Source organism: Mesorhizobium sp. WSM3873 (genome assembly GCF_001672445.1).
Lineage (GTDB): Bacteria > Pseudomonadota > Alphaproteobacteria > Rhizobiales > Rhizobiaceae > Mesorhizobium.
In genome coordinates this window covers 56,910-277,310 of record NZ_LYTM01000055.1, presented here as the reverse complement: position 1 = coordinate 277,310, position 220,401 = coordinate 56,910, and the positions used below count along the sequence as shown (strand labels likewise).

Sequence of the window (220,401 nt, the reverse complement as noted above, 5' to 3'; positions counted from 1 at the left end):
CAGTGGTGCGCAGGGCCTCGACACGGCCAATGGCCTTGAGGCCGGGGAAGGCGGGCGCGTCCTTGAGCCTGGCAAGCGGCAGCACGCTGGCGCGGCGCACTTCGGTGCGGCCATGGCCGCTGTCGCGTGTTTCGAAGCCGGCGATCTCGCCCGCCGCGGCGAAGCTTTTCTCGGCCGCGGCAAACAGACGACCCCGGTTGGCCTTCAGCCCAAGGGCATAATGCGCCTTCTGCGCCAGCAGCGCCTTGGCCGTCTCGGGGCGACAATGCAAGGCGTCGGCCGTCACCGTGCAGCCCTTGAGATCCAGGCTCTTCAGCAGCGCCAGCGTCGCCGCAACCTCGTCGGAGGCCGGCGCCCGCGTTGCCGCAATCGCCAGCCGCGTCTCGGCATCCCAGGCACTGACCATCAGCGGCGGCATGAAGGCGCGGCCCTTCTCATAACCGCGCCTCAGCGCCTTGCCGTCGACGGCCACCACGCCACGCGGTGGGCCGAGCCCAAGCTCACGCCGCAATGCCGCCATGAAGGCGCTCAGCGCATCCGACAACTCCTGCGGATCAAGAAGCCGAAACACCCGGCTGAAGGTGTCGTGGCTCGGACACCCATGCTTCAGCTCGATGAACTCTTTCAGCTCCTCCTCGCGCCCCTCTGCGAACTCCGCAATATCCACACAGCTTTTGGCCCCGCACAGCGTCGCCGCCAGCGCCAGAAACAGAAGTTCAGCAAGATCATGCCGCGCGTTGATGTCGCGCGGATCGCGAACTGCTTGCAGGATCGACAAAACAAGCCGCACTCGGGCCTCCTCTGCTACGAGAAAGCCTCTCAAGAATCCTTCTTTTGCGGCTTGGCAATAGCCAATCAACTTATCTGCGATTCCCCTGCCCTCGTGGGGGAGATGGCCGGCAGGCCAGAGAGGGGCGCTGTCCCGCCGACATCTCGGTGCCTGTGCCATTGCAGACCGCAATCCACCGACTAAACTGCCTAACAACATGCGATCTCCGGAGGCGTGATGCGCGTGATCGTGTTGGGTGGCGGCGTTGTCGGCGTCACCACTGCCTATCAGCTGCAGAAGGACGGGCACGAGGTGGTCGTCCTCGAGCGCCAGAGCCAAGTCGCCGCCGAGACCAGCTGGGGCAATGCCGGCATGATCGCGCCGGGACATTCCTTCGTCTGGTCGTCGCCCAGGGCGCCATTAATCCTGTTGAAATCGCTGGTGCTCAAGGATCAGGCGCTGCGCTTCAAGCTCTCGGCCGATCCGACGCTCTACAGCTGGTCGTGGCTGTTCCTGATGGAATGCACGGCCGAGAAGGCCAGGCGCAACACGCTGCTCAAGCATCGGCTTGCCGTCTATTCGCAGAGCGTGCTGCACGAGGTGATTGCCGACGAGCAGATCGACTACGACCGCAACGGTCGCGGCATCCTCTATTTCTATCGCAGCCAGCAGGCGCTCGATAAAGGCGTCGAGCACATGCGGCTGCTGGAATCGGACGGCCAGCTGATCAAGGTGCTCGACCGCGACGCCATCGTCGCGCTCGACCCGTCGCTGGCTTCCGCGCGGGAAAAGATCGCCGGCGGCATCCATTGCCCGACCGATGAGACCGGTGACCCGGCGAAGTTCACCCGGGCGCTTGCCGCGAAGGTCGCCGAGCGCGGCGGCGAGATCCGTACCGGCACGACCATCACCGGCATCGAGACCTCGGGCGATGGCGTCACCCAGGTGCTGACCGACAAGGGCAGCGTCAAGGGCGACGCTTATGTGCTGGCGCTCGGCTCCTACAGCCCGCTGATCGCGAAGACCGTCGGTATCAGCCTGCCGATTTACCCGATCAAGGGTTATTCGCTGACCATTCCGATCGGCAACCGGCCTCGGCCGCCGACCATCGCGGCAATAGACGAGCACAATCTGGTCGCCGTGTCGCGCTTCGGCGACCGGCTGCGCGTCACCGCGACGGCGGAATTCGCCGGCTACGACACCAGCCACAAGCCGGCCGATTTCGCCTTCATGAAGGGCGTGACGCAGGAGCTTTATCCCGAGGGCGCCGACTACGACCGCGCCGAGATGTGGGCGGGCTTGAGGCCGATGACGCCGAACAATCTGCCCGAGTTCGGGCGCCGCCGCCTCAGCAACCTCTATCTCAACACCGGGCACGGCCATATCGGCTGGACCATGTCGCACGGTTCGGCCCGCATCACCGCCGACCTGATCGCCGGCCGCAAACCGGCCATCTCGATGGACGGTCTTTTGAATTGAGAGCATGATCCCGGAGGGATCGGCCAAGAAAGGGAAATGCCATGTCTGTCAGCGCGGCTGCTACCCGCCCTCAATCTTCGGGACCGGTCGATCCCAAGCCGGTCGATGCCAAGCCGGTCGATCTGGGCGTGCTTCCGTCCGAACTCGACGGCGGCCTTGCCTCGCGCGCGGCGATCGGGCTTGCGATCCTCGCCACCGACCAGACGCTGGAGCATGAGTTCCGCGCGTTGGTGCGCATTCCGGGCGTCGCCTTCTACGAGGCCCGCCTCTTCAACGACAACGACATCACCCCCGACACGCTGCGCGCCATCGGCCCGCGCATCGCGCCGACCGTCGACCTCATCCTGCCCAGCATTCCGCTCGACGTCGTCGGCTTCGGCTGCACCTCGGCCACCATGACGCTCGGCGAGGAAGCCGTCTTCGCCGAGATCAGGAAGGCGCGGCCGGGCGTCGCCTGCACCACGCCGGTGACGGGCGCGCTTGCCGCCTTCAAGGCGCTCGGCGCCAAGGGCATCGGCCTGCTGACGCCTTATGCCCCCGAGATCAACCAGGGTCTCGTCACCTATTTCACCGGACGCAGCCTCGATATCGCCGCCGTCGCTACTTTCGACCGGCGCGACGACCGCGAGGCGGCCCGCATCTCGCTCGCCTCGATCGAGGCCGCGGCCGAGCGCATGGCGGCGGCGCCCGGCGTGGAAGCGATCTTCATCTCCTGCACCAGCCTGCGCGTCGCCGAGGCGGTGGCGGAACTGGAGCAACGCATCGGCATTCCCGTCACCTCGTCCAACCACGCCATGGCCTGGCACTGCCTGCGGCTCGCCGGCATCGATGACGTCGTGCCGGCCGGCGGCCGGCTGTTCGCGTTGCCCGCTGTTCCTCCCACCCGCCGACCAGAGCCGACCGCCTTTTGACCGCCTGCCAGGAAGGCTAGCCCGTTCTTTAAGCGTTTGTGCTCGGTGCTATCCCTTATCTCCCATCAATCAGGGCCACGGCATCGGCCCGAGCCTTGGAAGACAGGTCCAAGATCGTAGCCTGCGAACTGGTGACCATCTCGATTGGCCATTCGATCAGGACCTGGCGCATCTGGCCGGCGAGCAGAGCTTCATTGGCTTCCTCGATCGAGTAAGCGAGCGGCCAGCCGATGCGGTTGAGAATCGGTTTCACCTTACCCGTTCCCTTGATCTGGTCGATGGCAATCACCGGCTTGCCTTTTGAAAGCCCATAGAGCGAGCCGTGCAGCCGCGTTGTCAGTACCAGGTCGACGGTCTCGAACTGTTGCTCGATCTTTGTTGCCTCATTCCCGGGCCTCAACACTGTGTCGATCGGCTCGGTATCGAGACCGAAGGTTTCGGCAAGTTGCAACAAAAGACGCTCAGCCTTCGCCCATTCGGTCATGCCATCGCCATAATCCCGCTGGTCGCCACGCAAGCACAGTCCAGCCTTCAGCCGCTTGCCGGGCTCGGGTACTGCGCAGGGCAGAGAACGCGAAATGGCGAGATCGAAGGATTGTCTTGATAGGCCGTCGCGCGCCAGCACGGCTTCGAAGCGGGCAGCCATCTGCCGGTGCCGGGAAATGACGCTGACGCCAACCGCGAGCTTCCTCGCTTTCCGGTGCACCGCTAGCAGGTCTACCAATTCGTCGGTCTGAACGATGGGGCCGCAGACGAACACCAGCGTTTCGATTTCGCGGCGCACGTCGAACAGGTCCCTCACCTGGCAGTGGTCCACAATGCCCAAGGCCGGATGGCTCAGAACTTGATGGTCATGGCCGGCCCGGCGTAGCGCCGCCGATAGGTTTTCTACCGCATGCAGATCGCCGACAGTCGCCCCGCCGCCGCCTTCGAAACTTCCCCACCAAACAAGCGAAATAGGCGAGGCGGCGGTGCGCCTCAGCAATCTGTGACGACGCTTAAAGGACCGGCATTTGCGGCTGAGCAACGACATACGATTGAGTTTCTCTCGAGATCAATTAAGACAGCCGCCTCCTGCAAGTCGGGAGGCGCCCCCTCTGCGTCGCATAGAGAAACACGAGAAGGCGGGCAACATGGCTGCTCCTGCAGTGAACATGCTTTGGATTGGCGACAGACTCGGTCGTGTTGAATTGCTGTCGATAGCCTCCTGGCTGGCCTGCGGACACGCCGTGCGCCTGCATGTTTACAACCCTGTTGCAAACGTGCCGGCCGAAGTCGATCTGATCGACGCCGAGCTCACTGTTCCCTTTACCAGCATGAAGCGTCTACGGCATGGGGAGACCGGCTCTTATGCGCTCGCCTCCGACTATTTCCGCTATCGGCTTCAGCTGATCGCTGGCGGACTGTGGTCCGACCTCGACGTGGTTTGCCTCAAGAAGGTGAACATTGACGGAGATTGCTTGTTCGGTCTTGAGAGCGCGACTCTCATCAACGGCGCCGTCCTTTACCTCGATGCCGGTCTGCCGATGACGGCCGAACTGGAGGGCCTCTTCTGCAACAACTACTTTCCGCCTTGGACGCGCAAGCGGGGAGCGCGCATGGCCCGGTTCAAGAACTTCATCGGCCTGCCGGTGCGACCAGCCGACCTCCCCTGGGGAACTTACGGTCCCGGTGCGATAACGGCGCTGGCCCGCAAGCATGGGCGGTTTGAGTCTGCACTGCCACGAGAAGTCTTTTATCCGCTCGATTACCGCCAAGCGCAGGCTGTCTATGATCCGGCGTTTTCGCTAGACGCGGTTCTGAGTGAGCAGACGCTGACCTTGCATCTGTGGAACGAGAAGCTGCGCGATGTAAAGCACACACCGCCACCGGCTGGTTCGCCGCTGGCACAGCTTTATACCAAGTTTGGCGTTTAAAAATGGGTCGCTTGTTGAAAACGGCCTTTAACGCGCTCCAAGCGATTGTTTTATCGTGCCCGATATCCAAGCCCTTTGGAGTCCGATCCTAGGGCAGCATTCGTCACGCCGCTTTGTTGCGAAGGCGGGCAGCCTCTATTCTATCGAGCACTACCTTCTGGTTCGTGGCAGCGCGGCTCGGATCTGCAGGCTTGTGCCAGATATGCAGCACCTCGGTCGCCCAGGTGCCGGCGCGCCGGATGATGCCCTTATCCTGCAACCGGAAAACGAAGTCGGCATCTTCATAACCCCAGCCTGTGAAGGTCTCGTCGAAGCCGCCGACCGACAGCGCATCGCTTTTCCAACAGGCGAGGTTGCAGCCCTTAATGCGCCGGAAGACGAAGGAACGATAATCCGACATCGTCCGCCAGGGCAGCCGCACGAAAAACGCAACGATCTTGGAAATGTCGCCTTTCAACCGGTGCCGCAGGATATTCCGGCGGAATGCTCGGTAGTTCCACGTCCCTGCCGCCAGCAATTGCTTGCTGAATTCCTGGCTGAGCAGAATGCGGCTGCCGGTGATGACGTAGTTCGGCTTGGCAAGCGCCCGATGCTGGGCAACGAAGTCGGGCTGCAGAATGCAGTCTCCGTCGACGAAGATCAAATAGGGGCCGCACGCCTCGCCTATCGCCTTGTTCAGGATTGCGGAACGGCGAAAGCCGATGTCTTCGTGCCAGACGTGCCTGATCGGGATCGAGGCGGAGTCGGTAAAGAGCTTGATCACATCGGCCGTGTCTTGGCGCGATCCGTCGTCAGCGATGATCACCTCGAAGCAGCGGTCGGTTTGGCAGGCGAGCGACTGGAGACTGAGCTTCAGCGCCCCTGGCCAATTGTAAGTATTGACGATCACCGAAACCGATACAGATCCGGCGGGGGTCATGAAAATACCCCAGCCGCTTCTTCGCGTTGATCAAAACTGTTTCGGATACGACTGCAACAACGCAGTCTTCCGCGCGCAAATATTGCGCGCACCGTCTCCCCAAGCATTCCCCGCACCCCACCAAGAACCCACCTCCTTTCTATTGACGTTAAACCGCCATCGTCAATGTAATTAGAATTCGCTTATTTTCGGAATATCTGATCGGCAAAGTGCCAAGGCGACTGGCCGACCAGTCGACCACCGATTGGCAGATTGGCCTGCTCGAAATCGCCGGTTAACGTTTGCGGAAAAGGTTGCTTAACGCTTCGCTACTATGTCCCGCTTCGGGAGGCAGGACAGAGTGAGCGCGATGAACGACAGCCCCGAAAAGCGCAATGAATGGCGCGCCATCTTCTACGTGCAGGCGCGTGTGGCGATCCTGTTCGTCCCGATCATCGTCAGCCTGCTGATCATCGGCGCGCTTGCCGGCAACGACCGCGATCACGACGCCATCGACAGGACCATCACCAGCTCGGTGAAGTAGGCGACCCGGCAAGAGGCTCACGGTATTCCGTGCACGCTAGACAAAGCGCGGGATCGGGCCGTTCTGCGCCGTCGTGCGGTCGCCGAGGTCGATGAACACCTCGTCGACATAGCACCAGCCCCAGCCTTCGGGCGGATCGTAGCCTTCGATGACCGGATGCTGAGTGGCGTGGAAATGCTTGGTGGCGTGGCGGTTGGGCGAGTCGTCGCAGCAACCGACATGGCCGCAGGTGCGGCAGAGCCTGAGATGCACCCACCAGGAGCCGCTCTTCAGGCATTCCTCGCAGCCGAGGGCGCTCGGCACCACATCCTTGATGTCGTCCGTATGCCTGCATTCGTCCATCACGGTCTCCTTTCGGGCTGAGCAGCACGCCCGCCGTTGCGCGCAAGATAGGCATGCAGCGCCGCCACCACCTGAGCGCCTTCGCCGACGGCGGCCGCGACACGCTTGGTCGAGCCGCAGCGCACATCGCCGATGGCGAACACGCCGCTGCGGCTCGTCTCCATCGGGCCGTGTCCCGGCGCCACATCCGGTCCGGTGCGCACGAAGCCCCTGGCGTCGAGCGCCACGTCGCAACGCGCCAGCCAGTCGGTGTTCGGGTCGGCGCCGATGAACAGGAAGAGGTGGTGGATGGTCCGCGTCGTCGCCACGCCGGTGACCCGGTTGCGCCAGCACAGCTGGTCGAGGTTGCCGTCATGGCCGTCGAGCGCCTCGACCTCGGTTTCCGTCAGCACCTCGATGTTCGGCTGCGCCACGATCCGCTCGACCAGATAGCGCGACATGGTGGCGTCAAGGCTGTCGCGCCGCGCCAACAGCGTCACCTTGCGCACCTGGCTGGCGAGAAAGACGGCCGCCTGGCCGGCCGAGTTGCCGGCGCCGACCAGCGCCACTTCCTGGTCCCGGCAGAGCCGTGCTTCGATCGGCGAGGCCCAGTAATGCACCGACGTGCCCTCGAACTGCGCGATATTGGCGATGTCGAGGCGACGGTAGCGCGCGCCGCTGGCGATCACCACCGTGCGCGCGCGCAAGGTCTCGCCGTCGCCAACGTCCAGCCGGTAGCCGGCCATGTTGTCGGCGGCGCCGAGCAATTTGGCTTCATCGGGGATCACCATCTCGACCCCGAACTTCTGCGCCTGGTTGTAGGCGCGCGCCATCAGCGCCATGCCTGTAATGCCGGTCGGAAAGCCGAGATAGTTCTCGATGCGCGAGGATGCCCCCGCCTGCCCGCCGAAGGCGCGGCAGTCGAGCACGATCGTCGACAGCCCCTCGGAGGCCGCATAGACCGCGGCCGCCAATCCTGCCGGCCCGGCGCCGACGATGGCCACGTCGTAGATCTTGCCGGCGTCGAGCGGCCGCAGCAGCCCGACGCAGCGGGCGAGATCGCTTTCGCCGGGATTGTGCAGCAGCTTGCCGTTGGGACAGAGCACGATCGGCAGATGGTGCGGATCGACATGAAAACGCTCGATCAGCGTCTTGGCGCAGGGATCGGTGTCGGAATCGAGCGCGCGGTGCGGCAGGCCGCTGCGGGTGAGGAAACCCTGCAGCCGCAGCACATCGCCATTGCCGGGACGGCCGATGACGATCGGCCCGCTGGTGCCGCTCTCGAGCAGGCCGACACGGCGCAGGATCAGCGCGCGCATGACGCGCTCGCCGAGATTCGCCTCTTGCACCATCAGATCGCGCAGCCGCTGCGAGGGGATGACGATGGCTTCGACCGGCTCGGTCGCCTCGGCATTGACGAGCGACGGCCGGCTCGAAAGCTGCGCCAGTTCGCCGATGAAATTGCCCGGACCATAGGTGATGATCGCCTCGCGCGGGCCAAGACCGCTGGCCTGCGTGATGTCGACCTTGCCCGACAGGATGACGACCAATCCGGGCGAGACCGTGCCGGCCGTCACGATATGCTCGCCGGCGCCGTAGGCTCTTGGCACGCCGAAGCGGCGCATGCGCTCGATGTCCGCATCGGCGAGCACGGGGAACATCTGGTCGCGGCGGGCGGCGATCGTAGGGCTGACGGAGGGGGCCATGACCGGACCGTAGCGTCCGCGGCAGCGGGTTTGAAGCGGTTTGTTCAGGGACTGGCCGGAAGGGCAGGTGGCCGCTACGCTGTCAGCTATCCGAGCGACCTCGCCAGCTTGCGCAGCGCCCCCTGCGGATCATCGGTGATGACGGAGCCATGCGAGACGAGGATGCGCTTGAGCGCCGGCAGGTCAGCCCATCGTCTCAATTGCGCTGCGAGTGCCGCCTTGTCGCCGACCATCGTCAGCTTGACCGGCCAGGGTATACGCGGCTCATCACCGGCAAATCCCATCATGCGCAATGCCCAGCCGGCAAAACCGGATGCGCCGCGGATGTTGCCGACGATATCATTGAGAACGAGCGTCATGCCGTTCGGTCCGTCGATTTGCAGCGCCGCTTCGCGATCACGGGTTCCGGGGACGGTGACGAGCTTGACGTCGGGATCGCCAAAGTCGCCGCGTGCCGCATCGACATGCACCGCCTTCTCGACGCTGTTGCGCGCGCCCGCCGGTGCAATCACCTGCAGGGTGGGATAGCGATCTTTCCATGGCTTTGCATCGAGCCGGTGATGGTCGTTAGGGACGATCAGGAAGGCCGGTTGGCCGAAGGCCTCGATCGCGCGCATCTGTTCGTCGTCGAGCGCGATGGCGCTGAAGATGACGAGCCGTCGGTCGCGCAATCGCACCACGGTCATGCGCCGTTTCAGGTTGCCGACCGGCATCGGTATGTCGCCGGTCACCGTCAGAATATCGTCGTCGACAGGAGAGAGCCTGCCATGCGGCAGAACCTTCCACTCCTTGAACGGCGCGGGCATCACGGAACCTCGGCTTAACAGACAAGATAGGAACGGTTTAACCCGAGACGAGTTGCAGGCACAAAAAAGCCCGGAAAATCCGGGCTTTTTGCTCATCGCGTCAGATCGTCTGAAACGGGAATTTGGTGCCCAGAAGAGGACTCGAACCTCCACTCCTTGCGGAACACGGACCTGAACCGTGCGCGTCTACCAATTCCGCCATCTGGGCTGGTGGGCGCTCATGTAAGCGGGCAAACGAAGCGTGTCAACGCGGTTTTTTCGAGGAGCTCAAGACTGACCAGAGGGCAGCTGGGGTTCATTTCAGGCACGGACGGCAATTGTCGGCGTCGCCCCCGCCCCTCATCGCCCTGCCGGGCACTTCTCCCCGTATAGGACGGGGAGAAGGGGCTGGCCGCGGCGTTGGCGTCCTCTTGAGACGCTGGCGATTGGCGAAATCGGCGGCCGGAGCTTCCCTCTCCCCGTCACTATACGGGGGAGAGGATGCCGGCAGGCAGGTGAGGGGCGCGCCGACGCTGGTCAGTTAACGACGAGACGGAATTCCGAGCTGAAGCGGTTGTCCCGAGACGGCCACCCGTTCCGAGCGGGGCCGGAACAATGGAATCCCTCACCCCTCCAGCACTTCCTTCTTTGCCACGGTGGAATCGGCGTTGAGCTTGTAGATCACCGGCACGCCGGTGCCGAGCTCCAGCTTGACGATCTCTTCGCCCGACTTGCCGTCCAGCGCCATGATCAGCGCCCGCAGCGAATTGCCGTGCGCGGCGACCAGCACCGTCTCGCCGCGCAGCACATGCGGCTGCACGTCGTGCAGGTAATAGGGCCAGACACGCGCGCCGGTGTCCTTCAGGCTTTCGCCGCCGGGAGGCGATACGTCGTAGGAGCGGCGCCAGATATGCACCTGCTCCTCGCCCCACTTCTTGCGCGCGTCGTCCTTGTTGAGGCCGGAGAGATCGCCATAGTCGCGTTCGTTGAGCGCCTGGTCGCGGACGGTCTCGAGCTTGCTTTGGCCGACCACGTCGAGAATGTGCTGGCAGGTCTTCTGCGCCCGCTTCAGCGCCGAGGTGTAAGCGATGTCGAATTTCAGCCCGCGCGCCTTGAGCTTCTCGCCGGCGGCAAGCGCCTCCGCATTTCCCTGGTCGGTGAGGTCGACATCGCGCCAGCCGGTGAACAGGTTCTTCAGGTTCCATTCGCTCTGGCCGTGGCGCACGAGCACGAGAGTTCCCGACATGTTTGCTCCTGATACGTGGTTGGATTTGAGCAATTCCAGGAAAAGTGTGTAGCGGTTTTCAGCCCGGAATTGCGGAAGAAAAGCAGAAAAAACCGCCTCAGCCCAGGCCGAGCACGTCCCGCATGGAATAGAGGCCCGGCTTCTTGCCTCGGCCCCAGAGCGCCGCCTTGACCGCGCCGCGGGCAAAGATCGCCCGGTCCTCGGCCTGGTGGGCGAGCGTGATGCGCTCGCCGGTGCCGGCCAGGATCACGCTGTGCTCGCCGACCACCGACCCGCCGCGCAAGCTGGCGAAGCCGATCGTGCCGGGTTTGCGGACGCCGGTATGGCCGTCGCGCACACGCACGCTGTTGACATTGAGCGCGATCTCTCGGCCTTTGGCCGCCGCTTCGCCGAGCAGCAGCGCCGTACCGGACGGCGCGTCGACCTTGTGCCTGTGGTGCATCTCCAGGATCTCGATGTCGAAATCCTGCGCATCGAGCGCGCGCGCCGCCTGCTCCACCAGCACCGCCAAAAGATTGACGCCGAGGCTCATATTGCCGGATTTGATGATGGTCGCGTGGCGCGCCGCCGCGGCGATCTTCGCATCGTCATCGGCCGAACAGCCGGTCGTGCCGATGACATGGACGATGCGCGCCTGCGCGGCATAGCCGGCGAATTCGACGGTTGCGCCGGGGGCCGTGAAATCGAGCACGCCGTCGGCCTTGGCGAAGGCCGGCAGCGGGTCGTCGGCGATCGGTACATTGATGGTGCCGATGCCGGCGAGCTCGCCGGCATCCTTGCCGAGATGCGGCGAGTCCGGCCGCTCGACGGCACCGGCAACCCGCGCGCCGGGAATGGAGTGGATGGCACGGATCAGCGTCTGACCCATCCGGCCGGCGGCGCCCACCACCACCAGGCCCATATCGCCCGTTTCGCTCATGCGCTTCTCCCGACGGTCTTCTTCGCGCGCGTGCGCGGCAGAGGAGTTTGGGTCGGCTTGGCGTCATCGACAAGCCCCAGCCCCTTCTTGCCCTGCACCCGGTGGAAGCGGGCATAGACGCTGTGGGGGTCGGCCATCAACGAGGCGTGTGTGCCTTCCTCGACCAGCCGCCCCTCTTCCAGCACGATGATGCGGTCGGCATTGACCACGGTCGACAGCCGATGCGCGATGACGATGGTGGTGCGGCCTTCCATGACATGGGTGAGCGCTTCCTGGACGCGCGCTTCGGCCTCGTTGTCGAGCGCCGAGGTCGCCTCGTCGAGCAGCAGGATCGGCGCTTGGCGCACGATTGCGCGGGCGATCGAGACGCGCTGGCGCTGGCCGCCGGACAGCGTCGAGCCGCCTTCGCCGACCGGCGTGTCGTAGCCTTGCGGCTGCTGGCGGATGAACTCGTCGGCGGCGGCCTGTTTCGCCGCCTGCTCGATCTCCGCGTCGGTGGCCGAGAGCCGGCCGTAGCGAATGTTGTCGCGGATCGTGCCTTCGAAGAGATACGGCGCCTGCGAGACATAGGCGATCGATTGGCGCAGCGACCGCTTCGTCACCTTCGAGATGTCCTGGCCGTCCACCTCGATGCTGCCCTCGTCGACGTCATAGAAGCGCTGCAAGAGCGCCACCAGCGTCGACTTGCCGGCGCCCGAAGCGCCGACGATCGCCGTCACCTTGCCGGCGGCGGCGGTAAAGCTCAGATCCCTCAGCACCGGCATGTCGGCGCTATAGCCGAACGTCACATTGTTGAAGGTCACTTCGCCGGAAATGATCTTCGCTTCGGCGGCGTCGGGCGCGTCGCTTTGTTTCGGCTCGAGGTCGAGCAATTCATAGATCATGCGCGCGTTGACCAGCGCGCGTTCCATCGCCACCTGCATGCGCGCCAGCCGCCGCGCCGGATCATAGGCCAAGATCAGCGCGGTGATGAAGGAAAACACCGCGCCCGGCGGCTGACCGAGATACAATGCCCGATAGCCGGAATAAGCGATGACGGCGGTCACGGCGAGGCCGGCCAGCATGTCCGAAATCGGCGACAGCCGTTCCGAGACGCGGGCAATCTTGTTGCTGCGCTGTTCGGCCGTGTCGGCCATGATGCCGATGCGGCGCGCCAGCTCGTCCTCCAGGGTGAAGGCCTTGACGATGGCGATGCCTTGGGTGGCCTCCTGCACCGACCCGCTCAGCCGAGAATTGATCAGCACGGATTCCCGATTGATCTTGCGCACCCGGCGCGTGATGTAGACGACGGCCCAGATCAGCGGCGGCCCGATCAGCAGCGAGCTCAGCGACAACACCGGATCCTGGTAGACCATGAGGCCGACGAGGCCGACCAGGGTCACCGCGTCGCGGGTGATCGAAATCAAAGTCAGCGACAGCAGATCGCGGATGCCGCCGATATTCTCGTCCAGCTGCGCCGCCAAGCGGCCGGAGCGCGTGTCGTTAAAGAAATTGACGCCGAGCCGCATCAGATGGTCGAAGGTGCGCTTCTGGTAGCGGGCGACGAGATTGTTGCCGATCGTGGCCAACGCCACCGCCTGGCCGTAGCCGGCAAAACCGCGCACGAGGAAGGCGCCCATGAAACCGGCGCAGATCCATACCACGGCGTCGCCGCGCCGTTCGTAGAAGATTTCGTTGACCATCGGCGCCATGACCCAGGCCGAGAAGGCAGTCGCGCCCGAAACCAGCAGCGAGCAAACGATGGCGACGACATAGGACCAGCGATGGTCGTGGCCGTTCTCAGCGATGATACGGCGCAGCACCGCCGTGACCTCGCCGGGCCGGGCCTTTAGCTTGTTTGGATTTTGAAATGTCAAATCGGCAGCGCTTCGTGGGTTCTCGTCAAAGGTCAGGGAGCATTTCGGCACCCTCTTATCGCTCCGGCTACGGCTTGCCTATGGCGAAACTTCGTCGCGGTGGCCGATTGCCATCCCGCACCCGGGCGCGCTCATGCCCGCCAGTGCCGTCCGGCGGTCTGAACGCCGAACAGCGACGGAGTTCTGGCATAGGCGGCCAGCCCGAGAAGCGCCGCCAGCGGGTGGGTGATGACATAGACCGGCATCGTGCGCATCAGCGCGCTGTGCGGCGCCTTGTCCTCGAACGCGGCGCGGAAATTGCCGGCTTTCAATGCCGGCACGATTTTTTGCGCGATGCCGCCGGTCAGGAACACGCCGCCGCGGCTCATGAACACCAGCGCGAGATCGCCCGCGGTGCGGCCCAGGCAGGTGACGAACAGTTCCAGCGCTTCCTGTGCCACCGGATCGGATTTGGCGAGCGCGGCCGCCGTAACCTCCGCCGGCGTCGTGAAAGGCGTCGGCTTTGCGTCGGCCCTGGCCACCGCGCGATAGACATTGACCAGTCCGCGGCCGCACAGGATCTGCTCGCCGGAGATGCGACCCTCGAGCTTTTCGATATGCGGAAACACTTCGAAGTCGCGCGGCGTGCGCGGGCCGATATCCATATGCCCGCCCTCGCCCGGCACCGGTATCCAGCGGCGAAGCGCGTAGATCAGCCCCGCGACGCCGAGCCCCGTCCCCGGGCCGAGCACGACCCGGCCGGCATTCGGCTCCGGCGTCCCGCCGCCGATCTTTTCCATATGCTCTTCGCCCAGCGCCACCACCGCCAGCGCCTGCGCCTCGAAATCGTTGAGCACGACGATCTCGCTCAAGCCCAGATTGGCAAACATCTGGTGCGGCTTGACCACCCAGGGGCAGTTGGTCAGCCGGATCTCGTCGCCGTCGACCGGCCCGGCCACCGCCAGCACCGCCGAATGCGGCTGGATCGACGAGCGGTCGAGCACCGCCGCCTGGATCGCCTCGTCGATGGTCTTGAAATTGGCCGTCTGGACGATTTGCGGCTCGGTCGCTTCCGAATTGGCGTCGAGCACGATCGAGAAACGCGCATTGGTGCCGCCGATATCGCCGATCAGGACCGGAAACCGCAGCGCTGTATCGTCTTCGCCAACCATGCTCTTTGTCCCGTTCGTTCCCGCTCCGTCGCTGACTAGCGCATGGTCCTGCAAAGGGAAAGCGGCTTCGGTGCCTATCTCGAGCGTCGGCGCCGCCCCTCACCTGCCTGTCGGCATCCTCTCCCCGTCAGTGACGGGGAGAGGGGCACTGTCGCCAACGGTTTCGCCAATCGCCAGCTTCGCAAGAAGAAAGCCCGCATTGCGGCAGCCAGGCGGATGTGGGGCGCCGCCGGCCTCGACCATCTGGACGCCGTGGCGCGGCCCTCAGTTCCCCGGCCTTGGCCGGGGCACTGGAATGCCGATTTTGGGCGTCGGCGCAAAAGAGCTCGCCGCCGCCGGCAGCGTCGCCGCATCGCTGGAGATCGTCTCCGCCGGCTCGGTCGCTTTCGATTTGGCCGCCGCCACCGCTGCCGCGCCGCCGCCCTGATAGGTAACGGCTTCCAGAGAAGGCGCGTCCGGCGCTGCAAGCACCGCCTGGCACTCCTTCGGCAAATTGGCCATCGTCATCAGATCGCGCGCTTTCGGCGCATCCGGGTTCTTGTTGGGCCGCCACGGCTCCTCGGTGAACCACCAGGCAAGCGGTTTGCCGCAGCCGTCATCGGCCGGCGTCGCCTCCTGCCCCTTGCAGCCGGGCGAGCCCGCCTGGCAGCCGATGCGCATGTGGAAATGATAGTCATGGCCCCAGAACGGGCGGATCTTGCGCAGCCAGGAGCGGTCGCCGGTGACCGTGTCGCAAAGTTTCTTCTTGATGCCCGGATTGACCAGGATGCGCTCGACCTCCGGGTAGCTCGCCGCGCGCTTCAAAAGCCGCGTATGCGCCGGCGTCCACAGCGCGTCCTTCACCAGATGCGTCTTCTCGTCGACCATCAGCGTCGCGCTCATGCTCTCGCGCTGCGCCATGGTCAGCGGGCGCCGCGGCATCGGCGTCAGCCAGATGTCGGCATCGAGGCCGATCTGGTGCGAGGCGTGGCCGGTCGTCATCGGGCCGCCACGCGGCTGCGAGACATCGCCGACCAGCAGCCCCGGCCAGCCATCCGCCTGGGCGTCTCGCGCGAGCTTCTCGATCAGCGCAATCATCGCCGGATGGCCCCAGCGGCGGTTTCGCGAGGGGCGCATCACCTCCCAGCTCGGCCCGTCCACCGGCAAGGCGACGCCGCCGGCGAAGCAGCCTCTTGAGTAAAAGCCGAAGGATTGCGCTTGCGCCACCGCCGGCAGCTTCTTGGCGCCGAACAGGTCTTTTGCGCGCGGTTCGGCCGAGATCGCGGCCGCCGCCAGCCCGGCTAAGGTCACCAGGGCAAGCGCGGCGGTCAGGAACGGCTTCCTGTCGGGCAGCGGTCGCAACGTCATCAGGTCGGGTCCCCTCTCCAGTGGCACGACGCAATCTCAGGCGGCATGCTAAAACATGTCTCCCGAAAGTGGGACCCGGTTTCGGGACAAAGACATGCATAAATCAAACCTTGGCGACGCAGTTCAGGCGCGAATCATATCACGCCAATGCACGTCGCTTCGCTCACGAGCGTTTCATCGGGCTGCGCGGCTCTCCGTCCCGCCAGTTGCCGTCGGCCCACATCCGCTCCAGCGCCACCCGATAATTCGGCAAACGAAAGCTGTAGCCGGCCGCTTTGATCGCGGCGTTGGCGACGCGCTTGTTCTCGCCGTAGAAGGACCGCGCCATGGGCGAAAGTTGCGCGGTTTCGAAGGGGATTTCCGGCGGCGCCTCCACGCCCATCAGCCCGGCGGCGTAGGCGACGACATCCTCCGGCGGCGCCGGCTCGTCGTCGGTGACATTGAAGATGCCGCCGCGATTCCTATCGGCCAGGTGCCACAGGGCGCTGGCGATGTCCTCGCAATGGATGCGGTTGAAGACCTGGCCGGGCTTGACCAGGCGCCTCGCGGTGCCGTCCTCGAGATTGACCAGCGCGTTGCGGCCCGGGCCGTAAATGCCGGAAAGCCGCAGGATCGCTACCGGCTTTCCGATTTCCCGCCCAAGAGCCAGCCATTCCTGTTCGGCCGCCACCCGCATTACCGAGCGCTTCGAAACCGGCCTGCACTCGGCGCTCTCGTCCACCCAGGCGCCGCCATGGTCGCCGTAGACGCCGACAGTGGAAAGATAGCCGATCCATTTGAGCGCCGGCATCTTGGCCCGGATCGCCTCGCCTGCCGCGTTGAGCACCGGATCGCCCGCTTCGTCCGGGGCGACCGAGATGATAAGATGTGTTGTGTGCCGAAGCGCGTCGCTGATTTCCGCCGTCAACGAACCGTCGAAGCTTGACGGCTCGATGCCCGCCTCTCGCAAGGCCTCGAACTTTCCCGGCGATCGCGTCGTCCCAAGGATCGGCGCGCCATCTTCATTGGCTCTCGCAAAAGCCTTGCCGGAATAGCCGGCGCCGAAAATGAAGAAGCGTCTCTCGCCCATCAATTAAATCCTCTTCTTCAATGGTCCTTTGCGGGAACCGGCAGCGCTGACAGCCATTCCTCGCGCACCGTTGCATCGCCTTCGGCCTGCAAGGCCGATGCGGCGAGCTCCGCAAAATCGCGCCGCGGCATCAGTCGCGATAGCGCCCATACTGCCGCACCCCGCACCAGGGGCGAGCCGTCGTCGATCAGGCCGCGCGCGACCGGCGTCAGCGAAGCATCGTCCGAATTGCCGGCGGCGATCAGCGCGTTGCGGATGAAACGGTCGCGGCCGATGCGCTTGATCGGCGAGCCGGAGAAAAACGAGCGGAACGTCGCATCGTCGAGCAACAGCAGCTCCGACAGCCGTGGCTCGCGCAGATCTTCGCGAGCGGCAAGCTTGGCCTCGGCGGCGACGCTGGCGAATTTGTTCCACGGACACACGGCGAGGCAGTCGTCGCAGCCATAGATGCGGTTGCCGATCGCCTCGCGAAATTCGCGCGGGATCGGCCCCTTGTTCTCGATGGTGAGGTAGGAGATGCAACGCCGCGCATCGAGCCGGTAGGGCGCCGGGAAGGCATCGGTCGGGCAGATGTCGAGGCAGGCGCGGCAGGAGCCGCAATGGTCGATCTCGGCTTTGTCCGGCTCAAGCTCGGCCGTGGTGAAGATGGTGCCGAGGAACAGCCATGAGCCATGCTCGCGGCTCACCAGGTTGGTGTGCTTGCCCTGCCAGCCCAACCCCGCGGCTTCGGCAAGCGGCTTTTCCATCACCGGCGCCGTGTCGACGAAGACCTTCACGTCGCCGCCGGCCCGCGCGACGATCTTGCCCGCGATTTCCTTCAGCCGACCTTTCATCACATCGTGATAGTCGCGATTTTGCGCGTAGACCGAGATCGCACCGCGATCGTGTTTGTCGAGGACATCGCGCGGATCCCGGTCCGGACCATAGTTCATGGCGAGCACTATGATCGAACGCACTTCCGGCCACAGCGTCGAAGGCTCGGCGCGCCGCCCGATCGTCTCGGCGATCCAGTCCATCGAGCCGTGAAATCCCTCGGCGACAAACTCGGCCAGGCGCGCGGGAGCCAGCGGGATCGCGTCCGGCCGGGTGACGGCAACGGCGTCGAAGCCGGCGCGGCGCGCCTCCGCGTCGATCAGCGCGCGCAGCTTCGTCGTGTCAGAAATCGAGGTCCGCATAATGCGATACCGGCGACAGGCCGCGCACGCGATCGGTGAGCAGCGGCCGGAACGACGGCCGTGATTTCACGCGAGTATACCATTCGCGCGCCGCCGCGTGCTCGCGCCAGTCGATCTCGCCGAGATAGTCGAGCACGGAAAGCGTCGCGGCCGCGGCGAGGTCGGCATAGGTCACCTTGTTGCCGGCCAGCCAATGACGCGTGCCCGCCAGCCAGTTGGTGTATTTCATGTGCTGGCGGATGTTGGCGCGCGCGGCGCGGATCGCGCCCGAATCGGGTGAGCCGCCGCCCGCCGTCTCCGGCATCACCGGCTTCAGCACCCGCTCGCGCACCAGATGGCGGGTGACCTCGCTTTCGGCCTTGCTGAGATACCAGTCGGTCAGTCGCCGGATTTCGGCGCGCTGCATCGGGTCCTCGGCAAACAGCCGCCTGTCGCGCTTCAGCACCCCGCGTGTCTCGTCGAGATATTCGGCAATCACCATGGCGCCGACGATTGGCACGTCGCCTTCGGCCAGCAGGATCGGCAGCGTGCCGGCCGGATTGAGCGCCAGAAACTCCTTGCGCCGGGTCCAGGGCTTCTCCTCGATCAAGGCCAGCTCCTCGCCATACTCGCCGAAGGCGAGGCGGACGAACCGGCAGGTGGCGAACATCGGGTGGTGAAAAAGCGTCAGCATGGTTCCGCGATGATAGGGCGCACTAGTGTGGTGGATTTGAAGTTCCTGCACCCTCAATGGCATCAGCGTCCAGGAACTTCAAATCCAAAACCACACTAGAACTCAAAGTTGACAGTGTGGCTCAGAATCCGGCATTCGCACAGTGCGCTGCTCCGACGTGCGGCGAATTCCGGATTGCCACACTGGCGAATCGGTGTGAGCGCCGGTAAGTCTTGGCGGCCCGATTCCAGGGACTGTCATGTGTTGCGACCTATAGGGGGACTTCCGCGCCATGACAAGCAAGCCCTTCCCCTTAGCCGTCACTCGAAGCAGAGGTTGCCATGGAAAGCCAGACCATCGTCGAAGCGCTGCTGCTTGGTCTGATCGAGGGCCTGACCGAATTCATCCCGGTCTCGTCGACCGGCCACATCCTGCTCGCCGGCCATTTCCTCGGCTTCCATTCGACCGGCAAGGCCTTCGAGATCCTGATCCAGCTCGGCGCGATTCTTGCGATCTTGAGCGTCTATTTCCGCCGCCTCTGGAAGATGCTGCTCGAACTGCCGCATGACCGTCTGACAAGGCATTTCGCCATCGGCATCCTCATCGCCTTCCTGCCGGCGGCGGTCATCGGCGCGTTGGCGCATGACTTCATCAAGACCTTCCTGTTCGAATCGCCGCGCCTGATCTGCATCATGCTGGTCATCGGCGGCGTGGTGCTGCTCGCCGTCGACCGCATGACCCTGAAGCCCGTCTACCGCGACGTCGAGCGCTTTCCGACCAGGCTTTATCTGCAGATCGGCCTGTTCCAGTGCCTGTCGCTGATACCCGGCACCTCGCGCTCCGGCTCGACCATCGTCGGCGCGCTGCTCTTGGGCGTCGACAAGCGCGCGGCGGCGGAGTTTTCCTTCTTCCTCGCCATGCCGACCATGGTCGGGGCCTTCGCCTTCGATCTGTTCAAGAACCGCAACGTGCTGACCTCGGCCGACCTGCCGATCATTGCCGTCGGCTTCATCGCCGCCTTCGTCACCGCGCTCTTCGTGGTGCGCTTCCTGCTCGATTACGTCTCGCGCAGGGGCTATTCACTGTTCGGCTGGTGGCGGCTGGTGGTTGGCGGGCTAGGACTGGTGGCGCTGATGATCTGGGGGTGAGCTTACTCTCCCCACAAGTTGGGAGGGTAAGCTACTCAATTCCGCCCGTAAAACGCATTCTCGACATGCACCGGCCAGCGCCAGGGCAGCACCGCCACCATGTCGAAGCGTACCGACAGCCGGCCATAGTCCGGCTGGCGCGACAGCCAGAGGTCGGCGGCACCCTCGATGCGCCGTTCCGAGGCGTGGGCGATCGCTTCCATCGCCTCCATCAGCGTGCGCCGCGCCTTGACCTCGACGAACAGCACAAGGTCGCCGCGCCTGGCGATCAGGTCGATCTCGCCGAGCTTTGTGCGATGGCGGCGCGCAAGGATGCGATAGCCCTTCAGCATCAGCGCCAGCGCCGCCAGCCATTCGCCGCGATGGCCGCGCCGATAGGCTTTTCGCCGATAAACGACGGTGCGCTCAGCCACCGCCGTCCGCCTTCAGCTCGATCAGCCGGCGGTAGAGCGCCTGTTTCTGGCCACCGGTCATTTTCGCCGCTTCCGCCGCCGCCTTGGAGGCCGGCATTTCGGCGGCTAAAGACAACAGCAGCCGGTCGATGTCGGCCGGCTGGTCCTCGGCCGCCTCCGGCGGGCCGACGCAGACCACGATTTCGCCTTTGGGCGTCTCGGCCGCCGCGTAGTGATCGGCAAGCTCTCCGAGCGTCCCCGTTCGCATCTCCTCAAACGCCTTGGTCAGCTCGCGGCCAATCGCCGCTTTGCGCGCTCCGCCAAGCGCTTGCGCCATCGCAGCAAGCGTCTCGGCCAGCCGGCGCGGCGATTCATAGAAGATGAGCGTCGCCGGCACCTGCCTGAAGCTTTCGAGCTTGGTGAGCCTCTGGCCCGCCTTGGCCGGCAAGAAGCCGGCGAACAGAAAGGCGTCGGAAGGCAGGCCGGAAGCGGTCAGTGCGGCAAGCGCCGCCGACGGTCCGGGCACCGGAATAACGCGTATGCCGCGCTCCAGCGCCTCGCCGACCAGCCGGTAGCCGGGATCGGAAACCAGCGGCGTGCCGGCATCCGAGATCAGCGCCACGCTCTGTCCGGCAGCGAGCGATTCGATCAGCTTCGGCCCGGCCTCGGCGGCATTGTGCTCGTGATAGGCCGTGGTGCGCCGGCGAATGCCGTAGCGTTCGAGCAGCACGCGCGAGACGCGGGTGTCCTCGCAGGCAACGATGTCGGCGCCGGCCAGCGTCTCCAGCGCTCGCAGCGTGACATCGGCGAGATTGCCAATCGGCGTCGCCACCAGATAGAGCGCCGGCTCCAGCGGCCGCGCCGCAATTTCGGTCTGCCCGATTACATAGCTGCGTTTGTCGCCGGTCAATTGAGGCCCTCCCCACGCGCCACTGTTTGCCACGGCTGATCTGCGGTTGCAAAACGTGATGGCGATGCAAGGGAATCGCCATGCCTTTGCCACGATGCGGAACCAAACCGCATAAGGCGGATTTTACCGCTGATTCCCGAGGAGGAGGACAGGATGGACAGCCTGATCATTCAAGACGCTTTCACGCCCTATTATTCGGGCTGCAAGCGCTTTGCCGGATCGGAGAAGGTTGCCGGTTCGGAGGATCGGGAACCCTCCGCCAGGACAAAGGACAAGGAAGCGATGAAGCCGCTTCCAAGCCCCGCGGTTCAAGACGCCTCGACCGAAACCGAAAGCACGACGGAGCACTGACCGGACGATGCCCAATCGCTTCGACATTTTCATCACACGACTCGAAAGCAAGACCGCCCGCGAGGGCATTCCTTCCCATCCGATCGCCGCCCAGCACGGGAACCGCCGCGACAAGACCGACCTGAAGCAAGGCCGCTCCGGCGATGCGCATGCGGAAAAGGATCGCGGGAAGCAGCGTCAGAAGCACGACGCCTAGAGCAGCTGCGACGCTTCGCGATCTCTCGCCTCATCCCAGGCGGAGCGAGGAACGAAGCGCCATGCTTGGCGCCTGACGCCATTCAGCCCAGATATTTAGTGACCTTCGCCTCGAGCAGCCGCACCAGTTCCGGATCCATGAACGCATAGTTGTCCGGGATGTCGAGGCAGATCACCCGTGCCCGCATCAAGCTTGACCGGAACTTCTTCTGCAGCTTGACGCGATGCGCCTTCTCCATGACGAAGATGATCTCGGCCCACGCGACCAGCTCATGCGTCAGCGGGTTGTCCGCGTCGTGATTGGTGCCGGCCGATTCGACCTCGAGGTCGCGGCGCCTGGAAAACACCTGCTCGGCGGTGGGGCTGCGCAGGCGGTTCTGGCTGCAGACGAAGAGAACCTTTTTCACCGCGCGAGGTCTGCCACCACCGCATCGAGCACGATCATGCCGGCGGTCGTGGCGCGGAGGCGGGCGTTGCCGACCGGCGCCACCAGCCCCTCTTCCTGCAGCACCGACAATCGGTCGCTCGCCAGACTACGCCCGGCAAGCGTCTCGTAGCGCTGGAGGTCGATGCCCTCGGCCAGCCGCAGCCCCATCAATAGGAACTCGTCGGCTTCTTCGGCGCGCGTCAGCACCTCGCCGCCGGTGACGCCATGGCTCCTGGCTTCGACCAGGTTGGCCCAGGTCTCAGGCATCTTTTCCGCGACCGTCACGGTACGGCGGCCGTTCTCGACGAAGCGGCCATGCGCGCCGGGTCCGACGCCGACATATTCGCCGTAGCGCCAATAAGTCAGGTTGTGCCGGCTTTCCGCGCCCGGCCGCGCGTGGTTGGAGATTTCGTAGGCCGGAAGCCCGTGCGCCGCGGTCACCTCCTGCGTCAGCGCGTAGAGGTCGGCGGCATGGTCGTTGTCGGGCAGGACGAATTTTCGCGCTGAGTGGAGTGCATGGAACGGCGTGCCCTCCTCGATCGTGAGCTGATAGAGCGACAGGTGGTCGGCGGCGTGGCCGATCGCTTCCTCAAGCTCTGAAGCCCAAGCCTCGGGCGTCTGGCCGGGCCGCGCATAGATCAGGTCGAAGGAGAGCCGCGGAAAGATTTCCCGCGCCAGCCCGATGGCGTGCAGCGCCTCCTCGACATTGTGCAGCCGGCCGAGGAAGCGCAGGTCCTTGTCGTTCAGCGCCTGCACGCCGAGCGAGACACGGTTGACGCCGGCCGCCCGATAACCGCGGAAGCGCTCCGCCTCGACCGAGGACGGATTGGCCTCCAGCGTCACCTCGATCCCGGCAGGCACCGTCCAGTTCTTCGCTACGGCTTCCAGAACCGCTGACACCGTTTCCGGCTTCATCAGCGACGGCGTGCCGCCGCCGAGGAAGACGCTGGTCACCTCGCGCGGCCCGGTGCGGGCGCGCATCGTCTTGAGCTCCGTCTCGAAGGCCCGCGCAAAACGCTCCTGGTCGACCGGCTGGTGGCGAACGTGGCTGTTGAAGTCGCAGTAAGGGCATTTGGCCGCGCAGAACGGCCAATGGATATAGACGCCGAAGCCGGGGCTGCGGTCGAGCGGCATGGTCTGGCCTGTCCCAATCATTTTGACCTGAGCCGCGCCAGATCCAGCCGCGCCAAATCCAAGCGGGCTTGGGCAAACTTCTGGAAGGCGCGGGCGCGGTGCGACAGGGCTGTTGCCTGGCCGGGCTTCCAGCCATGCTTTTGCTCGGCGCTCATGTCGCCAAAAGTCTTGGCGAAGCCGTTGGGCAGGAACACCGGATCGTAGCCGAAGCCGAGCGTGCCGCGCGGCGGCCAGACCAGCGTGCCTTCGGCCTCGCCGCGGTAATATTCGGCCTCGCCATCGGGAAAGGCGAGGCAGATGACCGCGACGAAACGGCCGGTGCGCTGCGCCGGCTCGGTCGCGCCGACCTCCTGCAACGCCACTTCGGTGCGCTGCATGGCCATGCCGAAATCGCGTGTGCCGTCCGCCGTCTCGGCCCAGTTGGCGGTGTAGACGCCGGGCGCCCCGTCGAGCGCGTCGACGCAGAGCCCCGAATCGTCCGACAGCGCCGGCAGGCCGGTGGCCTTGGCGGCGGCATAGGCCTTGATATAGGCATTCTCCTCGAAGGTCGTGCCGGTCTCGTCCGGTTCCGGGAGGCCGTAATCCTTGGCCGACTTCGCCTCGAAGCCGAACGGGGCCATTAAGTCGGCGAATTCGCGCAGCTTGCCTTCATTGTGGCTGGCGACGACGATCTTTTGTCCGTTCAAAGAATGCATTCAGAGACCCCAGATCCTTGGTTCGGCGAACTCGATCGAATTGCCCGAAGGGTCGCGGATATAGATCGAATGTCCGCCCTGCGGCCACTCGAAATCGCTTTCGATGGCGATGTTCTTGGCCGCCAGATGCTTGCGCCATTCGGCAATCTCGGCTGCAGTCGCGGTGAAGCAAAGATGTCCCTCGCCGACCGTGCCGTGCGGCGGCACCTTCAGCCTGGCGTCGGGCGCCGGCGGAATTTTCGTCGCCTCGGCATTGAAGATGAGCAGCACGCCGTTGCCGCAGCGGAAGAAGACGTGGCGGCCTTCGACCTTGCCCAGCGGATCCAGGCCGAGGATGTCGCGGTAGAAGGCTTCGGCAGCGGTTAGGTCTGTGACGTAGAGCGCTGATTCCAGAATCGCGGAGGGAGTCACGAAGCACCCCCCTCTGCCCTGTCGGGCAGATGGCCGGCAGGCCAGAGGGGGGTGCCTAGGCTCGGCATTCGAAAACCTACGCCACCGCCATCTGCTGCAGGCTGACCAGCCGAGAAATACCCTTCTTGGCCAGTCCCATCAGTGCCGAAAACTGCTCTTCGGAGAAGGGCTCGCCTTCCGCCGTGCCCTGGATCTCGACGATGCCGCCCTTGCCGGTCATGACGAAATTGGCGTCGGTGCCGGCCGAGGAATCCTCGAGATAATCGAGATCGATGACCGGCTGTCCGTCATGGATGCCGCAGGAGATCGCCGCGACATGGTCCTTGAGCACCTTGGAAACGCTGGCCATCTGGCGCGCTTCCATCCAGCGCAGGCAATCGTATAGCGCCACCCAGCCGCCGGTGATCGAGGCGGTGCGGGTGCCGCCGTCGGCCTGGATAACGTCGCAGTCGACGGTGATCTGCTGTTCGCCCAGGGCCTGCAGGTCGACAACGGCGCGCAACGAACGACCGATCAGCCGCTGGATCTCCAGCGTGCGGCCGCCCTGCTTGCCGGCGGAAGCCTCGCGGCGCATGCGCTCGCCCGTCGAGCGCGGCAGCATGCCGTATTCGGCCGTAACCCAGCCCTTGCCGGAATTGCGCATCCAGGCCGGCACCTTTTCCTCCAGGCTCGCCGTGCACAGCACATGCGTGTCGCCGAACTTCACCAGGCACGAGCCTTCGGCATGCTTGGAGACGCCGCGCTCGAAGGAGATGGCGCGCATTTCGTCGGGCTGGCGTTTGGAGGGGCGCATTCGGCCTTCTTTCCTATGGTTTTGGATTCGTCGGCGGCTTGTAGACGCATGCGATGGATGGCGCAAAGGAAAAGGGCGCCAAGGAAACTCCGCGCAAAGGGAAAATGGCCCGGGTTGCGCCAGGGAGGCTTAAGTCTATATCTTCCAATAGGAGGTTTTTCGCTGGAATGAACAAGGCAGTCGATCCCGCATCGCAGCCGCCCGTGCTTCAGTCGCTCGACATGCGCTCGCGCGACATCTTCCGGCGGATTGTCGATTCCTATCTGCGCGACGGCGAGCCGGTCGGCTCGCGCAGCCTGTCGCGCATCCTGCCGTCGTCGCTGTCACCGGCCACCATCCGCAACGTGATGAGCGACCTCGAGCATCTGGGGCTGATCTACGCGCCGCATATCTCGGCCGGGCGCCTGCCGACCCAGACCGGCCTGCGCTTCTTCGTCGATGCCTTCATGGAGCTCGGCGATCTGTCGGACGACGAGCGCCGCGTCATCGAGGCGCAGGTGCGTGCCTCGGGCTCGGGCGCGACGCTGGAGCATATGCTGACAGAGGCCAGCCAGATGCTCTCCGGCATGTCGCGCGGCGCCGGCCTGGTGCTCGCCGCCAAGAACGAGGTGGCTCTGAAGCACATCGAGTTCATCCAGTTGGAACCCACCAAGGCGCTCGCCGTCCTCGTGTCGCAGAGCGGCGATGTCGAGAACCGCGTTGTCGACCTGCCGGCCGGTATCACCGTCTCGCAGCTGCACGAGGCCTCGAACTTCCTCAACGCCCATATCCGCGGCCGCACGCTGGCCGAGGCCCGGGTCGAGATCGCGCGCATCAAGGACGAGACCAGGGCGGCTCTCGACACGCTGTCGCAGGAACTGGTCGAGAAGGGCCTCGCCGTCTGGGCCGGCGCCGAAAGCGGCCTGCCGGCGCGCCTCATCGTGCGCGGCCGCGCCAATCTTCTGGAAAACGTCACCGCCCAGGCCGATCTCGAATTGCTGCGCCATCTGTTCGAGGATCTGGAAACGCAGGACGGACTGCTGCAGCTCCTCGACCTCGCCGAGGAAGGTCCGGGCGTGCGCATCTTCATCGGCTCGGAGAACAAGTTGTTTTCGCTGTCCGGTTCGTCGCTCGTGGTCGCGCCCTATCGCGACAAAGATGCGCGCGTCGTCGGCGCGCTCGGCGTCATCGGCCCGACGCGATTGAACTATGCCCGCATCGTCCCGATGGTCGACTATACGGCCCAGTTGATTTCGCGCATGCTGAGGTAGGCGAGCGGGAAACGTCGCAAGGAGGGTGGAAATGGCGCTGGAATCGTTCAAGGCCCAGATCAGCCTGCTGCTCGAGGAGATGGTGAACCAGCCGGAAGACGATCACGAGATCCAGGAGCTACTGCGCGAGAAGCTCAGGGAAATGCGCGCCATGGGCCTGCCGCTGCCGGCCGATCTGGTCGCGTTGGAAAAGCAGCTCGACGACGATCTGGATATCGAAGAGAGCTGAACTGCCGGCGTTTCCCGTCAAAATCCGCATGCCCGGCTTCTCTTTTGGAAAGCCTGCCCGATATTCGCTGTCTGGTTGCTGATGCACGTTGGCGAATAACGGAGAACAGCATGATACGCATTGCCGGCCTTGCCGCCCTCGCTTTGTTCCTGGCCTCCGGCGCCGTCGCGCAGCAGGCCGATCAGCCCTTGCTCACCGGCAAAAAGGCCTTCGGTGACTGGAAGGCCGACCGGCCCGGCGTGCGGCGCCTCATCAGGCCCGACGATCTCCCGAAGCCGAATGTCGCCGAATCCGCCTCGAACGGCGGCGGTGTCACCGATCGCCCCGAGGATGCCACGCCAGCCCTCCCACCCGGCTTTTCGGCCGAGCTGGTGGCTTCGGGCATCAGCAGCCCGCGTGTCGTGCGCACGGCGCCGAACGGCGATCTCTTCGTCGCCGACAGCAGGGCGAACCAGGTCCGCGTCTATCGACTGGCCGAAGGCAGCGCCAAGTCCGCCGAGAAGTCGGTCTTTGCCAAAGGCCTGACCCGGCCCTACGGCATCGCCTTCTATCCGCCGGGCGACAAGCCGCAATGGGTCTATGTCGCCAACAGCAACAGCGTCGTCCGCTTTGCCTATCGCGACGGCGACCTCAAAGCTTCCGGCGAGCCCGAAACGATCGTCTCGGACATCCCGTCGAGCCATCACTGGACGCGCGACATCGCCTTTTCGCCCGACGGCAAAACGCTCTATCTCTCGGTCGGCTCGGGCTCGAATACCGCGGAGGGCATGGGAGCGAGGCCGAAGGGCGGCGTCGAAGAATGGGCGAGATCGGCACCGCTCGGCGCTACCTGGGGCGCGGAGGAAGGCCGAGCGGATGTGCTCGCTTTCGATCCTGACGGCAAGAACCGCAGGATGGTCGCCACCGGCCTGCGCAACTGCTCGGGCATGACGGTGCAGCCGGCCACGGGCGCGCTCTGGTGCGTCGTCAACGAACGCGACGAGCTCGGCGACAACGTGCCTTTCGAATATGCGACCGCCGTCAAGGAGGGAGCCTTCTATGGCTGGCCCTGGTACTATATCGGCGACAACGAGGATCCGCGCCACAAAGGCGCGCGGCCCGATCTCGCCGGCAAGGTCACGGTTCCGGACGTGCTGATCCAGGCACATTCGGCGCCGCTCAACATCGCCTTTTACGAGGGCGGCAACTTCCCGGCCGACTATAAAGGCGACGCCTTCGTCACCCTGCACGGCTCGTGGAACCGCAATGTCCGCACCGGCTACAAGGTGGTGCGGCTGAAGTTCAAGGACGGCAAGCCGACCGGCGAGTATGAGGATTTCGCCACCGGCTTCGTCATCGCGGACGATGCGGTCTGGGGCCGGCCGGTCGGTGTCGCGGTGGCGAAGGATGGATCGCTGATCATGACCGAGGACGGCAACGGCACGATATGGCGCGTCACCTACGGCGACGGCCGGTCCTGAAGCGGCGCTGGTGCAACCGAATCCGGCCGCAAGGCAATTAACGCCGCCCCGACGCCGTGGTAGGAGGCCGCCGCTCTGGATCCCGATCTCGGGATAGCGTTGGGTTCAAACCATGACACTGACAGGATTTCTCGCCTACAGCGCCGCCCTCGGCGTCGCCGCCGCCATTCCGGGCCCCGGCGTGACTGCGCTTGTTGCCCGCGCGCTCGGCTCCGGCTTCCGTTCGTCGCTGGCTATGTCGTTCGGTCTCATGCTCGGCGACATTACCTACCTCACCGCCGTCGTGCTTGGCCTCGCCTTCGTCGCCCAGACCTTCGGCATGGTGTTTCTCGCCATCAAATGGGCGGGCGTCGCTTATCTCGCCTTCCTTGCCTGGCGCTTCTGGACGAGCGGCATCTCGCCCGAAACGGTCGAGGCGCGGAAGAGCAAGAGCGGCCTGGCGTCGAGCTTCATCGCCGGGCTGACGGTGACGCTCGGCAACCCGAAGACGATGATCTTCTATCTCGCCATCACGCCGACCATCGTCGACCTGAAGACGATCACGCCGGCCGACTACGGCATCCTCGTCGCGCTGACCGTCGTCGTGCTGTTCGTGGTGCTGGTCCCTTATCTGGCGCTGGCTGCCAAAGCGCGCTGGTTCCTGAAATCGCCGCGCGCGCTGAAGGTGCTGAACCGCACCGCCGCCGGCTTCATGATGGGAGCGGCAGCCGCCATCGCGGCCCGTCAATAAGGCCCATTCTCAACCGGCCCCCATTTCGGGGAAAGCGTCCCCAAAACGGGCCGATCCAAAAAATGCATTTCCGGCGCGGGGAGGTTTTCAGCAATCGCCCCACTCGGAAATTTTGGGCGAGCAGCCTATCTTGCGCGGCTGAAAGCCTTATTCTGTTTGCCTATGCCTTTGCCTTGGGAGCGAAACCAATGAACAAGCCCGTCACCTCCGCGCGCGTCCCCGGCCGCGGCCGCATCTTCAACTCGATCACCGAGACGATTGGAGACACGCCGCTGGTGCGGCTGGATAAGTTCGCCAAGGAGAAGGGCGTCGTCGCCAACCTGCTGGCCAAGCTTGAATTCTTCAACCCGATCGCCTCGGTCAAGGACCGCATCGGCGTCTCGATGATCGAGGCGCTGGAGGAGGCCGGCAAGATTGCGCCGGGCAAGACCACGCTGATCGAGCCGACCTCCGGCAACACCGGCATCGCGCTGGCCTTCGCCGCCGCCGCCAAGGGTTACAAGCTGATCCTCACCATGCCGGAGACAATGTCGGTCGAACGTCGCAAGATGCTGGCGCTGCTCGGTGCCGAATTGGTGCTCACCGAAGGCCCGAAAGGCATGAAGGGCGCCATCGCCAAGGCCGACGAGCTTGCCGCGACGCTGCCCAACGCCATCATCCCGCAGCAGTTCGAGAACCCGGCCAATCCGGAAATCCACCGCCGCACCACGGCGGAGGAGGTCTGGAACGACACCAATGGCGAGGTCGACATCTTCGTGGCCGGCATCGGCACCGGCGGCACCATCACCGGCGTCGGCCAGGTGCTGAAGAAGCGCAAGCCTTCGCTGCATGTGGTGGCAGTCGAGCCGGAAGCCTCGCCGGTGCTCTCCGGCGGCCAGCCCGGCCCGCACAAGATTCAAGGCATCGGCGCCGGCTTCGCGCCCAAGATCCTCGACACCACGATCTATGATGAGATCGTCAGGGTCTCGAACGAGGATTCGGTCGCCAATGCGCGCCTCGTCGCCCGCCTCGAAGGCGTGCCGGTCGGCATATCGTCGGGTGCCGCGCTGCAGGCGGCGATCGTCGTCGGCTCGCGGCCGGAAAACAAGGACAAGAACCTCGTCGTCGTCATTCCGTCCTTCGCCGAGCGCTATCTCTCGACGATCCTGTTCGACGGGCTGGGGGCCTAGGCGCTCATCCCTCGAGGAATGGCTTTCAGCCCCTCACGGTCGTAGTCCCAGGGCGAAGCAGGAGCGAAACTCCGTCGCGTCGATCCTGGCATCCACGCCGTGACCGTGGCCGGAAATGCCACGGTCCAGAATGGATACCACCTGTCTTATCCGAGATTAACCGAGCCGCTGTTCCTCCTCCGCAGAAAGATCCGCAACGCTTGTGACGTGGAGACGCCAAGGCATGGGCCCCGGGTCTGCGCGCGTCGCTTTGCTCCTTGCTCCGCCCGCGAATGACGAAGTCGGGAGCGCCACAGCCAATCTCAAGAGCTTGCGGACAAGCGGCACTCCCGGGATGATGCAAGCTGGATCGCTCAAAAAGCGTCTGTGGCAAGCGGAGCCCGGCTTGAGGAAGGCGCCGCTTCCGGTTCAAATCGCCGCCGGCCTCGAATCGGCCGGCGGGAGGATTTTATGTACAAGCTTTACACGCGTCCCGGCAGCGGCGGCTTCGTCGTCGAGGCGGCCTTGGCCATGGCCGGCGCACCTTTCCGGCAGATCGACGTGCCGAAAAAGGATCCGCCCGATCCGGCTTTCCTCGCCATCAGCCCGCTGAACCAGGTGCCGGCGCTGACATTGCCCGACGGCCGGTCGATGACCGAATCGGCAGCGATCTGCATCCTGCTCGCCGAGCGTCATCCGGAAGCGCATCTGGCGCCGCAAGCGGGCTCGCCGGCGCGCGCCGATTTCCTGCGCTGGATGGCCTTCATGTCGTCGGCGCTCTATCCCGCGATCCTGAGGCTCTATTACCCCCACCGCTACACGGCCGACGCCGATAGCGTGCAGGTGGTCAAGGAGGCGGCTATCGCGGAAATGGATCGCGGCTTTGCCATTGTCGACAGCGTGCTCGCCGGCCGTGAGTGGCTGGCCGGTGAGGAACTTTCGCTTGTCGACATCTATCTCGTGATGCTGGTGGCCTGGCATCCCGACACCAAGAGCGCTCGCGTGGCCTGGCCGAACATCGAACGGCTGTGGGGCAAGTTGCGCCAGCATGCGATCATGCGGAAACTGAACCTTTCTCATGAGATGTGGCCGCAGGACTAGTTGCGAGAACTGGTGTCTCGCCTCAGTTGCGGACTAGCTTCCCCCGCTCGGCCTGCAGGAAATGGCGCAAGGCCGGATCGCGCTCGAGGCCGATCGCCCGGTCGTAAGCCTCGGCGGCCTCGGCCGTCCTGCCGAGCCTGGCTAAGAGCTCGGCCCGCGCCGCCCAATAGGGCTGGTACTCGCCAACCCGCTTATCGCCGCCGATCTCGTCGAGCGCGGCAAGACCCTCGGCTGCGCCCTCGGCTTCGGCGATCGCCACGGCGCGGTTGATCGCCACCACCGGCGAACCGGCAATCGCCATCAGCGCGTCGTAAAGCTGGCGGATCGCGGCCCAGTCGGTGCGGCCGCTCCGCCGCCTTGCCGTGTGCGCCGACTGGACCGCAGCCTCCAATTGGTAGCGGCCGATGGTTCCCCTGATCGCGGCGCGCCTGAGCAGCACTTCCGCCTCGTCGATCAGCTTGTCGTCCCAAAGCGCCACGTCCTGCTCAGCCAGCGGCACGAAGTCGCCGTCGGGACTGCGCCGCGCCGTGCGCCGCGCTTCGGCGAAAAGCATCAGCGCCAGGAGCCCGAGCGTTTCCGGCTCGTCCGGGATCAGCGACGCGACCAGCCGGCCGAGCCAGATGCCTTCCGTGGCCAGGTTGCGTCGGCGCGTCTCGGTGCCGGCCGGATCCGACCAGCCCTCGGCGAAGGTGGCGTAAATCGCTTCCAGCACCGCCTCGAGCCGCTCGCCGAGCTCGGCCCGCTCCGGTACCCGGAAGGGGATGCCGGCCTCGCGGATGCGGCTCTTGGCGCGCACCAGGCGCTGGCCCATCGTCGTCGGCGAGACCAGAAAGGCCGAGGCGATGGTTGCGGCGTCGAAGCCAAGCACGGTCTGCAGGATCAGCGGCGCGCGTACGCTGGCCTCGATCGCCGGATGTGCGCAGGCAAACATCAGCCTCAGCCGCTCGTCGGGCAAATCCTCGTGCGTCATGCGCGCCTCCGCCTCTTCGGCAATCAGCTGCAGGTGGCCGCGGGCCGCCTCGCCGGTCAGCCGCCGCCGCACGGCGTCGACGTCGCGGCGGCGCGCCACCGCCAGCAGCCAGGCCTCCGGCTTTTCGGGCACGCCGCTCTTCGGCCAGCGCTCCAGTGCGGCGGCGAACGCGTCGGCCAGCGCGTCCTCGGCGCCGGCAACGTCGCGCATGCGAGCAGCGAGATAGGCAACCAGCTTGCCGTAGCTCTGCCGGGCGGCCGCCTCGGCCGCCGCCCGCGCCGTCTCCGGGCGCTTGTCCATATTGCTAGGACCGGTAGTCGGTCATTTCCCAGATCGGCCGCACCTCGACCGTGCCGGTGCTGGCTGCCGGGCAGCGCGCGCCCCATTCCATCGCGGTGTCGATGTCGGTCGCTTCGATCATGTAGAAGCCGGCAAGCTGTTCCTTTGTGTCGGCATAGGGACCGTCGAGCACATTGGTCTTGCCGTCGGCGAGCCGTATCGAAGTGGCCGCCTGGGTCGGGCGCAGCCTTTCGCCGGCAAGGTACGCGCCGGATTTCTTCAAGGCTTCGGTATAGGCACCGTAGGCGGCAAGCGTCTGTTCGGTCTTGTCGCGCGGCGCATTCGCCATTGCCGCTTCGTCATTGTAGATCAAAAGCATGTATCGCATGGTCTTCTCCGTTTTCTCGAAGGCCGCGTCGTCGCGGGCCGACCTATGTCGTGCGGCCACGGCCGATTTCGACAGGCGCCGCGAAAATCTTTCGCCTCCAAAGCACTCGAGCGCAAGCCGGCGCTTTCGCCACCCCTCGATCGTTCGTCTAATGGCTGCAATTGCGGGTTGGCATTTGGCGCCTCCTGTCTAAACTCCCAGCTTCGCGCCGGCAGAGGCGGCGCGGCGCGACCATCAGGAGGAGGAAACCAAATGCTCGATTTCAGGACGAAATTTGTTGCCGCCGGCGCTTTGGCATTGTCGCTCGGCCTCGGCGCCATGTCGGCCGGGGCACAGGAATTCATCACCGTGCTGACCGGCGGCACGTCGGGCGTCTACTATCCCCTCGGCGTCGCGCTGTCGGAAATCTACGGCAAGGGCATCGAAGGCGCCCGCACCCAGGTGCAGGCAACCAAGGCATCGGTCGAGAACCTCAACCTGCTGCAGCAGGGCAAGGGCGAGATCGCCTTCGCGCTCGGCGATTCCGTCAAGCTCGCCGCCGAAGGCAACACCGAAGCCGGCTTCCCCGGCAAGCTCGACAAGCTGCGCGGCATCGCCGCCATCTATCCGAACTATATCCAGATCGTCGCCAGCAAGGAGTCCGGCATCAAGACCCTCGCCGACCTCAAGGGCAAGAGCCTGTCGGTCGGCGCGCCCGCCTCCGGCACCGAGCTCAACGCCCGCGCCATCTTCGCCGCCGCCGGGCTGAAATATGAGGATCTTGGACGGGTCGAGTACCTGCCATTCGCCGAGTCGGTCGAGTTGATCAAGAACCGGCAGCTCGACGCCACGCTCCAATCGGCGGGCCTGGGCGTCGCCTCGATCCGCGATCTCGCAACTTCGGTGCCGATCAACGTCGTCGCCGTGCCGGCCGAGGACGTCGCCAAGATCGGCTCGCCCTATCTTTCGGTGATCATTCCCAAGGGCACCTATGAGGGCCAGACCGAGGATGTCGCCACCGCCGCGGTCGGCAATTTCCTTGTCACCCGGGCCGATGTTTCCGACGAGACCGCCTATCAGATGACCAAGCTGATGTTCGAGCATCTCGACCAGCTCGCCGCCGCCCATGCCGCCGCCAAGGCGATCGATCCGGCCAAGGCGCTGGACGGCATGCCGGTGCCGCTGCATCCCGGCGCGGAGAAATATTACAAGGAAAAAGGGCTGATCAAGTAAGCGAGGATGGCGCGGCAGTCTGCTATGGAGCGCCTCGGATGAGCAAAGCAACGTCTGGAACAACGACCGACGGCAATTCGACCACTTTTCATCTCCCTGTCGCCGAAGAACAGGTCGAAGGCCTGCCGCCGGGCTTCGGCGGCGGCATCGCCGGCAAGGCGGCCTTCCTAATTGCCGTCGCCTTCTCCGTTTTCCAGATCTACATCGCCGCCTATGGCAGCCTGCCCAGCCAGGTGGTACGCGCCATGCATGTCGGCTTCCTGCTGCTGCTCGGCTTCGGCCTGATCGCCAACCTGCGCGCCACCGGCGTAGCGGCGAAGGCCGCGTTCTGGTCGCTCGGCGCGCTCGGCTTCGGCACCGGCCTCTACAACTGGGTCTTCTACGCCGACCTCATCCGCCGCTCCGGCTTCCTCACCACGCCGGACCTGATCGTCGGCACGCTGCTGGTGGTGCTCGTCTTCGAAGCGGCAAGGCGGCTGATGGGGCTGCCGCTCGCGGTGATCGCCTTCATCTTCCTCGCCTATTGCTTCGTCGGCAATCACCTGCCGCCGCCCTTCATCCATCGCGGCTACGATTTCGCCCAGCTCGTCGACACCTTCGCCTTCGGCACCGAAGGCATATACGGCACGCCGGTCTATGTCTCGGCGGCCTACATCTTCATCTTCGTCGTCTTCGCCGCCTTCCTCGAACGCGCCGGCATGATCGCGCTGTTCAACGATTTCGCGCTTGGCCTGGTCGGCTCCTGGCGTGGCGGTCCGGCCCAGGTCTGCGTGCTCTCCTCGGCGCTGATGGGCACCATCTCCGGTTCGGGCGTCGCCAATGTCGTGGCGAGCGGCCAGTTCACCATTCCGCTGATGAAACGCTTCGGCTTCCGCTCGGCCTTCGCCGGCGCCGTCGAGGCGACGTCCTCGATGGGCGGCCAGATCATGCCGCCGGTGATGGGCGCGGTCGCCTTCATCATGGCCGAGACGCTGAACGTCCCTTACGCCGAGGTGGTGAAGGCGGCGATCATTCCGGCGTTGCTCTATTTCGGCGCCTGTTTCTGGCAGGTGCATCTGGAGGCGGGCAAGGCCGGCCTGCACGGCATGGCCAAGGCCGAACTGCCCAATCCCTGGGACGCGGTGCGGCAGCACTGGCCGCTGGTGCTGCCGCTTGCCGTGCTGGTTTACCTGCTCTTCGCCGGTTATACGCCGATCTTCGCCGGCACCATGGGCCTGGCGCTGACCATCGTGCTGATCCTCGGCACGCCGCTGGCGGCGCTGATCGGACCGTTCGCCTTCCGCGTCGTCTTCTGGCTGGCGCTCGGCCTTGCCGCCGCCTCCTTCATGCGCTTCGGCGTCAACATCCTCGGCCTCGTCATCGCGGCGCTCATTGTCGCCTGCGTCACTTTCAAGGGCGGTCGCGAGACGCTGCGCATCTGCGTCGAATCGCTTGCCGAAGGGGCGAAGAACGCGCTGCCTGTCGGCATCGCCTGCGCCATCGTCGGCATCGTCATCGGCACGCTGACGCTGACCGGCATCGCTTCGACCTTCATCGGCTGGATCATCTCCATCGGCGAGAACAATCTGTTCCTGTCGCTGCTGCTCACCATGCTCACCTGCCTGGTGCTCGGCATGGGCATCCCCACCATCCCCAACTACATCATCACCTCCTCGCTCGCCGGCCCGGCGCTGCTGTCGCTCGGCGTGCCGCTCATCGTCAGCCACATGTTCGTCTTCTATTTCGGCATCATGGCTGATCTCACCCCACCGGTGGCGCTCGCCGCTTTCGCCGCGGCGCCTATGGCCAAGGAAAGCGGGCTGAAGATCGGCATCCAGGCGACGAAGCTCGCCATCGCCGGTTTCGTCGTGCCGTTCATGGCCGTCTACACGCCGGCGCTGATGCTGCAGGATGCAGGCCCGATCGCGGCTTCGTTCGGCTATCCGGTCGAGGTCGCCTACATCGTCGCCAAAGCCTGCATGGGCATCGTGCTCTGGGGCGCCGCCGCCGTCGGCTTCCTCGCCCGCCGCATGGCCTGGTGGGAGCGCCTGGTCGCCTTCGCCGCCGGCGTGCTGCTGGTGGCGGCGCTGCCGCTCACCGACGAAAGCGGCTGGGCGCTGGCGCTGCTCTGGATCGGCTGGCACCGCTGGCGCGCGCGCCAGGCATCCGCGGCCGGCCCTGCATGAGCCTGTGCATCCTCGCAGCCGGCAAGTCGGTGACGCTTGCCGTTGCCGCCTTTACCTTGTCCTGGACACATTCGGTGGAACGGACGCGCTGGCAAGAGCACTGGAAGGTGACGCCGGCAGGTCTGCGCGTCGTCGAAGCGCGCGTCAAGGGCTCCGGCGCCGGCATGGAGCCGCCGGAAGGCTCGGTGCTGCGGGACGGATGGTGGGTCTATGCGCCACGGATCGGGCCACAGCCGCGGCTGGTGCTCGCGGCCTCCGGCGCAACCGGGGGAGGCTGGACCTTGTGCACGGCCAAGGGCTGTCGCGAGCTTGGCGGGACGGCCGGGGATACGGTCGCGCTCGAAGCCTGCGCCGGTTCGAGCCAGCCGCGATAAAATCCGCGTCGCGATCGAAAATCACCGGCGCGAGCCTGGCCTTGGTACCTTTGCAATAGGCCTCCGCCTCGGCGAGCGAGCGGCCGGCGACGAGCAAGGTCAGACGCGGCTCGCTCTCCAGCAACTGCACGATGCGTCCGCCGAAGGTGCCGTAACCGCGGACAATCAGAAGCTTCATCCGACCCTCCGATCTCAACTGATCAGCCGCTGCCGCAGCTCGGCGGAGGGGATCTCGCAGCTGTGTTTGCGGCCGAACAGCGCATAGCGGTTCTTGGCGATGCGGTCGTACAGCCAGTCGCGCAGCGGCCGCGGCAGGACGAGCAGCAATCTCGCGGCGCGCCACGGCCAGCCGAGCGCCGCCATGACGGCGACGAAACTGTCGAGCTTCGTGAAGGCGGCGCCGTCGATGATGGCGAGGTTGCTGTCGTAATCCTCGGTCGGCAGGCCGTGCTCACGAAACAGCGCCTCGCCGAGCGGCGATTGCGCGGTGGCGAAGCGGAAGCGTTTGTTCCGGTCGATCTTGAGGACGATCTGGACGAAGCCCGAGCAGAACACACAGACGCCGTCGAACACGAGCAGCGGCTGGCGGGCATCGTAAGCTTGGCCTGGGAGAAGGGGACGTTTCTGTTCGGACAGGTCGGTCATGTCGGCCCCGGCTGCTTGTGCCCCTAGGCACTAAGCTAGGGGGACACTAAGCCAGCCGGCGGCGGCGTCAAAGTCGCGGCGTTGTCGCACGCCTGCCGTCGACGACGGCGGGGCGCTCGTCACGATAGGTCGTGGCGCGGGTGTTGTCGGCCGGCTTGCAGATCCGGCTGTTGTGGCGGCTGTCGAGCATCGTGGTCAGTGCGTGCCGATGCCGAGCGAGTTGCCGCGGCGCGCGCAGGCCGGGCCCGGGCCGCGCATGTAATAGCGCTCGGGCCGATAGGTCGGCGCGACGAATTCGCGGATGGCGGCGGCATAGCCGGCGATGTGGTTCCAGAAGTTCATTTTTCCTGTCCCTGTCCCGTTTTCGGATGTCCCTTCCGAATTGCGGGGATCATAGCCTCGAGGCGTGAATAGTCGGTGAACGCGATGTTAATTTCTGGTCCGAAACGCGTTGCATCGTGGCTGGAATGCGGCTGATTCGCGGTCTTTCGAAGCCTTTTGTCGCGTTTCCCGCTCGTGTGACTTTTGCATCACATATGTTTCGTCTCTATGTCGCTTGGGCGCGCTTCTGTTTCACGCATCGAAGGTGGCTTGAAATTTCCGTGCGGCGTCGTCCGCCGGCAGGAACCTGCCCTGCGCGGTGACGTTGATCGATCAAGGCCGGGGCCGAAACCCGGCCGCGTTGGCGGCGGACCGGCCGCGCAACTTCCGGACAACACCAGACATGGAAGGCAACCGCCATGGGTTTCTTTTCGAAAGACATCAAGACGCTGGACGACCTCTTCGTCCACACGCTGCGCGACATCTATTATGCCGAAAAACAGATCGAGAAATCGCTGCCGAAGATGATCGACAAGGCGACGGATTCGCAATTGAAAGCCGGTTTCGAGAAGCATCTCGCGCAGACCAAGGGCCACATCGAACGGGTCGAGCAGGTATTCGAGCTGCATGGCGTCAAGGCCAAGACCGTCAACTGCCCCGCCATCGACGGCATCCTCGAGGAGGCTGACGACGTGAGCGGCGACGTGGAGGACAAGGAGGTCCTCGATGCCGCGCTGATCGCCTCGGCTCAGGCCGTCGAGCATTACGAGATAACGCGCTACGGCACGCTGATCGCCTGGGCCAAGCAGCTCGGCCGCAGCGACTGCGCCAATGTGCTGGCCAAGAACCTCAAGGAAGAAGAGGCGACCGACCGCAAGCTCACCGAGATCGCGGAAAGCAAGGTCAATCTGCAGGCTGCCGAATAACTAATTGTGAGCCCGAAAGGCCGGCGGACAGCCGCCGGCCTTTCGCCTGCCCGGAACCGAAGCGGAGCCTTGGCCGTTGCGATGGCACCCGCCTGCCAGGGAGGTCGCCGTGGCGTCTACGTCCAGGCGCAGATCCGCATAGGAGCACGATGTCATGGCCGGCCTCGAGCAATACCACGCCAAGCGCGATTTCCGGAAAACCTCGGAGCCGGCCGGCCAGCTCGCGCCCAGCAAGAAGACCGACGCCGGCGGCATCTTCGTTGTCCAGAAGCATGCCGCGACGCGGCTCCACTATGACTTTCGGCTCGAGCATGATGGCGTGTTGTGGAGCTGGGCGGTCACGCGCGGACCGAGTCTCGACCCGCACGAGAGGCGGCTGGCGGTGCATGTCGAGGACCACCCGATCGACTATGCGTCTTTCGAGGGCACCATTCCGAAGGGCGAATATGGCGGCGGTTCCGTCCTCGTCTGGGACGAAGGCCGGTGGATCCCCGACGGCGACCCGGCCAAGGGCATGAAGAAGGGCCATATCGACTTCGAGCTCGAAGGCCAGAAGCTCAACGGTCGCTGGCATCTGGTCAGGCTGAAGCCGCGCCCGCGCGAAAAGCGCGACAACTGGCTGCTGATCAAATCCAATGACGCCGCCGCCCGCCCTGGTGAAGACATACTTGTAGAGGCGCCGCAATCGGTAAAGTCGGGCTTGACCATCGAGGAGATCGGCGAAGGCAAGACGGCCAAGGGCGCCAAACCAAGGGTCTGGCATTCCAACAAGCCGGCTGCAGGCAAGGCAAAATCCCCACGCCTCGAATTCGTCGAGCCGCAGCTGGCGACGCTCGAAAAGAATGCGCCTTCCGGCGAGGAATGGGTGCATGAGGTGAAGTTCGACGGCTACCGCATGCAGGCGCAGATCGCCGGCAGCGATGTCCGGCTGCTGACCCGCACCGGCCTTGACTGGACGAAGAAGTTCGAAGGTCCGGTCGTGGCCGAGCTTGCCGGACTGAAATGCCGCGACGCCATCATCGACGGCGAGATCGTCGTGTTGGCCGACAGCGGCGTGTCCTCCTTCGCCATGCTGCAGGCGGATCTCTCGGACGGCCGCACCGACCGCTTCATCTACTACGTCTTCGACCTGATGCGGCTCAATGGCGAGGACCTTCGCCGCGAGCCGCTGGTCGAGCGCAAGCAGGCGCTGGCCGAACTGCTCGGCGAGCGGTCGGAGCAATCCGCCGTCCGCTTCAGCGATCATTTTGCGGAACCAGGCAGCGTCATGCTGCAGCATGTCTGCCGCATGGGTCTCGAAGGCGTGGTGTCGAAACGTGCCGACGCGCCCTATCGCAGCGGCCGCGGCCTCACCTGGATCAAATCGAAATGCACGCTGCGCCAGGAATTCGTCATCGGCGGCTACTTGCCCTCGGACAAGACCGGGCGCGGCCTGCGCTCGCTGCTGGTCGGCTATCATGAAAGCGACAGGCTCAACTATGCCGGCCGCGTCGGCACCGGCTTTTCCGGCAAGGTGGCTGCGGACCTTAAGAAAAAACTCGACAGCCTCAAGACGACGAAGTCGCCTTTTTCTGCCGCCGTGCCGAAGGGCAAGGGCCTCGTCTGGGTCAAGCCCGAGCTTGTCGGCGAAGTGGAGTTCCGCAGTTGGACATCCGACCATATAATCCGCCACGCCTCGTTCCAGGGGCTGCGCGAGGACAAGCCGGCGGAGGACGTGGTGCAGGAAAAGCCGAAGCAAGCCGACGGCAAGATAGAAAGCGGAGCAAAGGCGAGCAGCGGCAGGACCGCGCCAAAAACCTCGGCCGGAACGGGGAAGACCTCGGTGAAGCTGTCGCATCCCGACAAGCTGCTGTGGCCCGACGAAAAAGTCTCCAAGCAGGATCTCCTCGATCACTACGCCCTGGTCTGGCCGCGAATTGAGCCATTCGTCGTCAACCGGCCGCTCAGCCTTGTGCGGGCGCCGGATGGCATCCATGGCCAGCGCTTCTTCCAAAAACATGCCTCACCGGGCATGAGCGACAAGATCGCCAGGATGAACGATCCGACCGACGGCGAGGAGATCTTGTTCATCAGGGATTTCGACGGGCTTGCAGCCCTTGTCCAATACGGCGTCGTCGAGGTGCATATCTGGGGCTCGACCGTCGACGAACTGGAAAAGCCCGACCAGATCATCTTCGACCTCGATCCGGACGAGGGCATCGGGGTCGAGGCGGTGCGTGCCGCCGCACTCGATATCCGAGCCAAGCTGAACGACCTGTCGCTGCCGACCTTGGTCAAGACGTCGGGCGGCAAGGGCTATCACGTACTGGTGCCGCTCAAGCCCTCCGCCGAATGGGACGAGGTGAAGGACTTCGCCCATGATTTCGCCCGCGCCCTGGAGCAGGCCGCGCCCGACCGCTACACGGCGACGCTGTCGAAGAAGGCGCGCACCGGCAAGATCTTCGTCGACTACCTGCGCAACGGCCGCGGCGCGACCACGGTCGCGCCCTATTCCTCGCGCGCCAAGAAGGGCGCGACGGTGTCGATGCCGGTGACCTGGCCGGAGATCGAGAAGGGCCTGCCGCCCAATGCGTTTCCGCTCGGCGACGCCACGACGCTAAGGCAGCTGAAGAAGGCCGATCCGTGGGCGGATTTCTTCAAGCTGGGCAAACCGCTCAAGCGAGCTTAGCCAACAGCCGAGCCGGCCAGTCCGTCACGCGAGAAATACCCTCTCGAACTCCTGCTTGCCCTTCGGCGAGAACACCACAGCGCGGCTGTCCTTGTCGCGCCGCGCCCATTTTTCGACGATGACCTTGTCGAGGATGGCGGCGCCCAGCGCGCCGGCCAGATGCGATCGCCGCACGCTCCAGTCGAGGCAGGCGCGGCAGATCGGCCGCTTCGCTTTGCTGTCGATCTCGATGCCGAGCGCGGCGAAATGCGAAATGGCTGACGGCGACAGCCTGATCTCGTGCTCCTGGCGCAGCAGCAGCTTCCGGTCGACCAGACGGTCGAGCATCGCCACCGCCTGCTCGCCGGCAAGATGGTCGTAGCACACCCGCGCCACGCGCATGGCCGCGTCGCGCGGGCCGGGCCGCACCCGCTTCGGGCCGACCGCCTCGGCGACGCCGATGATCGCCTCGAGCATGCCCGCCACCTGCGGGCCGGCAAGGCCGTAGTAGCGATGCCGGCCCTGGCTCGCCAGCGTCAGCAACCCGCCGTCCATCAGCTTGGACAGATGCGAGGACGCGGTGGGCAGCGACACGCCGGCTTCAAGCGCCAGCTCCGACGCGGTCAGCGCCGTGCCGCCCATCAGCGCGTTGAGCATGTTGGCGCGGGCCGGGTCGCCGACCAGGCTGGCGATGCGGGCGATATCGGGTCCTTCACGCATAGTTCGATCCTCATCGAAGCATTCCCGTGAGGGAAGCACTATTCTCAGGCGAGCTCAAGGAGCTCGGCAAACGCTGCTGACACCAGAACGTCTAGCACAGCCGGTGAAGCGATGTTTCGACCGTGGTCGAACCGTCGCCGCCAGCAAGCCCACCGACCCAGTAAGCCAATCGACGAGGAGACCGAAATGACCGTCACCTGCTTCATCCGCTACGAGATCGACCCTTTCGGCAAGGCCGCGTTCGAGCAATATGCGCGCGCCTGGGGTCAGGCCATTCCGCGCTGCGGCGCCGAGCTGATCGGCTATTTCGCGCCGCATGAGGGTTCGGCCACCACGGCTTACGCGGCCTACAACATCGAGAACCTCGCGGCCTACGAAGCCTATCGCGCGCGGCTTGCCGCCGACCCGGCCGGCAAGGCAAACTATGAGTTCGCGCGGCGCGAGAAATTCATTCTCAAGGAAGACCGGATCTTCCTGAAACTGGTCTCGGCACCGCATGGCCCGAGGCAGGTCTTTCGCACCGACGTAACGGTCAAAGAAGGGATAGAGGCATGATCGCCGTCATCTTCGAAGTCGAGCCGGCGGAGGGAAAACGTGACGCCTATCTTGGCATCGCCGCCGAGCTCAAGCCCCTGCTCGACGGCATCGATGGCTTCATCTCGGTCGAGCGCTTCCAGAGCCTGACCGATCCGAGGCGCGTGCTCTCGCTGTCCTTCTGGCGCGACGAGGAAGCCGTCAAGGCCTGGCGCAACACCGAGGAGCACCGGCAGGCGCAGAAGGCCGGCCGTGGCGGCATCTTTGCCGGCTATCGTCTGCGCATCGCCCATGTGGTGCGCGATTACGGGCTAAATGAAAGGGCTGAAGCGCCCGAAGACAGCCGCATAGTGAATGGGTGAAACGCGGCTCTCCCTTCCCCTGTGGGCCTGATGCGTAATTGGCCCGCAAGGGGAGAAGGAGGGTCGGCCCTCACGCATTGCCGATCAGCACACCCGCTCCGAACACCAGCGCGCCGCCCAGCACCACCTGGAAGGCGGCGCGCCAGAACGGCGTCTGCATATAGCGGTTCTGGATGAAGGCGATCGCCCACAGTTCGAAGAACACGACGATCGCGGCAACGATCGTTGCCGTCCAGAAATAGGGAATGAGATAGGGCAGCGCGTGGCCGAGTCCCCCCAGCGTCGTCATGATGCCGACGGTGAGCCCCCGCTTCACCGGCGAGCCGCGCCCCGAAAGTTTGCCGTCGTCGGAAGCCACCTCGGTGAAGCCCATCGAGATGCCGGCGCCGATCGAGGCGGCGAGGCCGACGAGGAAGGTCTGGAAGGTTGCATGGGTGGCGAAGGCGGCGGCGAAGATCGGGGCCAGGGTCGACACCGACCCGTCCATCAGCCCGGCCAGCCCCGGCTGCACATAGGTGAGGATGAACTGGCGCTGCTCGGTTGTCGCTTCCTCCTCCTTCACCTCGCCCGGGACGTGCTCCTGTTCGAGTTCATGCGCGGAGTTCTCGTGGCCGAGTTCCGCCGCCGCCAATTCGTCGAGCAGCTTCCGGGTCGACGCATCGGTGGTGCGCTTGGCCGCCTCGACATAGAAGCGATAAGCCTGCCGCTCCATGTCCTCGGCCTGACGGCGCACATGCTCGATGCCGAGCGGCCGCACCAGCCAGTCGGGCTTGCGTTCGTAGTAGCCTCGCACATGCTCGCGCCGGATCAACGGGATGCGCTCGCCGAAGCGCTTGCGGTGAAGCTCGATGAGGGAATCGCGGTGGCCGTCTTCCTCCTCCGCCATGGCCTCGAACACCTTGGCCGATTGTGGAAACTCTTGTGCCAGCCCGTCGGCATAGGCCCGGTAGATGCGTCCGTCGTCCTCCTCCGACGAAATCGCCAGCGCCAGGATTTCCTGCTCCGACAGCGAATCGAAGGAGCGGCGGCCAAAGCCGAAAACACGGGAAAGCATGAGAAAATCACCCTAGTTTAGAACGATTCTAAACTAGGGAATCGTTTGCCGAGGGTCAATCGCGAACGCCGCGGGACAGGCAGAATTCGTCGATCCAGCTTTCCGCTCGCACCCTTCATTATTGCCGAATGTTCACCTATATGGAACGCATTAGCCAAAAACGAAGGAAACACGGGATGACGGACAAGAAGCCCCCGCACGCATTCGATCCAAAGCCGGTTCTCGATCTCATCGCCAGCATCGAGGCCGACCTGCAGCGGCTCAAAGGCCTGGTCGAGCAGCAGGCCGAAAAATTCGACCCCGCCAATCCGCACAACAAGACGCTGGACGGCAAGCTGACCGAGGAAGGCGTCGAATGCTGCTACCGCATGTTCGACGACGGCAAGTCGCGCTACACGGTCGCCCAGCAGATGAAGATCTCTTTTGCTGCCGCCACGCATCGTTTCAACAGCTGGCGCAAGCTCGGCGGCAAGAAGCGGACGCGCGCGCTGCTGGGGTGAGCAGCGGCCGCCCTTCGCTTCGTCATCCTCGGGCCTGACCCGAGGATCCATGCCGCGACCCCTTATTACGGAATGCAGAAGCGAGAGCGAGCGCGCTCTGGAAGTACCTGCGAAGAGTGTCCATTCTGCTTCGGCTGCTCGCATCGCGAAGGTGCCGACATGGATTCCCGCGTCGCCTCGCTCCTTGCTCCGCCTGAGACTGACGAAGGTGACGGCCGTCGACGCTATCATCGCCAATATTGTCTCCATTACATTTTTTCGTTGGCGCGCCGCCGCGTTTTCCGTGCAGCATATGGGCATCATTCTCCCACGAGGCCCACCATGACCGCCCTCCCCGGCATCTCCGACATCCACGCTGCTGCCGCCAGGCTTTCCGGGCTGATCGTCGAAACGCCGCTGATCGAATCGCCGGAGCTCAACAAGCGCTATGGCGGCCGCATCCTGTTCAAGCCGGAGACGCTGCAGCGCACCGGTTCCTTCAAGATCCGCGGCGCCTACAACAAATTGTCGTGCTTAAGCGAAGAAGAGCGCAGCCGCGGCGTCGTCGCCTTTTCGTCCGGCAATCACGCGCAGGGTGTCGCCGCTTCGGCCGCCATGTTCGGCGTCAGGGCGGTCATTGCCATGCCCGCGGACGCCCCGGCGCTCAAGGTCGGCAATGTGCGCAAGATGGGCGCCGAGGTGGTGCCGTTCGACCGCTTCAACGACGACCGCTTGACGATCGTTCGTCCCTACATCGAAAAGGGCATGGCGCTGGTGCCGCCTTTCGACGATCCGGCCATCATTGCCGGCCAGGGCACGATCGGGCTGGAATTGGTGCGCCAGGCGAAGGCGCTGGGCGTCAGCCTCGACGCAGTTGTCGTGCCCTGCGGCGGCGGGGGTCTGTCGAGCGGCATTTCCGTCGCTGTGAAGGACGCTTCGGCACGGACGCAAATCTGGGCGGTCGAGCCGGAGCATTTCGACGACACGCGCCGCTCGCTCGCCAAGGGTGAGCGGGTCTCGAATGAGCCCGGCCACGCCTCTATTTGCGATGCGATCCTGACCGCCGAGCCCGGTGCCATCACCTTCGAGATCAACCGCAAAAACCTCGCCGGCGCCGTTGCCGTCTCCGACAAGGCCACGGCGCAAGCCATGCGCGACGCCATGGCATACTTGAAGCTGGTGGTCGAGCCCGGCGGCTGCGTCGCGCTCGCGGCGCTCGCGTCCGGCGAGATCGATCTCGCCGGCAAATGCGTGGCGGTGGTGCTTTCCGGCGGCAATGTCGATTTCGGCACCTACGCGGAGATCATGGCGGCGGCCTGATCGGCCAGTCGCCGCTCAATCCAGCGTCCGCCGGAACCGCACCAGCGCAACGCCGGCGAACAACGCCACGAACACCACCAGCCAGCCGATCTCGGTCGCCACAGCCGGCAGTTCCGCGCTCTTCAGCATGACGGCGCGGGTGATGCGCAAAAAATGCGTCAGCGGAAAGATCTCGCCAAGGATCTGCGCCCAGCCCGGCATGCCGCGATAGGGGAACATGAAGCCCGACAGCATGATCGAGGGCAGGAAGAAGAAGAAGGTGAGCTGCAGCGCCTGCATCTGCGTGCGCGCGATCGTCGAAATCGTGTAGCCAAGCAGCACCAGCGCCAGCACGAACACCAGCACCGCCGAGAGTAGGAGCGACAGCGATCCCATGAAGGGAATGGAAAACAGGAGCTTCGCCGCCGCCAGCACCACCACCACCTGAACCGCGCCGACCACCAGGTAAGGCAGCACCTTGCCCAGCATGATCTCGAGCGGGCTGGACGGCATGGCCAAAAGGTTTTCCATCGTGCCGCGCTCGGTCTCGCGCGTCAGCGCGATCGAGGTCATCATCACCATGGTCATCTGCAGGATGACGCCGAGCAGGCCGGGAACGATATTGTATTGCGAGATGCCTTCCGGATTGTAGCGCCGGTGCACGACGACATCGAGCTGGCCGCGCGCCGCCTCCTTGGCCGCTTCCTGCATGCCTTGCGCTCTCAGCAGCGCCTGGCCGGCGACGGTGCTCAGCGTCGAGATGGCACCGCTCGCCACCGCCGGATCGGTGGCGTCCGCCTCGATCAGGATCTGCGGATTGTCGCCGCGCTCCACCCGTCGCGCGAAATCGGCCGGGATGGTGACGACGAAGGCGACATCGCCGCGCGACATCAGGAACTCGGCTTGCGACGCACTTTGCGCCACATGGTCGAAGCGATAGTAGCCGGTGGTCTGCAGCGCCGAGACCATCGCCCGCGTGTAGGGATCGCTGCTGGTCGCGACGAGTGCTGCCGGCAGGCTCTTCGGGTCGTTGTTGATGGCATAGCCGAACAGCACCAGCTGTATCAGCGGCACGCCCAGCATCATGGCGAAGGTGATGCGGTCGCGCCGCATCTGGATGAATTCCTTGATCAGCAGCGCGCCGAGTCTCGAGAAGGAAAAGATCGCTCTCACGCCATCTCTCATGCCATGTTGTCCTTCGAGCCGGACATGAACTGGATGAAGACATCTTCCAGGCTGGTCTCGCCCGGCGCCACCGTCACCCCTTTGTGCTCCTTCTCGACATCGGCGAGCGCCTTTTCGAGGGCTGCCTTGTCGGAGCCGACGACATGCAGCGTGGCGCCGAACGGCGCCACCTGGTCGACGCCCGGACGCCCCTGCAGCGCCTCGGCCACGCGGTCGAGCCGCGGTCCCTGCAGCACGAAGGTGGTAAGGCCGGCATTCCTCACCACCTCGTCCACGGTGCCGGTGGCCAGCATCTTGCCGTAGGAGATGTAGCTGATGCGGTGGCAGCGCTCGGCCTCGTCCATGTAATGGGTGGAGACCAGCACGGTGAGCCCGCCGCTGGCCAGGCGGTGGATCTCGTCCCAGAACTCGCGCCGCGCCTTCGGGTCGACGCCAGCCGTCGGCTCGTCGAGCAGCAGCAGCTTCGGCTTGTGCATGATGCAGGCAGCGAGTGCCAGCCGCTGCTTCCAGCCGCCGGAAAGCGTGCCGGCGAGCTGGTTGCGGCGCGTCGTCAGGCCGAGTTCCTGCAGGGTGTGCGAGACATACTTCTCGACCGGCTTCAGCTGGTAGAGCCGCGCCACGAATTCGAGATTCTCGCCGATCGTCAGATCCTCGTAGAACGAGAATTTCTGCGTCATGTAACCGACTTCGCGCTTGATCCTGAGTGCGTCGGTAAGGATGTCGAAGCCGAGCACCGTGCCCTCGCCCGCATCCGGCGTCAAAAGCCCGCACATGATGCGGATGGTCGTCGTCTTGCCCGAGCCGTTCGGCCCGAGGAAACCGACGATCTCGCCCTCGGCGACCGCCATCGTGACATGGTCGACGACGGTCTTGTCGCCGAAGCGCTTGACCAACCCACGGACGTCGATGACGTTCATCTGTCAATATCCGCCAGGTCGACATCGACGATCTGGCCGGGCTGCAGCGGATGGGCATCGCCCTCCGGCCGCGCCTCGACGAGATAGACCAGCTTCTGCCGGTTCTCGAGCGAGTAGATCACCGGCGGGGTGAACTCGGGATCGGGCGACACATAGCTGACGCGTGCCTTCAAATCCGGCCCGCAGCCGTCGCAACGGACGCTGAGCAGGGTGCCGACCTTGACCGAGGAGAAGGCCGTCTCCGGCACATAGACGCTGAGTTTTACCGCGCCGTCGGGCAGCATCGAGATCACCGGCGCGGTCGGTCCGGCCGTATCGCCGGGATTGCGGATCACGTCGTCGATGCGGCCGGGCGAAGGCGCCGCCAGCACGCGCTTGGACAGGCGCCACTCGGCTTGCCCCAATTCCGATTGCGCCTGCTTGACCTGGTTCTCGGCAGCTCTGATCGTTTCGGCCCGCGCCGGCAGGCCGCCGACGGCAAGGTTCGCCTCCGCCTGGCCGACCTGCGCGTTGGCGGTCTCCAGCGAAGCCGAGGCCGTGTCATAGTCGGCCTGGGTGCCGGTGCCGCGCTTGTAGAGATCGCTGGCGCGGTCATATTTGCGTTTGGCGTCGGCAGCCTGCGCCTTCGCCATGTCCACCTGCGCCTTGAGCACGGCGATCTCTTCCGGCCGCTTGCCCACCTTGAGGTCGGCAAGCTGCGCCTGCGCTTGGGCGAGCGCGGCCTGGGCTTGCGCCACGGCGATCTTGGCATCGGCGCTTTCCAGCGTCACCACCGGCGCGCCCGGCTCGACACGGTCGCCGCGCTTGACCGTCACGGTCTCGACCTGCGCGACTTCGATCGGCGCCAGCAGCACATATTCGCCTTCGACATAGCCGACGGCAAGCGGGGCGGCCGGCGCGCAGGCGCCGAACAGCTGGGCCGCGAGCGGCAGCGAACAGAGTAAGCTCATGATTTGACCTTCCTGCCGGCGGCTGCGTCGCGCGCCGCCAGCATTGCCCTGAGGTTGTCGGTCGCGACCGCCACGACCTTGGCGGCCTCCTGGTCGCCGATCTCGCGCCAGCCCATCCTGCGCATCACCGCCTCGCGCCCGATGCGGAAATAGATGACCTGCCCGATGATGGTGAACACGGTGAGCCTGGTGGCCTCGCTCTCGGCCGGTTCGCCGGTCGCCTGCTCCCAGATCTGGCACAGCCGGCGATGCGTCGGTTCGAACACGCCGGCATAAATGCGGTCGAGCGCCGCCGTTGGGTGCGAGAGCTCGCGCAGTACGAATTGTACGATCTCGCCGGCCTGGGGGCTTGCCACGACAAAGCCGACCATCCGCGCCAGCGCGGCAAAGAGCTGCGCCCGGGCGGCTTCCGCGCTCGAAGGGGCCGCCGGCTGGGGTGCGCCGAGCGCCTGGCCGGCGATCCCCTGGATGGTCTCGACGATGAAGTCGGCGGCGGCGGCGCGCAGCCCCTCCTTGCCGCCGAAATGATAGGCGATCGAGCCGATATTGGCCTTGGCCTCGGCCGCGATCTCGCGCGTCGAGGTGCCGTCGAAGCCCTGCCGGCCGAACAGCTTCAGCGCGGCCTGCACCAGCGCCGCGCGCGTTTGATCGGCGGGAGAGGCTTCGCGTTGCCGCGTCTTGGCGTTCGTTTGTTTGCTCATTCCATTCATTTAATCAATCGATTGATTAAAGTCAAATTGAATTCCATCGCAGCTTGCCATCTTCCTGCGGGCGGGCTTTAGTGCGCGGCCATGGGCAAGGAAGTCGAGCGCAAGTTCCTGGTCGCTGATCCCGCCTGGCGCAGCCTGGTCGAGGCGCATATCCGCATTCGCCAGTTCTACGTCGCCGCGCAGCCCGGACGCACGGTTCGCGTACGCATCAGCGACGGAGGCTCCGCCGCGCTGACGCTGAAGTTCGGCAACAAGGCGCGCGAGCGCGACGAATTCGAATATCCGATCCCGCTCGCCGAGGCCAAGGAATTGATGGCCTTCGCGATCGGGCGTGTCATCGAGAAGACACGTCACCATGTTAGGCACCGCGGCTATCTCTATGAAGTCGATGTGTTCGGCGGAGTGCTCTCGGGGCTGGTGGTCGCGGAACTGGAGACGCCGGAGGACGTATCTGACGAAATGCTGCCCGACTGGCTCGGCCGTGAGGTCACCGGTGAGTCGAGGTTTTACAACGCGTCGCTGGCCCTCGGCGGGATTCCGGAGATAGCCGCATGAGCTTTCGCATCGATCCGCGCTTGCCGCTGACCGGCGAGGTCAGGCGCATATTGGCTGACGAGATCGGCAAGGCGCTTGGCCAACTCGAGACGGCGCGCGACAAGCCGGAGCAGGGACTGCACAAGTGCCGTAAGCGGCTTAAGTGCGTGCGTGCCTTGCTGCGCCTGGTTCGTTCCGGAGACGAACCGTTCTGCCAGACCGAGAACGAATGCTACAAACAAGTGTCGGCGCTGCTTGCCGGCCCGCGCGAGGCGACCGCTCTCATCGAGACCATAGACCGTCTGGCCTCTGCTTTTCCGGATGAGACCGCGGCCGGCGGGCTCGATCCCGTCCGCGAGCGGCTGGTGCTGCGCCAGCATGAGCTCCATGCCGGCCCCGGTCTCGACGCTGCCATAAACGCCGCGGTCGCTGCCTGCCGGGAAGGGCTGGAGCGTGTCGACCGGCTGTCGCTCCCCGATCAGCCCGAGCAGGCGGCCGACATACTGGCCGAAGGCGCCCGCGCCGCCTTGCGGCGGGCGAAAAAGGCGCTGGATAAGGCGAGCTCGCGCGGCGAGGCCGATGACTTTCACGACCTGCGCAAGGCGTGCAAGACGCATTCGATGCATCTGTCGCTGCTCGGCCGCCTGTGGCCGGCGCCGATCAAGGCGCGCCGCAAAGCGGTTGACAAGCTTGGCGAACGGCTGGGCGAGCTGCATGACGTCTTCGTCATGCGCGCGCTGCTCGCCGCCGCTGGCGAGCCGCTCGGTCCGCCCGAAGACACCAAGCTTCTGCGCAAGCTCTTGAAGCGTGCGGAAAAAAGCCTCAGCAAGACCTGTCTTGCCGATGCCGCCGAATTGTTCGGCGACAGCCCCAAGCGCTCGGCCAGAAAGCTCGCGCGCAAGGTGCGCGACGACCTCGCGCCGCCGCATGGGGAAGCCGGCTCGGCCGCGGCCTGACGCCTACGCCGGCAGCGGCCGCCTTGCTTTCGCCCCGGCATCCGTCCGCGCGCCGGCATCGCGCGGATGCGGCCCGATCGGCATGATCGCCGGAAACGGCGTCGCGCCGAAGGCGAAGGTCCATTTGTAGCCGATGAGCTGCTCTTCCGGCGTGGTGTGCTGGTCGTGATGGGCAAGCAGCCTGGCGCGCTCCGCCAGCTCCTCCGCCTCGCGCCGCACCATCTCCGCCGTTTCCGGCCGCATGCGCCGCGAGAAGCTGACGAAGGTCGCTTCCCGTTCCAGATGGGTTATCGCCCAGCCGACAAAATTCTTGTTGGTGGTCTCGAAATGCGGCCGCAGCGGCCCCTCGAAATCCCACTGGATCGGTGTCTCGACCAGCAATCTTGCCGACAGGCCGCGCCCGAGCGCCACCAGCCCAAGCTCTTCCAGGTCGCGCAGATAAAGAAACATCGAAGCTTCGCTGAGACCCTGTGAGCGCATGATGCCTTCGGGCGTGAATTTTTCGGACAGCATGATGAAGACGAAGAGCAGCGCCGGCCGCGCGGCGAGCTTGCGCTCGATCTCCGGCGCGACGTGGTTGGCCGGTCCCGGTCCCCGGTTCATCGAGCCCAGCACATTCTCCAGTTCCACGTCCGCAGCGGCGCAGATTTGCATCAGCCGATCGAGCTTGCAGTTGCGCTCATGGAAGATGCGCTTCACTGTCGGCTCGGAAACGCCCATGCGCTCGGCCAGCGCCCGGTAGGTCAGGCCCTTGGCCTTCAATGTCCGTTTCAGCGCCTCGAAGATCGGCCCGTTCATGGAATGCACCTCGTTTGCGCGAATTCGTATCGCTCCTCGATACTACGCTCGAACCGCCTTCCGGAAAAGTATCGAAAAACCTAGCTCTTGGCCGTACACAGGAGAGCATCATGAAAAACCTCATCGCTTCGACCTTTCTCGCCATCGCCGGCATCGCAACGGCTGCCACCGCCGAGGCCGGCGAGATCTGGCGCGCCGGCGGCTTCGAGCAGCCGGAATCGGCGCTGGTCGATGCCGCCAACAAGCGCATCGTCGTCTCCAACATCGTCGGCAATCCGGGCGAAGCTGACGGCAACGGCTATTTGTCGCTGCTGTCGCTGGACGGCAAGGTCATCAGCCGCCATTGGGTGGACGGCATGGACGCGCCCAAGGGCATGGCGATCGCCGGCGGCAAGCTTTACGCCGCCGACATCACCAAGGTCCGCGTCGTCGATCTTGCCAGCGGCAAGCTGGTCTCTACCATCGATGTGCCCGGCGCCGTCTTCCTCAACGACATGACCGCCGATGCCTCGGGCAAGGTCTATTTCACGGATATGCTCGCCGACACGATCTACCGTATCGACGGCGACAAACCGGAGCTGTTCATCAAGGATGCGCTGCTCGCCTCGCCCAATGGCGTCTTCGCCGACGGCGCTCGGCTGATCGTCGCGTCCTGGGGCAAGGGCATCAAGCCCGATTTCAGCACGGCGGCGCCGGGCGGCTTGCTGGCCGTCGACCTCGCCAGCAAGAAGGTGACGCCGCTGCCGGGCGCGCAAAACTTTGCCGACCTCGACGGCGTCGTCGCCATCGGCGACACGATCTATGCCACCGCCTACATGACCGGCACGCTCTATCGCTACAAGGGCGGCGCCGCGCCGGAAGCGATCGCCACTTTCAAGCCGGGCAGCGCCGATATCGGCACCGACGGCAACTCGACCATCTATGTTCCGCTGATGAACGAAGGCGCGGTCGCGGCGCTGAAGCTCGACTGAGGACGATTGCGGCGGGAACGAGGTCGATCGGGGCTGGACCGCCATATCGACGGGGCTGCCATCTGGTTCAGCCGCTCGCTCCGGGATATCCGGCAGCAACCGTCACATGGGCCAAGCCGTGAAGACATCCAGCCTGACCGGCGCCGCCGTTTCACCAATGATCCCAGTGCTCGTATGCGCACTGGCGATCTTCCTTTTGTCCGGGATGGACGCGGCAATGAAGTCCCTGGTCATCGCGGTCGGTGTGTACAACACGGTGCTGTGGCGCAGCCTGGTCTCGACCTTGATCGCGGGCGCGGCCTGGTCGGCGGGGCCGCGCTCGAAGCCCGCTCTTCCGGTGCTGGGGCTGCATGCGCTGCGCGCCGTGGTCGTCGGCATCGTCCTGGTTTCGTTCTTTTGGGGTCTCGCCAGATTGCCGCTCGCCGAGGCGATCGGGCTCAGCTTTGTCGCGCCCCTGTTTGCGCTTTTTCTCGCAGCCTTGTTGCTGGGCGAGAGAATCCGGCGCCAGGCGGTGTGGGCGTCGCTGGCCGGCATCGCCGGCGTCGCGATCATTCTGGCCGGCCAGTTCGGGCAGGCCGGCCACTCGCAGGATGCGCTCCTGGGCACGGCCGCGGTGCTCGTATCGACGGTGTTCTACGGCTACAATCTGATCCTCGCGCGGCGGCAAGCGCTGTTGGCCAAGCCGGTCGAGATCATGCTGTTCCAGAACCTCTGCATCGCTGTCATCCTTGGTCTCGCCGCGCCGTGGCTCGCCGTCGCGCTGCCGAGTGACCTGTGGCTTCACCTCGTCGGGGTGGCTATGCTGTCGCTTGCCGGGCAATTCCTGATGAGTTGGGCCTACGCCCGCGCCGAAGCGCAATATCTCATCCCGACGGAATACTCGGCCTTCATCTGGGCGATCGCGCTCGGCTGGTTCTTCTTCGGCGAGGAGGTGGCCTGGACCACGCTGACCGGGGCTTGCCTGATCGTCGCCGGCTGCCTGATCGCGGCGCGCGCTAACCCGAAACTCGCCGAGCCGATCGAAGCGGCAGTTTGAGAGAACATGTCGCTCTACGCGGACTGCGATTGTCCTTTCAGCTGCGCCCGCGCGTCGCGAATCGAGGCGGCATAGGTAACCAGCGGCCGCTTGAGGCCGTGGTTGATCAGCATGCGCCTTGTCTGCGGCGCGGCACCCGCGATGATGAAGCGCACGCCGGCGCTTCCGGCCTTGTGCGCGGCGCCCTCGAGGACGTTTGCCGCCGTCGAGTCGAGGAACGGCACCGCCGAGCAATCGAGGATGAAATTCTTGCGCTGGTCTGCGATGCGGTCGAGCACGGCGCCGACGGTCGAGGCGGCACCGAAGAAGAATGCCCCGGAGATTCGATAGATGACGGTATCGGCGTCGGCCGCCTGGCTTGAATCATAAGTGGCGGCGCGATCGGCGACGTCCTCCGGCACCAGCGGCAGATCGGCCTCGACGGCGATGGACTTGGCCATGCGATCGATGAACAGGATCGACCCGAGCGCGAAGCCGACGACGATGCCTTCCGTGAGATCGCGGAAGATGACGATCAGGAACGTCGCCATCAGCACCAGCGCGTCGCCACGCGAGGCTCTGAGGAGCGTGACGAAAGCCTGCTTCTCGAACATGTTCCAGCACACGACGGCGAGTACGCCGGCCAATGCGGCGAGCGGGATGTAGCTGGCCAGGGGCGCCGCCGCCAGCATCAGGACAAGCAGGATCGCCGAATGCAGCATGCCGGAGACGGGGCCATGCGCGCCGGCCCTCACATTGGTGGCCGTGCGAGCGATCGTGCCGGTGGCACATATGCCGCCGAACAAGGCTGACGCGATGTTGGCGAAGCCTTGCGCCACCAGTTCGCAATTGGAGCGGTGCCGCCTTCCGCTCATGCCGTCGGCGACCACGGCCGAAAGCAGCGACTCGATCGCTCCGAGCAGCGCGAAGGCGATCGCGTCCGGCAGCACGTCGATCATCCTCTCAGGGCTGACCGGCGGCAGGGCTGGCCATTGCAGGTTCCGCGGGATGCCGCCATACCTCGTGCCGATCGTTTCCGCAGGCAGGGCGAACAGCCCCACGACCAGCGAGGCGATGCCGATGGCGATCAGCATCGCTGGCCATCTCGGCCGCCAGCGCCGCAGAAAGACAATGGTGAGGACCGTCAGCATCGCCACGAAGGTCGCGGCCGGACTGATCGTGCCGATCGCCTCGCCGATCGCGGTCAGCTTCGGCACCAGCGGCCCGGGCTCCCTGCTGGCGAGTTTCAGCCCGAGCAACTCGACGATCTGCCCGGAGAAGATGATGACAGCGATCCCGGCGGTGAAGCCGACGGTCACCGGATAGGGAATGAACTTGATGTAGGTGCCAAGCCTGAGATAGCCGATGGCGAGCAGGAAGACGCCGGCCATCATCGTTGCGAGCAGCAGCCCGTCGACGCCGACGCGCGCCACCGTCGCCGCTACCAGCACGATGAAGGCGCCGGCAGGACCGCCGACCTGGAAGCGGCTGCCGCCAAGCGCCGAGATGATGAAGCCGCCAACGATCGAGGTGTATAGGCCTCGCTCCGGCGTCACGCCGGACGCGATGGCGATCGCCATGGACAACGGCAGCGCGACGATGGCCACCGTCAACCCCGCGACGGCGTCAGCCCTGAAATGCGCCAGCGTGTAGCCTTCGCGCAGCACCGTGACCAGCTTGGGCGTGAACAGCTCGGCAAAGGCCGGCCGCGCCTGGGGGTGGATTGACCGCCGGACCTGATCCATGGGCTGCCTTCCGCTCCGTAAGGGCGGCGGGATCGTCGGCAGGGCTGTCGGCGGTCGCCGTCGCGACTTCTTGTGCGGCTCAGCCTTGGGAGTTCTGCGGCGTGGCAGGCTTGAGGCGCACGCCCCTGCCGCCGCGCTCGCTGGCCTGGTTCTCGCCGATCAGCTCCACCCCGGCCTCGTCGAGTGCCTGGATGACCTTCATCAGCGTATCGACCACGCCTCTGACGACACCTTCACTCGCTTCCATGCGTTGGATGGTCGGAAGCGAAACCCCGGCGCGCTCGGCGAGCGTTTTCTGGTCGATACCGGCCAACGCCCTCGCGGCGCGCATCTGCGCGGCAGTGATCATTGGCCAGAACCCCTGTCTGAGTCTGCAGTATCAATGGATAATCCAAATATCATGATGTTTCAAGCATCATAACAAACAGTTGAAACATGAGCACTCATTCGCTGTCCGCCACCACTTTGCGCCGCTGCAGCAGGCGCGCTGCAAGCCAGCACAACATGGCCCAGGCAAAGCCGGCGCACCAGCCGGCAAGCACGTCGGACGGCCAATGCACGCCGAGATAGACGCGGCTGGTTCCGACCAGCACCGTGGTGAGCACGGCGAGGCCGAGCACGAAGATCTTCATCCTGCGGTTCGGTAGGAAGCGCGCGGCGAGCGAGCCCAGCGTGAGGTAGGTCACGGCCGACAGCATCGCATGGCCGCTCGGAAAGGAGAGCGAGGTCTCGTTGACGAGATGCGAGACGAGATCGGGGCGGGGCCGGTCGACCTCGAACTTGAGCAGGCTGGACGCCGCCTGGCCGCCCGCCACCGAAACGAACACGAACAGTGCGGTCGCCGGTCGGCGCATCAGCAGAAAATAGACGATCACCGCAGTCGTGATCAGCACCAGCACGCTGGTGCTGCCGAGCGCGGTGATATCGCGCACCGCGCCTTGCAGCCAAAGCGGACCGATCGGGCTGTCCGGCTGCCCGGCATGGCGGAAGGCGAGCAGGATTTCCGTGTCCAACGCATGCGGAGTCGTGGCGCGCGCCACGCCCATGAGTTCCACCAGGCCCCATAGCCCGCAGGCGATGGCCAGCCCGGCCGCAAGCACCGGGAATTCTATTCTGTTGAGCAGCGCCTTGGCGGTCGATTTCATGCCGGGCCTGCTCCAATTACAGCCGCTGCATATAGGGTCCGAGCGTGATCAGCGCGACGGCCGCGATCGCCAGCACGACGCCTGTCGCTTGGAAAGTGTTGAGGCGCTCTCCAAAGAAGACCAGCGCCACGACATTGACTGAGACCAGCTGGATCACTGCCGACAGGCTGAACGACACCGACATGCCGAATTCGCGGATCAGCCTGAGCATGATCAGATTGCCGGCGGAATAGAGCGCCAGCGTCAGCACGATCTTGCCGAGACTCGGCGCCAATCCCCATTGTTTGGCCGCCATCGCGGCCAGCAGGAAAATCACAGTCGAAACGCCAAGCTGCGCCAGTCCCCAGAGACTCACGTTCATCCCTCCCGAAGCGGCCTTCGCCGCGCCGCTCGCCGCTTTTGTTTCCGAAGCGCGCGAAGCCGTCAAGCTGATGGAGTCGGGCAAGCTACGCTGCGACGGGATCGAAGGCGGAATCTCGCAAGGCAAGCCCCGCAGCCATGGTTGGCGTCCTTGCGCCGAGCGCGCTCGGGAGTCTGCCCGCCGTGTGTTGTGGGCCTCGTGTGGGGCCAATGCGTGGGCGAACAGTCATCAGCCGGCAAATTGGCGTTGCTTAATGGGGCTGATGTCACGAAAATGTGATCGGCCGCCTATAGGGATCGACCGGTTACACGTTCCAGCCACCTCAAGAGCCAGAGGACAGCCCATGACCCAACCTGAGATCCGCTTCCGTACCAGCCAGCTCGAGGAGAATGACGGCCCGCCCGTCAATCCTACCGACAACCGCACGATGGGCGAGATCATCGCCGCGCGTTTCTCGCGCCGCGACTTCCTCAAGGGCTCGCTGGCTGTCTCGGCCATCGCCGCTACCGTGAGCCCGCTGGCGCTCGTCGCGGCAGACGAGGCGCGCGCCGCTGAGGTCTCGGCCTTCAAATTCGACGAGCTCGAGGCCGGCATCGACGACAAGCACCACGTCGCGCCGGGCTACGATGCCGACGTGCTCTTGCGCTGGGGCGACCCGCTCTTTACCGATTCGCCGGAATTCGACCCGGCAAAACAAACGGCCGGAGCCCAGGCAAGACAGTTCGGCTACAACAACGACTATATCGGTTATATCCCGATCGAGGGCTCGGCCGAGCATGGCCTGCTGGTCGTCAACCACGAATACACCAACCCGCATCTGATGTTCCCCGGCATCGTCAAGATTGTCGACAAGGACGGCAAGAAGGCCGCCGAGATGGCGCCGCTCAGCAAGGAGCAGGTCGATGTCGAAATGGCGGCGCATGGCGGCAGCATCGTCGAGATCCGCAAGGAGGGCGGCAAATGGCAGGCGGTGCGTGACGGCAAGCTCAACCGCCGCATCATGTCCACCACCGAAATGGCGCTGTCCGGTCCGGTAGCCGGCCATGATCGCGTCAAGACCAATGCCGACCCGTCCGGCACCAAAGTCTTCGGCACCCTCAACAACTGCGCCGGCGGCGTTACGCCCTGGGGCACCTATGTGATGGCCGAGGAGAACATCCACGGCTATTTCTCGGGCGAGCTGCCGGAAGGCCACAAGGAGGCCGCCAACTACAAGCGCCTCGGCATTCCGGAGGGCGCCTATGAATGGGGCGCGCACTACGATCGCTTCAACCTCGCCAAGGAACCGAACGAGCCCAACCGCTTCGGCTGGGTCGTCGAGGTCGACGTCAACGACCCCAATTCGGTGCCGAGGAAGCGAACCGCCATGGGTCGCTTCAAGCATGAGGGCGCCGAATCGATCGTCACCAAGGATGGCCGCGTCGTCTTCTATCTCGGCGACGACGAGCGCTTCGACTATGTCTACAAATTCGTCACCAAAGGCACGTTCAATCCGAACGACCGCGCCGCCAACATGAACCTACTCGACGAGGGCACGCTGCATGTCGCCAAATTCGCCGAGGACGGCTCGGTCGAATGGATGCCGATCGTGTTCGGCGAAGGTCCGCTGACGGCGGAAAACGGTTTCGCCAGCCAGGCCGACGTTCTGATCGAGACGCGTCGCGCCGCCGACCTGCTCGGCGCCACCAAGATGGACCGGCCGGAAGACATTCAGCCCAATGCCGGCAACGGCAAGGTCTATGTCATGCTGACCAACAATTCGAAGCGCAAGGCCGACCAGGTCGACGCCGCCAATCCGCGCGCGGCGAACGCCTTCGGCCACATCATCGAGATCGTCGAGGATGGGGGCGACTTCGCCGCCATGAAGGGCAAGTGGGAAGTGCTCCTGAAGTGCGGCGATCCCGCGGTGGCCGATGTCGGCGCCACCTTCTCGACCGCCACCACCGCCAATGGCTGGTTCGGCATGCCGGACAATTGTGCCGTCGACTCGGCCGGCCGCCTCTGGGTCGCGACCGACGGCCAGGGCCCGAAGGCCACCGGCCGTACCGACGGCCTGTGGGCGGTCGATACCGAGGGCGCGGCGCGGGCGACCTCAAAGTTGTTCTTCCGCGTGCCGATCGGCGCCGAGATGTGCGGCCCGCTATTCGCGCCGGACGACCAGACCGCCTTCGTCGCCGTCCAGCATCCGGGCGACGGCGGCGAGGACTGGGAAGCTTTCGGCCGCCCCTCCTATTACGAGGATCCATCGACCCGGTGGCCGGACTTCAAGCCGGACATGCCGGTGCGTCCGGCGGTCGTTGCCATCACCAAGCAGGGCGGCGGCAAGATCGCGGTCTGATTGGCGACTCGCTTAAGCAGGGGGAGGGTTGCGATGATCCGCGACCCTCCTCACCTTGCGATTACTCCACGCCTCGGACCACGGCCATGTTCAGGGTGGTTCTCAACCGGAAGCCGATGGCCTCGTAAAGGCCGACGGCCGGAGCATTGCTGGCGTAGGCGTGCAGGTATGGAACCTCGCCCCGCGCCATGATCCGGTTCGCCACGAACAGCGACAGCAGCTTGGCAAGGCCGCCGCCGCGTAAATCCGGATGCGTGCACACGCCGCTGAGCTCGGAGTAGCCGGGCTGCTTCATGCGCTCGCCGGCCATCGCCGCGAGCCTGCCGTCGATCTTCACGCCCCAGAACTCGCCGAGGCTCAAGGCCTCGAGCGTGAACGGGCCGGGCTTGGTGAGCGATGCCAGAGCGAGCATCTCGGCCGCATCGTCCGGCGTCAGTCGCTGCACGCGCTCGTCGGAGGCGGCTTCAACCGGCTGCTCGGCAACCATCTGCACCAAGGACGCGGTCGAAACCGCGGCAAGTTCCGAAGGCAGGGCGATCGGGTCCGTCTGAACCAGGATGGCGCTTTCAAGCGGCGGGAGCAGCTTGCCCAGGGCTTGTAGGCTTTCCGCATCGTCCGCAACGGTGGCGGCGAAGGGAACGATCGAAGGCCGGTACCGCCTGGCAAGGGTATCGCCTTCCGCAAAGGCCTGATGGCGCGTCGCCAATGCGCTCCAGATCGGACGGTCGAGAACATGTTTCATTGTGCGACGGCCTTGGGTGCGACTGTCTTGGCCTTGTCCGCCCGGCGGTCGAGCGGGGTCGCCGCCAGTCGATCCTCGATGGCGGCGAGCTGGCCAAGCAGCGGCCCGGAGAGGTCCGCGCACAATTCCGCGACCGCGCCCTCGATGCGCGGCCAGACGTCGTGCTTCGCGGCGTCGACCAGCCGCTGGCCGTCCGCTGAGAGGGAAACGATCCGGCGCCGCTGGTCGTCATCCGATGGTGTGACTTCGACCAGGCCGAGCTCGGTGAGCAGCGACACGGCCCGCGTCACGCCTGGCTGCGCGATGCCGAGCGACTGCGCCAGTTCGCCGACCGGCAGCGGCCCCAGCCTGTCGAGCGCGGCGAGCAGCGGATACTGACTCGACTGGATCCGCACATCCAGGCGATCGAGCACGCGCTGCGTGTCGGCCTGCAACTGCTCGCCAATGCGCTTCAGCCTGCTGCCGAGGCAGAGAAAGCCGAGGGACCTCAGAACATCTTCCATCGTCGAACTGCCGGAACAAAAAGATAACATGATATATAACATTGCATGGAAATTGGCAATATGGTTTCACGATGCAGCCGGAGCGCCGGCTTTGGCCGGTAGACATTCCCTCTTCATTCGCCGCCGATAGCATCCTATATGGCGCTGGCGCGACATGACCGATCCGTCGCGCCAAGGCGACTGATTCGAGGCCCGTGGGCTTCGGGTCTTTCTTCATCGGCATGCGGACGCTTGATGCCATCCCTGCGCATCCATATCGACAGGTTTCTTGACGGCGCGGCGCCCAAGGTGCCGCGGCGCGAGCTGACGCATCTCGAGCGCCTGGAGCTGGTGCGGCGCCATGGCGACTTCTCGCTCGCCTATTCCACCGCCGTGCAGCAGAAGCTGTCCTACTTCAGCGAAGGCGATGGCTACATCGCATTCGGCACCAAGATGAAGCACCATTTCGCGCTGGGCGATCCGGTCGTCGATCCGCCGGACCGGCCTGGCTACATCAAGCGCTTCGTCGAGGCCGCCGGCGGCCCCTGGTTCGTTCAGATAAGCGCCGCCACGGCAAAGGTGCTGGCCGGGCTCGGTTATCAGATCAATCGGCTGGGCGTCGACACAAGGCTGCAGCTGCCGGCGCATGATTTCTCCGGTAGGCGCAACGAGACCGTGCGCTATTCGGAGCGCTGGCTGGCGAAGAAGGGCTTCACCTTCGCCGAGGACAGGGCCAACATGCTGCTCGACGAGGTTTCCCGGCTGTCCGAGAATTGGCGCGGCGAGCGCATCGTCAAACGCTGGGAGATGGGCTTCCTGAACCGCCCTTTCGCCGACCATCTCGGCGCCGACATGCGCCGCTTCGTCCTCCACGGCCCACGGGGCGAGCTCGTCGCCATCCTCGATTTCGATCCGCTGTTCAGCAATGGCGAGGTCATCGGCTATACCACCGCCTTCAAGCGCAAGCAGGTCGACGCCACGCCGCATGCCGAGATCGGCCTGACCAAATTCGCCGTCGATCGCTTTCGCGAGGAGGGCGTTTCGGTGGTCACGCTTGGCCTGTCGCCGCTGCTTGACGTCGAACCGAGCGGCTTTGCCGAATCGAGCTTCTGGCGCAGCACCTTCCGGCGCGCCTACGAGTCGCCCTGGGTCAACCGCTCGCGCTTCAACCTGCAGGGCCAGGCCGCCTTCAAACGCCGCTTCCACGGGCTGGAGGAGCCGACCTACATTGCCTTCCGCAAGGGAACGCTGATGGAGATGCTTGGACTGCTGCGGCTGATCAAGGCGATTTGAAGCAAGCCCTGTTCGTCAATTCCTCAGCCGATACCCGGTCCTGAAAATCCACGCCACGATTGCGATGCAGGCGGCCAGGAACACCAGCGTCATGCCGAGGCTGACGCCGACCGAGACGTCCGCTTTGCCGTAGAAACTCCAGCGGAACCCGCTGATCAGGTAGACGACCGGGTTGAACAGCGTGATCGTCTTCCAGATGCCGGGCAGCATATGGATCGAATAGAAGCTGCCGCCCAGAAAGGTGAGCGGCGTGACGATCAGCAGCGGCACCAGCTGCAGCTGCTCGAAGGTCTTGGCCCAGATGCCGATGATGAAGCCGAACAGGCTGAAGGTCACCGCCGTCAGCACCAGGAAGGCGATCATCCAGAACGGGTGCTCGATCCTGAGCGGCACGAACAGCGCCGCGGTGGCCAAGATGATCAGCCCGAGCATGATCGATTTGGTCGCCGCGCCCCCGACATAGGCGATGATGATCTCGAGATAGGAGACCGGCGCCGACAAGAGCTCGTAGATCGAGCCGACGAATTTCGGGAAATAGATCGCGAAGGAGGCGTTCGAGATCGACTGCGTCAAAAGCGAAAGCATCATCAGCCCCGGCACGATGAAAGCGCCGTAGCTGATGCCGTCGATCTCGGTGATGCGCGAGCCGATCGCCGAGCCGAAGACGACGAAATAGAGCGATGTCGAGATCACCGGCGAGACGATGCTCTGCAGCACCGTGCGGAACGCACGCGCCATCTCCATCCGGTAGATCGCCCACACTGCACGAAGGTTCATAGCCGCGTGGCGGTTCATGGCTCTTGCCTCAGCAGATTGACGAAGATCTCTTCGAGCGTGCTGTTTTTGGTATCGAGATCGTGAAACTGAATGCCTGCGGCCTCGAGATCGCGGATCAGCGAGGCGACGCCCGGCCGGTCGCTCTGGCTGTCATAGGTGTAGGTGAGTTCGTTGCCGTCCGCCGACAGCTCCAGCGCATAGCGCGACAGGCCGTCGGGCAACGCGGCGAGCGGCGCGCGCAGCTCCAGCGTCATCTGCTTGCGGCCGAGCTTGCGCATCAGCTCGGCCTTGCCTTCGACCAGGATGATCTCGCCGCGGTTGATGACGCCGACCCGGTCGGCCATGGCTTCGGCCTCCTCGATGTAATGCGTCGTCAGAATGATGGTGACGCCGTCCTCGCGCAGGCGCCTGACCATCGCCCACATGTCCTGGCGCAGCTCGACGTCGACGCCCGCCGTCGGCTCGTCGAGGAACAGCACGCGCGGCTCGTGCGACAGCGCCTTGGCAATCATCAGCCGGCGCTTCATGCCGCCCGAAAGCGTGATCGCCTTGGCGTCCTTCTTGTCCCACAGCGAGAGATCGCGCAGCACCTTCTCGACGAAAGCCTTGTCGGGCGCCTTGCCGAACAGGCCGCGGCTGTAGTTCACCGTCGCCCAGACCGTCTCGAAGGCGTCGATGGTGAGCTCCTGCGGCACCAGCCCGATCAGGCTGCGCGCCGCGCGGTAGTCCCTGCCGATGTCGTGACCGTCGACGGTGACGCTGCCCGACGAGCGGTTGACGATGCCGCAGACGATCGAGATCAGCGTCGTCTTGCCGGCGCCGTTCGGCCCGAGCAGGGCGAAGATCTCGCCGCGCTCGATGTCGAGGTTGATTTCCTTCAGCGCCTTGAAACCGGTGGCATAGGTTTTCGTGACGCCGGAGATGGAGATGATGGATGACATGCTGAAATATGGCCGGCTGGAAAACGTGACCTGATATAGGTCGGATGTCGTTTTATGCAAACCGGCAATCGACCGTGCTGCTGACAGTTCTCGACAGTCGCCGCCGCTCGCGATGTCGAACGGCGCCGGCAAGCGATCAGGCGATGCGTGTGTCCAGGACCGCCCGACGCTGCGACAACGCGCCTCGCGTGACGCCGCGCCGCTTTGACCGATGCGTGTTCGAAGCCTATCCTTCAAGCCTGAATTGCAGCCGGAGCCCAGCATGGACCCGCTCATCCTGTCGCGCATCCAGTTCGGCGCGAATATCTCGTTCCATATTCTGTTTCCGACGATCACCATTGCACTTGGCTGGGTGCTTCTCTTCTTCAAGCTCCGCTACAACGCCACCGGCGACTCGGCCTGGATGCGCGCTTATTTCACCTGGGTGAAGGTGTTCGCGCTCTCCTTCGCCATGGGCGTGGTGTCGGGCGTCACCATGAGCTTCCAGTTCGGCACCAACTGGCCGGGCTATATGGAAACGGTCGGCAACATCGCCGGGCCGCTCCTTGCCTATGAGGTGCTGACCGCCTTCTTTCTCGAGGCGGCCTTCCTCGGCATCATGCTGTTCGGCTTCCGCCGCGTCTCCAACCGCATCCACACGCTGGCGACCGTGCTGGTGGCGGGCGGCACCACGGTTTCCGCCTTCTGGATCATCGCGCTGAACTCCTGGATGCAGACACCGGCCGGCTTCGAGATGATCGACGGCAAGGCGCACGCCCTCGACTGGTGGGCGGTCATCTTCAATCCGTCCATGCCCTACCGGCTGGTCCACATGCTGCTCGCCTCCGGGCTCACGGTCTCCTTCCTGATCGCCGGCTGCTCGGCGCTGCGTTACCTTTATGGCGACCGCTCGGAATCGATGTGGAAGGCGCTGCGCACCGGCGTCTTCGCCGCCGCCATCCTGATCCCGATCCAGATCTTTGCCGGCGACCAGCACGGCTTGAACACGCTCGAGCACCAGCCGCAGAAAATCGCCGCCATGGAGGCGAACTGGAACACCGGCGCCAACGTGCCGCTGGTGCTGTTCGCGCTGCCCGACGAGGCAACCAAGGAAAACAGGTTCGAGCTCGCCATTCCCGACGGCGCCAGCCTCATCCTGCGCCACAGCACAAGCGGCGTCGTGCCCGGCCTCACCGACTATCCGGGCAACCACCCGCCGGTCTTCCCGGTGTTCTGGGGTTTCCGCGTCATGGTCGGCACCGGCATCCTGATGCTCATCGTCTCCTGGTCGGCGGCCTTCTTCCTCAAGCGTCGCCGCAGCCTGCCTAAGCCGCTGGCCCTGATCATGGTGCCGATGGCGCTCTCCGGCTGGCTGGCGACGCTGGCCGGCTGGTACACGACCGAGATCGGCCGCCAGCCCTGGCTGGTCACCGGGATATTGAAGACGGCCGATGCCGTCGGCCCGGTCGCCGGCAGCCATGTCGCGCTGACCCTGGCCGTTTATCTCATCCTCTATGTGCTGCTCTTGATCGCCTATCTCGGCGTGCTGGTGCATCTGGCGCTGAAGGCGGCCAAGGAAGGCGACACCTCGCCGTTGCCCGGCGTCTTGAACGCCGCGATGTCGCAGCCGGCCGCCGGAGAGTGAACATGGCGGAGCAAGACAAGCGGCGCGGTCGGTTCGATGCGGGGCTTTCTTCTGAGGTCGGCGCTGCCCCTCGCGTTGCGGCCGGCAGGGCGATGAGGGGCGGCGCCAACCTTCGCGGTCGATCTGAAACGGGTGCTTCGAACAGTATGGCCGCATGTCGGACCAATCTCGGTTGGAGGAAAGAAAGATGACCTTCGACTGGCCAACCGCGCTTCCGCTGATCTTCGCCGGCCTGATGGGCCTCGCCATCCTGATTTACGTCATTCTCGACGGTTTCGACCTCGGCATCGGCATCCTGTTCGCAGGCGCCGAAGATGCCGAGCAGGACACGATGATCGCGACGATCGGCCCGTTCTGGGACGCCAACGAGACCTGGCTGGTGCTGGCGGTCGGGCTCTTGCTGGTCGCCTTTCCGATGGCGCACGGCACAATCCTCACCGCGCTCTATATCCCGGTGTTCCTGCTGCTGGTCGGCTTGATCCTGCGCGGCGTTGCCTTCGATTTCCGCGCCAAGGTGCCGGCCGGCAAGAAGCACCGCTGGAACCGGATCTTCTTTTTGGGCTCCACCATGGCCTCGCTGGCGCAGGGCTATATGCTCGGCGTCTATGTGCTCGGCCTCGATGTCGGCATTGGCGGCATGGCCTTCGGCGCGCTGGTCGCGCTCTGCCTGTCGGCGGCCTACGCCGCCATGGGCTCGGCCTGGCTGATCTACAAGACCGAGGGCGACCTGCAAGGAAAGGCGGTGCGCTGGCTGCGCGTCACGCTGGTGCTGACGGCGCTCGGCATGGTCGCGGTCTCTTTGGCCACGCCCTTCGCCAGCCCGCGCATCTTCGACAGATGGTTCCTCTGGCCGGAGATCCTCTATCTCTCGCCGCTGCCGATCGTATCGGCGCTCTTGTTCCTGTGGCTGTGGCGGCAGACGTTTCATCTGCCCAAGTCCGACGACCGGCATGCGCTGCGGCCGTTCCTGACCCTGGCCGCCATCTTCGCGCTCGGCTTCGCCGGGCTCGCCTGGTCGTTCTATCCCTATGTCGTGCCCGACAAGCTGACGATCTGGCAGGCCGCCTCGGCGCCCGAGAGCCTGGCCTTCATCCTGGTCGGCACCGTCGTCGTGCTGCCGATCATCATTTTCTATTCGTTCTACGCCTATCGCGTGTTCGGCGGCAAGGCGACGGATCTGACCTACGATTGAGGGCATAATCTCCCTCCTCGAGGGGGAGATGGCCGGCAGGCAGAGGGGTTGGTCCGACTGGGCTCAGCCTGCTTTGCTGCAGACAGTCGGCGCTCCACGCGCGGCGACCCTCTCTGTCGCCTTCGGCGACATCTCCCCCTCGAGGGGGGAGATCTGCGCGGCTCAGCTTTTGCTACTTGCCAGCACCAGCACCGGCTTCTCGCTGTAGAGCGCGGGAAACAGCGCTTTCAAATTCTCGATCTTCGGCAGGTCGTTGTAGACGATATAGGGGTAGGTCGGGTTCAGCGTCAGGAAATCCTGATGGTAATCCTCGGCCGGATAGAAGGTCTTGCCGGTCTCCAGCGTCGTCACGATCGGCTTCGAAAATACCTTGGCCTTGTCGAGCTGGGCGATGTAGCTCTCGGCGATCTTCTTCTGCTCGTCATTCTCGGCGAAGATCGTCGAGCGGTACTGGGTGCCCTGGTCCGGCCCCTGGTAATTGAGCTGCGTCGGATTGTGCGCGACCGAGAAATAGACCTGCAGCAGCTGGCCATAGGTGACCTTCGACGGATCGTAAGTGATCTCGACCGATTCCGCGTGTCCGGTGCGGCCGGTGCCGACGACCTCGTAGACGGCGTGCTCGGCGCTGCCGCCGGCGTAGCCGGAGACGGCCTTGCTGACGCCCTTGACGTGCTGGAACACGCCCTGCACGCCCCAGAAGCAGCCGCCGGCGAAGATCGCTTTCTCCGTGCCGCCGGCGGCCTTTTCATCCAAAACCGGCGGCGGGATCACCACCGCGTCCTCGGCCGAACGCGCCGGCGTCTGCCAGAAGGCGGCCGCGGCCGCCGTCAGCACCAGCGCTGCAAGCGGGGCCAGCGAGCGCCGCGCCGCCTTTTTGTCGATGCCGTTCATGTCGGATCTCCTTGTTCGTTGTTCCACTATATACGAAGCAAGCCGCCGCAGGTTTCTCACTTTGCCGTGCGGCGGCTTCTGGCCGACGGCGATTGTTGCCAAGAGACCGGGGCCGCTGACTTATTGCGCCGGCGCCATCGCGTCGGCAGGCTTCATTGCATCCGTCGCGGGCTTCATCGCATCCGCGGGCTTCATGGCATCCGTGGCGGGTTTCATCGCCTGGGTCGCCATCGCATCGGGCTTCATTTTATCTGCGGGCTTCATCGCGCCGGTCGGCATCATAGCATCGGTCGCCGGCTTCATGGCTTCGGTCGCCATCGCATTGGCGGGCTTCATCGCGTCGGTCGTGTCGTCGGCGCGGGCGCCGGCAACGAACGCGGCAGCGGCAAGCGCGAAGGCGAGCGTCGGCAGCGTGAGGAATTTGGTCATGCTAGTTCTCCTTGGGTTTGGCGCGCAGATGCGGGCCTTTGGTTAAGCGTTGCCGCCTGCCGCGGCCCCGCGCGAAAAGAAAAGTCAGTTTGCCGCGGCGGCCAGGATCGGCCCGCCGGCCGGCGTCTGCACCAGCACTGCCGTGCTCAAGCCCCCGGATGCCGCAGGCAGCGGCAGCGTCGTCGCCTCGCCGTTCCAGCGGCCGAGCCTCTGCAGCGAATGCACGACATTGGCATGCGGCAGCGTGCGTCCGGTGTTCTCGCCGCGCGCCACCGGCACCTCGACGACGCCTTTGTCGTAGCGCACCAGCCAGACATCGGCCGCCCCGCCGGGCGCCGTGCCGGCGCCGATGCTCACCTTGCCGTCGCCCAGCGAGAGCGCCGGACCCTTGGCGTGCGGGGTTCTCGAGATCAGCCGCTCGATCTCGCCCGGCGCCGCACCGACGGCGTCGGCGCTGCCGTTCACCACCACCTGCGGCGTGAACGGCCCGTCATGGCCGAGCGGCGGCTCGTAGGCGACCTGGCGCTGGGTGAATTCCTGCCGGCCGAAAATGTCCTTCCAGCCGAGATAGTCCCAGTAGGTAACGTTGAAGGACAGCGCCAGCACGCCCGGCCGGTCCTTGACCTTGATCAGATTGGCATTGGCCGGCGGGCAGGACGAGCAGCCCTGGCTGGTGAACAGCTCGACCACGGTAAGCAGCTCAGCGGAAGCGGCATCGAGCGTGGCGGCAAGCGCAGCAAATGCCGCGCCGGCAAGCAGGCCGATCCTTGTCTTCAATCCGGTCATGGGAAGCAGTCTCCGTAGCGGGGCAATGCTCCCATTTCGCCGCCGCGGAGGACTTCGTTACAGCTTCACCGGTTTGTGATATCGGCGAGTGGCGAAGGCCGTGGCGACGTCCAATCTCCCCCCTTGTGGGGGAGATGTCCGGCAGGACAGAGGGGGGCGACGTAGAGCGCAAGCCCATCGATAGACCGCAGTACCGGGACAGCCGGCCGTTTCCGCCTAGTCCCCGCTAGCCGGCTAAGCCGGCGGACAGCGCCCCCCTCTGGCCTGCCGGCCATCTCCCCCACAAGGGGAGAAGCGAGGGCGCTACTGCGTCAGCACGGTCTCGGACGGCCGCTGGTTGAAGGCGCATTTGCCGGTCACATTGTAGAAGAAGTCGGCATTGGAAACCGGCGCCGGCACCGGGTTGCCGCCGTCTTCCCAGGCCTGGTAGCCGGTCTGGCCGCAGGGCACCGAGGTGAAGATGTCGACCTTCTGGCCGGTCGCGACCTCGGGCATATCGGTGGCGCTGGTGCCGATATAGAGTCGGTTCGAGGTGTTGGGATCATTCGACTTCAGCACCTTCGGGTTGCCCGAGGGAACATCCATTTGCAGATAGAGCTGGTCCATCTGGCTGACATCGATCACCGCGCCGGCGCCATTGGCCGGATAGAAGGTATCGGCGCAGGTCGTGACGTACTTGTTGCTGCCGCTGGTCTGGGTGATCGCCCCGCTCGGCAGATCGTTGAAACTGTCGACCGTCGAGGTCGTGCAGACCTGTTTCTGCACCACGGTCTTCGTCGACCCGTTGATGGTGCTCACCGTGGTTGTGCCGTAGCCCTTCGGGTCGCCATAGCCGTTGTAGTTATAGCTGATCGTCATCAGCGGCTTGGCCTTGGTCTGGCCGAACTGGGTGCCGTAGAGGGTCATCGTCTTGTTCCAATAGCCCGACACCTTCGTCACCTTGAAGGTGGACTGGACCAGCGCCGGCGCCTTGCGCACCGAGGAACCGACGCCGACATCGACCGAATTGATCCTGGCGATCTGCATGAAACTGGTCGGCATCGGATAGGCCGCCGTGGCGCTGAACGTCGCCGTGCCGTCGGCGGCGACGTTGACGGCGGTGAGCGTCGCGTTGCCCAGCCCGCTATTGGCGACATAGGCCTGCTGCAAGGCCGTCTGGCGATCGGCCTTCGAGGTCGTGGTCGGCAGCGTGGTGATCGACAGGATCGCGGCGTCGAGCGCCTGCTGCATGTTGCTCCTGGTCGTCACCGCCGAGGTGTAGTCGACGGAAAAGCCGACCGCGAGCAGCAGCGGGATCGCCAACAGCGCCATCATCGGCAGCATCGAGCCGCCTTGCGATCGAACGAAATCTCTTGCCGACGAGAACATGCCCCAACCCCATACACACCGGCAATGCAACCTGCCTGCCACCAGAGGTGGAGATATGCCCAAAATGAGTGCATGAAAGTTTAAGTGGATTTGAATTTTGCGCGGAGGCGCCCTAACCTTCAAACGCTTGCGCTGCCCCTCACCTGCCTGCCGGCATCCTCTCCCCGTATGGTAACGGGGAGAGGGGCGCCCCCATCGACGATTTCGCCAATTTGGAACGCTGCAAGAAAGGTACCGAGGCGGCGGCCAGCCCCTTCTCCCCGTCACTTACGGGGAGAAGTGCCCGGCAGGGCGATGAGGGGCAGCGCCGGCCTCCGATCATTGGCCGTGTTCAGACATTGGCGAGCGTGTTTGCCTGCTCTGCTCCGATCTCCCCGGACCCACCGCTTGCCCCTTAAACCCGCCCCTGCTAAAGCGCGCCGCATGACGACGCCCCTCGACCACATCCGCAATTTCTCCATCGTCGCCCATATCGACCATGGCAAATCCACGCTTGCCGACCGGCTGATCCAGCTCACCGGCGCGCTGGAGGAGCGCGACATGAAGGAGCAGGTGCTGGACTCCATGGACATCGAGCGCGAGCGCGGCATCACCATCAAGGCCCAGACCGTTCGGCTGAACTACCGCGCCAGGAACGGCGAGGATTATGTGCTGAACCTCATCGACACCCCCGGCCATGTCGACTTCGCCTATGAAGTTTCGCGCTCTTTGGCCGCCTGCGAGGGCTCGCTGCTGGTGGTCGACGCCTCCCAGGGGGTCGAGGCGCAGACCTTGGCCAATGTCTATCAGGCCATCGACAACAACCACGAGATTGTCGTGGTGCTGAACAAGGTCGACCTGCCGGCGGCCGAGCCCGAGCGCATCCGCGAGCAGGTCGAGGAGGTGATCGGCCTCGACGCCTCCAACGCGGTGCTGATCTCGGCCAAGACCGGTCTTGGCGTGCCGGACGTGCTGGAGGCGATCGTCCACCAGCTGCCGCCGCCGCGCGAGGGCGACATCGCGGCACCCTTGAAGGCGATGCTGGTCGACAGCTGGTACGACGCCTATCTCGGCGTCATCGTGCTGGTGCGCGTCATCGACGGCGTGATGAAGAAGGGCCAGACCATCCGCATGATGGGCACCGGCGCAAAATATCTCGTCGAGCGCACCGGCGTCTTCAAGCCGGCCCGCGTCAATGTCGACGAGCTCGGCCCCGGCGAGTTCGGCTTCTTCACCGGCTCGATCAAGGAAGTGGCCGACACCCGCGTCGGCGACACCATCACCGAGGATCGCCGCCCGACGCAAAAGGCCCTGCCCGGCTTCAAGCCGGCGCAGCCGGTGGTGTTCTGCGGCCTGTTCCCGGTCGACGCCGCCGATTTCGAGGATCTGCGCGCCGCCGTCGGCAAGCTGCGCCTCAACGACGCGTCCTTCTCCTATGAAATGGAGACCTCCGCCGCGCTCGGCTTCGGCTTCCGCTGCGGCTTCCTCGGCCTGTTGCATCTGGAGATCATCCAGGAGCGGCTGGAGCGCGAGTTCAACCTCGACCTCATCGCCACGGCGCCGTCGGTCGTCTACCGCATGAACCTCATCGACGGCACGACGAAGGAACTGCACAATCCGGCCGACATGCCCGACGTGGTCAAGATCGCCTCGATCGAGGAGCCGTGGATCCGCGCCACAATCCTCACCCCCGACGACTATCTCGGCGGCATCCTGAAACTCTGCCAGGACAGGCGCGGCATCCAGGCCGACCTCTCCTATGTCGGCAAGCGCGCCATGCTGACCTACGACCTGCCGCTCAACGAGGTGGTGTTCGACTTTTACGACCGGCTGAAGTCGATCTCCAAGGGCTACGCCTCCTTCGACTATCACCTCACCAACTATCGCGAGGGCGACCTGGTCAAGATGTCGATCCTGGTCAATGACGAGCCGGTCGACGCTCTGTCCATGCTGGTGCACCGGTCGGCGGCGGAAAAGCGCGGCCGCGCCATGTGCGAGAAGCTGAAGGAACTGATCCCGCAGCATTTGTTCAAGATCCCGATCCAGGCCGCCATCGGCGGCCGCATCATCGCCCGCGAGACCGTCTCGGCGCTCAGGAAGGACGTCACCGCCAAATGCTACGGCGGCGACGTGACCCGCAAGCGCAAGCTGCTCGACAAGCAGAAAGAGGGCAAGAAGCGGATGAGGCAGTTCGGCAAGGTGGACATCCCGCAGGAGGCGTTTATCCAGGCGCTGAAGATGGGGGACTGAGAAACCGCTATAAGTGGCCCGAAGTACTTGTTTCACAAAGCACCGAGCAGAAGAAGCCGCGAAGTTTTGGGCCTTGTCTGGTTAGCGACGTGATGTTCCCGTCGCCGGCTCGAATTACCTCTCGGCTATGATCGTCCGATCTGAAGCGGATAAATCGGCTAATATTGGCTAAACCAATAAAGAGTGGCCGAAACCCGTTACCGTGGCCGGGGTCGGTATGGCGTGTTACTCCCTCACTGAGGGCTAGCTCTAAAGCTCTTCCGGAATCACTCAGACTTGCAAATTTCGGATTAGTTCGTAGGCTATCTAAAACGCCGATCCCAGAATCAGCGACGACAAACTCAAATGTTCGGTTCTTAGCGCAGAATACGACGTATCCAAACGACAAGTTTTGGCTATGTTCGATGACATTGCTATAGAATTCGGCAATCGCTGCAGCTAGCTTTCCTGCATTATCATTGGGGAAGCCAGCATCCTGTGCAGCTCGCTTCGTCCTTATCATCAAATCCGGCCAAGCAAGGGGGTCATTCTTCAGCTTTCCGATAGAGATAAACCCTTGCCTTCCCAATGTCGGTTCGTACCAACAATCCTGAGGCGTCGCCAAATTCATGAGCAACGTGCCGTATGACGTAGTAGCTAGCCAACTCTGATCAATCAGAAGTTCGGGTCTAACGTGGCGCAGCTCCAATAGCGGTCCGAGCATGTCTACACGACTCGGGGGTAGCTCGGCCGTCGTCAAACCTCTGCTAGCCGCGGCGAGGCAGATATCTCCAGCCAAATCAAAGGTAAGGGTCTCTATGGGATGCCTCACGCTGCCTTCGCCACGTTTGCATCTCCACCATAATAACTGGAGCGCAAAAAGGCCGTCTGTTCGGAAATGTTGTGGCTATGTAAGGTGTCGACGTCTTCCCCGATTGCAGTTGGAGACGCAATCCATTCAAGGCGACTATTATAAGATCTCTCTGCTCGCTGTCGTTTCATTGTCTTTATGAATGCGGTCGTGTCGATATAAATCACACGGCGAAAATGATTTCTCAAGAATGGTATGACATGCGGGTCACCGCGAATGATGATGTCCAGACCCCGCCCCGCGCCCTGAGCCAGTTTCGCTAACTCGGTGAGATGGAAATGCTTCCGAAGAGCCGTTCCTGGGCCTGTGATGAACTCGTAGGACAGCATCGAGATTTCTTCACGCTCCGCGATAAACTTCCTCCACCGCTCAAAATCGTGAGATGTGCGTCCATGGGAGTGAAGAGCGCAAGGAATTCCACCTTGCTGAAATTCTGCAAAGGTAATCGCAATGCGCTTGATCGCATGCAAGTCATCGGTACGAGGGTTATCAAGAACGAGACTAAAGTTGGGTGCTGTGACCGCGGCGATGCCCAACATTCTCAGCCCCTCGATAAGCCGTCTCCGGGCGTCACCGAGAGTCCACCACGGTTCGATGAGATGATCGTGATTAACTCCGCTCAGAATAATTTGCCCGGAGGAATCTACCTGAAACGCGCGGCACAAATCGCCCCGCGTTCTGAACCTCAATTCACCACCCCTGAAGTCAATTAGGTCAGAGAGGCGCAAAGCAAAAATGCCTTGCGTAAGTGGACGACCGCGCCGCCCACCATGATAAACGAGAGGAATGATGTCGTTGACAAGTGTAGCGGACAAGCTCTCCGTCCGGTCAACAGTCCCTAAGTCAAAGCCACCGACCTCGCGTACCTGAGCAACAAACCGTTGCGGATTGCTGCGACAAACACGGGTGCAAGTGTCGGGGCTGGCGCAGCAAAGTTCAATGCAATCAACCATCGGATCGCTGATGGACAGACCGCCACAAATCTCTTTATGCGGGCAAGTGGGGCAACCTAGCGCCATTGAATAGCGTTCCGGGTCATCCGTCAAAGACCGAATGATTCTAGCGTTGCATCTCGGATCTGGGTGACGATGGTTTAGCACAACGACACTTCCACTTTTTTCGATATTCTGTGCACTCGCTTAACAGTGCCGTTAGCTACACCGCCAGACCGGGCTATGGCCGTTACAAGGTCATGGGAGGGGCTATCAAATCTAGCAACGATTGTGTTGCCGAGCCGTGCATCCACCGAACCATTCCTTGACTCGACAATCAGCGTGTCGCCATCCTGAAGCGAGGCTCCGCCTGATATGGTTGCGATGGCACAACGAGGTTGATCTGTTGGCGTCTTGGTGAAGAAGTCGGATGTTGCTAGCGCAGCGCGCTTTGCGTCGATGTGTTTTGTTATCGTCTTTTTCGCCCTGTTGAGAAATTCGGCCCCCATCATTCACCTCTATCTAGCAACGGTCGGTAGAACTTTGCCCGACCTTGAGCGAACTCGCGAATTATACCTTTTGATACGAGGCCGGATAACCGATTGTTCCATGCTGTTGTGCCTTTGGTCTTCTCAGATTCGCCGAAATTCTCCATAAGGCTGTTGGCATCAATTCGCTCCGAGCTGCTTACGAGGTCGAAGGTCATCTTCTGTTTTGGATCCAGAGTACCAATTAGTTCCTGAGATAAGATATTGCGATTCCCATCGATCTGACAGCTCATAATGACGTCGTTTGTCAGGATGGTAATCACCGACAGCTCGTCCATAACTGAGTTATTTACGTTGGCGACAACGGGGTAAAATTTCGAGTTCCGCGCGCGCATATAAGTCTTCAGCGCGAATACCGATTCGCGGAGATAGCTAGCGGTAGCGACCTCCACGTTCCTAAAGTCGAGAAATAGAGCAGTCGGTTCTTTCGGCTCGACATCAACGGCTTTCACAAACGCAGCAAACGCATCTTTGCCGTTGACGGCACCTGAGAGCACCGGCCCGCGAGCTACTTCGGTCATATCAATTCTCACGGTCATCACTCATCTCACGTTTATATCGTGAGATAGATATAGCGCCGCGAACCGTTAACGTCAAGAAGGGGAACTGCGTCGCTCACTCAACGCGTTTGTTGTGACGGGACTGGCCCTTCACCATCCCCCCACCTCGTTGTATCCTCTCTCCCGATCGGGGTGTCACCGCATGCGCTCCACCTCCAACACCATCGCCGCAATCGGCCTCGCCATCGGCGGCGCGTTGGGCATGGCAGGCGCCTTCGTTGCAAGCGACCCGCTGCGCGAGACGCTGTGGACCATCGACGGCGTGGGCGTCGTCGTCGCTGCAGCACTTCTCACCCTGAAATACCAGCGGCTCGGCAATGACCTCGTCGCCGCCGGCTTCCTCACCTTTCTCGCCGGCGAAAGCCTGCTTCTGGCCGGCAATGCGGCGGGGCTGCAGGCGAGCGTGCCCTCCTATGTCGGCGGCATTGCGCTCTGGGCGGCGGGGCTCGCCATGGTCAGCGCGCCAAAAACCTTCGCGCTGTGGATGCGGCTCACCGCTTTCGTCGCGGCCCTGCTCTTCGCCGTCTCGGCGGCGATGATCCTCTGGGGCGCGCCGCTTCTGCCCACCTCGGCGCCTTTGCCCGCCGCCGGCTATCCGTTCCTGGTCCTCACCTTCATCGGCTGGATCTGGACGCTCATGAAATCGGAACGCTGAGCGGGCGGACATGGCCGCGCCGCTCGAAATCCGCAACAGCGCCTCGGGCAAGATCCTGCCGGCCGTGGGCCCGTTCCTGATCGGCGGCATCTTCGGCTTCGGCGCGCTGCAGGGCGCGGCCTCGGGGGCGAGCAGCGGTCATGTGCTGTGGATCGCGCTGCTCAGCGTCGCCCTCCTGGCGCTCGGCGTCTTCATTTCGCGCGGCGCCTTCGACAATTCGGTCAAGGTCACGCTTGATCAGCGCGGCTTCCGCGATGCTCGCGCCGGTGACGTGCTGGTGCCGTGGAACAAGGTGCGGAGCGTGCGCCTCGCCTCCGGCGGCAAGGGCGCGGCGCTGCTCAATTTCGAGCTCACCGAGGAGCCGCCCGACGCCATCAAATATTCGGCCGCCAATGCGTTCGGGATAATGCCCTTCGGCAAGACCACCGTGCACATGGAGATCTCCTCGCTCGACATCCACGACCAGGACTTGATCGAGGCGGTGAAGACATTGGCGCCGCACGTGGTGGTGAGGCGCTGATCTCCCCCCTCGAGGGGGAGATGTCGCCAAAGGCGACAGAGGGGGTCGCCGCGCGTGGAGCGCCGACGCCGTGCGGCACGAGATGAGGTCGGCGTTCTACGCGCAAGGACCCCCTCTGACCGCTTCGCGGCCATCTCCCCCTCGAGGGGGGAGATTACCGGTGCTTCCCGTGCTCTACTCCCCCTCGGGAACCCTCGCCATGATTCGCGCTCTGCTCGTCGCTCTTCTCCTCACCGCGCCGGCCTTCGCCGCCGACATGTCGGTCTTTGTCCGCAACCAGCGCTCCGACGGCGTCGCGCTGGAACTGTTCAGCCGCGACAGCGAAAAGGTCTGGCCGGGCGGCGACAAGGTTTTTCTCATCCGCCCGCAGGCGCGCAAATCCGTGCCGATCTCCTGCGAGCCCGGCGAGCACATCTGCTGGGGCGCCTGGGTGGTCGGCAACGATTCCGTCACCGCCGGCGTCGGCCCCGACAACGACCAGCCCTGCGACACCTGCTGCTTCATCTGCACTGACCACTCGACGGAGACGGTGGATCTGGCGGAGTGAAGCTGCCAATCTCCCCCCTCGAGGGGGAGATGTCGCCAAAGGCGACAGAGGGGGTCGGTCCGACCGGACTCGGCCTCCGGCTGCAGAACGAGGCTGGCGCTCCATGCGAGATGACCCCCTCTAGCCTGCCGGCCATCTCCCCCTCAAGGGACCCCTCAAGGGGGGAGATCAGCTGTCACACCGGCCCTCGCCTATTGCCAACATTGCAGGAATGGCGCGGCGCGGAAGTTGGCCAATCTCCCTCCCTGAGGGGGAGATGTCCGGCAGGACAGAGGGGGGTGGCTTGGCGCTAGCGTCTCAGCAAATTCTTCGAAGCCGCACCATCTCTGCTCTTGGCCCATCGCTCCCGCCTTTATCCGCCGGCCCGTATCGGCTAAGGGCAGGCACCAAACCTCTTGCCCGGACTTGCCACCGCCAAATGACCGCCAAGCCAAAACCGCTCTTCCTCGGCATCGACACCGGCGGCACCTATACCGATGCCGTGCTGTGGTCGGAGGAGGGCGGGCCCCTGGACAACCCAGATAAGGGCAAGGTGCTGGCCAAGGCCAAGGCGCTGACCACGCGCCACGATCTCGCCGTCGGCATTTCCGGCGCGGTCGACGCGGTGCTGGAAAAATCCGGTACCGACCCGGCCGCGATCAAGCTCGTCTCGATGTCGACCACGCTTGCCACCAACGCGCTGGTCGAGGGCCAAGGCGGGCGCGTGGCGCTGGTGATGATCGGCTTTTCCGAGGCCGACCTTGCCCGCGACGGGCTGAAGACGGCTCTCGGCAGCGACCCGGTGGTGTTCTGCCCCGGCGGCCACGACGTGCACGGCAATGCCGCGAAGCTCGATCTTTCCGGCCTCGAGGCGGCATTGCCGGAGCTTGGGCGTTCGGTGTCGGGCTTCGCCGTCTGCGCCTATTTCGCCACCCGCAATCCGGCGCATGAGCTCGCCGCGCGCGACCTGATCCGCGAAAAAACCGGCCTGCCGGTCACCGCCAGCCACGAGCTTTCGGCCAAGCTCGGCGGTCCGCGCCGCGCGTTGACCACGCTGCTTAACGCCCGGCTGATCTCGATGATCGACCGGCTGGTCGCGGCGACCGAAGGCTTTCTTGGCCGGCGCGGCATCGCCGCACCTTTGATGGTGGTGCGCGGCGACGGCGCGCTGGTGTCGGCGGCCTTTGCCCGCCAGCGGCCGATCGAGACGATCCTCTCCGGTCCGGCCGCCAGCCTGGTCGGCGCCCGCCATATGACCGGGCTCGACGACGCCATGGTCTCCGACATCGGCGGCACCACCACCGACGTCGCCGTGCTGGATAGCGGCCGGCCGCGGCTCGATCCGGAAGGCGCCACCGTCGGCGGCTTCCGCACCATGGTCGAAGCCGTCGCCATGCGCACCTTCGGCCTCGGCGGCGACTCCGAAGTGGCGCTGGAGGACGGCGCGCTCGACCCGAAGATCCTGCTCGGGCCGCGCCGCCTGGTGCCGCTGGCGCTGGCCGGCTTGGCGCATGGCGAGGGGGTCACCGCCGAGCTGGAGCGGCAGCTGCGCGCGCCGAATCCCGGCCGCATGGACGGGCGCTTTGCCGTGCGCACCGGCGTGCCGGATCGCCTCGCCGCCGGCCTCACCGCGCCGGAAGCGAAACTCTACGACGCGATCGGCGCCACCCCGCTGGCGCTTGACCGGCTGCTCAGCTCCAACGCCCAGAACGCTACGCTCAACCGGCTGGTGGCGCGCGGCCTGGTGCACATCTGCGGCTTCACGCCGTCCGACGCCGCCCATGTGCTCGGCAAGCAGTCGAACTGGGATCCCGCCGCCGCGCGCCTCGGCGCCGAGCTGTTTTCTCGCCGCCGCGACGGCCGCGGCCAGCCGATCGCCGCGACGCCGGAAGTGCTCGCCCAGCGCGTGCTCGTCACGCTGACGCGCTGGTCGGCCGAATATATTCTCGAAACCGCATTCGCCGAGGACGGGCTGGACGGCGCCGCGACCGTCGCGCACGCGCTGGTGCAGCGCGCCGTCGATGCGCATCCCGGCATCGCCCGCTTCAGCGTCGCGCTCGACCGGCCGGTGATCGGCCTCGGCGCCTCGGCGCCGCTGCATTATGCCGGCCTGCCGCCGCTGATCGGCAATGGCTGCATCGTGCCGGAGGACACCGACGTCGCCAACGCGCTCGGCGCGGTCGTCGGCCAGGTCCGCGTCTCGGCCGAAGCCCGCGTCAGCCAGCCCAGGGAAGGGCTTTTCCGGCTTGCCTCGGGGCAGACGGTGCGCGACTTCACCGAGGAGGAGAAGGCGATCGCCGCGGCGGAAGCCGACGTGCGGGCGATCGTCGCCGAACGCGCGAAAAATGCCGGCACCGACAGCGCCGAAATCGATGTTTCCACCGAGTTCAAGGTCTCGACGGTCGAGAACCAGCGCATGTTCATCGAGGCGCATGTGGTGGCGGTGGCGTCAGGGCGCCCAAGGATTGCGGTGTGAGGCGCAGTCTCCCCCTTCTCCCCTTGTGGGAGAAGGTGTCGCCGGAGGCGACGGATGAGGGGCGCTCCAGGGAACACCAGCGCCGCACTCCGCTGGAACACCCCTCATCCGTCTCGGCGCTTGCGCGCCGATCCACCTTCTCCCACAAGGGGAGAAGGGAAACGCTCCGCACCTTCACCCTAAGCCGAATTGACCCTTGAACCCCAAACATGTCAAAGCCCCGGCAAAGCCTTACCCATCTGGAGACGTGCTGATGACCGACCGCATCGAGATCGCCGGGTTGCAGATTGCCCGGCAGCTCCATGACTTCGTCGCCGAGGAGGCAGCAGTCGGCACCGGCATCGATCCGGAAAAGTTCTGGACCGGCTTTTCAGAGATCGTCCACGACCTCGCGCCGAAGAACCGCGCGCTGCTCGCCAAGCGCGACGCCATGCAGGAGAGGCTGGACGACTGGTACCGCGCCAACGGCGCGCCGGTCGACATGGAGCTGTACAGAACGTTCCTCGAGGAGATCGGCTATCTGGAGCCGGAAGGCCCGGCCTTCAGCGTCTCGACCGAAAACGTCGACCCGGAGATCGCGGTCGTCGCCGGACCGCAGCTGGTCGTGCCGGTGATGAACGCGCGCTATGCGCTCAATGCCGCCAATGCGCGCTGGGGCTCGCTTTATGACGCGCTCTACGGCACCGACGCCATTCCCGAGACGGGAGGCGCCGAAAGGGGCAAGGCGTTCAACCCGGTCCGCGGGGCCAAGGTGATCGCCTGGGTCAGGGATTTCCTCGACCAGTCCGTGCCGCTCACCACCGGCAAATGGGCCGGCATCAACGGGCTGTCGGTGGCGAACGGCGCGCTGAAGGTCGGCGAAGGCGCCGGCGCCACCACGCTTGCCGACCCGAAGCAGTTCGTCGGCTATCGCGGCGACGCCGCCACGCCGGAAGCCGTGCTTTTGGTAAAGAATGGCCTGCATATCGAGATCGTCGTCGACCATGCCAGTCAGATCGGCAAGACCGATGCGGCCGGCATTGCCGACGTCATCCTCGAGGCCGCCCTGACCACCATCCAGGATTGCGAGGATTCGGTCGCCGCCGTCGATGCCGAGGACAAGGTCGTCGTCTATCGCAACTGGCTCGGGCTGATGAAGGGCGACCTGGCGGAAGAGATCACTAAGGCCGGCAAGAGCTTTGTCCGCAAGCTCAATCCGGACCGCCGCTACACGGCGCCGAATGGCGGCCAGCTGCTGCTGCCCGGACGCTCGCTGATGCTGGTGCGCAATGTCGGCCACCTGATGACCAATCCGGCGATCCTCGACCGCGACGGCAACGAGGTGCCGGAAGGCATCATGGACGCGGCGCTCACCGCGCTGATCGCGCTGCACGATGTCGGCGACAACGGCCGCCGCGCCAACTCCCGCGCCGGCTCGATGTATGTGGTGAAGCCCAAGATGCACGGGCCGGAGGAAGTCGCCTTCGCCGTGGAAATCTTCGATCGCGTCGAGGTCCTGCTCGGCATGGCCAAGAACACCATCAAGATGGGCATCATGGACGAGGAGCGGCGGACCACAGTCAACCTCAAGGAAGCGATCCGCGCCGCAAGGGAGCGCGTCGTGTTCATCAACACCGGCTTCCTCGACCGCACCGGCGACGAGATCCACACCTCGATGGAAGCCGGCCCGATGATCCGCAAGGGCGACATGAAGCAGGCGGCCTGGATTTCCGCCTATGAGGCGTGGAACGTCGATACGGGCCTGGAATGCGGGCTCGCCGGCCACGCCCAGATCGGCAAGGGCATGTGGGCGATGCCGGATTTGATGGCGGCGATGCTCGAGCAAAAGATCGCGCACCCCAAGGCCGGCGCCAACACCGCCTGGGTGCCCTCGCCGACCGCGGCGACGCTGCACGCCACGCACTATCATAAAGTGGATGTGCACGCCGTGCAGGCTGCGCTGAGGAGCCGGCCGAAGGCCAGGCTCGACGACATCCTGTCGGTGCCCGTGGCGGTGCGGCCGAACTGGACCCCGGACGAGATCCAGCGCGAGCTCGACAACAACGCGCAAGGCATTCTCGGCTATGTCGTGCGCTGGATCGATCAGGGTGTCGGCTGCTCGAAAGTGCCCGATATCAACGATGTCGGCCTGATGGAAGACCGCGCCACGCTGCGCATTTCCTCGCAGCACATCGCCAACTGGCTGCGCCACAAGGTGTGCTCGGAGATCCAGGTCCGGGATTCGCTGCAGCGCATGGCAGCGATCGTCGATCGCCAGAATGTCGGCGACCCGTTCTACCGGCCGATGGCGCCGGATTTCGACAAGTCGATCGCCTTCCAGGCCGCCTGCGACCTGGTATTCAAGGGGACCGTTCAGCCCAACGGCTACACCGAGCCGGTGCTGCATGCGCGCAGATTGGAGCTGAAGGCGCAGGACCGGGCGGGGTAGCGCGCTTCTTCCTGATGGGTTGCATCGGCTGCTCCTCCATTGCCCTCGCCCCACAATGATGAGACGGAGCCGGGACCGGCGCAAATTGGTCTGGTGCTAGCCTCTTCCGCTTTACGCCAATTGCGGACTTCAGACCCATCCGCCATGAAATGAGCTAGTATGCCTCCCGCTCCCTGACATGCGCGAGCAAATGCCCAATGAAACGAGTAAGCTTTGGGAGCGGTCGTCGATCCGGTCGATGCACGATATGGACAGGGCGCGGTTCGGGCAAATAGGCTTGTAGGACTGAAACCAGCGCCCCGCTCGCCATATCCTGGGCCACCAGAACTTCGGGCTGCAGTAACAATCCCGCACCGGCCAGCGCAGCCATGCGCAATCCGTTGCCATCGTTGCATGTGAAAGACGGTGCGATCGGTGGCTGCACCTCATCCCAGCCTTTCAGTTTCCAGGCATTGCGGCTGTTCCATACCGTATGAGAGAGGCAGTGATGCGCGCCGAGATCGTGCGGGGTCTGCGGATAGCCATATCGGACCAGATAGTCCGGCGACGCACAGATCACCATGCGATACATCGTCAACGGTTTTGCTATGAGGTCGACATCACCCAGATCGCCGATGCGGATGGCCATATCAAATCCCTCGTCGATAAGATCGACGACGCGATTGCTTAGTTCCATCTCAATATGCACAAGCGGATAGGTCCGCTGGAACGTCGCGATCAGGGGAGCGATGACGCATGCGCCAAAGGTGATCGGAGCACTGACACGCAACGTGCCCGATGGCGATGCGCGCAGTCGTTCGATCGACGTTTCGGCCACGCGTATGTATTCGAGCGCGCGCTTTGAATCTTCGTAATAAACACGACCGGCATCCGTCAGTCCCTGGCGTCGTGTGGTGCGCTCAAGCAAGCGCGCGCCGAGGCTTTCTTCAAGCTGACGCACATATTTTCCAACCATGACGGCCGACATTTCGAGCCGCTGCGCAGCCTCGGTGAAGTTGCCTCCTTCCACGACGGCAACGAAGGTTTCCATGGCCCGTAGTCTATCCATATTGCTAACCACCAGTTCGCAAACAACGAAGTTGTGGCGCATTTATCACCGCAATGGTTCGGTGAATAGTAGCAACGCTTCAGCCTGAAATTAAAAAGGAATGTTCTATGAGGATCGTTGTAATCGGCGCCAGTGGCGATGTCGGTCGCTTCGTGGTGGAAGAGCTTGCGCGCGATGGCAGGCACGACATCATTCGTGTCGGTCGCACCCAGGGTGATCACCAGGTCGACATCGCTGATGATGAGAGCGTGGATGCGCTGTTCAGGAAAATCGGACGAGTTGACGCCATCACTGTTGCCGCAGGCAATGTCATCCTGGCGCCGATCGAAAAAATGACGGCGGCCGAGTTCCACACAGGCTTGCAGGACAAGCTGCTCAGTCAGGTGCGTGTTGCGCTGGTTGGTCAGCATTACCTTGCGGACGGAGGGTCGATCACGCTGACCTCCGGCATCGCCGTCGATGATCCGATTGCGCAAGGCTCCAATGCCGCAAGCTCCAATGCCGGGATCGAGGGGTTCGTGCGTGCCGCCGCCTGCGATTTCTCCAGAGGCATCCGCATCAATGCAGTCAGCCCGACGATGCTAACGGAATCGATGGACCGCTTTGGTCCGTTCTTCCCCGGTTATGAAAGCGTCTCGGGAACGCGTGTCGCAATGGCCTACAAACGCAGCATTGAAGGCGTGCAGACGGGGCGCGTGTATCGGGTCGGCCATTGAGCTGAAGGCCCGCGGCGCTCCAACTGCCGCGACAAATGCCTGAGCCTGGGTGTCGCGCGAGTCCGAATTTCGCGACACTCCGATCTTTCCTGAACGCTTCGAAGGCCCGAACGCTCTAAAGGGACGTCTGGCAGACGTCCTGCGACAGCCCATCCACGCTGCGCATCTCCTCGCAGCACATCGCCAACTGGCTGCGCCACAAGGTGTGCTCGGAGATCCAGGTCCGGGATTCGCTGCAGCGAAGCTCGCCAGGGACCTTACGCCGCCTGCGCCATGCGCTCCGCGCTCATGCGGTAGGAGATCGCCTCGGCGAGATGGATGCGGCCGACGGTTTCGCTGGCGTCGAGATCGGCGAGCGTCCGCGCGACCTTCAGCACGCGGTGATAGGCTCGCGCCGAGAAGGCGAGCTTTTCGCTGGCGTCCTTGAGCAGCGTCAGCCCGGCGGCGTCGGGCCTGGCGATCGCCTCGATGACCGAAGGCGGGCAGTGCGCGTTGGTGGTGGCCGCCGCACCCAGCCTTTCCAGCCGCTCGCGCTGCATGGCCCGGGCGCGCGCCACGCGCTGCGCCACCGCGGCGCTGGTCTCGGCCTTGTCCGGCCGGATCAGGTCGCTTGCCGAGACTGCCGGCACTTCGATCCTGAGATCGATGCGGTCGAGCAGCGGGCCGGAAATGCGCGCCTGGTATTCGGTGCGGCAGCGCTCGCCGCGCAGGCAGCGATAGCCCGGCTCGCCCGACATGCCGCAGCGGCACGGGTTCATCGCCGCCACCAGTTGGATGCGCGCCGGATAGGTGACGCGGTGGTTGGCGCGCGCGATCACGCAGTCGCCGGTCTCCAGCGGCTGGCGCAGCGCATCGAGCGTCTGCGGCGTGAATTCCGGGAACTCGTCGAGGAACAGCACGCCGTGATGCGCAAGCGACACTTCGCCCGGCCGCACGCGCAAGCCGCCGCCCACCATCGCCGCCATCGACGCCGAATGATGTGGCGCGCGGAACGGCCGTCGGTCTGTCAGCTTGCCTTCGCCGAGCTCGCCCGCCACCGACGCGATCATCGAGACTTCGAGCAGCTCCTTCGGCGCCAGCGGCGGCAAGATCGAGGGCAGCCTTTGCGCCAGCATCGACTTGCCCGAGCCCGGCGGTCCGACCATCAGGAGATTGTGGCCGCCCGCCGCCGCCACTTCCAGCGCCCGCTTGGCGCTTTCCTGGCCCTTGATGTCGGCAAGGTCCGGCAGATCGCGCGCGGCGACCTGGATGCCGGCCTCGGGACGCGACAGCACCTGGGTGCCGCGAAAATGGTTGGCGATGGCGATCAGGCTGCGCGGCGCCAGGATATCGAAATCCTTGCCGGCCCAGGCTGCCTCCGGCCCGCAGGCGAACGGACAGATCAGGCCTTTGCCTTCGGCGTTGGCGCCGATCGCCGCCGGCAGCGCGCCGGCGACAGCGGCAATGGTGCCGTCGAGCGACAATTCGCCGAGCACGACATAGCCGGCCAGCATATCGCCAGGAATGGCGCCGAGCGCGGCCATCAATCCGAGCGCGATCGGCAGGTCGTAGTGGCTGCCTTCCTTGGGCAGGTCCGCCGGCGCGAGATTCACCGTCACCTTCTTCGACGGCATCGACAGGCCGGAGGCATGAAGCGCGGCCTGCACGCGTTCCCGGCTCTCTGCCACCGCCTTGTCCGGCAAACCGACGATCTGCATCCCGACCTTGCCCGGCGCGATCATCACCTGGACATCGACCGGCACGGCCTCGATGCCCTGGAAAGCCACCGTGCGAACCCGCGCTACCATCTTGTCTCAAGCCCCCGGATACCGGCTCGCTCGCAGGTCCTGCGATCAGGCGGCGAGCGAGTTTGGTTTAGACAACCACAGATTTGCGGCTTAAGCAAGAACATTACCGGAACATACGGTCCCGCTCAGGGGCACCTGAGGGGCGCTACTTCCGCTTTCCTTCCACGCAGTCCCAGAACAGGGCAGCAATGTCCGCGCCGCCGAAGCGCCGCACCTCGCGCACGCCGGTCGGCGAGGTGACGTTGATCTCGGTCATGTAGTCGCCGATCACATCGATGCCGACGAGGATGAAGCCGCGTTCCCTGAGCGCTGGCCCGATGCGGGCGCAAATCTCGCGTTCGCGCTCCGTCAGCTCGGTCTTCTCGGCGCGGCCGCCGACATGCATGTTGGAGCGCGAATCGTGCTCGGCCGGCACGCGGTTGATGGCGCCCACCGGCTCGCCGTCGATCAGGATGATGCGCTTGTCGCCCTTGCGCACGTCCTTGAGATAGCGCTGCACGATATAGGGCTCGCGGAACAGCTGGCCGAACATTTCGAGCAGCGAGGCAAGGTTGCGGTCGGCCTCGTGCAGATGGAAGATGCCCGCCCCGCCATTGCCGTAGAGCGGCTTGACGATGATGTCGCCGAACTCCTTGCGGAAGGCGGCCACCTCCTGCGGGTCCTTGGTGATCAGCGTTTCCGGCATCAGGTCCGGGAATTCGGTGACGAAGATCTTTTCCGGGCTGTTGCGCACCCAGGCCGGGTTGTTGACCACCAGCGTCTTCGGATGGATGCGTTCCAGAATGTGGGTTGTGGTGATGTAGTTCATGTCGAAGGGCGGGTCCTGCCTCAGCAGCACCACGTCCATCTCCGACAGATCGGTGCGCACCGGCTCGCCCAGCGAATAATGGCTGCCCTTCTCGTCGCGCACCTGCATCTCCTCGGCGCGCGCGAACACCTTGCCGCCCCGCATCGACAGCCGGTCGGGCGTGTAGTGGAAAAGCTGGTGGCCGCGCCGCTGCGCTTCCAACGACAGCGCGAACGTGGTGTCGCCGGCGATCGACACCGTCGAGACATGGTCCATCTGGACGGCGATTTTCAACGGCATCTCGGGTCTCCGGCAATCTCTGTCGCCGATATAGGGAAATCGGCGGCTTCTGCCAATCGGCCAGAGATTATCGGTCGAAGACCAGCCGGGAATAGCCGACGAAGGACAGCGCCATCGCGACCAGCGAGGCGACCGTCAGCGCTGCCAGCGGCGCCAGGGAGGGCAGCGCGAACAGAAGGGCACAATAGATGAGATAATTGACGATGCTGGTGGCGACGCCGACGCCGCCGTAGCGCGCGCCCTCCTGCGCGATGCCTCGGCTCGACGGCGCAAAGGTCAAATGCCGGTTGATCTGCCAGGTGACGGTGAGCGCGAAGCCGATCGACAGCACGCGCGCGGCCAGCGGCCCGAGCGGCGTGACGGAAAGCAGCAGCCAGAGCGCGGCCGCATCGGCAACGAAGCCGATGCCGCCGGCAAGCACGAAGCGGCCAAGCCGGACCATCAGGCGGCTCGCGAGGCCTTGCCCGGCTCCCTCTTCGGGGAGGCCTCGCCGTTGAAGCCCGCGCGTCGCTCGATGCGGCCGGCAGGGATGGAAAGATAGAAGATGCGCTTCTGTTCGGCCCGGCCGCGCGACACCGAATCGAGGATCAGCCCGGTGACCATCGCCAGCATGGACAAGAGGAGCAGGCCAACGGACAGCACCCAGGTCGGCATGCGCGGAACAAGTCCTGTCTCGGCGAACTCGATCAGCACCGGGATCATCAGCCCGATGCTGGCCGCCAGGAAGAACAGGGCAAACGTGCCGAAGAAACGCAGCGGCTGCGTCTCCTTCACCAGCATGGCGAACATCCACAGGATCCTGGCGCCGTCGCGGAAAGTCGACAGCTTCGACGATGAGCCTTCCGGGCGGCGGCCGTAGTCGAGCGCCATCTCGTTCACCGGCAGCTTGAGCTGCGAGGCATGGACCGACATCTCGGTCTCGATCTCGAAGCCGCCGGAAACCGCCGGGAAGCTCTTGACGAAGCGCCGCGAAAAGACCCGGTAGCCGGAAAAGATATCGGTGAAATCGGCGCCGAACAGGCCCTTGTAGAGCCGGTTGAAGATGCGGTTGCCGAAGGCGTGGCCGGAGCGGCCGGCGTCGTCGGTGACGCCGCGCCGGGTGCCCACCACCATGTCCGAGCGCTCGGTCAAAAGCGTGTTGATCAGCTGCGGCGCATCTTCCGGCGCGTAGGTGCAGTCGCCGTCCGCCATCACATAGATGTCGGCGTCGATGTCGGCGAACATGCGGCGCACGACATTGCCCTTGCCCTGGCGCGGTTCGCGCACGACGACCGCGCCGGCCGCGCGGGCCCTGAGCGCGGTCAGGTCCTTCGAATTGTTGTCGTAGACATAGATCCTCGCGGAGGGCAGCGTCTCGCGGAAGCGCCGCACGACCTCACCGATCGTCAGCTCCTCATTGTAGCAGGGCAGGAGCACGGCGATCGCCGGCTCGTTGCGGACCTCGTGCGGCATGCCTGTCTCCGGTGCCCGAGCCCAGCCGACCAGCCGCGCCAATGCCGGCGTCTCCGGGCCGCTTTACTATTTATTGAAGCTGTTAATGCCCGGTTTAAGCCTCCACCGCCAAAGACCCTGGACCGCCAGGCGTGGCGCCAAGACCCTTTTCCGCATCTTCAGAAAATCGATTTTCCGATACCTTTCCTAAACGCTTTGCTGCCAGTCTGGTCACAAATTCCCCCGTCAGAACAGGAACATGATGCAAACGACGTTTGGCACCGGGCAGCCAGGCAGGGAAAACGCGGATCTGGCCTTCACCGATCCGCTGACCGGACTTGGCAACCATCGTCGCTTTTACGACAAGGTCGATCGCCTGATCAGCGACCGCGCCGACGATCCCGCGCCCTTCACCGTCGGCATTCTCGATCTCGATGGCTTCAAACCCATCAACGACCTGTTCGGCCACAAGGCCGGCGACGACATCCTGATCCAGGTGGCTATGCGCTTGCGTGCGTCGATGGATGGCTATTCGACCGTCTGTCGCATCGGCGCCGACGAGTTCGCCTTCCTCTACCCGATGGTGTTCAGCGAGGAGCAGGCCGCCGAAAAATCGCGCATGCTGATCGAGATCCTGTCGGCGCCCTATGATGTCGGCGAGCGCACCGCCAGATTGTCGGCTTCGGTCGGCTGCTCGCTGTTTTATTCCGGCGACGAGACCACAGAGATCCTGATCAACAAGGCCGAGACCGCGCTCTACCACGCCAAGCGCTCGGGCCGCGGCCGCGTCGTCGTCTACACACGCGAGATGGAGGAGGCCGCCAAGCGCGTCACCCGCATCGAGCAGGCACTGCGCCGCGCCGTCTCGGCCGGCGAGGTCGAGCCGCATTTCCAGCCGATCGTCGACCTCACCAGTCGCCGCACCATCGGCTTCGAGACGCTGGCTCGCTGGACCGACCGCGATCTCGGCATGGTGCCGCCGAGCGTGTTCATTCCCATCGCCGAGGAGCGCGGCATCATCGGCCCACTGTCGCAGCTGGTGCTGCGCAAGGCGACCGAGGCGGCGCGCAACTGGCCGAAGGACCTGTTTTTGTCCTTCAACCTGTCGCCCTCGCAGCTTGTCGACCAGAACACCGGCCTGCATATCCTGGCGATCCTCGACCGCACCGGCTTCGATCCGCGCCGGCTGGAGATCGAGATCACCGAAACCGGCCTGATGACCGACCCGGCTTCGGCCGAGAAGATCGTCGAGGATCTGCGCCGCGTCGGCATCCGCGTCTCGCTCGACGATTTCGGCACCGGCCAGTCCTCGCTCGGGCGCCTGCGCGAATTCCATTTCGACAAGCTGAAGATCGATCGCGCCTTCGTTTCCTCGATCCTCGACGACCGCCCCTCGGAACACATCATCCGTGCCATTCTCGCCATGTGCGAAGGACTCGGCATGGACGTTGTGGCCGAAGGCATCGAGGAGGAAGCGCAGGCCGACCGCCTCGTCCAGTTCGGCTGCGCGGGTGGCCAAGGGTACCTGTTCGGCAAGCCTGTCGATGCCGACGCCACGCTTGGCTATCTGCGCGATTCCTATCGCGGCGCGCTCCGCGCCAAGGCGATCTGATCAAGCCAACCCGCGATCCAAGCCCACCCGTCCGCGCCTCGCGGAAGCGCGGCTGCTATTTTGTCAGACATATTGCCGCCGAAATCGCCTTTTCACCCTTGCTCCCGAGGCCGGCATGGCTAGGATGCGCGCCGGCCAAAGGGAGACAGAAATTATGATGCCATCGGCGCGTTTCGCCGACCTCGACGGCGCCTCGGTGTTGATCACCGGCGGCGGTTCCGGCATCGGCGCGGCGCTGACCGAGGGCTTCATGCGGCAAGGCGCCAAGGTCGCCTTCATCGACATCGCCGACAAGCCCAGCACGGCGCTGGCCGACCGTCTGGAAAAGGAGCTTGGCCAGCGTCCGCTCTATCTCAAGACCGATCTGCGCGACGTCGAGGCGCTGCGCGCCGCGGCAGCGGAGGCGGCGAAAGCGCATGGCGATGTCACGGCGCTGGTCAACAACGCCGCGCTCGACGATCGCCATGAGGTGAAGGATGTCACGGTCGAGTTCTGGGACAACAACCTGGCCATCAACCTGCGGCCGCATTTCTTCACCGCCCAGGCGGTGGCGCCGGGCATGAAGCGCGCCGGCGGCGGCTCGATCATCAATTTCAGCTCCACGTCCTATCTTATCAACCATCCCGATCTGCCGGCTTACACCGCCGCCAAGGCCGGTATCCTCGGTCTCACCAAAGGCCTTGCCGGCAAGCTCGGCGCCGACGGTATCCGCGTCAACGCGGTTGCGCCCGGCTGGGTGATCACCGAACGCCAGCGCGAGCTTTGGGTCACCGAGGAGGCGCTTGCCGCCCATGTCGCCAAGCAATGCATCAAGCAGTCCATGCAGCCCGACGACATTGTCGGCACGGTGCTGTTCCTGGCGTCTGACGCCTCGCGCATGCTGACGGCGCAGATGCTGATCGTCGACGGAGGCGTGCTGTGAGCGGCGCGCCTGCGGTCGCCGCCCTCGACTGGGGCACGACCAGGCTCAGGGCCTGGCTGCTCGACGGCGCGGGTCAGCTGCTCGCCGAGCGGCGCGGCGACGACGGCCTGATCACCGCGCGCGAAAAGAGTTTTGCGACGGTGCTGGAAGGCCATCTCGCCGCCATGGGCGCGCCGGAGTCCCTGCCCGTCATCATCTGCGGCATGGCGGGTTCCCGCCAGGGCTGGATCGAGGCGCCCTACGTGACCGTGCCTGCCCCAATCGGCGCCATCTTGGCAGGGGCCGTCCGCATCGAAGGCGAGCGCCGCGACATCCGTATCGTGCCCGGCCTCGCCCAGCGCCTCGCCGACGCCCCGGATGTCATGCGCGGCGAGGAAACGCAACTTGCCGGCGCGAATCTGCCGGCAACGGGGCGCCACATCGTCTGCATGCCGGGCACCCATTCCAAATGGGTCGTGGTCGAGGACGGCGCGGTCGCCGGCTTCGGCACCTGGCCGACCGGCGAGTTGTTTTCGGTATTGGCCGCGCATTCGATCCTGAAACATTCGCTGGGGGAACATCCGGCACCGGTCACGGCGGATGGTCCGTTCTTCCGCCAGTGGTGCGAGCGGGCGCTGGGCGAAGGCGGCGACGTCACGTCAAAGCTGTTTGCGATCCGCGCCGCCGGGTTGCTGCAGGATTTGAAATCCGACGAGGCGGCGGCCTGTCTGTCCGGGTTGCTCATCGGCGGAGAAATCGCTTCGGCGAAGCGGCGCTACGGCGTCGGTGAAGCGCCCGTCGTGCTGATCGCTTCCGGCGCGCTGGCTTCGCTCTATGGCGCCGCTCTTGGCTTCGCCGGTCTTGCTTTTCGCGTCGTCGATGCGGATGAAGCGGTGCGCGCCGGCCTTGTCGAAGCCGCGCGCGAGAACCGCATGATCGGAGGCGACGCGTGACGCAGACAGCACCCTTTCCCAAACTGAAACGCGGGCTGGTCGCCATCTTGCGTGGCCTCAAGCCGACAGAGGCGATCTCAATAGGCCAGGCGATCTTCGACGCCGGCATCGAGGCGATCGAGGTGCCGCTCAATTCGCCGGAACCGTTTTCGTCGATCACCAGGATCGCGGAAGTCCTCCCCGAAACCGCACTGGTCGGCGCCGGCACGGTGCTGACGGCGGCCGATGTCGATGCCTTGCACAAGGCCGGCGGCCGGCTGCTGGTCAGCCCCAACATCGATGCCGATGTCATGGGCCGCGCCATGCAGTACGGCATGGTGACGATGCCGGGCGTGTTCACGCCCACCGAAGCCTTCCAGGCGATCAGGCTCGGTGCTTCGGCGCTTAAATTCTTCCCGGCAAGCGTGCTCGGCGCCGGCGGCATTTCGGCGATCCGCGCCGTGCTGCCGGCAACGGCGCTGATCGGCGCCGTCGGCGGCGTTTCGGACAAGGATTTTGCCGGCTACAAAGCCGTCGGCGTCAGCGTCTTCGGCTTGGGGTCGAGCCTCTATAAGCCGGGCGCCAGCGTCGATGAAGTGGCTGAGCGCGCCCGCGCCGCGGTCGCGGCCTGGGACGAAGCCTTCGGAGGGATTTGATGGACAGCGTTTCGGTCTTCAGCGATCACATTTGCCAGTTGGGGGAGGGACCGAGCTACGATCCCGGCACCGACACGCTGTTCTGGTTCGACATCGTCGATGGCAAGCTTCTGGAAAAGCCGCTCGCCGGCGCGCTGAAAATCCATGATCTCGGCGTGATGGCCAGCGCCATAGCCGTCATCGACGATGCCCGCCAGCTGATCGCCACCGAGATCGGCCTGCAGGTCCGCGATGTGGCGACCGGCAAGTTGACGCTGCACACGCCGATCGAAGCTGACAATCCGCTGACCCGCTCCAACGATTCCCGCGTCCATCCCTGCGGCGCGTTGTGGACCGGCACGATGGGCAAGGACGAGGGCAAGGGCGCCGGCGCGATCTACTGGTTCTTCAAGGGCGAGCTTCGCCGACTGTTCTCCGACATTACCGTGTCCAACTCGATCTGCTTTTCCGACGACGGGACGATCGCCTATTACACCGACACCGCGACCGGGCTTCTGATGCGCGTCGCTTGCGATCCGGCGACCGGCCTGCCGACGGGCGAGCCGAACATCTTCGTCGATCATCGTTCGCAAAAAGGCTATGTCGACGGCTCGGTCGTCGACCGCGACGGGGTGCTGTGGAACGCCGTCTGGGGCGGCAAGGCGGTGAAGGCGTATTCGCCGGACGGCATGCTGCTGCGCGAAATCCCGATGCCGGTAACCCAGCCTTCCTGCCCCGCCTTTGTCGGGCCGAACGCCGACCGCCTTGCGGTGACATCGGCATGGAAAGGCAAGGACGACAAGCAGCGCAAGCTCGATCCTCAGGCCGGCATGACCTTCCTGCTCGACATTCCGGTCCGGGGCCGCTTCGAGCCGCGCGTGCTGATCGCCTGAGCGGCTTGCGCATTATCGCTCGCTCAGGTCGGTTTCCTGAAAGCCGATTGCAACCGCCATGCGATGGTAGCACCAGACTTTTCTGGGAGCTTCCATGCCGAGCAACGGCCCGACGCTGATCCTTGTCCACGAGCCGGAGAAGGCTTGCTTCGACCGGCTGGTCGCCGACGGCTACCCGACGGAACGCGCAACCGAGATATCGTCCTATCTGGCGCAGTCGACCGACCTCGCGCCCGAATTCGGCCAGCTCGCCGCCGCTTGCGAAACGCGCGGCCTCACCTTGATGGCCGTCGAGCTGGACGACGCCGCGACCGTCTTGGCGAACGCCGATCCCGTCAAAACCCTGGTCTGGACGTTGACCGACGGCATCGCCTATTTCCGTGGCGGCGCTTCGCCTGCGCTGGCAAGGCTGAATGGACTGAGGACGATCGGCGCCGACGATTCGCTGTTCGCGCTCTGCCAGGACAAGTTCCGCTCCGGCGCCGTGCTCGGCGCGCTTGGCCCGCCGGTGCCGCCGGCCGGGCTGGCCCGAAATGGGAAATGGCTGGTCGAGCCGCCGGCCTCGTCCGCCGGCTGGTTCGTCAAACCAAACCGGCTCGGCGCCAAGATCGGCATTTGGCCGGATTCGCGCTGTCGCGATCTTGGTCATGCGCTGGAGCTCAGCCGGCGGGTCTTTGCGCATTATCGCGACGATGTCGTCGTCCAGCCTTATGTCGCCGGCCGCAATGTGCGGGCAAGCTTCCTCGGTCTGAAGCCGGATACCGGCGTCGAGGCGCTCGGCATCGCCTTCGTCGAGTCCGGCGGCGACTTCCAGACCATGGCCGACTCTATGGCGCTCTACGGCGATAGCGGCCAAGCCGCCAGGGACGCAGGCACCTATGCCGAGCCGGAACTCGAGCAGGTCGCCGCCAGCCAGCCGGCGGCCGATCGCGCGATCCGCGCCATCGCGCAGGAGCTGATCGCCGGGCTTGGCCTGAAGGACGTCTTCTCGGTCGATTTCAGGGTCGAGGCCGACGACACCATCCATCTCATCGAGTTCGAAGTCTGTCCCGGCCTGCCCTGCTTCGATTTCCGCGACTATTGCCGCAGGCAATGGGGCATGAGCCTGGCGGATGCGATGGCGGAGACGGCGACCAGCCGGCTGAGGGCATAAGCTTAGGGATTGGACCGGTCTGCGGCAGCGGAGCGGCTTTGAGACGCCGGCGAAGGATCGCTGCAAATCTTTATTCTGCGCCACCGCCTTCCATGATCATGTCAAGGCAGGACGATTCAGACGAACTAAACGCCCTCGACCAGCACGATCTCGCCATCGGCCACTTTCTGGCGAATGGCGACGGCGCGCTGATATTCCGGCGAGTGGTAGCAGTCATGCGCGGCGGCAAGCGATTGGAACTCGATGATCACGTTGCGCGCGCGGCCGGGCCCCTCGGCTTTCTCATGCTCGCCGCCACGCGCCAGGAATTTCGCGCCGAAGCGCTCGAAAGCCGGTTTGGCGGCGGCGACATAGTCCTTGTAGCCTTCCGGGTCGCGCACATCGACGCGGGCAACCCAATATCCCTTTGGCATCATTTTCTCCTGTTTCGGTTCGCAAACGGGATCGGCCTTATGCCGAGCACATTTCGGCCAAGATAGCCTCGGCCGCCGCCCGCCGATCCGGCGCCTTGACGATCGGCCGGCCGACGACAAGGTGGCTGGAGCCGTTGCGGATCGCCTGCGCCGGCGTCACCACACGCTTCTGGTCGCCATGGGCGCTGCCGCTCGGCCGTATACCCGGCGTGACCACGGCCATGTCGGGACCGACGATCCGGCGCACGGTTTCGGCTTCCTCGGCCGAGCAGACGATGCCGCCCATGCCGGCATGCAGCGCCTGTTCGGCGCGCCGCAGCACCAGCGTGTGCGGATCGTATTCATAACCGGCATCGATCATGTCCTGCTCGTCCATCGAGGTCAGCACGGTCACCGCGAGCAGGCAGAGATCGCTGCCTTTGGCTGCTTCCACCGCCGCCTGCATAGCCTTGGGATAGGCATGCAGCGTCAGCATCGAGATCCCCATCCTGACGATATTCTCGACCCCCTTGGCCACCGTGTTGTCGATATCGAGCAGCTTCATGTCGAGGAAGACCTTGGTGCCGCCGCTGGCGAGCTCGCGCGCGAAATCGAGCCCGCCGGCAAAGGCGAGCTGATAGCCGATCTTGTAGAAAGAGACGCTGCCTTCGAGCTCGCGCACCGTCTGTTCGGCTTCTTTCAGCGTCGGCACGTCGAGGCCGACGATCAGCCTGTCGCGCATGGTCTCGACCGGATGCATCAGACCTCGATCCTCACGGACAGCATGCGCGAGGTTTCGATCAGTGTACGGCATAGGCGCTCCATCGATTGATGCAGTCTGGCGTCGCGGAATTGTCCGTCCTCGGCGAAGGCTTCATCGGCGCCGGAAACCGAGCATTCCGGCGTGATCACTTCCATCTGGCAGCGCACCAGCACCGCGCGCAGATGGTTGATGCAGCGTATGCCGGCAAACTTGCCCTCGGAGGAGGAGCAGAGCGCGACGGGCTTGCCGTAAAGCGGCCTGAACGAGCGGCTGCCGTCGCGCCGGAGCCGGCTCACCCAGTCGATGGAATTCTTCAAGAGCGGCGGGATCGAGCCGTTATATTCAGGCGTCGCGATCAGCAGCCCGTCATGGGCGGATATCTGATGCCCGAGCTTCACGGCATTCTCGGGAATGCCTTTGTCCTTCTCAAGATCCTCGTCCATGATCGGCAGCGGATAGTCGCCGAGCGAGATGCGGGTCACCTCCGCACCCTGCATGGCGAGTTCCTTTTGCGCCACATCGGCCGTCCGGCCGCTGAAAGCGCCGGTGCGGACCGAGCCTGCGAAGACGAGGATTCTTGGGATTACTGCCATCGGCCACCTGTCGAACGACGTATAGGCCGAAGAGCGATCAATCCCCAAGCGCTTTCGATGGCCAAGCGCTTTCGGTCAACATGCCTCGCGCCGGTAGATCCACAGCTGCGTCGGCGGAATGTTGCGGATGATGAAATCGAAATGCTTGACCGTGTAGTCGCCGCGGCCGGGCGGAATCGGCGAGAGCGGGCCGTAGGTCAGCTGCACGATCGGCCGGCCGACGGGAATGCGGTCGAGCAGGCTTTCGATGTAGGCGATGCGCTGGGCGACCGGGAAATTGAGCAGCGGCACGCCGGAGACGACCGAATCGAACACCAAGTCGCGCTTGTCGCCGAGTGTTGCGTCGAGGTTGAAGGCGTCGCCCTCGATGACGTTGACGCGCGGATAGAGCCGGCGCAGATGGCGCACGAAATCGGTCGAGTATTCGATCGCGTAGAGGTTCTCCGGCTTCACGCCCTGGGCCAGGATGGCACGGGTGATGACGCCGGTGCCGGGGCCGACCTCCAGCACCGGCAGGCCCGATTTCGGGTTGACGATCGAGGCCATCTTGCGGGCGGTGACGGAACTGGTGGGAACGATCGAGCCGACAGCTTTCGGCTTGTCGATCCAGCCTTTGAAGAACTTCAGCTCGTCGTCGAATTTTTCCGTCAGCGCTTTGCGCAACCCGGGACCACGTGCCATGCGAGCTCTCCTCAACGCTCCCCGACTCGCTACTTAGCAGCTAGGTGGAACAAGGCAAGGCAAGATCTGGCATAAGATGTTGATGACGTTGAGGCAGCGCGTCAACCCCTGCCGCATCCCACTCAGGGTTCGCCGAAGGATTCGAAAAAGTCCTTCATGCGGGCGAAGAAGCCGCTCGACTGGGGCGAATTGTCCTTCGAGGAGAGCTGCTCGAACTCTTCCAGGAGCTCGCGCTGGCGCCGCGACAGGTTCTGCGGCGTCTCGACCGCGGTCTGGATGTAGAGATCGCCGACATTGGGCTGCCGCAGCACCGGCATGCCCTTGCCTTTCAGCCGGAACTGGCGGCCGTTCTGGGTGCCTTCCGGCACTTTCACCTTGGTCTGCGTGCCGTCGAGCGTGGTGACCTCGAACGAGCCGCCGAGGGCGGCGGTCGTCATCGAGATCGGCACCTTGCAGTAGAGGTCGGCGCCGTCGCGCTGGAAGAATTCGTGCGGCTTGACGGCAAGGAAGATGTAGAGGTCGCCCGAGGGGCCGCCGCGCAGGCCGGCCTCGCCCTCATTGGCAAGCCGGATGCGGGTTCCGTCCTCGATGCCGGCCGGGATGTTGACCGACAGCGAACGCTCCTCGGTGACGCGGCCCTGGCCGGCGCATTTCGGGCAGGGGTCCTTGATCGTCTGGCCGCGCCCCTGGCATTGCGGGCAGGTGCGCTCGATCGAGAAGAAGCCTTGCGTTGCCCGCACCTTGCCATGGCCGTGGCACATCGCGCAGGTGACCGGCTGCGTGCCGGGCTTGGCGCCGCTGCCGGAGCATTCCGAACAGGAAATCGATGCCGGCACGCGGATCTGCGCCGTCTTGCCCAAAAACGCCTCTTCCAGCGAGATTTCCATGTTGTAGCGCAGGTCGGCCCCGCGCTCGCGGCCGCCCGACGAGCGGCGCTGGCGGCCACCCATCATGTCGCCGAAAATGTCTTCGAAGATGTCGGCGAAGCCGCCGGCACCGAAGCCGTGCGCGGCGCCGTTCATGCCGCCCTGCTCGAAGGCGGCGTGGCCGAAACGGTCGTAGGCCGCGCGCTTCTGCGGGTCCTTCAGCGTCTCGTAGGCTTCGTTGATTTCCTTGAACTTGTGCTCGCAGGCATGGTCGCCGGGGTTGCGGTCGGGATGGAACTGCATGGCGAGCTTGCGGAAAGCGCTCTTCAGCTCCTTGTCGTCGGCGCCTTTTTGCACGCCCAGCGTTTCGTAGAAATCAGCTTTCATTTTTTCCCGCTGTCCGGATGCTCAATGTCTTCAAGCATTGTCGCGTCGTCGCCGGCACGTTGTTCGATTTAGGAGCGATGTTGCCCGGATGCCAGAGCCGAGCCGGGCTCACCGGTGTTTTTCCGTCAATTTTTGGGCCAGGTCCGCACTTTTTCGGTGAAGGTTGCAAAAAAGCCCGGCCTTGCGCCGGGCTTTTCGCATTATTTGGCCGTCAGCCGGCTCAGGCCGACTTCTTCTTGTCGTCGTCTTCGTCGATTTCCTCGAAGTCGGCGTCGACCACGTCCGAATCCTTGGCGGCGTCCGCCTTGGCGTCGGCTTCGGCCGCTTCCTTCTGCGAGGCCTCGTACATGGCCTGGCCAAGCTTCATCGAAGCTTCGGCGAGCGACTGCGACTTGGCCTCGATATCGGCCACGTCATCGCCTTCGGCTGCGGTTCTCAGCGCCGCAATCGCGTCGGCGATCGCGGTGCGGTCGGCCTCCGAGACCTTGTCGCCATAATCCTTGAGCGACTTCTCGGACGAGTGCACCAGCGATTCGGCCTGGTTGCGGGCCTCGACGAGGGCGCGGCGCTTCTTGTCGGCCTCGGCATTTGCCTCGGCGTCCTTCACCATCTTCTCGATGTCGGCATCGGACAGACCGCCCGAAGCCTGGATGCGGATCTGGTGCTCCTTGCCGGTGCCCTTGTCCTTGGCCGAGACGTTGACGATGCCGTTGGCGTCGATGTCGAAGGTGACCTCGATCTGCGGCACGCCGCGCGGAGCGGGCGGAATGCCGACCAGGTCGAACTGGCCGAGCAGCTTGTTGTCGGCCGCCATCTCGCGCTCGCCCTGGAAGACGCGGATGGTGACCGCCGACTGCGAATCCTCGGCCGTCGAGAATACCTGGCTCTTCTTGGTCGGGATCGTGGTGTTGCGTTCGATCAGCCTGGTGAACACGCCGCCTAGCGTCTCGATGCCGAGCGACAGCGGGGTCACGTCGAGCAACAGCACGTCCTTCACGTCGCCCTGCAGCACGCCGGCCTGGATGGCGGCGCCGAGCGCGACGACCTCATCCGGGTTGACGCCCTTGTGCGGCTCCTTGCCGAAGAACTGCTTCACGATCTCCTGGATCTTGGGCATGCGGGTCATGCCGCCGACCAGCACCACTTCGTCGATCTCGCCCGCCTTCAGGCCGGCATCCTTGAGCGCCGCCTTGCAGGGGTCGATGGTGCGCTGCACGAGGTCCTCGACCAGGCTCTCGAACTTCGCCCGGGTGAGCTTCATCGTCAGGTGCTTCGGCCCGCTGGCGTCGGCAGTGATGAAGGGCAGGTTGATCTCGGTCTGCGTCGTCGACGACAGCTCGATCTTGGCCTTCTCGGCCGCTTCCTTCAGGCGCTGCAGGGCGAGCTTGTCGGCCTTGAGGTCGATGCCCTGTTCCTTCTTGAACTCGGCCGCCAGGTACTCGACCAGGCGCATGTCGAAGTCCTCGCCGCCGAGGAAGGTGTCGCCATTGGTCGACTTCACTTCGAAGACGCCGTCGCCGATCTCGAGCACCGAAATGTCGAACGTGCCGCCGCCAAGGTCATAGACGGCGATGGTCTTGCCGTCCTTCTTCTCCAGACCATAGGCAAGTGCGGCAGCCGTCGGCTCGTTGATGATGCGCAGCACTTCGAGGCCGGCGATCTTGCCGGCGTCCTTGGTCGCCTGGCGCTGGGCATCATTGAAATAGGCCGGAACGGTGATGACCGCTTTCTCGACCTTCTCGCCGAGATAGGCTTCCGCCGTTTCCTTCATCTTCTGCAGGATCATGGCCGAGATCTGGCTGGGCGAAAGCTTCTTGCCGCCTGCCTCGACCCAGGCATCGCCATTGTCGCCCTTGACGATCTTGTAGGGGACAAGCTTCTTGTCCTTCTCCGTCACCGGATCGTCATAGCGGCGGCCGATCAGGCGCTTGACCGCGAAGATGGTGTTTTCAGGATTGGTGACCGCCTGGCGCTTGGCCGGCTGGCCGACGAGGCGTTCGCCATCGCTGTTGACGGCGACGATGGAAGGGGTCGTGCGCGCGCCTTCCGCATTCTCGATAACCTTTGGCTCCTTGCCGTCCATGATGGCGATGCAGGAGTTGGTGGTTCCGAGGTCGATACCGATTACTTTTGCCATTGTTCTAGTCTCTCCTCTAAGCAGGCTCTCAGGACCCTGATAAGGCGTTCCGACGAAAGCCCCTGTTCACAAGAAATTCCGCCACGGTCCCCGGGTTTTCAAGGCCGGGCGGTTGGCGCGTATATAAGAACAGGCGGCACGAGGCGCAAGCATCCTGCGCAACGCATCCACCAAGCCGATCGCCTGCCGGGAACGGTGCTAAATCGCCAATTTTGCGGCCGATTTGCCGCCCGATACGCCCGGACCGAGGTAAATCCGGCGCGGGCAAAAACGTCGCAGTCGCCATGATCCGGGCGTGAATGCCTGCGAACGGAGTTGCGCGGAGCTTCAGAAAGATGTGTTTTCCGCCGGCGATCGCTCTTTCGCCCCGGCTGACAGGCGGCCCAGCGGTCAGGCCGCTTGCGACATCGATCTGTGCACGTCTGCCAGGATCTCGAAGGAGCGCACCCGCGCGGTGTGGTCGAACATCTGCGCCGTCACCATCAATTCGTCGGCGCCGGTGCGGCGTACGAAGGCGTCGATGCCCTGGCGGACCGTCTCCGGCGACCCGACGACGGCACAGGACAGCGCCTGGGCCAGCATGGATCTGGCGACGGGATCGAGATCTCGGTCGTAGGTTTCGACCGGCGGCGGCAGCTGGCCGGGCCGGCCGCTGCGCAGATTGACGAAGGCCTGCTGCAGCGAGGTGAACAAAAGCTTCGCCTCGGCATCGGTGGGTGCCGCAAAGACATTGAGGCCGAGCATCACATAAGGCTTGTCGAGCTGCGCCGACGGCTGGAAGCGGGTGCGATAGACCTCCAGCGCGTGGTCGAGTTCGGCCGGCGCGAAATGCGAGGCGAAAGCATAGGGCAGCCCAAGCAGCGCCGCGAGCTGCGCGCCATAGAGGCTGGAGCCAAGGATCCAGACCGGCACGTCCTGGCCTTCGCCCGGCACCGCGCGGATGCGCTGGCCTTCCTCGGCCGGCTGGAAATAGCCCATCAGCTCGACCACGTCCTGGGGGAAGTTGTCGCTGGCCTCCAGGTTGCGGCGAAGCGCCCGCGCCGTCATCATATCGGTGCCTGGCGCGCGACCGAGGCCGAGATCGATGCGGCCGGGGAAAAGTGCTGCCAGCGTGCCGAACTGCTCGGCAATCACCAGCGGCGCATGGTTGGGCAGCATGATGCCGCCGGCGCCGACGCGGATAGTCTTGGTGCCGCTGGCGACATGGGCGATGACAACCGACGTCGCGGCACTGGCAATGCCCGGCATGTTGTGGTGCTCGGCGAGCCAGTAGCGCTTGTAGCCAAGCCGCTCGGCATGGCGGGCAAGGTCGAGCGAATTGGCCAGCGACCGCGAGGCATTGTTGCCTTGCGTGATCGGCGACAGGTCGAGAACCGAAAGGGCCGTCATTGGTCAGGTCTCCGCGATTTGCTTCTGCCGCAACCGGGCCTCGAATTCGGCGCGGTCGGGAATGACGATGGCGAACTGGCCTTCCAGCACGTCGGCGAGTCCGGTCGCCGAGGCGATTTCCCGCTGCTCGCTGCGGCCGCCGAGATGATGGATAGACAGGCGGTTGTTGCGCAGCGCGAGATCGAAGTCATTCATGCAGGCGGGTCCGGCTAGACCGGACCGATATAGGCACTCGCCATGGGCGCCGCAAACAGCCGGCCGGACAGGCCAGGCCTCACGCGCCGGATTTGTGGTTGTTATCGCCGGCCTCGTCGTCGATCGCCATGGTCTGCTGCGCGGCGAGGAAATTGCCGACATGGCTGAGGCCATCGAAATGGTCGCAGAACACCTTGATGACCACCAGCAGCGGCACCGCCATCAGCGCGCCGACGAAACCCCAGAGCCATGACCAGAAGGCGATGGCGATGAAGATCGCCACCGCGTTTATCTCGAGCCGCCGGCCGACCACCGTCGGGGTCACGAACTGGCCCTCGACGATGTCGCACAACAAAACGAAGGCGGGTGCCAGCAACGCGTAGGGGATCGTATCGAAGCTGATCAGCGCGATGATCGTGACCAGCAGCAAGGTGATCAGCCCGCCGACATAGGGCAGGAAGTTGAGCAGCGCCGCGGCCGCGCCCCAGACCTGCGGGTTCGGCATCCCAAGTCCCCAAAGGCCAAGTCCGATCACCGTGCCGAGGCCGGCATTGATGGCCGCCACGGTAAGCAGGTAATGGGAAATCTCGTGCTCGACGTCATAGACGATGCGCAGCGCGCGCTTCTTGTCGCTGAGGTGGGCGAAGGACTGGACGATCTTCTCGTAGAACAAGGTGCCGGAGGCGAGCAGGAACAGCGACAGCACGAAGACGAGGGTGATGCTCGTGCCGGCTCCCAGAATGTTGCTGGCCGCCGTCGACAGGATGCCGGACGGCGCCAGCGCGACCTTCTGCACACCCGGTTCCTGCGATGTCTCGGTCAGGGCCTGCAGTTGACGCGAGAGATCCATGACCCTCTCGAGCGGACGCTTGAAAGGCGCCAGCCGCTCGGTGAGTTGCTCGCCGATCGAGTAGCTGTTGTTGATGAGGTCGATGACCGGGCCGCTGAGCAGGTAACCGGCGCTGGCGAAGACGAAGAGGGACAGCAACACCAACAGTGTCGCGGAGGCCACCTCGGGGATGCCGCGCTTGCGCAGGAAGCGCACGATCGGGGTCAGCGTCAGCGCCAGCAGGAAGGCGAGGATCACCGGCATGAAGAAGGCGCGGGCGAAATAAAGCGCGGCGATCGTTATCAGCACGAAGATGCCGATCAGCAGCAATCGAATCAGGCGCAATTCGGCGCGGGCGCTGGCGCGCTCGTCCGGGCTTTCGGCAACGTTCGAACCCGAAGCGCTCGTTTCGACCTTCATCCGTTCCCTCGCGATCGCCGAGGAAAACGTACGCGCCGCCGCCAAGGTTCCTTAGCCGGCGGTGAGGGCGCATCTTGCCGGGCAGGCGTCCTCAGGCGACGGGCGCCGGCGCGGCCTTCGCCGTTTCCTTGCGCACGACCGGCGCCACTTTGGTGCCGTAGAGCTCGATCGCCTTCATGACCTTGGCATGCGGCATCGTGCCGATCGCCATCTGCAACAGGAAGCGGTCGTTGCCGAAGATCTTGTGCTGGGCGACGATCTTTTCCGCCACCTGTTCGGGATCGCCGACGAACAGCGCGCCGTTCGGCCCGCGCGACTGATCGAAATGCGCCCGCGAGGTCGGCCCCCAGCCGCGCTCGCGGCCGATGCGGTTCATCACCTCGGCCTGCGGTGCGTAGAAATCGTCGGCCGCCTTCTCGGTCGTCTCGCCGACGAAGCCATGCACGTTCAAGCTGGTCGCGAGCGAGGCGGGATCGTTGCCGGCGCGCCTTGCCGCCTCGCGATAGATCTCGAACAGCGGCGCGAAGCGGGCCGGCTCGCCGCCGATGATGGCAAGCGCCAGCGGCAGGCCGAGCACGCCGGCGCGGGCGGCGGACTGCGGCGTCCCGCCAATGGCGATCCAGATCGGCAGCTTGTCCCGGAAAGGTCGGGGATAGACGCCGCGGCCGTTGATCGGCGCGCGCAGCTTGCCCTGCCACGTCACCTTCACCTGGTCGCGGATGGCAAGCAGGAGATCGAGCTTCTCGGCGAAGAGCTCGTCATAGTCCTCGAGATTGTAACCGAACAGCGGAAACGATTCGATGAAGGAGCCGCGCCCGGCCATGATCTCGGCGCGGCCGCCGGACAGAAGGTCGAGCGTCGCGAACTGCTGGAAGACCCGCACCGGATCGTCGGAAGAAAGCACCGTGACCGCGCTGGTGAGCTTGATCCGCTTCGTCCGCTCCGCGGCCGCGGCCAGCGCCACGACCGGCGCCGAGGCTGCATAGTCGGGGCGATGGTGTTCGCCGAGGCCGAACACGTCGAGACCGACCTGGTCGGCCAGCTCGACCTCCTCGATCAGGTTGCGCAGCCGTTCGTGCGGGCCGATGGCGCCGGGGCCCGGCTCCGGGCTGACATCCGCGAAAGTGTAGAGGCCAAGTTCCATTTTCATGCATCCTGATGCGCCGCTTGGGCGTTGATTGTTGGCGCTAGAGGTAGCGACCGGCCCCCAGAGCCGCCAGAGGCGCGATTTGTGAACAGTGCATCGCGCCGCGACGACGTATCCCGACGGCAACAGCCCAGATTTTCATGGCTGGCATACCGTTTTGGCGCTTGAACTCACCGCTTTCGCGCGTATGTAAGCGTCGCGAATTGACTTCAGGGAAGTGGACTTGGCTATTTACAGGGAAAAAGACATATTCGAGCGGCGCAACGCCGCGAACGAGGCAAAGAAGGCGCTCCTGGAGCGCTTCAAGTCAAAGCCGGCGGCGGACGATCCAGCGGTTCTGGCGCGTCAGGCGGAACGCAAGGCGATCCTCGAGGCCCGTGCGGTCCGCGAGGCCGAGAAGGCCCGATTGAAGCAGGAAAAGCTGGCGCGCGAAGCGGCCGAGAAGGCTGAACGCGAGGCAGTGGCCGAAGCGGCCCGTATTGCTGCCGAAGAGGCAGCGGCTGCCGAGGCCAAGATCCGCGAAGCCGAGGAAACCGAACGCATCGCCCGCCTGCTCGCCGAGGAGGCCGAACGCAAGGCCAAGCGCGATGCGCGCTACGCCGCCCGCAAGGCGCGCGTCGGTCGCACGCCTCCTGGCTTCTCGGCCCGCTAGGTTCGAGTTCGTTCGAAAAATGAATCAGGGTCGCCAGGAGCGGCCCTGAGTGCGTTCGTGCTGCATCAGGCGACGAGCTTCAGCCCGACGATGCCGCAGACGATCAGCCCGATGCAGGCAAGCCGCACCGCGGTCGCCGGCTCGCCGAGCAGCCATATGCCGAGCAAGGCCGTGCCGACAGTGCCGATGCCGGTCCATACCGCATAGGCCGTGCCGACGGGCAATGTCTTCAACGCAAGCCCGAGCAGGCCAAGGCTGACGACCATCGAGACGATTGTGAGCACGGTCGGCAACGGCTTCGAGAACCCATCGGTATATTTGAGGCCGATCGCCCAGCCGATCTCGAACAGGCCGGCGAAGAAAAGGAAGATCCAGGACATCGCGAACGCTCCATCGATCGAGCATCGAATGCTCGACGTTTTGACGTGGCGGGTCGTCCCGGCCGGGTTTCGGGGAAGCGAGGTCGTCCTCGCAGTACCGATATAGTGAGTTCTGTCCCCCGATCAACAAAACACCGGCAGCATTCGGCATGCCGCCGGTTCAAATCCGCATCGAGACGGATCGGCCGCGCTGACGGCCTACTTCTCCTTGATGCGCATCGCCTTGACCGGCGGCGCCTTCGGAGCCGGGGCCGCGGCCGGTTTCTTGGCGTCCTTTTTCGGCTTGCGGGGTTCCTTGCCCGCCTTCATCGCACCTTTCGCCATGATTCGCTCCTCCGATTTGTGGGCAGCACAAGTGAAACAAGAGAAGCGTCCGACCGCAAGAGGCCGCTTGCAGCTTCGAAAGCCGGCTTGCGCTATGTCAACCGTTTTCCCTTGATCCCGCGACCTCGGGATCGATCAGGCAACAGAAATGCATAGGGGCATCTGAACCTCGGAGCGGCTGGCGCATTGTCGGTGGAGCTTTGGGCGGCGGCCGCTGAGCTCCCACTTGGAAGAGGATCGGAAGCGCATGGCAGGGCATAGCGGCTCGAAAAGAGTGATCTACGCCGCGCTCGCCGGCAATGTTGCGATCGCCCTGACCAAATTCGCCGCAGCGTCCTTCACAGGCTCTTCAGCCATGCTGTCGGAGGGCGTGCATTCGCTGGTCGACACCGGCAATGGCGCGCTTCTGCTTTACGGCATGCGCCGTGCCGCGCGCCCGCCCGACCGCACGCATCCGCTCGGACACGGACGCGAACTCTATTTCTGGAGCTTCATTGTCGCCCTGCTGGTGTTCGCGCTTGGCGCCGGCGTTTCCTTCTACGAGGGCGTCATCCACATCATGGCGCCGGAACCGGTCGTCAACGCCAAGGTCAACTACATCGTGCTTGGTCTTTCTTTTCTGTTCGAAGGCAGTTCCTGGCTGGTGGCGCTGAAGGAGTTCCGGGGACAGAAGGGAAGGCTGGGTTGGTTCGAGGCGGTCCGGATGAGCAAGGATCCCAGCATCTACACGGTGCTGTTCGAGGACAGCGCCGCGCTGCTCGGCCTCGTCGTCGCCTTCGTCGGCATCCTGTCTGCCGAGCTCCTGGGTATCCCCGAGCTCGACGGCGCCGGCTCGATCGGCATCGCCGTCATCCTGGGCGCCACCGCCATCTTCTTGGCGCGCGAGAGCAAGGGTCTGCTCATCGGTGAGCCCGCTTCGCCCGAGGTGCAGCGCAAGGTTCTGGCGATCGCTCAGGAAGACCCGGCCGTGCAGCGGGCGAACGGCATACTGAGCGTCCATATCGGCCCGGAGGAGATCGTCGCAGGCCTAAGCATCGAATTCGAGGATCATCTCACGGCGCCTGAGATCGAAGCCTGCGTTGAACGCCTGGAGGCGCGACTGAAAAGCGACATGCCCGAAATCACCAGGCTGTTCGTCAAGCCGCAGGCGACTGGCACATGGGAGCGCAGGCGTAAGGCTATCGCCGGGGCCTTCGAAGAGGATTAGATTTGAGCGAAGCAATCTTTTGGGAGCATGCCGAATGAGAATCGACGGCGGGTGTCATTGCGGCGCCATCACCTACGAAGCGGAGGTCGATCCCGAAAAGACCTCGATCTGCCATTGCACCGATTGCCAGCAACTGACGGGAACGGCCTTTCGCGTGACGGTGGGCGCGCCAGAAGAGGATTACCGGATCACCAAGGGCACGCCGAAGGTCTACATCAAGACCGGATCCAGCGGCGCCAAGCGCGCGCAGGGGTTTTGCGGCGAATGCGGATCGCATCTCTATGCGACGTCGGTTGGCGATGGTCCGAAAATCTACGGCATTAGGGTGGGTACAGCGCGCCAGCGCGACCAACTGGTGCCGAAAAGACAGGTCTGGCACCGCTCGGCGTTGCACTGGCTGCCGGAAATCGAAGGCATCACGACCATCGAGGAGCAGTAACGGAGTTACGGCAGCTCAGTCGTCGCCTTCGACGACGCGCAGCCTGAGCTGACCCGTCTTGGAATCGGCCACGCGCGCGCCCGCCTCCACCTTGGCAGGACCGCGTGGCGGTTCGGGTTCGCCCTCGGCGAACTCCAGCGCCTCGATCTTCTGCCCGCGTTTGGTGACCTTCGTCGTCGAGACGAGGATGTCGTCGATATCCCTGGCCGCCTGGCCGAAATGCGTCTGCAACCGGCGCACGCGCTCGTCGACTCGCGCCACATCCTCCATCAGGCGGATGACCTCGCCCTGGATCAGATGCGCCTGCTCGCGCATGCGCGCGTCCTTCAGGATTGCCTGGATGACCTGGATCGACAGCATCAGCAATGACGGCGAGACGATGACGACGCGGGCGCGGTGCGCCTTCTGCACCACGGGCTCGAAATTCTCGTGAATCTCGGCGAACACCGATTCCGAGGGCACGAACATGAAGGCGGTGTCCTGCGTCTCGCCCTGGATCAGGTATTTTTCCGCGATGTCGCGGATATGCACCTCGATGTCGCGCCGGAACGCCTGCGCCGCCGCCTTCTGCAAGTCGGCGGCTTCGGCGGCACGAATGGCATTCCAGGCCTCCAGCGGAAACTTGGCGTCGATGGCGAGCATCGGCGCGCCGTTCGGCATCCGCACCAGGCAGTCGGGCCGGCTGCCGTTGGAAAGGCTCGCCTGGAACTCGTACGCGCCGTGCGGCAGGCCGTCGGCAATGATTGTTTCCATGCGCGACTGGCCGAAGGCGCCGCGAGTCTGCTTGTTGGAGAGGATCGCCTGCAGCTGCACGACCTGTCCGGCTAAAGATTGGATGTTGCCCTGCGCCGTGTCGATCACCGCCAGCCGCTCCTGCAGCTTGGCCAGGCTCTCATGCGTCGACTTGGTCTGCTCAGCCATGGTCTGGCCAAGGCGGCCGGTCATGGCGTCGAGCCGCTGTCCGAGCGATTGGGTGAGCTCGGCCTGCCTGGCGCCGAACACTTCGGCGATCGCGCCCATGCGACCCTGCATCTCGGCCTGCGCCTGAAGAATGTCCGCCATCCTGGCCTCGGTGTCGCGGGCATGGTCGGCCGCTTCTGCCGCCGCTGCCGCGCGCGCCTTTCCCGCGCGCCACAACGCGATGACGAGCGCCAGGAACAGCGCCAGCAGCAGCAGCGCTCCGAAGCCAAGCGCCTCGCCGAGCCTGATCGTGGTGGCGCCGAGCCGCGCGACGGGTTGCGAAAGGATCGAGGTCATGTCGTTCATTTGGGCAGCATAGCCGATTCGCTCTGCTGGCACAGATCAAAACGTGAACAAGTCAAAGCCGCCCCGGTTGACGCTTTTCCATCGACGTCTTAGGTGAGACGCCATGTCGATCAAGCCGCTCATCATCCTTCCCGATCCGATCCTGCGCCAGGTTTCCAAACCGGTCGAGCGCGTCGACGGTGACTTGCGCAAGCTCACCGACGACATGCTGGAAACCATGTATGACGCGCCGGGAATCGGGCTGGCGGCGATCCAGGTCGGCGAGCCGCGGCGTTTGCTGGTCATCGACCTCGCCAAGGAAGGCGAGCCGCCGGCGCCGCATGTCTTCATCAATCCGGAAATCCTCGAAAGCTCCGACGAGCGCTCGGTCTATGAGGAAGGCTGCCTGTCGATCCCTGACTACTATGCCGAGGTCGAGCGTCCCGCAGCGGTGCGGGTGAAATATCTCGACCGCGACGGCAAGCTGCAGGAGATGCAGGCCGAAGGCCTGATGGCGACCTGCCTGCAGCACGAGATCGACCATCTTAACGGCGTGCTGTTCATCGACCACATCTCGAAGCTGAAGCGCGACATGGTGGTCAGGAAATTCAAGAAGCTCGCCAAGGACAAGGCGCCGGGCAAGATGGCGGGCTGAACCTCATTCGAGCATTCCACGCAGGATCCAGTCTTTCCCGACTTCGATGGCTTTGGAAGCCAATTCAAACGCAAGCGCGCGAGACTTTGGCGAGAATATTAAACCACGACTAATGCCACTGCAAAAAGCGGCGTGAGGTAGACAGCGAATGCTCGCTCACGTCGTTTGGACAACTCGCCCTTCGTAGATTCCTCATCGAGCGATTTGAACCTGGCGTACGACACGCCCCAATGTCTTTTGACGAGTCTTCATATGAATGGCTCCGAAGGGGCAAGAGGCCCGAATCATATGAGGAAAGCATTCGAACTTGGTTACCGAAGAGTCTTTAAGCGCCGCGCAAACCCGTGCTGGGTATGATTGAGCAAATCGTCTAACCATGATATCATGATATCAAATTGGAGGCTTAGCCTTGAGCGATATGCTAATCAGAAACGTACCAGAACCCCTAAAGCGCGAAATTGAGCAAGCCGCTCGAAAAGTCGGCCAGAGCCTATCGGGCAAAGCCATCGATCTTTTGTGGAAGGGCATGAGTGTGGAAAAGGAAAGAAGGCTAGAGCCAAACTTCTCAGCATGGGAGAGTATCCGCTCCGCATTCGCAAACGAAAGCGCAATTGACAACGAGTTTGCTGAGACAATGGCTGAAATCGAAGCTGCGAGGAAAGAGGACTTTGGCCCCTTGGTCGAGGGTTTCGATTGATTATTCTCGATACCAACGTCGTTTCCGAAGCAAGCAGGATCACACCTGATCCGAACCTGGTCGAATGGTTTCGCAAACAGGATCTGCTCAATCTTTACCTGTGCGGCCCGGTCGTCATGGAACAATCTTTCGGCGCCGAAAGATTTCTGAATAAGACCGGCTCTGATCGACACGTTCGTGCTCTCGACCATCTGATCTCGAAGCAGTTTTCGGGTCGCATCGTTGACTTTGCTGGCTCGGTACCTCGCCTTACCGGCAAGCTTCGGGCAATGCGGGAAAATATCGGTCGTCCGGTCAGTCTTTCCGATGCCATGATTGCGGCTATCTGTCTGGCCCATGACGCTACGCTTGCGACACGCAATGTTCGCGACTTCGACGAGCTTGGCCTGAAGCTCGTGAACCCGTTTGAAGCGGACGCCTGAACATAGCATGGCAGGAGAAATGCCCCTTCGCGTCATCTTCATGGGCACGCCGGAGTTTTCCGTGCCGACGCTCAGCGCCATCGCCGAGGCCGGCCACGAGATCGCCGCCGTCTATACGCAGCCGCCGCGCGCCGCCGGCCGGCGCGGGTTGGAATTGACGCCCTCGCCCGTGCAGCGCGAGGCGGAACGGCTCGGGCTCGAGGTGCGCACGCCGACATCGCTCAAGGCAGAGACGGAGCAGCAGGCCTTTGCCGGTTTGCGGGCCGATGTCGCCGTGGTCGTCGCCTATGGCCTCCTTCTGCCGAAACCCGTTCTCGAGGCCACCAGGCTCGGTTGCCTCAACGGCCATGCATCACTTTTGCCGCGTTGGCGCGGTGCTGCTCCCATACAGCGCGCCATCATGGCCGGCGATGTCGAAACCGGCATGATGGTGATGCGCATGGAAGAGGGGCTGGACACCGGCCCGGTGGCATTGGTTGAAAAATGCGTCATTGGTCCCGATATGACCGCCGGGGAATTGCATGACCTCCTCATGGCTCGAGGCGCCTCGCTGATGGTGGATGCGCTCGCACAGTTGGGGATAAATTGTCTGACATTTGCCCCGCAGGCGACGGAAGGGGTGACCTATGCGCGAAAGATCGATAAATCGGAGACACGCGTAGACTGGACGCGGCCTGCCGGCGAAGTCCACAATCACATTCGCGGCCTGTCGCCCTTTCCGGGCGCGTGGTGCGAGGTCGAAATTGGTGGCCGCGTGGAGCGGCTGAAACTGCTTCGCTCGACGCTTTCCAACGGCGTCGGCGAGTCGGGAGGTATTCTCGATGATCGGCTGACGGTCGCCTGCGGGTCAGGCGCGGTGCGGCTGGTCGAAGTTCAACGGGCGGGTGGAAGGCCCGCCGCCGCGCAGGAGTTTTTGCGCGGGGCCAAGATCGAAAAAGGAACGAAACTCCAATGAGCATGATGTCGATACGTGCGGCGACGCCGCGGGATCGCGAGGCGATCCGCCTCGTCGAAGAGCATGCCTTCGGCCAGCAGGCGGAGGCCGGCCTGGTCGATGCGCTGGTCACCGGCGGCGACGCCGTCGTCGAGCTGGTTGCGGAAGAAGATGGCCAGGTCGTCGGCCACATTCTGTTTTCCAGGCTTTTTGTGCAGAACGGCGGCAAGCGCTTCGCGGCCGTGGCGCTGGCGCCGCTGGCCGTCGAGCCGTCCTTCCACGGCACCGGCATCGGCGGCGCGCTGATCCGCGAGGCGCATGTCCGTCTGAAGGAGGCTGGCGAGGCTTTGGCGGTGGTGCTCGGCGATCCGGCCTATTACGGCCGCTTCGGCTACACCCACGCCCGCGCCCAAAAATTCGAGAGCGGGTACCAGGGCGAGGCGCTGCAGGCGCTGGCCTGGGGCGACGCGCCCGAGACCGGCAGACTGCTATACGCTTCGGCCTTCACCGCGCTGGCCGCCTAGGCGAGCGCCAAACGCAGAGCTGGCATGCCGCGTTTTCGGCTCGATATCGAATATGACGGCAGCCAATTCGCCGGCTGGCAGCATCAGGCGGACCAGCTTTCGGTGCAGCAGGCGATCGAGCAGGCGATCGAAAAGTTCTGCGGCGAAGAGGTGCGAATACGTGCCGCCGGCCGCACCGATGCCGGCGTGCACGCGACCGCCCAGGTGGCCCATGTCGATCTGGCCAGGGACTGGGCGGGCGACAAGGTGCGCGACGCCGTCAACGCCCATCTGCAGGCGGCCGGCGCGCGCATCGCCATCCTCAAGGCTGCCGTCGTCGCCGACGATTTCGATGCGCGGTTTTCGGCCACCGGCCGCCATTATCTCTATCGCATCCTCAACCGCCGCGCCCCGTCGGCGCTTGAAAAGGGCAAGGTCTGGTGGGTGCCGAAACGGCTCGATGCCGAGGCCATGCACGAGGCGGCGAGGGTGCTGCTCGGGCGGCACGATTTCACCACCTTCCGCTCCACCCAGTGCCAGGCCGAAAGCCCGGTGCGCACGCTTGACCGTCTCGATGTCACCCGCGCCGGAGATCTCATCGAGGTTCGAACCTCGGCGCGTTCCTTCCTACACAACCAGGTGCGCTCGATGGTCGGCTCACTGCGCAGGGTCGGCGACGGCTCCTGGAGCGCCGCCGATCTCAAGGCAGCGCTCGAAGCCCGCAACCGGGCAGCCTGCGGACAGGTAGCGCCGCCCGACGGCCTGTTCTTGGTCGGGGTGGACTATCCAGAAGACGTCTGAGGGCGGCGTCGATCAGCCGGCGTCGTCCCCGGCGAGTTCGTCCGACCAATTCGCGCCGCCATAGAAGAGGCGCAGAATCACGACGCGCTCAGGCTCCACAACGAAAGCGACAGTTATCCGGCGCTCAAATCCGACGACGCGAAGGTCCGGCCGCACTCATCACGGCGCGTGCCGCGTTCAGAGCCATGCTCGAGGCGCTCGCAGAACGCGCGGATGCGAGCGTCGTAGCGGTCTGCAAGGATGGGATTGCTGGCTTGAGCAATGAAGGTGTAAATGCGCTCGAGATCGTCGCCGGGATCAAGCGTATAGACGACGGTCCGACGTCTCACGGTTTCTTTGCGAATAGCGCTCGTGACGCTTGCGCGCCCGTTCGGCCATTTCCTCCGGCGAAATGCCTTTGCCGGGGTTTGCCTTCCACGCATCATAGGCCGGAGCGACCTCCTCGCGCAGCCAACGCTCCACCGCGGCGTCGCGCTCCTGAAGGGCGCGAAGCCCGGCGCGGATGACTTCGCTGCTGGTCGCATACGTGCCCGAGCGGACGAGCTGATCAATGAAGGCCGCTTGCTTGGCCGGCAGGCTGAAGGCGCGTTTTTCGGTAGCGGACATGGCTAGCGCTCCGGGAGGACAGTGGTGTGAAACTATCATACCCCCCTGTCTCAAGAAAAAACCCGTCAGCCGGCCAAGATCAGCCCCTCGCGCCGTCCGGAATGTCGATGCCGAGCAGCGCCTGCAGCCCGAACAAGACGAGCAGCGAGGCGACGAACATGCCGACAAACACCGCGGTGCCGACAGCCGCGCCCTTGCCGATCGTCGCGTTGGTCATGCGCCAGGTCAGCACCATCGACAGCGCGAACAGAAGCAGCGAGACCAAGCCGCTGACCTCGTCGGTCGAAGGCAGGAACAGCCTCAGCAGCGCCGACGGCAGCATCAGCCAGGCGATGATCGCGGAAGCCCAGTTGGAGGCGACGACGTAGTGGACGAAGCGGCTGCCGATGCCGGCGCGCGGCGCGACCAGCGCAAGCGCCACCAGCGGCAGCACCCAGGAACCGATGTCGACGGTTGCCAGCCGGAGCAGCATGCCGAGCCGCCCGGCGAACGCATTCGGATCGCCTATCTCATTGGCGATCCCGACCCAGCCGACGATCAGCGCCGGCGCCGCCACGACGATGGCGAAGAAGGAATTCCAAAAACCGTCCGCAGACAGATCGAGCATGCGCAGGCCGTCGGCCCTGCCGAGCATCAGCCGCCAGGCGCCGGCCAGCGAAGCAAAGGTTTCGTCCGTTGAGAGCATGGTCACGTCAGACCTTGTCCGAACCAGTCCTCGATAAAGCGCTCGTATATCCCTGTCAGCGTCTCGAGATCGGCGACCGCCACGCGCTCGTCGACCATGTGCATGGTCTTGCCGACCAGCCCGAACTCGACCACCGGGCAAAAATCCTTGATGAAACGCGCATCCGAAGTGCCGCCGGAGGTGGAGAGCGAAGGCCTCTTGCCGACCACCGCGGCCACGGAACCGCTCAGCGTGTCGATCAGCTTTTCGTCGCGGGTAAGGAAGACATGGCTCGGCCGGTCGCGCCAGACAAGCTCGTAGTCGACGGCGGTCTTCTTGCCCGGCCGATATTTCTTGCGGCCCGCCGCCTGGTCGAGCCGGTTGTGGATCTCGGCCTGGACGGTCTCGGCATCCCAAGTGTCGTTGAAGCGGATGTTGAACGTGGCGGTGGCCTTGGCCGGGATGACATTGGTCGCCGGGTTGCCGACGTCGATCGAGGTCACTTCCAGATTGGTCGGCTGGAAATCCTTTGTTCCCCTGTCGAACACCGGATGGAGCAGCGCGTCGACAAGGCTCATAAGCCCGCGCACCGGGTTGTCGGCAAGTTGCGGATAGGCGGCGTGGCCCTGACGGCCATTGACGATGACGCTGCCGGAGAGCGAGCCGCGCCGGCCGATCTTGATCATATCGCCAAGCGCATCCGGGTTGGTCGGCTCGCCGACGATCGAGGCGTCCCATTTCTCGCCCTTGGCGGCAGCCCAGTCGAGCAGCTTCACCGTGCCGTTGATGGCCGGCCCTTCCTCGTCGCCGGTGATCAGCAGCGAGACCGAGCCTTTCGGGCCGCCATTGTTCTCGATGTGGCGCGCCACCGCGGCGATGAAGCAGGCGATGCCGCCTTTCATGTCGACGGCGCCGCGGCCATACATCTCGCCATTGGCGATCTCGGCGGCAAAGGGCGGATGCGTCCACGCCGCCTCGTCGCCGACCGGCACCACGTCGGTATGGCCGGCAAACATCAGATGTGGGCCGTTGCCGGAGCGGCGCGCATAGAGATTTTCGATGTTCGGCGTGCCATCTTCCGAGAATATCGGCCGCTCGACGGCGAAGCCGAGTGGCTTCAGCATGTCTTCCAAGGTCTGCAGCGCGCCGCCTTCGGCGGGCGTCACGGAAGGGCAGCGGATCAGGGCGGCAAGGTTCTGGGCAGGGTCGGTCGGCAATTTCATGGGCAAAGCGATAGTCGAAAGCGGCAGGCCTGTCACGGTGGCAGATGTTCGCCGAGCAAGCCGCCGACAATATGGTTGTCGTGTCGTATAGTCGCGCGGGCCAGGACGGGATGATCGCATGGCCAAAGAAGGAAAGACGATCGCGATAGCCGGCGCCGGCAGCATCGGCTGCTATGTCGGCGGCTGCCTGGCGCTCGCCGGGCGTAAGGTCGTCTTCCTTGGCCGCGGCTGCATTGTGGAGGCGTTGCGCAAGGACGGGCTGCGGATCAGCGATCTTGACGGCCGCGACAGACGCATCGGGCCTGAGACGCTGGCGGTCAGCGACGATCCGGCGCTGGCGCTGCGCAACGCGGATATCGTTCTGGTCACCGTAAAGAGCGGCGCGACCGAGGAGATGGCGGCGCTTGTTGCGGCTCATGCCCGCCCCGATGCCATTGTGATCAGCCTGCAGAATGGCGTCGACAATCCGGACAAACTGCGTGGAGCGCTTCCCGCGCATCGCGTGCTTGCCGGTATGGTTGCGTTTAATGTCGTGCAATCGCCGGATGGCGAGACGCCGTTCAGCGTCCGCCGCGCCAGCGACGGCAAGGTCATCATCGAGAATACTGAGCCCGGCCTTTCAGCACTGCTCAATGTCGAAGGACTTGGGGTCGAAACCCATGCCGACACGAGGGCGGTGCAGTGGAGCAAACTGCTGATGAACCTCAACAATGCGCTGGTCGCGCTCTCCGATCTGCCGCTGGCGACCGAATTGGCGGACCGCGGCTGGCGCGTCATTCTGGCGGACCAGATCGACGAGGCGCTGGCCGCAATGAAAGCTTGTCGTATCGAGCCGGCGCGCATCGCTGGGCCGCCCCCATGGCTGCTGCCGAAAGTGCTGCGGCTTCCGGACTGGCTGTTCGGAATCCTGGCCCGGCGGCTGCTGGCGATCGACCCCAAGGCGCGCTCCTCGATGTGGGACGATCTTCATCGTCGTCGGCCGACCGAGGTCGACGAATTGCAGGGAGCGATCCTGCGGCTCGCGCAAAAGACCGGCGTGCCGGCGCCTGTGACGAAGCGCATCATGGCGCTGGTGCGTCAGGCGGAAGCGTACAGGCGCGGTCCGCCCGGATTGACGCCCGACGAGGTCAGCCGCGGTCCTCGATCAGCGTGATATTTGCGCGACAGGTCGAGCTCAAATTCTCGGTCTCGTTGACGCCAAGGATGACGACATCGTCATTGACCGATTACATCACGCGTTATCTCTGTGATTTAGAGCCGGATCAGATTTGACGTCGAAACGACCTAAAAATCATCCGGCGCTAGCGGTCGGCCGGCGCATTCGTGCGGCTGCCGTAGCGATTGGATCCGGGCTGTCCCGGAAACAGGCAGAGCACCAGGAAGGCAACGATCGACACGACGGGAACGAACAGCACCAGCGCCGCGATGCCCGGCTTGTCGAGGTCGTGCAGCCGCTTCACTGCCAGCACGACGTTCGACCACAACGAGGCGAGGAACGTGAGGAAGAAGACGAACGACCACATGTTGCTCTCGGCCGAACCTTCCGGCACCAGCGTGAAGCGATAAAGCGGAAAGGCCTGGACGATAGCAACCAGCAATCCGCCGAGAAAATAAGCCGCGCGGCTGACGCGGCCCGAGGTTTTGAAGAAGAGCCAGATGAAGTCTGCTTTTTCAGGCAAGCGGGTCCGGTCCGTATTGATTGGCGCCCCTGGTGCCTTCGAGCATGCCCAGTTCGATGAGCAGCCAGATGCCGCCGATGATGGGTATAAGGCCGATCAGTGTCCACCAGCCCGACTTGTTACGGTCGTGCCAGCGTTTGGCATAGAGAGCAATCGCGAAATAGATCTATGCCAGCGCGACCAGGATGCCGAGGATGCCGATCTGGTCGCCGCCGGCGGTGGTGAAACGTGTGCCGAGGATCGAGTCGAGAATGAACGCAATGATGGCGATGACGATGAATATGCCGATGCCGGCCCAGAACTTGGCCCGGTTGATGCGGCCGTCGAAACTCGTCAGCAGATACTTCCAGTCCATGACGCCCCTCCGTTGAACCAGCGCGACGGAATGTCGCGCCGGCGGAGGGTGCGTCTGTTCGCGGGAAAGATCAATCGCGCAGCAATTCGTTGATCGACGTCTTGGAGCGGGTCCTGGCGTCGACGCGCTTGACGATGACGGCGCAGTAGAGGCTCGGGCCCGGCTCGCCATTTGGCAGCGGCTTGCCCGGCAGCGAGCCGGCGACGACCACCGAATTTGCCGGCACTTCACCGTAGAAGACCTCGCCGGTGGCGCGGTCGACGATCTTGGTCGACTGGCCGATGAACACGCCCATGCCGAGCACCGAGCCTTCGCGCACGATGCAGCCTTCGACCACCTCGGAGCGCGCGCCGATGAAGCAATTGTCCTCGATGATGGTCGGACCGGCCTGCATCGGCTCCAGCACGCCGCCAATGCCGACGCCGCCGGAGAGATGCACGTTCTTGCCGATCTGGGCGCAAGAGCCGACCGAGGCCCAGGTGTCGACCATAGTGCCTGTGTCGACATAGGCACCGACATTGACGAAGGACGGCATCAGCACCGCGCCCGGCGCGACATAGGCCGAGCGGCGCACGACCGAGGACGGCACGGCGCGGAAGCCCGCCTTCTCGAAATCGACCGCGCCCCAGCCCTCGAACTTCGACGGCACCTTGTCCCACCATACCGAGTGGCCCGGGCCGCCCTTGATGATCTCCATCCGGTTCAGCCGGAAGGAGAGCAGCACCGCCTTCTTCAGCCACTGGTTGACCAGCCACCTGCCGTCGTCCTGCCGCTCGGCGACGCGAACCACGCCGCGGTCGAGCAAATCGAGCGCCGACTGGATGGCGTCGCGCGTTTCGCCGCGGGTCGCGGTCGAAATCGTATCGCGCTCCTCGAAGGCCTTTTCGATGATCTTTTCGAGGCTCGCCAGATCGGGCTTCGACATGAATTTGCTCCATTACAAAGCTGTTAAGGCCTGCGCCTTAACCTGTTTTGAAATCGCGCGGACCCTATGTGAAGCCTTAATGGGGGTCAATCGCGACTGCGTCACGGGACGGCGCAAGTAAAGGAATTAGGACGGTGGATTCGATGACACCCATGGAAAAGGCGGGCTGGACGCCGCTGCCCCATTCGGACGAGGATCTCGAGCGGTCGAAAAGCGTGCCGGACACGCCGCAGACGCGGGCCGAAACCTATCGCCTGGCCTGGAACGATCCCGACTTCATGACGCGGCGCGAATTGCGTCCGGTGCGCCTGCAGCTCGAGCTCTTGAAGCCGGAGATGATCCTTGCCGAGCGCGGCATCCGCTCGACCGTCATCCTGTTCGGCGGGGCGCGGCTTCCCGAGCCGGGCGGCGCCGCCTGGGCCGCCAAGAACGAGACGCAGAAGAAGAACCTCGAGCTGAACAGCAAATATTACGAAGAGGCGCGCAAGTTCGCCCGGCTGTGCTCGCAGCAGTCGGCCACGTCCTATTATCGCGAATTCGTCGTCGTCACCGGCGGCGGACCGGGAGTCATGGAGGCGGGCAATCGCGGCGCCGACGATGTCGGCGCGCCGTCGATCGGCTTGAACATCGTGCTGCCGCACGAACAGGCGCCGAACGCCTATGTGACGCCCGAACTCTGCTTCAACTTCCACTATTTCGCCATCCGCAAGATGCATTTCGTCATGCGCGCCAAGGCGGTCGCCGTGTTTCCGGGCGGCTTCGGCACGATGGACGAATTCTTCGAGACGCTGACGCTGATCCAGACCGGGCGCATGGAGCGCGTGCCGGTGATCCTGTTCGGCAAGGCGTTCTGGCAACGGGCGATCGACCTCGACTTCCTTGCCGAGCAAGGCACGATCTCGCCCGGCGACCAGGACATCATCGATTTCGTCGACACCGCCGACGAAGCCTGGGACATCGTTCGCCGCTTCTACAGCCTCTGAGTGCGCGCTCGTCGTTACCGCAATGACCAGCGAGTTCTGACGGCGGCGCCGGCAATCTGGAGTTGGGTCAGCCCGGGACCTCGACGATTGCGGTCAGGAAGCCGGCGAGGTCGTCGGTGACGAAATCCACGTCGTCCTCATTCGCCGGGTCGCGCTCCCAGATCTCGGAGAAAGTCGGCTCGAAATTGCGCGGCACGACCAGCACCGTCGTCATGCCGAGCGATTTCGGCACAGAGAGGTTGCGCGCCAGGTCCTCGAACATCACCGCGTTGTGGCCGGTCACGGAATGCAGCTCGGCGAACCGCTCATAGGTCTGGCGGGCCGGCTTGGGGTTGAGACCCGCCGCGACGATGTCGAAGATGTCGTCGAAATGATCCAATACGCCGAGCTGGCGCGCGGCGCGCTCGGCATGCTTGCGGTCGCCATTGGTGAAAATGAACTTGCGGCCCGGCAATTGGCGGATCGCGGCACCGAGCACCGGATCGGGCACCAGCCAGGAATAGTCGATGTCGTGCACCTTCTCGAGGAAGTCGTCGGGGTCGATGCCGTGGCGCGCCATCAGCCCGTTCAGCGTCGTGCCGTACTCCAGGTAGAGCTCTTTCTGCAGCTTGCGCGCCTCCTCGCGCGAGAGCGTCAGCAGCTCGCCGACATAGGCGGTCATCTTCACGTCGATCTGCGCGAACAGATTCGAGTGATGCGGATAGAGCGTGTTGTCGAGGTCGAATACCCAATCCGTGACATGGGCAAAACGGGCGGGCTCGGGTGTCGTCGTCATGGCCTCCTTATGGCATGCGGACGCGGAGTTTATCCACAACTTCCGCGCGTCTTGCGTCGTGAAAATGGCGCCTCGCTTCAAATTTTAATCGTCCCGGAAAGGTCACCTTCAGCGCTTGCTGGCACAGAGGCAGTCCGTTGGGAGACAGCGATGAGTCGCATAATCTTGAAGTCCGCAGTCGTCGCGTTCGCTTCGGTCGCTGTCTCGCTCTTGTTGACGCTGGTTGTGGTCCCGGCCATGGGCTTTCCGATCAGCCGCACCGTCTGGCTGACGGCCACGGTTTGCCCTTTGATTCTCGCCTGGATTGCCAGCGTCGGCACCTTCTGGCAAAGCGACCGGCTGAAAAATGCGCATCGCGAGCTTGCCCGCGCGCATGCCCAGCTCGCCGCGGCCCACAGACGCCTGTCGGAGAAGGCAAGCCGCGACGACATGACCGGCATGCTCAACCGCGAGACCTTCTTCGCCGCGCTCGACGGTTCCCGGCGCAAGGCCGATCGCGGCGCCCTGTTGATCATCGATGCCGACCACTTCAAGACCATCAACGACAATTACGGTCACCTGACCGGCGACGATGCGCTGCTTCTGATCGCCAGCGCCATCGAGCGCGGCGTGCGCAGCGGCGATGTGCTCGGCCGAATCGGCGGCGAGGAGTTCGCCGCCTTCCTGGTTGGCGCCACCGAACCGGAAGCAAGGCGCGTGGCCGAGCGCATCCGCCGCGAGGTCGAACTGATCCGCTTTCGCCCTGTCGACGAGCGGACCGTGCCTTTGACGGTCTCGATCGGCGGCATCACCTGTGGCGAGAGCGCCACCGTGTCGGAGCTGATGCGCGCCGCCGACCGCAGGCTCTACGAGGCCAAGCATCGCGGCCGCAACCTGTCCGTTCTCGATCGCGACCTTTCGGAAGCCGCCTAAGGGCTTGCGGCTCTTCGGCACGACCATGGCGCGGACGAATCTCGGCCGCGTGCGCATCGCCGACTGGATCGGCAAAGGCGGCGATTATCCGACGAATGAGGAGACGGCGGGCCATCACCATATGGGCGGCACCCGCATGGGTACCTGCCGGCTGGGCGGCCACCTCAGGAAGGTGATCACAGTCTGAACTCCCGACAGGCGGGCGGCGCCGGCGCCTGCAATGGCAACCGGCGCCGCCCTGGCGCGCCTTTGGGGGTCGGATCTACAGTCCGTAAACGGCGACCCGCACCAGCACGGCCGCGGCGGCAAGTGCCACCAGCAGGATGCCGAGGCCGATGGGCGAGCCCCAGCCATACCATTCCATGGCCAGCTTGGCGTATCTGTACTCGTCCTCATGCGAGAGAGGGGGGCGCTGTTGAATCAAGCTCATTGTTCACTCCTGTCGGCGGCCCTTGCTTCGCAAAGGGTGGCATCGCATATTGATACGATAGTCTGAATATTAGACAACTTGATAGTTAGATGATCGAACTAAATTCGTCAAGCATGAATCGTGCTGAGATGACGGCGGCCGTCAGCCGTGCCGTCATGCGCTGGCAGGACGCGACGCAAGCCTATGACGAGGCGGTCGGGGAGCGGCTTGGGCTGATCGCGGCCGAGCGGCATTGTCTGGGCTTGCTCTATGCGGGGCCGCAATCGGCCCGCGCCGTGGCGGCGGCGACGGGGCTGACGCCGGCAGCGGTGACGGCCTTGATCGACCGCCTTGAGGCGCGTGGGCTCGTTACCCGAACCCGCAGCCTGGAAGACAGGCGCAAGGTGGTGATCGAGGCGACCGACCTGACCAGAGAACTTTCGGAGCGCTACTATGGCGCCATCGCGCGCGAGGGCGAGAAAGTGATGGCGGCTTTCAGCGACGCCGAGTTGGCGACCGTGCTGCGCTTCATCGACGCCGCGCTGAAGCTGCAGAGCGAGCAGTTGGCGAGGATCAAGGCCGAGCCGGCTTCGGCCGGCTGATGCCCGAGCGACCCAACACTGGCGGCTTGCTTCCGCAAAACCCAGAGCGGCTCAGTCGCCTTTTAGCCACCGAACCGCTCTGACGGCCGGCTGGGCGAAAGCCGGACCCCGAAGCGCGCCGCGCCGAACGATTTCGGGCTCGCGCATTTTGTTTCAATGCCTAGACCGTGGCGGGGTCGAGCGCCGGCTGACCCTTGAACCGCGTGACGATCCCGGCGAGGTCGTCGCCGGCGAATGCATCGCGCAATGCGTCGAAGGACGGCAGAACGAAGTAGGCGCGCTGGAACTTGTCGATCTCGTAGCCGGTGCGCATCACCGTCTCCAGGTCGAACGGCACATGATGGGCGTCCTTGCTTTCGACCGCGAATTGCAGCTCGGTGAAAGACGACATCAGTCCTGCGCCGAAAGCCTTTACCGGCTGGCCGGCTTCCTGGATGAGGCCGTATTCGGCGCTGTACCAGTAGAGCCGGGTGATCATCTCGTCGCCGCCCAGCGCGATCATGTCCTCGGCCTTCTCACCATACATCTGCATGAAATCGGCGAACACCGGCTGCGTCAGGATCGGCACATGGCCGAAGAAGTCATGGAACATGTCCGGCTCGACGATGTAGTCGAGTTCCTGCCTGGTCCGCAGCCAGTTGGTGACCGGGAAACGGCGGTTTGCGAGATGGTCGAAGAAGGGGCCGGCGGGGATCAGCCCGGGCACCGCCACGATTTCCCAGCCCGTGAGCTTGCGCAATTTCTCGCTGATGGCGTCGAAATCCGGAATCTTGTCGAGCAGCCCGAGCGTCGCGACGCCGTCGAGATAGGAACGGTGCGCCAGCCTCTGCGTCAGCTTCGACTGGCGATCGCAGAGCGTGCGCCACACTGCCTGCTCGTCGGCGGAATAGTCGTAATCCTGAGCCACTGTGAAGTCGGCGCGGCACACCGAATAGTCGCCGCGAAGGCCTTGCGCCGCGCATTCGCGGGCATAGTCGGCAACGCTGATCGTCATTTCTTCCTCCTGAAAAATCGTCGGTTCCCGGATGGTGGCGTCATCGTAGCCGCGGCTCGTGAGGCAAATCAGCCTTGTTTGTAGCCACGTGACGCATTTTGAGGTAAACTCCGCTCAAATTTAAACATTTAGGAGGGAAAATGCCTCAGCTGGATGAGTTCGAAATAAGAATGCTCGATACCCTGCAGCGCGACGGGCGCAAGGCCGTGTCGGAACTCGCGCAGGAGATCGGCCTGTCGACCACGCCCTGCGCGCGGCGCTTCGAGGCGCTGCAAGGCGCCGGCATCATCAAGGGCTTTGCCGCCGTGCTCAGCCGACGCGCGCTGGGGCTGACGGTCGAGGTGTTCATCCAGGTCCGCCTGGTGAGCCACAGCGACGGCTCGCCGGAAAGTTTTATCGCCGCCGTGCAGCGCATGGACGAGGTCTCGTCCTGCTGGACGATGACCGGCGACCACGATTTCCTGCTGCATGTGATGGTGCCGTCGGTGGACGATCTCAATGCTTTCGTCATGCACCGGCTGATGCGGCTGCCCGGCGTCCGCGACGTCCACACCCAGCTTGTGCTGCAGAACATCAAGGGGCCAGGCCACGTGCCGCTCAGCCATTTGCGGCGGTAATCGTGCCCGAAACGGTTCTCCGCAAAGAACGGCCCGACAATGTTGTCGGAGCGAATCTACTTCGGGACGATTTCCCCGATATCAACTGAAATTAAGGTTACACGAATCTTAACAAAAGACGTGCTCGGAAATTTACGCAATGTTTCGTCCGTCTTCTCTTGCGATCTGGAGAAAGTGTGACCATGCATTATTCGGTAACTCACGATTGTTGCATGGAATCCTTAGCTGGGCCGCTGGGCCGGTGCAATCGCATGATCCGTTTACCGGCGGTTAGCAACATTAGTGTCTTATAATGAACCAGGCTTGCCTTCGTCCTTCCGTAAGGACTTGACGGACTTCGCTTGCTCGAACCCGTTCATGCGGAGGATGATCGCAAAGGAGCATTGCATGCAACTGACGGAGGACGTGGCTCAGAGGGTCACTGAAGCGATTTCACGCCCGCCGTGGAAATCCGCCGATCCGACGCTTTTTGCGATGCTGCTGCAGAAGAACGCGGATCAGAATCGCAAGGTCGTGCGCTGGGGCATAGCGGCTGCCGTGTTGAGCTACATATGCTACGGGGCCTTCGACTGGTTCCTTTTCCCGGACATTGCCGACCGTGTGATTCTGACGCGCCTGACGTTGGGATTGACCTTCCTGGTGCTTGTCGAACTTGTTGCTCGACGCGATTTTGCCGTCACCACTCTGCACTACGTTGCTGCTCTGGCGATCGTGGCGGGCGCGATCGGATGGCTGCTGTCGGCCCTCGGAACGACGCATCAGGAGGCGCTGTCCCATTTCATCATCTTCGGCACGGTTTTCATTCTCGGTGCCAACCTTTTCTTCAACTTCCGGCTATGGCTCTCGGCGCTGTCGTCCGCAACCGTGACAATAGCATTCCTCGGCGCCACGCTGTTCTTGCTTCAAGCCGATCTTGGCACCCGTCTGGTGCTTGCAACCTATTTCGTGAATTGCCTTGTTTTGTCGCTTTATCTGTCATGGCGCCTCAGCATGGAGCGCTACCAAACCTTCCTGCATGCCCTTCAGGCGCAGATCCAGGAGCAGGTCGCCATCGAAAACGGTCAAAAGCTCATCGAGATCGCGGACACCGACCCGCTTACCGGGCTTAAGAACCGCAGGGCGATCACCCGGGAATTCGCGGAGTTGTGCAAGGAATGGGCCAGGGACAATGACGAAATAGGCGTCATTCTCATGGACGTGGACTATTTCAAGCGGTTCAACGATCGGCTCGGCCATCAGGCCGGCGACGACTGCCTGATCGAGCTTGCCCGAGCCTTCGACGAGACGGCGGCGTCCAATCACGCCATCGCGGGACGGTACGGCGGCGAAGAATTCGTCGTGCTCTGCAAGGTCGCCGGACCGGATCACCTGCGCGAGGTGACCCATCAATTCTGCCGGGCCGTCGAGGACTTGAACATCTCCCATCCCGACCGGGACGATAAACTCAACATCGTCACCATCAGCGCTGGCGCCTCGTTAACGCGCGCCGATCAAAGCATAGAGCTTCGGATCCTGTTGCAGGAGGCCGATCGCGCGCTTTACGCCTCCAAGTTTTCCGGTCGCGCGACCGTCACCATCTATGATGCGCAGGCCATCGATCAGAAGCGCGCCAGCCAGAATCTTTCGGAACTGCTCAAGCAAGCCGTTTCGGAGGGACTGGTCTCCGTCGTCTATCAGCCGATCTGCGATGCGATATCCGGCAAGGTGCTTGGCCATGAGTCGTTGATGCGGCTGCGCGACTTCGACGGCAGCGTGATCAGCCCGTCCGTGTTCATACCTGTCGCCGAGCAGACCGGCGGGATCGAGGAACTCGGGATGTGGGTGATCGATCGGGCTTGCGGCGACATGGTCGAGCACGGATTGGGATCGGTCGTGTCCGTGAACGTCTCGGTCGTCCAGCTCAAGGCTCCGAATTTCCCGCTTCACGTCACCGAGATCCTTGGTCGCCACGGCATGGCGCCTCAGAGGCTGGCGCTCGAGGTCACCGAAGGCAGCGATATATCCCTGGAGGCGCAGGCCGCCAGAAGTATCGAGCAGCTTCGAAACCTGGGCGTTCAGATCTGGCTCGATGATTTCGGAACCGGATTTGCAGGTCTGGCCTGGCTCCGTCGTTTCAAGTTCGACGTCGTCAAGATCGATCGGAGTTTCTTGCACGATTGCCAGACGGTTCGAGGCCTGAGCCTGTTGCAGGACATGGTCAGACTGCTGCGCAATCTGGGCCATACGGTCCTTGTCGAGGGTGTCGAGACGAAAGAGCAGCAGAATTTGCTGCAGCACATGGGCATCCAGTCGATCCAGGGCTTCCTGACCGGACGTCCCGTCCCGATCGAAGAGATCATGCAGGCTAGGCAGGACCTCGTCGCTTAGCTTAAGCAGTCCGGCAGGAGGACAGGCGGCGCTATGTCGGCGAAACGAGGACGCCGCGCGATGCATCAGAAGCCGGGCCGCTGCACGGCCCGACTTGAAATCGGAATGTGAAGCGGCTCCGCTACCGCTCCCTGGCGGGCGCCGCGAAATCCACGCGTTTGCGGATCCTGCCGTAGACGATGTTCCTATTCGATCCGTAATAGACCTCGGCTTCGACGCGGTTCTTGTCCACCGCGGCATTGATGATGTCCCACATGTCGCCGGCCGACCGCAGGATGAGCGGCCAGTCCATGAACGTCTCCATGTACCCGTCGGTCGTGATCTCGTCGCTGAAATTGGCGAAGAGGAATTCGCCGTCCGGCTTGACCAGTTCCATCGCGCGCTGCAGCAGCCGTGCGCCGACCGGAAGCGGCAGGTAGTCATACAGCCCGGACGCATAGACGAGATCGAATGTGCCAAGCGGGTAGGCGCGCCGCAAAAGACCGCGCACCGATCCGTCCACGGCTTCCACTGCCGTACCGGCGAGGTCGCGGTTGACCGTGCCGACGCTCACCGGGTCCTGGTCGAGACCGATCCAGCGCTTTAACCTTCTCTCGGCGAGCGCCTTTGAGAGTTCGGCTTCCCGCAAATGGCCGCAGGCGATTGCCAGCACCTCGGCGTTTTCTACCCGGGCAGCCGTTTCGTCGACCGTTTTGGCCAGTATCTCGCGGCGCTCGCGCCCCGCCACCGAGCTTGCCGCTTCGCTCGTATAGGCAAAGATCTCGCGGCCGAGTTCGCTCGACGATGCCACGATCTCGTCGGCGCTCGGGTGCTTGTAGTAGATGTCCAGCAGCGTCGCGTCGCCCGAATAGCCGCGCGGCTTTTCGAAGGACCAGCGCGTGAACGGATCCTGCTTCAGGTATGCCGCCACGCGGTGCTGCTGAGCGAGCGGGATCAGTTCCTGCCAAAGAGCCGGAGCGACTTCCCGGCGCAGTTCATGCAGTCGACCCGCCAGGCGCTCGACGATTTGCCCTGCGGGCTCCTGGCGCGCGAAAGCCTGATGAGCGAGGTCCAGCACCAGGGCGAGCTGGGCCGCCCGCGCCTTGAGCTCGGCGGCGTCGACCGCCTCCGCGGACGCCGCCTTGTGCTTCTTGATCAACGTCGATGTGATGAGGCTCGCCTCATCGATTTTCAGATCGGGATTCAGCGCCATATGGGCATTTCCTTGTGGTCCCCCACCGACAATTATAAATGCTTAGAGTTTTAATAAAAGTTTAGGGTCAACTGCATTAGTTGCTGCTAATACTCTCCTTGCCGAAGGTTTGAAGCGCCGAAAACCAGAGCTCGATCGAGCTGCGCAACGCGCACGTCCTTAACCTTTTGTTATGCACTGGGCTGACGCCGTCTCCCGCTCTGCGCGACGTTTCGGGTGTGCCCATCAAATCTGTGGGAAAGCTGCATCGAAACTGCTGAACCGCGCCCAGGCGGCTTCGACATCGCCAAATACGACCGGCGGACCGACGCAACGGAGGTCCGCCATGAACATCGTGCTGGTCAACCCGCCGCATACGGCCATCGGCAGCCGCGTGCCCGACGATCACCTGCCGCCTTTGGGTCTGCTGGCGATCGGCGGTCCGCTGCTCGATGCCGGCCATCGGGTGCGCCTGGTCGATGCGGAGTTCGGGCCGATGCCGCTTTCCACGCTCGTCGATGAGGCCCTGAGCGATAATCCGGATTTCGTCCTGATCGGCCATTCCGGCTCGACCTCGGCGCATCCGACCGCGCTGCGGATCGCGGAAATGATCAAAGCCCGCGCGCTAGGGGTCGTCATCCTCTATGGCGGCGTCTTCCCGACCTATCACTGGCGCGACGTGCTCGCCGCAACGGACGTCTTCGACTTCATCGTGCGCGGCGAGGGTGAGGCGACCGCGCTGGCGCTGGTCGAGGCGCTGGAAAGGCGCCGGCCGGTGTCGGGTGTCGCCGGCATCGCCTACCGCGACGATTGCGGCCGACCCTTCGCGACGCCGCCTGCGATGACGATTGCCGATCTCGACGCCTGCCGCGTCGGCTGGGAGCTGATCGACCATGGCCGCTACAGCTATTGGGGCGGCAAGCGCGCCGTGGTCATGCAGTTCTCGCGCGGCTGTCCGCATCTGTGCAACTATTGCGGCCAGCGCGGCTTCTGGACCCGCTGGCGACATCGCGATCCGGTCAGCTTCGCCAAGGAGATCGCCTGGCTGCACCGCGAGTATGGCGTCGAACTGGTCAATCTGGCCGACGAGAACCCGACCTCCTCGAAGAAGGCTTGGCGAGCCTTTCTCGATGCGATGATCGCCGAGAACGTGCCGGTGCTGATCGTCGGCTCGACGCGCGCCGACGATATCGTGCGCGATGCCGATATCCTGCACCTTTATCGCAAGGCCGGCGTCATCCGCTGGCTGCTCGGCATGGAGAACACCGACGAGGCCACACTGTCGCTGATCCGCAAGGGCGGCAGCACCAAGTCCGATCGCGAGGCGATCCGGCTGCTTCGCCGGCACGGCATATTGTCCATGGCGACCTGGGTCGCTGGCTTCGAGGATGAGGGTTTTCGCGATCTCTGGCGCGGCTTTCGCCAGCTCATCGCCTATGATCCCGACCAGATCCAGGCGCTCTATGTGACGCCGCATCGCTGGACGCCGTTCTTCCGCATCGCCAAGGATCGCAGGGTGATCCAGAAGGACGTCCGGCTCTGGGACTACAAGCACCAGGTGCTGCATATGACCCGGCTGAAACCGTGGATGCTGTTCTTCGCCGTCAAGCTGATCGAGCTTGCCGTGCAGTCACGGCCGAAAGCGCTGGCGCGGGTTCTTTTCCATCCGGACCCAGAGCAGCGGCATTCGATGCGTTGGTACACCAAGATGGGCCGCCGCGTCTGGTTCCGTGAGGTCTGGGGTTTTCTGGTCCGCGACCGCCGCGTGGCCGCGGGCCCGACGCTTGCCGAATTCTGGGGCGCGCCGCAGGACGCCGACGAGGAATCGATGGTCTCTCAGCGCCCGGCGCGGGCCATGCCCGTCACGGAAGATAAGCGGGCGGAAAGCAGAAGGATAGCCGGCTAAATAATCGCTACGGCACGATCAGCGTGCCGGCCCCGTGCTCGGTGAACAGCTCGAGCAGCACCGAATGCGGCGTCTTGCCGTTGAGGATGACCACGCCCTCGACGCCGCGCTCGATCGCCTCGATGCAGGTCTCGACCTTCGGGATCATACCGCCCGATATCGTGCCGTCCTTGATCAGCGCCTTGGCCTCGCCGACCGTCAGCTCGTCGATCAGCTTCTTGTTCTTGTCGAGCACGCCGGGCACGTCGGTCAGGAACAGCAGGCGCGAGGCGCGGCAGGCGCCGGCGATGGCGCCGGCAAAGGTATCGGCGTTGATGTTGTAGGTATGGCCGTCGCGGCCGGGCGCCACCGGCGCCAGCACCGGGATCATCTCGGAACGGGCCAACAGATCGAGCAGCGTGCGGTCGACCTCGACCGGCTCGCCGACGAAACCGAGATCCAGCACCCGCTCGATGTTGGAATCCGGGTCGATCATGGTCTTGCGCGCCTTTTCGGCGAAGACCATGTTGCCGTCCTTGCCGCAGAGACCGATCGCCCATTCGCCTTCGGCGTTGATCAGCGCCACGATTTCCTTGTTGATCGAGCCGGCCAGCACCATCTCGACGATCTCGACCGTCTTCTGGTCGGTGACGCGCAACCCGCCCTCGAACTTGGATTCGATGCCCATCTTGTTGAGCATGGCGCCGATCTGCGGCCCGCCGCCGTGAACGACGATCGGATTGACGCCGGACTGTTTGAGCAGCGCGATGTCGCGGGCAAAGGCCTTGCCGAGCTCGTTGTCGCCCATGGCATGGCCGCCATACTTAACCACCACCGTCTTGTTCTCGTAGCGCTGCATATAAGGAAGCGCGCGCGAGAGCAGCGCGGCCTGCATTTCGGCGTTGGCGGCGATGTCCGTCATCGGTGCTTTCCCCAGGTGGCAAGGATGGCGGGCGTCTTAGCGGGAATTGCCGCAGGTCGCAAACGGCTTTGCGCTCACAATGACGAAATCGGCGGGTTTCAAGGTCTGTCGACATTCAGGTCAGGTCGAGTCGAGAATGGCGGATTTCGAGAACCGGAACAGAGCGTACTTTCTGCTACGTGAGTACCGGAAGCGCAGAAAACCGCCATTCGCAGGCCGGCATCACCTGAATATCGACAGACCTAGCCGGGCACCTTGAGCGGTGCGCGGCGCTTCAGCCATCCCGAAATCTTCTCCATTTGCGCTGCGAGCGACAAAAGCGTCTCCTCGTCGCCTGGCCGTCCCGCGGCCTGGATGCCGAGCGGCAGGCCACCTGCGGTGACATGCACCGGCAGCGCGATCGAGGGCTGGCCGCTGACATTGTGGATCGCCGGCCAGGGAGTGAACCACAGGCTCTTGTCCATCAGTTGGCCGAAAAATGATTTGATCCTGAGCAGCCTGGTAAGATGCAGTTTGTCGAGGACGTTCTCGACGAGCTCGTCGGCGCCTTTCGGGTCCATCGCGCCGCAGGCGAGCGGCGGGTGCGCAATGATCGGCATCAGCACGGCATCGAAGCGCGCGGTGTCTTCGATCATCTGTCGCGCGGTGGCGTTGAGCCGCTGCACGGCGTCATAGACCTCGCCGGCGGACAGCATTTCGCCGAGGCCGCCGAGCACGCGCGTCGCACGTTCGACCTCGCCGGTCACCGGGCGGCCGACGCGCTTCGCCTCGGCACGCATCATGCCTGCGACGGCCGAGGCGACGCTCTTGCAGAAATTCGCGATGAAGTCGCGGCCGATATAGGGCAGGTCGATCTCTTCCACCGTGTGCCCGCCCTCGCGCGCCAGCGCCACCGCGGTGTCCAGCGCTTCGATCGTCTCAGCCGAGATCGGCAGGCCGAGCGGCGATTTGCGGTAGACGGCGAGGCTGAGCCGGCCTGGATCGCGGGCCGCGGCAGCAGCAAAGGAGCCTTTCGGCTCCCGCGCCGCATAAGGCGACAGCGGATCGGCGCCGTGCGTCAGGTCGAGCAGGAGGGCTGTGTCGCGCACCGAGCGGCTTACCGCATGGTCGACGACCATGCCGTACCAGCTCTCGCTGGTGAGCGGCGTCAGCGGCACCCGGCCGCGCGAGGTCTTGAGCCCGACCAAGCCGCTGCAGGCCGAAGGCACCCGGATCGAGCCGCCGCCGTCGGAAGCGTGCGCCGCCGGCACCACGCCGGCCGCCACCAGCGCCGCCGATCCGCCGGACGAGCCGCCGGTGGTGTGGCCGGTGTTCCAGGGGTTGCGGGTGATGCCGAAGCGGGCCGATTCGGTCATCAGCCGCAGCCCATGCTCGGGCGAGGTGCTGGTAGCGATCGGGATCAGGCCCGCGGCCAGATAGCGCTCGACCATCACCGAGTTGAAATCGGCCGTGAAGGCCGGGATGCGGCTGCCGCCATGGATCGGCACGCCCTTGATGCCGATGCCGAGATCCTTCAGCGCGAAGGGCACGCCGGCGAGCGGCTGCTTGCGGTCGATCGCCTTCGCCCGCGCCCTGGCGGCGTCATAGAGCGGCGTCGCTATGGCGTTGATGTCGGTTCTTGTCGCCTCGGCGCGGGCGATCGCGGCGTCGACCAGCTCCCGCGGCGAGATTTCCCCCTTGTGGACGAGCTCGGCAAGTCCGGTCGCATCCTGTTCCCAAAGCACGCGTTCAATTGACATTGCCGCTCCCCTGTTTTGGCGAAGGCTATCGCATGAAGCCGCAAATCGAAATCCGGATTTGCGTTGTTCATCTCGCATTGGAGAAGATGACTTCACGTACTGGCGATGCGGCAGCCTTGGGTGGACAACACCGCCGGTGCCGTTGCAAATAGATCGCAATCTTCTAATTTGCCTGCATGGGGCCTCAGGACATCAGCAAGCTGATCGTCCGGACTTCGATGAAGGACCGGGCTGCGTTCGATCTGCTCTACAAGCAGACCAGCGGGAAACTTTTCGGCGTCTGCCTTCGTGTATTGAGGGACAAGAGTGAGGCGGAAGAAGCGCTGCAGGAGGTCTTCGTCAAGATCTGGACCAAGGCCGATCGTTTCGCGGTTTCCGATCTCAGCCCGATTTCCTGGCTGGTGGCCATTGCGCGCAATCATGCGATCGACCGCATCAGGGCCCGGCGCGGTCCTTCCGCCAATATCGATGCAGCGCTCGAGGTCGCCGATCCGGCGCCGGGGCCTGAGGCCATGGCTGTCGCGGGCGGCGAGACCGACCGCATCTACCATTGCCTCGACGAATTGGAGAAAGACCGGGCGGCGGCGGTCCGAGGCGCCTATCTCAACGGCGAAAGCTATGCCGAGCTGGCGGAGCGCCACAAGGTCCCGCTGAACACGATGCGGACTTGGCTGCGGCGAAGCTTGCTCAAACTGAGAGAATGCCTGGAAAGATGACGCTGGCGGAAGAAAACGGACCGGAACGCGGAGGCGACGACCTGCTCGCCGCCGAATACGTTCTCGGCGTTCTGGCAGCCGACGAACGCCAGATCGCCTCCCGCCGCATCGATACCGAGGCGGGTTTTGCCCGCCTGGTCGATGCCTGGGATGCCCATTTCGCGCCGATAGCGGCTGCTTACGCTGCGGTCGAGCCGCCGGCTTCGGTGAAGGCGGCGATCGACCGCCGGCTGTTTGCCTCATCAGTGGCCACCCCCGCCGCGCCCAGCACCGGCCTGCTGGGGAGCCTCGCCTTCTGGCGCGGGCTTGCCGCGGCCGCGCTTGCCGCTTTGGCCGTCTTTGTCGCCCTGCCTCTCGTCAATCCGCCGTTGCCGCAGCCCGAAACCAGGCTGGTCGCCTCGCTCGCCGCCGACAACAGCAACGTCAAATACCTCGCTGTCTACGACGCAGCCCGCCAGGAGGTCGGCCTCTCGCATGTTTCCGGCGAACGCGGCGCCGGCAAGGATTTCGAGCTGTGGATGATCGAGGGCAAGACTGCGCCGGTCTCGATGGGCGTCATCCCGGCCGGCCAGACCGCGCGCATGGCCGTCACGCCGGCCGTGCAGGAGAAGCTGGCGCAAGGCGCCGTGCTCGCCGTCAGTCTCGAGCCGGCCGGCGGTTCGCCGACCGGCCAGCCGACCGGCCCCGTCGTCGCCGCGGGCGATCTGAAGGGCATCTGACGACATTTCGGAAAAGAATTGGAGACTAGCCCAAGTCTATCCACCCGACATGTGTCGGCAGCAGCGCTTTCGTGCGCTTAGACGCGGTACGTTTGCATCCGGGCCGACGAATAAAAAATCTTCGAAGTTCGCGAAACTAAGTTTTTGACGCGTCGTATCTCCTCGCGTTCCCAAGGATGGGGAAAACAACCCGAGGAGACTGATACAATGCGTAAACTCGCCACCCTTCTGCTTGCCTCTGCAATCGGCCTTTCGGCGCTTGGCGCCGTTGCCTATGCCGCCAATCCGATGGTCGGCGGCGCCCCGATGTATGCCAAGAAGAACATCATCGAGAATGCCGTCAATTCGAAGGACCACACCACGCTGGTCGCCGCCGTCAAGGCCGCCGGCTTGGTCGACACGCTGCAGACCCGCGGTCCTTTCACCGTCTTTGCCCCGACCAACGAGGCCTTCTCTGCACTTCCGGCCGGCACCGTCGAGACGCTGCTCAAGCCCGAGAACAAGGACAAGCTGACCAAGATCCTCACCTGCCATGTCATTGCCGCCAAGGCGCTGGCCGCCGACGTCGCCAAGATGGCCAAGGCCGATGGCGGTGCGCATGAGGTCAAGACCGTCGGCGGCTGCGCCCTGACGCTGAAGTCCGAAAAGGGCAAGGTCACGGCGACCGACGAGAACGGCAACGTCGCTCATGTCACGATCGCCGACGTGCGCCAGTCGAACGGCGTCATCCACGTCGTCGACAAGGTTCTTCTGCCGAAGATGTAACAAAGCGCGTGCGGCCGGCGAAGTGGCGTATGTCCGCGTCGGCCGCACGGTCTCCCTCCCACGATCCGTGTTGCCGTCAAGCGCCGCTCCGCATCGCCAGGGCTTCGGTCGACGCGGGGTGGCGCGCGAACCGTCAACGGCTTTTGCTTTTCCGGTGGCGTCCTAGTTTGTAAGATCACGTCAGGAGGAAAGGCCATGAACCGTCGCGACTTTCTCTGGAGCGGTGCCGCCGCCACTGCCCTCGCAATCGGAGCCGGAGCGGCGTTGCACATGGGCGGCGCGAAGCCGGCTCTGGCCGCCGAGACCCTCGAGATCACCAAGACCGACGCCGAATGGCGCGCCATCCTTTCGGATGCCGCCTTCGACGTGCTGCGCAGGGAGGGCACCGAATATCCGGGCACCAGCCCGCTGCTCAACGAACACCGCAAGGGCATCTTCGCCTGCGCCGGCTGCGACCTGCCGGTCTATCCGTCGGAAACGAAGTTCGATTCCGGCACCGGCTGGCCGAGCTTCTGGCAGGAGATCCCCAATGCCATCGGCAAGACCGAAGACCGTTCGCTCGGCATGACGCGCACCGAGGTGCATTGCCGCCGCTGCGGTGGTCATCTCGGCCATGTCTTCGACGACGGCCCGCCGCCAACCGGCCTGCGCCACTGCATCAACGGCGTGGCGCTGACCTTCAAGCCCGCCGCGGCCTGAGCGGACTGCGATCTGCCCAAAGAAATGACCCCGGAAATCGACGACGATTTCCGGGGTCACACGTTGAGGACGCCAGGCGGGGGTTCCGGCTCCTCAATGGCCTCCGCCGCCACCGCCGCCTTGCTGCGCCGGCTTGTTGATGAACAGCACGAAAAATCCGAGCGAGGCGAACAGCACGGTCAGCATCATGAACACGTCCATGAACGACAGCAGCGCCGCCTGCTGCTGCACCATGCCGGACAGCTTTGAAATGGCGGCGGTCGTGGCGTCGAGGCCGGCGTTTTGCTGGAAGGTCAGCGTCATGTTCTGCAGCTTGGTCTGCGCGGCCTCGCTGCCCCACTGCACATGCTCCGAAAGCCTTGCATAGTGGAAGGCATTGCGGTCGATCAGCACCGTGTTGATGACTGCCAGGCCGACGGCACCGCCGAGATTGCGGGTCAGGTTGAACAGGCCCGACGCATTCTTCAGCCGCTCCGGCGGCAGCGTGCCGAGCGCGATGTTGTTGATCGGCACCATGCACAGCATCATCGAGCAGCCGCGCAGGATCTGCGGGATCAAGAGCTCATAAAAATCCCAGTCGGCGGTGAGATGCGTCATCCACCATGTGCCGGTGGCGAAGCCGATGAAGCCGACCATCATCATCAGCCTGAGATCGATCTTGTTCGACAGGATGCCGGCAACGGGCGCGGTGAAGAACATCGCCAGGCCGCTGACGAACAGCGCCTCGCCGATCATCATCGAATCGTAACCGCGGATGCGGCCGAGGAACACCGGATAGAGGTAGGTCAACCCATAAAGGCCGATGCCGACCACGAAGGAGAACAGCGAGCCGAAGGCGAAATTGACATTGTTGAAGGCCCGCAGATCGACGATCGGCTCCTCGGCGGTGAAGACGCGCCAGAAGAAGATGAGACCGCCTATGGTCATGATGATGGCGCAGGCAAAGACGGCCGGCTCCTGCAGCCAGTCATGGTTCGGGCCTTCCTCCAGCACGTATTCCATGCAGCCGAGGAAGGCGGCCATGCCGATCAGGCCCCACCAGTCGAACTTGGAAAACAGCTTGAGGTTCGGCTTGTCGAAATCGATCAGCGACCAGGCAGCCGTCGCCACCAGTATGCCCGGCACGACATTGATCAGGAACAGCCAGTGCCAGGACATGGCATGGCTGATATAGCCGCCGACCGTCGGGCCGATGGTCGGCGCCAGCGTCGCCACGAGGCCGATCATCGGCGAGACGACGGCGCGGCGCGACGGCGGGAAGATGGTGAAGGCGGCAGCGAACACGCTCGGAATCATGCCGCCGCCGATAAAGCCCTGGATGGCGCGGTAGACGATCATCTGGTCGATGTTGGTGGCGGTCGCGGCCAGCGCGCTTGCTGCTGTGAAGCCGGCGGCCGCGGTCGTGAACAGCACGCGGGTCGACAGCATGCGGCTGAGGAAGCCCGACAGCGGGATCATCACCACTTCCGCGATCAGATAGGCGGTCTGAACCCACGGGATCTCGTCGGAGCTGGCGCTGAGGCCGGCCTGGATCTCGGCCAGCGATGCCGAGACGATCTGGATATCGAGGATCGCCATGAACATGCCGAACACCATCGCCAGGAAGGCGATGACGCGGCGCGCCGGCATGTGGTCGGCGGGTGCGGCGGCTGCCGGCCGGGCCGGCGCTGCTCCTGCGGTAATGGTTGCGGTTGCCATCTCATGGCCTCCCTGCGGCAGCTCCAAAAGTGCGCGGCGTTTTCCGCCCGGAACTGCGTCAAAACAGGCTGGGCGGCTCGGCGCTCAATTGGCCACCGGGCCGCCCCCAAAACTGCTCAGTTGGTCGTCGCGGCCGGCGCGGTGCGGCTGTCGGCGGCGACGATGACGCTCAGGCCGGCGCGCAGCTTGCCGGTCTTCAGCACGTCGGCCGGCACGTCGATGCGGACCGGCACGCGCTGCACGACCTTGGTGAAGTTGCCGGTGGCGTTTTCCGGCGGTAGCAGCGAGAACACCGCGCCCGAAGCCGGCGCCAGCGACGAAACCGTGCCCTCGAAGGTCTGGCCGTCGATGGCATCGACCGTGATGCGGACCTTCTCGCCAGGCACCAGCCGGCCAAGCTGCGTCTCCTTGAAGTTGCCGACGATGTAGAGCTTGTCCATCGGCACGACGACGGCGAGCTTCTGGCCGGGCGTGACGAGGTCGCCCTGTTCGACCGAGCGGTTGCCGACGACGCCGTCATAGGGCGCCTTGAGCACGGTGAAGGAAAGGTCGCGCTGCGCCTTGTCGCGGGTGAGCTGCAGCGAGGCGAGCGTGCTGGCGGATTCCGCGCGCTGGGCTTCGAGCACGCCGATATTGGCCTGCGCGGCGGTGATCTGCGCGTCGGCGCCGGCAAGGGCTGCCTTGGCCTGGTCGAGCGCCGTCTGGGCGTCGTCGAGCTGCGCCTGCGTGCCGACATGGGTCTTGAGCAGCTGCGCCGCGCGGGCCTGTGCGCGTGCCGCATTGTCGGCCGCCGCCTGGTCGGCGATCTTCTGCGCCTGTGCTTGCGCCAGCGAGGCCTGCGCCGCCTTGGTTTGCGCATCGATGCGGTCGAGCGTCTTCGCCAGCGTGGCGATCTGCGCCTCCGTCTGGCCGACCGCGATTTTGTAGTCGCCGTCATCGATGACGAACAGCGGATCGCCGGCCTTGACCCTCTGGTTCTCGCTCACCAGCACCTTGTCAACATAGCCGGAGATTTTCGGCGACACGAACGACATGTCGGCCTGGACATAGGCGTCGTCGGTGGAGATCATGAACCGGCCGTCGGTCCAGTAATCGTAGCCGTACCAGGAGCCGGCGCCGAGGAGGCCCAGCCCGATGATCGGCAGCAGCAGCGAGCGGACAGAGCGCTTCTTCTTGGCCGGCGCTTCGGCAGGCGCGGGAGGAACGGGCAGTACAGGCGCTTCCGGAGCTTCGGTCGACGGCTGGACCTTGGCGTTGGGGAAATTGCGGACTTCGGCGGTAGCGGGCGCGTTCGAGGACATGATAATCTCTCTGGGACAAGTCAGTCAGACTGAACCGTTCGGTTCGAATTGGTGATTGACATAGCGCGAAAAGAGGCCCATATCAAGAGCAAATCGAACCGGTTGGTTCGAAATATTTCGCGAGGTTTGACGTCGATGGTCGAAACGACAGCCGAAAGCGATCTGCTCGACCTGCGCAAAGGCCGTCCCGCGGCCGGGCAGGATCCGATCAAACGGGCCCAGATCATCGAAGGCGCGCGCCGCGTCTTCATCGACAAGGGCTTCGAAGCCGCGTCGATGAACGACATCACGCGCGAGGCCGGCGTCTCCAAGGGCACGATCTATGTCTATTTCGCCAACAAGGAAGAGCTGTTCGAGGCTCTCATCGAGGAAGAGCGCGGCACCATCTTCAAGAATATGTATGAGGTGCTCGACCATTTCGACGACCTGCGCAAGACGCTGGTGAAGTTCGGCATGGTGCTCTCAGCCAAGATCACCTCGGCCAAGGTCATCCAGGCGCAGCGCACCGTGGTCGGTGCTTCCGACAGGATTCCCGAGCTTGGCGCCCGCTTTTACGAGCGCGGTCCCAAGCGTGGCCACGACAAGGTGATGATCTTCCTCAATGAAGCCGTCGAACGCGGCCTGCTAAAGATCGACGATGTCGATCTCGCCGCCTATCAGTTCACCGAGCTCTGCCTCGCCGGCCTCTTCCGCCAGTGCATCTTTTCCTACCGCACCAAGGCGCCGAGCCAGGCCGAGATCGAGCATGTCGTCCGCTCCGGCGTGAACGTCTTTCTGAAGGCCTACGGCACCGAGAAGCTCGCGGCCGAGGAGCAGGCCTCGCTCTCGGCGTGAACCTGCGGCGCGCAGCGATTGCGAAGGAACGCGAGGCGCTTTGACGACGCTACGGCGCCGCGGCAACCGACTTCGATGCCACCGGTCACCTCCTTCTTCCAGCCCAACTCGAACCGTCGACCGGCACTTTCCCGGACCCTTCCGGAAGAGCTTGTTAACCATCGGTTCCTATGTCTCGGGACACGTTTGTTCGACGAATCTCGAGTGTGACATCCATGCGTTTTACCCGTGCCAATCCTTCCGGCGCTTCCGCTTACGGCGACAACGACGACAGCAGCTCGGAAGACGCGCGGCATCATGGCGCTGCCGTGCCGCCGCAGCGACAAACGGGGCAGGTCGTCACGCTGCGAGCCGCCGCTGACGGCGAATCGAACGCCGCCGATTCGGCTGGCGGCGACGAGTTCGGCGGCCAGGCCTGGCAGCAATATTTCTTCCTCGCGCCCAATGTGCGCTTCACTCGCACGCCGGATTCCGACAAACGGCCCGCACCGGAGCCAGTTGATGAAGCGCCGGCCAAGGCGGTGCCTTCCCGCGGCGTTTCCATTCGCCCGGCGCCGCCGGCGGCCCAGCCGGCCAATCCGGCCCGGGCAATTCCCGCCGCGGCCGCCACCGCTCCGGCCAAGCCGTCGCAGGCCATCGTCAAGCCGCAGCAGGCCAGCGCCGCGCCGCCGCCACGGGCCGTAGCCACTCCGGCACAAAAGCCGCAGCCGCCGAAATTTCGTTGGTCCTATCTTTCCGACGATGCGTTTTTCGAGTTCAGCCTGCCCTTGCTCGCCGAGCGCCTGGCGCGGGCACGGCTGAACGATCCTTTGCAGACCCCCGCGGCTCCCGCGCGGATGAGTCCTGCGGCGCAACCGAGCCCGTTCCGCCCCGCCGCGATCGGCGAGGCGACCTCGTTCTACCGCGTCATCGAATGGCGCTCGCACGGGCCGGCCGCAAGTCTGGCCCCGCTGACTCCGTCGGTCGATCTGCCCGCGCTCCGGCCCGCTCCTGTGGAAATCGAATCGCGCGCGCCCGCGCCTGAGTCCGTCGCGCCGCGTTCCGCTGCAAAGAGCGCCCAGGTCGCGAGACCCGCGCCGTCCCTGCCCGTCGCCGGCAAGGTCGCGCCGCAGCCCGCTTCGGCCGGCTACGAGCTTCCGTCCGAGGAATTGCTGCAGATGCCGCCGGAAGGCCAGGGCTTCTACATGTCGCAGGAGCGGATGGAACAGAACGCGGACCTGCTCGAAAGCGTGCTGGAGGATTTCGGCGTCAAGGGCGAGATCATCCATGTCCGGCCGGGTCCGGTCGTCACGCTCTACGAGTTCGAGCCGGCGCCGGGCGTGAAGTCCAGCCGCGTCATCGGCCTGGCCGACGACATCGCCCGCTCCATGTCGGCCATCTCGGCGCGCGTCGCCGTGGTGCCGGGCCGCAATGTCATCGGCATCGAACTGCCCAACGAAACGCGCGAGACGGTCTATTTCCGCGAGCTGATCGAATCGGCCGGCTTCCGCAACACGTCGTGCAAGTTGGCGCTGGGGCTGGGCAAGACCATCGGCGGCGAGCCGGTCATCGCCGACCTCGCCAAGATGCCGCATCTGCTGGTCGCCGGCACCACCGGCTCGGGGAAGTCGGTCGCCATCAACACCATGATCCTGTCGCTGCTCTACCGGATGAAGCCGGCGGAGTGCCGCCTCATCATGGTCGATCCCAAGATGCTCGAATTGTCCGTCTATGACGGCATCCCGCATCTGCTCACGCCGGTCGTCACCGATTCCAAGAAAGCGGTCACCGCGCTCAAATGGGCGGTGCGCGAGATGGAGGAGCGTTACCGCAAGATGGCGCGCCTCGGCGTGCGCAACATCGACGGCTACAACCAGCGCGCCGCGGCCGCCCGCGACAAGGGGGAGGTCGTCGTCATGCAGGTGCAGGTCGGCTTCGAGAAGGGCACGGGCGAGTCGCTGTTCGAGGAGCAGGAGATCGACCTCGCGCCGATGCCCTACATCGTCATCATCGTCGACGAGATGGCCGACCTGATGATGGTGGCCGGCAAGGAGATCGAAGGCGCCATCCAGCGGCTGGCGCAGATGGCGCGCGCCGCCGGCATCCATTTAATCATGGCCACACAGCGCCCGTCGGTCGACGTCATCACCGGCACCATCAAGGCCAATTTCCCCACCCGTATCTCCTTCCAGGTGACGTCCAAGATCGACAGCCGCACCATCCTTGGCGAGCAGGGCGCCGAGCAGCTGCTCGGCCAGGGCGACATGCTGCACATGGCCGGCGGCGGGCGCATCGTGCGCGTGCACAGTCCCTTCGTCTCCGATCTCGAGGTCGAGCACGTCGTGGCGCATTTGAAGGCGCAAGGCCGCCCGGAATATCTCGATACGGTCACCGCCGGCGAGGAAGAGGAAGAAGATCCGGCCGACACGGGTCCAGTCTTCGACAAGGGCTCGATAGACGCCGAAGATGGCGACGCCCTCTATGAGGAGGCGGTCAAAGTGGTCAAGCGCGACAAGAAATGCTCGACCTCCTACATCCAGCGCCGCCTCGGCATCGGCTATAACCGCGCCGCCTCGCTGGTCGAACGCATGGAGAAGGAAGGCCTGGTCGGCGCGCCCAACCATGTCGGCAAGCGCGAAATCCTTGCCGGCCGGCGCGACCATGCGCCGGAGCGCGACGAGACGGATTGAGCGGGCGTTAGGGCGCGCAGTCAGGTCGGCCGATCGCGGCTGGTCCTGCCCGTCCTTGTTCTATCTGGGGCCCTCGGGGAGAGGTCAGCCGGGCGAAGCGGAGACTGGGTGAGGGGGAGCGCAGTACGCGGCTGCCCTGCTCCAAGGCGAAAAATGCGTCAGCCGCCGTTCGCCACCAAGGCGATCGCCGCGCGCAGATCCTCGAGCCCTGAGGCCTTTTCCGACGAAGTCGCGAGCACCGCCGGGAACGCCGCCGGCCGTTTCTTGATCTTGGCAAGCGTCTCCTCGATCAGCTTCGGCACGCCGGCTGCCTTGATCTTATCGGTCTTGGTCAGCACGATCTGGTAGGACACCGCCGCCTTGTCGAGCAGCGACAGCACCTCCTCGTCCTTGGCCTTGATGCCGTGCCGGGCGTCGATCAGCACATAGACGCGCTTCAGCGTGACGCGGCCCTGCAGATATTCGAAGATCAGCTTCGTCCAGGCATCGACCTTGTCCTTCGGCGCGCTGGCGTAGCCGTAGCCCGGCATGTCGACCAGCGCCATCGGCGGCAGGTCGGCGCCTTCGCCGGAGAAGCCGTCCGGCACGAAATAGTTCAGCTCCTGCGTACGTCCCGGCGTGTTGGAGGTGCGCGCCAGCCCCTTCTGGCCGACCAGCGCGTTGATCAGCGACGACTTGCCGACATTGGAGCGGCCGGCAAAGGCGATCTCCGGCGGCCCTTCCGGCGGCAGGAATTTCATCGACGGCACGCCGCGGATGAAGATCCACGCGCGGGTGAACAGCTCCGGACTTATGGCAGTTTCGCTCGTGGTTTTATCCGGCGCGTTCAAACGGCGGCCTCCAGCTTGGAAATATCGGCGCCGCGAATGGCGTTGAGGTTGCGGCTGACCTTGTCGACCGGCCAGTTCCACCAGGCCGCTTTCAAAAGCCGTCGCACCGTGAACTCATCGAAGCGCATCTTCACCACCTTGGCCGCATTGCCGGCGACGATCGCATAGGGCGGCACGTCGTGCGTGACAACCGATTTCGCGGCGACGATCGCGCCATGGCCGATCTCGATGCCCGGCATGATCACCGCATCCATGCCGATCCACACGTCATTGCCGACGATCGTGTCGCCGCGGATCTCTTTCGACCAGGTCTCGGGGTCAAAACCTTCCTCCCAGCCACGGCCAAAAATGTTGAACGGATAGGTGGAGAAGCCGGACATGGCGTGATTGGCGCCGTTCATGATGAAGCGGGCACCCTCGGCGATGGCGCAGAACTTGCCGATGATCAGCCTGTCGCCGATGAAGGGATAGTGGTGCAGCACGCACCTCTCGGCGAATTTGTCCGGGCCGTCGGGATCGTCGTAATAGGTGAAGTCGCCGATCTCGATGTTCGGCGCATTGACCAGCGGCTTCAGGAAGCCGACGCGCGGATGCATCGCAATGGGATGCTTGATATTGGGATTGGGTCCGGTCATCGCGGTCAGTCCATAGTTGGCAGGCACGAGGCGGCGCCCTGGCGACGCTGTCTCCCGATCAAACTAACGTGATCCGGCTGCAGCACCAACCCGCGCTCAGCGGCTGCCGCGACAGATCACGATCGGGTTGGAAAGCGCGCTGTCGAAACCGCTGCCCTGGTAGACCTGGACGTTGGAGGCGCCGGGCGGCAGCGTGAAACTGCCGTCGACGACTTTCTGGTCGCCGACCGTGGTGTGCAGGGCCCAGCTATAGGTGCAGAACTGCGGCGGAGCCTTGGGTTGCACGTGGCTGCAGTTGAGCTGCGCGCCGCCGAGCATTGCCGCGCCGCCGCAGCTCACCGCTTCCTTGGCGGCGGCCGGAAACGCGCATGTCAGCAGGGCAGTCACGGTCGCAATTCTGAGCCGGTTCGTCTTCATTTTTCGTGCGTGCCTCTGCCGGCCTTCGGTTGCGCCACGTCGGCGCGACATTTGCTCCAGGCGGCTTAGCCGGTCTTGCACACCGCGTCCAGCAGGATTATGTGCATGATGATAATAAGCATGCTCACGAAAGCCTGTCTGCCGACTCCGAAGTTCCTCCCATGCCTTCCTCGCTCACCAGCAGCTTCGTGCTGCACGACGTCGCGCGCCTGCCCGGAAAACGCTTCGAGCAGCGCTCGCGCCGCTCGGGCCTGACCCGCGGGCATTGGCAGGTGCGGGCTTATCTGTCTCGACAGCAAGGCATTCACCTTTCCGCGGAGGCGCGGCAGCAGCTGCAAACACTTTGTCTGATCAAATCCAATCTGTTCGAGGCCTGCGCCCAGCCGGCTGTCGACCGGGAGAAAGTCCATGTCTGAACCAGCCTCACCACGCAAGCCCGCCGACGGCGACAATGCCGGCGACAGAAGCAGCGACCAGGTCATTCGCCTGGACAGCCAGCGCGAGCAAAGGCGTGCCGCCAATCCGGCGATCGAAAACGATGAGCTGGAAGCGCCTGTCGCGCCGGAACCCGCTGCGCTCGAAGCACCCTCGGCCCAGCCGAAGCCGGCCGCCGTGACGATAGCTTCGCCGGCCCGAGCCAAGCCCCGGCGCAGCCTGACCCGGCCCGTCCTGTTTGCGCTGCTTCCTGTGGCGCTGGCGGTCGGCGGCTATTACTACGTCGTCGGCGGTCAGGTCATGACCACCGACAATGCCTATATCCAGGCGCAGTCGCTCGGCGTCTCCACCGATGTCTCCGGCACCGTGCAGGAGATCGACGTGCATGACAACGAGGCGGTTAAGAGGGGCCAGGTGCTCTTCCGCTTGCGGCCGGCCTCGTTCGAGACGGCGCTGGCCGGCGCTCAGGCGCAACTCGGCACGGTGCGCAACCAGGTGTTGACCTTGCAGGCGAGCTACCAGCAATCGCTGGCGCAGATCGCCCAGGCCGAGGCCGACATCCCCTATTACGAGTCGGCCTTCCAGCGTCAGCAGGATCTGCTCAAGACCTCAACCGCCTCGAAGGCGACTTTCGACAGCGCCCAGCACGATCTCATCGCCGCCCGGCAGAAAGTCATCGTCGCCAAGGCGCAGGCGCAGGCAACGCTCGCCCAGCTCGGCGGCGACGCCGACCAGCCGGTCGAGAAGAACCCCTTCTACCTGCAGGCCCAATCGGCGCTGGATGATGCCCAGCGCAATCTCGGCGATTCCGTCGTCAAGGCGCCGTTCGACGGCGTCGTTACCAATGTCGATGCGCTGCAGGTCGGCAAGTACCTTCCCGCCTCGCAGCCGGCCTTCAGCCTGGTCTCGTCGACCGACATCTGGATCGCCGCCGAGCCGAAGGAAACCGAGCTCACTTATGTCCGGCCGGGGCAAAAGGCGACGATCAGCATCGATGGCTATCCGGGCGAGGTCTGGCATGGCGAGGTCGGCAGCATCAGCCCGGCCTCGTCCTCGAGCTTCTCGCTGCTTCCGGCGCAGAACACCAGCGGCAACTGGGTCAAGGTCGTGCAGCGCATTCCGATGCGGGTGACGATCGACGACCCGCAAGGCAAGCCGCCGCTGCGCGGGGGCATGAGCGCGGTTGTCAGCATAGACACCGGCCATGCCCGCGGCCTGCCCGATTTCGTGACCGACCTCTTCAAGCGGTTTGAGCAAAAGTCATGAGCACCGTCGCCACGGGCACGCCTGCGGTCGCCAATCGCGGAGCCATCACCGCCTGCGTCATCCTGGCGGTCATCATGCAGGCGCTGGACACCACCATTGCCAATGTGGCGCTGCCCTATATCCAGGGCAGCGTGTCGGCGAGCGCCGACCAGATCAACTGGGTGCTCACTTCCTATATCGTCGCCGCGGCGGTGATGACGCCGCCTTCGGGCTATCTTGCCAACCGCTTCGGCCGCAAGCGCATCCTGCTGGTCGCCATCACCGGCTTCGTCGTCGCCTCGGTGCTGTGCGGCTTTGCCCAGTCGCTGCCGCAGATCGTCGGCTTTCGGCTGCTTCAAGGCCTGTTCGGCGCCGCCCTTGTACCGCTGTCCCAGAGTATCCTGCTGGACATCTACAGCGTCGAGGAGCGCGGTTCGGCCATGGCGCTGTTCGGCGTCTCGGTGATGGTCGGCCCGGTGCTTGGGCCCGTCATCGGCGGCTGGCTGACCGAGAATGTTTCCTGGCGCTGGGTCTTCTACATCAACGTGCCGATCGGCGTGCTGGCTTTCGCCGGCGTCTCGATGTTCGTGCAGGAGACCAAGCTCGACCTCAAGGCCCGGCTCGACTGGTTGGGTTTCGGCATGCTCAGCCTCGCCATCGCTTCGCTGCAGATGTTCCTCGACCGCGGCGAGCAGCTCAACTGGTTCTCCTCGTCCGAGATCATCGTCGAGGCGCTGGTCTGCGCGTCGGCCTTCTATATCTTCATCGTCCACACCTTCACCGCCCGCGACACCTTCGTGAACCCGCGGCTGTTCCTCGACCGGAATTTCGCGGTCGGCATGGTGTTCATCTTCATCATAGGCATCACCTATCTCGCCTCGCTGGCGCTGATGACGCCCTACCTGCAAACGCTGATGGGCTATCCCGTGGTGACCGCCGGCATCGTCATGGGGCCGCGCGGCCTAGGCACCATGGCCTGCATGTTCCTTGTCGGCCGGCTGGTCGGCAAGGTCGACACGCGCTGGCTGCTGTTCACGGGGCTCGCGGTCACCGCCTGGGCGATGTACGACATGACCGGCTGGACCCCGGACGTTTCGCAATGGACGATCATCCGCACCGGCTTCATCCAGGGCGCCGGCTTAGGCTTCCTGTTCGTGCCGCTCACCACCATCACCTTCGCCACGCTGGCGCCGGAACGGCGCGCTGAAGGGACGGGCCTCTACAATCTGTCGCGCAACATCGGCTCCAGCGTCGGCATCTCGGTCGTCACCGCGCTTCTGACGCAGAACCAGCAGATCAACCATGCCAACATCGCCGACTATGTGACGCCCTATAATCCGGCGTTCGGCGATCCGGCGATCGCGCAGGCGCTGAGCCCTTACACCGCCGCCGGCCGCGCCGCGCTCGACGGGCTGGTCACGCTGCAGGCAACGATCATCAGCTATGTCGACGACTTCGAGCTGATGATGTTGCTCTCGCTCGCCGCCATCCCGCTTGTGCTTCTGCTGCGCAAGCCTGGCACACCGGCCAAGGTCGACCACAGCGCCGTCATGGAGTGACCTGGTGCATGTCGCCCAAAAGCGTGGAGCGGTTTTGGGAAAACGACACTGCACTAAAACAAAGTCCCTAAAGCGCGTCGCGCTTTAGGAGGAAAAACCGGGGTCCCCCCGCGGGACCCCGGCCTGCCGGACGGCCTTCCCAACACCGGCGTCGCTGCGCCGGAAGCCGTCGCGGCTTTTGGGGAGGACCGGGGAAGCTACGAGGCAGGCCATGCCGCAGTTTCGCGGGGGCAGGCCAAATTCCGAAAGACGGCTGCGCGAAGTTCTGTCCGGAGCGCCATAGGGCAAGCCGCCAACGAAAAAACCCCGGTCATGCCGGGGTTTTTGGCGTTAGGGCCGGGGTGCCGTCTATTCCGCCGGCGATGGTTTCTTGCGGAACATCGCCGCCAGATTGTCCCACAACTCGATCTTGGCGCCCTGGCGCTTCATGATCACGCCCTGCTGCAGGATCGAGAGCAGGTTGTTCCAGGCCCAGTAGATGACGAGGCCGGCCGGGAAGGAACCCATCATGAAGGTGAAGAGGACCGGCATCCAGGTGAACACCGCGGCCTGCGTCGGGTCCGGCGGCGTCGGGTTCATGCGCATCTGCAGGAACATGGTGATGCCCATCACGACCGCCCAGGCGCCCATATGCGGGAGGAAGGCCGGCGGCGCGAAGGGCAGCAGGCCGAACAGGTTGAACACCGAGGTCGGATCGGGCGCCGCGAGGTCGTGGATCCAGCCGAAGAACGGCGCGTGCCGCATCTCGATGGTGATGTAGAGCACCTTGTAGAGCGAGAAGAAGACCGGGATCTGCAGCGCCACCGGCCAGCAGCCGGCCAACGGATTGATCTTTTCCGTCTTGTAGAGCTCCATCATCGCCTGCTGCTGCTTCATCTTGTCGTCCGCGTATTTCTCGCGGATTTCCAGCATCTTCGGCTGCACTTTCTTCATGTTCGCCATCGACGCGTAGGACTTGTTGGCCAGCGGGAAGAAGATGGCCTTGACGATGACGGTCGTGGCCAGGATCGCTAGGCCGAAATTGCCGAAGAATTTGTAGAGCGTGTCGATCAGCCAGAACATCGGCTTGGTGATGAAATAGAACCAGCCCCAGTCGATCAGCAAATTGAACTGGCGAATATGGCGGTCAGCCTCATAGGCGTTGATCTTGGCGACTTCCTTGGCGCCGGCGAACACTTCGGTTTCGATGGTTGCGGACTGGCCGGCCTCGATGTTGATCGGATCAGTGAGGAAGTCGGATTGGTAGCGATGGCGCCCGTCCTCGAAATAGCCGTAGCGTGGCTGGAAGGGCTGCTTTTCGGTCGGCACCATGGTGACGGCCCAGTACTTGTCGGTGATGCCGAGCCAGCCGTCGGTCGACTTGCCTGGCTTGACTTCCTTGTCCTTCTCGATGGCGGCGTATTTGTATTCCGTCAGCCCCTCGGTGCCAGTAACGCCGATCAGGCCTTCATGCAGCACATAAGTGCTGGCGACCGCCGGCTTGTCGTAGCGCGTGACGCGACCGTAGTTGAACAGGCTGACGGCAGCGCTTCCCGAATTCTGCACGGTGTCCGAAACGGTGAACATATAATCGTTGTCGACCGAGATGGTGCGCTTGAAGGTCAGGCCCTTGTCGTTGGTGTAGGTCAGCGTCACCGGCGTCGACGGGGTCAGCGTCGGATTGCCCTCAACGCTCCACACCGTGTCGGAACTCGGCACCGCGCCGGTCTTGTCGGTGCCGACGAACCCGATCTCGGCGAAATAGCCGGTCGGTAGCGCCTGCGGATTGAGGAGTTGGATCTCGGGCGAATTCTTGTCGACCGTCTCGGTGTAGTGCTTGAGCTTGAGGTCGTCCAGGCGAGCGCCGGTGAGATTGATCGAGCCCTCGAGGCTCGGCGTGTCGATCTTGATGCGCTTGGTCGCGGCAACAGCCTGGTCACGGCTCTCGACAGTGACTGTCTCGCCGCCAGGTGCGGTCGGGATGGCGCCCGGAGCCGGCGCCGGCGTCCCGGCCGCGCCCGGATTGGTCCCCTGCGCTTCCTTCTTCTGCGCCTCGACACGCTGCTGCTCGATGCGGGCCTGCTCGCGTTGCTGCTCCATCTTGGGGTTCATGTAGAACACCTGCCAGAGCGTCAGGATCAGCACCGACAGCGCGATGGTGATGAAGAAATTGCGGTTGTTTTCCATCGAAAGCCCTTGGCCTATCGTGTTCCGCGCAGCCGGCGGGAAAGCTCGGCCTTCAACTGGCCGAACGGAATGGCAAGCACGTCTTCGCGCCCGACGATGACATAGTCACTGCCGGGCGCCATGTCATCGGCGGCATGCGTTCGCACGGCTTCTCTCAGCCGCCGCCGGACGCGGTTGCGCACCACGGCGTTGCCGACCTTGTTGGTCACGGTGTAGCCGACGCGTGGCGCACAATCGTCGCCCCGGTCGAGAACCTCGACGAGAAAAAGCCGCCCGCGGCGCTTCTCGCCGCCGCGCACAGCCATGAAATCCGCGCGTTTCAGAAGCCGCCCGGGAGTTTTCCCCTTTGGCTTGCCGGTTGCGGGCAACGATCTCGTCTTTCGTTCAGGCGCTGAGCCGCTTGCGGCCGCGGTTGCGGCGGGCTGCGACGACGCCGCGGCCACCCTTGGTGGCCATGCGGGCACGGAAACCGTGCCGGCGCTTGCGGACGAGTTTGGACGGTTGGTAGGTACGCTTCATTTGTTTTAATACCGCGGCGTGCGGCCCTTCTTGATTCTGTCACACTGTAACAGGAGCTTTGCCGGGCCAGTTATAGGCGCGATCGAAACCGCGCCGGGACGGAAGGCCCGAGCGTGAGCGGGCTTATAGGAAGAAGGATTTTGGAAGTCAATCCAGCCCGCCTAAAGGCATTTTTTCACTGGCCGGCGGCGAAATTGGCAAAAAAGCCGCAAATCGCATAATCTTGCTCGATCAAGCCTTCGTGAAAACCGCGTCATGACAAGTGAAGTCCTGTCAACGGATGAAAAGCCACGCCCCGCGGCGGCAAGCTCGCCGCGCCGGGTGCCGCTGTCGCGCGGTCTGTCGACCAAGCTTCTGCTTCTCACCATCGTCTTCGTGCTGCTCGCCGAAATCCTGATCTTCCTGCCCTGGATCGCCAGCTACCGGGTGAACTGGCTGAAGGAGCGGCTGAGCACCTCCGCCGCCGTGTCGATCGTGTTGCTGCAGGGCGAGCCCAACTCCCTGTCGCACACCGCCCAGAATGACGTGCTGATGGCGATCGGCGCCAAGGCGATCGCGGTGCGCGACGGCGGCGTCTCGCGGCTGCTGGTCGTGGCCGACATGCCGCCGAAGGTCGACGAGCATATCGACATTGCCAATGTCGGCCTGGTCAACGGCATGACCGGCGCGCTGGAAACGTTGTTCGCCGGCGGAAACCGGATGCTGCGCGTCTTCGGCCCGGTCGGCGACAGCGACAAGGAATTCGAGCTGATCATGCCGGACTACAGTCTGCGCAACGCCATGCTCAGATATTCGCGCAACGTCGCCGTCGTCTCGCTGCTGATCTCGCTGTTCACCGCCATGCTCGTCTATGCGGCGATCGATCTGATCATGATCGGCCCGATCCGCACCATGACGCGCTCGATCCTGTCCTTCTCCGAAGCGCCGGACGATCCCGGCCGCATAATTTGCCCGACGGAGCGTGCCGACGAGATCGGCGTCGCCGAGCGCGAGTTGTCGCAGATGCAGGATCGGCTGCAAAAAATGCTCGCCGAGCAGAAGCACCTCGCCAACCTCGGGCTTGCCGTGTCCAAGATCAACCACGACATGCGCAACATCCTGGCTTCCGCGCAGCTTATGTCGGACCGGTTGCGCCAGGTGAAGGATCCGACCGTCCAGTCCTTCGCGCCGAAGCTGTTGCGCGCGCTCGACCGCGCCGTCGCCTATTCGGAGGGCGTGCTTGCCTATGGCCGCACACAGGAGCCGGCGCCGTCGCGCCGCCGCTTGCGGCTGCGCCAGCTGGTCGACGACGTGCACGGCCTGCTCGACATCGAGGAGGGCATCGAATTCATCAATGCCGTCGAGCTCACCTTCGAAGTCGACGCCGATTCCGACCAGCTCTTCCGCGTGCTCACCAATCTGTGCCGCAACTCGGTGCAGGCAATGGCGGCCGACACGGAGAGCGCGGTGGTGCGTCGGCTCGCCGTCTCGGCCGAGCGCTTGGGCAGCGTCAGCCGCATCACCGTCAGCGACACCGGCCCCGGCCTCCCGCCCAAGGCGCGCGAGAACCTGTTCGCCGCCTTCCGCGGCTCGGCGCGCAGCGGCGGCACCGGCCTTGGCCTGGCGATCGCCCATGAGCTGATCCGCGCCCATGGCGGCACGGTGGAGCTGGTCGAATCGATCGGCGGCCGCACGGTCTTCGCCGTCACCATCCCCGACCAGCCGGTGCGGCTCGATCAGGCCCGCAACGGCCTGCGCCGCCCGGCTTGACCGTGGCAGGCCAGGGAAGACGTTCCCGCTTCGGAGTTCCGCGAAGCAAAGACCCCGGTCGGAATGTGATCCTGTAAACGCCTGCGACAAAACTTTGCCGGGCCGGCTTGCTTTTCCGAAATTCAGTCGTTAGGGAACACTCGACATCGCGGCCGGCGTCTCGACCGGATCGCGGGGCTTGTGTCTCACACGGCCTGATGCGCGCCCGTAGCTCAGCTGGATAGAGCACCAGACTACGAATCTGGGGGTCAGGAGTTCGAATCTCTTCGGGCGCGCCATTTTGTAATGCACATACCAATGTGGTGCGGACGTCGTCAGGCTTCCTAAGGTGGCCGCTTCCAGACCCTTTCCGCACATTCCAGTCCGTTTCGGTCCGATGACCGGAGTTGGCCGGTGGCGGTCTCTCCGCTCTTGGTTACCGCTTCTCGAAAGCAGACGTCGGCATGCATTGCGTCGACGGCTCATTTGTGGCGGCAAGCGGTGACCAAATCTGTGCGTCTCCTCAGGCGCCCGGGTGTACTGCGGGGTCAGCCGGCCAGTCGGTTTTCCATGACACCGGCCCGCAACCTTCAGAATATGATAGCTCGCGGCAAGGAAGCCGGTGCTGGTTTATCAGAAAGCCCCGCAGGCGGCAGCGGCGGAACAGTCAGAGCCAGCGGCGAACCTCGGCCTTATAGCGGCGGTAGTCGTCGCCGAACTTCGCTTCGAGATAGCGCTCCTCGCGGTCGATCACCTGCGTCTGGATCGCGATCAGCACCAATGGGAGCAACGCGAAGGCGATCGGCCCGTCGAAGCCGATCGCAAGGCCGGCATAGATAAGCGCCATGCCGAGATACATGGGATTGCGGGTCCACCGATAAGGACCGGTCGTTGCGATGAGGGTCGTTGGCTGCGACGGCGGAACGTTGGTGCCCAGCCGCCGGAACAGCCCCGCCGCCGCAAGCATCATCGCCGCGCCGGCAACGAACAGCAGCGCGCCCGTCGCGACCAGCAACCGCCAGTCGATGTCGAAAGAGCGCAGGGTGACGAACCGCTCCGCCGCCAGCCCCAACAGCAGCGCTCCCAGATAGACCAAAGGCGGAGGGAAGCGCACACCCGCGCTGTCCGGTTCGACGGCCATGGTCCTCTCCAATCTCTGCTCTCAAACCAGCATGGACTGCTGGGCGAAGATACCTGCCATCGCGCCGTGCGATGATGCCAGGGTAACCGATGGCGGCGTGAGGGGGTTGGCGAGGTCGCCGGCAGCGTAGATGCCGGGCATGCTGGTTTCGCGGCGCTCGTCGACCTTGAGGATGATGCCGACGGGCGTATCGACCGTGGCGAGGCCCAGTGATTGATGCAGGCTTGCGGACGGTTTGTTGCGCGGATGCGCGAACAGGATGTCGACCGCGACATTCGGGCCGGTATCGAGCTTGACGGTGGCGTTATGGCCCCCGTGATGGGCGATCTCGATGATCCGGCCATCGACGACAGGTGTGTTGCGGCGCGCCAGATCGGCCCGGATGTCGGGCGGAATGTCATGACCATCGGCGAACACCGTCAACCTGTCGGTCCAATCGTGGAACAGCCTGACCTGATTGTGCGACTGCCGGCCGGACCAGACGAGGCCCCAATGCTGGCCGGCGACTTCAAAGCCGTCGCAATAGGGGCAGGGCACGATGGACGTGCCCCAGCCTTCGGCAAAGCCCGGCACATCAGGCATCTGGTCGATGACGCCATAGCTCAGGATCAGGCGGCGCGCCATAAGGGTTTCGCCATCATCAGTGACGACTGAGAAATCGTCGATGGCGCCGGAGACGCTTTCGGCCCGGGCATTGACCAGCTTGACCGTGGGATAGCGGGCCAGCTGCTGCCGCGCCTCAGCCAGGATGTCCAGCGGTGGCTTGTGATCATGGCCGAGCAGACCATGCGAGTGGCCGGCGAAGCGATTGCGCGGCAGGCCGGTATCGAGAACGGTGACTTTGCGGCGGGCACGGCCGAGCTGCAGGGCGCCAGCGAGACCGGCAAAGCTGCCGCCGATGATGATGACGTCATCCATGGTGATGGGCTCCGTGTTGTGGTTGGAGGGGGTTGGGTTGGGCCTGGCGCGCAATATCGTCCAGCGAGTCGCCCATCACTGCGTTGACGATGCCGCATTCGATATCGCCGGGCGGCCCGGATTTGGAGGACATGGTTGAAACCTACCCAATGGCTTGCGCATTTAAGAAACTGTATGGTATCGTAATTCGGGAATTAGGATACTGTCAAGGACTGTAATTGTGGTAACCGCGAAAATCACCCGGGCCCGGCGCGGCCGGCCCGCCAACGAGGCGCTTGGCCAAACGATCGTCGACACCGCGGGCGAACTTTTTGCGGAACTGGGTTTTCAAGCGACGACATTGGACAAGGTCGCCCAGCGAGCGAAGATATCCAAGCTCAGCATCTATCGGCACTTCGAGAACAAGGAGACGCTGTTTGGCGCGGCGTTTGCGGCCCGCTGCAATCAGTTAATACCACAGGCCCTTTTTGAAGGCGTCGACGGTTCGGCCGAAGATCAGCTCATGGCGGTGGGATCATCACTGCTTCGCACGCTGTTGCGCCCGGACGTCCGCAATGTCGAAGCCATGGTCATGGCCGACATGACGAGTCAAAAGTCGTTGAGCAAGCTCCATTACGAAGCCGGCCCCGCCCATATCATCGCCCAAATCGAGGCCCTGTTGCGTCAGTTGCACGCGAAGGCGGTTCTGAACGTGCCCGATCCTCTCCGGTCCGCCCGTTTGTTTGCCGCGCTTTTCAAAGGCTCCGATCTCCTGATTATCGCACGCTTCGATGAGGCGAGAGCAGAGGACGACAACGAGATCGAATCCTATTGCCGGTCGGCCGTCGCCATGTTCATCGCCGCGCACGGTGGCAATGACCACGCGGGCGGATAACCTAGCCTAACCTCGTGTCCACCGAACCGGCAGCAGCTCAGTCCAAACCTCTACGCCTTGGGCGGTGTTCCAGGACCTGTGACCGGCGTAACCGCTACCACCCCGTTCGGGGCCTTAGTGCCGGCTTAGGCAGACCGTCAGCTCTCGGGAAGCTGCAACGGTGGTCTGAATGGCGAAAAATGGTGGCGCAAAGCGGACGTTCCCGTCAGGAATCTGAAGTAACCACAATGACATACGAGTTCCCAGTTTCATCCTCTCCGGTGCGCCAATTAATCAAACTGAACTCCCGCGCATTTGCCTCGCCGGCCGAAGCGGTCGCTGGCTGCCTACGCTCACGCGGCGAGCCCTGGTTCACGTGGCGTATTAATCCACGATCCTGATCGGGTCGGCAGTGGTGCCCGGCGCGTTCTTGAGTTCAGCTTTTTTTCATGCACCCTTGCTCGTCTCCAGCCGCAGTCGGCGGCGCGGCCTAAGTCCCACCGCGCGCAAGGCAGTTATCGGCGTTATTAACCCCCTAGCTGTTGCAGCTTGCGGCAGGCACGCCTTGCGCCTTCACGGCATCTCTGGCGACATCTCTCCTTGTTGCCATCCCTGCATCGCCCCACGGATTCCGGTTTAGCTGGTGCGCTCGTTTCCGCCGAACGATTGGAAGGTTCATTGATAGGCAACGACACTTGCGGCTTGCGACTGACTTTCTTCGGCAGGATCTTTTTGCGTGGCGGCGTAGGTGCTTGGAACTTGGCAATTCGGCTCTTTGCAATTTCGACGAATGCACCATTCGGAAATGCCGCTAGATAGGCACGATACATCGAGACATCGGATGTATCCTTGATTGATTTCCAAAATTCGAGCTCTGCCGCCGCGTTGATGTCTGGCTGATAGGGGTCTGCCGGAGACTGACTAGACGCGGCATCTGGGTTGAATGAGAATCCCGGCTCTACCAGGGAGGAGTTGCTCCAGGGAACCTGCTTCCCAGAAGTCGCGTTCATGACGTCCAACCGGACGCGACGCATGAGAATTTCAATGTCGATCGAAGGAGTCTTTATCCGCTTCACAAGAGAGTCTGCAAACGGACTATGATTGACGGCTCCATCGAGAGCCACGTTGCCGGGTTGTGTTGCAAAGCCGATAAAGACTCCCCTGCCAGCATCCAAGGCTCCCAGCCCCTTTCCTATGGCAAGGCCGCGACTTTGACCCGGTCCACTCAATTGCTTAACGAAAGGATTGTCCCGACAGGCATCGAGAAGGACGATTGCGATATTTTCCTCGGCCGTCATCGCGGCGATGATGTCTTGCAGGCGCTCAGCCTCCAGAGCCAAGTCGGCCGGACGTTGAAGCGCGGCGTCAACGGGCAATAGGTAGTTCTCCCCGTTCGCTTGGAGCCCGTGTCCGGCGAAGTAAAAAAGCGAGACGTCACCCGGCCGCAAGTTTCGCCTGAATTTTCCGATGAGTTCCCTGAACGCTGATGCGTCGGTATCCAATCCAAGGGTGACGTCGAAGCCCGTCTCTTGCAAAACTCGGGAGATGGCATTCGCATCATTTACCCCGTTGGGAAGCGATGATGCAAAACGGTAGGCCGAGTTACCGATTACGAGCGCATATCTATGGCTGCGTTGACCGATCTGGGTCTCAGAGGAGGCCGGTGTCGACAAGCCGGCCAGCAAAAGAAGGCACGCGCACAACAAACAAATCTTGGACATTGCGACGTTCCCGAGTAACGGAGAATATTAGCATCCGTTAAAGCGCGTGGGTACCCATTGTAAGGGGCCATCTTGCTTGGGAAGAGGCCAAACTTGCCGGAGGCCGCTTCGTATGAGGTCTCCGTGCATCGTCGACGCCCTTTCCGGCATCGACTTCAAGCAACATCAATCCCCGGAATGAGGCCGCAGCATACAAGGTGGGCCGAGGTCACGAGCTTTTGGTAACACCGTTCGATCGCTCAGCCGACCGCTTTCGTCGCCGCCCTTCCGGCGCTGCGGCCGGAAAAGATGCAGCCGCCGAGGAAGGTGCCTTCGAGCGCCGCATAGCCGTGCACGCCGCCGCCGCCGAAGCCGGCGACCTCGCCCACCGCGTAGAGACCAGGCACCGGCTCGCCCGCCGCGTCGAGCACGCGGCTGTCGAGATCGGTCTGCAAGCCGCCCAGCGTCTTGCGGGTGAGGATGTTGAGGCGGACCGCAATCAACGGGCCGTTCGCCGGATCGAGCATCTTGTGCGGCCTTGCGGTGCGGATCAGCCTGTCGCCGAGATAAGCGCGCGCGCCGCGCAGCGCGGTGACCTGCGCATCCTTGGAGAACGGGTTGTCGAGCTGCATGTCGCGGGCGCGGATCTCGCGTTCGACCTGCGCCACATCGAGCAGCGGTTCGCCGGCCAGCCCGTTCATCCGCGCCACCAGCTTCGAAAGGTTGGCCTCGACGATGAAATCCTCGCCCTTTTCCATGAAGGCTTTCACCGGCCCGGGAATGCCCGACGTGGCGCGGCCGAGCACCTGCCGCCAGCTCTTGCCCGTGAGGTCCGGATTCTGCTCCGAGCCCGACAGCGCAAACTCCTTCTGGATGATCTTCTTCGTCAGGATGAACCAGGAATAATCGAAGCCGGTGCTCATGATATGGCTGAGCGTGGCTAAAGCGTCGAAGCCTGGGAAAAGCGGCACCGGCAGCCGTCTGCCGCGCGCGTCGAGCCATAGCGAAGAGGGGCCCGGCAGAATACGTATGGCGTGATCGGTCCAGACCGGCGCCCAATTCTTGATGCCCTCGACATAGTGCCACATGCGGTCGCGGTTGATGACCCTCCCGCCCGCTGCTTCGGCAATTGCCAGCATGCGACCGTCGACATGGTCCGGCACGCCGGTGATCATGCGCTTCGGCGTCGCGCCGAGACGCTGCGGCCAGTTCTTACGCACCAGCTCGTGGTTGCCGCCGATGCCGCCGGAAGCGACGATCACGACCTGGGCGTGGAGCTCGAAATCCCCGGCCACGTTGCGCGAGCTCTTGCGTCCACGCTCGACCGTGCTTGGCTCCAGCACGTCGCCGCGCACCCCGGTCACCGTCTTCCCGGTCCGCGTGATTTCGTTGACCCGGTAGCGGAACTTGAACTCGACGAGCCCACGCTTCTGCGCCTCGCGCACGCGCAGCACGAAGGGCTCCAGCACGCCGGGCCCGGTGCCCCAGGTGATGTGGAAGCGCGGCACCGAATTGCCGTGGCCGCTGGCATTGCCGCCGCCGCGCTCGGCCCAGCCGACGACGGGGAAGAACTTCAACCCGCGCTCGACCAGCCAGGAGCGCTTCTCGCCGGCGGCGAAGCCGAGATAGGCTTCAGCCCATTTGCGCGGCCAAAAATCCTCAGGGCGGTCGAAGGCGGCGGTGCCCATCCAGTCTGCGAGCGCGAGGTCGTGGGAATCGCGGATGCGCATGCGCCGCTGCTCGGGCGAGTCGACCAGGAAGAGCCCGCCGAACGACCAGAAGGCCTGGCCGCCCAGCGATTGCTCGGGCTCCTGGTCGACGATGATGATTTTCTTGCCGGCCTCGGCCAGCTCGGCCGCGGCGACGAGGCCTGCCAGCCCCGCGCCGACAATGATGACATCCGCGTCGTCAGCCATCTTCGTTCCCCCAAGCGCCCTTCCGACGGCCTGTCAGACGGGCTCCCACCCGTCCTTGTCGCCGGCGCGGAAGATGGCGTCGATGACCTTCTGGTTGAGGACCGATTCCTCCAGCGTGAAGACACGGTCCTTGCCGCCCTGGGCCGCGCGTACGAAGGCCTCGCATTCCAGCCGGTACTGCTGGGTGCCTGGGAAGCGGAACACCTGCGCCTCGGTGTGGTTCTGGTTGTGCAATTCGATGCGATGGTGGTCGTAGAGCCCGGCATTGAACGGGCCAAAGACCTCGATGAAACCCTTCTCGCCGTGGAACACCATCACCTGTCGCGCCGCCATCTGCGTCGACAGGTAGAAGGACAGTTCGAAGTCGCCGAAATCCGCGCGGATCGAGGAATAGATGTCGGTGCCGAAGGTCTTGTCGCGCTCGATGGTGGCTTGCACGCGGACCGGTTCCTTGCCGGTCGAGAAGCGCGTCGACACGGTCGGATAGACGCCGATGTCGGGCAGCGCGCCGCCGCCGAGATCGAGCTGGTTGCGCATGTTGGTGGGATCGACATTGTAATAGGAAAACGCGCCCTGGACGTGGCGCAGCCGGCCGATCGCGCCGCTGGCGATCAGGTCGCGCACCTTGATCCACTGCGGGTGGTAGACGACCATGAAGGCCTCGCAGACCAGCACGTTCTTCTCGTCGCGCAGCTTGATCAGCGGCGGGATGTCCTTGGCGTCGAGCGCAAGAGGCTTCTCGACCAGCACATGTTTTCCCGCCTCGATTGCCTTCGCCGTCCATTCGACATGCTGCGAGGTCGGCAGCGGAATATAGACGCCGTCGACCTCCTTGGAAGCGAGCAGTTCCTCATAGGAGCCGAAGGCATGGCGGGCGCCGAAACGCTCGCCCAGGGCGCGAGCCTTCGCCAGATCGCGGCTGGCGATCGCCGACAGCAGGCCGTTCTCAGAATCCACGATCGCCGGCAAAAGCTGCTCGCGGCCGATCTTGGCCGTCGACAGAACACCCCATCGGAACATCATGCTTCTCCATGTCGGTTACGTCGATGGAGGTGTGCCCCAATTCCGGAGAAAAGCCAATCGCAGACGCGGGCCACAAAGCGCCTTCGTCATCCTCGGGCTTGATCCGAGGATCCATTCCGTGACCTATGACGTAAAGTGCAGGGATGCAGAATTCTGTAACCGTTGCAACGCCTTAGCGTCACGGCATGGATCCTAGGGTCTGCGCGCGTCGCTTCGCTCCTTGCTCCGCCCTAGGATGACGAACCCGAGGATGCGCGACCAGAGCTAACCCCTTCTCCCCGTCAGGGTCATGTCGAAGTCGACGACGTTGGAATAGATCGGCGTGCCGACATCCATGCCGTAGCGCGATCTGAGCACCTTGCCGGTGACATGGAACTTGATGGTTCCTGACTTCAGCCCATCGAGCTCGGCCGTGAACTTTTCCGAAAACGTCTTGCCGCGCGCCGTCAGCCGGCCGGTGACCACGGCGGTGGTCTCGCCGGTGCGGGTCACGTTTGTCGAGCGGAACTGGATCTCCGGATTGTTGGCGCTGTCGAAGACGGCGTCGGAACGCAGGAAAGCATCGATGCGGCCCTGGCCGGTGCCGACGCTTTCCGGAAAGATGGTGAGGTTGACCTTCGAGCGCCCGACATCGGCATTGTCGATGCGGATCGTGCCCTTGAAGCGGCCGAAGGCACCGCCGAAGCCGCCACCGCCGGCCTTGCCGATGGTGAAGCGGATCGAGGAGCCCGCCGGGCTGATCGTATAGCTGCCGGCGGCGTCACTGAGCGCCACCGCGGCGCAAACCGGCGCGGCAAGGCAAGCGGCAAAGGCCGCCAATCCGAGGATGCGCGCATGCATCGACATCTTTCCTATCCTGAACCAGCGCATTGCTGTCTTCCCGCCACCAACGAACGGGCGGCCCGCCCTATTCCCGGGCTGACGAAGGCGTGATTATGCGCGTGAGCACGCTGTCGCGCAGCAGGAAATGGTGGCGCATCGCAGCAAGGATATGCAACGCGACCAGCGCGATGCCGGCATAGGCAAGATACCAATGCGCGGCCGACCAGAAGCTTTCCGCGGCGTCGGATTCGGCGAGCGGCAGGTCGGGCATGACGAACTGGTTGAACGGCATCGTCGGGATTTCCAGCGTCGAGACCGAGACCAGCGCCCAGCCGGAGAGCGGCAGGGCAACCTGGAAGGCGTAAAGCGCGAAATGCGCCAGCGGCGCTGCCTTGCGCTCCAATGTTCCCACCGAAGGCGGGAGTGCTGGCGCCGCATCGCCGACACGCCAGGCGATGCGCAGGATGACCAGCCCAAGCAGCAGGAAGCCGAAGGACTTATGCAGCTGGATCAGCTCGAAGGATGTCCGCTGGCTGTCGATCCGCATCATCACGAAGCCGAGCACGAACTGGCCGATGAAGATGATGCCGATCAGCCAGTGAAGGATGATCATCGCCCAGCCATAGCGGGTGGCGGTGTTGGTGATGGACGATTGCATGGTCGAAAAACGTCGCTGAAATCACCTTTCTTCCAGCCCTCCCCACAAGCGGAACGGAGGAGCCCTACCCGCTCACCTTGAAGAAATCGACGAAGGCCCGCAACGCCGGCCGCATCTGGCGGCGGCTTGGGTAGTAGACGAAGAAGCCGTCGAAGGCGGGGCACCAGTCCTCCAGCACGCGGATCAGCCGGCCATCGGCGAGCGGCGCCTTCACATAGTCCTGGAAGACGAAGGCGAGCCCGGCGCCGTCGATCGCCGCCTGGGCGATCAGATGGTCCTCATCGAGGATCAGCGGCCCTTGTGCGGCGATCTCGATTTCCTCGCCGTCCTTCTCGAACTCCCAGCGGTAGAGGATGCCGCTGGAGAAGCGGAAGCGAATGCAGCGGTGATCGGCGAGATCGCATGGATGGCGCGGTTTGGGCATGGTCGCGAAGTAGGAAGGCGCGCCGACCACCGCGCCGCGGATGTTCGGCCCGATGCGCGCCGCGATCATGTCGCGCTGCAGGCTTTCGCCCAGCCTGACACCGGCGTCGAACCCACCCTCCACCACATCCGTGAAGCGGTCCTCGATCACGATCTCCAACATGATCTCGGGATAGGCGGCCGTGAAGGCAGCGAGCCGCGGCGTCAGCACCAGATGCGCGGCGGTGCGCGGCACGCTAAGCCTGAGATTGCCAGCCGGCCGGTCGCGCGTCTCGACCGCCGTTTCCAGCGCCAGGTCGATCTCGGACAGTGCCGGCCGCAGGCGCTCCAACAGCCGCGCGCCTTCCTCGGTCGGGGCGACACTGCGCGTGCTGCGCGCCAGAAGCCGCACGCCGAGCCGCGCCTCCAGGCTCGCCACCGCATGGCTGACCGCCGACGGCGCGATGCCGAGCTCGCGGGCCGCGCCGCGGAAGCTGGCGCATTGCGCGACCGCGGCGAGAACGGCCAGCTGGGAAAGGTTCGTCCGGTTCATTGATCTATCTTATAGAGCGAGCTGTGCGAAAGAGACATGATTATCGAACGGATGCCTAGGCGCTATTTCATCTCCATCGCAACAAGGAGATGCGCCATGCAAACCCGCAAATTAGGAACTGAACTCGAAGTCTTCCCCGTCGGCCTCGGCTGCATGGGCATGAGCTTTGTCTATGGCGGACAGCCGGAGGCGGAAGCCATCGCCACGCTGCGCCGCGCCGTCGAGATCGGTGTCACCTTCTTCGATACCGCCGAAGTCTATGGCCCTTACGAGAACGAGATCCTGCTCGGCAAGGCGCTGAAGCCGGTACGCGAGAAGGTCACCATCGCCACCAAATTCGGCTTCAAGATATCCGAGCACGGTTCGGGCATCGACCGCATGATCGGCGTCGACAGCCGCCCTGAGCACGTCAAGGCGGTGGCGGAGGCCTCGCTGAAGCGGCTCGATACCGACGTCATCGACCTCTACTACCAGCATCGCGTTGACCCGAACGTGCCGATCGAGGACACGGTCGGCGCCATGGCCGAGCTGGTGCGCGAGGGCAAGGTGCGGGCGCTCGGCCTGTCGGAAGTGAGCGGCGCCACGCTGCGCCGGGCGCATGCCGTGCACCCGATCGCCGCCGTGCAGAGCGAGTATTCGCTGTGGAGCCGCGATCCCGAGGACGAGGTCTTTGCCGTCTGCCGCGAGCTCGGCATCGGCTTCGTGCCCTACAGCCCGCTCGGCCGCGGCCTGCTCACCGGCACCATCGCCAAGCCCGACGCGCTCGGCGCCGGCGACTGGCGCCTCGGCCTGCCGCGCTTCCAGGCCGAAGCCATGGAAGCCAACAATGCCGTCATTGCCGTGCTGGAAAAGTTGGCGATGGAAAAGGGCGTGACAGCGGCGCAACTGGCGCTCGCTTGGGTGCTGCACCAGGGCGATTTCATCGTGCCGATCCCCGGCGCGCGCAAGATCCGCCATTTGGAGCAGAACACGGCAGCGGCCGGGATCAAGCTGAGCGCCGCCGAGATCGCGGCCATCGGCGACGCGCTGTCGCCCGACAAGGTCGTCGGCAAGCGCTATACTGAAGAGCTGCTGGCGCTGGTGAATGGTTAGACATTTCAGCTTGCTTTGAGACGCTGGCGGGACAGCGCCCCCTCTGTCCGGCAGGACAGAGGGGGGCGCCTCGCGCTGACCTACCAAGGCACGACGCTGATCTCCGGCCAGTTCTCTCGCGCCCTCCTCCCCTTCGCCTCATGCGTCCGCTGGTTGTCCAGCACCCGGTTCGGCGTGATGCGGAACGAAAAAATGTCATCGAGCCCGAACGGCGCCACCAGCTCCAACGCCTCGTCTGCGTCGAACCGCACCCCGACCGCATGCGTCTTCGAGGCGAAATAGCCGATCGATTCACTCGCGCTCGTGTAGCGCGGGCATGCCTGCCCGAACTTGGCCGGATACCACAGGTGCACGCGTGCCTGATTTCGCACCTCCACCGGTAGCGTCAGTCCTTCGAAATGCTGCGCCGCCCGGCGGATCACCGCGTCCTCGGCCTCGTAGGAGAGATCGGTGCCGTCGAAATAGAACAGATCGACATCCTTGATGCCGTAGCCTGAGGGCCTGCCGGTGAGATGGTTCCAGATGCTGTTGTAAAGCGCGCCGGAAACCACCAGCCAGTCCGGCAACGCCAGCGCACGCACTCGCGCCAGTGTATTGGCAAGCAGCGGGTCCGCCGTTACGATTTCGAGGAACGCCGCGCGCTGCTCCTCGAAAGGCAGGCCGGAATAGCGGAGATGGTGCATCGCCCTTTGGAGGGCGATTCGCCATCGCTCCGCAATGCCTCATGTTCTGAGCACGCCGCCCGTCTGCTTGTTGACGTTCTCGACGATGCGTTTCGCCAGCGCCTCGAAATCCTCGTCGGTCAGCGTCTTTTCGACCGGCTGGATCGAGACTTCGATGGCGATCGACTTCTTGGCGGCGCCGAGCGCAGCGCCTTCGAACACGTCGAACACCGAGACGCCGGTGACCAGCTTCTTGTCGGCGGCCAAAGCTGCCCGCACCAGCGTGCCGGCCTCGACCGTCCGGTCGACGACGAAAGCAAAATCGCGCTTCACCGTCTGGAAGGGTGAAAGCTCCAGCTTCGGCTTGGTGCGCGTTGGCTTGGCCTTCGGCTCCGGCACGGCATCGACAAAGACCTCGAAGCCGCAGAGCGGCCCAGAGGCGTCGAGCACTTCGAGCGTCCTTGGATGGAACTCGCCGAAAGTGCCGAGCACGGTCTTCGGCCCGAGCTTGATCCTGCCTGAGCGTCCGGGGTGGTACCAGGCCGGGCCGCCGGGCTCGATCTGCAGCCTGTCGACCGGCGCGCCGCAAGCTTCGAGCGCCGCGATCGCATCGGCCTTGGCGTCGAACACGCCGACCGGCCCGGCATTGCCGGCCCAGCTGCGGCCCGAGCCGTCGAGCTTGGCGGTGCCCCGCCGCACGCCCGCGGCGACGCGCCGCTGCTGGTCGGCCAAGTCGCCTTCATAGGTGCCGGACACTTCGAACAGCGCCACGTCGCCGATGCCCCGATCGGCATTGCGCTGGGCGGCGCTGATCAGCCCGGGCAGCAGCGACGGCCGCATGTCGGACATGTCGGCGGCGATCGGATTGGCGAGCTTCAGCCCGTTCTGGCCGCCGCCGAACAGCTCCGCGTGTTTCGCCGGAATGAACGACCAGGTGACCGCCTCCATCATGCCGCGCACGGCGAGCGCGCGCTTGGCGGCCCGGGTGCGCACCTGCAGCATGGTCAGGATCCTGCCGTTGACCGCGTCATGCGAGGTGAGCGGCTGCGGCGCTATGTTGTCGACGCCGTGGATGCGCATCACTTCCTCGACGAGATCGGCCTTGCCGTCGACATCCGGACGCCAGGAGGGGACCTTCACCTCGACGGCGTCACCTGAGCTGCGCGGCTCGAAGCCGAGACGGGTCAGTATAGTGAGCGCTTCTTCTCTCGGCACCTCGATGCCGGTCAGCCGCTTCACTTCCGACAGCGGGAAGGAAATGATCTTCGGCTTGTGGCCGGCATAGCCCGCCACCTCGATTTCGGTCGGCGTGCCGCCGCAGAATTCCAGCACCAGCTTGGTCGCGAGCTCGACGCCGGGCACCATGAACTCAGGGTCGACGCCGCGCTCGAAGCGGTAGCGCGCATCGCTGATGATGCCGAGGGTGCGACCGGTGCGGGCCGTCGTGATCGGGTCCCAGAGCGCCGATTCGATCAGCACGTCGGTGGTGTTCTCGTCGCAGCCCGAATGCTCGCCGCCCATGATGCCGGCAATCGATTCGATGCCGTTGTCGTCGGCGATCACGCACATCTCGGCCGTCAGCGAGTATTCGCGTCCGTCGAGCGCCAGCACCTTTTCACCGTCCCTGGCGCGGCGCACCACAAGGTTGCCGGCGACCTTCTTCGCGTCGAACACATGCAGCGGCCGGCCGCGGTCGAAGGTGACGTAGTTGGTGATGTCGACCAGCGCGCTGATCGGCCGAAGCCCGATGGCGATCAGCCGCTGCTGCAGCCATTTCGGCGACGGGCCGTTCTTCACGCCCTTCACCAGCGTCAGCGCGAAGCCGGGGCAGAGTTCCGGCGCCTCGATCTTGACCTTGACAGGGCACATGCCGTCGCCGGCATGCGGCATGATCGCGCCGCCGGTCAGCCGGCCGAGGCCGCTCGCCGCGAGGTCGCGCGCGATGCCGTAGACGCTGGTCGCATCGGGGCGGTTCGGCGTCAGGTTGATCTCGATCACCGGATCGTCGAGATGGGCGTAGGCGGCGAAGCTGGTGCCGACCGGTGCGTCTTCGGGCAGGTCGATGATGCCGGTATGCTCGTCCGAAAGCTGCAGCTCGCGTTCGGAGCACATCATGCCATGGCTCTCGACGCCGCGGATCTTGCCGACCGAAAGCGTGACGTCGATGCCGGGAATATAGGTGCCGGGCGCAGCAAAAGCGCCGACCAGGCCGGCGCGGGCGTTGGGCGCCCCGCACACCACCTGCACCGGCGGCTTGCCGTCGCCGGTATCGACCGTAAGCACCCGCAGCCGGTCGGCGTCGGGATGCTGCACGGCAGTCAGCACCTTGGCTATGACAAAGGGTTTTAGGCCCGCCTTGTCGTCGACATGTTCGACTTCGAGGCCGATCGCCGTCAGCCGCTCGACGATTTCGGCAAGCGAAGCGTCGGTCTCGAGATGGTCCTTGAGCCAGGAGAGGGTGAATTTCATGACTGTGTTCCGTAGGAAGGGCTTTGCGCGTCAGGTCTAGCCACGCTCGTCTTGAGGTGCCGCGGCAGTGAATCGGGCATATGCAGGAAGGGCAGCTGCTCGCGCACATGCGCATGCAGCGTCGGCCTGAAATAGGCAGGCATGTCCATGGCGCCGAGCGTGAAGTAAATATGGCCGGCGAGCCGCTCGTCGCTATAGGCGATCGGCGAGCCGCAAATGCCGCAGAACGAGCGCGCCACCGGGCCGTTCCGGTAGCTCTTCAGCGACTTGCCTTCGAGCGCGATCTGGTCGGCGGCGAAGCCGATAAAGGCCGACACCGGCGCGCCGCTGGCACGCCGGCAATCGCCGCAATGGCAATAGCTGATGTGGTGCGGCTCGGCCGAGGCCTCGAACCGCACGGCACCGCAGCGGCAGCCCCCGGTGTGGGGAGCAGTCATGTGGAAAGGCCCCCGAACAGCGTCGGCATGTCGAGCGGCCGGAAGCCGTAATGCGTGAGCCAGCGCACGTCGGCGTCGAAGAAGGCGCGCAGGTCCGGCATGCCGTATTTCAGCATGGCGATGCGGTCGATGCCCATGCCCCAGGCAAAGCCCTGGTATTCGTCGGGATCGAGCCCGCCGTAACGCAATACGTTGGGATGCACCATGCCGCAGCCCAGGATCTCCATCCAGTCGGAGCCTTCGCCGAAGCGCACTTCGCCTGGCCGCGAGCGGTCGCATTGGATGTCGACCTCGAGGCTGGGCTCGGTGAACGGGAAGAAGGACGGCCGGAAGCGCATCTTGACGCTCGGCACTTCGAAGAAGGCCTTGCAGAATTCCTCCAGCACCCACTTCATGTTGGCGATGTTGGCGGTCTTGTCGATCACCAGCCCCTCGACCTGATGGAACATCGGCGAGTGCGTTGCGTCCGAATCCTGCCGGTAGGTCTTGCCGGGGATGACGATGCGGATCGGCGGCTTCTGCTGCTCCATGGTGCGGATCTGCACGGGCGAGGTGTGCGTGCGCAAAAGCTTGCGTTCGCCCTTCTCGTCCGGCTGGAAGAAGAAGGTGTCGTGCATCTCGCGCGCCGGGTGGCCTTCGGGGAAATTGAGCGCGGTGAAATTGTAGTAGTCGGTCTCGATGTCCGGACCTTCCGCGATCGCGAAGCCGAGGTCGCCGAAGATCGCGGCGATCTCGTCGATCACCTGGCTGATCGGATGGATGCGGCCGCGCTCGGCCGGCGACTGGCGCACCGGCAGCGTGACGTCGACCGTCTCGGCGGCGAGCCGCGCTGCGATCGCCACGTCCTTCAGCTCCGACTTGCGCGCCGTCAGTGCCTCGGTGACGCGGTTCTTCAGCCCATTGATCGCCGGGCCCTTGACCTGCCGCTCCTCGGTGCTCATCGCGCCGAGCGTTTTCAGCATCTCGGAGACCGAGCCCTTCTTGCCCAGCGCCGAGACGCGCACAGCCTCGATCGCCTGCTCGTCGGCCGCGGCCGCGATGTCGGCCATCAAAGAAGCTTCAAGGGTTTCAAGATTTCCAGCGGTGGCGTTCACGGCGAAACTCTCTCGATCGGGCAACCACCGGGGTCCGGCGCGTCACCAATTTGGTTGCATCAGGCATAAGAAAAACCCGCGCCAGCCGTGCCAGCGCGGGTTCCCCAAATCAGAATAGCGAATGCTTGGGAAGCGCTGGCTTAGGCGACAGCGCTCTCAAAAGCATTCGGCGTGGTGTTCTTCAGATATTCGAGCGCCACCTTGGCCTTGGCCACAAGGGCTGCGAAAGCCTGCGGCTCGTGGATGGCCATGTCCGAAAGGACCTTGCGGTCGATCTCGATGCCGGCCTTGTTGAGGCCGTCGATGAAGCGGCCATAGGTCAGGCCGTGCTCGTGCACCGCTGCATTGATGCGCTGGATCCACAGCGCGCGGAACGAGCGCTTGCGGTTCTTGCGGTCGCGATAGGCGTACTGCAGCGACTTTTCCACCGCCTGCTTGGCGATGCGGATGGTGTTCTTGCGACGGCCGTAGAAGCCCTTGGCGGCTTTCAGGACCTTCTTGTGCTTGGCGTGGGCGGTGACGCCTCTCTTTACGCGTGCCATGTCATGATCTCCTTAAAACGCTGTTCCGGACCGAATGCTTAAAGGCCGTTCGGCAGAAAATTCTTGATGACCTTCTTGCCGTCCGGTTCAGCCAGAACCATCGTGCCGCGGGCATCGCGAATGAACTTGTTGGAACGCTTGATCATGCCGTGGCGCTTGCCGGCGGCAGCCGACAGCACCTTGCCGGTGGCGGTAATCTTGAACCGCTTCTTGGCGGCCGATTTGGTCTTCATCTTGGGCATTTTGCTACTCCGTAATGTGGCGCACCATCGCGCTTCTTTTCTCGCTTCGGGCCGACCAAAGCCCGAAAAGCAAATGAAACCGCCACGGCATGCCCTGCCGGGCGGTTTTTGTATTTGCTCTGCGTATCGTGCTTTCCGTAAATCAGAGATGATTTCCGTGGCCGATACGCGGAACGGCGGTCCTATAGATCAAACAGGGCTCGTGCGCAACACCTCACGCCCTGCGGCGCGCTGTCCCGTTCAGGGCAGCGTAAACCACACCGGCAGCACGCCCGACTGCTGCGCGCCGTCGATCAGTTCGAAGGCCGGCAGCGCCACCAGGAACACCAGTCCGTCGAGCAGCGTGTTCAAGAGCAGGCGCGGCTTGAAGCTGCCGGTGTCGCCTTCCTGGTAGAGCGAAAGCTTTGGAAAGAAGCGCGGCACGCGCGCCAGATAGGCTTTGTAGGGAGCGCCGAGGACTTCCTTGAGATAGCGCTCCTCGCGCAGGATGACGACGTGGAAGGCGCCGGCGCAAAGGACCGCGAAGAGGATGATGCCGGAAAACGAGCCAATCTGCGCGCCAACGCCGGCTGCCGCCACGGTCGAGAACAGATAGAGCGGGTTGCGGGTGATCGAATAGGGCCCGCCGGTGACCACCTCAGATGACTTGCGGCCGCCGATGTAAAGCGTCGACCACAAGCGCCCGACGACGCCGAGGAAGATCAGGAGCACGCCAAACATCTCGATCGTCTCGTGCACGGGCGTCTCGGGAGGGAACGTCGACTGGCCGAACAGGAGTGCCGCAAACAGCACCACGATGAGCACCGCCAGTACGATGCGGCGCATATACTGGTAGCCGCCCAACCCTTCTATCTGGTTGTCGGTCGGGATCTTTGTTTCATCGACCATGGCCAATCCGATCGTCGTGTTTTGATCGCGATCGGGAAAACCCGATCGTCGATTTGGTCGCGATCGGGAAAATCCGATCGTCGATTTTGCTCGCGATCAAGGAGCTCGATCGTCGAGAAGCCGGCGATCGGATAGAAAAACAGGCGCCCCGCCGATCGTCGGGTCGCCCTGCGCGGCAATTCAGGCGGATTTTGGAGCACCAAGCAGCGCCGGCCGGTCAATTCTCCTTCGCGAAACCGTGATCGGCGCGACAGTTTGCGGCGATCGCGCCGGAATGGCTCCAGGACGGAAAGGAAACGTGAGGCGCACCGTCAGCGGGGCGCCAGCACCATCATCATCTGTCGGCCTTCGAGCTTCGGCTCGGCCTCGACCTTGGCGATCGGCGCGACTTCCTCGCGCACCTTGTTCAGGAGCTGCATGCCGAGTTCCATATGCGCCATTTCGCGGCCGCGGAAACGCAGCGTCAGCTTGACCTTGTCGCCGTCCTCGAAGAAGCGCCGCACGGCCTTCATCTTGGTCTCGTAGTCATGGCTGTCGATGTTCGGGCGCATCTTGATCTCCTTGATCTCGATGACCTTCTGGTTCTTGCGCGCCTCGGCCGCCTTCTTCTGGTTGGCGTATTTCAGCTTGCCGAGATCGAGGATCTTGACGACGGGCGGCTGCGCGTTGGGCGATATCTCGACGAGATCCAGCCCGGCCTCTTCGGCCAGCAGCAGCGCGTCGTTGATGGAAACTTCGCCACGGTTGTGGCCTTCTGCGTCGATGAGCTGGACCCGGGGCACCCGGATGTCTCGGTTGGAGCGCGGACCGTCCTTGGTCGGGGCCGCTGCTTTGAAAGGTCTGCGAATGGTCGTGGTCTCCTCGGCCGTTTCGTTCAGGGTTTCTTTGAGTTCAATCGCTTGGACGCGCCTATGTGGTGAGCGCGCGGCCGGAGTCAATAGCACAGCCTCGCCAGGAAATCACCTCAAAGCTTGCCATTGCCTGCACCAAGCAAAGAAAAGGTGCGAGCACTTTTCCGCGAACCGCCGGATGTGCCAAAAGACCGGCCGGAAGGACGAGGTCATGGACGCCAGCGCACCAGTTTTCATCGACGTGAACGGAACGCAGATCGCTGTCAGGCAGGCGCTGGGCTCAGCGCCGGGCATCGTCTGGCTGGGCGGCTACAAGTCCGACATGCTGGGCACCAAGGCCGAGGCGCTGTCGGCCTGGGCGAGCCGCGAAGGCCGCGCCTATCTGCGCCACGACTATTCCGGCCACGGCGAATCGGGCGGCGAATTCGCCGAGGGCACGATCTCGAAATGGCTGGCCGAGAGCCTCGCCGTCTTTCGCCGCTTCAGCAAGGGCAAGCAGATCCTGGTCGGCTCCTCGATGGGGGCGTGGATTGCGCTGCGCATGGTGCAGGAATTGCGCAAGGCCGGCGACGACCGCATCGCCGGCCTGGTGCTGCTTGCGCCGGCGCCCGACTTTACCGTCGAGCTGATCGAGCCGGTGCTGACCAGGGCGCAGAAGCGCGACCTTTCGAAAAAGGGATTTTTCGAGGAACCGTCCGACTATTCCGCCGAGCCCTATATCTACACGCGCGCGCTGATCGAGGACGGCCGCGCGAACCGGGTGATGACCGGGCCGATCGACACTCATTGCCCGGTACATATCCTGCAGGGTCTCGCCGATCCCGACGTGCCTTCCGGTCATGCGCTGAAGCTCGCCGCACTGCTGCCGGCCGATGACGTCACGCTGTCGCTTATCCCCGACGGCGATCATCGCCTGTCCCGCCCGGAGGATCTCGACATGCTCAACCGCGCCGTCGGCGACCTGATCCAGCGGGTTTCATAAGCATGCGCATTTCCATCCCGATATCCGCCTTCGTTGCGGCCATCGTCGGCTTTGGCGGCACTTTGGCCATCGTCATTGCCGCCGCCAAGGCGATCGGCGCCACTCAGATCGAGACCGCGAGCGGGGTGACGGCGATCTGCCTGGCCATGGCCATCGAATGCCTGTGGCTGTCCTGGCGCACGAAAATGCCGGTCATCACCGCCTGGTCAACGCCGGGCCTGGCGCTGATCGCGGCCTCCAGCGGCTTCACCATGGCGCAAGCCGTCGGCGCTTTCATCGTCACCGGCATCCTCTTGATCGCCACCGGCCTGTTCAAGCCGCTGACCCGGCTGATCGCGCAGATTCCGGCCTCGGTGGCGTCCGGCATGCTGGCCGGCATCCTGGTCGGCTTCGGCATCAACGCGGTCAAGGCCATTCCCGCCGATCCGTGGCTGATCCTGCCGCTGATCGCCGCCTTCTTCGTCATCCGGCTGTTCAACCCGGCGGTTTCGGTCCTTGTCGTGCTGATCGGCGGCGGCCTTGCCGCCTTCCTCACCGGCCGCGTCGGCGGCCTGCCGGCGCCGGAATTGTCGACACTGACGCTGATCGCTCCGCAGTTCACCGTTTCGGCGATCATTGGCCTGGCCTTGCCGCTCTACCTCGTCACCATGGCCTCGCAGAACCTCTCCGGTCTCGCGGTGCTGAAAGCCGCCGGCTACCACCCGGAACCTGGCCCGCTGATCGGCGTCACCGGGCTGTTCTCGCTGCTCTCGGCGCCGTTCGGCGCCTCGACGACCAATCTGGCGGCGATCTCCGCGGCGATCTGCACCGGCCCGGATGTCCATCCGGATCCCGCCGAGCGCTGGAAGACGGGGCCGTTCTATGCGCTCGCCTATCTGGTCTTCGCCATCTTCGGCGCTTCGCTGGTGGCGATCTTCGCCGTCCTGCCGCAGAGCCTGATCGTGCTGGTCGCCGGCCTGGCGCTGATGGCGCCTTTAGCCAACGCGCTCTCGATCGCGCTCCATGATGCGGGCGAGCGCATGCCGGCCACGCTCACCTTTGCGGTGACGGCCTCAGGGCTCACCTTGTTCGGCGTCGGCGCGGCTTTTTGGGGGCTGGTCGCCGGAATGGCAGTGCTTTTCCTCGAGAAACTCAAAAAGCGATAATCATTTCAGGCCTTTCGCCGGTTTTGGCCGGACTTGCCTTGAATCGCCGATTTCGCCTTCCCATTTCGATTCCACGCAGCCGGTTTGGCTGTCTCCAACGGAAGGATTGGGAGAAAATGAACACAAGTGCATTGATCCGTCCGGCCTGGACGCCGGCGACCATCGCGCTGATGGTGATCGGCTTCATGGTGTTCTGGCCGCTGGGCTTCGCCATGCTTGCCTACATCATCTGGGGCGACCGGCTCGAAGGCTTCAAGCGCGATGTCAACCGCGCCACCGACGGCATCTTCGCCGGCTGCCGCCGTGGCTCGGAAAAGGCGGCCCGCTGGGGCCATGGCTCGTCCCGCACCGGCAACGTCGCTTTCGACGACTGGCGCGAGAAGGAACTCGAACGCCTCGCCGAGGAGCGCCGCAAGCTCGACGAGATGCTGAACGAGTTCGACGAGTATGCCCGCGAGCTGCGCCGTGCCAAGGACCAGGAAGAGTTCGACCGCTTCATGGCCGAGCGCAACAAGCGGACCGCGCCGACCACGACGAGTGGTCCGACCGGAGCGACGGGGCCGAAGCGCGGCAAGGGCTCGAACCTCCTTGACGACTGAGCCTCAATCATAAGGCTCGGCCGACATGCGGCGTCGCGCAAGCGGCGCCGTTTCTTTTTTGTTCTCCATGTAGCCTCACTCTACTGGTCGTTTTTCTCGAATCGCGTATCGTCCGGCCATGACCCTCGGCTTCTTTCGCAATCTGACCAAGCCAGAACCCAAGCCCGTCGTGGAGCGCGAGCATTGCGTCGCCGGCCGCACCCTGCCGCTCAAAATCGTCGAGAGCGCGAGGGCCCGGCGGTTGACGCTGCGTATCGATTCCGGCGGCCAGGGGCTGCGCATAACCGTGCCGCCCGGCTTGCGCCGCGGCGAGGTGGAGAAGTTCCTCGACCGCCATCAGGACTGGCTGGAGCAGCGCCTGGCCAAGGTGCCGATGCGCCCGCAGGTGCGGCCCGGCATCAAGATCCCGATCCGCGGCGTGCCGCACCGCATCGTCCATGAGCCGGCCAAACGCGGCACCGTCACCATCGCGCGCGACGAGCGCGGCCCGCTGCTCATCATCCATGGCGAGCGTGTCCACCTGCCGCGCCGCATCGCCGATTATCTGAAACGCGAGGCCAAGCGCGAGATCGAGAAGCTGGTGGTCAAGCACACCGAGGCGATCGGCAAGCGCGCCAAGGCGATCCGCTACAAGGATACCTCCAGCCGCTGGGGGTCATGCACCTCGGAGGGCAATCTGTCCTTCTCGTGGCGCATCATGATGGCGCCGCCGCCGGTCATCAATTACCTGGTGGCGCATGAGGTCGCGCATCTGAAAGAGATGAACCACGGACCGAAATTCTGGAAGCTGTGCGAAAAGCTCTGCCCCGACACCGATCGCTGCAAGGACTGGCTGAAGCGCAACGGCGGCGCGCTGCAGGCGATCGTGTTTGAGTAGGCGTCGCCCTGGCACCCGTATAGCTGGCGGCCCACCGCAGCCGCTCAATCGTCATTCGCCGCGTTGAGTTCCTCCGGCCGCAGCCCTTCCTCACTCGCATGCGGCCACGGCAAAAAATTCCGGTCGAACGCGTCGCTGCCGAAATAGTCGAGCGCCCGGTGCGCCTCGGCGCCGTTGAAAGCGGACTTGTCCATCAGATGCGCGATCACCTCGCGCGCCTGCGCGATCTTCTGCCTGAGTTCGGCGACGGTCTTGTCGGTCATGATCTTCCTGCTCCCGCCTGTGTCCCTATTCGAAAGGTAGCGCTTTCCGCCGGCCCGGCAACGGCATGCTTTTTCTCGACTCTTGCGGCTTTTCGTGCCAATCCCGCGCCATGACGCTCGACATCAAGATCTGCGGATTGAAGACCGACGCCGCGATGGCCGCCGCGCTTGCCGGCGGGGCCAGCCATGTCGGCTTCATCTTCTTTGCCAAAAGCCCGCGCTTCGTCGATCCGGCCGAGGCTGGCCGTCTGCGCCAGGCGGCCATCGGCAAGGCCAAGGCGGTTGCCGTCACCGTGGATGCGGATGATGCCCTTCTCGACGAGATTGTCGCGAGGATGCAGCCGGATATGCTGCAACTGCATGGTTCCGAAACGCCGGTGCAGGTGGCCGAGCTCAAGACCCGCTACGGCCTGCCGGTGATGAAGGTGCTGTCGGTCAGCGAAGCCGCGGATCTCGAGCGGATAAAGCCCTATGTCGGCGTTGCCGACCGCTTGATGTTCGACGCCAAGCCGCCCAAGGGATCGCAATTGCCTGGCGGCAATGGCGTCGCCTTCGACTGGCGCATCCTTGCCGGCCTTGACGCCGGCCTCGATTACATGCTTTCCGGAGGGCTCAACGCCGCCAATGTCGGCGATGCCCTCAGACTGGCCAATCCGCCCGGGATAGACATCTCCTCCGGCGTGGAGAGCGCTCCGGGCGTCAAGGATCCGGCGCTGATCGAGCAGTTTTTCCGGGCCGTCAGGGCCGCGCGCGACGACCGCGCCGCCTGAGGAAGTTTTCAAACCCGAGCATGTCCCGGAAAAGTGGGAACCGGTTTTCCGATAAGGACGTGCTCAGAAGCAAAGACTCAGGAGATCGGCGATGAACAGGCCGGCTATGCCCAATTCCTTCCGCACCGGGCCCGACGAGCAGGGCATGTTCGGCATTTTCGGCGGCCGCTTCGTCGCCGAGACGCTGATGCCGCTGATCCTCGATCTCGAAGAGCAGTGGAACAAGGCCAAGAATGATCCGGAGTTCAAGGCGGAGCTGGAGAACCTTTCGACCCATTATGCCGGTAGACCGTCGAAGCTCTATTTCGCCGAGGGCCTGACAAGGTATCTTCGCGAGGTTTCCTCGGCGAAGGGCCTCGGGGGCGGCGCCAAGGTCTATTTCAAGCGCGAGGACCTGAACCACACCGGCTCGCACAAGATCAACAATTGCCTCGGCCAGATCCTGCTCGCCAAGCGCATGGGCAAGAAGCGCATCATTGCCGAGACCGGTGCCGGCCAGCATGGTGTCGCTTCCGCCACGGTCGCTGCGCGCTTCGGCTATCCCTGCGTGGTTTACATGGGTGCAACCGACGTCGCCCGCCAGAGCCCGAACGTCTTTCGCATGAAGCTGCTCGGCGCCGAGGTTCGCCCGGTCACCGCCGGCCACGGCACGCTGAAGGACGCGATGAACGAGGCGCTGCGTGACTGGGTCACCAATGTCGAGGACACCTATTATCTGATCGGCACCGCCGCCGGCCCGCATCCCTATCCGGAGCTGGTGCGCGACTTCCAGTCGGTGATCGGCACGGAAGCACGCGCCCAGATGCTGGAGCAGGAGGGCCGGCTGCCCGACGTCATCATCGCCGCCGTCGGCGGCGGCTCCAACGCCATCGGCCTGTTCCACCCCTTCCTCGACGACAAGGATGTGCGCATCATCGGCGTCGAGGCCGGCGGTCGCGGCCTCGACGGCGTCGAGCACTGCGCCTCGATGAATGCCGGCGCGCCGGGCGTGCTGCACGGCAATCGCACCTATCTCTTGCAGAATGCGGACGGCCAGATTCTCGACGGCCATTCGATCTCGGCCGGTCTCGACTATCCGGGCGTCGGGCCCGAGCATGCCTGGCTGCGCGATTCGGGCCGCGTCGAATATGAGCCGATCCTCGACGACGAGGCGCTGGAGGCCTTCCAACTGACGACCCGGGTCGAAGGCATCATCCCGGCGCTGGAATCGGCGCACGCCATCGCGCATGCGATGAAGATCGTGCCGAAAATGGACAAGGACCAGATCGTCATCGTCAACCTGTCCGGCCGCGGCGACAAGGACGTGCACACGGTGGCCAAGATGCTGGGCATGGAGATCTGACAATGACGACCCGCATCGACCGCCGCATGGCGAAGCTCAAATCCGAGGGCCGTCCGGCTTTGGTCACCTACTTCATGGGCGGCGATCCGGATTACGAGACATCTTTGGCTATCATGAAGGCGCTTCCCGGCGCCGGCAGCGATGTCATCGAGCTCGGCATGCCGTTCTCCGATCCGATGGCCGACGGCCCGGCCATTCAGGCGGCGGGTCTCAGGGCGCTGAAAGGCGGCCAGACGCTGGTCAAGACGCTGAAGATGGCGTCCGAATTCCGCGCCGGCGACGACGAAACGCCGATCGTGCTGATGGGCTACTACAACCCGATCTACATTTACGGCGTCGATCGCTTCCTGGCCGACGCCAAGGCGAGCGGCATCGACGGCCTGATCGTTGTCGACCTGCCGCCGGAAATGGACGAGGAGCTCTGCGTTCCGGCGCTGAAGGCGGGCATCAATTTCATCCGCCTGGCGACGCCGACCACCGACGACAAGCGCCTGCCGAAGGTGCTCGAGAACACCTCCGGCTTCGTCTACTACGTATCGATGACGGGCATCACCGGCTCGGCCTTGGCCGACACTGCCAAGGTGTCGGCGGCGGTCAAGCGGATCAAGGGTCACACCGCGCTGCCGGTCTGCGTCGGCTTCGGCGTCAAGACCGCCGAGCAGGCGCGTACCATCGGCGCCTCAGCCGACGGCGTCGTCGTCGGCACGGCGATTGTCAACGCGGTCGCCAATGTGCTCGGGCCCAAGGGCGAGAAGACCGCCGATCCGGCCGAAGCGGTCGCCACGCTGGTCAGCGGGCTTGCCCAGGGCGTCCGCTCGGCCCGCCTTGCTGCCGCCGAATAGTCTGACTATTTGTTTTTACGCAATTCCGGACGGAAAACCGCCACACACTTTTCCTGGAATTGCTGGACGTCTCTTCGTCGGGACAGGAGCCGAAGCGATGAACTGGATCACCAACTACGTTCGACCGAAGATCAATTCGATGCTCGGCCGGCGCACCGACATGCCGGAAAATCTCTGGATCAAGGATCCCGAGACCGGCGAGATGATCTTCCACAAGGACCTCGAATCCAACCAGTTCGTCATCCCGTCTTCCGGCCACCATATGAAGATCTCGGCCAAGGAGCGGCTGAAATACTTCTTCGACGACGGCAGATACGAGACGCTGGAAAACCCCAAGGTCGTGCAGGATCCGCTGAAGTTCCGCGATGAGAAGCGCTACACCGATCGGCTGAAAGAGGCGAAGGCCAAGACAAGCCTCGAGGACGCGATTCTTAACGCAGTCGGCACCATCGAAGGCCTGCCGGTGGTAGTTACCGTGCAGGATTTCGCCTTCATGGGCGGCTCGCTCGGCATGGCCGCGGGCGAAGCCATCGTCCATGCCTTCGAGGTCGCTTTGCAGCGCAGGCGGCCGCTGATCCTGTTCGCCGCCTCGGGCGGCGCCCGCATGCAGGAAGGCATCCTCTCGCTGATGCAATTGCCGCGCACCACGGTAGGCGTCGACCGGCTGAAGGAAGCCGGTCTGCCCTATATCGTCGTGCTGACCAACCCTACCACCGGCGGCGTGACCGCGTCCTATGCCATGCTGGGCGACGTTCACATCGCCGAGCCCGGCGCGCTGATCGGCTTCGCCGGGCCGCGCGTCATCGAGCAGACGATCCGCGAGAAACTCCCCGATGGCTTCCAGCGCGCCGAATATCTGATGGAACACGGCATGGTCGACATGGTGGTCTCTCGTCTGGAGATGCGCTCGACCATCGCACGACTGTTGAAGATGCTGCTCAAGACCCCAGTGGCCGAGACGCCATTGGAGCCTGAGATCCTGCCGCCGGCCGTCGTCAACGCCGAATCCCGGCCGCAGGCCTGACGCGACATCGTTTGCCGCCCACCGCGATTGCGCCAGCTGCGCTGCGCAGTAGCTATTTGCGCATGATCTTTCGAAAGCCGATCCCGGTTTTCGGGCCCATGCGCCAGAGCAATTCCAGCAAGAGTGCGCAGCGGTTTTGCGGTCGGAATTGCACACGAACGAAAAGCATTGAAGGCGATCCTGTTCTTTCGCCGCAAATGCTCTAGGATTCGGCCATGACAACGCTCGCCGCCGATCGTGAAATCGAACATCTGATGACTCTCCATCCGAAAGGTTTCGACCTTTCGCTGGACCGCATCACCCGCCTGCTCGAGCGTCTCGGCAACCCGCAGGACCGGCTGCCGCCGGTCATCCACATCGCCGGCACCAACGGCAAGGGCTCCTGCGCCGCCTTCTCGCGTGCGCTGCTGGAGGCGGCCGGTCATCTCGTCCACGTGCACACCTCGCCGCATCTGGTGAACTGGCACGAGCGCTACCGGCTGGCCGCCGAGGGCGGCGGCAAGCTGGTCGACGACGATGTCTTTGCCGAGGCCATCGCGCGCGTCGCCAAGGCCAATCAAGGCCAGAAGATCACCGTTTTCGAGATCCTCACCGCCGTCACCTTCATCCTGTTTTCCGAGCATCCGGCCGAGGCGGCGATCATCGAGGTCGGGCTCGGCGGCCGCTTCGATGCCACCAATGTCATTTCGCGGCCTGCCGTCTCGGTGATCATGCCTGTGTCGATGGATCACGAAGCCTATCTCGGCGACCGCGTTGAGCTGATCGCGGCCGAAAAGGCCGGCATCATGAAGCGCGGCTGCCCGGTGGTGATCGGCGCGCAGGAAAGCGAGACCGCGCTGGAGGTGCTGATCGAGACCGCGGAGCGGCTGGATTGCCCGACCGTCGTTTACGGTCAGGATTTCCTGGCCTTCGAGGAGAACGGCCGCATGGTCTATCAGGACGAGGACGGTCTGATGGACCTGCCGCTGCCGCGCCTGCCCGGTCGGCATCAGTTCGCCAATGCCGCCGCGGCGATCGCCGCGGTCAAGGCCGCCGGCTTCGAGATAAGCCATCGCGCTGCCGAAAAAGCGATGACCAGCACCGCGTGGCCGGCCCGGATGCAAAAGCTGACGCAGGGCAGGTTGGTTGAGCTTGCCCCAAAGGGCGCCGAGATCTGGCTCGACGGCGGCCACAATCCGGGCGCCGGCGTCGTCATCGCCGAAGCGCTGGCCGAGCAGGAGGAAAAGAATCCGCGCCCGCTGATCCTCATCGCCGGCATGATCAACACCAAGGACCAGACCGGCTATTTCAGCGCCTTCAAGGGGCTTGCCCGCCATGTCTACACGGTGCCGGTGAGCAAGAGCGATGCCGGCGTGCCCAATGACGAGCTCGCGCTGCGCGCCACCGAGGCCGGCCTGTCGGCCGAGCCGGTCAACTCCGTCGCCGACGCGCTGATGCTGCTGCGCGACAGCTGGGACGGTCCGGCGCCGCGCATCCTCATCGGCGGCTCGCTCTATTTCGCCGGCGCTGTGCTGGACGAGAACGGCACGCCGCCGACCTGATAGCGCCGAGGCAGTCGCGAGGAGTAATCGTGATCAAGGTGAACCAGCTGGCCCATATCTGCATCTTCGCGCATGACCTTGAGGCGACGCGCGGCTTCTACCGGGATGTGCTCGGCATGGACACCCGGTTCAACTTTATGCGCGACGGCAAGATCTTCGGTTTCTATCTCGATTGCGGCGGCCGCAGCCATGTCGAGGTGTTCGAGAAGGCCGAAGCCCGCTACAGCGAGGCGAACCAGATCAACCACTTCTGCCTGGAGGTGGAAGACATGGACGCCGCGATCACCCATATCCGGTCGCAAGAGGTCGAGGTCACGGCGAAGAAGCTCGCTTGCGACGGCACCTGGCAGGCCTGGATCAAAGACCCCAACGGCGTGAAGATCGAGCTGTTCGAATACACGGACAAAAGCGCGCAATTCATCGGCGGCGATCGCGTCGCCGATTGGTAGCGGCGCCTGCCTCGAAGGTTATTTCAGCTCGATCTCGATAAAGGCGTATTCGCCGTCATTGGCGTTGATGACATCGTGCTCGACGCCTTCCCGGCGGAAATAGGGCGCGCCTTGCTTCATCTCCGCGAAGGATTCGCCGTCCTTGGTCACCAGCTTCACCTTGCCGTCCATCAGCGGCACGATGACATAGTCGTGGCCATGGCGGTGCCAGCCGGTGTTGGCGCCCGGGGCGAAGCGGTATTCGGTGACGATCACGCGCTCATTGTCGACGTGAACTGTGGCCTTGGCTGTTCCGGTCATGGGGCTCTCCTTTTCTTAAGGAAAGGAGATGGCTGCCCGAAGCGTCAGGGCCAGAGCGCCGTCAGCGATGGCGCCAAGGAAAAAGCCCGGCGCGATGGCCGGGCTCGATCTTTCTGATATTCGGATTGGCTCAGGCGAGGCTGCCATTGATCCAGTGCGACAGCGCCGTCTTCGGCGCCGCACCCACCTTCATGTCGGCCACTTCGCCGCCCTTGAAGATCATCAGCGTCGGGATCGAGCGCACGCCGTACTGGGCGGCCAACTCGGGATTCTCGTCGATGTTGAGCTTGGCGACCTTCACCTTCGAGCCGAGCTCCTTGGCGATGTCTTCCAACGCCGGGGCGATCATCTTGCACGGACCGCACCACTCGGCCCAGAAATCCACCACGACCGGCTCCTTGGCATTGAGCACATCGGCCTGGAAATTGCCCTTGTCGACCTTGACGGTGGCCATGCTGAAATCCTTTCGAAAACTCGGGTTGCACCAAATGTGGTGGCTGTGGTGGCGATGTTCAAGCAGTTCTTGTGTCACGCTCCCGTGAGTCGGGCAAGGGCACCGTCCATGGCCGCTGCCGGCAGCTCGATCAGGCGCGGCGCCTCGGTGAACAGCAGCGCGGCCGTCACCATGCGGCCCGGATAGAGCGGCTGAAGCAGCGCGCGGTAGAGCGCAAGCTGCAGGACATAGGCCGGCGGCACTTCGGCCAGGCTGGCCGGCGCCGGCCGGTTGGTCTTGTAGTCGACGATCGAGACCGTTTCCGCGGTGACGGCCAGCCGATCGGTCTTGCCGGAGATCGAGCGCAGCTTGCCCTTCACCTCCAGGCTGCCCATGACGGCGACTTCCGCCCGCGAGGACGGCGAGAACAGCGCCCCGAAGCTTCTGTCGGACAGGATGGAAAGCACGGCTTCCAGCGCGGTGTCGCGCTCTTCAGCCGGCCAGTCGGCGCCGGCGCGCGCCAGATAGCGTTCGGCCGCGCTCCGCCTCCCGTCCTCGGCGATGCCGGGCAGCATCTGCAGCAATTTGTGCAGTGCCAGCCCGCGCATCACCGCAAAGCCTGGTTCGGTTTCCGCGTCGAGCACCGGCGAGCGCGTGTCGGGCAAGCTTTCCGTCGCTTCGTCGATCAGCGCCGAGGCGCCTGAAGGCGAGAGCGGTCGCGGCAAGTCCTCATAGGGCGGGAGCGGCCGGAACAGGTCGTCCGGCAGCGGCGCGGCATGATCGAACGGTATCGTCTCCTCAGCCTGATTGAGCGCCATCGGCGGCAGCTTGGTCATATGGAAGCGATGTACTGCCACATCGGGTGTCGCCGGATGCCGCCGTTCAGCGCTTTCCGGCGCACCCAGCAGTGCCCGGCTGACGATCGAATGCCAGGTGCCGGTGCTCGGCGCGCGCTTGCCGTGATAGCCGCAGACGATCAGCCGGTCCTCGGCGCGCGTCATGCCGACATAGAGCAGCCGCCGGTATTCGTCGTCGGCAAGCTCGCGCGCCCGCGCCGAGGCCGCTTTCGAAACGCCGTTGGCGACATCACTCGCCGAGCGCCAGAGATAGCCCTTGCCCTTCCAATCAGCGCCCGAGCTTTCGAAGGCCATCAGCCGCGGCAGGTGCTGGTCGCTGAACGGCGCCGAGCCGCCGTCGACCAGGAAGACGACCGGCGCCTCCAGGCCCTTGGCGGCGTGCACGGTCATGACGCGCACCTCGTTGCGGGTCTGGTCCATCTCGCGCTTGATCTCCGGCCCGCTGTTTTCCAGCGTCCAGAGGAAGGATTCCAGCCCCGGCAGGCCGGTACGTTCCTCAGCCAGGCAGAAACTCAGGAACTCGTCGAGGATGTCGCCGGCTTCCGGCCCGAGCCGGGCCGTCATCTTGCGGCGCAGGCCGTCACGCGAAAGCGCGGCGGCATAGAACTCGAACACCGGCTTGAACGCCACCTCGTTCGCCCAGCCATCGAGTCGGCTAACGACGGCGGCCAGGGCCTCGTCTCCGCCGGCATGCTGCCGGAGCGAGGCGATCAGCGACTGGCCCTTTGGCCGCTCGCCGGCGAGCGTGAGCAACGTCTCCTCGGAAACCTCGAAGATCGGGCTGCGCAGCACGGCGGCCAGGGACAGGTCGTCCTCCGGCTGAATCAAAAAATGGCCGAGCGCGATCAGGTCCTGCACGGCGATATGGCCGGGAAGGCTCAGCCTGTCGGCGCCGGCGACCGGGATCTGCCGGTTCTTGAGGCTGCGCGACAGCGCGTGCACGAAGCGATCGCGCTTGCGCACCAGCACCAGGATGTCGCCGGCGGTCAGCTTGCGGCCCTTGCCTTCGATGGCCTCGCCGTGGCGCAGCCAGTTCTGGATCGTCGTTGCCACATGTTCGGCCACGCGCACGGTGGGCGCGCTGGCGTGGTTGACCGGCAAGGTCCAGTCGTCGGGCTCTTCGACCATTTCGGCGCCGATCGAGGGCCACACCTCGACATAGCCCGGCGCATCGGTGCGGATCGCCTTGTGGCTGAGCGGATCGGGATCGTGGCTGATGCCGCGCCGCACGCCTGGTTCGGCGAAGACGCGGTCGACGGCGGCGAGCACGTCGTCGCTCGAGCGGAACGACCAGGTGAGCTTCAGGTCGGCAAACGAAGCCTCCGCGTCGCGCACCCGCCCGGCAAACAAAAGCCGGCTTTCGGCAAAGGAATCGGGCGCTGCGCCTTGAAAGGAGTAGATCGACTGTTTCTCGTCGCCTACGGCGAACACGGTGCGCCGCACCGTCTCGCGCTGGCCGAGCCCGGCGAAGAATTCTTCCGTCAGCTTCTTCACCACTTCCCACTGGTCGGGACTGGTGTCCTGCGCCTCGTCGAGCAGGATATGGTCGATGCCCTGGTCGAGCTTGAACTGCACCCACGGCCCGGCATCGGGCCGCGACAGCAGGCTGACCGTGCGGGTGATCAAATCGTTGAAGTCGAGGAAACCGCGGCTTCGCTTCAACTGCTCGTAGCGGGCGATCAGCCAACCGGCGACGGTGAGCGCGGCGGCCGTGCCTTCGAGCATGCGGAACAGCGCCAGCCGGTCCGATACATCGAGGATCGCCTTGGCCGCCGCGAGATAGCGCTCGGGCAGGTCGGGCAGCCTGTCGACCAGCGCTTTCTTGAAGATCTTCGGTGGATCGTAAGGGTCGCCATCGGAGCGCAGAAATGCCTTGGCGAGCAGTCGCAGTCGCCTGATCGGATCGGCTTCGGCAAAAGCGGTCTGCGCATAGGGCAGCACGTTGTTCAGCACTTGCCGCGCGTCGGCGGCTTCGGCGGCGCGCGCGAATTCAGCGAACTGGCTCGGCCCAAAGCCCGGCAGCGGCCAGACCGAAGCGGCAATGCCGGCTGCCGTCTGTCCGGGTTTGAAGCCGAATTCGGCGAACAGCAGCCGGAATTCCCGGTCCCTGCCCAGCTTTTCGATAAAGGCGCGCAGTTCGTCGCGCTTGCCGACGATCTCGGAGAGCAGCATGTCGAGCCCGAATTCGCCGCCGCGCTCAAGCACCGTGGCAAAGGCTTCTGCCAGGCCTTCGAGACCGGCGCCGGCACCCGAAATCATGTCGCGGCGCGCATCCGCGAAAAGCGAGGCCTCCATCTGCGGATCGAGCATGTCGAAATGCGCCGGGATGTTGGCTTCGAGCGGGAACTGATGCAGCACCGATTCGCAGAAGGCGTGGATGGTCTGAATTTTCAGGCCACCCGGCGTTTCCAGCGCCTCGGCAAACAATCGGCGCGCGCGCCGCATCGTATCGCGGTCGGCCGCCCGCCCGTCGAGCGCCGCGATCCGTGTCGCAAGCTCGGCGTCGGGAAGCGCCGTCCACTCCGACAACGTCGAGAACACGCGGTTCGACATGTTGGCGGCGGCGGCGCGCGTGTAGGTCAGGCACAGGATCTTCGACGGATCGGTGCCGTTGAGCAGAAGCCGGATGACGCGTTGCGCCAGCACATGGGTCTTGCCCGAGCCGGCATTGGCCGAGACCCAGGCGGAATTTTGCGGATCGGAAGCGCGCGCCTGGCTGGCGGCGGTGTCGGAGGGGATCGGATATCTCATCCTTCCGCCTCGTCCTCGCTTGCGCCGCCGGCCGACCATTCCAGCACGCGCGCCAGATGGTCGTAGTCGCCATCGGCCTCGCCTTCGCGGAACGGCAGCGCGCGTGACAGATAGCCGATGGTCGGGTCAGCATAGTGGAACAGCAGCCTTTCCAGCCGCGCCCACGCTTCCTCGGCAAGCTCGTTGGCGGTCTTCGGCTTGCGGTTGTATTCGAGGATCGATTCCTCGAACACCTCGCCGTTCGGCTTCAGCCGCACGAAGGCAAGCTGCGAGGGCTCGCAGATGCCGAGCTCCTTGAAGGCGCCCCGCCGAAGAAGCGCGCCCTCGAGTGCCAGCTGCGGCGACAGAAGCGTATGCGCCTGCGCCTTCGAAGGCGAGGAACCGGTCTTGTAGTCGAGGATGTCGGCCATGCCGCCTGCGAGAAGGTCGACCCGGTCGGCATAGCCCGACAGCGTGATGCCGGTGCGGCCGACAACGGTCTTTTCGGCGCGTTCCTCGGCATAGCGCCGGGCGACGGCGTCGGCGCGGGTATGCTCCCATTCGATGATGTTTTCCGCGAGCTTTTCGAAGCGCGGCCACCACACCGCCTCGATATCGGGCGGAAGTGCCGCGTCGGCAAAGCACGCGCGACCGGCCTCGATGAGGGCTGCCAGCGCGCCCGGCGCCCTCGGATCTTCCACCCTGCGCGAAAACAAATGCAGGATTTCGTGGAACAGCGTGCCGCGTTCGGCAGCACCGGGGTCGCGGATCACCGGGTCGAGCGGCATCAGGCCGAGAATCCGCCTGGCATAGATCGCATAGGGGTCGCGGCGCAGCGTCTCGATCTCGGTGACCGAGAAATGCTGTGGCCGCAGGTGCAGCGGCGGTTTCGGCTGTGGGCGGGACGCGAAATCCTTCCTGTCGCCGGCATCGAGCGCGCGCGCCCAGGCAAGCAGCGCGTCGCCGCGCCGGCGAACTGCCGTCGCCTGGTCCTCGCCGATGAAGGTCAGGATGCGCTGCAGCCAGCGCGACGGCACCGCCGGCGCGTCGCCGGATCGGGCCGAGCGGGTCAGCACCACCGTTTCAGTACCCATCGCAATCTGGAAATCATGCGCGGCCAGGCCGATGCGCCGCTCCGGCGGCTCGAGATCGATGCCGGTCTTCATCAGCCGCGACATGAACCGGTCGCTCTCGGGCTTGCGCGGCCAGACCCCTTCATTGAGGCCGCCGATGACCAGCGTGTCGACGCTTTGCAGGCGAGCTTCCAGCGCGCCCCAGATGGCGATGTTGCGGTCGGTGCCTTGCGCCGGCTTGACCGTTTCCGGCGCGATCAGCGCCTCCATCACGTCGGGCCATTCGCCCGCATCGAACATAAACGGCGATGACGCGGCAACCAGCCCGCGCAGCAGCTCGGCGAGCTTCTCGCCGGCGTCGCCGGTATAGAGGCTGGTCAGGCTGCCATCGGCCGTGCGGCCGAGACCTTCCAGCGCCACGACGCTCGCCCGCGTCAATGTCGCGATATCGGCATCCTTCTCGCCGCGCATCGCCGTGAGCGGGGATAGCGCATCGGTGAGGCGATTGAGCACGCCCCGCGCCTCTTCGATACCGCGTGCCGTGAGGCGCTGGAACCAGAAGGGCTGACGGCTGTCGCCGCCAAGGCCCGCGAGCCGCGTCTCGAAAAGCGCGTCGAGGGAAGCGACGTCCGGCCGGCCGGTGCCGCCGCGCAGCGCCACCAGCTCGATCAGCTCGGCAGCCTTGCGCACGCTCTGGCGTTCGAGACCGAGGCCAAGCAGCGGATGCTTGAGCAGCGACAATAGACCCACCGGATCGCCTGGCCGGAATGCTGCGCCTAGCGCCAGCCTGAGCAGGCTGGCGGCCGGCGTGTTGGCTAGCGGCGTGCCGCCGGAATCGTCGGCGACGACGCCGAAGCGTAGCAGCTCGGCCGAGACGCGTCGCGCCAGGGCGCGGTCGCCGGTGACGAGTGCCGCGCGCTTGCCCGGCGTTTCCACTGCGCGCTTTAGCGCAATGGCAATCGCTGCCGCCTCGTCGCGCTCATTGGCAGCCTCGACCAGCGTCACGCCGGCCAGCGCCTGCTCGACATCGCTGACCGGGAAACGCGGCCGCGACTCCGTCCAAAGCTCGGTGGTCTCGGCCGGCCGCAGCGCCTCGCCGACAAGGGCGGCGCGTAATGCAAGCGGTCTTGACGCAGCGCCGATCTTCTCGACATCGCGGCGCTCAATGCCAATGCTGCCGATCAGCTTGGCGAGGCCGTATTGTGGGTGACCAAGTATTGCCGGCCGCGCGCCGGGCGCGGTTATCGCCGCGAAGGACGCGTCGTCGAGCTCACGGTCGAGCCCGGGCAGCACGACGGCGCCGTTCGGCAAGCCGGCGATCACGGCAAGCAACTCGGCCGTGGCTGGAATGGAGCCGGTCGAACCGGCGGCGATCACCGGTCCGGTCGGCGGACTGCGCTTCAGCCGCGCCGCTTCCAGCCGGATCAGCGCGCTGCGGTGCGCGGCCGGATTGGAGCGGTCACGCTCTTTGAGCAACTCCGGCCAGTTGTCGGTGACGATGCCGAGGAAATCGAGCGTCACCTGCCACCAGCCCGCAAGGTTGCCGGTGACCAGCGTGGCGAGCTTCGCCCAATCCGTCCCCTCGGTCTCGATCTCGTCCATCAGCCGGGCAAGGTCGCGCGAAAGCCAAATGGCGTCGGCGGCCGAGGTCGGCACGACGAACTCCTCGTTGAAGCGCGCCCTGACGTGCGCCGGCAGGCTTTCCTTCCAGGCGCGCACCAGCGGCGCCAGCAACAGCAGCCTTTCCTGCGCGGCGATCGGCGGTGCGAGGTCTATTGCCGGTGCCGCCTCGGCGTCAAAGGCGGCCTCGTCCTCGTCGAACTCGCCGAGCGGCCGCACCGTCGGCAAGATGGCCGAGCGTATGCCGAGCATGTCGACGAAGGCGCCGCGCAGGGCGCGCGCCGCGCGCCGCGTCGGCACATAGATGGTCGCGTCAGCCAGCGCCAGCGGCTCGCCGTCGAAGCGGAAGGTTGGGATCAGGCGGCCTTCGAGCAACGCCTCCGCCAGCGTCGGCAGGAACGGCGCTCCGGACGGGATGGAAAAGACGCGGCGCGAGCCGCTCATACCGCATGGGATCGCCGTGCGCCCGTTTGGGCGCACAAACGACGATCTAACTCTTTGAATCTACGCATCGTGCTTTCCAAAAATTGGACCCGATTTTTGGGCCGATGCGGTCGCGGGCGCGCCGGTGACCGCCGCTTCGGCCGCCGGAATGGCGTCCGGCGTCCCGACGGTGATCCAGCGGCCTCTCATCTTCATGCCGAACAGGCGGCCGGCGGCGATTGCTTTGTCGAAATAGGCATTGATCGAATGCGGGCCTTCGGGCGCATCCTTGAAGATGCGCGGATGGATGATCGCGGCACCGGCATAGATCAAGCCGGCAGGGTCGCCTTTGGAACGGCGCAGCGCGCCGTCCGGCGCCACGAGGAAATCGGTGCCGACGCAGTGTCCGATCGCTGAGTCGAGATCGGTGAGCATCAGCAGAATATCCATTCTGGCGGCGTCCCATGCAAGGGCGAGGCGCTCGAGGCTGGGCTCGCCGCTGTCGATCCAGAACGTATCGGCATTGATGATGTAGAAAGGCTCGCTCCCCAAGAGCGGCAGCGCCTTGACGATGCCGCCGGCTGAGTCCAGCAAGCCCGCGCGCTCGTCGGAAATGACGATCTTCGGCGCCTGGCGGCCAGCGACATGGGCGATGATCTGCTCCGGCAGGTAGTGAACGTTGACGACGGCGCTGGCGACGCCGGCGGCTTCCAGGCTGTCCAACCCCCAGTCGAGCAAGGTCTTGCCGGCGATCGTCACCAGCGGCTTCGGCATCGTGTCGGTGATCGGCCGCATGCGCTTGCCGAGACCGGCCGCAAGCACCATCGCGGTCTTCGGCTTCATGGCGAGCGCTCCTCGAGCAGGCCGTGGGCCATGTAAAATTCCTTCAGGCCGGCAAGCGCCGGATGCGCCAGCGCCCGCCTCAGATAGTCGCGGATGCGCGGCAGGTGCTTCAGATAGTAGGGCTTGCCGTCGCGCTTTTCGAGCCGCACGAAGATGCCGAGGATCTTCGAATTGCGCTGCGCCGCCATGATCGCATAGGCCTCGGCGAAGCCGGCTTCGTCGAAGGCGCCGGCCGAACGCCGCGCTGCGACATAGGCTTCGACCGTCCGCCGCTCGATCTCGGTCGAGACGGTGACACGCGCATCCATGGCCAAAGAGGCGACGTCGTAAGCCGCCGGGCCAATCAGCGCGTCCTGCACGTCGATGATGCCGAGCCGATCGAGGCCGGAACGCTCTGCCCGCCAGATGATGTTGGGCGAATGGAAGTCGCGCAGCATCAGCGTGTATTCCTGGCCCTCGAGCCGGTCGAGCACCGCGTTCCATGCCTTGTGGTAGCCTGCCCGCAATGCATCGCTTGCCGGCTCGCCGGTGACCATCGGCACATACCAATCGACCAGAAGGTCCGCTTCGATCAGCATCGCCTCGCGGTCAAAGGGCGGAACGTCGTGGTACACGCCCGGCGCGGCCTCCATGCGGTCGGGCCAGGCCTTGCCATGCATCATGGCGAGCAGCTCCGCCGCTGCCTCATAGCGCTCGACGATCGGCTGGCCGTCGCCGCCCAAAAATCCTTCCGAGCCGAGATGTTCGAGCAGCAGAAAGCCCTGGTCGAGATCCTGCGCATGGGTAAGCGGCACGCTGACGCCGGCGGCGAGAAGTGCGCGGTCGATGGCGACGAAGGCGGTGACCGATTGTGCGGTGTGAGCGATCACGGCGTAAGGCTTGCCGTCCCGCACCGGCGGTCCGAGCACCAGGCGCGGCGAGTTCATCAGCACCCGCGGCGCCCGGCCGGGAAGCGAGGCGATCTCGTAGGAACGGGCGGACGCGTCGCCGACGAAATGACGGCGGCTCGCTTCGCCCCAGCCGGCCGAGGCCAGGAAATCACGCATCGCCAGCGAGCGCGCCGCGCGCTCGAAGGCGGCTCCCTGTCCGGAGATCCTTGCCGACCGGCCCGCGCCCTGCTCGATAAGCTCGACCTGGAGCGCATTTGCCGGCAGCTGGTCGCCGGCTCGGTCCGGCCATTCGATCAGTGCCGCGCCCTGCGCCAGCGCGTCGTCGAGGCCGAGCTCGTCGAGCTCGTCCGGCGAGGATAGGCGGTAGAGGTCGAAATGGTGCACGGGTATCCGCGTCTCGTAGCTCTGCACCAGCGTGAAGGTCGGGCTCGGCACTTCGAGGCCGGCGTCGTCGGCAAGCGCCCGGATGAGCGCGCGGGCCAGCGTCGACTTGCCGGCGCCGAGATCGCCTTTCAGCGCAATCGCGTCGCCAGCCCGCAGCGCCATGGCAAGGTCTTCGCCAAGCCTTGCGGTCGCCGCCTCGTCGGCGAGAAAACGTCTCAACACCATTTCTGCCAAAGCGCGTTACTCGGCCGCTTCGCGGATGCCGCCGGAGGGCGTCTCTGGGAAGGTGCAGATCACGGTCGTGCCCTTGTCCGCGCCGGTCTCGATGCGCACCGTTCCGCCATGCAATTCGACGAAGCTCTTGACGATCGACAGCCCCAACCCGGCGCCGCGTCGGCGGCCGCCATTGGCGCGCGGCTCGAAGCGTCGGAAGACCGATTCCAGCACGTCCGGCGGCATGCCCGGCCCGTCGTCATGCACCGAAAATTCGACGCCGTCGGCCATTTGACGGCAAGTGAGCGTGATCGTGCTCGCCGCTGGGGCATAATTCGCGGCATTGCTCAAGAGATTGTAGAGGATCTGGCGGACCCGGATCTCGTCGCCGTGGAAGCTCTTCGGCGCCGATGCAGCGTCGACCTTGAGCTTGATCTGATGCTCCTCCAGCCGATCGGCGACCAGCTCGGCGGCCGCGGCGATCGTCCTGTCGATGCTCATCTCGGAAATGTCGAGCTGCATGATGCCGGCATCGACCGTCGCAAGATCCAGTATGTCGTTGACGATGGTGAGCAGCACCGAGGACGACGAGCCGACATGCTCGACATATTCGCGCTGCTTCGCCGTCAGCGGTCCCGTCGTCGGCAGCGACAGCAGTTCGGTGAAGCCGATGATGTTGGTCAGCGGCGAGCGCAGTTCGTAGGAGACGTGCTGCACGAACTCGTTCTTCAACTGGTCTGACTTCTCCAGCGCCTCGTTCCTGTCCTTCAGCGCCCGCTCGACATTGACGGTGTCGGTGACGTCGACAAAGGTCATCATCACTTGCCCGTTGGGCAGGTGGATCACGGCATAGCTCAGCACCGTGCCGTTGACGAGTTCGGCCTGGCCGTGGCGGTCGCGGCGTTCGTCGTCGAAGCCGGTGATGGCGGCGACGAAGCCGCCCCACGGACTGTCTGCCGCGCGTTGGTCGCAAAGATCGCGGATCGCCGAGACATGCACGTTAGCCTTGATCGCGTCCGGCGCCAGCCCCCACAGCGCGATAAAGGCGGGGTTGGACAGGCGCAGCCGTCCGTCCGGGCCGAACACCGCCACGCCCTCCGCCAGATTGTCCAGCGTCTCGCCCTGCACACGCACGGCGGTCTGGTAGCGGCTTTCGAGGTCCATCTTCTCGGTCAGATTCTCGAACACCCAGGTGACGCCGCCCTTGGGCTGCGGGTTGGCCACCACGCGGATCGTCTTGCCGTCCGGCAGGTGCCACCAATGCTCCTGCGATTCGACGGCGCGATAGGCGCCGAGCAGGTTCTCCTTCCAGCGCCGCCATTCCGGCTGTTCGGCGATCTTGCCTTCGCTGCGCAGCCGGTCGAGCAGCAGCGCGTTGGAGGGGGCACTGTGCAGGAAGCCGCCGTCCAGGCCCCACAGTTTCTGGAATGCCTGGTTGAAAAAGCGCAGGTTTTCATCGGTATCGAAGATCGCCACCGCCGTGTTGAGCTGGTCGAGCGTGTCGGCATGGCTGCGCACGGTGCGCTCATATTCGGCGCGGATCGTCTCGATGGCGCTGATGTCGCAGGCGAGCCCCGCCGAGCCGTCGGCGCTGGCAAAGTCGGTGACCGAAAACATGTGGCGATCACCCTCGATCACCGTCGACAATGTCTGCTCGAAGACGGGGCGCGACTTGTGCTGTTCGGCAATCTGCTCGCGCGCCTGTCCGCCGAGGAACTCCTTGGCCTCGCGCACGGCGGCCTCCGCGCTTCCCGCTTCGACAGCCTCGGCATAGGCGCGGTTGACCCATTTCAGCCGACCGTCGGCCGCCCGCAGCCATGTCGGCATCTTCAGCGCGTCGAGCAGGCCGAGCATGGTATCGTAGTCGGCGCTGAGCCGCTGGTTCTCGATCTTCAGCCGGGCCTGGCTGCGCAGCGTTTCCGACAGCGATATGAAGCGGACCAGGACATGCGCGGCGCTCTTGCGGCCATGCACCTCCAGCGGCATGCCCGCCTGCGTTTCGATGACGAGGTCGAAAGTCTTCGCCTGGTCGCGCAGCGCCGCTATGGCGTTCTCGAGCGCCGCGGCGGAGCGCGGCATCAGCCAGCGGCCGAAAGCGAGGAAGGCGGACCGCTCGTCCGGTGCGCCGCTTTCGAGCGGCAGGCTGCCGATCAGCTCCGGTTTCTTGATCTCCGAACTCCACACGACGACGCGCTGGTCGCGCAAATTGAGCAGCGCCTCGGAGCGCTGCAGGGCCGCGTTGACGTCGGCGATTCGCGCCCTGAGCTGGACATTTTGCGACGCCGTCCGTGCCCGCTCGCGGATCAGGAAGATGGCCGAGACAAGGGCTGCCCCCATGACGCCGGCAAACATGGCAAGTTGCATCACTTCGACCGTGCTGACCGCCGCGGCCACGCCCGTATCGGCATGCGCCGCAACGCTAAGCAATGGGGCGGCAGACATGGCGGCGGCAAGAAGCGTGCCGAGACGGGCGCCGGCGCGCCATGAGAGGGCTCCGCCCGCCGCGGCGGAGCCGGTCGTGATCGAATCCTCGTGGCCGCCGGAAACGGCCTTTCCCGCGCGTGGCGGGTTATCCCCCGGCATGTCTTGGTCCTCTTCGCCGCTTGAATGCAAGACCGCCCTGAATGCGTCCCCGGCCCAACTGTCCCCGGACCGCGAATCACAACAATAACGCCTGCCGGAATCGGCGTGAAGAATCACAGGTGCAAAAAATGAAGCCGGGCGCAAAGTCAACACCCGGCTTCAATATGTTGTAGATATTTTCGTTTTGGTTAATAGCGGTAGTGCTCAGGCTTGAACGGGCCCTGCGGCGTCACGCCGATATAGGCCGCCTGCTCGGAAGAGAGCTCGGTGAGGCGCGCGCCAAGCTTGTCGAGATGCAGCCGCGCCACCTTCTCGTCGAGGTGCTTGGGCAGCACATAGACCTGGTTCTGGTACTGGCCGTGCTTGGTGAACAGCTCGATCTGAGCCAGCACCTGGTTGGTGAACGAAGCCGACATGACGAAGCTCGGATGGCCCGTGGCGTTGCCCAGGTTGAGCAGGCGGCCTTCGGACAGAAGGATCATCCGCTTGCCGTCCGGGAAGGTGATCATGTCCACCTGCGGCTTGACGTTGGTCCATTTCAGGTTGCGCAGAGACGCCACCTGGATCTCGTTGTCGAAGTGGCCGATGTTGCCGACGATCACCATGTCCTTCATCGCCCGCATATGGTCGAGCGTGACGACGTCCTTGTTGCCGGTGGTGGTGATGACGATGTCGGCGGTGGGGGCTGCGTCTTCCAGCGTGACCACTTCGTAGCCGTCCATCGCCGCCTGCAGCGCGCAGATCGGGTCGACCTCGGTCACCTTGACGCGAGCGCCGGCGCCGCGCAGCGAGGCCGAAGAGCCCTTGCCGACGTCGCCGTAGCCGCAGACGACCGCGACCTTGCCGGCCATCATCGTGTCGGTGCCGCGGCGGATGCCGTCGACCAGCGATTCCTTGCAGCCGTATTTGTTGTCAAACTTCGACTTGGTGACGGAGTCGTTGACGTTGATCGCCGGGAAGGGCAGCAGGCCTTTCTTCTGCAGCTGGTAGAGGCGGTTGACGCCGGTGGTCGTCTCCTCGGTGACGCCGCGGATCGCTTCCTTCTGCTTGGCGAAGAAGCCCGGCGAAGCCTTCATGCGCTTCTTGATCTGGGCGAACAGGATCTCTTCCTCTTCGCTGCCGGGACTGGACAGCACGTCCTCACCCGCCTCGGCGCGCGCGCCGAGCAGGATGTACATGGTGGCGTCGCCGCCGTCGTCGAGGATCATGTTGGACGTGCCGCCGTCGGCCCACTGGAAGATCCGGTCGGTGTAATCCCAGTAGTCCTGTAGCGACTCGCCCTTGATGGCGAAGACAGGAATGCCGGCCTCGGCGATCGCCGCGGCGGCGTGATCCTGGGTGGAGAAGATGTTGCAGGAGGCCCAGCGTATATCTGCGCCCAGCGCTCTCAGCGTCTCGATCAGCACCGCGGTCTGGATCGTCATATGCAGCGAGCCGGTGATGCGCGCGCCCTTGAGCGGCTTCTTGTCGCCGAATTCCTCGCGGCAGGCCATCAGGCCCGGCATCTCGGTTTCGGCGATCTCGATCTCCTTGCGGCCCCAGCCGGCAAGCGAAATGTCGGCGACCACATAGTCCTTGCTACCCGTCATGGCAGTGCTCCGGTGTGATTGTCTTCAAAAGCGCGCCGGCGCCGGGACGGCGCATGGAGGGCGCGGATTGCCGGCCTGACTAGCAGATCGGCTGCCAAACGACAATGGGATATAAAGAAATCTTTATTCGTGCATGTCTTTCGAGACAATGCGAGCAGCGAGCGGCAACCGTCAGATTTCCTCGCCGAAGCGCGACGCGACCAATTGCTCCAGCGCGTCCATGGCCGGACCGGCTTGCGGACCGCTGGCGGTGACGCGGATCGAATAGCCGGGGCTTGCCGCCAGCATCATCAGGCCCATGATCGAGGTGCCGCCGACCTTCACGCCGTCCTTCTCGACATGGATGGTTGCGTCGAAGCCGCTGGCGACCTGGACGAACTTGGCCGAGGCGCGGGCATGCAAGCCGCGCTGGTTGACGATCGGAAACTCTCGCACAACCTCGTCTCTTTCCGGCGCATGGGCGTTCATTTGCTGCTCAGAAGCTGGCTGGCGACGTTGATGTATTTGCGCCCCGCGGCCTGCGCCTCGTCGAGCGCGGCCGCCATGTTGTCGCCCTTGCGGACCGAGGAGAGCTTGATCAGCATCGGCAGGTTCATGCCGGCGATGACCTCCGTGCGGCCCGATTCCATCACCGAGATGGCGAGATTGGAAGGCGTGCCGCCGAACATGTCGGTGAGCACGATGACGCCGGCCCCGGTGTCGACGCGTGCCACCGCGTCGACGATGTCGGCCCGGCGCTTCTCCATGTCGTCGTCGGCGCCGATCGCGACCGTTTCGAAATTGTCCTGTGGCCCCACCACGTGTTCGACGGCATGCCGGAACTCGGTGGCGAGTTGACCGTGCGTCACGAGCACGAGTCCGATCATTCTTTGGTGGCTCCCGTCATCGCCGCTTCACTGGCGTATTTTATGTTCGCCAACCATTCCAGGCGGCGGGAGCGCTATCTTGTCGACGCACGGCCGGTTGACAAGCCCAAAATTGCGACGGCCCGGTCCATTTTGACGCATTGCAGCAAAAAATCCGGACCGGATCATGAAAAAGGCGCTATCGACAGCCGCGCCATCACGGCCGGCACGCCTGTGACAACATTGCGCTCGGCAAGATCGATGCGCGGCACCGGGCAGCCCGCGACCGGCTCGCTGATTTCTTCCTGGAAGCGGGCCATTTCCTCTTTCGGCACCAGCCGGACGTGCAGGTCGATCACGCCGCCCGGCTCGAACGGCAGCGGGCTCGGAATGAAGCCGGGCACTTCGGCGAGACCGGCGATGGTGGCCGGCGCCCGGCAGACCAGCCGCCCGTGACGCGGGGCGGCAAGCAGCCTGTCATCGCCGATCAGTCGCGAAAACAGCCCGCGCACCCGGCAATGGTCGATGAGCGTCAGCGCCAGCGTCGTCTTGCCGGCGCCGGACGGCCCGGTGATGAGGACGCCGCGATCGCCGATCAGGATCGCCGTTGCGTGGATGTTTTCGGGCTTCACGGCAGGATCGGACATGATCGTTTCTGTCTGGGAACGGAGATCAGCCTTCGGCCGGCAGGGTCACCACGAAGCGCGCGCCCTTGATCTCGCCCGGCTTGGTGCCGGGGATGTTTTCCGCCGTCAGCGTGCCGCCATGCGCTTCGACGATCTGCCGGCTGATCGACAGGCCGAGGCCGGAGTTCTGGCCGAAGGCCTCGCCGGCGGGCCGGTCGGTATAGAAGCGCTCGAAGATGCGATCGATCTTTTCGGCTCTGATGCCCGGACCGTTGTCGTCGACGGTGACGATGTTGAACTTGCCGGCGCGCGCCAGCGAGATGGTGATATGGCCGTGTTCCTCGGGAACGAAGGAACGCGCGTTCTCGATCAGGTTGGTGATGACCTGGCCGATCCTCAGATCATGGCCGACCACGACGTAGCCTTTGACGCCCTGCGGCAGCTTGGCGACCTTGAGCTCGATCTCGACCGACTTCTTGTTGCGCGTCGTCTCGCGCGAGACCGCGACAAGATCGGTGATGAACTTCTTCAGATCGACCGTCGAGGCATCCTCGCGCGCCAATTCGGCGTCGAGCCGCGACGCATCGGAAATATCGGTGATCAGTCGGTCGAGCCGCTTCACGTCGTGCTGGATGATTTCCATCAGGCGCGCGCGTGAGGTGTCGTTCTTGGCCAGCGGCAGCGTTTCGACCGCGCTGCGCAGCGAGGTCAGCGGATTCTTGAGCTCGTGCGAGACATCGGCCGCGAAGCTTTCGATCGCCTCGATGCGCGCATAGAGCGCGTTTGTCATGTCGCGCACCGCGATCGACAGATTGCCGATCTCGTCCTGACGGTCGGAGAAGTCAGGGATCTCCTCGCGGTTCTTGACGCCGCGCCGCACCCGTACGGCGGCAGCCGACAGCCGCCGCAGCGGATTGGCGATGGTGGAGGCCAGCAGCAGCGAGAGGATGGCCGTGACAAGCGCCGCGATGCCGAACACGCGCAGGATCGCCTTGCGTTCGGCCGCGACGATCTTGTCGATGTCGCCGCCTTCGGTGGACAGCATCAAGACCCCGAGCACGGCGCGGAAGCGCTGGATCGGCACCGCTACCGAGACGATCTGTTCGCCCTGCTCGCTTACCCGCACGATGGTCGAGGGACTGCCGGTCAGCGCCTTGACCACTTCGGGGAAGGCCGCGCCATTGCCACCGGGCTGTTCGTGATAGACGGGCAGGTCCTTGTTGCGGAAGAAGTCGAAGACGAATTTCTCGACGCGCTCCAACAGGCCGGGCTGCTCGTCGTCGACAGGCGGCAGGTCGTAGCGCAGGATCTGGCCGCGCGAATAGAGATGCCGCGAATCGAGCAGCAGGTTCGCGTCGCGGTCGTAGATGCGGGCGCGCGTGCGGGTCGGCGAGATCAGCCGCCGCAGCACCGGCGCCACGCGCTCGGGATTGATCGGGAAGTCGAGATTGTCGAGCTGGTCGGAGCCTGGCCCCAGGCTTTCGCCGGCCTGCAGCTCGAGCAGCTTTTCCGGATCGATGCTGATCGAGTCGGTCTCGACCGTCGCCGAGGCCGCGATGGCGCCGGCGATGATCTCGCCTTGCGTCATCAGGCTTTCGACGCGGGCGTCGATCAGCCCGTCGCGGAAGGTGTTGAGATAGAGGATGCCCGTGACCAGCACGGCGAGGCCGGCCAGGTTGAGAAACAGGATGCGCCGCGTCAGGCTGGAGAAGATGTGGTGGCCGAGGAAGCGGCGCATCGGCACCGTGACCTTCGACAGGAATGCAGGCACGATACGCGACGGGCGCTTCGCCGCGCCCGCCCGCCTGCCTCGCTCTGCTTCCACTGCCATCAACTAGCAGTCCCTGTCCGGTGAATGGTGCATGGCGAATGGAAAAATGGGGCGATTAGATAGAGCCCAGTGGGCCGCTCGCACCATCCACCATTCACCATTGACTATTCACTATATCAAGCTTCCCGAAACCGGTACCCGACTCCGTAAAGGGTTTCGATCATCTCGAAGTCGTCATCGACGGCCTTGAACTTCTTGCGCAGCCGCTTGATGTGGCTGTCGATGGTGCGGTCGTCGACATAGACCTGCTCATCATAGGCCGAGTCCATCAGCGCATCACGGCTTTTTACCACGCCGGGGCGCTGCGCAAGCGAATGCAGGATCAGGAACTCGGTTACAGTCAGCGTCACCGGCTCGCCCTTCCAGGTGCAGGTGTGCCGCTCCTGGTCCATCACCAGTTGGCCGCGCTCGAGCGAGCGCGCCTGCTGGCTGGGCGCCTTGGCGGCCGCCTCGCGGGCGCTGGTGCGGCGCAGCACCGCGCGCACCCGCTCGACAAGCAAGCGCTGCGAGAACGGTTTGCGGATGAAGTCGTCGGCCCCCATCTTGAGGCCGAACAGTTCGTCGATCTCGTCGTCCTTCGAGGTCAGGAAGATCACCGGCAAGTCGGATTTTTGCCGCATCCGGCGCAACAGCTCCATGCCGTCCATGCGCGGCATCTTGATGTCGAGGATGGCGAGGTTGGGCGGCCGCGCCGCCAGGCCTTCGAGTGCCGACGCGCCGTCGGTGTAGGTTTCGACGCGGTAGCCCTCGGATTCGAGCGCGATCGATACCGAAGTCAAAATATTTCGGTCGTCGTCGACAAGCGCGATTGTTGCCATTTCAAGCGGCTCCCTCATGAGCTGTCCCTTCTGTCGTCGAGAAAGGGCTTTTGCAGGACAAATTGGGTACAAAATGTGGCACGGGCCTTGTCCGAAGTCACGGGCGGCCTGCCGCTACACACGATCGCACCCGTAACCGGATTGGACGAACGAAGCCTGCCAATCCTTTGGGCAACCTCTGTGATTTTTTGCACATATAAACGATTTAAACAACTTTCAAAATTTTTAAATCGATTAATGATTTGATATCATTCGCCTTTTCTGGTTCTGACCCTAACTAGTCCCTTGCGCGTTCCGGCAATGACCGGTCAGACGCGGCCAAAATCCGGAGAGGAAATTGATGTCGGAAGCCGGCAAACGCAACCCCGACCGCGCCATTGACGCGATCGGCCTGAGGACCACGGGCACGGTGCGATATAATTTCGGCGCTGCCGAGCTCTATGAGGAAGCGATCCGCCGCGGCGAGGCGAAATTGACCGCGCAGGGCGCGCTGGTTGCCGAGACCGGCCAGCACACCGGACGCTCGCCGAAGGACAAGTTCGTGGTGCGTGACGACAGCACCGCCCCGCATGTCTGGTGGGAAAACAACAAGGCGATCTCGCCGGCGCAGTTCGAGACGCTCCTCGCCGATTTCCGCGCCCATGCTGCGGCCAAGGATCTCTATGTGCAGGATCTCGTCGGCGGCGCCGACGCCGAGTTCCAGCTGCCGGTTCGCGTCGTGACGGAATTCGCCTGGCACTCGCTGTTCATCCGCAATCTCCTGATCCGCCCGCAAGCCGCCGAGCTCGACCAATTCGTACCGCAGATGACGATCATCGACCTGCCGTCCTTCCGCGCCGACCCGGCCCGCCACGGCACCCGCGCGGCGACGGTTATCGCGGTCGATCTCACCCGCAAGATCGTGCTGATCGGCGGCACGTCCTATGCCGGCGAGATGAAGAAATCGGTGTTCACCGTGCTGAACTACCTGCTGCCGCAAAAAGGTGTCATGCCGATGCATTGCTCGGCCAATGAAGGACCCGCCGGCGACGCGGCCGTCTTCTTCGGCCTTTCCGGCACAGGCAAGACGACACTGTCGGCCGATCCATCGCGCACACTGATCGGCGACGACGAGCATGGCTGGGGGCCGCACGGCATCTTCAACTTCGAAGGCGGCTGCTACGCCAAGACGATCAGGCTGTCGGCCGAGGCGGAGCCTGAGATATTCGCCACCACTCAGCGCTTCGGCACCGTGCTGGAAAATGTCGTGCTCGGCGCCGACCGCGTGCCGGATTTCGACGACGGCCGCCTCACGGAGAACACGCGCTGCGCCTATCCGCTGGACTACATTCCCAATGCCTCGAAGACCGGACGCGCCAGCCATCCCAAAAACATCATCATGCTGACGGCCGACGCCTTCGGCGTGATGCCGCCGATCGCCCGGCTGACGCCGGCGCAGGCGATGTATCACTTCCTTTCAGGCTATACCGCCAAGGTCGCCGGCACCGAAAAGGGCATAACTGAGCCAGAGGCGACCTTCTCGACCTGCTTCGGCGCGCCCTTCATGCCGCGCCATCCGTCAGAATACGGCAATCTGCTGCGCGAGCTGATCGCCGGCCACGGCGTCGATTGCTGGCTGGTCAACACCGGCTGGACCGGCGGCGCCTATGGTACCGGCCGTCGCGTGCCGATCAAAGTGACGCGCGCCCTGCTCGGCGCGGCGCTCGACGGCTCGCTCAATGCCGCCGAATTCCGCACCGATGCCAATTTCGGCTTCGAGGTGCCGGTGGCGGTGCCGGGCGTCGACGGCGCCATTCTCGATCCGCGCTCGACCTGGGCCGACAAGGCGGCCTATGACCGGCAGGCCTCCAAGCTGGTCAACATGTTCGCCGCCAACTTCGAGAAATTCGAAACACATGTCGACGCGGCCATCCGCGGCGCGGCACCGCGCCTGCAGGAGGCGGCGGAATAGCTGCCGCTCCGAACATCTCTTTCTCCAGGACCCGGCTTCGGCCGGGCCTTTTCTTTTTCCCGCCGCCGCGCCATGACTGTGCGCATGAATGCCGACGACAGGATCATCATCGCCAGTGACGCGGTCATCCATCCGGACGACCTGCACGAGGACTTCATCCGCTCTTCCGGGCCGGGCGGCCAGAACGTCAACAAGGTGGCGACCGCCGTCCAGCTGCGCTTCGACGCCGCCAATGCGCCGGGCCTGTCGGAGCGGGTGCGGGAGCGCGCCATCAAGCTCGCCGGCCAGCGCGCCACCAAGGATGGCGTCATCGTCATCGAGGCCGGGCGCTTCCGCACTCAGGAACAGAATCGCGCCGACGCGCGAGCCAGGTTGACGGCACTGGTCGCCAAGGCGGCCGAGCCGCCGCCGCCGCCGCGCAAGAAGACGAAGCCTTCAAAGGGCGCCGTCGAGCGGCGCCTCAAGACCAAGGCCGGGCGCTCGACGGTGAAGAAGCTGCGCGGCCGGGTTGAAAGCGACTAGGGGCCGACATCCGACGACGGCCGCTTTCGGGTCGCGAAGCCGTTCTGCCGGTGGCATGCTCGGACGAACTGATCGGATCGAATGCCATGCTCGTTCTGCCCAAGGGCGTTCGCCATATGCCGGGGTATCTGCCGCGCACGGAGCAGGAAGCGCTGGTCGAGGAGATCAGGCGCGTCGTGCAGGCGGCGCCGCTTTACGTGCCTGCCATGCCGCGCACCGGCAAGGAGATGAGCGTGCGCATGACCAATTGCGGCGCGCTCGGTTGGGTGACCGACCGCGAGCGCGGCTATCGCTACCAGCCGATGCACCCGGTGACAGGCGAGCCCTGGCCGCCCATCCCCCAAGCCCTGCTAAAAGTGTGGCGCGAGGTGTCGGCCTGTCCGCACGCGCCGGAAGCCTGCCTCGTCAATTTCTATTCGAGCGAGGCCAAGATGGGCCTGCACCAGGACCGCGACGAGCAGGATTTCGCAGCACCCGTCGTTTCGGTGTCGCTCGGCGACGACTGCCTGTTTCGGATCGGTCACACCACGCGCGAAGGCGGCACCAAATCGTTCAGGCTGAAGAGCGGCGATGTCGTCGTGCTTGGCGGCGAGGGACGCCTCTGTTTCCACGGCGTCGACCGCATCTACCCGGCGACCTCGGCGCTGTTGAGGAGTGGCGGCCGTATCAATCTGACGCTGCGGCGGGTAACGGTGCCCGCAAGCTAACGAAATCTAGAAGTTTTCCTCATAAAGACGGGCAGCTATTGCAGCTTGGGGCTCGGCAATGACGCAAAGCTATTCGGTCCTCCGCGGCCTGTGGGCAATCGTCACGGAGGCAGCCCAACTCGTTCGCAGGGATTCGGGCCTCTATCTGGCCATCGTCATTTATGTTTTGGCCGGGCTGATCTTTCTGAACGCGATTGGCGCCGCCAACCGCCTCGCGTTCTCGATATATTTCGGGTCCTGGATTTCTCTCAACGGCTTCGCACTTCCCACAATAGCCATCCTTGCCGACGCAATTCTCATTATGCATCGCTTCAATTCCCGGCGACGTTTGGCTGCGAAAAGAGTGTTTTCGACCGGGCGGTTGGCATACTCGCTATCGGGATTGTGCCTTCTGATGGCGCTCATGATCTTTCAGGGCAATTTCACTTCAGTGAAAAACGGAATGTCGGCCTGGCAAGGCGGTTTTCAATTCGATGTCCTGCACGCCGACATCGACGCTTTCCTCCATTTGGGCGCCGATCCGTGGCGCTGGCTCTACTCCGTGGCCGAAAGTGATCTGGTGCGCGCCATAATAGAATGGAACTACAACGTCTTCTGGTTTCTGCTGAATTTCGTCGGCTTGTTCTTCGTCGCGACATCGCCCATGGTGGCATCGGTCCGAACGCGCTATCTCGCCTGCTTTATGGCAGTCTGGATTGTTGTCGGGAACATCCTGGCGGCGCTGTTCCTCTCGGCGGGTCCGGCATTTTACGGCGCGGTCACGGGAGACACGGCGCGGTTTGGTGAACAGCTTGCATTCCTGGCCCGCGGGGCTGGGTCGAGCAACTCCGCTGCCGCCTACCAGCAGTATCTATGGTCGCTGTATGAGGCCAAGCAGACCGGTTTTGCCACGGGTATCTCGGCGTTTCCCAGCGTTCACGTCGGCCTTGCGATGCTCAATGCATTATTCGTGCGCGAATACAGCCGCCTGCTCGGCGTCTTCGCTCTGCTCTACGTAGCCTTTGTTGCTGTCAGCTCGGTCTATCTGGCATGGCACTATGCAATAGACAGCTATGTAGCCGTCGTCGTCGTGTCTGTGATTTACGTCGTCGCTCGCAAGCTGATCCCCGCCGACCGTCGCCTCGTGCCGAACATGCCGGTCGGAGCCGTCAACCGTCCCGTGGCGGCCGCTACGGTCTGCTGAGACCCGGCTCCTTATCGAAGCTGCCGCCGGCTAAGAACAAAGACCAATTTGAAAACGCGTCGCTTGAATCGGCGCCAGGCCATGCGCTTTAGGCGCCGGTCCGCTGGATTCGATCAGAGTTTCCGCAATGCCACCTCTTCGACCAGGTGGTTGGCGCCTTTGCGCAGGATGAGGTCGGCGCGCGCCCTGGTCGGCAGGATGTTCTCGCGCAAATTCTTCAGGTTGATGTTGCTCCACAGGCCCTCGGCGATGGCGCGGGCGGCATCCTCCGACAGCTGCGAATAGCGGTGGAAGAAGGAGTCCGGGTTGCGGAAGGCAGTCTCGCGCAGTCGCATGAAGCGCTGGGTGTACCACTGGTGGATCAGCTTCTCGTCGGCATCGATATAGATGGCGAAGTCGAAGAAATCCGACAGGAACGGCACGATCTTGCCGTCCTTCGGCAGCTTGCCCGGCTGCAAAACATTGATGCCTTCGAAGATCAAAATGTCCGGCCTGTCGATGGTGACGAACTCGCCCGGAATGACGTCGTAGGTCAGGTGCGAGTAGACCGGGGCCCGGACGTCGCGCTGCGCCGACTTGATGCCGGACAGGAAGCGGAGCAGGGCGCCGACGTCGTAGCTTTCTGGAAAGCCCTTGCGCTCCATCAGATTGTTGCGGCGCAGGATCTCGTTCGGCAAGAGGAAGCCGTCGGTGGTGATGAGATCGACCTTCGGGCTCGACGGCCAGCGCGCCAGCAGTTCCTTGAGCACGCGGGCGGTGGTCGATTTGCCGACCGCGACCGAGCCGGCGATGCCGATGATGAACGGCGTCTTGACGACGTCCTGCGCGTTGAAGAAGGCCTGGCGCTGCCTGAAAAGCAGCTGGCTCGCCTCGACATGCGCCGAAAGCAGACGGGAAAGCGAGAGGTAGATGCGCTTGACCTCTTCGAGGTCGACCGGGTCGTTGAGCGAACGCAGCCGGTCGATCTCGTCCTCGGTCAGCGTGAGCGGCGTGTCGGCGCGGAACTGTGACCATTGCTCGGCCGAGAAGAAACGAAAGGGGGAGTATTTCTCGGTCGGAGCAAGCTGGTCCATCGAGTCTCCTGCCCTCCTAGAGCATGATGCCGAAAAGTGTGGAGCGGTTTTCGGACGACATCATGCTCTATCCGTCTTTAGCGGTCAGCCCCGGGGCCGGGACGCCTTTTCGGCGACGCCCGAGCGGCCGGTGCGGCCCTCGAGCTCCTTCATCACGTCCTGCAGCGGAATGCCCGCGATCGCGAGGACGACCAGCCAATGATATAGAAGATCGGCGCTTTCTGAAACGAGGGCCTGCCTGTCGCCGCGAATGGCGGCGATCACCGCCTCGACCGCTTCCTCGCCGAGCTTCTGCGCCGCCTTGTCCATGCCCTTGGCGAACAGTTTTGCCGTCCATGAGTCCGGGTCGCCGGAATGGGCGCGCTGATGGATTATCGTTTCCAGCTCGGCGAGCGAAAATTGAGCCATAGCAGTGGTTTAAGTCCGATGCACGGTCGAGTCCAGCCGCATCGGCAGGCCGGCGCCCGCCATATGCGCCTTGGCCTCGGCGATGGTGTAGGTGCCGAAATGAAAGATCGAGGCGGCAAGCACGGCGGCGGCATGGCCATCGCGGATGCCTTCCACCATGTGATCAAGCGTGCCGACGCCGCCCGAAGCGATGACCGGCACACGCACGGCATCGGCGATCGCGCGGGTCAGCGCGATATCGTAGCCGGCCTTGGTGCCGTCGCGGTCCATCGAGGTCAGCAGGATCTCGCCGGCGCCGCGATCGACCATCTTCTTGGCGAACTCGACCGCGTCGATGCCGGTCTTCTCGCGCCCGCCATGCGTGAAGATCTCCCAGCGATCGGCCTCGCCGGCAGCCGATACTTTCTTGGCGTCGATGGCGACGACGATGCACTGGTTGCCGAACTTGTCGGCAGCCTCCGCGACGAAATCCGGGTTCTTCACCGCTGCCGTGTTGATCGATACCTTGTCGGCGCCGGCCAGAAGCAGCCTTCGGATGTCGGCCACCTGGCGCACGCCGCCGCCGACGGTGAGCGGCATGAAACATTGTTCGGCCGTGCGGGCGACCACGTCGAAGATCGTCTCGCGATTGTCGGACGATGCGGTGATGTCGAGGAAGCAGAGCTCGTCGGCGCCCGCCTCGTCATAGGCCTTCGCCGCCTCGACCGGATCGCCGGCATCGACCAGGTCGACGAAATTGACGCCCTTGACCACGCGGCCGTTCTTGACGTCGAGACAGGGAATGACGCGGGCTTTCAGCATCAGCGCCCCTCCATGGTCGACAAAAGGTCGACCACCAGCTCGCCGACCTGCGGCGGCACCTCGCCCTTCGGGTCGAACGCCGGATCGTAGGCGGAAATGGTAAGTCCGGCGATGCTGAGCGGGCCGGCAAAGCCGCACATCGCGGTGCGGACCTGCTCCGGCGCCGGGCCGCCGAGCGTTGCGTAACGATTGGCCTGCAGCGTTTCCGGATCATGCACGTCGAGGTCGACATGCATGTGAATGCGCTCGGCACCCGTGGCCTTCAGCTTCGCCGCGGCCACTGCCCAGTCCGGACACTCGGTGCGGATGATCGGCAGCTTCTCCAAAAGCTCTTTCTCGGCCGTATCGAGGTCGCGTGCGTTGACCAGGACACAGCGGGCCGGCTCGATCGGCTTGAAGCCGGGAATCTGCGCCGCCATGCGCCGCCAACACAATCCAAGCGCCGTTGCCAGCGCCATGCCGTCGAGAAAGCCGGAGGTGGAGGTTTCCGGCGTGTTGAGGTCGCCATGCTGGTCGGCCCAGATGATGGCGTCCGCGCCTTCACCGGCCACCGCGCCCGCGCTGGTCAGGCAGTTGCCGGCCAGAACGATGGGAAAGCGCCCATTGTCCAGCGCGATGCGGACCTCGCCCGAAACGACGTTGCAGACGGCAAATCCCGTGCCGATCTCGCGCTCCTGCTCGTCCTCGACGACCTTGCCGATGTCGCGCACCTCGACGTCGTGACCGGCAAGCTTCAGCGCCTCGGCCAGCCCGCCGGAGATCAGCGCATCGGGGCCTTGGCCACAGCGGCCGTGAAAGTGGCCGCTGTCATAGGACGCCAGGATGATCGAGATGTTCACGCTCGTGCCTCCGCGTGGTTGCCGCGCAGGATGGCGAGCGCCTCCGCCGGGTCGATGCGCCCGTCATAGAGCGCGCGGCCGGAGATCGCGCCCTCCAGGCGCTTCGCATCGGGCATGGTCATGCGCACGATGTCGGCGATCGAGGCCAATCCGCCGGAAGCGATCACCGGGATCGACACCGCCTCGGCGAGATCGATGGTGGCATCCCAGTTGATCCCGGAGAGCACGCCGTCGCGGTCGATGTCGGTGTAAATGATGGCGGCCACGCCCGCACCTTCGAACTTCCTCGCCAGTTCGATGACGCCGAGTTCCGAGGCTTCGGCCCAGCCCTCGACCGCCACCTTGCCGCCCTTGGCGTCGATGCCGACCGCTACCTTGCCGGGAAAGGTCCTGCATGCCTCCTTCACCAGTTCGGGCTCCCGCACCGCCACGGTTCCGAGGATGACTCGCGCCAGCCCGCGGTCCAGCCAGTCCTCGATCTGCGCCAGCGTGCGGATGCCCCCGCCGAGCTGCACCGGGTTCTTCGTCGCCTTGAGGATGGCGCCGACCGCCGCGGAATTGACGCTCTGTCCCTTGAAGGCGCCGTTGAGGTCGACGACGTGCAGCCATTCGAAGCCTTGCTCTTCGAAGGCTCGTGCCTGGGCCGCCGGGTCATCGTTGTAGATGGTGGCGGTTGCCATGTCGCCGTGCTTCAGGCGCACGCATTTGCCGTCCTTGAGGTCTATTGCCGGAAACAGGATCACGATCAGGCGCCCTCGACGATGGCGAAGTGGCCGGTCGATGCCGCCAGCCGGAATTTCAAGGCTTCCTGGTACTCGGGCGACTGATAGCAGGCGAGCGCCCTGTCGTAAGAATCGAACTCCACCACGACATGGCGGTTTCCCGTTGCCCCCTCCGGGTCGGTATGGCGGCCGGCCCGAACAGCAAACTTCGCGCCAAATTTGGCGAAGGCCTTCGCGTTGGCCTCGATGTATTTCTTGTAGGTGTCCGGGTCGCGGACATCGATCATGGCGATCCAGTAGCCCTTCTTGCTCATTCAGGGCCTCCAATTCAGGAAATTGGTGATCAGCGCCAAGCCGAGCGCCTGGCTTTTCTCGGGATGGAACTGCGTGCCGGCAAAGTTGTCGCGGGCAACGGCCGCCGTCACCGGCCCGCCATAGTCGGCCGTCGCCAGCACCTCGGCCGGGTTCCTCGCATCCAGGTGGTAGGAATGGACGAAATAGGCGTGCAGCCCTTTCGGACCGGTCTCGATGCCCGAAAACAGCGGATGCTTGCGCGCGAGCTCGATCGTGTTCCAGCCGATCTGCGGGATCTTTAGTGCCGGATCCTTCGGCGTGATTTCCTTGACGTCGCCGGCAATCCAGCCAAAACCCTCGGTGACGGTCTTTTCCAGCCCGCGTTCCGACATCAATTGCATGCCGACGCAGATGCCGAGGAACGGCCGCCCTTTGCGAAGCGCCGCCTCTTCCACCGCTTCCCACATGCCGGTGACGGCATGCAGGCCGGCCGCGCAGTCGGCATAGGCGCCGACGCCCGGCAGGACGATGCGGTCGGCGCTGCGCACCCGCTCGGCGTCGGCGGTGAGATCGATGGTCGCGGCGATGCCCGCCTCATGCGCGGCGCGCTCGAAGGCCTTGGTGGCCGAGCGCAGATTGCCCGACCCATAGTCGATGATCGCTACCCGCATGTCAGGGCCTTCCCGGCGTATGGGTCAGCCCCAGCGCCATGCCCGTCTGCGCCGGCCGCGCCAGGTTGGTGTCGGGCACGATGTGCGGCATCGGCGCCTGTTCCTGCGTGCGCTCGCTGGCTTCGAGCGCGTGACGGACCTCGGCATCGCCGAGCCTGCCGGCCTCGACGACGCCCCATTCCCGCCAGCCGCGGCGGCGGAGCGCCGCGATCCGCAGGGCCTGGCCTTCGAAGCCGATATAGAGCGACACCAGCAGCGAGAGCGCCGATCCAGCCCATTCAAGCCTTAGTTTCTCGCCGAGCATGGACAACGCCGCCATGGCCGCGAAGGTGAGCAGGGCCTCGATCCAGAGGCGGTGCCAGGCGAGCCAGATCGGCGAGAACAGGAAGCCGAGCCAGGTGAAGCTGTCGCGCACTAGGGCGGCGTCCTTCTCGTTGCCCCCCGCAGGCGGCTCCATCACGACATAGATGGCCATAGGGTTATCCTTTCAGGGATCCCTTGGTGGACGGCACCGCATCGGGCTGGCGCGGGTCAGGCTCCAGCGCCACGCGCAGCGCCCTGGCCACGGCCTTGAAGCAGGTTTCCGCAATATGATGGTTATTGGCGCCGTAGTGGTTGGTCACATGCAGCGTTATGCCCGCGTTCTGCGCCAGCGCCTGGAAGAATTCGCGCACCAGCTCGGTGTCGAATGTGCCGATCTTCGGCGACGAGAAGGAAACGTTCCAGACCAGGAACGGCCTGCCGGAAACGTCGATCGCCGCCCGGGTCAGCGTCTCGTCCATAGCCAGCCCGATCGAGGCATAGCGCATGATGCCGCGCCGCTCCCCCAAAGCCTTGCTCAGCGCCTGGCCGATGGCAATGCCGGTATCCTCGACCGTGTGATGGTCGTCGATGTGAAGATCGCCTTTGGCCTCGATCGTCATGTCGATCAGCGAATGGCGCGACAGCTGATCGAGCATGTGGTCGAAGAAGCCGACACCCGTCGAAATGTCGGATTTACCCGTGCCGTCGACATGGACCGATACGGAAATCTCGGTTTCCTTGGTCTTGCGGCTGATTTCTGCGGAACGGGGCGGCATCAGTCTGTCCTGTTCAGAGGCGCGGGCTTGAAAACGAGAGCCTTCTATCAGCATGATCCGGCGATTGCCAGTTGCCATTCCGGACTGTATCGGCCTTGCCGCGGACGGTTTGCAATCACTCGCCCTATGCATACATATGGCCGATCAAAGTCACTCGTACCGCGCCAATCGCCTTTGAGGGATAGCGCGACTCGGAGCAGGAAATGTCGAATGAACTGACCATGCACGCCACGACCATCGTCACCGTGCGCAAGGGCAGCAAGGTTGTCATCGCCGGCGACGGCCAGGTCAGCCTTGGCCAGACCATCATGAAGGGCAACGCCCGCAAGGTGCGCCGCATCGGCAAGGGCGGCAGTGTCATTGCCGGTTTTGCCGGCGCCACCGCCGACGCCTTCACCCTCCTAGAACGCCTCGAAGCCAAGCTCGAACAATATCCTGACCAACTGACCCGCGCCTGCGTCGAGCTCGCCAAGGACTGGCGCACCGACCGCTACCTGCGCCGCCTGGAAGCGATGATGCTGGTCGCCGACAAGTCGGTCTCGCTGGCGCTGACCGGCACCGGTGACGTGCTCGAGCCAGAACATGGCGTCATGGCCATCGGCTCCGGCGGCAACTACGCGCTCGCCGCCGCCCGCGCGCTGATGGACACCGACAAGGACGCCGAGGAGATCGCCCGCAGGGCGATGCAGATCGCCGCCGACATCTGCGTCTACACCAACAGCAGCTTCGTCGTCGAAACGCTCGATGCCGCCTAGGCGGCCGGCCATGATCCCGAAAAGTGGGAATCGGCTTCTGGAACAGATCATGGTCGAACAGGAAGACAGCTACGATTTTCGGCCGGTCACCCAAAACGATCTGCCGATGATCGCCCGCTGGCTTGCCGAGCCGCATATCGCCGAATGGTGGGGCGATCCGGAAAAGGAGATCGCCGAGATACGCGAGCATATCGGGTCGGTTTCGGTGGAGCCGCTGATCGTCGAATTGGGCGGCAAGCCGATCGCCTATCTGCAGAGCTACGATCCGCATCTCGAGGACAACCATCCTTACGCCGACCAGCCGTTCGGCACGCTGGGTATCGATCTGTCGATCGGGCCGCCGGACCTGGTCGGCATCGGCCACGGCTCGGCCATCGTCCGCCAGTTCGTCGCGGAACTGTTCGAGGAAGGCGCGCCGCGCGTCGTCATCGATCCACATCCCGGCAATGGCCGCGCCATCCGCGCCTATGAAAAGGCCGGCTTCAGGCCGATCGGCCGCAGGCATTCGGAATATGGGGACGTCGTGCTGATGGCCGTCGATGCGGCCGAAATCGACCAACAAGAGGGGGACTGATCACAATGACCGCATCCGGGGGAGACAAGACGCTGTCGGCCTATGAAGACAGCTGGCGCATGGGGCTGCTGCTGGTGCTGGCTCTCGTCGTTTTCCAGGCCGGCATTCTCTACGGCATGGGCCATCCGCCGATCTGCACCTGCGGCTACGTCAAGCTCTGGCACGGTGTGGTGAATAGCTCGGAGAATTCCCAGCACATCGCCGACTGGTACACCTTCTCGCACATCATCCATGGCTTCCTGTTCTATGCGCTGGCCTGGGCTCTGTTCCCGCGCTCGCCCGTCGGGCTGAGGCTGGCTTTCGCCGTCCTCATCGAGGGCGGCTGGGAACTCCTGGAGAACAGCCCCTTCATCATCGACCGCTACCGCGCCGGCACTATCTCCCTCAACTATTACGGCGACAGCATCATCAATTCGGTGTCCGACACGCTGTTCATGGCGCTCGGATTTGTGATGGCGCGAAAGCTCCCTATATGGGTGATCGTGGCCCTGGCGCTCATTTTCGAATTCGGCACGGGCTACATCATCCGGGACAATCTGACGCTCAACGTGATCATGCTGCTGCATCCGTTCGAGTCCATCAGGCAGTGGCAAAGTGGAATTTGAGTAATATGAGCACCTTTTCTCCCCGCGAAATCGTTTCGGAACTCGACCGCTTCATCATCGGCCAGAAAGACGCCAAGCGCGCCGTGGCGATCGCCTTGCGCAACCGCTGGCGCCGCCAGCAGTTGGAGGGCCAGATGCGCGAAGAGGTGATGCCCAAGAACATCCTCATGATCGGCCCGACCGGCGTCGGCAAGACCGAGATCTCGCGCCGGCTGGCGCGGCTGGCCGGCGCGCCTTTCGTCAAGGTCGAGGCCACCAAGTTCACCGAGGTCGGCTATGTCGGCCGCGACGTCGAGCAGATCGTGCGCGATCTCGTCGAGGTCGCCATCGGGCTGACGCGCGAGAAGATGCGCGAGGACGTCAAGGCGCGCGCTCACATCAATGCCGAAGAGCGCGTGCTCGAAGCTTTGGTCGGCAAGACCGCGAGCCCGGCCACGCGCGACAGCTTCCGCAAGCGGCTGCGCGACGGTGAGCTCGACGACAAGGAGATCGAGATCGAGGTGGCGGACACCGGCACCGGCGGCATGCCGGGCTTCGAGATCCCCGGCATGCCGGGCGCCAATATCGGCGTGCTCAACATCAACGACATGCTGTCGAAGGCGATGGGCGGCAGGAAGACCAAGTCCCGCAAGACGACCGTGAAGGAATCCTACGCGCTTCTGATCAATGACGAGTCCGACAAGCTGCTCGACCAGGACGAGGTGGTTCGCCAGGCGCTGGAATCGGCGGAGAATGACGGCATCGTGTTCCTGGACGAGATCGACAAGATCGCGGCCAGGAGCGACATTTCGGGCGGTCCCTCGCGTGAAGGCGTTCAGCGCGATCTGCTGCCGCTGGTTGAAGGCACCACCGTTGCGACGAAATACGGGCCGATCAAGACGGACCATATTCTTTTCATCGCCTCGGGCGCGTTCCACGTCTCCAAGCCTTCGGACCTGCTTCCGGAGCTGCAGGGCCGCTTGCCGATCCGGGTCGAATTGCGTGCCCTGGAGAAGCAGGATTTCGTCCGCATTCTCACCGAAACGGAGGCCAGCCTCATCAAGCAGTATATTGCGCTGATGAAGACCGAAGGCGTCGAGTTGGCCTTCACCGACGACGCCATCGATTCGCTCGCCGGCATTGCCGTCGACCTCAACGCCAATGTCGAGAATATCGGCGCCAGACGCCTGCAGACGGTGATGGAGCGGGTGCTGGACGAGATTTCCTACGACGCGCCGGACCGCCACGGCACGGCGGTCACCATCGATGCCGACTACGTGCAGAAGCATGTCGGCGATCTCTCGCGCAACACCGACCTGTCACGGTTCATCCTCTAACGGGCGAGCCCGGCGATGTGTGGCCAGATGGTACCATCTGGCCACCTTTCGTCCCGTCGGAAGCTTGCCTCGTCTCGACTCTCCCACTCGCTTTACCTAGTTTGCCGCCGACTTGAAGGCGGCGGTGGATGAAGAAACGCATACTTCTTTTTGTTGGGCTGGCATTGGCTGCGGCGGTGGCAACGGCGAACGCGGCGACCATGGTGCCGCCGGGTAATCGCAACAGCGTGCAGCCGGATATTCCGGGCGCTTCCAGCCGGCGCACCCAGGCCACCAACACCACCTTCCAGGCCAAGTATCGCAAGGTCTACGCGCTCTTGCAGAACGATGCCGAGCTGCGCGCCAAGATCAGGAAAGTGGCGGCCGCCTACGACATCGATCCGATGCACATCGTCGGCGCCATCGTCGGCGAGCACACCTACAATGTCGACGCCTATGATCGGCTGCAGACCTATTACGTCAAGGCAATGTCCTACCTGTCGAGCAAGCTCACCTTCGCTTATGAAGGGGAGGACGTCAGCGATTTCGTTGAGCGGCCGCAATTCCAGAAATGCGCCGCCATAACCGACAGCTACGATCTCTGGGAATGCCGCGAGCAGGTGTGGAACCATTCCTTCCGTGGCAAGACCGTCGGCGGGACCAGCTTCCCCAACGACCGCTTCGGAGCCACTTTCTTCCAGCCCTACTATGCCGGCCAGACTTTCGGACTCGGCCAGCTCAACCCGCTGACGGCGCTGCAGATGAGCGATCTCGTGCACAAGGTCTCCGGCCTGCCCGAGCTCGACGTCAATGATCCGAACACGGTCTACAAGACCATCATGGATCCCGACCTCACGCTGCCTTACGTCGCTGCGACCATCAGGAAGTCGATCGACGCCTACAACAGCATCGCCGGCTTCGACATCTCGCACAATCCGGGCCTGACCGCCACGCTCTACAATGTCGGCAACCCCGAGCAGCGCGCCTATGCGTTGGAGGAGGAGAACGAGAAGCGTCGCGCTGCCGGGGAACCGGAAAAGCTGCCCGAGGAGAATTATTACGGCTGGCTGGTCAACGACAAGCTGGACGAGCTGAAGACGCTGTTCTAGCCGGCTGAGCCGCGTGGCTCAGTAGCCTTCCGAGGCGAGAAACGCCTCGAACTTGCGCATTTCGCCGGCATCCGCCTCGACCATGTGCCGCGGCTCTGGATAGGCGCCCGACTGGATATCGTCGGCATATTCGCGGAAGGCCGCGATGCGCTCGCTCTGCAGGCGGTCGAATTCCGCCGCGAAGTCGCGGTAGCGCTTGGCATGGCGCGGATAATGGCCGCGATTGCTGCCGAGCACGTCTTCCGCGAATAGATATTGCGCGTCGCAGCCGGCGCCCGCGCCCATCGAAATCATGATCAGCGGCGTCCGCCGCGAGATCGCGCTTGCAACCGACGCCGGCACAACTTCGATCTCGGCGGCGAAGGCGCCGGCGGCTTCAAGGTCCTTGACCTGCTTCCAGACGAAGGCAGCACTTTCGGCCGCCTTGCCGACCGCCTTGAAGCCGCCCGTCCAGGTCGCATGCGCCGGGATCAGCCCGACGTGACCGCAGACCGGAATATGCTCGTCGCGCAGCCGGCGGATGGTCTGCAGGCTGGCCGCGCAATACATGGCGTCGGCGCTGGCCGCGCGCAGCTTCACCGCCATGCGCAGGATCTCGTCGGTGGTTGCGCCCAGCTTGATGCGTTCGTCGCCGGGAATGGCAAAGCAGGTGGGCGCGGCGTCGCGAAAACGCGGATCGAAGATAAGATCATAGGGGACCGAGATGATGTCGATTCCGGCACGCTCGGCGGCCTCGGCCTCCTCCAGCGAGAAAACGCGCAGCTTCGAAAGCTGGCGCTTGCCCTTCAGCAATTGCAAATCGGCGACGGTCGGTCTGTTGCGTGCCATGTCCGTGGATTCCCTCGTTTCCAGCGATTACTCGGGCCTATGCCGCCAGCAGCGACTTCAGCTTGACCGATTGCGAGCCGAGCGCCTCAGGCGCGGGCGTCGCCCGCTTCGCGATCAGCATCTCGGCCAACCGTATGTCGCGCGCCACCGCATTGCCGGGCCCGATGCCGCTGGCGGCGACCAGCCTGCCGTCCTCGGCCAGGTGGAACAGAATGAAGGCGCCGTCGTCGAGGTCGCGCCGTACGGTCGAGCGGCCTTCGTCCGAAAGCCCGGCGATCTGCAGCGTGAGCCCATATTGATCCGACCAGAACCATGGCACCGCGGCATGCGCCTCGTTGGCGCCCAGCATGTTTTTCGCGGCGAGCGCGCCCTGCTCTTGCGCGTTGCGCCAGGCTTCCAGCCGCACGCGCCGGCCGCCATAGACGGCGAGCGGGAACGAGCAGCAGTCGCCGGCGGCAAAAACATCCGGATCCGCGGTGCAAAGGTTCTCATCGACGGCGATACCGTTGTCGATCGCAAGTCCTGCTTCGGCGGCGAGCGCCGTCACCGGCACCGCGCCGATGCCGATCACGGCAAGATCGGCGACGATTTCCTGCCCGTCGGCAAGCGTGATACGAACTTGCGTGCCGTCATCGGCAATCGCCGTGATGCCTTGGCCGGTAAGCACCTTCACGCCTTCGGCCTCATGCGTCTTGTGAATGATTTCAGCGACCTCGGCCGGCACGCCGCGCATCAGGATGCGCGGCTGAGCCTCGAGCACCGTGACCGTTGCGCCTAGCTTGCGCGCCGAAGCGGCAAGCTCGAGGCCGATGAAACCGCCGCCGATGATGGCGACGCGGTTCTCCGGCTTAAGATGGGCGCGGATCGCGAGCGCGTCGTTGAAGGTCCTGAGATAAACGCAGCGGCCGCCCAGACCAGGCATCGGCAGCTTGCGCGGCACGGACCCGGTCGCGAGCAGCAGCTTGCCATAGCCAAGCGAAGAGCCGTCGGAGAGGCGCACGAGATGCGCGGCGCGGTCGATAGCGACGGCCCGAACGGAATGGATGTGGCGGATCGAGCGTTCGGCCAAAAGCTCGTCGCTGGCGATCGCCTTGATGAGGGGCGCCTCGCTGGTCATCGCCTCCTTCGACAGCGGCGGCCGTTCATAGGGCAGATGCGGCTCGTCGCCGACCAGCGTCACCGGCCCTTCATGACCAAGGTCGCGCAGGGTAAGCGCGGCACGACCGCCGCACTCGCCGGCGCCGATGATGACCATTCCTCCCGCCATTCCGTCACCCAAGCTGAATGAGGACTTTGCCAGCGTCGACCTTGACCGGATAGGTCTTGAGATTGACGCAGACCGGCGCCCCGCGCGCGTCGCCGGTCTTGTAGTTGAAGCGGCCATTGTGTTTTGGACACTCGATGATGTCGTCCATCACCAGCCCATCGGCCAGATGCACTTTCTCATGCGAGCACAGGCCGTCGGTCGCGTAATACTCGTCCTCCGGGCTGCGATAGATGGCGTAGGTGCGGCCGGCATGATCGAACCGCATTACGTCCTCCTCGTCGATGTCTCCGGCCGCGCAGGCCTCGACCCAGTCGCTCATGTCGTCCTCCGGCGAAATTCTTCGTTGTCGGTTGTGTCGGATCCGGTCACTCGGCCGCGGCCGCTACCGGATTGTCGTTGTGGAGCTCTTCCCGGTAGGGCTTTGCCGTCGGCGGCAGCTCGCGCTTGAGGAAGTAGTCCTCGTTGCGCAGCTGGCGCAGGAAGGCCGGGATCATCTCGCGGTAGCCGGCCAGGATCGACGGCGTCGGCGCCGGCAAATCGTGCTTGATCAGCTCATGCAGCTTGGGCAGCGCGTGGTAGGGCACCATCGGGAACATGTGGTGCTCCACATGGTAGTTCATGTTCCAGTAGATGAACCGGCTGATCGGGTTCATGTAGACGGTGCGGCTGTTCAGCCGATGGTCGATGACATTGTCGGCCAGCCCGCCATGCTGCAGCAGCCCGGTCATGACGTGATGCCAGGCGCCGTAGAGGCGGGGCAGGCCGACGAGCATCAGCGGCAGCCATGAATGCAGATAGAGCGCCAGCGCGATGGTCGCGACATAGATGGCGAGCCAAATACGGGCGATGCGGATGGCCTTGGGCTGCTCCTGTTCCGGGATGAAGGTCTGTTCTGCGGCGCTGATGACGCCGGCGGCATTGCGCACCATGTCGGTCATCGCATGCCAAGCATCGAGCACGCCGAAAAAATTCAGCACAACGCGCAAAAGGTCCGGCGGTCGCATGACGGCGATCTCCGGGTCGCGGCCGACGATGATGGTGTCGGTGTGGTGGCGTGTATGGCTCCAGCGCCAGGTCACCGGATTGCGCATGATCATGAAGCAGGCGAGCTGGTAGACCGCATCGTTCATCCATTGGGTGCGGAAGGCGGTGCCGTGACCGCATTCGTGCCAGCGGGAGTCGGTCGAGGAACCGTAGAGCGTGCCATAGACAAAGAAGAACGGCACGCACCACCAGCTGCCCCAGAACCAAGCGCCGCCCGCGCCACTGAGGAACAGCGCACCGAGCCAGACGATGGTGTCTCGGATAGCGGGCTGGTCGGAGCGCTGCATCAGCTCCTTCATCTGCTTGCGCGGGATCTCGGTGTGGTACCACTGGGCCGCCGAAAGACCGTTCTCGACCGCGCGCTTGGCGTCGCGGCCGGTCAGGCTGTAGTCGCGTCCGGACGGCGCCGGAGACGTGATTGCCGTCATTGCGGGGTCCTCCATCAGCACCTGGCGAATGGCCCTCGGCAATGCCGCGCCTTGCCCATGGCTGGCTTCGACTTCACCATAGCGCCAAGTCATGATAGCCTCAATGTCACAAAGATAGATTCTATCATTTTCTATCAGATTGGGCTAATCTGAGTCGGGCAAGCGATGGAGCACTCATGGCAAAGCGGCCGACAATCACCGATCTCGCGCGCGTTTCAGGCTTCAGCGTCGCCACGGTCGACCGGGTGTTGAACAATCGCCTGCCGGTGCGCGAGGAGACGGCGCGTCGCGTCTACGAGGCGGCGACCGACATCGGCTATCACGCCGCTGGCCTGATCAGGCAGCGCATGCGCCAGGAGTTGCCCGAATATCGTCTCGGCTTCCTGCTGCTGCGCGGCAATGACGTTTTCTACGGCGATTTCGCGCGCGAGCTGGAGCTTGCCGTCTCGCAATCGCAACGTTTCCGAGGCACTGCGACGATCGACTTCGCCGCTTCGCTGGCGCCCGATGAGATCGCCGCCCAGATGCGCAAGCTGGCGGCGAAATCCAGGGCCATCGCCGTGGTCGGTCCGGATCATCCGACGCTGACGGCGGCGGTGGAGGCGCTGAAGGCGCGAGGGCAGCCGGTCTTTTCGCTGCTCTCCGACTTCGCCGCCGGCATCCGTGAAGGCTATGTCGGGCTCGACAACCGCAAGGTCGGACGCACCGCGGCCTGGATGATCGCCAAGGCCGCCAGCAAGCCAGGCAAGGTCGCGCTTTTCGTCGGCAGCCACCGTTTTCATGGTCACGAGCTGCGCGAGATCGGCTTCCGCTCCTATTTTCGCGAGCATGCGCCGGATTTCACTGTGATGGAGACGCTGGTCAACCTGGAGGCCAACCAGGTGACGCATGATGCGATGCTCGAGCTTCTGGCTCGGCATCCCGACCTTGCCGGCTGCTACGTCGCTGGCGGCGGCATGGAGGGCGCGGTCGCGGCGTTGAGGGCGGCGAAGCCGGCGCATATGCCGGTGGTCGTCTGCAACGAGATCAATGCGGAGTCGCGCGCGGCACTTGCCGACAACATCCTGACCATGGTGATCTCGACCCCGCTGGCGGCGCTCTGCCGCGAGCTTGTCGGGCTGATGGCGCATGCCATCGAGACCGGCGCCGCCAATGCGCCCGGCCAGACTTTTCTCCCCTTCGACATCTATCTGCCGGAAAACATCTAAGCCGCCTCCCGTCGGAATGATGTGATCCATCAGGCTGATGGAATTCTTTCGCGCCGTGAAATCGCCCGGAAGTCCGCCGCAGCACGTTTGCATGCCCGGCCGCGAGGGCGCTGCACGCTTGCCTCCATCGAAAAACCGGCACGTCCATTTCGAATCTCCCTTGACGGCTGCAAGCGAAATGGAATAAATATTTCACCAACTGGGTATTTTGGTTCTTTCGTTCCGGAACATCTGTTTCAAACAGAGGACCAGGCGTTCCATTATGCGAGGAAAACGCCGCCGGAAGGGCCATGGGAGAGATTCCCCGGTAACATCGGGGATTCCGGTTCAATCGGTGCAGCCGGACACCAAGTGGAGGAGAAACTAAAATGAAGAAACTGCTTTTGGGCGTCGCGCTTTCGGCGCTGATGTGTTCGTCCGCCTTCGCCGCCAAGATCGGCGTCTCGATGGCTCTTTTCGACGACAATTTCCTGACCGTGCTGCGCAACGGCATGATCGCACAGGCCAAGGGCATGGACGGCGTCGAACTGCAGGTCGAGGACGCGCAGAACGACGTGGCCAAGCAGCTCGACCAGATCAAGAACTTCGCCGCTTCCGGCGTCGACGCGATCATCGTCAACCCGGTCGACACTTCGGCCACCCAGGCGATGTCGGATGCGGCGGCCGCGGCCAAGATCCCGCTGGTCTATGTCAACCGCGAGCCGGTCAATGTCGACAAGCTGCCCGACAACCAGGCTTTCGTCGCGTCCAATGAGGCCGAGTCCGGCACGCTCGAGACCAAGGAAATCTGCCGGCTGTTCAAGGAAGCCGGCAAGAAGGAAGCCAATGTCTATGTGATCATGGGCGAGCTTTCCAATCAGGCGGCGGTGCAGCGCACCAAGGATATCGATGAAGTGATTGCCACGCCGGACTGCAACTTCATCAAGATCATCGACAAGCAGACCTCGAACTGGAAGCGTGACGAAGCGCAGAACCTGATGACCAACTGGCTGTCGTCCGGCAAGCCGTTCGACGGCGTCATCGCCAACAATGACGAAAGCGCCATCGGCGCCATCCAGGCGATGAAGGCCGCCAATATCGACATGAAGTCGGTCGTGGTCGGCGGCGTCGACGCAACCCAGGACGCGCTGGCCGCGATGCAGGCGGGCGATCTCGACGTCACGGTCTTCCAGGATGCGGCTGGCCAAGGCGCGGGCGCGCTCGATGCGGCGCTGAAGCTCTCCAAGGGCGAGAAGGTGGAGCGCAAGGTCTACATCCCCTTCCAGCTCGTGACGCCGGCGAACATCGACAAGTTCCTGAAGAAGAACTGACGCCGCGCCAACGCAATTCCAGGAAGTTTTCCATACGGACTTGCGTGAGGACAAACCCTGGAGCGGCGCTCCGACGCATCGAGTTGGCTGAAATCGGCTGCAGACAGAGCAGCGTCGCTCCCTTCCTTCTCCCGCCCGACCGGGCGGGAGAGCGGGCGCGGTCATTCGGAGGAAGAAGACGTGTCACAGACATCGCATGGCATTGGCGGGCTGAGCTATGACGCCAAGAAGCGCCCCTGGCCTGCCGAGTTCAACGTGTTTCTGGCGCTGGTCATCCTGGTCGGCGCATTCGAGCTGATCGGCCGCGTCTTCCTCGGCGACAGCTTCCTCTTCAACACCCGCGATAACGTCGATGCTATCTTCAACGAGCAGCGGCTGCAGATCATCATCCTGCAGGTGTCGATCGTCGGCATCATAGCCATCGGCGTCACGCAGGTCATCATCTGCGGCGGCATCGACCTGTCCTCGGGCTCGATCGTCGGCGCCACCGCCATGATCGCCATGAGTTTCGCGCAGGTTGCGACCGTCAACGGCAATCCCAACCCCAAGGCGATGTTCATCGCCTATGGCTGGACCGACCTGCCGGTCATCGTGCCGCTGCTGGTCGCGATCGGCTGCGGGCTGATTGCCGGCCTGATCAACGGCGCCCTGATCGCCTACACCCGCATTCCGCCGTTCATCGCCACGCTCGGCATGATGGTCACGGCGCGCGGCATCGCCAAATGGTGGTCGAAGGGCCAACCGATCTCGTTCCCGACCGACAGCTTCGCGGCCATCGGCAAGGGGCTGATGCCGGTCATCATCTTCATTTCACTGGCGATCCTGTTCCAGCTCGTCCTGAGCTACACCCGATACGGCAAGCATTGTTACGCCATTGGCTCCAACGAGGACGCCGCGCGCATGTCCGGCATCAAGATCGCCAACCACAAGGTGCTGGTCTATGTGATTGCCGGCATCCTCGCCTCGATCGCCGCGGTGGTGCTTTCCTCCAAGAACCTCACCGCCCAGGCCGGCATGGGCGTGATGTACGAGCTCGACGCCATCGCCATGGCGGTCATCGGCGGCGTCTCGCTCTCGGGCGGCCGCGGGTCTATCATAGGCACGGTGATCGGCTCGCTGATCTTCGGCGTTATCATTTCCGGCTTCACCTTCCTGCGCCTCGACGCCTACTACCAGGAGATGGTCAAGGGCGTGATCATTGTCGGCGCAGTCGTTCTCGATCAATGGCGCCAGCGCCGCCGGGCGATAGGAGCTTGACCATGTCCGATATCGTTCTGAAGACCGAAAACCTCACCAAGCATTATGGCGGCGTTCACGCGCTGCAGGAGGCGAATTTCGAGCTGCGCAAGGGCGAGCATGTCGCCATCATGGGCGACAACGGCGCCGGCAAGTCGACCTTCGTGCGCCAGATCACCGGCGTCGAGCAGCGCACCGACGGCAAGATCTGGTTCGACGGCAAGGAAGTGAACTTCGCCGGCCCGATCGAGGCGCGCGAGGCCGGCATCGAGACCGTGTTCCAGAACCTGGCTCTGGCCGACGACCTCGACGTGCCGTCAAACCTCTTCCTCGGCCGGGAGAAGGTGCTTTTCAACCTCGGCCCCTTCTCGATTCTCGACCGCAAGGCGATGCGCAGGGCGACGGAGGCGGCGCTGATCCGCACCGCGGTGAAGATCCCGAACCTTTCCAGCACCATCCGCCACATGTCGGGCGGCCAGCGCCAATGCGTGGCGATCGCCAGGACCGCAACCTTCGCCTCCAAGCTGATCATCATGGACGAGCCGACCGCAGCGCTCGGCGTGCAGGAAACGGCGCAGGTCGAAAACATCATCCGCACGCTGAAGGAGAACGGCGAGCCGCTGATCCTGATCAGCCACAACATGCGCCAGGTCTTCGACCTGGTCGACCGCATCGTCGTCTTCCGGCGCGGCCGCATCGTCGCCAATTTGCGCAAGCAGGACACCGACGGCAACGACATCGTCGCTTACATCACCGGCGCCAAGACCGGGCAGGCGGAGCTTCAGGCCGCCTGACCAGGCGCCACGACGGGACCAGACCAAATCGTCCGCGCCGGCCGGCGCGGACACGTTTTAGAGCCACCCTCAAAGGACATTCCATGACTCTCCGCTTCGCTCTTCTCGGCGCCGGCCGTATCGGCAAGGTGCATGCCCGCGCCGTAGCCTCAAACCCGCAGGCCAAGCTGGTGGCCGTGGCGGACGCCTTCGAGAAAGCGGCGACGGAGCTTGCCTCCGCCTATGGGGCCGAGGTGCGCAGCATCGACGCCATCGAGCAGGCCAAGGACATCGACGCCGTCATCATCTGCACGCCGACCGACACTCACGCCGACCTCATCGAGCGCTTCGCCAGGGCCGGCAAGGCGATCTTCTGCGAGAAGCCGATCGACCTCGACGTCAAGCGCGTCGAGCAGTGCCTGGCCGTGGTCGACAAGGCCGGCGCTACGCTGATGGTCGGCTTCAACCGCCGCTTCGACCCGCATTTCGCCGCCGTCCGCAAGGCGATCGACGACGGCGCCATCGGCGATGTCGAGATGGTCACCATCACCTCGCGCGATCCGGGCGCGCCGCCGCTCGACTACATCGCGCGATCCGGCGGCATTTTTCGCGATATGACCATCCATGATTTCGACATGGCGCGCTTCCTGCTCGGCGAAGAGCCGGTGGCGGTCAGCGCGCACGCCTCGGTGCTGGTCGACAAGAAGATCGGCGAAGCGGGCGATTTCGATTCCGTCAGCGTCATTCTGGAAACGGCGTCCGGCAAGCAGGCCGTCATCTCCAACTCGCGCCGCGCCACCTATGGCTACGACCAGCGCATCGAGGCGCACGGCTCGAAGGGCATGGTTGCGGCCGAGAATCAGCGGCCGGTGTCGATCGAGCTCGCCAATGACAAGGGCTACACCCGCCCGCCGCTGCACGATTTCTTCATGACCCGCTATATCGACGCCTACGCCAACGAGATCGCTTCCTTCATCGCCGCCGCGACTGCCGGCAAGAAGGCGGCGCCGAGCGGCAAGGACGGGCTGGTCGCCTTGAAGTTGGCGGATGCGGCCTTGGAGTCTGCCAAAACGGGCAAGACCGTCCGCGTCGCCTGAAGGTTTTGAAATCGATTACAGGAGCAGAGCGATGAACGGTCTAGCCGGTCGCAATTCAGAAACGCGCGCCATCGTCACCGGCGGCGCGCAGGGCATCGGCTTCGCCGTGGCGGAAGCCTTGGCCGACGAGGGTTGCCGCGCGCTGGCGCTGGTCGGCCGCTCGCAGGAGAAGGGCGACAAGGCGGTCGCAGCGCTCAAGAAAAACGGTGTCGACGCCATCTTCATCAGCGCCGATGTCGCCAAGGTCGCCGACTGCAAGCGCGCCGTCGCAACGGCGCTCGCGCATTTCGGCACCTTGAACGCGCTGGTCAACGCCGCCGCCACTTCGGCCCGCGGCTCGTTGGTCGAGACATCGGAAGAGCTTTTCGATCAGATATTCGACACCAATGTGCGCGGCCCCTTTTTCCTGATGCAGGGCCTCGTCGCGCATCTCCTGGAGCGCAGGGCGCCGGGCTCGATCGTCAACGTGCTGTCGATGTCGGCGCATGCCGGTCAGTCCTTCCTGACGCCCTATTCGACCAGCAAGGGCGCGCTGATGACGCTGACCAAGAATGTCGCCAGCTCCTACCGGAAAAACCGCATTCGCTGCAACGCGGTGCTGCCCGGCTGGATGGACACCGAGGGCGAGGCGATCGTGCAGAAGAAGTGGCACGATGCGCCGGACGACTGGCTGGAAAAGGCCGAGGCCGCGCAGCCGATGGGTCAGCTGGTGAAGCCGGCGCAGCTCGCCCGGCTGATCACCTACATGCTCAGCCCGCAGGCCGGCGTCATGACCGGCTCGCTGGTCGATTATGATCAAAACATAGCTGGCGTGATCGGGGAGTAGTGACAACGAGCAGCTTTACGCCAGAAGCAGGCCAGCTATGGGTGCAGATGTGATCAGCCTCGTGCGCCCAAAGGTATCCGGCCCCTGAGAGCCCCTGTTGCCGCAGCATTGCGATTCCGGTATAGTCAAGATGGTCAGAATAGTCATGAGATTGAGATGCTGCCCGGACCCAAAGACGATACGAGCTGGACGGTCGCTGGGGCAAAGGCCCGGCTCTCGGAGGTAATAGATCGGGCGCAATCTTCGCCTCAGACGATC

At 64.3% G+C, this 220,401-nt stretch carries 226 protein-coding genes, 2 tRNA genes and 1 pseudogene (1 of these 229 cut by a window edge); 99 read left to right on the top strand and 130 right to left on the bottom strand.

The genetic code is table 11. The annotated features are described in order from the left end of the window. Positions 1-790 (bottom strand): ISAs1 family transposase (locus tag A9K71_RS27365; protein ID WP_067003244.1); only part of this gene is annotated, 790 nt, incomplete at its 3' end. A 216-nt stretch (positions 791-1,006) separates the two neighbouring features. Here A9K71_RS27365 and A9K71_RS27360 point away from each other — a divergent pair. Both A9K71_RS27360 and A9K71_RS27355 read left to right on the top strand, forming a co-directional pair. Beyond that, a complete protein-coding gene (locus A9K71_RS27360) occupies positions 1,007-2,248 on the top strand; it encodes a D-amino acid dehydrogenase (protein WP_067003242.1) in 1,242 nt (413 codons plus the stop codon). Positions 2,249-2,289: 41 nt separating this feature from the next. Further along, complete coding sequence (locus A9K71_RS27355; protein WP_082980736.1) at positions 2,290-3,159, top strand: aspartate/glutamate racemase family protein; 870 nt, start codon at positions 2,290-2,292, stop codon at positions 3,157-3,159. Between the two features lie 55 nt (positions 3,160-3,214). Here the strand turns inward: A9K71_RS27355 and A9K71_RS27350 are convergent, their stop codons facing one another. After that, entirely contained in the window at positions 3,215-4,192 is a 978-nt protein-coding gene (locus A9K71_RS27350; RefSeq protein WP_156752773.1) for a polysaccharide pyruvyl transferase family protein, read from the bottom strand. Positions 4,193-4,292: 100 nt separating this feature from the next. Here A9K71_RS27350 and A9K71_RS27345 point away from each other — a divergent pair, with 100 nt between their 5' ends. Then, entirely contained in the window at positions 4,293-5,075 is a 783-nt protein-coding gene (locus A9K71_RS27345) for a hypothetical protein (protein ID WP_082980735.1), read from the top strand. A gap of 103 nt (positions 5,076-5,178) precedes the next feature. On the opposite strand, the gene A9K71_RS27340 is transcribed toward A9K71_RS27345, so the two are convergent. After that, positions 5,179-5,994, bottom strand: a complete 816-nt coding sequence (locus tag A9K71_RS27340; RefSeq protein WP_067003237.1) for a glycosyltransferase family 2 protein — start codon at positions 5,992-5,994, stop codon at positions 5,179-5,181. A 340-nt stretch (positions 5,995-6,334) separates the two neighbouring features. Here A9K71_RS27340 and A9K71_RS30955 point away from each other — a divergent pair, with 340 nt between their 5' ends. Further along, complete coding sequence (locus A9K71_RS30955) at positions 6,335-6,517, top strand: hypothetical protein (protein ID WP_143749609.1); 183 nt, start codon at positions 6,335-6,337, stop codon at positions 6,515-6,517. A gap of 36 nt (positions 6,518-6,553) precedes the next feature. Here the strand turns inward: A9K71_RS30955 and A9K71_RS27335 are convergent, their stop codons facing one another. From A9K71_RS27335 to A9K71_RS27280, 12 genes are all read right to left on the bottom strand, one after another. Next, positions 6,554-6,859: a UBP-type zinc finger domain-containing protein gene (locus A9K71_RS27335; RefSeq protein WP_067003235.1), complete on the bottom strand. Its 306-nt coding sequence runs from the start codon at positions 6,857-6,859 to the stop codon at positions 6,554-6,556. Further along, entirely contained in the window at positions 6,859-8,544 is a 1,686-nt protein-coding gene (locus tag A9K71_RS27330) for a cyclic nucleotide-binding domain-containing thioredoxin-disulfide reductase (protein WP_067003233.1), read from the bottom strand. The genes A9K71_RS27335 and A9K71_RS27330 overlap by 1 nt, the downstream gene beginning before the upstream one ends. Positions 8,545-8,630: 86 nt before the next feature. Further along, positions 8,631-9,350 carry a hypothetical protein gene (locus A9K71_RS27325; RefSeq protein ID WP_067003231.1) on the bottom strand — a complete coding sequence of 240 codons (720 nt, stop codon included), beginning with the start codon at positions 9,348-9,350 and terminating at the stop codon, positions 8,631-8,633. Between the two features lie 123 nt (positions 9,351-9,473). Beyond that, a tRNA-Leu gene (locus tag A9K71_RS27320) sits at positions 9,474-9,558 on the bottom strand. 396 nt (positions 9,559-9,954) lie between these two features. After that, entirely contained in the window at positions 9,955-10,575 is a 621-nt protein-coding gene (locus tag A9K71_RS27315; RefSeq protein ID WP_067003230.1) for a 2,3-bisphosphoglycerate-dependent phosphoglycerate mutase, read from the bottom strand. A gap of 97 nt (positions 10,576-10,672) precedes the next feature. Then, positions 10,673-11,494: a 4-hydroxy-tetrahydrodipicolinate reductase gene (dapB, locus tag A9K71_RS27310; RefSeq protein WP_067003228.1), complete on the bottom strand. Its 822-nt coding sequence runs from the start codon at positions 11,492-11,494 to the stop codon at positions 10,673-10,675. Continuing rightward, entirely contained in the window at positions 11,491-13,350 is a 1,860-nt protein-coding gene (locus tag A9K71_RS27305; RefSeq protein WP_067003227.1) for an ABC transporter ATP-binding protein, read from the bottom strand. The genes dapB and A9K71_RS27305 overlap by 4 nt, the downstream gene beginning before the upstream one ends. Before the next feature lie 131 nt (positions 13,351-13,481). Further along, the gene (locus A9K71_RS27300; protein ID WP_067003316.1) at positions 13,482-14,501 is read right to left on the bottom strand and encodes a glucokinase; all 1,020 of its coding nucleotides are present in this window, start codon (positions 14,499-14,501) and stop codon (positions 13,482-13,484) included. Between the two features lie 264 nt (positions 14,502-14,765). Beyond that, positions 14,766-15,848: a penicillin-insensitive murein endopeptidase gene (mepA, locus tag A9K71_RS27295; RefSeq protein WP_067003225.1), complete on the bottom strand. Its 1,083-nt coding sequence runs from the start codon at positions 15,846-15,848 to the stop codon at positions 14,766-14,768. A gap of 163 nt (positions 15,849-16,011) precedes the next feature. Continuing rightward, on the bottom strand, positions 16,012-16,917 hold the full coding sequence (locus A9K71_RS27290; protein ID WP_067003223.1) for an SDR family oxidoreductase: 906 nt from the start codon (positions 16,915-16,917) through the stop codon (positions 16,012-16,014). Positions 16,918-16,934: 17 nt separating this feature from the next. Continuing rightward, a complete protein-coding gene (queG, locus tag A9K71_RS27285) occupies positions 16,935-18,092 on the bottom strand; it encodes a tRNA epoxyqueuosine(34) reductase QueG (protein ID WP_067003221.1) in 1,158 nt (385 codons plus the stop codon). Then, positions 18,073-18,765, bottom strand: coding sequence for a glutathione S-transferase family protein (locus A9K71_RS27280; protein ID WP_067003220.1), 693 nt, complete (start codon positions 18,763-18,765; stop codon positions 18,073-18,075). Before A9K71_RS27280 ends, queG begins: the two co-directional genes overlap by 20 nt. Before the next feature lie 320 nt (positions 18,766-19,085). On the opposite strand from A9K71_RS27280, the gene A9K71_RS27275 reads away from it, so the two are divergent. After that, positions 19,086-19,892 (top strand): undecaprenyl-diphosphate phosphatase, encoded by an 807-nt coding sequence (locus A9K71_RS27275; RefSeq protein ID WP_067003217.1) that lies wholly within the window; start codon positions 19,086-19,088, stop codon positions 19,890-19,892. Between the two features lie 35 nt (positions 19,893-19,927). Here the strand turns inward: A9K71_RS27275 and A9K71_RS27270 are convergent, their stop codons facing one another. Together A9K71_RS27270 and rsmI are read right to left on the bottom strand one after the other, a co-directional pair. Continuing rightward, complete coding sequence (locus A9K71_RS27270) at positions 19,928-20,305, bottom strand: YraN family protein (RefSeq protein ID WP_067003215.1); 378 nt, start codon at positions 20,303-20,305, stop codon at positions 19,928-19,930. Then, positions 20,298-21,194: a 16S rRNA (cytidine(1402)-2'-O)-methyltransferase gene (gene rsmI, locus A9K71_RS27265; protein ID WP_067003214.1), complete on the bottom strand. Its 897-nt coding sequence runs from the start codon at positions 21,192-21,194 to the stop codon at positions 20,298-20,300. Before rsmI ends, A9K71_RS27270 begins: the two co-directional genes overlap by 8 nt. A gap of 153 nt (positions 21,195-21,347) precedes the next feature. Between rsmI and A9K71_RS27260 the strand changes: the two genes are divergently transcribed. Together A9K71_RS27260 and A9K71_RS27255 are read left to right on the top strand one after the other, a co-directional pair. Then, positions 21,348-21,545, top strand: a complete 198-nt coding sequence (locus tag A9K71_RS27260) for a hypothetical protein (RefSeq protein WP_067003211.1) — start codon at positions 21,348-21,350, stop codon at positions 21,543-21,545. A 7-nt stretch (positions 21,546-21,552) separates the two neighbouring features. Beyond that, positions 21,553-21,741, top strand: a complete 189-nt coding sequence (locus tag A9K71_RS27255) for a hypothetical protein (RefSeq protein WP_067003209.1) — start codon at positions 21,553-21,555, stop codon at positions 21,739-21,741. A gap of 82 nt (positions 21,742-21,823) precedes the next feature. On the opposite strand, the gene A9K71_RS27250 is transcribed toward A9K71_RS27255, so the two are convergent. The 5 genes from A9K71_RS27250 to rph all read right to left on the bottom strand — a co-directional run bounded on the left by A9K71_RS27250 (position 21,824) and on the right by rph (position 25,200). Beyond that, positions 21,824-22,147: a low molecular weight protein tyrosine phosphatase family protein gene (locus A9K71_RS27250; protein WP_067003207.1), complete on the bottom strand. Its 324-nt coding sequence runs from the start codon at positions 22,145-22,147 to the stop codon at positions 21,824-21,826. Then, positions 22,144-23,322 (bottom strand): radical SAM family heme chaperone HemW, encoded by a 1,179-nt coding sequence (gene hemW, locus A9K71_RS27245; protein ID WP_067003205.1) that lies wholly within the window; start codon positions 23,320-23,322, stop codon positions 22,144-22,146. The genes A9K71_RS27250 and hemW overlap by 4 nt, the downstream gene beginning before the upstream one ends. Beyond that, positions 23,319-23,996, bottom strand: a complete 678-nt coding sequence (gene rdgB, locus A9K71_RS27240; protein ID WP_067003203.1) for an RdgB/HAM1 family non-canonical purine NTP pyrophosphatase — start codon at positions 23,994-23,996, stop codon at positions 23,319-23,321. The genes hemW and rdgB overlap by 4 nt, the downstream gene beginning before the upstream one ends. Next, the gene (locus tag A9K71_RS27235; RefSeq protein WP_067003201.1) at positions 23,997-24,407 is read right to left on the bottom strand and encodes a VOC family protein; all 411 of its coding nucleotides are present in this window, start codon (positions 24,405-24,407) and stop codon (positions 23,997-23,999) included. Positions 24,408-24,483: 76 nt separating this feature from the next. Then, entirely contained in the window at positions 24,484-25,200 is a 717-nt protein-coding gene (gene rph / locus A9K71_RS27230; RefSeq protein WP_067003199.1) for a ribonuclease PH, read from the bottom strand. A gap of 167 nt (positions 25,201-25,367) precedes the next feature. On the opposite strand from rph, the gene hrcA reads away from it, so the two are divergent. The 6 genes from hrcA to A9K71_RS27200 all read left to right on the top strand — a co-directional run bounded on the left by hrcA (position 25,368) and on the right by A9K71_RS27200 (position 31,118). Continuing rightward, positions 25,368-26,450: a heat-inducible transcriptional repressor HrcA gene (gene hrcA, locus A9K71_RS27225; protein WP_067003197.1), complete on the top strand. Its 1,083-nt coding sequence runs from the start codon at positions 25,368-25,370 to the stop codon at positions 26,448-26,450. Positions 26,451-26,481: 31 nt separating this feature from the next. Then, a complete protein-coding gene (locus A9K71_RS27220) occupies positions 26,482-26,679 on the top strand; it encodes a hypothetical protein (RefSeq protein WP_067003314.1) in 198 nt (65 codons plus the stop codon). Between the two features lie 110 nt (positions 26,680-26,789). Beyond that, positions 26,790-28,139 carry a sorbosone dehydrogenase family protein gene (locus A9K71_RS27215; RefSeq protein WP_067003195.1) on the top strand — a complete coding sequence of 450 codons (1,350 nt, stop codon included), beginning with the start codon at positions 26,790-26,792 and terminating at the stop codon, positions 28,137-28,139. Positions 28,140-28,251: 112 nt separating this feature from the next. Continuing rightward, complete coding sequence (locus tag A9K71_RS27210; RefSeq protein WP_067003194.1) at positions 28,252-28,869, top strand: LysE family translocator; 618 nt, start codon at positions 28,252-28,254, stop codon at positions 28,867-28,869. A 188-nt stretch (positions 28,870-29,057) separates the two neighbouring features. Continuing rightward, entirely contained in the window at positions 29,058-30,038 is a 981-nt protein-coding gene (cysK, locus tag A9K71_RS27205; protein ID WP_067003192.1) for a cysteine synthase A, read from the top strand. 450 nt (positions 30,039-30,488) lie between these two features. Beyond that, positions 30,489-31,118 carry a glutathione S-transferase family protein gene (locus tag A9K71_RS27200; RefSeq protein ID WP_067003190.1) on the top strand — a complete coding sequence of 210 codons (630 nt, stop codon included), beginning with the start codon at positions 30,489-30,491 and terminating at the stop codon, positions 31,116-31,118. Between the two features lie 22 nt (positions 31,119-31,140). Here the strand turns inward: A9K71_RS27200 and A9K71_RS27195 are convergent, their stop codons facing one another. After that, complete coding sequence (locus tag A9K71_RS27195) at positions 31,141-32,388, bottom strand: DUF6596 domain-containing protein (protein WP_067003188.1); 1,248 nt, start codon at positions 32,386-32,388, stop codon at positions 31,141-31,143. A gap of 4 nt (positions 32,389-32,392) precedes the next feature. Continuing rightward, entirely contained in the window at positions 32,393-32,755 is a 363-nt protein-coding gene (locus tag A9K71_RS27190; RefSeq protein ID WP_067003312.1) for a YciI family protein, read from the bottom strand. A 252-nt stretch (positions 32,756-33,007) separates the two neighbouring features. Here A9K71_RS27190 and A9K71_RS27185 point away from each other — a divergent pair, with 252 nt between their 5' ends. Genes A9K71_RS27185 through A9K71_RS27175 form a run of 3 tightly spaced genes read left to right on the top strand, consistent with a single transcriptional unit; the run spans position 33,008 to position 36,506 of the window. After that, positions 33,008-33,967, top strand: a complete 960-nt coding sequence (locus A9K71_RS27185; RefSeq protein WP_067003186.1) for a TAXI family TRAP transporter solute-binding subunit — start codon at positions 33,008-33,010, stop codon at positions 33,965-33,967. 38 nt (positions 33,968-34,005) lie between these two features. Next, complete coding sequence (locus A9K71_RS27180) at positions 34,006-36,132, top strand: TRAP transporter permease (RefSeq protein ID WP_067003183.1); 2,127 nt, start codon at positions 34,006-34,008, stop codon at positions 36,130-36,132. Then, on the top strand, positions 36,129-36,506 hold the full coding sequence (locus A9K71_RS27175) for a DUF1850 domain-containing protein (protein WP_067003181.1): 378 nt from the start codon (positions 36,129-36,131) through the stop codon (positions 36,504-36,506). The genes A9K71_RS27180 and A9K71_RS27175 overlap by 4 nt, the downstream gene beginning before the upstream one ends. Positions 36,507-36,698: 192 nt before the next feature. Here A9K71_RS27175 and A9K71_RS27170 read toward each other — a convergent pair whose 3' ends face one another. Then, positions 36,699-37,151: a DCC1-like thiol-disulfide oxidoreductase family protein gene (locus A9K71_RS27170; RefSeq protein ID WP_067003179.1), complete on the bottom strand. Its 453-nt coding sequence runs from the start codon at positions 37,149-37,151 to the stop codon at positions 36,699-36,701. Positions 37,152-37,346: 195 nt separating this feature from the next. Beyond that, positions 37,347-37,493: a hypothetical protein gene (locus A9K71_RS30945; protein ID WP_082980733.1), complete on the bottom strand. Its 147-nt coding sequence runs from the start codon at positions 37,491-37,493 to the stop codon at positions 37,347-37,349. 398 nt (positions 37,494-37,891) lie between these two features. Between A9K71_RS30945 and A9K71_RS27165 the strand changes: the two genes are divergently transcribed. After that, positions 37,892-38,398: a ferritin-like domain-containing protein gene (locus A9K71_RS27165; protein WP_067003177.1), complete on the top strand. Its 507-nt coding sequence runs from the start codon at positions 37,892-37,894 to the stop codon at positions 38,396-38,398. A 154-nt stretch (positions 38,399-38,552) separates the two neighbouring features. Further along, on the top strand, positions 38,553-41,066 hold the full coding sequence (gene ligD / locus A9K71_RS27160; RefSeq protein ID WP_067003175.1) for a DNA ligase D: 2,514 nt from the start codon (positions 38,553-38,555) through the stop codon (positions 41,064-41,066). Positions 41,067-41,090: 24 nt separating this feature from the next. Here the strand turns inward: ligD and A9K71_RS27155 are convergent, their stop codons facing one another. Continuing rightward, a complete protein-coding gene (locus A9K71_RS27155; RefSeq protein ID WP_067003173.1) occupies positions 41,091-41,765 on the bottom strand; it encodes a winged helix-turn-helix domain-containing protein in 675 nt (224 codons plus the stop codon). A 186-nt stretch (positions 41,766-41,951) separates the two neighbouring features. Between A9K71_RS27155 and A9K71_RS27150 the strand changes: the two genes are divergently transcribed. Both A9K71_RS27150 and A9K71_RS27145 read left to right on the top strand, forming a co-directional pair. Beyond that, a complete protein-coding gene (locus tag A9K71_RS27150; RefSeq protein WP_067003171.1) occupies positions 41,952-42,320 on the top strand; it encodes an NIPSNAP family protein in 369 nt (122 codons plus the stop codon). Continuing rightward, positions 42,317-42,661 (top strand): antibiotic biosynthesis monooxygenase, encoded by a 345-nt coding sequence (locus A9K71_RS27145; RefSeq protein ID WP_067003170.1) that lies wholly within the window; start codon positions 42,317-42,319, stop codon positions 42,659-42,661. Before A9K71_RS27150 ends, A9K71_RS27145 begins: the two co-directional genes overlap by 4 nt. Before the next feature lie 70 nt (positions 42,662-42,731). On the opposite strand, the gene mbfA is transcribed toward A9K71_RS27145, so the two are convergent. Next, entirely contained in the window at positions 42,732-43,715 is a 984-nt protein-coding gene (gene mbfA / locus A9K71_RS27140; RefSeq protein ID WP_067003167.1) for an iron exporter MbfA, read from the bottom strand. Positions 43,716-43,891: 176 nt separating this feature from the next. Here mbfA and A9K71_RS27135 point away from each other — a divergent pair, with 176 nt between their 5' ends. After that, entirely contained in the window at positions 43,892-44,215 is a 324-nt protein-coding gene (locus A9K71_RS27135; RefSeq protein WP_067003166.1) for a hypothetical protein, read from the top strand. Between the two features lie 321 nt (positions 44,216-44,536). Beyond that, entirely contained in the window at positions 44,537-45,514 is a 978-nt protein-coding gene (locus A9K71_RS27130; RefSeq protein WP_067003164.1) for a threonine/serine dehydratase, read from the top strand. 15 nt (positions 45,515-45,529) lie between these two features. On the opposite strand, the gene A9K71_RS27125 is transcribed toward A9K71_RS27130, so the two are convergent. The 4 genes from A9K71_RS27125 to A9K71_RS27110 are packed head-to-tail and all read right to left on the bottom strand — an operon-like array spanning position 45,530 to position 49,246. Continuing rightward, positions 45,530-46,666 (bottom strand): ABC transporter permease, encoded by a 1,137-nt coding sequence (locus A9K71_RS27125; protein WP_067003310.1) that lies wholly within the window; start codon positions 46,664-46,666, stop codon positions 45,530-45,532. An 8-nt stretch (positions 46,667-46,674) separates the two neighbouring features. Further along, entirely contained in the window at positions 46,675-47,595 is a 921-nt protein-coding gene (locus A9K71_RS27120) for an ABC transporter ATP-binding protein (protein WP_067003162.1), read from the bottom strand. Beyond that, on the bottom strand, positions 47,592-48,545 hold the full coding sequence (locus A9K71_RS27115; RefSeq protein WP_067003160.1) for an HlyD family efflux transporter periplasmic adaptor subunit: 954 nt from the start codon (positions 48,543-48,545) through the stop codon (positions 47,592-47,594). Before A9K71_RS27115 ends, A9K71_RS27120 begins: the two co-directional genes overlap by 4 nt. After that, complete coding sequence (locus A9K71_RS27110; protein ID WP_067003157.1) at positions 48,542-49,246, bottom strand: DUF1956 domain-containing protein; 705 nt, start codon at positions 49,244-49,246, stop codon at positions 48,542-48,544. Before A9K71_RS27110 ends, A9K71_RS27115 begins: the two co-directional genes overlap by 4 nt. A gap of 90 nt (positions 49,247-49,336) precedes the next feature. On the opposite strand from A9K71_RS27110, the gene A9K71_RS27105 reads away from it, so the two are divergent. Then, entirely contained in the window at positions 49,337-49,810 is a 474-nt protein-coding gene (locus A9K71_RS27105) for a CYTH domain-containing protein (protein WP_067003156.1), read from the top strand. Then, positions 49,807-50,745: a CHAD domain-containing protein gene (locus A9K71_RS27100; protein ID WP_067003154.1), complete on the top strand. Its 939-nt coding sequence runs from the start codon at positions 49,807-49,809 to the stop codon at positions 50,743-50,745. Before A9K71_RS27105 ends, A9K71_RS27100 begins: the two co-directional genes overlap by 4 nt. A gap of 3 nt (positions 50,746-50,748) precedes the next feature. Here A9K71_RS27100 and A9K71_RS27095 read toward each other — a convergent pair whose 3' ends face one another. Next, positions 50,749-51,543, bottom strand: coding sequence for a helix-turn-helix transcriptional regulator (locus tag A9K71_RS27095; RefSeq protein WP_067003152.1), 795 nt, complete (start codon positions 51,541-51,543; stop codon positions 50,749-50,751). Between the two features lie 110 nt (positions 51,544-51,653). Between A9K71_RS27095 and A9K71_RS27090 the strand changes: the two genes are divergently transcribed. Next, positions 51,654-52,514 carry an ATP/GTP-binding protein gene (locus A9K71_RS27090; protein WP_067003150.1) on the top strand — a complete coding sequence of 287 codons (861 nt, stop codon included), beginning with the start codon at positions 51,654-51,656 and terminating at the stop codon, positions 52,512-52,514. A 106-nt stretch (positions 52,515-52,620) separates the two neighbouring features. After that, positions 52,621-53,550 carry a DMT family transporter gene (locus A9K71_RS27085; RefSeq protein WP_067003148.1) on the top strand — a complete coding sequence of 310 codons (930 nt, stop codon included), beginning with the start codon at positions 52,621-52,623 and terminating at the stop codon, positions 53,548-53,550. A 14-nt stretch (positions 53,551-53,564) separates the two neighbouring features. On the opposite strand, the gene A9K71_RS27080 is transcribed toward A9K71_RS27085, so the two are convergent. The 4 genes from A9K71_RS27080 to A9K71_RS27065 form a co-directional block, all read right to left on the bottom strand. Beyond that, the gene (locus A9K71_RS27080) at positions 53,565-55,274 is read right to left on the bottom strand and encodes a SulP family inorganic anion transporter (RefSeq protein ID WP_067003146.1); all 1,710 of its coding nucleotides are present in this window, start codon (positions 55,272-55,274) and stop codon (positions 53,565-53,567) included. Positions 55,275-55,353: 79 nt separating this feature from the next. Beyond that, positions 55,354-55,623 carry a helix-turn-helix transcriptional regulator gene (locus tag A9K71_RS27075; protein ID WP_067003144.1) on the bottom strand — a complete coding sequence of 90 codons (270 nt, stop codon included), beginning with the start codon at positions 55,621-55,623 and terminating at the stop codon, positions 55,354-55,356. A gap of 94 nt (positions 55,624-55,717) precedes the next feature. After that, entirely contained in the window at positions 55,718-56,419 is a 702-nt protein-coding gene (locus tag A9K71_RS27070; protein ID WP_067003142.1) for a phosphatase PAP2 family protein, read from the bottom strand. Positions 56,420-56,435: 16 nt separating this feature from the next. Continuing rightward, on the bottom strand, positions 56,436-56,774 hold the full coding sequence (locus tag A9K71_RS27065) for a hypothetical protein (RefSeq protein ID WP_067003308.1): 339 nt from the start codon (positions 56,772-56,774) through the stop codon (positions 56,436-56,438). 349 nt (positions 56,775-57,123) lie between these two features. On the opposite strand from A9K71_RS27065, the gene A9K71_RS27060 reads away from it, so the two are divergent. Continuing rightward, a complete protein-coding gene (locus A9K71_RS27060) occupies positions 57,124-59,118 on the top strand; it encodes a PhoX family phosphatase (protein ID WP_067003140.1) in 1,995 nt (664 codons plus the stop codon). A 61-nt stretch (positions 59,119-59,179) separates the two neighbouring features. On the opposite strand, the gene A9K71_RS27055 is transcribed toward A9K71_RS27060, so the two are convergent. Together A9K71_RS27055 and A9K71_RS27050 are read right to left on the bottom strand one after the other, a co-directional pair. After that, on the bottom strand, positions 59,180-59,860 hold the full coding sequence (locus tag A9K71_RS27055) for a GNAT family N-acetyltransferase (RefSeq protein WP_067003138.1): 681 nt from the start codon (positions 59,858-59,860) through the stop codon (positions 59,180-59,182). Continuing rightward, positions 59,857-60,363, bottom strand: a complete 507-nt coding sequence (locus A9K71_RS27050; protein ID WP_067003136.1) for a MarR family transcriptional regulator — start codon at positions 60,361-60,363, stop codon at positions 59,857-59,859. The genes A9K71_RS27055 and A9K71_RS27050 overlap by 4 nt, the downstream gene beginning before the upstream one ends. 234 nt (positions 60,364-60,597) lie before the next feature. Here A9K71_RS27050 and A9K71_RS27045 point away from each other — a divergent pair, with 234 nt between their 5' ends. Further along, the gene (locus A9K71_RS27045) at positions 60,598-61,635 is read left to right on the top strand and encodes a phosphatidylglycerol lysyltransferase domain-containing protein (RefSeq protein ID WP_067003135.1); all 1,038 of its coding nucleotides are present in this window, start codon (positions 60,598-60,600) and stop codon (positions 61,633-61,635) included. A 15-nt stretch (positions 61,636-61,650) separates the two neighbouring features. On the opposite strand, the gene A9K71_RS27040 is transcribed toward A9K71_RS27045, so the two are convergent. Then, on the bottom strand, positions 61,651-62,412 hold the full coding sequence (locus A9K71_RS27040) for an ABC transporter permease (RefSeq protein ID WP_067003307.1): 762 nt from the start codon (positions 62,410-62,412) through the stop codon (positions 61,651-61,653). Positions 62,413-62,426: 14 nt separating this feature from the next. After that, entirely contained in the window at positions 62,427-63,353 is a 927-nt protein-coding gene (locus A9K71_RS27035) for an ABC transporter ATP-binding protein (RefSeq protein ID WP_067003133.1), read from the bottom strand. A gap of 262 nt (positions 63,354-63,615) precedes the next feature. Between A9K71_RS27035 and A9K71_RS27030 the strand changes: the two genes are divergently transcribed. Then, on the top strand, positions 63,616-64,977 hold the full coding sequence (locus A9K71_RS27030) for a cytochrome ubiquinol oxidase subunit I (protein ID WP_067003131.1): 1,362 nt from the start codon (positions 63,616-63,618) through the stop codon (positions 64,975-64,977). A 187-nt stretch (positions 64,978-65,164) separates the two neighbouring features. Continuing rightward, positions 65,165-66,169 (top strand): cytochrome d ubiquinol oxidase subunit II, encoded by a 1,005-nt coding sequence (locus A9K71_RS27025; RefSeq protein WP_067003129.1) that lies wholly within the window; start codon positions 65,165-65,167, stop codon positions 66,167-66,169. 162 nt (positions 66,170-66,331) lie between these two features. Here the strand turns inward: A9K71_RS27025 and msrA are convergent, their stop codons facing one another. The 4 genes from msrA to A9K71_RS27005 all read right to left on the bottom strand — a co-directional run bounded on the left by msrA (position 66,332) and on the right by A9K71_RS27005 (position 69,643). Then, on the bottom strand, positions 66,332-67,060 hold the full coding sequence (gene msrA, locus A9K71_RS27020) for a peptide-methionine (S)-S-oxide reductase MsrA (RefSeq protein ID WP_067003127.1): 729 nt from the start codon (positions 67,058-67,060) through the stop codon (positions 66,332-66,334). A 120-nt stretch (positions 67,061-67,180) separates the two neighbouring features. Further along, the gene (locus A9K71_RS27015; RefSeq protein ID WP_067003125.1) at positions 67,181-67,489 is read right to left on the bottom strand and encodes a hypothetical protein; all 309 of its coding nucleotides are present in this window, start codon (positions 67,487-67,489) and stop codon (positions 67,181-67,183) included. Positions 67,490-67,573: 84 nt separating this feature from the next. Next, complete coding sequence (locus A9K71_RS27010; RefSeq protein WP_067003123.1) at positions 67,574-68,275, bottom strand: DUF1223 domain-containing protein; 702 nt, start codon at positions 68,273-68,275, stop codon at positions 67,574-67,576. 303 nt (positions 68,276-68,578) lie between these two features. Then, positions 68,579-69,643, bottom strand: a complete 1,065-nt coding sequence (locus A9K71_RS27005; protein ID WP_067003121.1) for a pilus assembly protein TadG-related protein — start codon at positions 69,641-69,643, stop codon at positions 68,579-68,581. 423 nt (positions 69,644-70,066) lie between these two features. Here A9K71_RS27005 and lepA point away from each other — a divergent pair, with 423 nt between their 5' ends. After that, a complete protein-coding gene (gene lepA / locus A9K71_RS27000) occupies positions 70,067-71,872 on the top strand; it encodes a translation elongation factor 4 (RefSeq protein WP_067003119.1) in 1,806 nt (601 codons plus the stop codon). Between the two features lie 807 nt (positions 71,873-72,679). Here the strand turns inward: lepA and A9K71_RS26995 are convergent. Together A9K71_RS26995 and A9K71_RS26990 are read right to left on the bottom strand one after the other, a co-directional pair. Further along, positions 72,680-73,768, bottom strand: a complete 1,089-nt coding sequence (locus tag A9K71_RS26995) for a DUF4417 domain-containing protein (protein WP_156752772.1) — start codon at positions 73,766-73,768, stop codon at positions 72,680-72,682. 394 nt (positions 73,769-74,162) lie between these two features. Further along, positions 74,163-74,723, bottom strand: a complete 561-nt coding sequence (locus A9K71_RS26990) for a hypothetical protein (protein ID WP_156752771.1) — start codon at positions 74,721-74,723, stop codon at positions 74,163-74,165. 181 nt (positions 74,724-74,904) lie between these two features. Here A9K71_RS26990 and A9K71_RS32205 point away from each other — a divergent pair, with 181 nt between their 5' ends. The 5 genes from A9K71_RS32205 to A9K71_RS26965 all read left to right on the top strand — a co-directional run bounded on the left by A9K71_RS32205 (position 74,905) and on the right by A9K71_RS26965 (position 81,367). After that, positions 74,905-75,417, top strand: a complete 513-nt coding sequence (locus A9K71_RS32205) for a hypothetical protein (RefSeq protein WP_067003116.1) — start codon at positions 74,905-74,907, stop codon at positions 75,415-75,417. Positions 75,418-75,427: 10 nt separating this feature from the next. After that, complete coding sequence (locus tag A9K71_RS26980) at positions 75,428-75,937, top strand: hypothetical protein (protein ID WP_067003114.1); 510 nt, start codon at positions 75,428-75,430, stop codon at positions 75,935-75,937. Between the two features lie 199 nt (positions 75,938-76,136). Continuing rightward, entirely contained in the window at positions 76,137-76,484 is a 348-nt protein-coding gene (locus A9K71_RS26975) for a hypothetical protein (protein ID WP_067003112.1), read from the top strand. 418 nt (positions 76,485-76,902) lie between these two features. Continuing rightward, the gene (locus A9K71_RS26970; protein ID WP_067003110.1) at positions 76,903-78,939 is read left to right on the top strand and encodes a hydantoinase/oxoprolinase family protein; all 2,037 of its coding nucleotides are present in this window, start codon (positions 76,903-76,905) and stop codon (positions 78,937-78,939) included. A gap of 253 nt (positions 78,940-79,192) precedes the next feature. Beyond that, on the top strand, positions 79,193-81,367 hold the full coding sequence (locus A9K71_RS26965; protein WP_067003109.1) for a malate synthase G: 2,175 nt from the start codon (positions 79,193-79,195) through the stop codon (positions 81,365-81,367). 154 nt (positions 81,368-81,521) lie between these two features. Here A9K71_RS26965 and A9K71_RS26960 read toward each other — a convergent pair whose 3' ends face one another. Beyond that, positions 81,522-82,397: a LysR family transcriptional regulator gene (locus A9K71_RS26960; protein ID WP_197504281.1), complete on the bottom strand. Its 876-nt coding sequence runs from the start codon at positions 82,395-82,397 to the stop codon at positions 81,522-81,524. A 125-nt stretch (positions 82,398-82,522) separates the two neighbouring features. Between A9K71_RS26960 and A9K71_RS26955 the strand changes: the two genes are divergently transcribed. After that, the gene (locus A9K71_RS26955) at positions 82,523-83,131 is read left to right on the top strand and encodes a short chain dehydrogenase (RefSeq protein WP_067003105.1); all 609 of its coding nucleotides are present in this window, start codon (positions 82,523-82,525) and stop codon (positions 83,129-83,131) included. A gap of 257 nt (positions 83,132-83,388) precedes the next feature. On the opposite strand, the gene A9K71_RS26950 is transcribed toward A9K71_RS26955, so the two are convergent. The 4 genes from A9K71_RS26950 to A9K71_RS26935 form a co-directional block, all read right to left on the bottom strand. Then, positions 83,389-84,918 (bottom strand): YifB family Mg chelatase-like AAA ATPase, encoded by a 1,530-nt coding sequence (locus A9K71_RS26950; RefSeq protein ID WP_067003103.1) that lies wholly within the window; start codon positions 84,916-84,918, stop codon positions 83,389-83,391. A gap of 145 nt (positions 84,919-85,063) precedes the next feature. Further along, positions 85,064-86,005: a glutathione synthase gene (gene gshB, locus A9K71_RS26945; RefSeq protein WP_067003101.1), complete on the bottom strand. Its 942-nt coding sequence runs from the start codon at positions 86,003-86,005 to the stop codon at positions 85,064-85,066. Positions 86,006-86,072: 67 nt separating this feature from the next. Continuing rightward, positions 86,073-86,447 carry a GtrA family protein gene (locus tag A9K71_RS26940; RefSeq protein ID WP_067003099.1) on the bottom strand — a complete coding sequence of 125 codons (375 nt, stop codon included), beginning with the start codon at positions 86,445-86,447 and terminating at the stop codon, positions 86,073-86,075. After that, positions 86,447-87,457 (bottom strand): glycosyltransferase family 2 protein, encoded by a 1,011-nt coding sequence (locus tag A9K71_RS26935; RefSeq protein WP_067003097.1) that lies wholly within the window; start codon positions 87,455-87,457, stop codon positions 86,447-86,449. Before A9K71_RS26935 ends, A9K71_RS26940 begins: the two co-directional genes overlap by 1 nt. Positions 87,458-87,698: 241 nt before the next feature. On the opposite strand from A9K71_RS26935, the gene A9K71_RS26930 reads away from it, so the two are divergent. The 6 genes from A9K71_RS26930 to A9K71_RS26905 all read left to right on the top strand — a co-directional run bounded on the left by A9K71_RS26930 (position 87,699) and on the right by A9K71_RS26905 (position 93,562). Beyond that, positions 87,699-89,048 (top strand): EAL domain-containing protein, encoded by a 1,350-nt coding sequence (locus A9K71_RS26930; RefSeq protein ID WP_067003303.1) that lies wholly within the window; start codon positions 87,699-87,701, stop codon positions 89,046-89,048. 154 nt (positions 89,049-89,202) lie between these two features. Then, complete coding sequence (locus A9K71_RS26925; RefSeq protein WP_067003301.1) at positions 89,203-89,970, top strand: SDR family oxidoreductase; 768 nt, start codon at positions 89,203-89,205, stop codon at positions 89,968-89,970. After that, positions 89,967-90,902 carry a 2-dehydro-3-deoxygalactonokinase gene (locus A9K71_RS26920; RefSeq protein WP_067003096.1) on the top strand — a complete coding sequence of 312 codons (936 nt, stop codon included), beginning with the start codon at positions 89,967-89,969 and terminating at the stop codon, positions 90,900-90,902. The genes A9K71_RS26925 and A9K71_RS26920 overlap by 4 nt, the downstream gene beginning before the upstream one ends. Beyond that, the gene (locus tag A9K71_RS26915; protein ID WP_067003094.1) at positions 90,899-91,537 is read left to right on the top strand and encodes a 2-dehydro-3-deoxy-6-phosphogalactonate aldolase; all 639 of its coding nucleotides are present in this window, start codon (positions 90,899-90,901) and stop codon (positions 91,535-91,537) included. The genes A9K71_RS26920 and A9K71_RS26915 overlap by 4 nt, the downstream gene beginning before the upstream one ends. Continuing rightward, positions 91,537-92,409, top strand: a complete 873-nt coding sequence (locus tag A9K71_RS26910) for an SMP-30/gluconolactonase/LRE family protein (protein WP_067003092.1) — start codon at positions 91,537-91,539, stop codon at positions 92,407-92,409. The genes A9K71_RS26915 and A9K71_RS26910 overlap by 1 nt, the downstream gene beginning before the upstream one ends. Before the next feature lie 94 nt (positions 92,410-92,503). Further along, positions 92,504-93,562 carry a D-alanine:D-lactate ligase-like protein gene (locus A9K71_RS26905; protein WP_067003091.1) on the top strand — a complete coding sequence of 353 codons (1,059 nt, stop codon included), beginning with the start codon at positions 92,504-92,506 and terminating at the stop codon, positions 93,560-93,562. A gap of 125 nt (positions 93,563-93,687) precedes the next feature. Here A9K71_RS26905 and A9K71_RS26900 read toward each other — a convergent pair whose 3' ends face one another. From A9K71_RS26900 to A9K71_RS26855, 10 genes are all read right to left on the bottom strand, one after another. Beyond that, entirely contained in the window at positions 93,688-93,975 is a 288-nt protein-coding gene (locus tag A9K71_RS26900; RefSeq protein WP_067003299.1) for a DUF1330 domain-containing protein, read from the bottom strand. 37 nt (positions 93,976-94,012) lie between these two features. Further along, the gene (gene pyrF, locus A9K71_RS26895; protein WP_067003089.1) at positions 94,013-94,714 is read right to left on the bottom strand and encodes an orotidine-5'-phosphate decarboxylase; all 702 of its coding nucleotides are present in this window, start codon (positions 94,712-94,714) and stop codon (positions 94,013-94,015) included. Next, positions 94,714-95,310 (bottom strand): NADPH-dependent FMN reductase, encoded by a 597-nt coding sequence (locus A9K71_RS26890; protein ID WP_067003087.1) that lies wholly within the window; start codon positions 95,308-95,310, stop codon positions 94,714-94,716. The genes pyrF and A9K71_RS26890 overlap by 1 nt, the downstream gene beginning before the upstream one ends. 75 nt (positions 95,311-95,385) lie before the next feature. After that, entirely contained in the window at positions 95,386-95,991 is a 606-nt protein-coding gene (gene pmtA, locus A9K71_RS26885; protein WP_067003085.1) for a phospholipid N-methyltransferase PmtA, read from the bottom strand. Between the two features lie 122 nt (positions 95,992-96,113). After that, on the bottom strand, positions 96,114-97,244 hold the full coding sequence (gene dnaJ / locus A9K71_RS26880; protein ID WP_067003083.1) for a molecular chaperone DnaJ: 1,131 nt from the start codon (positions 97,242-97,244) through the stop codon (positions 96,114-96,116). A 220-nt stretch (positions 97,245-97,464) separates the two neighbouring features. Next, positions 97,465-99,381: a molecular chaperone DnaK gene (dnaK, locus tag A9K71_RS26875; protein WP_067003081.1), complete on the bottom strand. Its 1,917-nt coding sequence runs from the start codon at positions 99,379-99,381 to the stop codon at positions 97,465-97,467. 390 nt (positions 99,382-99,771) lie between these two features. After that, a complete protein-coding gene (locus A9K71_RS26870) occupies positions 99,772-100,770 on the bottom strand; it encodes an LLM class flavin-dependent oxidoreductase (RefSeq protein WP_067003079.1) in 999 nt (332 codons plus the stop codon). 3 nt (positions 100,771-100,773) lie between these two features. Then, complete coding sequence (locus A9K71_RS26865; RefSeq protein ID WP_067003077.1) at positions 100,774-100,965, bottom strand: hypothetical protein; 192 nt, start codon at positions 100,963-100,965, stop codon at positions 100,774-100,776. Positions 100,966-101,044: 79 nt separating this feature from the next. After that, positions 101,045-102,214 (bottom strand): AI-2E family transporter, encoded by a 1,170-nt coding sequence (locus A9K71_RS26860; RefSeq protein ID WP_067003075.1) that lies wholly within the window; start codon positions 102,212-102,214, stop codon positions 101,045-101,047. A gap of 91 nt (positions 102,215-102,305) precedes the next feature. Further along, positions 102,306-103,358 carry an LLM class flavin-dependent oxidoreductase gene (locus A9K71_RS26855; protein ID WP_067003073.1) on the bottom strand — a complete coding sequence of 351 codons (1,053 nt, stop codon included), beginning with the start codon at positions 103,356-103,358 and terminating at the stop codon, positions 102,306-102,308. 226 nt (positions 103,359-103,584) lie between these two features. On the opposite strand from A9K71_RS26855, the gene A9K71_RS26850 reads away from it, so the two are divergent. Further along, positions 103,585-104,013, top strand: a complete 429-nt coding sequence (locus A9K71_RS26850; RefSeq protein ID WP_067003068.1) for a DUF6481 family protein — start codon at positions 103,585-103,587, stop codon at positions 104,011-104,013. Between the two features lie 65 nt (positions 104,014-104,078). Here A9K71_RS26850 and sugE read toward each other — a convergent pair whose 3' ends face one another. Next, a complete protein-coding gene (sugE, locus tag A9K71_RS26845) occupies positions 104,079-104,393 on the bottom strand; it encodes a quaternary ammonium compound efflux SMR transporter SugE (RefSeq protein WP_067003066.1) in 315 nt (104 codons plus the stop codon). A 198-nt stretch (positions 104,394-104,591) separates the two neighbouring features. Beyond that, positions 104,592-104,717: a hypothetical protein gene (locus tag A9K71_RS32970; RefSeq protein ID WP_082953831.1), complete on the bottom strand. Its 126-nt coding sequence runs from the start codon at positions 104,715-104,717 to the stop codon at positions 104,592-104,594. A gap of 247 nt (positions 104,718-104,964) precedes the next feature. Between A9K71_RS32970 and A9K71_RS26840 the strand changes: the two genes are divergently transcribed. Together A9K71_RS26840 and A9K71_RS26835 are read left to right on the top strand one after the other, a co-directional pair. Further along, the gene (locus A9K71_RS26840; protein ID WP_067003297.1) at positions 104,965-105,924 is read left to right on the top strand and encodes a cation diffusion facilitator family transporter; all 960 of its coding nucleotides are present in this window, start codon (positions 104,965-104,967) and stop codon (positions 105,922-105,924) included. Between the two features lie 34 nt (positions 105,925-105,958). Further along, complete coding sequence (locus A9K71_RS26835) at positions 105,959-106,363, top strand: GFA family protein (protein WP_067003064.1); 405 nt, start codon at positions 105,959-105,961, stop codon at positions 106,361-106,363. Positions 106,364-106,378: 15 nt separating this feature from the next. On the opposite strand, the gene A9K71_RS26830 is transcribed toward A9K71_RS26835, so the two are convergent. After that, positions 106,379-107,629 (bottom strand): DNA recombination protein RmuC, encoded by a 1,251-nt coding sequence (locus A9K71_RS26830; protein WP_067003062.1) that lies wholly within the window; start codon positions 107,627-107,629, stop codon positions 106,379-106,381. 103 nt (positions 107,630-107,732) lie between these two features. Here A9K71_RS26830 and def point away from each other — a divergent pair, with 103 nt between their 5' ends. From def to truA, 6 genes are all read left to right on the top strand, one after another. After that, a complete protein-coding gene (gene def / locus A9K71_RS26825; RefSeq protein WP_067003060.1) occupies positions 107,733-108,263 on the top strand; it encodes a peptide deformylase in 531 nt (176 codons plus the stop codon). Between the two features lie 418 nt (positions 108,264-108,681). Further along, positions 108,682-108,960, top strand: a complete 279-nt coding sequence (locus A9K71_RS26820) for a plasmid stabilization protein (protein ID WP_082980730.1) — start codon at positions 108,682-108,684, stop codon at positions 108,958-108,960. Next, the gene (locus A9K71_RS26815; RefSeq protein ID WP_067003056.1) at positions 108,957-109,382 is read left to right on the top strand and encodes a type II toxin-antitoxin system VapC family toxin; all 426 of its coding nucleotides are present in this window, start codon (positions 108,957-108,959) and stop codon (positions 109,380-109,382) included. The genes A9K71_RS26820 and A9K71_RS26815 overlap by 4 nt, the downstream gene beginning before the upstream one ends. Before the next feature lie 19 nt (positions 109,383-109,401). Then, entirely contained in the window at positions 109,402-110,337 is a 936-nt protein-coding gene (fmt, locus tag A9K71_RS26810) for a methionyl-tRNA formyltransferase (protein WP_067003054.1), read from the top strand. Then, a complete protein-coding gene (locus A9K71_RS26805; protein WP_067003052.1) occupies positions 110,334-110,840 on the top strand; it encodes an N-acetyltransferase in 507 nt (168 codons plus the stop codon). The genes fmt and A9K71_RS26805 overlap by 4 nt, the downstream gene beginning before the upstream one ends. A gap of 24 nt (positions 110,841-110,864) precedes the next feature. Then, positions 110,865-111,620 carry a tRNA pseudouridine(38-40) synthase TruA gene (truA, locus tag A9K71_RS26800; protein ID WP_067003051.1) on the top strand — a complete coding sequence of 252 codons (756 nt, stop codon included), beginning with the start codon at positions 110,865-110,867 and terminating at the stop codon, positions 111,618-111,620. A gap of 113 nt (positions 111,621-111,733) precedes the next feature. On the opposite strand, the gene A9K71_RS26795 is transcribed toward truA, so the two are convergent. The 4 genes from A9K71_RS26795 to dapE form a co-directional block, all read right to left on the bottom strand. After that, the gene (locus tag A9K71_RS26795; protein WP_348627038.1) at positions 111,734-111,949 is read right to left on the bottom strand and encodes a type II toxin-antitoxin system RelE/ParE family toxin; all 216 of its coding nucleotides are present in this window, start codon (positions 111,947-111,949) and stop codon (positions 111,734-111,736) included. Beyond that, positions 111,918-112,226 carry a type II toxin-antitoxin system ParD family antitoxin gene (locus A9K71_RS26790; protein WP_067003049.1) on the bottom strand — a complete coding sequence of 103 codons (309 nt, stop codon included), beginning with the start codon at positions 112,224-112,226 and terminating at the stop codon, positions 111,918-111,920. Before A9K71_RS26790 ends, A9K71_RS26795 begins: the two co-directional genes overlap by 32 nt. Positions 112,227-112,305: 79 nt before the next feature. Further along, entirely contained in the window at positions 112,306-112,911 is a 606-nt protein-coding gene (locus A9K71_RS26785) for a transporter (protein WP_067003046.1), read from the bottom strand. Positions 112,912-112,913: 2 nt separating this feature from the next. Next, complete coding sequence (gene dapE / locus A9K71_RS26780; RefSeq protein ID WP_067003044.1) at positions 112,914-114,113, bottom strand: succinyl-diaminopimelate desuccinylase; 1,200 nt, start codon at positions 114,111-114,113, stop codon at positions 112,914-112,916. 118 nt (positions 114,114-114,231) lie between these two features. Here dapE and A9K71_RS26775 point away from each other — a divergent pair, with 118 nt between their 5' ends. Further along, a complete protein-coding gene (locus A9K71_RS26775; RefSeq protein WP_067003042.1) occupies positions 114,232-115,266 on the top strand; it encodes a 2-dehydropantoate 2-reductase in 1,035 nt (344 codons plus the stop codon). Between the two features lie 148 nt (positions 115,267-115,414). Here the strand turns inward: A9K71_RS26775 and A9K71_RS26770 are convergent, their stop codons facing one another. The 4 genes from A9K71_RS26770 to dapD all read right to left on the bottom strand — a co-directional run bounded on the left by A9K71_RS26770 (position 115,415) and on the right by dapD (position 117,072). Beyond that, positions 115,415-115,792 (bottom strand): DUF805 domain-containing protein, encoded by a 378-nt coding sequence (locus A9K71_RS26770; RefSeq protein ID WP_067003040.1) that lies wholly within the window; start codon positions 115,790-115,792, stop codon positions 115,415-115,417. Beyond that, positions 115,785-115,892, bottom strand: a complete 108-nt coding sequence (locus tag A9K71_RS32745; RefSeq protein WP_348627039.1) for a hypothetical protein — start codon at positions 115,890-115,892, stop codon at positions 115,785-115,787. Before A9K71_RS32745 ends, A9K71_RS26770 begins: the two co-directional genes overlap by 8 nt. A 66-nt stretch (positions 115,893-115,958) precedes the next feature. Beyond that, positions 115,959-116,147 carry a hypothetical protein gene (locus A9K71_RS32740; protein WP_245299789.1) on the bottom strand — a complete coding sequence of 63 codons (189 nt, stop codon included), beginning with the start codon at positions 116,145-116,147 and terminating at the stop codon, positions 115,959-115,961. A 70-nt stretch (positions 116,148-116,217) separates the two neighbouring features. Beyond that, the gene (gene dapD / locus A9K71_RS26760) at positions 116,218-117,072 is read right to left on the bottom strand and encodes a 2,3,4,5-tetrahydropyridine-2,6-dicarboxylate N-succinyltransferase (protein WP_067003038.1); all 855 of its coding nucleotides are present in this window, start codon (positions 117,070-117,072) and stop codon (positions 116,218-116,220) included. A 143-nt stretch (positions 117,073-117,215) separates the two neighbouring features. On the opposite strand from dapD, the gene A9K71_RS26755 reads away from it, so the two are divergent. Further along, on the top strand, positions 117,216-118,055 hold the full coding sequence (locus tag A9K71_RS26755; protein ID WP_082953833.1) for an LOG family protein: 840 nt from the start codon (positions 117,216-117,218) through the stop codon (positions 118,053-118,055). 67 nt (positions 118,056-118,122) lie between these two features. On the opposite strand, the gene A9K71_RS26750 is transcribed toward A9K71_RS26755, so the two are convergent. Then, the gene (locus tag A9K71_RS26750; protein WP_067003034.1) at positions 118,123-118,830 is read right to left on the bottom strand and encodes a pyrimidine 5'-nucleotidase; all 708 of its coding nucleotides are present in this window, start codon (positions 118,828-118,830) and stop codon (positions 118,123-118,125) included. Between the two features lie 150 nt (positions 118,831-118,980). Here A9K71_RS26750 and A9K71_RS26745 point away from each other — a divergent pair, with 150 nt between their 5' ends. Together A9K71_RS26745 and A9K71_RS26740 are read left to right on the top strand one after the other, a co-directional pair. After that, the gene (locus A9K71_RS26745) at positions 118,981-119,742 is read left to right on the top strand and encodes a GGDEF domain-containing protein (protein ID WP_067003032.1); all 762 of its coding nucleotides are present in this window, start codon (positions 118,981-118,983) and stop codon (positions 119,740-119,742) included. Next, positions 119,741-119,887 (top strand): annotated as a pseudogene (locus tag A9K71_RS26740) (GMC family oxidoreductase); the annotation flags it as partial. The gene A9K71_RS26745 and the pseudogene A9K71_RS26740, both read left to right, overlap by 2 nt. 117 nt (positions 119,888-120,004) lie before the next feature. On the opposite strand, the gene A9K71_RS32200 reads toward A9K71_RS26740, so the two are convergent. Then, positions 120,005-120,172, bottom strand: coding sequence for a hypothetical protein (locus A9K71_RS32200; protein ID WP_179294449.1), 168 nt, complete (start codon positions 120,170-120,172; stop codon positions 120,005-120,007). 89 nt (positions 120,173-120,261) lie between these two features. Here A9K71_RS32200 and A9K71_RS26735 point away from each other — a divergent pair, with 89 nt between their 5' ends. Then, on the top strand, positions 120,262-120,753 hold the full coding sequence (locus A9K71_RS26735; protein WP_067003027.1) for a MarR family transcriptional regulator: 492 nt from the start codon (positions 120,262-120,264) through the stop codon (positions 120,751-120,753). Positions 120,754-120,913: 160 nt separating this feature from the next. On the opposite strand, the gene phhA is transcribed toward A9K71_RS26735, so the two are convergent. Continuing rightward, positions 120,914-121,747 carry a phenylalanine 4-monooxygenase gene (phhA, locus tag A9K71_RS26730; protein WP_067003025.1) on the bottom strand — a complete coding sequence of 278 codons (834 nt, stop codon included), beginning with the start codon at positions 121,745-121,747 and terminating at the stop codon, positions 120,914-120,916. 140 nt (positions 121,748-121,887) lie between these two features. On the opposite strand from phhA, the gene A9K71_RS26725 reads away from it, so the two are divergent. Then, entirely contained in the window at positions 121,888-122,364 is a 477-nt protein-coding gene (locus tag A9K71_RS26725; protein ID WP_067003023.1) for an Lrp/AsnC family transcriptional regulator, read from the top strand. Between the two features lie 387 nt (positions 122,365-122,751). After that, the gene (locus A9K71_RS26720; RefSeq protein WP_067003295.1) at positions 122,752-124,731 is read left to right on the top strand and encodes a GGDEF and EAL domain-containing protein; all 1,980 of its coding nucleotides are present in this window, start codon (positions 122,752-122,754) and stop codon (positions 124,729-124,731) included. A 121-nt stretch (positions 124,732-124,852) separates the two neighbouring features. Here the strand turns inward: A9K71_RS26720 and A9K71_RS26715 are convergent, their stop codons facing one another. Next, positions 124,853-125,923: a class I SAM-dependent methyltransferase gene (locus A9K71_RS26715; protein WP_067003021.1), complete on the bottom strand. Its 1,071-nt coding sequence runs from the start codon at positions 125,921-125,923 to the stop codon at positions 124,853-124,855. 325 nt (positions 125,924-126,248) lie between these two features. Here A9K71_RS26715 and bchE point away from each other — a divergent pair, with 325 nt between their 5' ends. Next, positions 126,249-127,808: a magnesium-protoporphyrin IX monomethyl ester anaerobic oxidative cyclase gene (gene bchE, locus A9K71_RS26710; RefSeq protein WP_067003020.1), complete on the top strand. Its 1,560-nt coding sequence runs from the start codon at positions 126,249-126,251 to the stop codon at positions 127,806-127,808. 7 nt (positions 127,809-127,815) lie between these two features. Here bchE and argB read toward each other — a convergent pair whose 3' ends face one another. Continuing rightward, positions 127,816-128,709 (bottom strand): acetylglutamate kinase, encoded by an 894-nt coding sequence (argB, locus tag A9K71_RS26705; protein ID WP_067003018.1) that lies wholly within the window; start codon positions 128,707-128,709, stop codon positions 127,816-127,818. Between the two features lie 242 nt (positions 128,710-128,951). After that, entirely contained in the window at positions 128,952-130,448 is a 1,497-nt protein-coding gene (locus tag A9K71_RS26700; RefSeq protein WP_067003016.1) for an amidase, read from the bottom strand. Positions 130,449-130,624: 176 nt separating this feature from the next. Here A9K71_RS26700 and A9K71_RS26695 point away from each other — a divergent pair, with 176 nt between their 5' ends. The 4 genes from A9K71_RS26695 (at position 130,625) to msrB (ending at position 133,347) form a co-directional block, all read left to right on the top strand. Next, positions 130,625-131,164 carry a sigma-70 family RNA polymerase sigma factor gene (locus tag A9K71_RS26695; protein WP_067003014.1) on the top strand — a complete coding sequence of 180 codons (540 nt, stop codon included), beginning with the start codon at positions 130,625-130,627 and terminating at the stop codon, positions 131,162-131,164. Beyond that, positions 131,161-131,883, top strand: a complete 723-nt coding sequence (locus A9K71_RS26690) for an anti-sigma factor (protein WP_197504280.1) — start codon at positions 131,161-131,163, stop codon at positions 131,881-131,883. Before A9K71_RS26695 ends, A9K71_RS26690 begins: the two co-directional genes overlap by 4 nt. A 207-nt stretch (positions 131,884-132,090) precedes the next feature. Beyond that, positions 132,091-132,648 (top strand): fasciclin domain-containing protein, encoded by a 558-nt coding sequence (locus A9K71_RS26685; RefSeq protein WP_067003009.1) that lies wholly within the window; start codon positions 132,091-132,093, stop codon positions 132,646-132,648. A gap of 195 nt (positions 132,649-132,843) precedes the next feature. Further along, positions 132,844-133,347: a peptide-methionine (R)-S-oxide reductase MsrB gene (gene msrB / locus A9K71_RS26680; protein WP_067003007.1), complete on the top strand. Its 504-nt coding sequence runs from the start codon at positions 132,844-132,846 to the stop codon at positions 133,345-133,347. A gap of 93 nt (positions 133,348-133,440) precedes the next feature. Here the strand turns inward: msrB and A9K71_RS26675 are convergent, their stop codons facing one another. Further along, positions 133,441-135,045 carry a DHA2 family efflux MFS transporter permease subunit gene (locus A9K71_RS26675; protein WP_067003293.1) on the bottom strand — a complete coding sequence of 535 codons (1,605 nt, stop codon included), beginning with the start codon at positions 135,043-135,045 and terminating at the stop codon, positions 133,441-133,443. A 116-nt stretch (positions 135,046-135,161) separates the two neighbouring features. Further along, positions 135,162-136,346 carry an HlyD family secretion protein gene (locus tag A9K71_RS26670; protein ID WP_067003005.1) on the bottom strand — a complete coding sequence of 395 codons (1,185 nt, stop codon included), beginning with the start codon at positions 136,344-136,346 and terminating at the stop codon, positions 135,162-135,164. Between the two features lie 135 nt (positions 136,347-136,481). Between A9K71_RS26670 and A9K71_RS26665 the strand changes: the two genes are divergently transcribed. After that, positions 136,482-137,180: a TetR/AcrR family transcriptional regulator gene (locus A9K71_RS26665; RefSeq protein ID WP_067003003.1), complete on the top strand. Its 699-nt coding sequence runs from the start codon at positions 136,482-136,484 to the stop codon at positions 137,178-137,180. Between the two features lie 215 nt (positions 137,181-137,395). Further along, positions 137,396-139,849 carry a DNA translocase FtsK gene (locus A9K71_RS26660; RefSeq protein ID WP_067003000.1) on the top strand — a complete coding sequence of 818 codons (2,454 nt, stop codon included), beginning with the start codon at positions 137,396-137,398 and terminating at the stop codon, positions 139,847-139,849. Between the two features lie 158 nt (positions 139,850-140,007). Here A9K71_RS26660 and yihA read toward each other — a convergent pair whose 3' ends face one another. From yihA to A9K71_RS26645, 3 genes are all read right to left on the bottom strand, one after another. After that, the gene (gene yihA, locus A9K71_RS26655; RefSeq protein WP_067002997.1) at positions 140,008-140,679 is read right to left on the bottom strand and encodes a ribosome biogenesis GTP-binding protein YihA/YsxC; all 672 of its coding nucleotides are present in this window, start codon (positions 140,677-140,679) and stop codon (positions 140,008-140,010) included. Continuing rightward, a complete protein-coding gene (locus A9K71_RS26650) occupies positions 140,676-141,314 on the bottom strand; it encodes a CatB-related O-acetyltransferase (protein ID WP_067003291.1) in 639 nt (212 codons plus the stop codon). Before A9K71_RS26650 ends, yihA begins: the two co-directional genes overlap by 4 nt. Positions 141,315-141,410: 96 nt before the next feature. Further along, positions 141,411-141,701, bottom strand: a complete 291-nt coding sequence (locus tag A9K71_RS26645; RefSeq protein ID WP_245299785.1) for a hypothetical protein — start codon at positions 141,699-141,701, stop codon at positions 141,411-141,413. A gap of 191 nt (positions 141,702-141,892) precedes the next feature. On the opposite strand from A9K71_RS26645, the gene A9K71_RS30930 reads away from it, so the two are divergent. From A9K71_RS30930 to A9K71_RS26630, 3 genes are read left to right on the top strand one after another with little or no spacing between them, the layout of a single operon-like run. Next, the gene (locus tag A9K71_RS30930; RefSeq protein ID WP_082980729.1) at positions 141,893-142,147 is read left to right on the top strand and encodes a hypothetical protein; all 255 of its coding nucleotides are present in this window, start codon (positions 141,893-141,895) and stop codon (positions 142,145-142,147) included. After that, positions 142,140-143,432 carry an HlyD family secretion protein gene (locus tag A9K71_RS26635; RefSeq protein ID WP_082980728.1) on the top strand — a complete coding sequence of 431 codons (1,293 nt, stop codon included), beginning with the start codon at positions 142,140-142,142 and terminating at the stop codon, positions 143,430-143,432. The genes A9K71_RS30930 and A9K71_RS26635 overlap by 8 nt, the downstream gene beginning before the upstream one ends. Further along, positions 143,429-144,970, top strand: a complete 1,542-nt coding sequence (locus A9K71_RS26630) for a DHA2 family efflux MFS transporter permease subunit (RefSeq protein WP_067002991.1) — start codon at positions 143,429-143,431, stop codon at positions 144,968-144,970. Before A9K71_RS26635 ends, A9K71_RS26630 begins: the two co-directional genes overlap by 4 nt. A 348-nt stretch (positions 144,971-145,318) precedes the next feature. Here A9K71_RS26630 and yidC read toward each other — a convergent pair whose 3' ends face one another. Genes yidC through rpmH form a run of 3 tightly spaced genes read right to left on the bottom strand, consistent with a single transcriptional unit; the run spans position 145,319 to position 147,655 of the window. Continuing rightward, positions 145,319-147,136, bottom strand: coding sequence for a membrane protein insertase YidC (gene yidC, locus A9K71_RS26625; RefSeq protein ID WP_067002989.1), 1,818 nt, complete (start codon positions 147,134-147,136; stop codon positions 145,319-145,321). Positions 147,137-147,150: 14 nt separating this feature from the next. Continuing rightward, positions 147,151-147,504, bottom strand: a complete 354-nt coding sequence (gene rnpA, locus A9K71_RS26620) for a ribonuclease P protein component (protein ID WP_067002987.1) — start codon at positions 147,502-147,504, stop codon at positions 147,151-147,153. A 16-nt stretch (positions 147,505-147,520) separates the two neighbouring features. Next, a complete protein-coding gene (rpmH, locus tag A9K71_RS26615) occupies positions 147,521-147,655 on the bottom strand; it encodes a 50S ribosomal protein L34 (RefSeq protein WP_008833937.1) in 135 nt (44 codons plus the stop codon). A 255-nt stretch (positions 147,656-147,910) separates the two neighbouring features. Between rpmH and A9K71_RS26610 the strand changes: the two genes are divergently transcribed. Together A9K71_RS26610 and A9K71_RS26605 are read left to right on the top strand one after the other, a co-directional pair. Further along, positions 147,911-149,404, top strand: coding sequence for a HAMP domain-containing sensor histidine kinase (locus A9K71_RS26610; protein WP_067002984.1), 1,494 nt, complete (start codon positions 147,911-147,913; stop codon positions 149,402-149,404). Between the two features lie 201 nt (positions 149,405-149,605). Next, positions 149,606-149,682, top strand: a tRNA-Arg gene (locus A9K71_RS26605). 368 nt (positions 149,683-150,050) lie between these two features. Here A9K71_RS26605 and A9K71_RS26600 read toward each other — a convergent pair. Together A9K71_RS26600 and A9K71_RS26595 are read right to left on the bottom strand one after the other, a co-directional pair. Beyond that, complete coding sequence (locus tag A9K71_RS26600; RefSeq protein WP_067002982.1) at positions 150,051-150,524, bottom strand: isoprenylcysteine carboxylmethyltransferase family protein; 474 nt, start codon at positions 150,522-150,524, stop codon at positions 150,051-150,053. A 21-nt stretch (positions 150,525-150,545) separates the two neighbouring features. Further along, positions 150,546-151,442 (bottom strand): NAD(P)/FAD-dependent oxidoreductase, encoded by an 897-nt coding sequence (locus tag A9K71_RS26595; RefSeq protein ID WP_067002980.1) that lies wholly within the window; start codon positions 151,440-151,442, stop codon positions 150,546-150,548. A 220-nt stretch (positions 151,443-151,662) separates the two neighbouring features. Between A9K71_RS26595 and A9K71_RS26590 the strand changes: the two genes are divergently transcribed. Next, a complete protein-coding gene (locus A9K71_RS26590; protein WP_067002978.1) occupies positions 151,663-152,316 on the top strand; it encodes a TetR/AcrR family transcriptional regulator in 654 nt (217 codons plus the stop codon). A 506-nt stretch (positions 152,317-152,822) separates the two neighbouring features. On the opposite strand, the gene A9K71_RS26585 is transcribed toward A9K71_RS26590, so the two are convergent. The 6 genes from A9K71_RS26585 to A9K71_RS26560 form a co-directional block, all read right to left on the bottom strand. Next, positions 152,823-154,016: a caspase domain-containing protein gene (locus A9K71_RS26585; RefSeq protein ID WP_067002976.1), complete on the bottom strand. Its 1,194-nt coding sequence runs from the start codon at positions 154,014-154,016 to the stop codon at positions 152,823-152,825. 239 nt (positions 154,017-154,255) lie between these two features. Continuing rightward, positions 154,256-155,911 carry an FAD-binding dehydrogenase gene (locus tag A9K71_RS26580; RefSeq protein WP_067002973.1) on the bottom strand — a complete coding sequence of 552 codons (1,656 nt, stop codon included), beginning with the start codon at positions 155,909-155,911 and terminating at the stop codon, positions 154,256-154,258. Positions 155,912-155,944: 33 nt separating this feature from the next. Further along, a complete protein-coding gene (locus tag A9K71_RS26575; RefSeq protein ID WP_067003286.1) occupies positions 155,945-156,931 on the bottom strand; it encodes a Gfo/Idh/MocA family oxidoreductase in 987 nt (328 codons plus the stop codon). A gap of 267 nt (positions 156,932-157,198) precedes the next feature. Next, positions 157,199-157,774 (bottom strand): YceI family protein, encoded by a 576-nt coding sequence (locus A9K71_RS26570; protein ID WP_067003284.1) that lies wholly within the window; start codon positions 157,772-157,774, stop codon positions 157,199-157,201. A 67-nt stretch (positions 157,775-157,841) separates the two neighbouring features. Then, positions 157,842-158,414: a cytochrome b gene (locus A9K71_RS26565; RefSeq protein WP_067002971.1), complete on the bottom strand. Its 573-nt coding sequence runs from the start codon at positions 158,412-158,414 to the stop codon at positions 157,842-157,844. 64 nt (positions 158,415-158,478) lie between these two features. Further along, positions 158,479-159,369: a LysR family transcriptional regulator gene (locus A9K71_RS26560; protein ID WP_067002968.1), complete on the bottom strand. Its 891-nt coding sequence runs from the start codon at positions 159,367-159,369 to the stop codon at positions 158,479-158,481. A gap of 96 nt (positions 159,370-159,465) precedes the next feature. Between A9K71_RS26560 and A9K71_RS26555 the strand changes: the two genes are divergently transcribed. Then, entirely contained in the window at positions 159,466-160,461 is a 996-nt protein-coding gene (locus A9K71_RS26555; protein WP_067002966.1) for an aldo/keto reductase, read from the top strand. Between the two features lie 80 nt (positions 160,462-160,541). Here the strand turns inward: A9K71_RS26555 and A9K71_RS26550 are convergent, their stop codons facing one another. From A9K71_RS26550 to infC, 8 genes are all read right to left on the bottom strand, one after another. After that, on the bottom strand, positions 160,542-161,144 hold the full coding sequence (locus tag A9K71_RS26550) for a nucleotidyltransferase family protein (RefSeq protein ID WP_067002964.1): 603 nt from the start codon (positions 161,142-161,144) through the stop codon (positions 160,542-160,544). A 39-nt stretch (positions 161,145-161,183) separates the two neighbouring features. Then, positions 161,184-163,592 carry a phenylalanine--tRNA ligase subunit beta gene (gene pheT / locus A9K71_RS26545; RefSeq protein ID WP_067002962.1) on the bottom strand — a complete coding sequence of 803 codons (2,409 nt, stop codon included), beginning with the start codon at positions 163,590-163,592 and terminating at the stop codon, positions 161,184-161,186. Beyond that, on the bottom strand, positions 163,589-164,029 hold the full coding sequence (locus tag A9K71_RS26540; protein ID WP_067002960.1) for a GFA family protein: 441 nt from the start codon (positions 164,027-164,029) through the stop codon (positions 163,589-163,591). The genes pheT and A9K71_RS26540 overlap by 4 nt, the downstream gene beginning before the upstream one ends. Beyond that, positions 164,026-165,078, bottom strand: coding sequence for a phenylalanine--tRNA ligase subunit alpha (gene pheS, locus A9K71_RS26535; protein WP_067002958.1), 1,053 nt, complete (start codon positions 165,076-165,078; stop codon positions 164,026-164,028). The genes A9K71_RS26540 and pheS overlap by 4 nt, the downstream gene beginning before the upstream one ends. A 185-nt stretch (positions 165,079-165,263) precedes the next feature. Next, positions 165,264-165,665, bottom strand: a complete 402-nt coding sequence (gene rplT, locus A9K71_RS26530; protein WP_040968947.1) for a 50S ribosomal protein L20 — start codon at positions 165,663-165,665, stop codon at positions 165,264-165,266. A gap of 38 nt (positions 165,666-165,703) precedes the next feature. Continuing rightward, positions 165,704-165,907: a 50S ribosomal protein L35 gene (gene rpmI, locus A9K71_RS26525; RefSeq protein ID WP_027166935.1), complete on the bottom strand. Its 204-nt coding sequence runs from the start codon at positions 165,905-165,907 to the stop codon at positions 165,704-165,706. A 240-nt stretch (positions 165,908-166,147) separates the two neighbouring features. Then, positions 166,148-166,795, bottom strand: coding sequence for an isoprenylcysteine carboxylmethyltransferase family protein (locus A9K71_RS26520; protein ID WP_067002956.1), 648 nt, complete (start codon positions 166,793-166,795; stop codon positions 166,148-166,150). Positions 166,796-167,106: 311 nt separating this feature from the next. Further along, on the bottom strand, positions 167,107-167,643 hold the full coding sequence (gene infC / locus A9K71_RS26515; protein WP_067003282.1) for a translation initiation factor IF-3: 537 nt from the start codon (positions 167,641-167,643) through the stop codon (positions 167,107-167,109). 214 nt (positions 167,644-167,857) lie between these two features. Between infC and A9K71_RS26510 the strand changes: the two genes are divergently transcribed. The 4 genes from A9K71_RS26510 to A9K71_RS26495 all read left to right on the top strand — a co-directional run bounded on the left by A9K71_RS26510 (position 167,858) and on the right by A9K71_RS26495 (position 171,249). After that, positions 167,858-168,628, top strand: coding sequence for an alpha/beta hydrolase (locus tag A9K71_RS26510; protein ID WP_067003280.1), 771 nt, complete (start codon positions 167,858-167,860; stop codon positions 168,626-168,628). A 2-nt stretch (positions 168,629-168,630) separates the two neighbouring features. After that, on the top strand, positions 168,631-169,773 hold the full coding sequence (locus tag A9K71_RS26505; RefSeq protein WP_082980726.1) for a benzoate/H(+) symporter BenE family transporter: 1,143 nt from the start codon (positions 168,631-168,633) through the stop codon (positions 169,771-169,773). A 116-nt stretch (positions 169,774-169,889) separates the two neighbouring features. Next, positions 169,890-170,372: a DUF2852 domain-containing protein gene (locus tag A9K71_RS26500; RefSeq protein WP_067002952.1), complete on the top strand. Its 483-nt coding sequence runs from the start codon at positions 169,890-169,892 to the stop codon at positions 170,370-170,372. Between the two features lie 118 nt (positions 170,373-170,490). Further along, positions 170,491-171,249, top strand: coding sequence for a M48 family metallopeptidase (locus A9K71_RS26495; protein WP_067002950.1), 759 nt, complete (start codon positions 170,491-170,493; stop codon positions 171,247-171,249). Positions 171,250-171,293: 44 nt separating this feature from the next. Here A9K71_RS26495 and A9K71_RS26490 read toward each other — a convergent pair whose 3' ends face one another. Further along, positions 171,294-171,512 (bottom strand): hypothetical protein, encoded by a 219-nt coding sequence (locus A9K71_RS26490; RefSeq protein ID WP_067002948.1) that lies wholly within the window; start codon positions 171,510-171,512, stop codon positions 171,294-171,296. Positions 171,513-171,622: 110 nt separating this feature from the next. Here A9K71_RS26490 and A9K71_RS26485 point away from each other — a divergent pair, with 110 nt between their 5' ends. From A9K71_RS26485 to A9K71_RS26460, 6 genes are all read left to right on the top strand, one after another. Beyond that, a complete protein-coding gene (locus A9K71_RS26485) occupies positions 171,623-172,282 on the top strand; it encodes a phosphoribosylanthranilate isomerase (RefSeq protein ID WP_067002946.1) in 660 nt (219 codons plus the stop codon). A 91-nt stretch (positions 172,283-172,373) separates the two neighbouring features. Next, a complete protein-coding gene (trpB, locus tag A9K71_RS26480) occupies positions 172,374-173,624 on the top strand; it encodes a tryptophan synthase subunit beta (protein ID WP_067002944.1) in 1,251 nt (416 codons plus the stop codon). A 2-nt stretch (positions 173,625-173,626) separates the two neighbouring features. Then, positions 173,627-174,466 carry a tryptophan synthase subunit alpha gene (gene trpA / locus A9K71_RS26475; protein ID WP_067002941.1) on the top strand — a complete coding sequence of 280 codons (840 nt, stop codon included), beginning with the start codon at positions 173,627-173,629 and terminating at the stop codon, positions 174,464-174,466. Positions 174,467-174,563: 97 nt separating this feature from the next. Then, positions 174,564-175,490: an acetyl-CoA carboxylase, carboxyltransferase subunit beta gene (gene accD, locus A9K71_RS26470; RefSeq protein WP_067002939.1), complete on the top strand. Its 927-nt coding sequence runs from the start codon at positions 174,564-174,566 to the stop codon at positions 175,488-175,490. A gap of 215 nt (positions 175,491-175,705) precedes the next feature. Next, positions 175,706-177,031, top strand: a complete 1,326-nt coding sequence (locus tag A9K71_RS26465) for a folylpolyglutamate synthase/dihydrofolate synthase family protein (RefSeq protein ID WP_067002937.1) — start codon at positions 175,706-175,708, stop codon at positions 177,029-177,031. A 29-nt stretch (positions 177,032-177,060) separates the two neighbouring features. After that, positions 177,061-177,480 carry a VOC family protein gene (locus A9K71_RS26460; protein WP_067002935.1) on the top strand — a complete coding sequence of 140 codons (420 nt, stop codon included), beginning with the start codon at positions 177,061-177,063 and terminating at the stop codon, positions 177,478-177,480. 18 nt (positions 177,481-177,498) lie between these two features. Here A9K71_RS26460 and A9K71_RS26455 read toward each other — a convergent pair whose 3' ends face one another. The 13 genes from A9K71_RS26455 to A9K71_RS26395 all read right to left on the bottom strand — a co-directional run bounded on the left by A9K71_RS26455 (position 177,499) and on the right by A9K71_RS26395 (position 195,538). Beyond that, a complete protein-coding gene (locus tag A9K71_RS26455) occupies positions 177,499-177,780 on the bottom strand; it encodes a cupin domain-containing protein (protein ID WP_067002933.1) in 282 nt (93 codons plus the stop codon). 130 nt (positions 177,781-177,910) lie between these two features. Continuing rightward, positions 177,911-178,234 carry a thioredoxin gene (gene trxA / locus A9K71_RS26450; RefSeq protein ID WP_041000044.1) on the bottom strand — a complete coding sequence of 108 codons (324 nt, stop codon included), beginning with the start codon at positions 178,232-178,234 and terminating at the stop codon, positions 177,911-177,913. A 74-nt stretch (positions 178,235-178,308) separates the two neighbouring features. Further along, complete coding sequence (gene addA / locus A9K71_RS26445; RefSeq protein ID WP_067002931.1) at positions 178,309-181,821, bottom strand: double-strand break repair helicase AddA; 3,513 nt, start codon at positions 181,819-181,821, stop codon at positions 178,309-178,311. Next, a complete protein-coding gene (gene addB / locus A9K71_RS26440) occupies positions 181,818-184,937 on the bottom strand; it encodes a double-strand break repair protein AddB (protein ID WP_067002929.1) in 3,120 nt (1,039 codons plus the stop codon). Before addB ends, addA begins: the two co-directional genes overlap by 4 nt. Before the next feature lie 60 nt (positions 184,938-184,997). After that, a complete protein-coding gene (locus tag A9K71_RS26435) occupies positions 184,998-185,759 on the bottom strand; it encodes a nucleotidyltransferase family protein (protein ID WP_082980725.1) in 762 nt (253 codons plus the stop codon). Then, the gene (gene tsaE / locus A9K71_RS26430; RefSeq protein WP_082980724.1) at positions 185,756-187,258 is read right to left on the bottom strand and encodes a tRNA (adenosine(37)-N6)-threonylcarbamoyltransferase complex ATPase subunit type 1 TsaE; all 1,503 of its coding nucleotides are present in this window, start codon (positions 187,256-187,258) and stop codon (positions 185,756-185,758) included. Before tsaE ends, A9K71_RS26435 begins: the two co-directional genes overlap by 4 nt. Before the next feature lie 15 nt (positions 187,259-187,273). Then, positions 187,274-189,829: a PAS domain-containing sensor histidine kinase gene (locus A9K71_RS26425; protein ID WP_067003277.1), complete on the bottom strand. Its 2,556-nt coding sequence runs from the start codon at positions 189,827-189,829 to the stop codon at positions 187,274-187,276. Positions 189,830-190,017: 188 nt separating this feature from the next. Beyond that, positions 190,018-191,418: an adenosylhomocysteinase gene (gene ahcY, locus A9K71_RS26420; RefSeq protein WP_067002925.1), complete on the bottom strand. Its 1,401-nt coding sequence runs from the start codon at positions 191,416-191,418 to the stop codon at positions 190,018-190,020. Between the two features lie 171 nt (positions 191,419-191,589). Continuing rightward, on the bottom strand, positions 191,590-191,886 hold the full coding sequence (locus A9K71_RS26415; RefSeq protein ID WP_067002923.1) for an HPr family phosphocarrier protein: 297 nt from the start codon (positions 191,884-191,886) through the stop codon (positions 191,590-191,592). Continuing rightward, complete coding sequence (locus A9K71_RS26410) at positions 191,883-192,284, bottom strand: PTS sugar transporter subunit IIA (protein WP_067002921.1); 402 nt, start codon at positions 192,282-192,284, stop codon at positions 191,883-191,885. Before A9K71_RS26410 ends, A9K71_RS26415 begins: the two co-directional genes overlap by 4 nt. 164 nt (positions 192,285-192,448) lie before the next feature. Further along, a complete protein-coding gene (locus tag A9K71_RS26405) occupies positions 192,449-192,910 on the bottom strand; it encodes a serine kinase (RefSeq protein ID WP_067002919.1) in 462 nt (153 codons plus the stop codon). Positions 192,911-192,935: 25 nt separating this feature from the next. Continuing rightward, on the bottom strand, positions 192,936-194,627 hold the full coding sequence (locus A9K71_RS26400; RefSeq protein WP_245299793.1) for a sensor histidine kinase: 1,692 nt from the start codon (positions 194,625-194,627) through the stop codon (positions 192,936-192,938). Between the two features lie 209 nt (positions 194,628-194,836). Then, positions 194,837-195,538 carry a response regulator transcription factor gene (locus A9K71_RS26395; RefSeq protein ID WP_006201274.1) on the bottom strand — a complete coding sequence of 234 codons (702 nt, stop codon included), beginning with the start codon at positions 195,536-195,538 and terminating at the stop codon, positions 194,837-194,839. A gap of 340 nt (positions 195,539-195,878) precedes the next feature. On the opposite strand from A9K71_RS26395, the gene A9K71_RS26390 reads away from it, so the two are divergent. The 4 genes from A9K71_RS26390 to A9K71_RS26375 all read left to right on the top strand — a co-directional run bounded on the left by A9K71_RS26390 (position 195,879) and on the right by A9K71_RS26375 (position 199,901). Beyond that, entirely contained in the window at positions 195,879-197,489 is a 1,611-nt protein-coding gene (locus A9K71_RS26390; protein WP_067002914.1) for a phosphoenolpyruvate carboxykinase, read from the top strand. Positions 197,490-197,573: 84 nt separating this feature from the next. Next, positions 197,574-198,011: an alternative ribosome rescue aminoacyl-tRNA hydrolase ArfB gene (arfB, locus tag A9K71_RS26385; RefSeq protein ID WP_067002912.1), complete on the top strand. Its 438-nt coding sequence runs from the start codon at positions 197,574-197,576 to the stop codon at positions 198,009-198,011. A gap of 86 nt (positions 198,012-198,097) precedes the next feature. Then, positions 198,098-198,718 (top strand): alpha-ketoglutarate-dependent dioxygenase AlkB, encoded by a 621-nt coding sequence (locus A9K71_RS26380; protein ID WP_067003276.1) that lies wholly within the window; start codon positions 198,098-198,100, stop codon positions 198,716-198,718. 58 nt (positions 198,719-198,776) lie between these two features. Further along, entirely contained in the window at positions 198,777-199,901 is a 1,125-nt protein-coding gene (locus A9K71_RS26375) for a phosphatase PAP2 family protein (protein ID WP_067002910.1), read from the top strand. Positions 199,902-200,014: 113 nt separating this feature from the next. On the opposite strand, the gene coaA is transcribed toward A9K71_RS26375, so the two are convergent. The 9 genes from coaA to hisB all read right to left on the bottom strand — a co-directional run bounded on the left by coaA (position 200,015) and on the right by hisB (position 205,788). After that, the gene (coaA, locus tag A9K71_RS26370; RefSeq protein WP_067002907.1) at positions 200,015-200,974 is read right to left on the bottom strand and encodes a type I pantothenate kinase; all 960 of its coding nucleotides are present in this window, start codon (positions 200,972-200,974) and stop codon (positions 200,015-200,017) included. An 84-nt stretch (positions 200,975-201,058) separates the two neighbouring features. Further along, positions 201,059-201,382 (bottom strand): phosphoribosyl-ATP diphosphatase, encoded by a 324-nt coding sequence (locus tag A9K71_RS26365; protein WP_067002906.1) that lies wholly within the window; start codon positions 201,380-201,382, stop codon positions 201,059-201,061. Positions 201,383-201,391: 9 nt separating this feature from the next. Further along, positions 201,392-202,186: an imidazole glycerol phosphate synthase subunit HisF gene (hisF, locus tag A9K71_RS26360; protein WP_067003275.1), complete on the bottom strand. Its 795-nt coding sequence runs from the start codon at positions 202,184-202,186 to the stop codon at positions 201,392-201,394. After that, positions 202,183-203,022, bottom strand: a complete 840-nt coding sequence (locus A9K71_RS26355; RefSeq protein WP_067002904.1) for an arginase family protein — start codon at positions 203,020-203,022, stop codon at positions 202,183-202,185. Before A9K71_RS26355 ends, hisF begins: the two co-directional genes overlap by 4 nt. After that, positions 203,019-203,765, bottom strand: coding sequence for a 1-(5-phosphoribosyl)-5-[(5-phosphoribosylamino)methylideneamino]imidazole-4-carboxamide isomerase (gene hisA / locus A9K71_RS26350; protein ID WP_067002902.1), 747 nt, complete (start codon positions 203,763-203,765; stop codon positions 203,019-203,021). The genes A9K71_RS26355 and hisA overlap by 4 nt, the downstream gene beginning before the upstream one ends. A gap of 2 nt (positions 203,766-203,767) precedes the next feature. Then, positions 203,768-204,058 (bottom strand): DUF1330 domain-containing protein, encoded by a 291-nt coding sequence (locus A9K71_RS26345; RefSeq protein WP_067002901.1) that lies wholly within the window; start codon positions 204,056-204,058, stop codon positions 203,768-203,770. Next, the gene (gene hisH, locus A9K71_RS26340) at positions 204,059-204,709 is read right to left on the bottom strand and encodes an imidazole glycerol phosphate synthase subunit HisH (protein WP_067002899.1); all 651 of its coding nucleotides are present in this window, start codon (positions 204,707-204,709) and stop codon (positions 204,059-204,061) included. Between the two features lies 1 nt (position 204,710). After that, on the bottom strand, positions 204,711-205,184 hold the full coding sequence (locus A9K71_RS26335) for a DUF2628 domain-containing protein (protein WP_067002897.1): 474 nt from the start codon (positions 205,182-205,184) through the stop codon (positions 204,711-204,713). Between the two features lie 4 nt (positions 205,185-205,188). Continuing rightward, entirely contained in the window at positions 205,189-205,788 is a 600-nt protein-coding gene (gene hisB / locus A9K71_RS26330; protein ID WP_067003274.1) for an imidazoleglycerol-phosphate dehydratase HisB, read from the bottom strand. 203 nt (positions 205,789-205,991) lie between these two features. Here hisB and hslV point away from each other — a divergent pair, with 203 nt between their 5' ends. The 5 genes from hslV to A9K71_RS26305 all read left to right on the top strand — a co-directional run bounded on the left by hslV (position 205,992) and on the right by A9K71_RS26305 (position 210,126). Beyond that, complete coding sequence (gene hslV, locus A9K71_RS26325; RefSeq protein ID WP_067002895.1) at positions 205,992-206,543, top strand: ATP-dependent protease subunit HslV; 552 nt, start codon at positions 205,992-205,994, stop codon at positions 206,541-206,543. 49 nt (positions 206,544-206,592) lie between these two features. Then, positions 206,593-207,117, top strand: a complete 525-nt coding sequence (locus tag A9K71_RS26320; protein ID WP_067003273.1) for a GNAT family N-acetyltransferase — start codon at positions 206,593-206,595, stop codon at positions 207,115-207,117. Positions 207,118-207,122: 5 nt separating this feature from the next. After that, complete coding sequence (locus A9K71_RS26315) at positions 207,123-207,722, top strand: DUF2585 domain-containing protein (protein WP_067002893.1); 600 nt, start codon at positions 207,123-207,125, stop codon at positions 207,720-207,722. 5 nt (positions 207,723-207,727) lie between these two features. Beyond that, positions 207,728-209,038 (top strand): ATP-dependent protease ATPase subunit HslU, encoded by a 1,311-nt coding sequence (gene hslU / locus A9K71_RS26310; protein WP_067002890.1) that lies wholly within the window; start codon positions 207,728-207,730, stop codon positions 209,036-209,038. Between the two features lie 128 nt (positions 209,039-209,166). Beyond that, positions 209,167-210,126 carry a DUF1402 family protein gene (locus A9K71_RS26305; RefSeq protein WP_067002888.1) on the top strand — a complete coding sequence of 320 codons (960 nt, stop codon included), beginning with the start codon at positions 209,167-209,169 and terminating at the stop codon, positions 210,124-210,126. Positions 210,127-210,144: 18 nt separating this feature from the next. Here the strand turns inward: A9K71_RS26305 and A9K71_RS26300 are convergent, their stop codons facing one another. Genes A9K71_RS26300 through A9K71_RS26285 form a run of 4 tightly spaced genes read right to left on the bottom strand, consistent with a single transcriptional unit; the run spans position 210,145 to position 213,693 of the window. Further along, positions 210,145-210,954, bottom strand: coding sequence for a 3-methyl-2-oxobutanoate hydroxymethyltransferase (locus A9K71_RS26300; RefSeq protein ID WP_067002885.1), 810 nt, complete (start codon positions 210,952-210,954; stop codon positions 210,145-210,147). A gap of 37 nt (positions 210,955-210,991) precedes the next feature. Next, on the bottom strand, positions 210,992-212,209 hold the full coding sequence (locus A9K71_RS26295) for an FAD-dependent oxidoreductase (protein ID WP_245299783.1): 1,218 nt from the start codon (positions 212,207-212,209) through the stop codon (positions 210,992-210,994). Positions 212,210-212,225: 16 nt separating this feature from the next. Next, positions 212,226-212,540, bottom strand: coding sequence for a MocE family 2Fe-2S type ferredoxin (locus A9K71_RS26290; protein ID WP_067002880.1), 315 nt, complete (start codon positions 212,538-212,540; stop codon positions 212,226-212,228). A 46-nt stretch (positions 212,541-212,586) separates the two neighbouring features. Then, positions 212,587-213,693, bottom strand: coding sequence for a fatty acid desaturase family protein (locus A9K71_RS26285; RefSeq protein WP_067003272.1), 1,107 nt, complete (start codon positions 213,691-213,693; stop codon positions 212,587-212,589). A gap of 176 nt (positions 213,694-213,869) precedes the next feature. On the opposite strand from A9K71_RS26285, the gene A9K71_RS26280 reads away from it, so the two are divergent. The 7 genes from A9K71_RS26280 to A9K71_RS26250 all read left to right on the top strand — a co-directional run. Then, positions 213,870-214,901: a LacI family DNA-binding transcriptional regulator gene (locus A9K71_RS26280; protein ID WP_067002879.1), complete on the top strand. Its 1,032-nt coding sequence runs from the start codon at positions 213,870-213,872 to the stop codon at positions 214,899-214,901. A gap of 368 nt (positions 214,902-215,269) precedes the next feature. Continuing rightward, positions 215,270-216,211, top strand: coding sequence for a sugar ABC transporter substrate-binding protein (locus A9K71_RS26275; RefSeq protein ID WP_067002877.1), 942 nt, complete (start codon positions 215,270-215,272; stop codon positions 216,209-216,211). Between the two features lie 180 nt (positions 216,212-216,391). Then, the gene (locus A9K71_RS26270; protein ID WP_067002876.1) at positions 216,392-217,468 is read left to right on the top strand and encodes an ABC transporter permease; all 1,077 of its coding nucleotides are present in this window, start codon (positions 216,392-216,394) and stop codon (positions 217,466-217,468) included. A gap of 2 nt (positions 217,469-217,470) precedes the next feature. Further along, positions 217,471-218,241: an ATP-binding cassette domain-containing protein gene (locus A9K71_RS26265; protein WP_067003269.1), complete on the top strand. Its 771-nt coding sequence runs from the start codon at positions 217,471-217,473 to the stop codon at positions 218,239-218,241. Positions 218,242-218,324: 83 nt separating this feature from the next. After that, positions 218,325-219,317, top strand: coding sequence for an inositol 2-dehydrogenase (iolG, locus tag A9K71_RS26260; RefSeq protein WP_067002875.1), 993 nt, complete (start codon positions 218,325-218,327; stop codon positions 219,315-219,317). A gap of 31 nt (positions 219,318-219,348) precedes the next feature. After that, positions 219,349-220,143, top strand: a complete 795-nt coding sequence (locus tag A9K71_RS26255) for an SDR family oxidoreductase (protein WP_067002874.1) — start codon at positions 219,349-219,351, stop codon at positions 220,141-220,143. A 156-nt stretch (positions 220,144-220,299) separates the two neighbouring features. After that, positions 220,300-220,401: the 5' end (the start) of a type II toxin-antitoxin system Phd/YefM family antitoxin gene (locus A9K71_RS26250; RefSeq protein WP_067002873.1), read on the top strand. It continues 165 nt past the right edge of the window; only the first 102 of its 267 coding nucleotides appear in the window; it begins with the start codon at positions 220,300-220,302; its stop codon lies off the right edge, out of view.

What these genes read in the sequence shown, in the direction of transcription:
- A9K71_RS27360 (WP_067003242.1), top strand. Translation starts at nt 1,007, where the DNA reads ATGCGCGTGATCGTGTTGGGTGGCGGCGTTGTCGGCGTCACCACTGCC.
- A9K71_RS27355 (WP_082980736.1), top strand. Translation starts at nt 2,290, where the DNA reads ATGTCTGTCAGCGCGGCTGCTACCCGCCCTCAATCTTCGGGACCGGTC.
- A9K71_RS27350 (WP_156752773.1), bottom strand. Translation starts at nt 4,192, where the DNA reads ATGTCGTTGCTCAGCCGCAAATGCCGGTCCTTTAAGCGTCGTCACAGA.
- A9K71_RS27345 (WP_082980735.1), top strand. Translation starts at nt 4,293, where the DNA reads ATGGCTGCTCCTGCAGTGAACATGCTTTGGATTGGCGACAGACTCGGT.
- A9K71_RS27340 (WP_067003237.1), bottom strand. Translation starts at nt 5,994, where the DNA reads ATGACCCCCGCCGGATCTGTATCGGTTTCGGTGATCGTCAATACTTAC.
- A9K71_RS27335 (WP_067003235.1), bottom strand. Translation starts at nt 6,859, where the DNA reads ATGGACGAATGCAGGCATACGGACGACATCAAGGATGTGGTGCCGAGC.
- A9K71_RS27330 (WP_067003233.1), bottom strand. Translation starts at nt 8,544, where the DNA reads ATGGCCCCCTCCGTCAGCCCTACGATCGCCGCCCGCCGCGACCAGATG.
- A9K71_RS27325 (WP_067003231.1), bottom strand. Translation starts at nt 9,350, where the DNA reads ATGCCCGCGCCGTTCAAGGAGTGGAAGGTTCTGCCGCATGGCAGGCTC.
- A9K71_RS27315 (WP_067003230.1), bottom strand. Translation starts at nt 10,575, where the DNA reads ATGTCGGGAACTCTCGTGCTCGTGCGCCACGGCCAGAGCGAATGGAAC.
- dapB (WP_067003228.1), bottom strand. Translation starts at nt 11,494, where the DNA reads ATGAGCGAAACGGGCGATATGGGCCTGGTGGTGGTGGGCGCCGCCGGC.
- A9K71_RS27300 (WP_067003316.1), bottom strand. Translation starts at nt 14,501, where the DNA reads ATGGTTGGCGAAGACGATACAGCGCTGCGGTTTCCGGTCCTGATCGGC.
- mepA (WP_067003225.1), bottom strand. Translation starts at nt 15,848, where the DNA reads ATGACGTTGCGACCGCTGCCCGACAGGAAGCCGTTCCTGACCGCCGCG.
- A9K71_RS27290 (WP_067003223.1), bottom strand. Translation starts at nt 16,917, where the DNA reads ATGGGCGAGAGACGCTTCTTCATTTTCGGCGCCGGCTATTCCGGCAAG.
- queG (WP_067003221.1), bottom strand. Translation starts at nt 18,092, where the DNA reads ATGCGGACCTCGATTTCTGACACGACGAAGCTGCGCGCGCTGATCGAC.
- A9K71_RS27280 (WP_067003220.1), bottom strand. Translation starts at nt 18,765, where the DNA reads ATGCTGACGCTTTTTCACCACCCGATGTTCGCCACCTGCCGGTTCGTC.
- A9K71_RS27275 (WP_067003217.1), top strand. Translation starts at nt 19,086, where the DNA reads ATGGAAAGCCAGACCATCGTCGAAGCGCTGCTGCTTGGTCTGATCGAG.
- A9K71_RS27260 (WP_067003211.1), top strand. Translation starts at nt 21,348, where the DNA reads ATGGACAGCCTGATCATTCAAGACGCTTTCACGCCCTATTATTCGGGC.
- A9K71_RS27255 (WP_067003209.1), top strand. Translation starts at nt 21,553, where the DNA reads ATGCCCAATCGCTTCGACATTTTCATCACACGACTCGAAAGCAAGACC.
- hemW (WP_067003205.1), bottom strand. Translation starts at nt 23,322, where the DNA reads ATGATTGGGACAGGCCAGACCATGCCGCTCGACCGCAGCCCCGGCTTC.
- rdgB (WP_067003203.1), bottom strand. Translation starts at nt 23,996, where the DNA reads ATGCATTCTTTGAACGGACAAAAGATCGTCGTCGCCAGCCACAATGAA.
- rph (WP_067003199.1), bottom strand. Translation starts at nt 25,200, where the DNA reads ATGCGCCCCTCCAAACGCCAGCCCGACGAAATGCGCGCCATCTCCTTC.
- hrcA (WP_067003197.1), top strand. Translation starts at nt 25,368, where the DNA reads ATGAACAAGGCAGTCGATCCCGCATCGCAGCCGCCCGTGCTTCAGTCG.
- A9K71_RS27220 (WP_067003314.1), top strand. Translation starts at nt 26,482, where the DNA reads ATGGCGCTGGAATCGTTCAAGGCCCAGATCAGCCTGCTGCTCGAGGAG.
- A9K71_RS27215 (WP_067003195.1), top strand. Translation starts at nt 26,790, where the DNA reads ATGATACGCATTGCCGGCCTTGCCGCCCTCGCTTTGTTCCTGGCCTCC.
- A9K71_RS27210 (WP_067003194.1), top strand. Translation starts at nt 28,252, where the DNA reads ATGACACTGACAGGATTTCTCGCCTACAGCGCCGCCCTCGGCGTCGCC.
- cysK (WP_067003192.1), top strand. Translation starts at nt 29,058, where the DNA reads ATGAACAAGCCCGTCACCTCCGCGCGCGTCCCCGGCCGCGGCCGCATC.
- A9K71_RS27200 (WP_067003190.1), top strand. Translation starts at nt 30,489, where the DNA reads ATGTACAAGCTTTACACGCGTCCCGGCAGCGGCGGCTTCGTCGTCGAG.
- A9K71_RS27195 (WP_067003188.1), bottom strand. Translation starts at nt 32,388, where the DNA reads ATGGACAAGCGCCCGGAGACGGCGCGGGCGGCGGCCGAGGCGGCCGCC.
- A9K71_RS27190 (WP_067003312.1), bottom strand. Translation starts at nt 32,755, where the DNA reads ATGCGATACATGCTTTTGATCTACAATGACGAAGCGGCAATGGCGAAT.
- A9K71_RS27185 (WP_067003186.1), top strand. Translation starts at nt 33,008, where the DNA reads ATGCTCGATTTCAGGACGAAATTTGTTGCCGCCGGCGCTTTGGCATTG.
- A9K71_RS27180 (WP_067003183.1), top strand. Translation starts at nt 34,006, where the DNA reads ATGAGCAAAGCAACGTCTGGAACAACGACCGACGGCAATTCGACCACT.
- A9K71_RS27175 (WP_067003181.1), top strand. Translation starts at nt 36,129, where the DNA reads ATGAGCCTGTGCATCCTCGCAGCCGGCAAGTCGGTGACGCTTGCCGTT.
- A9K71_RS27170 (WP_067003179.1), bottom strand. Translation starts at nt 37,151, where the DNA reads ATGACCGACCTGTCCGAACAGAAACGTCCCCTTCTCCCAGGCCAAGCT.
- A9K71_RS30945 (WP_082980733.1), bottom strand. Translation starts at nt 37,493, where the DNA reads ATGAACTTCTGGAACCACATCGCCGGCTATGCCGCCGCCATCCGCGAA.
- A9K71_RS27165 (WP_067003177.1), top strand. Translation starts at nt 37,892, where the DNA reads ATGGGTTTCTTTTCGAAAGACATCAAGACGCTGGACGACCTCTTCGTC.
- ligD (WP_067003175.1), top strand. Translation starts at nt 38,553, where the DNA reads ATGGCCGGCCTCGAGCAATACCACGCCAAGCGCGATTTCCGGAAAACC.
- A9K71_RS27155 (WP_067003173.1), bottom strand. Translation starts at nt 41,765, where the DNA reads ATGCGTGAAGGACCCGATATCGCCCGCATCGCCAGCCTGGTCGGCGAC.
- A9K71_RS27150 (WP_067003171.1), top strand. Translation starts at nt 41,952, where the DNA reads ATGACCGTCACCTGCTTCATCCGCTACGAGATCGACCCTTTCGGCAAG.
- A9K71_RS27145 (WP_067003170.1), top strand. Translation starts at nt 42,317, where the DNA reads ATGATCGCCGTCATCTTCGAAGTCGAGCCGGCGGAGGGAAAACGTGAC.
- mbfA (WP_067003167.1), bottom strand. Translation starts at nt 43,715, where the DNA reads ATGCTTTCCCGTGTTTTCGGCTTTGGCCGCCGCTCCTTCGATTCGCTG.
- A9K71_RS27135 (WP_067003166.1), top strand. Translation starts at nt 43,892, where the DNA reads ATGACGGACAAGAAGCCCCCGCACGCATTCGATCCAAAGCCGGTTCTC.
- A9K71_RS27130 (WP_067003164.1), top strand. Translation starts at nt 44,537, where the DNA reads ATGACCGCCCTCCCCGGCATCTCCGACATCCACGCTGCTGCCGCCAGG.
- A9K71_RS27120 (WP_067003162.1), bottom strand. Translation starts at nt 47,595, where the DNA reads ATGAACGTCATCGACGTCCGTGGGTTGGTCAAGCGCTTCGGCGACAAG.
- A9K71_RS27115 (WP_067003160.1), bottom strand. Translation starts at nt 48,545, where the DNA reads ATGAGCTTACTCTGTTCGCTGCCGCTCGCGGCCCAGCTGTTCGGCGCC.
- A9K71_RS27110 (WP_067003157.1), bottom strand. Translation starts at nt 49,246, where the DNA reads ATGAGCAAACAAACGAACGCCAAGACGCGGCAACGCGAAGCCTCTCCC.
- A9K71_RS27105 (WP_067003156.1), top strand. Translation starts at nt 49,337, where the DNA reads ATGGGCAAGGAAGTCGAGCGCAAGTTCCTGGTCGCTGATCCCGCCTGG.
- A9K71_RS27100 (WP_067003154.1), top strand. Translation starts at nt 49,807, where the DNA reads ATGAGCTTTCGCATCGATCCGCGCTTGCCGCTGACCGGCGAGGTCAGG.
- A9K71_RS27095 (WP_067003152.1), bottom strand. Translation starts at nt 51,543, where the DNA reads ATGAACGGGCCGATCTTCGAGGCGCTGAAACGGACATTGAAGGCCAAG.
- A9K71_RS27090 (WP_067003150.1), top strand. Translation starts at nt 51,654, where the DNA reads ATGAAAAACCTCATCGCTTCGACCTTTCTCGCCATCGCCGGCATCGCA.
- A9K71_RS27085 (WP_067003148.1), top strand. Translation starts at nt 52,621, where the DNA reads ATGGGCCAAGCCGTGAAGACATCCAGCCTGACCGGCGCCGCCGTTTCA.
- A9K71_RS27080 (WP_067003146.1), bottom strand. Translation starts at nt 55,274, where the DNA reads ATGGATCAGGTCCGGCGGTCAATCCACCCCCAGGCGCGGCCGGCCTTT.
- A9K71_RS27075 (WP_067003144.1), bottom strand. Translation starts at nt 55,623, where the DNA reads ATGATCACTGCCGCGCAGATGCGCGCCGCGAGGGCGTTGGCCGGTATC.
- A9K71_RS27070 (WP_067003142.1), bottom strand. Translation starts at nt 56,419, where the DNA reads ATGAAATCGACCGCCAAGGCGCTGCTCAACAGAATAGAATTCCCGGTG.
- A9K71_RS27060 (WP_067003140.1), top strand. Translation starts at nt 57,124, where the DNA reads ATGACCCAACCTGAGATCCGCTTCCGTACCAGCCAGCTCGAGGAGAAT.
- A9K71_RS27055 (WP_067003138.1), bottom strand. Translation starts at nt 59,860, where the DNA reads ATGAAACATGTTCTCGACCGTCCGATCTGGAGCGCATTGGCGACGCGC.
- A9K71_RS27050 (WP_067003136.1), bottom strand. Translation starts at nt 60,363, where the DNA reads ATGGAAGATGTTCTGAGGTCCCTCGGCTTTCTCTGCCTCGGCAGCAGG.
- A9K71_RS27045 (WP_067003135.1), top strand. Translation starts at nt 60,598, where the DNA reads ATGCCATCCCTGCGCATCCATATCGACAGGTTTCTTGACGGCGCGGCG.
- A9K71_RS27040 (WP_067003307.1), bottom strand. Translation starts at nt 62,412, where the DNA reads ATGAACCTTCGTGCAGTGTGGGCGATCTACCGGATGGAGATGGCGCGT.
- A9K71_RS27035 (WP_067003133.1), bottom strand. Translation starts at nt 63,353, where the DNA reads ATGTCATCCATCATCTCCATCTCCGGCGTCACGAAAACCTATGCCACC.
- A9K71_RS27030 (WP_067003131.1), top strand. Translation starts at nt 63,616, where the DNA reads ATGGACCCGCTCATCCTGTCGCGCATCCAGTTCGGCGCGAATATCTCG.
- A9K71_RS27025 (WP_067003129.1), top strand. Translation starts at nt 65,165, where the DNA reads ATGACCTTCGACTGGCCAACCGCGCTTCCGCTGATCTTCGCCGGCCTG.
- msrA (WP_067003127.1), bottom strand. Translation starts at nt 67,060, where the DNA reads ATGAACGGCATCGACAAAAAGGCGGCGCGGCGCTCGCTGGCCCCGCTT.
- A9K71_RS27015 (WP_067003125.1), bottom strand. Translation starts at nt 67,489, where the DNA reads ATGACCAAATTCCTCACGCTGCCGACGCTCGCCTTCGCGCTTGCCGCT.
- A9K71_RS27010 (WP_067003123.1), bottom strand. Translation starts at nt 68,275, where the DNA reads ATGACCGGATTGAAGACAAGGATCGGCCTGCTTGCCGGCGCGGCATTT.
- A9K71_RS27005 (WP_067003121.1), bottom strand. Translation starts at nt 69,643, where the DNA reads ATGTTCTCGTCGGCAAGAGATTTCGTTCGATCGCAAGGCGGCTCGATG.
- lepA (WP_067003119.1), top strand. Translation starts at nt 70,067, where the DNA reads ATGACGACGCCCCTCGACCACATCCGCAATTTCTCCATCGTCGCCCAT.
- A9K71_RS26990 (WP_156752771.1), bottom strand. Translation starts at nt 74,723, where the DNA reads ATGACCGAAGTAGCTCGCGGGCCGGTGCTCTCAGGTGCCGTCAACGGC.
- A9K71_RS32205 (WP_067003116.1), top strand. Translation starts at nt 74,905, where the DNA reads ATGCGCTCCACCTCCAACACCATCGCCGCAATCGGCCTCGCCATCGGC.
- A9K71_RS26980 (WP_067003114.1), top strand. Translation starts at nt 75,428, where the DNA reads ATGGCCGCGCCGCTCGAAATCCGCAACAGCGCCTCGGGCAAGATCCTG.
- A9K71_RS26975 (WP_067003112.1), top strand. Translation starts at nt 76,137, where the DNA reads ATGATTCGCGCTCTGCTCGTCGCTCTTCTCCTCACCGCGCCGGCCTTC.
- A9K71_RS26970 (WP_067003110.1), top strand. Translation starts at nt 76,903, where the DNA reads ATGACCGCCAAGCCAAAACCGCTCTTCCTCGGCATCGACACCGGCGGC.
- A9K71_RS26965 (WP_067003109.1), top strand. Translation starts at nt 79,193, where the DNA reads ATGACCGACCGCATCGAGATCGCCGGGTTGCAGATTGCCCGGCAGCTC.
- A9K71_RS26960 (WP_197504281.1), bottom strand. Translation starts at nt 82,397, where the DNA reads ATGGAAACCTTCGTTGCCGTCGTGGAAGGAGGCAACTTCACCGAGGCT.
- A9K71_RS26955 (WP_067003105.1), top strand. Translation starts at nt 82,523, where the DNA reads ATGAGGATCGTTGTAATCGGCGCCAGTGGCGATGTCGGTCGCTTCGTG.
- A9K71_RS26950 (WP_067003103.1), bottom strand. Translation starts at nt 84,918, where the DNA reads ATGGTAGCGCGGGTTCGCACGGTGGCTTTCCAGGGCATCGAGGCCGTG.
- gshB (WP_067003101.1), bottom strand. Translation starts at nt 86,005, where the DNA reads ATGCCGTTGAAAATCGCCGTCCAGATGGACCATGTCTCGACGGTGTCG.
- A9K71_RS26940 (WP_067003099.1), bottom strand. Translation starts at nt 86,447, where the DNA reads ATGGTCCGGCTTGGCCGCTTCGTGCTTGCCGGCGGCATCGGCTTCGTT.
- A9K71_RS26935 (WP_067003097.1), bottom strand. Translation starts at nt 87,457, where the DNA reads ATGCCGCACGAGGTCCGCAACGAGCCGGCGATCGCCGTGCTCCTGCCC.
- A9K71_RS26930 (WP_067003303.1), top strand. Translation starts at nt 87,699, where the DNA reads ATGCAAACGACGTTTGGCACCGGGCAGCCAGGCAGGGAAAACGCGGAT.
- A9K71_RS26925 (WP_067003301.1), top strand. Translation starts at nt 89,203, where the DNA reads ATGATGCCATCGGCGCGTTTCGCCGACCTCGACGGCGCCTCGGTGTTG.
- A9K71_RS26910 (WP_067003092.1), top strand. Translation starts at nt 91,537, where the DNA reads ATGGACAGCGTTTCGGTCTTCAGCGATCACATTTGCCAGTTGGGGGAG.
- A9K71_RS26905 (WP_067003091.1), top strand. Translation starts at nt 92,504, where the DNA reads ATGCCGAGCAACGGCCCGACGCTGATCCTTGTCCACGAGCCGGAGAAG.
- A9K71_RS26900 (WP_067003299.1), bottom strand. Translation starts at nt 93,975, where the DNA reads ATGCCAAAGGGATATTGGGTTGCCCGCGTCGATGTGCGCGACCCGGAA.
- pyrF (WP_067003089.1), bottom strand. Translation starts at nt 94,714, where the DNA reads ATGCATCCGGTCGAGACCATGCGCGACAGGCTGATCGTCGGCCTCGAC.
- A9K71_RS26890 (WP_067003087.1), bottom strand. Translation starts at nt 95,310, where the DNA reads ATGGCAGTAATCCCAAGAATCCTCGTCTTCGCAGGCTCGGTCCGCACC.
- pmtA (WP_067003085.1), bottom strand. Translation starts at nt 95,991, where the DNA reads ATGGCACGTGGTCCCGGGTTGCGCAAAGCGCTGACGGAAAAATTCGAC.
- dnaJ (WP_067003083.1), bottom strand. Translation starts at nt 97,244, where the DNA reads ATGAAAGCTGATTTCTACGAAACGCTGGGCGTGCAAAAAGGCGCCGAC.
- dnaK (WP_067003081.1), bottom strand. Translation starts at nt 99,381, where the DNA reads ATGGCAAAAGTAATCGGTATCGACCTCGGAACCACCAACTCCTGCATC.
- A9K71_RS26870 (WP_067003079.1), bottom strand. Translation starts at nt 100,770, where the DNA reads ATGACGGCCCTTTCGGTTCTCGACCTGTCGCCGATCACGCAAGGCAAC.
- A9K71_RS26865 (WP_067003077.1), bottom strand. Translation starts at nt 100,965, where the DNA reads ATGAATGACTTCGATCTCGCGCTGCGCAACAACCGCCTGTCTATCCAT.
- A9K71_RS26860 (WP_067003075.1), bottom strand. Translation starts at nt 102,214, where the DNA reads ATGAAGGTCGAAACGAGCGCTTCGGGTTCGAACGTTGCCGAAAGCCCG.
- A9K71_RS26855 (WP_067003073.1), bottom strand. Translation starts at nt 103,358, where the DNA reads ATGGAACTTGGCCTCTACACTTTCGCGGATGTCAGCCCGGAGCCGGGC.
- sugE (WP_067003066.1), bottom strand. Translation starts at nt 104,393, where the DNA reads ATGTCCTGGATCTTCCTTTTCTTCGCCGGCCTGTTCGAGATCGGCTGG.
- A9K71_RS32970 (WP_082953831.1), bottom strand. Translation starts at nt 104,717, where the DNA reads ATGGCGAAAGGTGCGATGAAGGCGGGCAAGGAACCCCGCAAGCCGAAA.
- A9K71_RS26840 (WP_067003297.1), top strand. Translation starts at nt 104,965, where the DNA reads ATGGCAGGGCATAGCGGCTCGAAAAGAGTGATCTACGCCGCGCTCGCC.
- A9K71_RS26835 (WP_067003064.1), top strand. Translation starts at nt 105,959, where the DNA reads ATGAGAATCGACGGCGGGTGTCATTGCGGCGCCATCACCTACGAAGCG.
- A9K71_RS26830 (WP_067003062.1), bottom strand. Translation starts at nt 107,629, where the DNA reads ATGAACGACATGACCTCGATCCTTTCGCAACCCGTCGCGCGGCTCGGC.
- def (WP_067003060.1), top strand. Translation starts at nt 107,733, where the DNA reads ATGTCGATCAAGCCGCTCATCATCCTTCCCGATCCGATCCTGCGCCAG.
- A9K71_RS26820 (WP_082980730.1), top strand. Translation starts at nt 108,682, where the DNA reads ATGCTAATCAGAAACGTACCAGAACCCCTAAAGCGCGAAATTGAGCAA.
- fmt (WP_067003054.1), top strand. Translation starts at nt 109,402, where the DNA reads ATGCCCCTTCGCGTCATCTTCATGGGCACGCCGGAGTTTTCCGTGCCG.
- A9K71_RS26805 (WP_067003052.1), top strand. Translation starts at nt 110,334, where the DNA reads ATGAGCATGATGTCGATACGTGCGGCGACGCCGCGGGATCGCGAGGCG.
- truA (WP_067003051.1), top strand. Translation starts at nt 110,865, where the DNA reads ATGCCGCGTTTTCGGCTCGATATCGAATATGACGGCAGCCAATTCGCC.
- A9K71_RS26790 (WP_067003049.1), bottom strand. Translation starts at nt 112,226, where the DNA reads ATGTCCGCTACCGAAAAACGCGCCTTCAGCCTGCCGGCCAAGCAAGCG.
- A9K71_RS26785 (WP_067003046.1), bottom strand. Translation starts at nt 112,911, where the DNA reads ATGCTCTCAACGGACGAAACCTTTGCTTCGCTGGCCGGCGCCTGGCGG.
- dapE (WP_067003044.1), bottom strand. Translation starts at nt 114,113, where the DNA reads ATGAAATTGCCGACCGACCCTGCCCAGAACCTTGCCGCCCTGATCCGC.
- A9K71_RS26775 (WP_067003042.1), top strand. Translation starts at nt 114,232, where the DNA reads ATGGCCAAAGAAGGAAAGACGATCGCGATAGCCGGCGCCGGCAGCATC.
- A9K71_RS32740 (WP_245299789.1), bottom strand. Translation starts at nt 116,147, where the DNA reads ATGGACTGGAAGTATCTGCTGACGAGTTTCGACGGCCGCATCAACCGG.
- dapD (WP_067003038.1), bottom strand. Translation starts at nt 117,072, where the DNA reads ATGTCGAAGCCCGATCTGGCGAGCCTCGAAAAGATCATCGAAAAGGCC.
- A9K71_RS26755 (WP_082953833.1), top strand. Translation starts at nt 117,216, where the DNA reads ATGACACCCATGGAAAAGGCGGGCTGGACGCCGCTGCCCCATTCGGAC.
- A9K71_RS26750 (WP_067003034.1), bottom strand. Translation starts at nt 118,830, where the DNA reads ATGACGACGACACCCGAGCCCGCCCGTTTTGCCCATGTCACGGATTGG.
- A9K71_RS26745 (WP_067003032.1), top strand. Translation starts at nt 118,981, where the DNA reads ATGAGTCGCATAATCTTGAAGTCCGCAGTCGTCGCGTTCGCTTCGGTC.
- A9K71_RS32200 (WP_179294449.1), bottom strand. Translation starts at nt 120,172, where the DNA reads ATGAGCTTGATTCAACAGCGCCCCCCTCTCTCGCATGAGGACGAGTAC.
- A9K71_RS26735 (WP_067003027.1), top strand. Translation starts at nt 120,262, where the DNA reads ATGATCGAACTAAATTCGTCAAGCATGAATCGTGCTGAGATGACGGCG.
- phhA (WP_067003025.1), bottom strand. Translation starts at nt 121,747, where the DNA reads ATGACGATCAGCGTTGCCGACTATGCCCGCGAATGCGCGGCGCAAGGC.
- A9K71_RS26725 (WP_067003023.1), top strand. Translation starts at nt 121,888, where the DNA reads ATGCCTCAGCTGGATGAGTTCGAAATAAGAATGCTCGATACCCTGCAG.
- A9K71_RS26720 (WP_067003295.1), top strand. Translation starts at nt 122,752, where the DNA reads ATGCAACTGACGGAGGACGTGGCTCAGAGGGTCACTGAAGCGATTTCA.
- A9K71_RS26715 (WP_067003021.1), bottom strand. Translation starts at nt 125,923, where the DNA reads ATGGCGCTGAATCCCGATCTGAAAATCGATGAGGCGAGCCTCATCACA.
- bchE (WP_067003020.1), top strand. Translation starts at nt 126,249, where the DNA reads ATGAACATCGTGCTGGTCAACCCGCCGCATACGGCCATCGGCAGCCGC.
- argB (WP_067003018.1), bottom strand. Translation starts at nt 128,709, where the DNA reads ATGACGGACATCGCCGCCAACGCCGAAATGCAGGCCGCGCTGCTCTCG.
- A9K71_RS26700 (WP_067003016.1), bottom strand. Translation starts at nt 130,448, where the DNA reads ATGTCAATTGAACGCGTGCTTTGGGAACAGGATGCGACCGGACTTGCC.
- A9K71_RS26695 (WP_067003014.1), top strand. Translation starts at nt 130,625, where the DNA reads ATGGGGCCTCAGGACATCAGCAAGCTGATCGTCCGGACTTCGATGAAG.
- A9K71_RS26690 (WP_197504280.1), top strand. Translation starts at nt 131,161, where the DNA reads ATGACGCTGGCGGAAGAAAACGGACCGGAACGCGGAGGCGACGACCTG.
- A9K71_RS26685 (WP_067003009.1), top strand. Translation starts at nt 132,091, where the DNA reads ATGCGTAAACTCGCCACCCTTCTGCTTGCCTCTGCAATCGGCCTTTCG.
- msrB (WP_067003007.1), top strand. Translation starts at nt 132,844, where the DNA reads ATGAACCGTCGCGACTTTCTCTGGAGCGGTGCCGCCGCCACTGCCCTC.
- A9K71_RS26675 (WP_067003293.1), bottom strand. Translation starts at nt 135,045, where the DNA reads ATGGCAACCGCAACCATTACCGCAGGAGCAGCGCCGGCCCGGCCGGCA.
- A9K71_RS26670 (WP_067003005.1), bottom strand. Translation starts at nt 136,346, where the DNA reads ATGTCCTCGAACGCGCCCGCTACCGCCGAAGTCCGCAATTTCCCCAAC.
- A9K71_RS26665 (WP_067003003.1), top strand. Translation starts at nt 136,482, where the DNA reads ATGGTCGAAACGACAGCCGAAAGCGATCTGCTCGACCTGCGCAAAGGC.
- A9K71_RS26660 (WP_067003000.1), top strand. Translation starts at nt 137,396, where the DNA reads ATGCGTTTTACCCGTGCCAATCCTTCCGGCGCTTCCGCTTACGGCGAC.
- A9K71_RS26650 (WP_067003291.1), bottom strand. Translation starts at nt 141,314, where the DNA reads ATGACCGGACCCAATCCCAATATCAAGCATCCCATTGCGATGCATCCG.
- A9K71_RS30930 (WP_082980729.1), top strand. Translation starts at nt 141,893, where the DNA reads ATGCCTTCCTCGCTCACCAGCAGCTTCGTGCTGCACGACGTCGCGCGC.
- A9K71_RS26635 (WP_082980728.1), top strand. Translation starts at nt 142,140, where the DNA reads ATGTCTGAACCAGCCTCACCACGCAAGCCCGCCGACGGCGACAATGCC.
- A9K71_RS26630 (WP_067002991.1), top strand. Translation starts at nt 143,429, where the DNA reads ATGAGCACCGTCGCCACGGGCACGCCTGCGGTCGCCAATCGCGGAGCC.
- yidC (WP_067002989.1), bottom strand. Translation starts at nt 147,136, where the DNA reads ATGGAAAACAACCGCAATTTCTTCATCACCATCGCGCTGTCGGTGCTG.
- rpmH (WP_008833937.1), bottom strand. Translation starts at nt 147,655, where the DNA reads ATGAAGCGTACCTACCAACCGTCCAAACTCGTCCGCAAGCGCCGGCAC.
- A9K71_RS26610 (WP_067002984.1), top strand. Translation starts at nt 147,911, where the DNA reads ATGACAAGTGAAGTCCTGTCAACGGATGAAAAGCCACGCCCCGCGGCG.
- A9K71_RS26600 (WP_067002982.1), bottom strand. Translation starts at nt 150,524, where the DNA reads ATGGCCGTCGAACCGGACAGCGCGGGTGTGCGCTTCCCTCCGCCTTTG.
- A9K71_RS26595 (WP_067002980.1), bottom strand. Translation starts at nt 151,442, where the DNA reads ATGGATGACGTCATCATCATCGGCGGCAGCTTTGCCGGTCTCGCTGGC.
- A9K71_RS26585 (WP_067002976.1), bottom strand. Translation starts at nt 154,016, where the DNA reads ATGTCCAAGATTTGTTTGTTGTGCGCGTGCCTTCTTTTGCTGGCCGGC.
- A9K71_RS26580 (WP_067002973.1), bottom strand. Translation starts at nt 155,911, where the DNA reads ATGGCTGACGACGCGGATGTCATCATTGTCGGCGCGGGGCTGGCAGGC.
- A9K71_RS26575 (WP_067003286.1), bottom strand. Translation starts at nt 156,931, where the DNA reads ATGTTCCGATGGGGTGTTCTGTCGACGGCCAAGATCGGCCGCGAGCAG.
- A9K71_RS26570 (WP_067003284.1), bottom strand. Translation starts at nt 157,774, where the DNA reads ATGCATGCGCGCATCCTCGGATTGGCGGCCTTTGCCGCTTGCCTTGCC.
- A9K71_RS26565 (WP_067002971.1), bottom strand. Translation starts at nt 158,414, where the DNA reads ATGCAATCGTCCATCACCAACACCGCCACCCGCTATGGCTGGGCGATG.
- A9K71_RS26560 (WP_067002968.1), bottom strand. Translation starts at nt 159,369, where the DNA reads ATGAACCGGACGAACCTTTCCCAGCTGGCCGTTCTCGCCGCGGTCGCG.
- A9K71_RS26555 (WP_067002966.1), top strand. Translation starts at nt 159,466, where the DNA reads ATGCAAACCCGCAAATTAGGAACTGAACTCGAAGTCTTCCCCGTCGGC.
- A9K71_RS26550 (WP_067002964.1), bottom strand. Translation starts at nt 161,144, where the DNA reads ATGCACCATCTCCGCTATTCCGGCCTGCCTTTCGAGGAGCAGCGCGCG.
- pheT (WP_067002962.1), bottom strand. Translation starts at nt 163,592, where the DNA reads ATGAAATTCACCCTCTCCTGGCTCAAGGACCATCTCGAGACCGACGCT.
- A9K71_RS26540 (WP_067002960.1), bottom strand. Translation starts at nt 164,029, where the DNA reads ATGACTGCTCCCCACACCGGGGGCTGCCGCTGCGGTGCCGTGCGGTTC.
- pheS (WP_067002958.1), bottom strand. Translation starts at nt 165,078, where the DNA reads ATGGCCGACATCGCGGCCGCGGCCGACGAGCAGGCGATCGAGGCTGTG.
- rplT (WP_040968947.1), bottom strand. Translation starts at nt 165,665, where the DNA reads ATGGCACGCGTAAAGAGAGGCGTCACCGCCCACGCCAAGCACAAGAAG.
- rpmI (WP_027166935.1), bottom strand. Translation starts at nt 165,907, where the DNA reads ATGCCCAAGATGAAGACCAAATCGGCCGCCAAGAAGCGGTTCAAGATT.
- A9K71_RS26520 (WP_067002956.1), bottom strand. Translation starts at nt 166,795, where the DNA reads ATGGTCGATGAAACAAAGATCCCGACCGACAACCAGATAGAAGGGTTG.
- A9K71_RS26510 (WP_067003280.1), top strand. Translation starts at nt 167,858, where the DNA reads ATGGACGCCAGCGCACCAGTTTTCATCGACGTGAACGGAACGCAGATC.
- A9K71_RS26505 (WP_082980726.1), top strand. Translation starts at nt 168,631, where the DNA reads ATGCGCATTTCCATCCCGATATCCGCCTTCGTTGCGGCCATCGTCGGC.
- A9K71_RS26500 (WP_067002952.1), top strand. Translation starts at nt 169,890, where the DNA reads ATGAACACAAGTGCATTGATCCGTCCGGCCTGGACGCCGGCGACCATC.
- A9K71_RS26495 (WP_067002950.1), top strand. Translation starts at nt 170,491, where the DNA reads ATGACCCTCGGCTTCTTTCGCAATCTGACCAAGCCAGAACCCAAGCCC.
- A9K71_RS26490 (WP_067002948.1), bottom strand. Translation starts at nt 171,512, where the DNA reads ATGACCGACAAGACCGTCGCCGAACTCAGGCAGAAGATCGCGCAGGCG.
- A9K71_RS26485 (WP_067002946.1), top strand. Translation starts at nt 171,623, where the DNA reads ATGACGCTCGACATCAAGATCTGCGGATTGAAGACCGACGCCGCGATG.
- trpB (WP_067002944.1), top strand. Translation starts at nt 172,374, where the DNA reads ATGAACAGGCCGGCTATGCCCAATTCCTTCCGCACCGGGCCCGACGAG.
- trpA (WP_067002941.1), top strand. Translation starts at nt 173,627, where the DNA reads ATGACGACCCGCATCGACCGCCGCATGGCGAAGCTCAAATCCGAGGGC.
- accD (WP_067002939.1), top strand. Translation starts at nt 174,564, where the DNA reads ATGAACTGGATCACCAACTACGTTCGACCGAAGATCAATTCGATGCTC.
- A9K71_RS26465 (WP_067002937.1), top strand. Translation starts at nt 175,706, where the DNA reads ATGACAACGCTCGCCGCCGATCGTGAAATCGAACATCTGATGACTCTC.
- A9K71_RS26455 (WP_067002933.1), bottom strand. Translation starts at nt 177,780, where the DNA reads ATGACCGGAACAGCCAAGGCCACAGTTCACGTCGACAATGAGCGCGTG.
- trxA (WP_041000044.1), bottom strand. Translation starts at nt 178,234, where the DNA reads ATGGCCACCGTCAAGGTCGACAAGGGCAATTTCCAGGCCGATGTGCTC.
- addA (WP_067002931.1), bottom strand. Translation starts at nt 181,821, where the DNA reads ATGAGATATCCGATCCCCTCCGACACCGCCGCCAGCCAGGCGCGCGCT.
- addB (WP_067002929.1), bottom strand. Translation starts at nt 184,937, where the DNA reads ATGAGCGGCTCGCGCCGCGTCTTTTCCATCCCGTCCGGAGCGCCGTTC.
- A9K71_RS26435 (WP_082980725.1), bottom strand. Translation starts at nt 185,759, where the DNA reads ATGAAGCCGAAGACCGCGATGGTGCTTGCGGCCGGTCTCGGCAAGCGC.
- tsaE (WP_082980724.1), bottom strand. Translation starts at nt 187,258, where the DNA reads ATGGTGTTGAGACGTTTTCTCGCCGACGAGGCGGCGACCGCAAGGCTT.
- A9K71_RS26425 (WP_067003277.1), bottom strand. Translation starts at nt 189,829, where the DNA reads ATGCCGGGGGATAACCCGCCACGCGCGGGAAAGGCCGTTTCCGGCGGC.
- ahcY (WP_067002925.1), bottom strand. Translation starts at nt 191,418, where the DNA reads ATGACGGGTAGCAAGGACTATGTGGTCGCCGACATTTCGCTTGCCGGC.
- A9K71_RS26415 (WP_067002923.1), bottom strand. Translation starts at nt 191,886, where the DNA reads ATGAACGCCCATGCGCCGGAAAGAGACGAGGTTGTGCGAGAGTTTCCG.
- A9K71_RS26410 (WP_067002921.1), bottom strand. Translation starts at nt 192,284, where the DNA reads ATGATCGGACTCGTGCTCGTGACGCACGGTCAACTCGCCACCGAGTTC.
- A9K71_RS26405 (WP_067002919.1), bottom strand. Translation starts at nt 192,910, where the DNA reads ATGTCCGATCCTGCCGTGAAGCCCGAAAACATCCACGCAACGGCGATC.
- A9K71_RS26400 (WP_245299793.1), bottom strand. Translation starts at nt 194,627, where the DNA reads ATGCGCCGCTTCCTCGGCCACCACATCTTCTCCAGCCTGACGCGGCGC.
- A9K71_RS26395 (WP_006201274.1), bottom strand. Translation starts at nt 195,538, where the DNA reads ATGGCAACAATCGCGCTTGTCGACGACGACCGAAATATTTTGACTTCG.
- A9K71_RS26390 (WP_067002914.1), top strand. Translation starts at nt 195,879, where the DNA reads ATGTCGGAAGCCGGCAAACGCAACCCCGACCGCGCCATTGACGCGATC.
- arfB (WP_067002912.1), top strand. Translation starts at nt 197,574, where the DNA reads ATGAATGCCGACGACAGGATCATCATCGCCAGTGACGCGGTCATCCAT.
- A9K71_RS26380 (WP_067003276.1), top strand. Translation starts at nt 198,098, where the DNA reads ATGCTCGTTCTGCCCAAGGGCGTTCGCCATATGCCGGGGTATCTGCCG.
- A9K71_RS26375 (WP_067002910.1), top strand. Translation starts at nt 198,777, where the DNA reads ATGACGCAAAGCTATTCGGTCCTCCGCGGCCTGTGGGCAATCGTCACG.
- coaA (WP_067002907.1), bottom strand. Translation starts at nt 200,974, where the DNA reads ATGGACCAGCTTGCTCCGACCGAGAAATACTCCCCCTTTCGTTTCTTC.
- A9K71_RS26365 (WP_067002906.1), bottom strand. Translation starts at nt 201,382, where the DNA reads ATGGCTCAATTTTCGCTCGCCGAGCTGGAAACGATAATCCATCAGCGC.
- A9K71_RS26345 (WP_067002901.1), bottom strand. Translation starts at nt 204,058, where the DNA reads ATGAGCAAGAAGGGCTACTGGATCGCCATGATCGATGTCCGCGACCCG.
- hisH (WP_067002899.1), bottom strand. Translation starts at nt 204,709, where the DNA reads ATGCGGGTAGCGATCATCGACTATGGGTCGGGCAATCTGCGCTCGGCC.
- A9K71_RS26335 (WP_067002897.1), bottom strand. Translation starts at nt 205,184, where the DNA reads ATGGCCATCTATGTCGTGATGGAGCCGCCTGCGGGGGGCAACGAGAAG.
- hisB (WP_067003274.1), bottom strand. Translation starts at nt 205,788, where the DNA reads ATGCCGCCCCGTTCCGCAGAAATCAGCCGCAAGACCAAGGAAACCGAG.
- hslV (WP_067002895.1), top strand. Translation starts at nt 205,992, where the DNA reads ATGTCGAATGAACTGACCATGCACGCCACGACCATCGTCACCGTGCGC.
- A9K71_RS26320 (WP_067003273.1), top strand. Translation starts at nt 206,593, where the DNA reads ATGGTCGAACAGGAAGACAGCTACGATTTTCGGCCGGTCACCCAAAAC.
- A9K71_RS26315 (WP_067002893.1), top strand. Translation starts at nt 207,123, where the DNA reads ATGACCGCATCCGGGGGAGACAAGACGCTGTCGGCCTATGAAGACAGC.
- hslU (WP_067002890.1), top strand. Translation starts at nt 207,728, where the DNA reads ATGAGCACCTTTTCTCCCCGCGAAATCGTTTCGGAACTCGACCGCTTC.
- A9K71_RS26305 (WP_067002888.1), top strand. Translation starts at nt 209,167, where the DNA reads ATGAAGAAACGCATACTTCTTTTTGTTGGGCTGGCATTGGCTGCGGCG.
- A9K71_RS26300 (WP_067002885.1), bottom strand. Translation starts at nt 210,954, where the DNA reads ATGGCACGCAACAGACCGACCGTCGCCGATTTGCAATTGCTGAAGGGC.
- A9K71_RS26295 (WP_245299783.1), bottom strand. Translation starts at nt 212,209, where the DNA reads ATGGTCATCATCGGCGCCGGCGAGTGCGGCGGTCGTGCCGCGCTTACC.
- A9K71_RS26290 (WP_067002880.1), bottom strand. Translation starts at nt 212,540, where the DNA reads ATGAGCGACTGGGTCGAGGCCTGCGCGGCCGGAGACATCGACGAGGAG.
- A9K71_RS26285 (WP_067003272.1), bottom strand. Translation starts at nt 213,693, where the DNA reads ATGACGGCAATCACGTCTCCGGCGCCGTCCGGACGCGACTACAGCCTG.
- A9K71_RS26280 (WP_067002879.1), top strand. Translation starts at nt 213,870, where the DNA reads ATGGCAAAGCGGCCGACAATCACCGATCTCGCGCGCGTTTCAGGCTTC.
- A9K71_RS26275 (WP_067002877.1), top strand. Translation starts at nt 215,270, where the DNA reads ATGAAGAAACTGCTTTTGGGCGTCGCGCTTTCGGCGCTGATGTGTTCG.
- A9K71_RS26265 (WP_067003269.1), top strand. Translation starts at nt 217,471, where the DNA reads ATGTCCGATATCGTTCTGAAGACCGAAAACCTCACCAAGCATTATGGC.
- iolG (WP_067002875.1), top strand. Translation starts at nt 218,325, where the DNA reads ATGACTCTCCGCTTCGCTCTTCTCGGCGCCGGCCGTATCGGCAAGGTG.
- A9K71_RS26255 (WP_067002874.1), top strand. Translation starts at nt 219,349, where the DNA reads ATGAACGGTCTAGCCGGTCGCAATTCAGAAACGCGCGCCATCGTCACC.